Genomic DNA, 230,686 nt, shown 5'->3' with positions numbered 1-230,686 from the left:
ACACGAATCCGGGAGGGATCGATCTCCTCAGCTGCCAGCCGTGCGGCCTCCCACGTCCCGGACAACTCACGAGAGAGATGCACGGACACGACCGCATCCGACGAAGAGAGCGCCTCGCGGTACACAGCGGCCATCTCGCCTGGCGTGGGCCGTGATGTGGTGACGCGGCGATGCTCGGCGAGGGCGGCGGCGAGCTCGAAAGGACCGAAATCGACGCCGTCGAGGCGTCCGGCACCGTCCACCGCCACGTGCAGCGGCACGACGGTGATCGCATGGCGCTTCGCGAACCCCTCGGGCAGGTATGCCGTGGAGTCGGTGACGATGGAGATGCGCACGAGCGACGAGCCTACGGGGCTCACTCCTCCGAGGGACTCAACGCCACGGACGAGATCAATGCCGCCATCGCCTTGCCCACGAGCTCGTGGCCCTCCCAGCCCCAGTGCATCCCGTCCGGATTCCCGGCACCGGACCGCACGTGCTCCCCGATCACGGCCGGCAGGTTCAGCAACGGCACATCCGCAGCCGCGGCCCACCCACGCACAGCAGCCACCGCAGCCGCGTGTCCCTGATGCGCGTACGCGTACGTAGCCGCGCGATGCACCGACGGCACGATCCCGACCGCCGGCATCGTGTACTGGAGGTTGCGGACGGACTGCAGCATGTCCCGCAGATACCGCGCCGTCAGCGCAGGCGGCAGCGACGCCCGCGTATAAGGCGCCAGCCGGGGCTGCACGGACTGATAGCCCGCACGCACCCACCGCCGCAACCAGTCCGGCCGCACATAACGCAGCCCCTCGCGCAGATACGTGGGCAACGGCGAGGGCAGCGTGTCCATGCTGCCCACCGCGAACACCAGCACGTCCGTACGGGGTAACAGCGACCAGATCCGCGGATCCCCGGTCAACGCCCACCAGGCGTCCCGGGCCGTCCACCCGAACCCGGCCGCCAGCTCCGCCGAACCACCCAGCGTCTCGGCACAGATGTTGTGCCACAGGCGTGGATGATCAGCGGGCAGCGGACCGGAAGGCCCGAAGAACGACAGCGAGTCCCCGAGGACGAGCAGTCTCAACGCGTGGTGCCCGCGTTGTAGGACGACAGCCGCCACCGGTCGTTGCGGCGGGTGAACACGGTCCAGTGGCAGTTCGAGATGCCGCCGAGCTGCGACCAGTTCTCCACCGGCAGGTCGAGCAACCGCCCGGTCAACGCGCTGATCAGGCCACCGTGCGCGCACAGCAGGACCGTCTCGGAGAACTCCGCGTCGACCTCCCGCACCACCTGGATGGCCCGCTCGGCCACGTCGACGCGCGACTCGCCGTCCGGAGGCGTGTACGTCGGGTCGGTGCGCCACACCGTCACGGCGCCCGGCCACTCCTGCTCGACCTCGGCGGTGGTGAGCCCCTGCCACTTGCCCAGATGGGTCTCGCGCAGCCGTTCGTCGATCCGCAACGGGACGTCCGCGGACGTCGTGAAGACCCGTGCGGTGTCACGCGCGCGTTGCAGGTCGGACGCGACCACGATCTCCGGTTCGAACCCGGCGAGCACCGGCACGGCGAACCTGGCCTGGTTCAAGCCGGTCTCGGTGAGCGCCGAGTCCAGATGACCCTGCAGGCGACCTGTCGCGTTGTAGTCGGTCTCACCGTGCCGCCACAGCACGAGCCGGCTCAGGGCCATCAGCTACCTCATTCAGCCGTGGACTCGGCGGGGACGTCCGCTTCGAACTCGATGCGCGGGCAGTCCTTCCACAGTCGCTCCAGGCCGTAGAAGCTGCGCTCCTCCGTGTGCTGGACGTGCACCACGACGTCCACGAAGTCCAGCAGCACCCACCGGCCCTCGCGGGCTCCTTCGCGGCGCACCGGCTTCGTGCCGGCCTCCCGCAGCTTCTCCTCGATGTTGTCGACGATCGCGCCGACCTGCCGCTCGTTGTGAGCGGACGCGATCACGAACACGTCCGTGATCACGAGCTGGTCGGAGACGTCGAGCACCGTCACGTCGTGCGCCTTCTTGTCGGCCGCTGCGTTCGCCGCGACCAGCGCCAGCCGTCGTGCCTCGTCGGTGGCTGCCACGTCACTCCTCTGACTTCCGGCGGGCGTCGATACGCCCACACGAGTTACTGAGGGTACCGGCGCGCACCAACAGGTACTTCACACGCACGCATGATGAAGGCCACCTCAGCGCCCTGAGGTGGCCTTCACCTGTGCCGAAGCCTAGAGCGGGCGGACCTGCTGGGCCTGCGGCCCCTTCTGGCCCTGACCGACCTCGAACTCGACCTTCTGGTTCTCTTCGAGCGAACGGAAACCCTTGGACTGGATCTCCGAGTAGTGCACGAAGACGTCAGCCGAGCCGTCGTCGGGCGCGATGAAGCCGAAGCCCTTTTCGGCGTTGAACCACTTCACGGTGCCTGTAGCCAAAGTCTTGCCTTCCACGAACCAGCAACAACCCGCTGATTGTTGCTCCCCGAGCGCTCGGATGCACGCAAAATCCACTCGAACGTGGTTACGACTCGGAGTACAGGCCTGTTTTCGCGATGTATTGGACGACACCGTCGGGGACCAAATACCAAACGGGCTGTCCGGATGCAGTACGCGCGCGGCATCCGGTTGACGAGATCGCCATGGCGGGGACCTCCACGAGCGACACCGACCCAGGCGGCAGATGGCGGTCGTTCAGCGTGTAGCCCGGACGGGTTACGCCGATGAAGTGGGCCAGTTCGAACGCGTCCGCGGCGCGCTTCCACGACAGGATCTGCTCCAGCGCGTCCGCGCCCGTGATGAAGAACAGGTCGGAGTCCGGGTACTGCTTCTTCAGGTCCGTGAGCGTGTCCACGGTGTACGTGGGGCCGTCGCGGTCGATGTCGACCCTGCTGACCGAGAACCGGGGGTTGGAGGCCGTGGCGATGACCGTCATCAGATAGCGGTCCTCGGCGGCGGAGACCTCCCGCGACGCCTTCTGCCAGGGCTGACCCGTCGGCACGAAGATCACGCGATCCAGGTCGAAGCGGGCCTGCACCTCGCTGGCGGCCACGAGGTGGCCGTGGTGGATGGGATCGAACGTGCCACCCATGACGCCGATGCGCATCAAAACAGCGTAGACCGGCGTCGGGCCGCTCCCGAGGCCTGACGCCGGTCGTGCTGATCACACCGCACGGCTCAGGGGGAGGACGAGCCGTTCGGGTCGCGGCCCACCCCGAAGCAGAGCCGCGCGCATAGGAGGAACGCACGGGCCGCTCCCCCATTACGCGGTCGGCCCAAGATTTTTCTCACCAGGCCACGACGACCTTCAAAGGGCCTCTGACCAGCGAACCCTTGCGGAACTCGACGGGTTCGGCGAGCCGCAGGCCGGGCAGGCGGCGCAGCAACGTGCCCAGCGCGACCTGCAGTTCCATCCGTGCGAGCTGCGATCCGAGGCAGAAGTGGATGCCGTGCCCGAACTGCATGTGCTGACCTACTTCACGCTCCAGGTCCAGTTCGGCGCTGTTGGCGTACATAGCCTCGTCGCGGTTCGCCGACGACACGACCACCAGCACCGCGTCGCCCTCCTTCACCAGCGCGTTGCCGACCTGGACGTCCTCGGTCGCGATGCGCGGGAAGCCGGCGCCGCTGCCCAGCGGGATGAACCGCAGCAGCTCCTCGATGGCGTTCGGGAGCTTGTCGGGGTTCTCGCGCAGGCTCTTCATGGCGTCCGGGTGCTCGAACAGCGTCACGACGCTGTTCGAGAGCATGTTCGCCGTCGTCTCGTGTCCCGCGACCAGCAGCGTGATGCCGAACCGGACGAGCTCGTCCTCGCTCAGCCTGTCCTCGTTGTCACGTGCGGCGACGAGCGCGCTGATCAGATCGTCCGTGGGCTTCGCACGACGTTTCGCAACGAGGTCGGTGAAGTAGGCGTGCAGCTTCATCACGCCGTCCATCGCCTCTTCTGGCGAGTAGCCGCCGATCGTGGACAGCGCCTGGTTCGACCACTTGCGGAAGTCGTCGCGGTCCTCGAACGGCACGCCGAGCAGCTCGCAGATGATCGTGATCGGGAACGGCATGGAGAAGCCCTCGACCAGGTCACCGGGGTTGTCCAGGCGGTCGAGCAGCTCGTCGGTGATCTGCTGGGCGCGCGGCCGCAGCTCCTCGATCCGGCGCACCGTGAACGCCTTGGACACCAACCGGCGCATGCGCGCGTGGTCCGCGCCGTCGTGCGTGAGGATCGACCCGCCCGGTGCGATGAGGGGCTGCATCCGCGGCACGTCCTGGTCGACCGTCCGCGCACGGCTGAACCGCGGGTCGCCCAGGACGAACTTCGTCTCTTCGTAGGACGTGACGAGCCAACCCTCGCCGCCGTACGGGTACGTCACGCGCGAGACGGGCTCATCACGCCGTAGACGTTCATAGGTCGGATCGAGGGTCAGGCCGTCAGCTTCGGAGAACGGGTAGGTGGGAGCCATGTCTCCGAACGTAGAGCTACGCCTTCGGGCGTGTGTGCCCTTCGCCCCACACGACCCATTTAGAGGACGTCAGCTCGGTTAGGCCCATCGGACCACGTGCGTGCAGCTTCTGCGTGGAGATGCCGATCTCCGCACCCATGCCGAACTCCGCGCCGTCCGTGAAGGCCGTGGAGGCGTTGACGAACACCGCCGCCGCGTCCACGCGCGTCGTGAACTTGCGGGCGGCCGCGACGTCGTTGGTGACGATGGCCTCGCTGTGGCCGGAGCCGTACGTCGCGATGTGCTTCACCGCCTCGTCCAGCGAGTCGACGACCTTCGCCGCGATGTCGAGGCTGAGGTACTCGGTGCCCCAGTCGGCGTCGTCGGCCTCGACGACGTCGGGCTGCTGCGCGAACTGCTCGTCACCGTGGATGGTCACGCTCTCCTGCTGCAACGCCTTGGTGATGCGCGGGACGAACTCGTGCGCGACGTCCTTGTGCACCAGCAGGGACTCCGCCGCGTTGCACACGCTCGTGCGCCGCGTCTTGGCGTTGAGGACGATCGCCTCGGCCATGTCGAGATCGGCGTGCGCGTCCACGTAGACGTGGCAGTTGCCGACGCCGGTCTCGATCGTGGGGACCGTCGCCTGCTCGACCACGGCGTTGATCAGACCCGAGCCGCCGCGCGGGATCACCAGGTCGACGAGGCCGCGCGCGGTGATGAGGTGGGTGACGGACCTGCGGTCGTGGCACGGCAGGAGTTGCACGCAGTCGGCCGGCAGATTCACGCTTTCGAGTGCGTCGCGCAGGACCGCGACCAGCGTGGTGTTGGAGTGCTCCGCGGTCGAGGAACCCCGCAGCAGCGCGGCGTTGCCCGACTTCAGCGCGAGACCGGCGGCGTCGACGGTGACGTTCGGCCGGCCCTCGTAGACCATGCCGACGACGCCCATCGGGACGCGGACCTGCTTGAGCTCCAGCCCGTTCGGGAGGATGCCGCCGGTGATCACCTGGCCGACCGGGTCGGCGAGTCCCGCCACGGTCTCCAGGCCCACGGCCACGGCGTCGACGCGGGCCTCGGTCAGGGTGAGGCGGTCCAGGATGTTGTCCGGGAGACCTGCTGCTTCGCCGGCTTCGAGGTCTTTCCGGTTGGCCTCGATGATCTCTGGCGCGCGCTTGCGGAGCGCGGCGGCCATCTCGAGCAGCGCGGTGTCCTTGCGCTCACGGGTGGCGAGGACGAGTTCGTCGGCGGCGACACGGGCGCGGCGAGCTGCCGCGTGCACCTGATCGCGCAGGTCATCAGTCACGCCACACAGCTTACGACCTGCGACAATCACAATTGTCAGAGTGGCCTGGCAAGCTTGCGCCTCATGGACGACATCGCGTTGCGAGAACTGGCGGAGGAACGGCTCCGGGCACTGGCGGGCCCGGAGGCGGTGCTGCGCGAGGACCAGTGGACCGCGATCCACACCCTGGTGGCCCAGCGCCGCCGGGCTCTCGTCGTCCAGCGCACGGGCTGGGGCAAGTCGGCCGTGTACTTCATCGCGACGGCGTTGCTGCGTCAGCTCGGTGAGGGGCCCACGATCATCGTGTCGCCGTTGCTCGCGTTGATGCGCAACCAGATCGACGCGGCGGCGCGGGCAGGTGTGCACGCGGTGACGATCAACTCGGCGAACCCCGGTGAGTGGGACGCCGTGCAGGAGCAGGTCGCGGCTGGCGAGGTCGACGTGCTGCTGGTGAGTCCGGAGCGGCTGAACAACCCCGATTTTCGCGATGCGGTGCTGCCTTCGTTGACGGCGTCGGCCGGCTTGCTCGTCGTCGACGAGGCGCACTGCATCTCGGACTGGGGGCACGACTTCCGGCCCGACTACCGCAGGCTGCGGACGTTGCTGACGGAGCTGCCGCTCGGTGTGCCGGTGCTGGCGACGACGGCCACGGCGAACAACAGGGTGGTCCACGACGTCACCGAGCAGCTGGGGCTCGGGGCGGAGGAGGGCACGCTGGTGCTGCGCGGGCCGCTGGACCGCGACAGCCTGCGCCTGTCGGTCGCGCTGCTGCCGACCGCGGAGTCCCGCCTCGGGTGGCTGGCCGAGCAGCTCGACCGCATGCCCGGTTCCGGGATCATCTACACGCTCACGGTGGCGGCGGCGGACGACATCGCGGCGTTCCTCGCCTCGCGCGGTTTCGCGGTGGCGGCGTACTCGGGCAAGACCGAGCCCTCCGAACGTGAGCGCGCCGAGGAGGAGTTGCTGAGCAACAAGGTCAAGGCGCTCGTCGCGACCTCCGCGCTCGGCATGGGGTTCGACAAGCCGGACCTGGGGTTCGTCGTGCACGTCGGCGCGCCGTCCTCCCCCATCGCGTACTACCAGCAGATCGGCCGTGCGGGCCGTGGTGTCGAACGGGCCGAGGTGGTCCTGCTGCCCGGTCACGAGGACCGCGACATCTGGGCGTACTTCGCGTCGCTGGCGTTCCCGCCCGAGGTGGTGGTGCGGCAGGTGCTGTCCGCGCTCGACGGCGCGGGCAGGCCTTTGTCGACGGCGGCGCTGGAGCCGATGGTCGAGCTGTCGCGCGGCAGGCTCGAGGTGGTGCTGAAGGTGCTGGACGTCGACGGCGCGGTCCGGCGTGTGCGCGGTGGCTGGGAGTCGACGGGCCGGCCGTGGGAGTACGACGGCGAGCGGTACGCGCGCATCGCGGAGGCGCGCAAGGCCGAGCAGCAGGTGATGATCGAGTACCAGCGCACCGATGTGTGCCGGATGAAGTTCCTGCAGGACCAGCTCGACGACCCGACCTCGCACGACTGCGGGCGCTGCGACAACTGCACCGGCGAACGGCTGTCGGTCGAGGTGTCCGAAGTGGCGGCGGAGGCTGCTCGCGAACGGCTGCTGCGGCCTGGTTTGGACGTGGCGCCGCGCAAGATGTGGCCGACGGGCATGAGCGCGATCGGCGTTCCGCTGTCCGGCAAGATCCCGGCTGCGGAGGTGGCGGCCACGGGCCGGGCGCTCGGCCGGCTCACCGACATCGGCTGGGGCAACCGGCTGCGCGACCTGCTCGCGGACGGCGCCGACCGCGAGATCCCGGACGACGTGTTCGCGGCGTGCGTGAAGGTGCTGACGGCGTGGGGCTGGGACGAACGGCCGGTCGGCGTGGTGACGGTCGGGTCGCGCCGACGTCCTCAGCTCGTCGGCAGCTTCGGTCAGAAGATCGCGTCGATCGGGCGGCTGCCGTTCCTGGGCACCGTGTGGCTCGGTGAGTCGACGCACCGGGCGAACAGCGCGCAGCGGCTGGCCGGACTCGTGCGGGCGGGCGAGACCCCGGATCTGTCCGGTGTGGACGGTCCGGTTCTCCTGGTGGACGACCACATCGACACCGGGTGGACGATGACGGTGGCGGCTCGGATGCTCAGGAAGGAGGGGGTCTCCGCCGTGTTGCCGTTCGCGCTGGCGGTGACGAACTGACGAAGAATCCGCGAACCGCGCCCTGGCGCGGTGTGGCACTGTCGTCGCCATGACTCCGGACGTCGTGCGGTACCGGCAGGCCGATCTCCTCTCCTGGCTGTACCGGCGGTTCGGGCCGGTCGTACCGGTGGGTCCGTACACCTACCTGCTCGGTCCGGAGGCGAACCGGTTCGTGTTCGCGCACGCCGAGTTGTTCGAGGTGGAGCGGGCGTTCCAGTCGCTGATGCCGGTGGACGGGCCGACGTCGTTGATCGTGAGCGACGGCGAGGACCACAAGCGGAGGCGCCGGATCGTGCAGCCGGCGTTGGCGCATCGGCAGATCGCGGAGTACACGCCGATCATGCGGGCCAACGCGGAGGCGACGATCGACGCGTGGCGGCCGGGCGAGACCGTTGACGCGTACCAGGAGTTCCGCAGGGCCATCCGGCACAGCACGATCCACGCACTGTTCGGCGAGAGGCTCGCGCAGGAGTCGGACTTCTTCGGAGCCCATCTGCAGGTGCTGATCAACCTGATCGACCGCAATCCGACGGTCGTCACGTTGCTCAGGACGATGAGGGCTCCGGCTTGGCGCAACGCGATGAGGGCGCGGCGGGCCGTGGACGCGCGGGTGTACCAGGCGATCGAGGAGACACGTCAGGGCGGAACGGCCGGTGACGTGCTCACCTCTCTCGTGCAGGGTGATGGGCTGAGCGATTTGGAGGTGCGCGACCAGATCGTCACGCTGATCGCGGCCGGGTACGAGACGACCAGCGGCGCGATGGCGTGGGCGGTGTTCAACCTGTTGCGGCACAACGGGGTCTGGGAGCGTGCCCAGCAGGACGACGACTACCTGGCGAACGTCATCAACGAGACGCTCAGGCTGTACCCTCCGGCGGTCGTGTCGGCGCGGGTCGCGACGCAGCAGTTCGAGTTCGCCGGGAAGAAGATCAAGCAGGGTGCGTTCCTGCTGTACAGCCCGTACGTCACGCATCGGCTGGCCGAGGTGTTCCCCGACCCGCTGAAGTTCGACCCGGACCGCTGGGAGACCAAGCCGGGGCCGCACGAGTTCCTGCCGTTCGGCGGCGGTCCGCACCGCTGCGTCGGCGCCGGGCTCGCCACGGCGGAGCTGACCGTGATGCTGAAAGCGTTGCTGCAAAGGCCGAAACCCGAGCTGCTCCCCCAACGCCTGACGCCGACCGGCCTCGCCGCGATGCGTCCCAAGAACGGCCTCAGAATCCGAGCAGCAGGATGACGGTTGAGGCGAGGCAGGCGACGGCCCGCACGTGGTTCCAGAGCGTCCACGTGCGCAGGTACTCGGGCCAGTAGGCGTCGTCGGTCCGTTCGAGGCGGTTGTTCATCGGCACGTTGACGAACATCGTCAGCAGGAACGACCCGACGACGTAGAGCAGGCCGCCGACGATCCGTCCCTGGAAGACCTCGATGCCGCACAGGACGGCGGTGCCGAGGAACACCAGCAGGAACACCGGGTTCTGGATGCGTGCGTTGATCCGGCGCATCGCCGCGCGGGCCTGCTCGGCGGGCAGGTCGGCGAGACCGGGCATGACAGCGACGGAGAAGGCGAAGAACAGGCCGGCCATCAGACCTGTTGCGGTGGCTGTGATCAGCGTGATTGTCCCCATGGCACCAACTCTGACCGGTGAGCACGGGACTCTCAATGACAATTCATCGCGCGAGCTTGCTCGTTCGTCCAGAATCAGCACCATGACGGATGCGCTGGGCGAGGCACTGCACCTGTTGAGGATGTCCGGCACCTTCTACTGCCGCAACGAGCTCACGGAGCCGTGGGGCGCGACGATGCCGGACATGGGCGACTGCCTGTGGTTCCACGTCCTCACGAGCGGCCGGTGCGACGTCGAGGTCGACGGCCAGGTCACCTCGCTCGAACCCGGCGACGTGCTGCTCGTGCCGGGTGGGCAGCGTCATCGGCTGTTCCACGGCGAAGCGGAGTCGCCACTCGTCACGACGCTGCCGCACGAGTTCGAGACCGACAACTACGCGATCCTGCGGCACGGTGGCGGCGGCGCGGTGACGCACCTCGTGTGCGGTGCGGTCCGTTTCGACCATCCGGCCGCGAAGCACCTCACCAGCGTGCTGCCGAACGTGCTGTACGTGCGCCGCGCCGACGACATGCGCGCCACGATCGACCTGCTGGCCATCGAGTCACAGGCCGTGCGTCCCGGCGGCGAGGCGGTCGTCACCAGACTCGCGGACGTCCTGGTGATCCAGACGATCCGCTCGTGGCTCGCCAACGACCCGGCGGCGCGCACGGGCTGGCTCGGCGCGTTGCAGGACCATCAGATCGGGCAGGCGCTCGCGCTGATCCACCGCGACCCCGCGCAGCCGTGGACCGTCGAACGCCTCGCGCACCAGACAGCCATGTCCCGGTCGGCGTTCGCGGCGCGGTTCACCGACCTCGTCGGCGAACCGGCCATGCGCTACGTGACGCGGTGGCGCATGCACGTCGCGATGAACAGGCTGAAGGACCGCGACAGCACGGTCAGCGAGATCGCCCGCGGCCTCGGTTACGAGTCGGAGGCCGCGTTCAGCCGCGCGTTCAAACGGATCGTCGGGGTGTCGCCCGGTCAGGCGCGGGTGGGCTGAAGCAGGTCCCAGCGGTTGCCGTAGAGGTCCTCGAACACGGCCACGCGGCCGTAGACCTCGTCGCGCGGCTCCTCGCGGAAGTGCACGCCGAAAGCGAGCATGCGGGCGTGGTCGCGGTCGAAGTCGTCGGTGTTGAGGAAGAACCCGACGCGGCCACCGGTCTGATCTCCCACTCGTGCCTGCTGCTGACCTGTGTCAGCCTGTGCCAGCAGCAGCGACGTCCCCTCCCCCGCCGAGATCACGACCCAGCGCTTGTCGCCCTGCGGAGTGTCCTCGACCAGCGTGAACCCGAGTCCCTCCACGTAGAAGCGGATCGCCTCGTCGTAATCGCGAACCACCAACGTCACCAAACCAATAGATCGCACGGCGATGAGTATCAACGACGAGAGAGGTCTACTCGCACATGGCTGACTCACTCGTGCTCCTGCACCCCGGCGGCGCCGACCCCTCGGCGTTCGGACCGCAGTTCGACGCCCTCGCCGACTTCGCGCTGCACGCCCCGCACCGCGTCGACCAGGCCACTCAGGACCACACCGAGATGGCCCACGAGACCATCCAGTTCCTGGAGCGGACCGGGCCTGCCCACCTGCTCGGCTGCAGTGACGGCGCCACGGTCGCACTGCTGACCGCCGTCCTCAGACCCGATCTCGTGCAACGGCTCGTGGTCGTGTGCGGCGTCTACCACCACGACGGCTGGGATCCGGCCACGGAGCTCACGCCGATGCACCGTCGCAGTCCCGCGCTGACCGAGAAAGATCTCGGGAAACTGCCGAACCGGACACTGATCATGATCGGCGATGACGACGAGGTGAAGCTGGAACACGCCACGGCGATGTACCGGGCATTGCCGAATGCCGAGCTGGCAGTGGTTCCTGGCACTTCACACGGTCTTCTGCACGAGAAACCCGCACTGTGCAACGCGATGATCGTTGACTTCCTGACCAATGAACCAGTCGAGACATACGCGCCAATTCGTCGCCGTATGTGATTGGGTGCGTCTATGGCGGTTACATCGCAGACGCATCGACTGCCCGTACGCACGCTCGTCGCATCAAGCGCCGGCAATGCGGTCGAGTGGTACGACTGGGGCATCTACACGGCGTTCAGCATCTACTTCGCAACGCAGATCTTCCCAGCGGGCAACGAGGCCGCCGCCCTTCTGAGCACCTTCGCCACGTTCGCGCTCGCCTTCTTCTTCCGGCCACTCGGCGGTTATCTGCTGGGCCGGTTCGCGGACCTCAAGGGCCGCCGCACGGCGATGCTGTTCACCATCGTGCTGATGTCCGGCGGCTCGGTCGCGATCGGCCTGCTGCCGACGTTCGAGCAGGTCGGCTGGCTCTCACCGGCACTGCTGGTGCTCGCCCGCATCGCACAGGGCATGGCGCTGGGCGGCGAGGTCTCGAACGCGTCGGCGTACCTGGCGGAGATCGCGCCGGCCTCGCACCGCGGCCGATACTCGTCGTTCTTCTACATCTCGACCGGCGCGGCGGTGCTGATCGCGTCGCTGCTCGGCTTCTTCCTGTCCCGCAACCTCGACAAGGCCGCGATGGCCTCCTACGGCTGGCGCGTGCCGTTCCTGATCGGCGGCGTGCTGGGCCTGATCGGGCTGTGGCTGCGACGGGAGCTCAAGGAGACCGAGCAGTTCGAGGAGAACAGGGCCAAGGCCGAGAGCCTGCGCAACCCGCTGATGACGACCCTCAGGGAGCACCCGAAGGCCGTCGGGCAGCTCATCGGCATCACGCTGCTCTCGACGCTGAGCTTCTACACGTTCTTCAGCGCGCTGACACCGTTCGCGGTGAAGTCCAAGGGCGCCAACGACATCGACGTGTTCCTGGCGCTGTCGATCGGCACGGTGGTGTTCATCGCGCTGCAGTACCCGATGGGGTGGATGGCCGACCGCTACGGCCGCAAACCGCAGATGCTCGTGTGGGCGGCGGCGATGGCGTTGCTGGTCGTGCCGTTGTCATCGCTGGTCAAACCCGGTCTGGCGAACCTCGTGGTCGTGTTCGCCGTGGGACTCGGGCTCTACACGGCGATCACGTCGATCGCGCCCGCGATCATGAGCGAGCTGTTCCCGACCGAACTGCGCGGGCTCGGCATCGGCGCCTGGTACAACCTGACCGTCGCGGTGTTCGGCGGCACCGCCCCGCTGGTCATCCAGGCCGTGGGCGGCACCGTCTTCTTCTGGTACGTGGCGGTCGCCGCCGTGATCACGTTCCTCGTGGTGCTGACGCTGCCGGAGACGAAGGGCGTCGAGCTCACCTAGCCAGCGGCACCAGGTCGTCGGCGTGCACGACCTCGCGGCGCTGGTCCTCCGGCAGGTCGTGGGACTTGCGGCCGATCAACGACGGCAGCTCGGCCGAGTCGTAGCCGACGACACCGCGGGCCACGACCTCACCGGCCAGGCTCACCAGTTCGACGACGTCACCGGCCTCGAAGTCGCCGTCCACACCGGTGATCCCGGCGGCCAGCAGCGAACGACGCCTGCCCACGACCGCGGCGACCGCGCCGTCGTCGAGGTGCAGGCGGCCGTTGGCGTCGGTGGCGTAACCGAGCCAGAAACGGCGCGCGGTGAGGCGCGAGCCCGTGGCGGCGAAGGCTGTGCCGACGTCGGCGGACGTCAACGCGCGGCCTGCCTCGGCGGAACCGGTCAGCAGCACCGGGATGCCCGCGGACGAGGCCAGCCGCGCCGCCGCCAGCTTGGAGGCCATGCCGCCGGTGCCCAACCCCGACGCACCAACGGTTCCGGCCTGCACACCGTCCACATCGGACGCTGACGCCACCTCGGAGATGCGCACCGCTCCCGGTTTGCGCGGGTCGCCCGAGTAGAGGGCGTCCACGTCCGACAGCAGGAACAACGCGTCGGCGCCGACGAGGTGCGCGACCAGGGCAGCGAGACGGTCGTTGTCGCCGAAGCGGATCTCTTCGGTGGCAACGGTGTCGTTCTCGTTCACGACCGGCACGGCACCCAGCGCCAGCAGACGCGAGAACGTGCGCTGGGCGTTGCGGTAGTGGGCGCGGCGCACCACGTCGTCCGCGGTCAGCAGGACCTGCCCGACCGTCAGCGAGTAGCGGCCGAACGAGTTCGCGTAGGCGTGCGCCAGAGTGAGCTGGCCGACGCTGGCCGCGGCCTGCTGGGTGGCGAGGTCGCGCGGGCGGCGGGACAGCTTCAACGGCGCGAGGCCGGCGGCGATCGCGCCCGAGGACACGAGCACGACCTGGCTACCTGCTGCGGCACGGGCGGCGAGGGCGTCGACCAGCGCGTCGAGACGCGCCGGATCGAGGCCACCCTCCGCTGTGGTCAACGAGGAAGAACCGACCTTGACCACGATGCGGTTCGCCGAAGCGACCGCGGTTCGAGCTTGTGAGACCGCGGGGGCCGTCACGACTTACTCCTCGGTGAAAGCGTCGCCGTAGTCACCGGGCGCGCGGCGGGCCTTCTTCAGGGCCTTGCGCTCGTGTGCGCCGATGCGGTCGTTGTTCTCGAGACGGATGTCCGTGCCACGCCCGGTCATCGTCATCGCGATGCCGGCCGGGGTGGTCGGTTCCCAGTCGAAGATCAGGTCGCCGATGGTGACCTGGCAACCGGGGACGGCACCCTTCTTCACGAGCTTTTCCTCGACGCCCAACCTGTTGAGGCGGTCCGCGAGGTAACCGACGGCTTCGTCGTTGGAGAAGTCGGTCTGACGGATCCAGCGCTCGGGGCGTTCGCCCTTCACGATGAAGCCACCCTCGACCGAGGGGTCCTCGGTCACGGTGAAGCCCTGGTCGTCCACGGCGGTCGGCCGCAGCACGATTCGGGTCGATTCCTTCTTCGGCTGGGCCGCGCGGTACTCGCGCACGACCTCGGCCAGCTTGAACGTCAGCTCGCGCAGGCCCAGGCGGGACACCGTCGACACCTCGAAGACCGGCAGGCCGCGGGCCTCGATCTCCGGGCGGACGATGTCGGCGAGGTCCTGGGCGTCCGGGATGTCGACCTTGTTGAGGATGACCACGCGCGGCCGGTCCTCGAAGTTGCCGCCCAGCGCGGGGGTGTACTCCGAGAGTTCCTTCTCCAGCGCGTCGATGTCCGCGATCGGGTCGCGGCCCGGCTCGTACGTCGCGCAGTCGACGACGTGCGCGAGAACGGCGGTGCGCTCGATGTGGCGCAGGAAGTCGAGGCCGAGGCCCTTGCCCTGCGACGCGCCGGGGATCAGGCCGGGGACGTCCGCCATCGTGAAGACGGTCTCGCCCGCGGTGATCACGCCGAGGTTCGGGACCAGCGTGGTGAACGGGTAGTCGGCGATCTTCGGCTTGGCCGCGGACAGCACCGAGATCAGCGACGACTTGCCGGCCGACGGGAAGCCCAGCAGGCCCACGTCCGCGACGGACTTGAGCTCCAGCACCAGGTCGCGCGTCTCGCCCGGCTCACCGAGCAGCGCGAAACCGGGGGCCTTGCGGGCCCTCGACGCGAGCGAGGCGTTGCCGAGGCCACCACGACCACCACCAGCGGCGATGAGCTGCGTGCCCTCGCCGACCAGGTCCGCGACGATCTCGCCGTCCTCGGTCAGCACGACGGTGCCGTCCGGGACGCGCAGGATCAGGTCTTCACCGTTCGCGCCGTCGCGGTTCGCACCGGCGCCGGACTTGCCGCTGGTGGCGGAGGCGTGCGGGTGGAAGTGGAAGTCCAGCAGGGTGTGCACCTGCGAGTCGACGACGAGGACGACGTTGCCGCCGCGGCCACCGTTGCCGCCGTCGGGACCGCCGAGGGGCTTGAACTTCTCGCGGTGCACTGAAGCACAACCGTTGCCCCCGTTGCCGGCGGCAGCGTGGATCACCACACGGTCTACGAAGCGGGCCACGGAAATACTTCCTCTCAACAGGACTGCGGACAAACAACGAGGGGCGGAACCGGATTGACCGGGCCCGCCCCTCGCAGAGGTCTAACTACGTTGCGGAAACGGTCCTCAGACCGCGACCGGAACGATGTTGACGGTCTTGCGACCGCGCTTCGAACCGAACTCCACCGCACCGGGCAGCAGGGCGAACAGCGTGTCGTCCTTGCCGATGCCGACGCCGACGCCGGGGTGGAACTTGGTGCCGCGCTGGCGGATCAGGATCTCGCCGGCCTTGACGACCTGACCGCCGTACCGCTTCACACCCAGGTACTGGGCGTTGGAGTCACGGCCGTTGCGGGAACTGGATGCACCCTTTTTGTGTGCCATGAGAAGTCAGGTCCTCACTTACCGGTGATGCCGGTGACCTCGACGCGGGTCAGCTTCTGCCTGTGACCCTGTCGCTTGTGGTAGCCGGTCTTGTTCTTGAACTTGTGGATGCGAATCTTCGGGCCCTTGGTGTGCTCGACCAGCTTGCCGGTAACCGAGAACTTCGCCAGGGCCGCCGCGTCAGCGGTGACGTCAGTGCCGTCGACCACGAGCAGCGCCTGGAGGGAGATTTCGGTGCCCGGCTCGCCCTCGAGCTTCTCGACCTCGACGATGTCGCCGACAGCGACCTTGTACTGCTTGCCGCCGGTCTTGACGATCGCGTACATCAGGACGGAAGTCTCCTGCTACTCGATGGTGACGGGCCGCGCGCCAACCATTCTGGGAAGTTCACCAGCGGAGGCACACGACAGGACCCGTCGGATGGCGGGCCGTCAACAAGGTTACGGGAGTGGGTGCTCCAGGAGCAAACCGGGGTGCCCCGATGACGTTCCCGCAGGCTGTGCGGTCCCTCACAACCCTTGTGGGCAAAGCAAAACCGGGGCCGCCCGCAGGCGACCCCGGTCTCACTTCATTCGCGTCAGTCCTCCTGGACCGGCGGTCCCGCGGGCCGCGACACGGCGCGGCGCCTGCGGGTGGTGGTGACCACCGGTGCGGGCATCTGGACCTCGGGCTGCTTGGGCACCTCGACCACGATCGGCGCGGGCACCTCGGCCGCCGGGGCACCGGCGGCGCGCTTGGCCGCACGACGCCGCGGACGGGCCGCGGGGGGCTCCACAGCGGCCACAGGGGCCGCTGCGACGGGCTCGGGGGCCGCGACCGGCTGCGGGGTGGCCACGGGCTCCTGCTCGGGCTCCACCGCCACCACGGTCCGCTGAGCGCCGATGCGACCCGTCACGACGGGCTGCTCCTGCGCGGGCTCGGCGATCGGGCGCTGCGCGCCGATGCGTCCGGTCACGACGGGGGCCGCGACCGGCGCCTCCTCGGCGACCGGCTCGACGAGCTCCTCAGCGGTCTCCTCGATCACCTCGGACTCGGTGACCACGGGGTCCAGCTCGACGGGAGCCGGGTCCTCGGCGGGCACGTGACCGTTGAGCGCCTGCTCCTCGACCACGACCGCGTCGACGACGGCCTGCGGCTCCTTGTCGCGGCCACGACGGCGGCGGCGACGACGGCCGTGGGCCTCGTGCTCCTGGTCGGCGGCGACGAAGTCCTCGGAGGTGTCCTCGGGCTCGCCGGGCTCGAAGACCTCGGCGGGCTCCGCGGGAGCCACCGGCGCCTCGACCGCCGCCTCGACGACCTCGGTCGTCTCGGCGGACTGCTCGCCGCCACCCTTGTTGCGGCGCGACTTGCGGCCACTGCTGGGCTGCTGCGGCTGCTGCTGGCCGCCACCGTTGCCACCGCCGTGCGAGTGCACGGGCTCGGTGGACACGACGACGCCACGGCCGCGGCAGTGCTCACACGTCTGGCTGAACGCCTCGAGCAGGCCGGTGCCGACGCGCTTGCGCGTCATCTGCACGAGACCCAGCGAGGTGACCTCGGCGACTTGGTGACGCGTGCGGTCGCGGCCGAGGCACTCGGTCAGGCGGCGCAGCACCAGGTCGCGGTTCGACTCCAGGACCATGTCGATGAAGTCGATGACGATGATGCCGCCGATGTCGCGCAGCCTGAGCTGGCGGACGATCTCCTCCGCCGACTCCAGGTTGTTGCGCGTGACGGTCTCTTCGAGGTTTCCGCCCGAACCGGTGAACTTGCCGGTGTTGACGTCGATGACCGTCATCGCCTCGGTGCGGTCGATGATCAGGTAACCACCCGACGGCAGCCAGACCTTGCGGTCGAGCGCCTTCATCAGCTGCTCGTCGATGCGGTACTCGACGAACGCGTCGCTGTTGCCGACGTGCTTCTTCAGGCGGTCCTGCAGGTCCGGCGCCACGTGGCGGACGTAGGAGTCGATGACCTCCCACGCCTCGTCGCCCTGGACGACGAGCTGCGCGAAGTCCTCGGTGAACAGGTCGCGGACGACCTTCACCAGCAGGTCCGGCTCCTCGTAGAGCAGGGTCGGCGCCTTGGTGGAGGTGCTGTCGGACTTCTCCTTGATGACCTTCCACTGCGCCTGCAGACGGGTGACGTCGCGGCCCAGCTCCTCCTCGGCGATGCCCTCGGAGGCGGTGCGGATGATCACGCCGGCGTCCTCGGGGACGACGCGCTTGAGGATGTCCTTGAGGCGCTTGCGCTCGTTGTCCGGCAGCTTGCGGCTGATGCCGGTGGCACCGCCGCCCGGCACGTAGACGAGGAAGCGGCCGGGAAGGCTGATCTGCGTGGTGAGGCGGGCGCCCTTGTGGCCGACCGGGTCCTTGGTGACCTGGACGAGCACGCTGTCGCCGCTGGACAGGGCCTGCTCGATCTTGCGGGACTTGCCCTCGAGACCGGCGGCGTCCCAGTCGACCTCACCGGCGTAGAGCACGGCGTTGCGGCCGCGGCCGATGTCGATGAACGCGGCTTCCATGCTCGGCAGCACGTTCTGCACGCGGCCGAGGTAGACGTTGCCCACGATCGAGCCGGAGCCCGACGACGTGACGAAGTGCTCGACCAGCACGCCGTCTTCCAGCACGCCGATCTGGGTGCGGTCGCCGCGCTCGCGGACGACCATCGTGCGGGCCACGGCCTCGCGGCGGGCCAGGAACTCGGCCTCGGTCAGCACCGGGGCACGACGGCGGCCGGCCTCGCGACCGTCACGGCGGCGCTGGCGCTTGGCCTCCAGGCGCGTGGAGCCGCGGATGCTGCGCACCTCGTTCTGCGCGGCCTCCGAGTCGGCCTTGTCGTCGCGCGCGTCCCGCGTCTCGCGGACGTGCACGACCGTGTTCGGCGGGTCGTCCTCGGACGACACCTCCTCCTCGGCGCCCGTCTTGCGGCGGCGGCGACGGCGACGGCGACGGGTCGAGCTCTCGTCGCCCTCGTCCTCGGCCTCAGCGGCGTCGTCGTCGGACTCGGTGGCCTCGGAGGCGTCCTCGGACGGTGCCTCGTCGGTCTCCTCACCACCCTCGGCGTCGGTGCCCTTGCCGCGGCCACGGCCACGGCGGCCCCGGCGGCGTCGACGGCGGCTGTCGCTCTCGTCGTCGCCGTCCGCCTCGGTGTCCGCCTCGGCCTCCGCTGCGTCGAGCTCGTCCGCGGCGATCTCACCGACGGACTTCTCCTCGACGACCGGCGCCTCCTCGACCACGAACGGCGAGGGCGACGCCTTCGGCCGTTCGATCGGCTGGGGCGGCAGGAACACCGCGCTCGGCGCGGCGAAGATCGGCGCGAGCGCCGGTGCCTCGAACGCCGGGATCGCGGGTGCCTCGTAGTCCTCGGTGACCTCACCGGTGACCACGTCGTCCCAGTCGACGAGTGTCTCGGCGACCTTCAGCGCGACGTCGCGGCTGACGCTCGACTGCGCGCTACGGGCGACCTCACCGAGGTCGGCCAGCGCAGTCATCACGTCCTTGCTGCTGACGTCCAGCAGTTTGGCCAGTGCGTGGACCCGCAACTTGTCCGGCAGGTCCGCCAGTTCAGGGCGTGCGGCAACCACGCCCTGCCCGCCGGTGACACCGGCAGGCTTTTCCTTGTTCGACATGCAGCTCCTCCACCCCCGGGCGCGTCCCGTGAGGACGCGGCCGCGCAGGGGCCTCTCTTGTCTCTCTCCACCGCTGCTCGCGGCGGGAATCCTTGCCTCGCGCGCAGTGGCGTGGCGCCTCTCTGGGCGCACGCTTGCGCAGGTCCCACGACGACGCCGCTGTCAGCGCCGCTCCTCCTGTTTGCGTTGCGGCCGGGTCAGACCAGACCGACACCGTCGGCGCTCGTCAGGACTCTCTGTCCTGCTGGAGCGGGTCCACCAGCCTGCCCTCGCCGTCGAGCCTTCCCTGCGCCATCCGGGTTGCTCTCGCAGGTACCGGCGGCACGAGATCGGCCACGACGCGAAGCGCATTCAGCACGTCGTCGGGTCGCACGGTAGGCGTTACCTGCCGTACAACCGTCATGAGTATCCCACACGGTTGTGACAAAGCGGTGTCATCGTGTCCGGCGTCGCTCGAACGTGGTTCGACCAGCGCTGACACGACGGCGGGCCGCACGTCGAGCATCTTCGTGCCGTTCTTGGTGAGCCGCTCGACCTCCACGGACTCCGCCGCGAGGAAGACGCTCACCGCCTTCGCGAGCTCGTCCGGGTCGACCCCGTCGAGCTCGATCCGCCATTCGCTCGCGTCGATGCGCTCGGTGAGGTTGCCACCGTTCGCCTGGACGATCTCGACGACGTCGATGCCGGGTGGCAACGCCTCGTCGAGCGCGGCCCTCAGCGCCACCGGGTCGAGCCTCTCGACCACGGACACCTCGACGTACTCCGCCTCGCTGGCGACGCCGGTCGGCGCGGCGCCGACCCACGACACCTTCGGGTGAGGGCTGAACCCCTGGGAGTAAGCCATGGGTACGCCTGCCCTGCGCAGCGCACGTTCGAACGTGCGAGCGATGTCGCGGTGCGAGGTGAAACGCAACCTCCCCCGCTTGGTGTAGCGAAGGCGCAGTTTCTGCACCGCCGCGGCGGATGGGTTGTTGGGCAGGTTGCGGCTCAGCGGTGCTCCCAGTGGTGTTCCGACGGGTGAGCGGTCCCATCGGCGCAGGCTGTTCGTCCAGGAGGACGGTACCGTGAACCTGATTCAGAACGTTCAGCTTGTCTAGATCGTTGCGCGTGGCTACGGTCCGGCTGTCTGGACGCCCTGCCGACCTGGAGGTCCCTGGTGCCTCTGCTCCACCGCGCTCGAGCGGCGGCGATGACCGCACTGCTCGTCGCAGGGTGCTTGGCGGCGTCCCTGCCCGCCGGCGCGGAACCGGACTCCGCCGCCGGGGGACCGTCCTGCATCCAGCCGGGTCCGCTGCTGCGCTACCTCGTGGTGTTTCCGCAGTTCACGACCGCTGAGACGGCGAACTCGGAGATCTCAGAGGCGTGCGGTCTCACCACCGTCTACTACCCGCAGATCTCGGTCGCGGTGGCCACCTCGCCCGACCCCGGTTTCCTCAAGCTGATCGGCCCAGAACGCGCGTACAGCGCCCAGGCCGAGAGCATCGCCAAGCGGTCGGTGAAGCGGAAGAAGGACGACACGGAGCTGCTGCGCCCCGCGGGCGTGCGGTCCGCCGAGCAGTGGGACATGAATCTCATCAAGGCGCCGGCCGCGCACGAGATCACCACGGGTTCCAAGTCGGTCGTCGTGGGCGTGCTGGACTCCGGCGTCGACGCCCGCCACCCCGACCTGGTGGACGCGCTGGCCCCCGAACTGTCCGCGGGGTGCCTGACCGGCAAGCCCGACACGTCACCGGCCGCGTGGACCCCGACGACCTCCGCCCACGGCACGCACGTCGCCGGCACCATCGCCGCAGCTGACGACGGCCGTGGCACCACGGGCGTCGCACCGGGCGTGCGCATCGCGTCCGTGAAGGTCGTGGACGACGACGGCTTCATCTACCCCGAGTACGCGGTGTGCGGCTTCATGTGGGCCGCCTCGCAGAACATGACGATCACCAACAACAGCTACTTCATCGACCCGTACCTGTTCACCTGCCAGAGCGAGCCCGGCCAGCGCATCGTCTACGAGGCCGTGCGCCGTGCCGTGGACTACGCGACCACGCGCAACGTGCTGACGGTCGCCGCAGCCGGGAACGCGGCCGCAGACCTGTCCCGGCCGGGACGCGACTCGTTGTCGCCGACGAACGGCGAGGCGCAGACGCGTCCGGTGGACTCGACGTGTGTGGTGCTGCCCGCACAACTCAAGAACGTGGTCGGCGTGTCGGCGGTCGAGTCGACCAAGACCAAGGCCGGGTACAGCTCGTACGGCCTCGGCGCGATCGACGTGACGGCGCCGGGTGGCGATCCGCGCACGCCGACCGGGTGTGTGCTGTCGACCGTGCCGTCCGGCTACGACTACTCGTGCGGCACGTCGATGGCGGCCCCACACGCGTCCGGGGTGGCGGCGCTGATCGCGTCGGTGCATCCCGAGACCGACGCGTTGTCGCTGGGCCGGATGCTGAACGCGCAGGCGGAGACGCTGGCGTGTCCCGCCGACTACGACCTGAACGGCACCGGGGTGCAGGACGCGTTCTGCACCGGGTACTCGGAGTACAACTCGTTCTACGGGCACGGCCTCGTGGACGCGTTGGCCGCCGTCACGAAGTAGCCGCCCTGCCCGCCACGACGCACGCGGGGCCCTTTCGTACCGTCTGACGGTACGAAAGGGCCCCGCGTGGCGTTTGGAGCTACGGGGTGAGCGCCGGGTTCTTCACCGGGGAGCCGACGCCGACCGGGGAGATCGGCAGCAGCTTGCGGCCCGTCGGACCGACCTCGATGTCCGTGCCCATCGCCGGGCAGACACCGCAGTCGAAGCACGGGGTCCAGCGGCAGTCGTCCTGCTCGCGCTCGTCGAGCGCGTCCTGCCAGTCGGCCCAGAGCCATTCCTTGTCGAGGCCCGAGTCGAGGTGGTCCCAGGGCAGGACCTCCAGCTCCTCGCGCTCGCGGGTGGTGTACCAGGCGAGGTCGACGCCGAGCGGCTCCAGCTGCTCGGCCGCCTTCGCGGTCCAGCGGTCGTAGGAGAAGTGCTCGCTCCAGCCGTCGAAGCGGCCGCCGTCGCGCCACACGGCCTCGATGACCTTGCCGATGCGGCGGTCACCGCGGCTGAGCAGGCCTTCGATGAGGCTCGGCTTGCCGTCGTGGTAGCGCATGCCGATGTTGCGGCCGAGGCTGCGGTCGCTGTTCACGGCGTCGCGGAGCTTCTTCAGCCGGTCGTCGACCACGTCCGGGTCGCACTGCGCGGCCCACTGGAACGGCGTGTGCGGCTTGGGCACGAACCCGCCGATCGAGATGGTGCAACGGACGTCGTTGCGGCCGCTGGCCTGCCGGCCCGCGCGGATGACGTTCTTCGCCATCTCCGCGATCTGCAGGACGTCCTCGTCCTCCTCGGTCGGGAGGCCGCACATGAAGTAGAGCTTCACCTGCCGCCAGCCGTTGGAGAACGCGGCCGACACCGTCCGGATGAGGTCCTCTTCGGACACCATCTTGTTGATGACGCGGCGCATCCGCTCGCTGCCGCCCTCGGGCGCGAAGGTGAGACCCGAGCGCCTTCCGTTGCGGGACAGCTCGTTCGCGAGGTCGATGTTGAACGCGTCAACCCGCGTGCTCGGCAGGCTCAGGCCCGTGTTCGTGCCCTCGTAGCGGTCCGCGAGGCCCTTGGTGATCTCGGCGATCTCGCTGTGGTCCGCACTGGACAGCGACAGCAGGCCGACCTCCTCGAAGCCGGTCGCCTCCAGGCCCTTCTGGACCATCGCGCCGATGCCCTCGATGGACCGCTCGCGCACCGGGCGGGTGATCATGCCCGCCTGGCAGAAGCGGCAGCCGCGCGTGCAGCCGCGGAAGATCTCGACGCTCATCCGCTCGTGGACGCTCTCGGCGAGCGGCACCAGCGGCTGCTTCGGGTACGGCCACGCGTCGAGGTCCATCGTGGTGCGCTTGAAGACGCGGTACGGGACCCGGTCGCGGTTCGGCACGACGCGCTGGATGCGGCCGTCCGGCAGGTACTCCACGTCGTAGAAGCGCGGGATGTACACACCGCCGGTCTCGGCGAGCCTGGTCAGCACCTCGTCGCGGCCGCCGGGGCTGCCCTCGGCCTTCCACGTCCTGACGATCTCGGTGATCTCCAGGACGGCCTCTTCGCCGTCGCCGAGCACCGCCGCGTCCACGAAGTCCGCGATCGGCTCCGGATTGAACGCCGCGTGCCCACCGGCGACCACGATCGGGTCGTCCACGGTGCGGTCGGCGGCGTGCAGCGGGATGCCGGCTAGGTCCAGCGCCGTCAGCATGTTCGTGTAGCCCAGCTCCGTCGCGAAGCTGATGCCCATCAGGTCGAACGCCTTGACCGGCCGGTGCCCGTCGACCGTGAACTGCGGGACGTCGTGCTCACGCATCAACGCCTCGAGGTCCGGCCACACCGCGTAGGTGCGCTCGGCGAGCACGTCCGGCAGCTCGTTGAGGATCTCGTAGAGGATCATGACGCCCTGGTTGGGCAGGCCGACCTCGTACGCGTCGGGGTACATCAAAGCCCAGCGCACGGAGGCCGCGTCCCAGTCCTTGACGGTCGCGTTGAGCTCGCCGCCGACGTACTGCACCGGCTTGGAGATCCGCGGCAGCAGTGGCTCCAACCTGGGGAAAACAGACTCGGCACTCACACGACCAGAGTAACGGCCCTCACGTGGCAGGGCCGAATCGCGGTCAGTCCAGCAACAACGTGCCCAGCCGCCGCGCCGCCACCACCGTGCCGACGGCCGCGAGCACCGCGAAGTACGCGACGTGTCCGAGCAGCCCCCAGCCGACAACGCCCAGCGTGAGGCCCCGCATCAGCTCGATCGCGTGGTAGAGCGGCGTCCACGTCACCACGGTCTGCAGCCAGCCCGGGTAGACCGACAGCGGGTAGAACGTCGTCGAGAACAGGAACATCGGCAGCACCGCGAGCTGCACGAGGTCGAAGTCCTGCCACGACCTCATGAACGTCGTCGCCGCCATGCCCACCGCGGCGAACGCGAACGCCACCAGCAGCGCCGCCGGCAACGCGAGCAGCGCCCACGGCGAGAAGATCAGCCCCATCCCGAGCATGACCGCGAGGAACCCGGCCGAGTACAGACCGCCCCTGAGCAGCGCCCAGGCGATCTCGCCGATCGCGATGTCCATCGGCCCCATCGGCGTCGTGAGCATCGCGTCGTACAGCTTCACGTACTTGAACTTGAAGAACACGTTGAACGTCGCGTCGTACACGGCCCCGTTCATCGCGCTGGCCGCCAGCAACGCGGGCGCGACGAACGCCGCGTACGAGATCGGCCGCCCGTCCGGCCCGGCCACCGCCGACACCATCTGCCCGAACCCGAGCCCCAGCGACCACAGGAACAGCACGGGCTCGAACGCCCCGCCGACCAGCACGAACCACGCGCGCCGGTTCACGACCGCAGCGCGTTCGACGAGCATGCTCGCCTTCCCGCCGTAAAGCCCGGGCGGGATCACGCGCCACAACAGCCCCACGCTGGCGGGCACGGCCTTCTCGCGATCGAGGGTCTGCGTCATACCGCCAGCCTCCGGTGGAAGAACTTCACGCCGAGCGCGATGCCCGCGGCCGTCAGCGCCACGAGGTAAACGAGGTGCCCCAACGCGGGCAAGAGGTCGATCGTCCCGAACGTCGCACCGCGCGCGAGCTCGATGCCGTGCCAGGCGGGCGTCAGCCACACCACCGGCAACAACCACTCCGGCAGCTGGCTGACCGGGAAGAACGCGCCGGTGAACAACGTCATCGGCATCATCACGAACCGGAAGATCGTGGTGAAGCCGTCAGGTTTGTCCAACGTCGCGCTGTACGCGACCAACGGCGCGCTGAACGCCAGCGCCGCCACCGTCGCAACAGGAATCGCCACGAGAATCCCAGGCCCCGCAGCCGCACCAAGGACAACCGCGATCCCCACGAACACCGCGGACCGCACGAACATCTGCGACCCGATCCACAACATCTGCCCGTACAACACCTGCGCGGGCGTGATCGGCGTCGCCACCATCCCGACGTACGTCTTCTGCCACAGAAACGCCGACATGATCGCGTAAGTCGACTCGAACGTCGCCCCCTGCAACGCCGTGACGACCACCAGCGCGGGCGCGAGGTACTCCAGATACGGCACCCCGCCGATCAACGCCGTCGACTGCACCTGCGACCCGAACCCGAGCCCCAGCGCCAAAAGGAACAACACCGGCGTCAAGAAGCTCGACACCACAGTGGCCCGCCAGTTGCGCCGGTACCACATCCAGTGCTTCTCGAAGCCGAACCAGGAGGCCCTCAGCGTCTGCATCAGTCCACCAACGTCCGCCCGGTGAGCCGGAGGAACACGTCCTCCAGCGAACTGCGCCGCACAAGACTCTGCACGGGCTGAACCCCGTGCTCGTGCACCACGCTCAGCGTGTGCTCCCCGTCCTGCGTGTACAGCAGCAACCGATCCGGCAGAACCTCGACCCGTTCGGCGAACCTCTCCAAATCCGGCTTCGCCGCCCCAGGCTGGAACCGCAGCTCCAGCACTTCCCTGGTGGAGTACCGACTGATCAGCTCGCTGGGCGACCCCTCAGCCGCGATCCGCCCGCCGTCCATCACCACGAGCCGATCGCACAACTGCTCGGCCTCGTCCATGTAGTGCGTGGTGATGATGAGCGTGACACCGTCCTGCTTCAGCCGGAACAGCCTGTCCCACAACAGATGCCGAGCCTGCGGGTCCAACCCGGTGGTCGGCTCGTCCAGCAACAGCAACTCCGGATCGTTCACCAACGACCGAGCAATCGTGAGCCGTCTCTTCATCCCGCCACTGAGCGGCTCGACCTCGTGATCGGCCCTGTCACTCAGCTGCGCGAACTCCAGCAGCTCCTCAGCCTTCTCCCGGCACTTCGCCCGCGACATCCCGAAGTACCGCCCGTAGATCTGCAGGTTCTGCCGAACCGTCAACTCCGTGTCCAGGTTGTCGAGCTGCGGCACCACCCCCAGCCGAGCCCGGATCTGCGGCCCCTGCGCAGCCGGGTCCATCCCGAGCACCTTGAGCTCGCCGCCGCTGCGCCCGGACACGCACGAGATCATCCGCATGGTCGACGACTTCCCGGCACCGTTGGGCCCGAGAAACCCGAACGCCTCCCCGCGCCGAACCTCGACGTCGATCCCACGAACGGCCTCAAACGACCCGAAGTGCTTGGTCAGAGCCTTGGCCTCAACGAGGTTGTCCACCTGCCCGACGGTAACGAACAGGTCTGACAATTCTCGACGCAATTACGATCACCCCATGCCCACCACCGCCCTGCACTGGCTCTCAGAGGCCGACGACACGATCCGCGCAGAGATCCACGCAGTCGTGCACGACGTAGTGGCAGCGGGCGGCGCGGTCGGCTACCACGAGCCCCCGGCCCACGACCGGATCTCAACCTGGCTGGACACCGTCCTGAAGCAGGTCCGCGACGGTGACGCGGCCTTCGCGGCCGTGACCGTGGACGGCGTGGTGCGCGCGGTGGGCCTGTGGCGCCGAGGCTCGACCGCCGTGTTCCAGCACCGCGCAGAGGTCCAGCAGGTCATGGCCCACCCCTCGGCCCGTGGCCTCGGGCTCGGCAAGCGGGTGATGGAGGGCCTGGTCGAGAACGCACGTGCGCACGGCATCGAAATCCTGATGCTGGGTGTGCGCGGCAACAACCACGGCGCCATCGAGCTGTACGAGAGCCTCGGGTTCCGCGAATGCGGACGGATGCCGAACGCGATCGCGGTGGGCGACGAGAGGTGGGACGACGTGTCGATGTACCTGCCGCTCGGCTACCCGGAGGGAACCCGTCTCAACGGGGCAACGGCAGGCGGCCTGGGCAGCAGCCCGCGAAGGGCCTGACAACGCGAAGCCGGCTCAACCCGCGCGCACCCGGTCAGGCCGGACCACGATCGTGCCGACCGTGTAGTTCCCCCACAACGTCGTATGGATCAACATCCGGGAATCCACCGACAACATCGTGAACTCGGGCACCCAGAACTCCCGCCCGTCCTCCTCGAACCGCCACCCGCGAAAGTGCCGGCACGCATCCCCGGCGACGTCCAAGGAATCCACGCCGTCCCGCAACCGGACCCTGACCCACTCGAACCGGCTTTCACCGTCCCCGGGATCCCGGAAGTCCACCGGGAAAAGGCACTCACGCCGCTCGTCGAAGAGTTCGTACTCGACGGCCATCCCCCACCAGTCAGCGTTGACCTTCGCCGCGAACCCGGGGTCGTCGATGCTCACCGCACGCGTGTCGAAGCGTCCGTGCTCGGTCAGGCTGGAAGCCGCGCTACGACCGGGTGGGGTGGGAAAAGCGGGCTCGTGATCCAGCAGGCCGAGGAACTCCAGCCCCACAACGGCGAGATCTGCGGCGAGCTGCGTCCTGGAAAGTGGCACAGCCCAGAAAATAACAACGACCCCAACCGATTTTCACCGGTCAGGGCCGCCACAGCGAAAACCTCAGAGGTTCGGGAACCAGATCTTGATCTCACGCTCGGCCGACTCGGCCGAGTCGGACCCGTGCACCAGGTTGTACTGAACCTCGGTGCCGAAGTCCCCGCGGATCGTGCCGGGCGTGGCCTTCTCGACGGGGTCGGTCCCACCGGCGAGCTGACGGAACGCCGGGATCGCCCGAACACCCTCCACCACGATCGCGACCAGCGGCCCACCGGTGATGAAGTCCACCAGGTCACCGTAGAACGACTTGCCGTCGTGCTCGGCGTAGTGCTGCTCGGCGGTGGCGCGGTCGGCGGTGCGCAGCTCGAGAGCGGCGAGCTTGAGGCCCTTGCGCTCGATGCGGGCGATCACCTCGCCAACGAGACCACGCTCAACGCCATCGGGCTTAACGAGAACCAGGGTGCGCTCGGACACGACGGTGTGACTCCTCGAAACAGGTACGGGATGTGCCGACAAGGGTAACCGCGCACTTCCGACGCCCTCCGGGAGGGCTGTGACGGGGGCTACTCCCACCGCCCCGCACACGGCGGCGATACGTTCTGCGAGTGAGTGCAAAGCACACGGGTTCCGCGCTGACCGGCGCCGCCGTCCTCTTCGTTCTGCTCAGGCTCCTCGCGGTGTCCGGATATGACTGGCACACGAGTTTCGCCCTGCTTCACACGCTCGAACTGGACGACGCCCCAGGCCTGTTCCTCGGTACGTTCATGGCCGACGACCGCATCAGCACGGTTCTGCTGATGATCGTCACCCCGGCCACGTTCTTCTACTTCCTGAACACCCGCAAGGACCCCGAGCGCCACAACACGACGTCACTTCTCGCCCTCATCGTGCTCCTGGCCCTGATGGTCTCCCACACCCTGACCTACCACCGCTGGTGGCTGTCCGCGGGAGCGGTGGTGATCGGCACGGCCATGGTTCTGGCCATCCGCAACGCCCGTTGGGTACTCAAGTGGTTCGCTTGGCTGGTGGCCGGCTCCGCCTTGGCGGTGGCTGCCATCGTCAGCACCCCGTGGGTCCCGAAGGAACGCATCAACGACGCCCAAGAGGTCTACGTCTTCGAGACCAGCCCGGGCTTCCTCAAAGTCCTCGACGCGAAGGACCGCAAGTTCACGATCCTGCGCACCGAGGACGTCCAGAAGCGAGAAGAACTAGCCGACCACTAGTGCACCGGCACGGGCTGAGCAGAACGGTCCACGGAAACCTGCCGCAGCACGAACACCGCCAACCCGAGGGCCACCGTCACGAGCGAGGCCGAGATCCAGAACGCCAGGTGGAACCCGGAGGTCAACGCCTCCAGCCGCCCGACACCGGAGGCCAGCAGCGACGACGTGTAGCTGGTCGACGTGGTGGCCAGCACCGCCAGCCCCAGCGCCCCGCCCACCTGCGCGGTCGTGTTCACCAGCCCGGAAGCCAGCCCCGCCTCGCCCTGGGCGGCGCCCGACATCGCCAGCGTCATCAGTGCCGGGAACGACAGGCCCATCCCGATGCCCAGCGGGGCGACGGCGGGCAGGATGTCCGCGAGGTACGAGCCGTCGACCGGCACCTGCGCGAACACGATCATGCCGACCAGCATGAACAGCAGGCCCACGATCAGCATGTTGCGCTCGCCGAACCGTGAGTTCAGACGCGCCGACAGCGACACCGAGAACACCGCGATCGCCAGCGCGACGGGCATGAACGCCAGGCCGATCTGCAGCGGCGTGTACTGCAGCACGAGCTGCATGTACAAGGTGCCGAGGAAGAACAGGCCGAACATGCCGGCGACCATGGAGATCTGCACCAGGTTCGCGCCCGTCACGTTGCGGGACCGGAACACCCGCAACGGCAGCAGCGGCTTCGCGGCAGTCCGTTGGCGCACGACGAATCCCACCAGCAACGCCACGGCGACGGCGCCCAGGCCCAGCGTGTGGGCGGAGCCGAAGCCGTAGTGCTCCGCCTTGACGATCGTGTAGACGCCGAGCATCACCGCGGCCACGATCAGCAACGCGCCGAGCACGTCCGCGCCTTCACGCAGGCCGAGACCGACCGAGTCCGGCACCAGGCGCACCGCGGCGACGGCGGCGACGATGCCGATCGGGATGTTCACGAAGAAGATCCAGTGCCACGACATCGCGTCGGTCAGCACACCGCCGAGCAGCAGGCCGAGGGACGCGCCCGCCGCCGCGACGAAGCTGAACACGCCGATGGCGCGCCTCTGCTCCCCCGGCTCCGGGAACATCGTCACGACCATGCCCAGCGTCACGGACGTGGCCAGCGCACCGCCCGCACCCTGCACGAACCTCGCCACGATCAGCATCTCGGAGCTGAAGGACAGCCCGCACAGCAGTGACGCGACGGTGAAGACGCCGAGGCCGATCAGGAACACCTTCTTGTGCCCGATCAGGTCGCCCAGACGACCCGCGAGCAGCAGCAGACCGCCGTAGGCGATCAGGTACGCGTTGACGACCCAGGCCAGCCCGGCCTGGCCGAAGTCGAGGTCCTCCGCGATCGCGGGCAGCGCGACGTTCACGATCGTCTGGTCCAGCACGATCATCAACATCCCCGCGCACAACACGATCAGCGCCAGCCAGCGCGTGTCGGTCTTCGATCCCCCTGAAGTCATGAGAGGAACCGTAGCAGATAGTTTTGTACGGGACTATCTGTTAGCTGACGGCATGACGCAGAGCACGTTTGCGAGGCGGCTTCTCACACGGCACGGGGGTGCTCAACCGGCCTTCCACCAGCCGGGTCAGGCCGCTGACCAGGCCAGAACGCTCGTCGTCCGGCAACGAGCCCAGGACGCTCCCGACAACGTCCGAGTACACGTCGTCGGCCTTCGCGACGATCTCACGCCCCGACTCGGTCACGACAACAACGCGCGCACGGCGGTCCGTCGGCGACGGCTTGCGCTCGGCGTAACCAGCGGATTCGAGCGCGTCCATCGTCACGACCATGGTCGTCTTGTCGATGTCGACCATGTCGGCGATCTCGGTCTGCGTGAGTCCCGCGTCCAGCGCGCTCGACAGAACGCAACGGGCTCGCGGACTCAGACCGATGTCCGCGAGCCTCGCCGTCAGCTCTGTCTCGAGCGCGTGCGCCGTCCGATGCAGCAGCATCATCAGGTCAGTACACCCCGTCGTGCCCATGAGCACCACGGTACCAAACTAATCTGGAACAAAACTATTTCTCAGCGGAACTATCGCTCCAGCACGACGACCGAACGCGCGGCTCCGGCCTTCTTCTCGCTGGTCACGGCCTTCCAGTCCCCTGCGGGCAGCGTCACGGCCTGGTCCGTCGGGAACGGGTTGATCACGACGACCAGCCCGCGACGAGCCGGGTCCACGTCCGGCCCGGCCGTGTCGTCGACGTGCATGACGATCACACCGGACTCGGCGGCGGGGAACGACACCTTCTGCTGCACCAGGTCCGCCGACCCCAGCGAGAACAGCGGTGACGACTGCCGGATCCGCAGCAGTTCCAGGGTCGCGTCCAGCGAGGCCTTCATGTCCGCGGAGGACGGCTTCGGCCCGGCCAGCAACGGCTTCGCGTACGGCCACTTCGACTCGTTGTCGGCCTTGGGCGGCAACCCGCGACCGAAACCGTTGTCGCGCAACGACGGGTCGTAGGAGTTGAACCAGTCGCCCGAGTCGTAGCTGTTGCGGTCCAACGACTTCGAGCGCAGGAACTCGGTGCCCGCGTGCACGAACGGCCGCCCCTGCCCGAGCAACGCCGGCGCCAGCGAGACCGTCTGCATCCTCACGCGGTCGGCCATCGACGTCTCCGGCTTCAGCTTGTACATCAACGCGTCGAACAACGCCTCGTTGTCGTGCGCGTCGACGTACGTGATCGCCTCCAGCGGCTGCCCGGTGTACCCGGCGGGAGAGCCGTTGTACTGCACGTCGCGGCCCGACACCACCGGCCCGGCCGTCGACCGGAACCGGTACGACGCCATGTTGCCCGCCATGCCGAGCTTGACCAGGTCGCTGTAGTTCTCCAGCCGCGCGGCCACGTTCCCGTTGGCAGGCGAGGAGTTCACGTCCCCGGCCAGACCGGAGCCGAGACCCTGCACGCGCGGGTCGTCGTCGAACGGACCGCCGCCGCGCACCGCGTCGCGCAGCCTGTCGCTGAACGTGCCGATGCCCGTGCCGGCCATGTTCGCCTGGGTGGCCTGCTCGAACCGGGCGTTGCCGGCGACCTCGCCGAAGTCCCAGCCCTCGCCGTAGACGCCGATCCTGCGCCCGTCCACGCCGTCGCGTTCGACGGTCAGCGCGTCCAGAGCCGCCCGCACCGCCAGGATGTTCGCCTTCGGGTGGTGGCCCATCAGGTCGAACCGGAAGCCGTCGACCTTGTAGTTGCGCGCCCACCGCACCACGGAGTCCACGACGAGCTTGCCCATCATGGCGTTCTCGGTCGCGGTGTTCGCGCAGCACGTGGAGTTCGCTACCGAGCCGTCGAGGTTGAGCCGCTGGTAGTAGCCGGGCACGACCTTGTCCAGCACGGACGTCGGTGCGTCGCCGAACGCCGCCGTGTGGTTGTAGACGACGTCCACCACCACGCGGTTGCCGTTGTCGTGCAACGACTTCACCATCTCGCGGTACTGCTTCGAGCGCGCGGCGCCGTTCTGCGCGTCCGCCGTGGCGTACGAACCCTCCGGCACGTCGTAGTGGAACGGGTCGTAGCCCCAGTTGAAGCCGTCACTACCGGCCACCGCACCGACGCAGGCCTGCTGCTGGTCCGAGTCCGCGGGCAAAGACGCCAGGTCGCAGGCCGGAGTGGCCTGGTCGGAGCGCTTCTCGGGGATCGTCGCGATGTCGAACGTCGGCAACAGGTGCACGGTGTCCATGCCCGCCGCGGCCAGCGTCTTGAGGTGCTTCATGCCGGTCGAGTCGCGGTGCGTGAACGCCTTGTACGTGCCGCGATCAGCAGCGGGCACCGACTGGTCGTTGATCGAGAAGTCCCGCACGTGCAGCTCGGTGATCGCGCCGCCCATGCCCTTCGCGACGTCCTTCGACCACCCTGCGGGCATCGAACGGCTGTCCTTCAGATCGGCGAACTGCGAGTGCGTCGAGTTCACCGACAGCGCCACGGAGTACGGGTCGGTGACCACGACCGTGCGCTGCCAGTTGGTGACCTCGAACTGGTAGTACTTGTTCTTCCAGTCCCCCGTGCCGGTCCACGACCCCGAGGCGTCGTCGCGCTTGAGCTGCACGACCTTCTTCGGTTCGCCGGAGGGCTGGTCGAACAGGCGCAGCTTGACGTTGGTCGCGGTCGGCGCCCACAGCCTGACCGACGCGCGGTCGCGGTCGAACGTCGGCCCGAACGTCAGTTTCGTTGCGGCAGAAGCAAATCGATCGTCCAGCACGCCTGCGATCTGCACGCTCGTGCGGTGCCGGATCGCACCACCCGCGTCGACGTGCACGGCGGAGAGCTTGTCCCGCAACGCCTCGTCGACGAACCCGCGCACGGCGAACACCGGCTTCCCGCGAAGGTGCGGGAACTGCGCCGGCACCTCCTCGGTCGTGGGCGACAGCCGCAGCACCCGTGCGCCGTACTCGAGCCGGTAACCGTCGGACTGCACGGCCGGCACGTCCCAGACGACCTTGTCCTTCGAGATCCAGATCGCCTTGGCCTTGGTCAGGTCGTCATCGGCGGCCGGTCCGACACTGGACGGCAGCAGGTAGGTCTCGTTGCCCTGCAGCTGCCACACCTCGTTGCCCTTCTGGCCCAGGTCCAGGAACTGGTCCGGGCCGGGATCCTTGGTGTCACCGCGGTGCACGATGTAGCTCAGACCCGCCGCACCGGCCGCGAGCGGCACCGACCAGTAGACGCCGAACTGGTCACGCCCGTCCGGCACCCGCGACTGGTTCCAGCCCGGCGAGGGCTCCGCGGAACCCGTCCAGTGGTACATCGTCCAGTCGGTGTAGTCACCGTCCGCGCGGTTGTAGTGGATCACCGCCCGGCTCTCGGCGGCGGCCTTCGAAGCGTGCACCTTCCCGCCCGCCACCCACGAGTGGCCACTCGTGAACTTGCCCGAAGCCTCCGCGGTCGTGCCGCGCACGACGGAGAAGTCGGTGGTGGGCGGGAGTTCCGCGACGCCGCCGGTGAACGGCACGTCAGCCCGTCCGGCAACACGCACCACGGCTCCGGTGGCGTCACCGACGTAGTGCACGACCGCCTTGCCCGTGGCCGCCTGCTCGGACGCGTACACGGCCGGGTCGCCCTGCTTCAGCCACACCTCAGGCGTCACGCTCGGATCCACGAACCGGTCGACCGACGTGTCCTTCTCGTCGCCCTTGTGCGCGATGAGCCCGACCGACTTGGCGCCCGGCTTCAGCTTGATCCACGCGAACCGCCCGTAGGTGTCCTCCCCCGCGAACGGCAGCGGGGCGCCCCACTCGGTCGGCGTCTCGACGTCGCCCCAGGCGTGCAGGCCCCAGCCGTCGTAGTTGTCGCGCGCGTAGTGCACGACCAGCCAGTCCGGGTTCTTCGTGCCGGGGTCCGGGACCGGCGGCGCGGCCACGAGCGACACGAACGCGCCGTCCGCGCCGATCTCACCGGACTTCGCCACCACGCGCAGTTCGACGCGCTTGCCGACGGCCGCACCCGGAAGTGCCGACAGGTCAGCGAAAACGCGGTAGGGAGCGGCGTCGTCGGTGCCGAGCACGGTCCAGTCGCGGGTGCCCTCGACACGGGCGGCGAAAGTGGCGGCGGCGTTCGGTGCGCTGATGCCGTCCGCCCGGAGCTCGACGCGCTTGTCCAGCACGGTTCCGGCAGCCGGGGTGACCAGCACGGGCGCCGGCTTCGACTTCGCGACGTCGCTGGTTCCCTTGAGCACCAAGGAGGACAGCGCGGGCACGGTCACCGTGACGCGGCCGTTCTGGACCTGGGCGTTCTCGAAGGCCGAGGACGACACCGGCACGGTGACGGTCGCGGGCGCGGTACCGGCGTTGGCGACGACGAGGTGCTCGCGGCCGAGGATGCGGCTGAACGCGAACACGTCACCGTCGGCGTACCGGAGCACCTGGTTGCCATCACGCCACACCGGATCGCGGTCGACCTGTGCGGCCAGTGCCTTGAGCTGCTGGTACAACGGGTGAGAGGTGTTGAAGTTGTCTTGAGCGCCCGTGCGGTCGGAGCCGACGAGCTTCTCCGCCATGTACTCGGGCGTCTTGGAGGCGAACATGTCCTGACGTGCGAGCTTGTCGCCGCCCGTGCCCGCGAAGCCCTGCTCGTCGCCGTAGTAGACGACCGGGTTGCCACGCCACAGGTACATCAGCTGGTTGCCGAGCTTGAGGCGCTCCAGCAGTTCGGCGTCCGAGATGCCCGGCCGGTCGTTGCGGATCATCCACGCGATGCGGCCCATGTCGTGGTTGCCGAGGAACGTGGGCAGCGACGAGGCGTTGGAGTCGGCGTCGATGTAGCGGTCGTCGTCCAGCAGCACCTCGCCGAGACGCTGGGAACCCTTGCCGGACAGGAAGTTCAGCGCGCTGCTCTGGAACGGGAAGTCCAGCGTGGCCTGCATGCGGCCGTCGGTCGTGTACTTCGAGGTGTTCTCGGGCGAGGAGTCGAAGACCTCGCCGAACACGAAGAAGTCCTTCTTGCCCTTGCGGTTCGCGTACTGCTTCACGTGCGGCGCGAGGGCCTGCCAGAACTCGAGGTTGACGTGCTTGACGGTGTCGACGCGGTAGCCGTCGATGTCGAGCGTGTCGATCCAGCTGGTGAAGATGTCCTTCATGCCGTTGACCACGCGCGGGTGCTCGGTCATCAGGTCGTCGAGGCCGGAGAAGTCGCCCTGCTCGCTCGACTCGCCGGAGAACGTCGAGTCGCCGCGGTTGTGGTAGAGCGTGGAGTCGTTGAGCCACAACGGGTACTTCGTCTGGCCGTCCTTCACCGGCGTGTACGGGAAGGACTTGGCCGCGTCGAGCTTCGGGAACGTGGACTTGCCCGCGTAGTCCGCGATGTCGAACGGCTTGCCGTCCGCGTCCAGGTACGGCTGCGCACCGGTCGAGACGTACTGGGTCTTGTTCTCCGCGTACTTGATCACGTCGGCGGTGTGGTTCGCGACGATGTCGAAGAAGACCTTGATGCCGCGGCGGTGCGCGTCGCGGATCAGGTCGCGCATCTCCTGCGTGGTGCCGAAGTGCGGGTCGAGCTTGGTGAAGTCGAGCGTCCAGTAGCCGTGGTACCCGGCGCTGTCGCCCTGCACCCAGCGGTTGAGGAACATCGGCGTCATCCAGATCGCCGTGATGCCCATGCCGTCGAGGTAGTCGAGCTTCCCGTGCAGGCCCTTGAGGTCACCGCCGTGGTAAAAGCCCTTGTCAGCGGGGTTGAAGCCGTTCTCGGCGGCGTTCGAGCGGCCCCGGTCGTTGCGGGGGTCGCCGTTCGCGAACCGGTCGGGCATCACGAAGTAGAAGCGCTCGCCCCGCAGGTCGTCCCGCTTGGGCGGCAACGCGAGTCTCGCGTCCCCGTCGCGCACACCGGGCGCTATGTCCACCACCTCCCCCACGGCCAGGCGTTGCGGTGGAGCGGCAACGGCCTGAACGGGTGTCAGGGGGAGCAAAACCAGTGCAGCGAGCGCGGCGACGACCCGACGCATCGCGACCTCCTTGTCGCAAACTCTTGCAGGGTTGCTGCACGAAACCACGACAAACAGCGAGAAACAATACGTCGACTACTGCAAATGTTTGCAATCAGCCCGCCGGACGACGGTAGGTGATCGCCATCCGCAGCGGATGCGAGCGCCACTCGTTGACCGCCAGGCCGGCGATCACGCCGATGCCCTCGACCGACTCCGGTGTCGCGGGCGCGCTGCGGCTCGGTGCGCCCGCCAGCGGTCCCTCGGTCGGCGGTGGCGAGAACTGGGCGACGACCACCTGCTGTCCCTCGTGCGGCTGCACGGCCAGGAGGACGTGCGGATCAGCCTGCTCGCCCTGGTTCTCGATCGGTTCCAGGGAAAGGTGCTCACCGCGTTCCGCCGCCACGCCCGCCATCCGGCCCGCCCACTTGAAGGCGTCCATGACGTCGTCGTCGGTCAGCGCCGCGTCGGCCTCGGGCAGCGTGACCTGCTGCAGGTGCGTGCCGTGCGCGGTCATGTTGCCGTTGGTGGTGAAGCGGTCGGGGATCATCGCCTCGCCGGTCTCGACGTCGATGAGCAGCATGTCGCGAAACCGGGTCTCGGCGAGCGGCGACCGGCCCATGAGGCCGCGGCCGAGCATCTCCGTGAGCTTCGGGTCGGACGTGTGCCAGTACGTCGTCTGCTCGCCGATCTGCAGCCCGACGAAGCCCTTGACCGGCAGGCTCGGCAGCGCCGTGACGAGACTCTGACCCGGCCCGACCGGCGGTGGCGGCGCCTGGACCCTGAACGGCGGCAGCGAGGCGAACCCCGGATCCACCCGTGCCGTGCGAGCCACGTGGTGCGCCCACTGCCGTACCCGCGTCAACGGGTGTTCGGGGAACCGTGCGTCGTGACGCGGATCGTCGCCCGCGTGGAACGGCAGCACGCCTTCCAGCTCGGGGGCGTACGGGTGCGGCTTGAGCCAGTTCTGGAACCCGATCTCGGCCGCCAGGATGGCCTCACGCGTGCCCGTCATACCGCGTTCCAGCGCGCCGAGCTGCAACACCGCGCTGCAGCTCTCCTTGGGGATGGTGAACGAGCCGACGAACACCTGCCCGTTCGGCTGGTTCGGCAGCGGCATCTTGACGATCCGCAGCAGCGCGGGCGCACCGCCGAGCTGGACGACGTGGGCCTCGATCAGGCAGCCGGTCTCGCCGTGGATCAGCGCGAGGTCGTGCCTGAGCCTCGGCAGGTCGTCCAGCCCGGCCGGCAGATCGGGGACCAGGCCGTAGTAGGCCAGTTGTGCCTGGTCACCGCTGGGGTGCTGCCAGGTGTTCTGGTCGAGCTGACGGAAGCCGGTGGTGTCGAACGAGATGGGCACCCACCGACCCTACGACCCGCGTCAGGCGGCCCTCAGCGTTTTGGACCAGAGCGAGGCGCCTGTCGCGTCGCGCAGCCACACCGTGAGCTCGTGCTGCGACGCCTTGACCTCGCCGAAGTGCTGGAACCCGTCCAGCGGCGAGGTGTTGGCGGCGGGCGGGGCGTGCACGAACTCCGCTTTCGGGCCGAACGTCGGGTCGAGCGTGTTCGGGCCGAACGCGCCGGCGTGCAGCGGACCGGACACGAACTCCCAGAACGGGTCGAAGTCGCCCACGGCCGCGCGGTCGGGCGAGTAGTGGTGCGCGGCGGTGTAGTGGACGTCGGCGGTCAGCCACACGGTGTTGTGGACGCGGCGGCGCTTGAGCTCCCTGAGCACCCAGGCGATCTCGTGCTCACGGCCGTTGGGCGCGCCCGGCAGGCCGTTCGCGACGCCCTCGATGTCGGCGCCGTCCGGGACCGTCAGTCCGACGGGCAGGTCCGCCGCGATGATCTTCCAGGTGGCGGTGCTGCGGCTGAGCCCGTCGACGAGCCACTTCGCCTGCTGGGCACCGAGGATCACGCCCGGCTTGTCCTTGGGCGAGGTGTTCTTGTCCTTGTAGGTGCGCATGTCGAGCACGAAGATCTCGACGTTGCGGCCGTAGGAGAACTTCCGGTAGACCCGCCCGTCGACGGCGCGCTTCCGGTCGATCGGCATCCACTCGTGGAACGCCTGGAAAGCCCGCTGTGCCAACACGTCCACGCGCTTCTCGGTGTAGAGCGGGCTGTCGAGGATCTCGCCGGGGTACCAGTTGTTGGTGACCTCGTGGTCGTCCCACTGCGCGTAGACCGGGACCTGGGAGGCGAAGCGCTTCACGTTGTCGTCGAGGAAGTTGTACGCGAACTGGCCGCGGTACTCGTCGAGCGTCTCGGCCACCTTGGACTTCTCCGGCGTGACGACGTTGCGCCAGATCCGGCCGTCCGGGAGCGTCACGCTCGCCTGCATCGGGCCGTCGGAGTAGACGCTGTCGCCGCTGTGGATGAAGAAGTCCGGCCCGCGGTCGGCCATCGCCTTGAAGATCGGCATGCCGCCGATGTCGGGGTTGATGCCCCAGCCCTGGCCCGCGACGTCACCGGACCAGACGAAGCTGACCTCGTCGCGTCCGATCGGGGCGGTGGTGAAGCTGCCCGTGACGGCCTCGCTGCAGCTGCGGCCGTGCAGGTCCTCGGCCGTGACGCGGTAGTGGGCTGGGCGGCCGGGCAGCAGGCCGGAGACCCTGACCTGCCCGGTACCGCCGGTCTCGGGCGTGAGCAACGGGCCGCGGATGCGGCGGGAGTGACGGAACCTCGGGTCGTTGGACACCTCGACGAGCATTCGCGAGGGACGGTCGGCGCGCGTCCACACGATGCCGCCGTCCCAGGTGACGTCGCCGGACTGCACGCCGTGGGTGAGGATCGGGCGGTCGGTCTTCGCGAAGCTGATGCCCGAGGGCACCAGCGCCGCGGCCGTCCCGAATGCGCCTGCCTTGAACAACGTACGACGGTCGAAGGTCATGCGCGGTTTCTAGTCGCCGGTTCTGGCCAGCTCTGAAACCGCAAGTGAACTTCAGCAGCGGAGGTCCGTCCAGCCGCTCACGTAGCTGCCGCCGGGGACGGTGACGCTCGCGACCGCGCGGGTGCACTTGTCGAGCGTGGCCGCACCGGCGCCCCACAGCTCCTGCTTGTTGCCGCTGCGGGAGTCGCCGCCGGGGTACTCCTCGTTGCCGTCGATCACGGCGATCCAGTTCGTGACGCGGAACGAGTGGTTCTTGGCGTAGGAGTCCCAGACCCAGGTGTAGGCGTAGTTCTTGCCGCACCCGGCGAACTGCTTGACCGACGCGATGGTCGCGCCCTGGTACTTCACGTAGCCCGTCGTGCCGATCTGCTTGGCAGAGGCACAACCGGGAACGGTCTCGGCGTTGGCGGTGCCCGAGCCCAGACCGACGGACAGCAGCGTCGCGGCCAGTGCGGCGGCGATGGCGAATGGCTTTCTCACAGCCGCGACGCTGCGGCAGTCCGGTTATGCGGCGGTAAATCCGGTTCACGTCAGGCGCTTGAGCCAGTCCGTGATGATCTGACGCGTCGCGGGCGTGGCGTGCACCCACGTCTGGTGGTTCTGGTCGGTGTACTTGACCACGAGCCAGCGGCCGTCCTCGAAGTCGATCGTGGTGAGGAAGGTCTTGGCCCGCTGCCTGCCCTCGCCGTTGTGCTTCGCCGCGTACAGCTTCGCCGTGCCCTGGCGGGGCTGGGCGAGCAGCTGGCGCAACGAGATCGACGGCGACGCCTTGCCGGGCTGGTGCAGCTTGATCTCGGACTCGTGCACGTTGATCGACGCGCCGCGCCCCGCCGGCACGTCCGGCAGCTGCATCGCGAGGACCTCCGGCGCGTTCTCCGGCCGGATCGGGTGCAGCTGCACGAACCCGTTGTCGTGCAGGGCGAGCACCCCGTGCTGCGAGTTCGCCGCCACGACCACGGGCCTGGTCTCGTTCGGCGTGACCGCGATCCAGGCCGAGTAGTCGTGCTCCGCCTTGGCGATCAGGTGCAGCGTGCCCCGCACGTCCGGGTGGTCGAGCCCGACCCGGCGCAGCTCACCGATGACGTCGCGCTCGATGAGCACGCGTTCGTCCTCGGTCTCACCGGGCGAGTCGACGGACAGCGCGGGGTGGTACGCCCCGAGCTTCTCCTGCTTCCACAGGACGTCGAAGGCGAGGTCGGACAGTTGGATGGACGACCGAAGCACGTCACCCCCCGATCGTCGGCGGTGCGACCATCGGCATGTCGCCGATGATCTCGTTCGTGTTCTCCTCGGTGATGAGATAGTCGGCGGACTTGTGTTCCAAGTCGTCCTCGCCCTGGCCCTTCTGGCCCTGACCACCCATACCGCCCATGCCGGCGGCGCCACCACGACCGGCCGCGCCCGCCGCACCACCTCGTGCCGCCGCGTTCGCGTGCGCCTCGCCCATGCCGCCGAACACCCCGGCCTTGCCGCCGGGCTGCTGGGCGGACGTGCCACTGCCGCTTCCGACTCCGCCGAGGCCGCCGGAGCCGAACTTGCCCGCTCCGCCCGTGCCGCCTGCTCCACCGCCACCGAACTTGCCGGCTCCGCCGGGGCCACCACGACCGCTGCCCGGCCCGGTGAGGCCGCCACCCGGGCCCCTGGTGCCGCCAGGACCGCCGGGGCCACCGGTGTTCGGGCGGACGGGCACGCCCACGGGCGGGAGCCCTGTGTTGTTCGGTCTGTCGATCACGCTGCCGACCGGGGGCTTGCCGGTGACGTCGGGCCTGCCGGTGTTGTTGGTGTTGCTCGTGTTCGTGGTGTCCGACGAGCTGGTGGTGGTCTGGTCGCCGTTCGTGGTGGGCACGGTCCAGCCGGTGCCGGTCGTGCTCTGCGGCGTGCTCGTCGAGTTCGGAAGGCCCGTCGTGGACGAGCGCGTGGTGCTGCTGCTCGTCGTCGTGGTCTTCTCTTCACCGTTGTTGCCACCGGTGTCGGCGATCTCGACCTGCAACGTGTCGGCCGTGACGCCGGGGAACTCCTTGGGCAGCTCACCGCGGTTGGTGTTGCTGGCGCTCTGGAACTCCGAATAGACCTCGCGGTTGTGCTTCTCTTCGGCGTTGTAGCTGTTGACCTTGTCCTCGGTATCGGTGTCCCAAGGGGTCGCGTCGTCCCAGAAGTTCGTGTCCGGCTTGGCCGCCGGCATGTCCTTGAGCTGGCCCTTGTTCAGGGTGAACTGGTAGATCTGGTTCGAGATCGAGTGATCGGCCTGCCGCAGAGCGTCCTGCATCTGGACCATGGCCTGGTTGATCGGGTTCGCGGCGGCCTGTGCGGCGTCCGCGCTCGCACCGGTCCACGCCTCGCCCAGCGTCTCGCCGACCCGCTTGAGCCTCGCCTCGATGCCCGCGTAACTGGTCTCCAGCTTGGAAGCCGTGGCCGCGGCATCCGTGGCAGAGCCGGTGCCGGGCCCGCCGTGCATCTGGGAGTAGATCTGAGCCCCGGAGAGCCCATCAGCACGTGAATTGTCCTCTGAGAAGCAACTCGGCGCGGGCCGTGTCATTTCGCACCTGCCTTCATCGTGGTGATGGCGAGGTTCGCGAACTCGGTGATCGCGGCACACGGGTCAGCGAACTTCGAACTGCCTTGGGTGCTCTGAAAGGTGAAGGTGACGGCCTTCTCATCTGACACGGCGACGAGCAACGCGCAGTCGCCGTTGTTGCGGCTGTCCGCGACGAGGGTGAGGTACGTGGGGAAGCCCTGGATAGCGGGCTTCTGCTCGAACACCTGGTAGGCCGTGTCCTTCGTGGGAAGGATCGTGGCGAGATTCGTGCCGTCCGGGAGAATTCCCACCCCGGGGGACATCTTCGCCGGAGTGCTCGCACCGAGCCACACGCACGCCGCACCAGGAGCGGCCGAGTTCACCTTTCCGGTGACTCCGGGCAACCCGAACGCCTGAGCCTGAGCCGGAGTGACCGTGCTGCACGGATCGGCTTCGAAGGCTTTGACGTCCAGCGGGTTCTCGACCTTGGGGGCTCCGCCGCTGTCGCCCGTGGTGGCGGACGTGGAGGCGGTCGTCGGTGCGCCGGTCGTGCCACCGCTGTCACCGCAGCCGGCCAGCAGGGCGAGTGCGGCCGCACCGAGGGCGATGCTTCGAATGCGCAACAGTTCAGTCCTTCTACTTGAGGTTGTCCTTGTTGCCCTGCTCGGTCTGCTCGTACTGCTTCAGCGTGGCGTTCAGGTTCTCGATCCTGGTGGTCAGCGTGTCCTGAAGCTGCTTGTTGGAAAGCTGGTGCGCCGTGCCCGTCGCGCGGGCCCAGTTCGCGTAGACCTGGCTCGGCATGTCCTTGCCCGCACCTTGGACCATGGTCATGATGTGACCGGCCTGGTGGTACATGACCAGCTCGTCGCGGATCGCCTCGTACTCCTTGATGGCAGCGCGCAGTGTCTCCAGATCGACCTTGGTCCCGCTCATCCCCAGTGCCCTCCCCGCAGATTCGTGCGTCTAGCAGCATAGCGCCAGGTCGCGGGACCAGTCCCAGTTTCAAAGCACGATCGGGTGAACACGACGAACCCTCGCCGTCGCATTGCGACGAGCGAGGGCACGAAGACGGAATTCGTTTAGTTAATGTTATTGCCGAATTGCGGAAATGCGTTCGGTCAGGACTGCTGTTCGGCCTGCTGTTGCTGCGCCGGAAGCCGGCCCTCCGCCATCCGCTTGAGCAGATCCTTCCGCAACCACAACAGATAGGCCCAGACCAGCCCGAAGATCACCCCGATGACACCCATGGCCGGCAACAGCAGCCAGGTGGCGATCAGCAGCACGTGCAGCCCGACGACAGCCCCGATGGCCCAGGGCTTGCGGACGAACGCGCACATCGCGATGAACACCGCGATGAAGCCGAACGCGACCCAGCCCACCAGGGACGTCACGCCGCCGTGCAGCTTGGCGATCACCGGCAGGGCCAGGGCGACGACGATGACCTCGAGGATCAGCGTGCCGGCCATGATGCCGCGGAACGCCTTCATCGGGTCCTTCTTCAGCGGGGCCGGGGTGGTCATGCCGGCTCCTTTCCGAACAGCGCGCGGGCCTCGCCCGCGGTGACGACGGAGCCGGTGACGATCACGCCGCCGCCGGACTGTTCGTCCTCGATGAGGTGAATGGCCTCCTCGACGGCGTCGACCAGTCGCGGACGCACCTCGAAGCGGTCCTCTCCGAAGATCGGGACGGCCAGGCCCGCCAGCACGTCCGGGTCCATGGCGCGTGGGGAGGAGTTGGTGGTGATCACCAGTTCCTGCACCACCGGCTCCAGAGCGGCGAGGATGCCCTCGGCGTCCTTGTCGGCCATGACGGAGACCACGGCCACCAGCTTGCGGAAGCCGAACTCCGACTCCAGGGCGCGGGCCAGTGCGGCGGCGCCGTGGGGGTTGTGGGCCGCGTCCACGAAGACGTTGGGGGCGGAGCGCACGCGCTCCAGGCGGCCTGGCGTGACCACCGAGGCGAAGCCCTCGCGGACCATCTCGATGTCGATCTGGCGTTCGGGGCCCGCGCCGAAGAACGCTTCCACTGCGGCGAGTGCCAGGGCTGCGTTCGCTGCCTGGTGTTCTCCGTGCAGGGGAAGGAAGATGTCCTCGTAGACGCCGCCGAGGCCCTGCAGCGTGATCATCTGGCCGCCCACGGCGACCGCGCGTGAGATGACGCCGAACTCGCTGCCGAAGCGGGCGATCATCGCGTCCACGTGGGCCACGCGTTCGAGGATGACCTTCATGACCTCGGGGGTCTGCTCACCGACGATCGCGACCGCGCCCGGCTTGATGATGCCGGACTTCTCCACCGCGATGTCCTCGGGACGGGTGCCCAGGTACTCGGTGTGGTCGATGCCGATCGGGGTGAGCACGGCGACGCGGGTGTCCACGATGGACGTCGCGTCCCACGTGCCACCCATGCCCACCTCGACGACGGCGACGTCGGCCGGTGCCTCCGCGAAGGCCGCGTAGGCCATGCCGGTGAGCACCTCGAACTTGCTCAGCCTGATCTCGGACTGGGCGTCCACCATCGCGACGTACGGCTCGATGTCGCGGTAGATCTCGACGTAGCGCTCGGGGCTGATCGGCTGGTTGTCGATGCTGATCCGCTCGGTCGCGAGCTGCAGGTGCGGGCTCGTGAACCGGCCGGTGCGCAGGCCGATGCGCGTGAAGAGCGCATCGACCATGCGCGACGTCGACGTCTTGCCGTTCGTGCCCGTCAGCTGCACGACCGGGTACGACGCCTGCGGGTCGCCCAGCACGTGGGCGAGCGCCTTGATCCGGTCCAGCGACGGCTCGAGCTTCGTCTCGGGCCAGCGCTGGTTGAGCTCGTTCTCGACGTCGAGGAACTCGTCGAGGTTCGTTTCCACGGTGCTTACGCCTCCGGCAGCGCGGCCAGGCGCTCGTTGATGCGGGCGATCTCGGACTCGGCGGTGGCCTTGCGCTCCTCGATCTTGGCCTTGACGTCGGCGGGCGCCTTGGCGAGGAACGCCTCGTTGCCCAGCTTCTTCGTCGTGCCCTCGAGTTCCTTCTGCGCCACGGCGAGGTCCTTGGCGAGACGCTTGCGCTCGGCGGCCACGTCGATCGTGCCGGACAGGTCCAGCTCGACCTTCACCGCGCCCTTGGGCAGGCCGACCTCGAGCGTCGCGGAGACGGTGAACTCGTCACCGGGCTCGGTCAGCCGCGTCAGCGAACGCACGGACGGGACCTGGTCGGTCAGGCCGACGCAGCACGCGCCGCGGACCTTGCCCGCGACCTTCTGGCCCGGCTTGAGGCCCTGCTCGGAACGGAAGCGACGGATCTCGGTCGCGAGCTTCTTCAGGCCCTCGATCTCCGCCTTGGCGTCGAGGTCGCGCTCGGCGCCCGAGGCGGTCGGCCACGCGGCCACGACGAGCGACTCGCCGCCGGTCAGCGACGTCCACAGCGTCTCGGTGATGAACGGGATCGACGGGTGCAGCAGGCGCAGCAGGACGTCGAGGACGTGGCCGAGGACGGCCTGCGTGGCCTCCGTGCGGCCGTCCGCGATCTGGACCTTCGCGATCTCCAGGTACCAGTCGCAGAACTCGTCCCACGTGAAGCTGTACAGCGCCTCGCACGCACGGGAGAACTGGAACGCCTCGAAGTTGGAGTCCACAGTGGACACCAGGGCGTCGAGCTCGTCGAGGATCCAGCGGTCGGCCGCCGTCAGCTCGGCACGGTCCGGCAGCGGACGCTCCACGGTCGCGCCGTTGGCCAGCGCGAACCGGGTGGCGTTCCACAGCTTCGTGGTGAAGTTGCGGGAACCGGCCGCCCACTCCTCGGCGACGGCCATGTCCGAACCGGGGTTCGTGCCGCGCAGCAGCGTGAACCGGGTGGCGTCCGCGCCGTAGCGCTCCATCCAGTCCAGCGGGTCGATGCCGTTGCCCTTGGACTTCGACATCTTCTTGCCGTACTGGTCGCGGATGAGACCGTGCAGGAAGACGTGGTCGAACGGCTGGACCTCGTCCATCGCGTACAGACCGAACATCATCATCCGGACGACCCAGAAGAACAGGATGTCGTAGCCGGTCGAGAGAACGGACGTCGGATAGAACTTCTTGAGGTCCTCGGTGGACTCCGGCCAGCCCAGCGTCGAGAACGGCCACAGACCCGACGAGAACCAGGTGTCGAGGACGTCCTCGTCCTGACGCCAGCCCTCACCGGTGGGCACCTCGTCGTCCGGTCCGACGCAGACGACCTCACCGTTCGGGCCGTAGTAGACCGGGATCCGGTGGCCCCACCAGAGCTGGCGCGAGATGCACCAGTCGTGCAGGTTGTCGGTCCAGTCGAAGTACCGCTTGTTCAGCTCGGCCGGGTGGATCTTGGTGCGGCCGTCGCGGACGGCGGCGGACGCGGCGGCGGCGATGTTCTCCACCTTGACCCACCACTGCAGCGACAGGCGCGGCTCGACGACCGTGTTGCACCGCGAGCAGTGCCCGACGGAGTGGACGTACGGCCGCTTCTCCGCGACGATCCGGCCCTCGGCGCGCAGCGCGGCGACGATCGCGGGACGGGCCTCGAACCGGTCCATGCCCTCGAACGGGCCGTGCGCGGTGATGGTCGCGCGGCCGTCCATGATCGTGAGGTTCGGCAGGCCGTGGCGCTGGCCGATCTCGAAGTCGTTCGGGTCGTGGGCGGGCGTCACCTTGACGGCGCCGGTGCCGAACTTCGGGTCGACGTGCGCGTCGGCGACGATCGGGATCCGGCGGCCGGTCAGCGGCAGCTCGACCTCGGTGCCGATGAGGTGCCGGTAGCGCTCGTCGTCCGGGTGGACGGCGACCGCGGTGTCACCCAGCATCGTCTCGGCGCGCGTGGTCGCGACGACGATCGACGCGTGCCCGTCGCCGTAGCGGATCGAGACGAGCTCGCCGTCGTCCTCGCTGTGGTCGACCTCGATGTCCGACAGCGCCGTCTGGCAGCGCGGGCACCAGTTGATGATCCGCTCGGCCTGGTAGATCAGGCCGTCGTCGTACATCTTCTTGAAGATCGTCTGGACGGCGCGCGAGAGCCCCTCGTCCATGGTGAAGCGCTCACGCGACCAGTCGATGCCGTCGCCGAGGCGCTTCATCTGGTCGAGGATCTTGCCGCCGTACTCCTCTTTCCACTCCCAGACGCGCTCGACGAACTTCTCGCGCCCGAGGTCCTGCCGGGACATGCCCTGCTTGGCCAGGTCGCGCTCGACGGCGTTCTGGGTCGCGATGCCCGCGTGGTCCATGCCGGGCAGCCACAGGACCTCGTAGCCCTGCATGCGGCGGCGGCGCGACAACGCGTCCATCACGCTGTGGTTCATGGCGTGGCCCATGTGCAGCGAGCCGGTGACGTTCGGCGGCGGCAGCACGATGGTGAACGGCGGCTTGTCGCTCTTGACGTCCGCCTCGAAGTAACGCCGGTCGACCCACCGCTGGTACAGCTCCGCCTCTACCTCCGCCGGAGTCCACGCGGCGGGGAGGTCAGGACGCTGGGTTGCGGTGTCGAGTTCAGTCACAGCAGTGAAGTCTACGGAGGGCAGGCTATCGACTTACACCGAGATACCTGCTAACGCGCGGGCCGACGTCTACGATCCCCGCCTCGTGAGTCTTTATGGGGGCCTTGAAGATCATCCAGACCTGAACGACGCCGAGTGGGGCCGTCGGGTCGAACGCGAGTTCAGACGGGAGAGACGCGGCAGGAGAGGTCTCGTCGGCGGGCTCGTGGCGGCGTTCGCGGTGACCGGTCTCGTGGCCGCCGGCCTGATGTGGGGCGGTGTCGCCGAAGGACCGTCGAGCCCCGCGTCCGCCGTGGACCTCGACCGGCCGTTCGCCGGCACGGAGTTCGAGACCTGGGCGGACGGCGAGCAGGGCGTGGTCGCGGCACCCGAGCACGAGCAGGTGCGCAGGGCCGTCATCGCGGCCAGGCTGGACCCGGCGGTGCTGGTGGGGCATGACCCCACCGCGTTCTTCTCGCTGGCGCCGGCAGGGACGCGCGAGGACTTCGAGCCGATCCTGCCGTCGCTGGTGACCCGGCTCAAGCAGGGCACCACGCTGCTGCCCGGCGGCATCAAGGTCAAGGGCACCATCGCCCCCGCCGTCGACGACCAGGGCGTGAACGTCGTCCGCAGCGACTACCTGATCGCCTACGCCTTCGCGCCCACCGGCCGAGCCGCCGTGGACAGCCACGAGGACTTCGTCGTCCTGCTGCACGCGATCGCCGACTACGGGTTGATCCCGGAGGGCCTGCAGATCAGGGCCACGAAGATCCGCATCGACCACGCGGCGTGCACCACGAGGTCCGACGGCTACCTGGCGCCGCGGTTCAGCGAGGGCTCGACCTGCGGGGTCAGCACCTGATCCGCCCCGATTGATCACTCGTTCAGAGGTGCCGGGAACGAGTGACGGCGATCACAATTGACCGTCACGGACCGTGCAAACCCCTTGGGGCCCGTGTCGACGGCGCCGCCGCGTTCTTCGGGGGCGCTGGCGGCGCCGACGTCGATCAGCGAAGAATGCAGCCATGAGCAGCAAGCCCCCGCAGCACGACGTCGACGAGTCCGCGCTCGAAGTCAGCACCCCCAAGACCTGGGCAGCGGGTATTCCCGGTGTGCTCGTGTCGCTCGACCGCGCGGTCGAGCAGATGGGTGTCGGGCGCACGGTCAAGACGTTGCGACTGCTCAACCAGCGTGAAGGTTTCGACTGTCCCGGTTGCGCGTGGCCTGAACCGCAGGGCCACCGCAAGTTGGCGGAGTTCTGCGAGAACGGCGCGAAGGCCGTCGCGGAGGAGGCCACCAAACGACGAATCGGGCCCGAGTTCTTCGCCGAGCACTCCATCGAGAGCCTCCGGACGAAGACGGACTACTGGCTCGGCCAGCAGGGCCGGATCACCGAACCGATGGTTCTGAAGCCGGGTGCGACGCATTACACACCGATCAGCTGGGACGCCGCGTTCACGCTCATCGCAGAAGAGCTGACATCGCTGTCATCGCCGGACGAGGCGATCTTCTACACCTCCGGCCGCACCAGCAACGAGGCCGCGTTCCTCTACCAGCTGCTGGTCCGCTCGTTCGGCACCAACAACCTGCCGGACTGCTCGAACATGTGCCACGAGTCGTCCGGCTCGGCGCTCAACGAGACGATCGGCATCGGCAAGGGCTCGGTGTCGATCAAGGACTTCGACCTCGCCGACCTCATCGTGGTCATCGGCCAGAACCCCGGCACGAACCACCCGCGCATGCTCAGCGCGCTCGAGGACGCGAAGAAGAACGGCGCGAAGATCATCGCGATCAACCCGCTGCCGGAAGCGGGCCTGATGCGGTTCAAGAACCCGCAGAACGTCGCGGGCGTCGTCGGCCGCGGCACCGCGCTGTGCGACGAGTTCGTGCAGATCAGGGTCGGCGGCGACCAGGCGCTGTTCCAGGCGATCGGGCATCTGCTGCTGCAGTGGGACAAGCTCGACAGGAAGTTCATCGAGGCCAAGACGCACGGTTTCGAGGAGTACGCGGAGAGCCTGCGCGAGCTCGACTGGGACAGCGTGCTGACCGCGACCGGCCTGACCCGAGAGCAGATCACGCGCGTGGCCGGCATGTTCGTCGACTCGAAGGCCACGATCGCGTGCTGGGCCATGGGCCTGACGCAGCACAAGCACAGCGTGCCGACGATCCGCGAGGTCACGAACGTCATGTTCCTGCGCGGCATGATCGGCAAGCCGGGCGCGGGCCTGTGCCCGGTGCGCGGCCACTCGAACGTGCAGGGCGACCGCACCATGGGCATCTACGAGAAGATGCCGGAGAAGTTCCTGCTGGCCCTGGAGAACGAGTTCAGCATCTCGGTGCCGCGCAAGCACGGTTTCGACACCGTCGACGCGATCAACGCGATGCGCCAAGGCCTCGGCAAGGTGTTCATCGCGATGGGCGGCAACTTCGTCAGCGCCACCCCGGACACCCCCGTGACCGAGAAGGCGCTGGAGCAGTGCTCGCTGACGGCGCACGTCTCCACGAAGCTCAACCGCTCGCACGTGGTCCACGGCCGCACCGCGCTGATCCTGCCCGCGCTGGGCCGCACCGAGAGCGACGTGCAGCACTCGGGCGAGCAGTTCGTGACGGTCGAGGACTCGATGTCGGTCGTGCACCGCTCGCGGGGCCGTTTGAAGCCCGCGTCGGAGCAGCTGCTGTCCGAGGTGTCGATCGTCTGCCGGCTCGCGCGCAAGACGCTCGGCGCCTCGCACCCCGTTGCGTGGGAGGAGTTCGAGAAGGACTACGACGTCGTTCGCGAGCACATCTCCCGTGTCGTGCCGGGCTGCACGGACTACAACACTCGCGTGCGTCAGCCCGACGGTTTCGTGCTGCCGCACCCGCCGCGCGACCACCAGGAGTTCGCGACGGCGACCGGCAAGGCGAACTTCACGGCGAACGAGCTCACGGTCATCGAGATCCCCGAGGGCCGGCTGCTGATGCAGACCCTGCGCAGCCACGACCAGTACAACACCACGATCTACGGCCTGGACGACCGCTACCGCGGCGTGAAGGACGGCCGTCGCGTGGTGTTCGTGAACCCCGACGACATCAAGGCCCTGGGGTTCGAGGACGGCCAGATGGTCAACATCATCTCGGAGTGGAAGGACGACCCGACGGGCGTCGTCGAACGCCGCGCCGAGTCGTTCCGGATCGTGTCGTACTCGACCGCGCGCGGATGCGTGGCCACGTACTTCCCCGAGGCGAACCCGTTGGTGCCGCTGGACTCCAAGGCGGACATCTCGGGGACGCCGACGTCCAAGTCGGTGATCGTGCGCTTGGAGGCTATTTAGCCATGACCGTGTAGTTGCTGGCACCGCCGTTGGGTCCCAGTTCGACCGTCCCCGCCCGGAAGCCCTTGGCGTACAGGCGGAAGGTCTTCGGGGACCCTTCGGTGTTGACCAGCTGCAGGCCGCTGTCGAGCCACAGCGCGTCCATCCACGGGCGTTTGCCGAGCCGCGTGTCGACCGCGACGTAGACCAGCGCGTCGCGGTTGATCGTGAAGCGCGCCAACGGGTTCTGCGTCGCCGACTTCGAGTCGTTGGCCGTGCGGATCCACTTCGCTCCCGCCACCTCCTCCGGCACCGCGCTGAACGTGAAGTCGCGGTCGCCGTACTGCGCGACACCCGCGCGCAGGCCGTTCTGCACCGACCAGTCGCCCGCGTTCCCGGTGTCCGCCACGGTCAGTCCGCTCAGTTCCAGTTCCGCGGGCTGGTCTCCGACGGTCAGGATGGCGACGGCCGACCGCGTGATCTGACCGGCCGTGCCGATGACGTTGATGTTCGTCGAGCCGTGTGGTGTGTCCGGCAGCGTCGCCACCGTCATCGTGGACGTCTGACCAGCGTTGATCGTGGCCGGGTTGAACTGCACCACCGTCCCGGCGGGCACGTTGTCCGCGTCGAGGCTGATCGGGCCCGGCGAACCGGTCGAGGCCGCGCTGACGGTGAACGACGCCGTCTCCCCCGGTGTGACCACGCGTGACGCGGGGTCGACGGCAAGACTGAAGTCGTTCCCGCACTTCTCGGTGGAGCCGGTGTTCTGCACGCGTGGCGCGCCCGAGTTGCGGACGCAGAAACCGTTGGTGTTGCGGAAGAGGAAGTCCGTCGGACTGCCAGTGCCCCGCTCCCAGCCGAACGTGTCGAACGTGAGGTCGGTGGAGTTGTCGGCGATCACCGCGGGCCTGCCGTCGTTGTTGGTGAAGGCCACGGCGCTGTTGAGGAAGCTGATGCGGTCGGCGTAACGGATGTACCAGCCGTACGCGGGCCGGGTGCCGATGCTGTTCGGGTTGTAGTTGGTGCGGTCGTTGCTCGGCGGGTTCGTCGACATGGTGCCGTTGCCGCCCGGCACGTTGATCTTCACGTTGGTGAAGGTCACGTCGGTGACGTGGCCGTCGACGTCACCCATGATCGTGGGGCTGAACGACGGCGAGGCGCCGTTGATCGTGATGTTGTCGTAGGTGATGTTCTTGATCGTGCCGACGCCCGGACTGTTGCCGCAGCGTTTGCGGGCGCCGACCTTGAGCATGATCGGCGACCGCACGCCGCTGACGGTGATGTCCTTGTAGCGCACGTCGGAGATGACCGAGCCGTCCATCGAGACGAGCCCCAGCCCCGACTTGTTGGAACCCTGGATCTGGATGCGCTGGAAGTCGTAGCCGGTGAAGTCGCCACACGTCTCCGAGCCGAACATCAACGCGTTGCAGCACCCCGCGCTGAGCCTGGTGTCGTAGACCTTCACATTGCCGTTGCTCAGCTTCTGGCCGAGCGCGTAGTCGCTCTTGAACGCCAGCGCGTCGTCGTTGCCCGCGAAGTTGCCGTTGGTGATCGTGACGTTGGTGGTGCTGATGACGTTCCAGCCGTCGCGGTCGCTCGCGGTGTCGATCGTGAGCCGGTCGGACACGACGTTGCGGCACCCGTTGATCAGCATCGCGAAGTGGCCGCCGCGGCGGAGTTTGATGCCGCTGACCGTGAGGTTCTCGCAGCGCGTCAACGAGATGATCTTGTCGGCCTGCCCGCTGTCCGGGTTGCCGGTGATCAGCGCGCCACCGCCGTCGATCGTGCCGGAGCCGACGAAGCCGATGTCGGTCAGCCGGTCGCCCCAGATCATGGCGTTGTGGAAGTGGCTGTGCCCGTAGTCCTGGTACTTGTCGTGGGGGTTGGGCTCCGGCTTGTCGTACCCGTTGCCGCTCGCGCCCATGATCGTGGCGCCGGAGTCGAGCTGGAGCGTCACGTTGCTCTTCATGTGGATCGAGTTGGGCGAGCGGTACGTGCCGGACGGGAACCGCACGGTCCCGCCACCCGCCGCGTTCGCCGCGGTGATCGCCCTGTCGATGGCCGCCGTGTCGTTCGCGCTGCCGTTGCCGGCGGCCCCGTAGTCCTTGACGTTGAAGTCCGCCGCCTGAGCGGGTTCCGCCAGCATCGTGATGCCCAGCAGTGCCGCGGTCACCGCCACGCCGAGTCTGCGTAACACGGATGTCCTCCCCGTTGTAACGTCGTGAAAACGTTTACGGCGGCGGGGAGCTCACACGCTACGCCGGTCGAACGCGCCCGAACAGCCTCCAGCGGCGGCGACCCGTCGCGAGTAAGCCTCCGCCGACCCGCTTCTCGGGTTGCGTGGCCTCCTCGGATGCGCGAACGAGCCTGTGCGCGGCCGCGTCGGCCTCGAAGTCGGCCTGGCGCTGCTTCGCGATAGCAAACGCATCATGGGGCGAGAACATGGCAATCCCCTCAGTTCGTTGGTGTTACTCGGGTGCGACCGTGGAGCTCAGGAAGAACCTGACCGCCCTGGCCCCGTCCGGCCGCAACGTGGCGTCCAGCCGACGCTCGTCGTACTTGTCCAGAAGCGCCTGCAACTCCGCCAGGTACTCGACCGCCTCCTCAGCGGTGAGGAACTTGACGGTGCCCTCGGTGCCGACAGCCGGGCGCCACTCCTCCGGCAGGTGCTCACGCAGCCGAAGACGGTCCCGGATGCGTTCGAACTCCTGGTCCAGGTAGGCCATCGCGGCCGCCTCCGCCGCCATCGCCGCCTCGCCTTCGAGACCGTCCGACGAGATCGACTGACGCTTCGGAACGATCTTCCAGGGCTTCTGCCGACCCGGGCCTTCCACCTCTTCGACGAAGCCGTACTTGGCCAGCATGTTCAGGTGGTACGAGCAGCTCGCCACACTCTCACCGAGCGCCTCCGAACACTGGGTGGCAGTGCGCGGCCCCTCCTCGATGAGCAGCTGGAGCAGCTTCCACCGGAACGGGTGCGAGAGCGCCCGAAGCGCCTTGGGGTCAGTGATCGGACTGCTCGTCATGACACCACGGTACCCAGATCAATAAACCTTTAGCAAGGTTCCTTGATATATAAATCCTGATATAAAACCGGCCAAGATCCGTCAGGCTGTGCGCATGACCTGGGGGAAGTGGTGGCTGCTGGGCGCGTTCGGCGCGCTGGTGGCGGTGACGTGGATCAACCCGTCGTGGCCCGCCGAGCAGGCGTTGCACAGCTCGTTGACGGCGGTGGCGCTCGTGGCGCTGTGGCTGCTCGGACGCAGGCTGGACACCGCGCAGTGGGCGTGGGCGCTGGTGTTCCTGGCGCTGCACACGATTGCGGCGCGGTGGATCTACTCGTTCGTCCCGTACGACGACTGGACGGACGCGCTGTCCGGCGTGCGGCTGTCGGAGGCGTTCTCCTGGGAACGCAACCACTTCGACCGGCTCGTGCACTTCGCGTACGGCGTGTGCCTGACCGCGGTGCTGCGCCGGAAGTGGTTGCGGTCGCTGGAGATCGTGCTCGCGACGAGCGCGCTCTACGAACTGCTGGAGTGGGCGATCGCGATGACCCTCGCGCCCGACGTCGCCGAGGCCTACAACGGCCAGCAGGGCGACATGTGGGACGCCCACGCCGACATGGCGCTGGCGGCGCTCGGCGCGCTCGTCACCAGTCTGGCGAGTTGCGTGCGACGGCGGTCACCAGCGGCAGCGACTCGATGACCGGCACCCGCAACAGCTCCGCGGGCACGTCCGGGTCGCGGACCGGCTCGACGAGCTCGCGCAGCAGCGCGCCGACGACGTCGTCCGCGGACTGGTCGACCTCGTGGATCAGGTCGCGCAGCTGGTCCGCGGCCTCGTTGAGCACGCGCGGCCGTTGCGGCTCCTCCAGCATCAACGCCGCCAGCCGCAGCACCCGGCGGCAGGTGCGCAGGCGAAGGCTCCTGCTCGCCGACTCCCGCGTGCCCGCGAGGCCCAGCCGGCCGCGCGTGCGTTCGATCCACGGCTCGACCGTCTCGCGCCGCCAGATCGGGCCGGACGCGAGTTCCGCGTCCGGCTCAGGGATGCCGTGCGAGCGCCTTTTGCGCCAGACAGCGACCAACTGCCGACTGAGCCCCATGGCGTCGGCGATCTCCGCGATCCCGTAGAAGTCCCCCACGCCGCCAACTGTAACCAGAGATGACGCGGAGTGTCATCAAAAATATCTCAAACGCGTTCGAGGACGGCCCTGGCGGCGTTGTGCCCGCCGATGCCGCTGACCCCGCCGCCACGCCGGGAGCCGGCCCCGCAGACGAGGACGTTGGCCACGTCGGTCTCGACGCCCCACTTGCCGACCTGGTCGTCGGTCTCGGCGAAGGGCCAGTCGAGCTCGCCGTGGAAGATGTTGCCACCCGGCAGTCCGAGCTCCTCCTCCAGGTCCAGCGGAGTGCGCGCCTCGATGCACGGCCTGCCCTGGGCGTCGAGGGCCAGGCAGTCCTGGATCGGCTCCACGAGGTGCGCGTTGAGCTGGTCGAGGTAGCGCGCCACCAGCTCGTCGCGGAGCTCGGTGTTGCGGCCCTCGAACAACGACGCGGGCAGGTGCAGGCCGAACAGCGTCAACGTCTCGTGGCCCTGCAGCGACGGCCCGAGGATCGACGGGTCGGTCAGCGAGTGGCAGTACATCTCGCCCGGCAGCACCGACGGCACGTGGCCGGCCGCGCTCTCCAGGTAAGCGGTCTCCAGCTGGTCGTAGGACTCGTCGAGGTGGAACGTCCCCGCGAACGCCAGCCGTGCGTCGACACCGGAGCGCAACTCGGGCAGCCTGCGCAGCAGCATGTTGATCTTCAGCTGACAGCCGGGTGCGTCCTGCACCTCCTTGCCCCGCAACCGTCCCAGCACCGACGGCGCCACGTTGGACAGCACGAACCGGGCCTGCACGGTCGTGTCGCCGTACGTCACGGAGGCGGTCGAGCCGTCCGACTCGACGGAGGTGACCTCGGCGCCGGTGATGATCTGAGCACCGGCCTCGCGCGCGACCCTTTCCAGCTCGGCGGTGACCCCGCCCATGCCGCCGACCGGGACCTTCCACTCCCCCGTGCCGTTGCCGATCACGTGGTAGAGGAAGCACTTGTTGGCGCGCAACGAATGCAGCGACGAGTGCGTGCCGATCAACGCGTCCGTGGCGACGACACCGCGCACCAGGTTGTTCTCGAACAGTTCCTGCAGCGTCGCGCCGATCGGCCGTTCGAAGACCTGCTCCCACAACCGGCCGCGCACCACCGAGTCGACGTGCACGCGCAGATGTTCCCGTGACACCAACGGTTCCAAAAGAGTCGGCGCCAGTGCGGCAGCCATCAGCTCCAGGTCGGCGTACCAGCGCTGCCACCGCTCCCAGTCCTCCAGCGACCCGCAGACCGCCTCGAACGACGCCACCGTCGCCTCGCCCGGTGAGCGTTCGACGAGCAGCCCCGCCTTGCCGTTCGGCGTGTACGAGGAGGCCGAACGAGACCTCAAAGCCAGCTTCAGCCCCAGATCCGACACGATCTGGTCGGGCAGCAGCGACACGAGGTACGAGAAGCGCGAGAGCCGGGCGTCAACGCCCTCCCACGGTGAGGCGCTCACCGCGGCCCCGCCGACGTGCGGCAGCTTCTCCAGCACCCTGACCGACTTCCCCGCCCGTGCGAGGTACGCGGCCGCCACCAATCCGTTGTGGCCGCCCCCCACGATCACGACGTCGTCCATGCCCCTCGATCCCTTCGGGCTCGATTCCACTGGAACACGTCCGTAGCCTGATCAGAGGGGTTACGAACTGTTCGAGGTCAGTGGGTATTTGTGTTCGAGCATATGTTCTACTGTGGGAGTCGCGGAGAGCTGACTCCAACGCGGGCTCACACTCACGAGCAGTGCGTTACCCCGTGACCGGTCCATGCCGGCGGTCACCACGACCATCGGGACTCACAAGGCACGAACCTACCGGGATCGTCGAATGAGCACGGTTGTTCAGGCGTACCAGTTCGCGCTCGATCCGGCACCGGCACAGGAAGCGATGTTGCGATCGCATTGCGGCGGTCAGCGCTACGCGTTCAACTGGGGCCTGGCGCGGATCAAAGCGAACCTGGACCAGCGCACGGCCGAGAAGTCCTATGACATTCCCGTCGATCAGCTCACCCCGCTGGTCTCGTGGTCGGCCTACACCCTGCGCAAGGACTGGAACCGGGCCAAGTCGGACGCCGCTCCGTGGTGGAGCGCGAACTCCAAAGAGGCCTACTCGTCCGGCCTGCTCAACCTCGCCGTAGCGCTGACGAACTGGCAGGCCTCTCGCTCCGGTAATCGACGTGGCCCCCAGGTCGGGTTCCCTCGGTTCAAAGGCAAACGCAGCGGCTGGTCGTGCCGGTTCACCACCGGTGCGTTCGGCCTGACCGACAATCGGCGGCACGTGAAGCTGCCTCGCATCGGAACAATCCGCACCCACGAGTCCACACGCAAGCTCGCCCGCCATGCGGAACGAGGCACTGCTCGCATCCGGTCCGCCACCATCTCCTACCGATCCGGCCGCTGGTTCTGCTCTTTCTCGGTGGAGATCACCCGCACCGGCCTGGCGCCCGTGCGACGCGGAACAGCAGTCGGCGTCGACCTCGGCGTCAAGTCACTCGCCGTGATGTCCACAGGTGAGATCGTTCCCAACCCGCGGCACCTGGACATCGCGCAGCGTGAGCTACGCCGCCTGCAACGCCAAGCCGCCCGCCGCACCGGCCCCGACAAACGCACCGGACAGAAACCCTCGAATCGTTGGCGCACAACCCAGGCACGCATTGCGCGACGCCATGCGCGAGTCGCCTGCGCACGCCGGGACGGCATGCACAAACTCACCACCCGCCTGGTGTCCGCCCACAGCGTGATCGTTTTGGAAGACCTCAACGTCTCCGGGATGCTGCGCAACCGTCGCCTGGCTCGCCACATCGCGGGTGTGGGAATGGGCGAGTTGCGGCGGCAGATCGTCTACAAGACGGCCTGGGGCGGTGTTCGGCTGGTCATCGCTGACCGTTGGTACCCGTCCTCGAAAACCTGCTCGGACTGCGGCGCGGTGAAAACCAAACTGCCGCTGCGAGTCCGGAAGTACCACTGCGACGAATGCGGCCTCGTGCTCGACCGCGACCTCAACGCTGCCCGCAACCTCGCCGCACTCGTCGGCAAGACAACGGTCAGCACGTCCACGGAGAGTTGCGCCGGGACGCTAAACAAGCCCGATGGAAACCCATGTCAGCCCCACACCGTGTGGGCAGCGGGTACTGCCACGGGAAGACCCGCACCACCAGCGCGGGCCAACGCCGCCACCGCAAGGCGACGGCTGCCTGAACGCGAACACGCATTTCAGGTAACGGAACATAGCGGTCCGAAGGAGATGTGCACATGGGCCGAGTGACGGTGCGCCGAGCGGTCGAACGCGTGTCGCCGAGCGGTCGTCGGCGCAGAGTCGACTCGCTCGCCGCCGAGGAACCGCTGGAGCTGCGGGTCAACGGGAAGGCGCTGGCGGTCACGATGCGCACGCCGGGCCACGACGTCGAGCTCGCGCACGGCTTCCTGCTCAGCGAGGGTGTCATCGGGTCGTCGGAGGACATCTCGATCGCCCGGTTCTGCGAGGGCACCGGGCCGGACGGGCTGAACACCTACAACGTGCTGGACGTCGCGCTGGCCGACGGTGTGCCGCCGCCGGACACCGGGGTGGAGCGGAACTTCTACACCACGTCGTCGTGCGGGGTGTGCGGCAAGGGCGCGCTGGACGCGGTGAAGCTCAAGACCCGCTACTCGCCCGCGCTGGACGAGGTGACGGTCACACCCGAGGCGCTGACGGGCTTCCCGGACGCGTTGCGGGAACGGCAGAAGGTCTTCGAGAGCACCGGCGGGCTGCACGCGGCCGGGCTCTTCGTCGACGGCGAGCTGCTGGTGGTCCGCGAGGACGTGGGCCGGCACAACGCCGTCGACAAGGTGCTGGGCTGGGCGGTGCTGCAGAACCTCGTGCCGTTGCGCGGCGCGGTGCTGATGGTGTCCGGGCGGGCGTCGTTCGAGCTGGTGCAGAAGGCCGCGATGTCCGGGATCCCCGTGCTGGCCGCGGTGTCGGCGCCGTCGTCGCTCGCGGTCGAGCTGGCGCAGGAGCAGGGCATGACGCTCGTCGGGTTCCTGCGCGGCGACTCGATGAACATCTACACCGGTGGGGAGCGCGTGCTTGAGACCGCTTGACGGCGTCGTGGTGGTGAGCCTGGAGCAGGCCGTCGCCGTGCCGTACGCGACGCGGTTGCTGGCCGACCTGGGCGCGCGGGTCATCAAGATCGAACGGCCGGGCACCGGAGACTTCGCGCGCCACTACGACTCTGCGTGCGGCGAGGTGTCGTCGTACTTCGCGTGGACGAACGTGGGCAAGGAGTCGGTGTCGCTGGACATCACCCACCCGGACGGCCGCGAGGTGCTGGAACGGCTGGTGTCCCGCGCCGACGTGCTGCTGTGCAACCTCTCGCCGCGGGTGTGGGAGCGGCTCGCGCTGGAGCTGCCGCCGTCGCTGATCGTCGGTGAGCTGTCCGGCTACGGCTGGGAGGGCCCGTACGCGGACCGCAAGGCGTTCGACGCGCTGGTGCAGTCCGAGGCGGGGCTGGTGTCGCTGACCGGCGAGGGCGACGTGATGGCCCGTGCCGGGATCTCGGTCGCGGACATCGCGGCGGGCGTCCAGCTGCAGGCCGCAGTGTTGGCGGCGTTGCTACAACGCGGCCGGACCGGTGTTGGTGCCCGGCTGCGGTTGTCACTCTTCGCAGCGATGGCCGAGTGGATGCACCAGCCGATGCTCTACGCCGCCGGGACGGGCGCCGCTGCCCCTCGGTCGGGCGCGCACCACCCGAGCATCGCGCCGTACGGGCCGGTGGCCTGCGCGGACGGCGCCGTGCACCTGGCCGTGCAGAACGACGGGCAGTGGCAGCGGCTCTGCGGGCTGATCGGCCTGGCACCGGAGGAGAGGTTCGCCACAGTGGCGTCCCGTGTGGAGCACCGCGCCGAGCTGCAGAAACTGCTCGAACAGGCGTTTTCGGACCTCACCGCGGCCGAGTTGCTGACCACGCTGAACGCCGCCGACGTGCCCGCCGCGCTCACCCGCCCGGTCACCGACCTGGCCACCCACCCGCAGCTCGACACGTGGGTTGACGTGCGCGTTCCCGGTGGGACGGCCCGGATGCTGCCGCCGCCGGTAGCCGGTTTCGAGTGGTCACCGGCTGCGGTCCCCGCTCTCGGCGAGCACAATGACGACGTGCTGAGCTGGCTGGGCTATTCGGGTGAGGAACTGACTTCCTTACGCGTGCGTTCCGTCCTCTGAGAAGGAAACGAGGAACGGCGCCCACGCGATGAGGTGAGCATGGGGGAACCGAGGTACAGCCGCCGCACCCTCCTCGCGGCGATCGGCGTGGTCATCGCGACAGCCATGGGCGTCGCGACGTACGTGTCGTCGTCCTCCGGCGCCGTCGAGCAGCAGCAGATCGCGACCGCGGACAAGGTGAGGACCGCCTCCGCCGCGAAGCCCGTGATCCGCTTCGAGCGCGTGTACTCGACGGCCCGCCACCGCGAGGTCACCCTCGCCTTCTACCTGCCGGCCGGCGCGAACCCCCGCGGCCTGCCGATGTCGATCCTGCTGCACGGCCTGAACGGCGACGCCAAGCACGCCGCGGTGGGCAACCTGCCCGACGTCCTGGCCGCCGCCGTCGCGAAGGGCTCGGTGCCCGCGTTCGGCTTCGTCGCCGTCGACGGCGGCAACAACTACTGGCACGAGAACGTCGCCGGCGACGACCCGATGGCCATGCTGCTCGACGAGGTCCCCGCCTGGCTCAAGGAACGCGGCTACGGCGAGCCGTTCGCGGTGACGGGTGTGTCGATGGGCGGCTTCGGCGCGCTGCTCTACGCGCGCCGCAGGGCCGAACGCGGTGACCCGGTCGCGGCCGCCGCGGCCATCTCCCCCGGCCTGATCACCACGTGGCCGGAGATGGCGAAGCGGCGGGCGTTCAAGAACGAGGGCGAGTGGGCGTCGCTCGACCCGTTGCGGCACATCAGGTCGACCGGCCCGACGGCGCTGGGCGTGTGGATCGGCGACCGCGACAGGTTCATCGAGGGCACCCGGCGGTTCATCCGCGAGGTGCGGCCCGAGGTGAGCGCGGTGAAGGGCGGCGGCCACGACGACGGGCTGTACCGGAAGGTGACGCCCGACGTCGTGCAGTTCCTCGCCAAGTACGCGAAGCGCGCCGTCTAGACCCTGCGGGCCGCCCTGCCCCAGTGCAGGTACTTCACCCGGTTCTGCTCGTCGCGTCCGTGCAGGACGACCACCGGATGGAACCCGTTCTCCTCCTCGACTGCGATCAACGCGTCATGCCGCAGGCCGGTGTACTCGTGCTCTTCGTCGTCGACGAAGGACTCCCAGCCAGGGTCGAGCGCCACGTACCGCAGCTTCACCCGGCCCCCGTCGCCTTCGGTGACGTGCCTCTCCAGCCCGGTGGAGCGGTAGACGCCGACGACCCGCTCGACGTCGACCGCCACCGGCAGCGGCGGCGGTGTGGGAAAGTCGGGCACAGTGATGCCCGCCAGGTCGCCCAGCACCTCGTCGAAGACCGCGCGCACGAGCGGCAGGGGCGGTCCGCCGTTGGTGAGGACCGCGACCGCGAGCCGGGCCTCCGGAACCACCCTCAGGAAGGCCCGGAACCCGACGGTCGATCCGGTGTGGCCCATGCCGGTGACGCCCCCGGCGTAGTCGTGCAACATCCAGCCGAGCCCCTGCTTGCCGCTGTACCCGAAGTCCGGCGGCACGACCTGAGGCTCGCGCATCACGTCGAACTCGCTGGTGTCGAGGTGCATCCGCACGAACTCCAGCAGGTCCCGCGCGCTCATCGCGAGTGCCGTTCCCGCCGGCGCGTCGCTCTCGGCCATCAGCCGGTCCGCAGGCTTGGGCCTCTCGCCCAGGTGTCCTGTCGCGAGAGTCTGGGCCGCGTACTCGGCGTGGCTCACGGCGGCGGTGCGCAGCCCGAGCGGTTCGATGAGACGTTCCCGGAGCACAGCGCGGAAAGGCTTGCCGCGCACCACTTCCACGATCCGGCCGAGCAACGTGAAGCCGCTGTTGCAGTACGTGTAGAGCTCGCCCGGCGGGACTTCCTGCTCTGCGTCCACCAGTCGCTCGACGTACTTCTCCAGCATGTCGTCACCGTTGCCGGTGTCGTGGAAGAGATCGCCCTGGAACCCGGCGGTGTGGGTGAGGAGGTGCCGTGGCGTGATGATCCGCGCGGCCTCCTCGTCGGCGAGCCTGAACTCCGGAAGCACGTCACGCACCGGGCGGTCGAGGTCGAGCAGACCCTCGTTCACCAGCTCCTGGACGAGCGTCGCCGTCCAGATCTTGGTGATCGACCCGATCTGGAAGATGGAGCCGGTGGTCACCTTCTCACCGGTGACGTTGTTCAGCACACCTGCTGCCACGTCGACGATCTCGTCGTTGTGCAGCACCGCGACCTGGGCGCCCACGACGCCGTGTGCCGCGATCAGTTCATCCAGATTGATCATGCTTCTCCCCCAGAAGTTCTCAGATCCGGGCGGCTGCCCGTCCGAAGTGCAGCAAGCCGTTCACGAGCACCAGCACGGTGTGCGGCTTCTCCACGGCGATCAACGCGTCGTCGCGCAGCGCCACGAACTCGCGCTCGTCCCCGTCGAGCCGGACCAGCACGCGTCCGTGTTCTGCCTGTGTGACAACCACTTCGTGGCCCGCGCAGCGATAGGCGCCCACCACACGTGCCACGTCCACCGACTCGGGATCGGCGGGCGGCAGCGGCAACTCGGACCGGCGCACACGCGCGAGGTCGCTGAAGAGGTTCCTGACGACGTCGTCGAACACCGCCTGCGCCCGTCCACCGCTGGCGACCAGGGCGACCGCGACCCCGCGTTCCGGCGCGACCCGCAGGTACGCGCTCAGGCCCTTGTTGCCGCCGTTGTGGCCCACCACGAGGCCCCCGGAGTAGTCGTGCAGCTCCCAGCCGAGACCCCACCGGGAGCGATACCCGAAGTCCGGCAACGAAACCTGCGGCTCGCGCATCACCGCGAACGCCGGTGTCGCCAGGTGCATGCGCGCGAACGCGAGCAGGTCCTGTGCGCTCATCGCCAGCGCCGACCCGGCGGGCCAGTCGGACTCCGGTCCCGGATCGGTCACCGGCTGTCCGTCCACATGGCCCACTGCGGCGTGCAGTGCCTCGCCCTCCGCGTAGGTCGTCGCCACGGTGAGACCGAGCGGGGTCGCCAGCCGTTCCTTGAGGACGGTGTTGAAAGGCTTTCCGCGCAACACTTCCACGATCCGGCCGAGCACGGTGAAGCCGCTGTTGCAGTACGACCACAGCTCACCCGGCGGACTGATCTGCTCTGCGTCTTCCAACCGTGCCACGAACTTCTCCACCGCGTCGTCGCCGGAACCGGTGTCGTGGAAAAGATCGCCGTCGAGGCCCGACGTGTGGGTGAGCAGGTGGCGCGACGTGATCACCGGCCGGAAACCCGGCAGGACGTCGCGCACCGGGCGGTCCAGGTCGAGCCTGCCCTCGTTCACCAGTTCCTGGACGAGCGTGGCCGTCCAGATCTTCGTGACCGACGCGATCTGGAACAGCGAGTCCGGCGTCACCGGCGCGCGCGTGCCGGTGTTCAGCACGCCCGCGGCCACGGTGGCGATCTCGCCGTCGGCCAGGACGGCGAGCTGCGCACCGACGACGCCGTGGTCGTCGACGAGCTCCTTCAGTTCGATCACGTTCCCCCCAGGAAGTGATGTCTACCTAGGTGAGAGCGGCACCGTCTTCGACCGCACCCACTTGAGCACCGCGGGCCACTCCCCGTAGCCCGCGTCGATGTTGATGTGCCCGGCACCGGGCAGCACGTCGATCTCGATGCGCAACGCCTCGGCGAGCTGCTTCGCGGCCTGCATCGGGCAGTGCGGGTCACCCTCGCCCGCGACGAGGCGGGTCTCGGTGGCGGCGCGACGCAGGTTCGCCGGGTCGAGCGGGGCCGGGAAGAACGACTTGATGGCCGGCTCCGGGTGGTCCAGCTCAGGCGGGGCGACCAGCAGCACCCGGTCGACGTGCGTGATGTTCTCGCGGGCCGCGTGGTGCAGCCAGAGGTAGCAGCCCAGGGAGTGCGCGACGACGACCCGTTCGCGGTCCGCCGGCAGCGCTTCGAGGTGCGTGTCGAGCTCGCGGAGCCACGTGTCGCGGTCGGGTGCCTCGGGGCTGCTGAAGTGCGGCAGGTCGGCGAGGCCGCCGTGCTCGGACACCGTCTGGGCCAGCCAGCGCTGCCAGTGGCCGGGGCCGGAACCGGTGTAACCGTGGAGCAGGAGCACGTGAGGCAACGACATGGCTCCACCTTAGAACGACGAAGGGCGCCCGGTCAGTGACCGGGCGCCCTTTCGACTTGATCTCTTAGGCCCTCTAGGCCGACTTCTCCCGACGCTCCCGGCGCGAGGGCTGCCGGGCCACGATGGTCGGGTTCACGTTCTCCTTCACCGTCTGCTCGGTGATGACGACCTTGGCGACGTCCGTGCGGCTCGGGATGTCGTACATCACGGGCAGCAGGACCTCTTCCATGATCGCCCGGAGGCCACGAGCACCGGTGCCGCGCAGGATCGCCTGGTCGGCGATCGCCTCGAGCGCGGTCTTGGTGAACTCGAGCTCGACGCCGTCCATCTCGAAGAGCTTCTGGTACTGCTTCACCAGGGCGTTCTTCGGCTCGGTGAGGATCATCACCAGCGACGGCTTGTCGAGGTTCGTGACGGAGGCGACCATCGGCAGACGCCCGATGAACTCGGGGATCAGACCGAACTTGATCAGGTCCTCCGGCATGGAGTCGGCGAAGTAGTCCGCCGCGTCCGTCTCGGCCTTGGAGCGGACCTCGGCACCGAAGCCGAGACCCCTCTTGCCGACCCGGTCCTGAATGATCTTCTCGAGACCCGCGAAGGCACCGGCCACGATGAACAGCACGTTCGTCGTGTCGATCTGGATGAACTCCTGGTGCGGGTGCTTGCGGCCGCCCTGCGGGGGCACCGAAGCCGTCGTGCCTTCGAGGATCTTGAGCAGCGCCTGCTGCACACCCTCGCCGGACACGTCGCGCGTGATCGACGGGTTTTCACTCTTTCGAGCGATCTTGTCGACCTCGTCGATGTAGATGATGCCCGTCTCGGCGCGCTTCACGTCGTAGTCGGCGGCCTGGATGAGCTTCAGGAGGATGTTCTCGACGTCCTCACCGACGTACCCGGCCTCCGTCAGCGCCGTCGCGTCGGCGATGGCGAACGGCACGTTCAGCATCTTCGCGAGCGTCTGCGCGAGGTAGGTCTTTCCGCACCCCGTCGGGCCGAGCATCAGGATGTTCGACTTCGCCAGCTCGACGCCGTCGTCACGACCCTCGCGCCCGCGGTCGCCCGCCTGGATGCGCTTGTAGTGGTTGTAGACGGCGACGGACAGGGTGCGCTTGGCATCGCTCTGGCCGATGACGTACTGGTCGAGGAACTCGTGGATCTCGGCGGGCTTCGGCAGCTCGTCGAGCTTCACGTCACCGGCTTCGGCCAGCTCCTCCTCGATGATCTCGTTGCAGAGATCGATGCACTCATCGCAGATGTAAACGCCGGGGCCGGCGATGAGCTTCTTCACCTGCTTTTGGCTCTTTCCGCAGAAAGAGCACTTCAGCAAGTCGCCGCCGTCACCGATACGCGCCATGACCGCTGACCTATGTCCCCTCCGGCGCACACCTGCTGTAGTGCGCCTGCTGACTTGCTGTGGCAGTCCCACTGGCTGTGGGTGCTGAGCCCGTTCTCCTGACGGTACCTGGCCGACCCCGTTTCAGGGGAGGACCCGCGTCCCCCCGACGCGCCGATCAGGCCAGATAACCGGTCACATCGGCGTGTCGGGTGGGCGCGCAGTGCCCGGGGGCTGGGGATTCCCAGCCCTCAGGACGACCGCGCTCAGGACTTGGCGGAAAGCTTGCGGTAGGGCAGCACCGTGTCGACGATGCCGTACTCCCTGGCCTCTTCGGCCGTCAGAATGCGGTCGCGCTCGATGCTCTCGCGAACCTCCTCCGCCGTCCGGTTCGTGTGCCGCGCGAGGGTGGACTCCATCAGGCGGCGCACGCGCTGGATCTCGTTCGACTGGATCTCCAGGTCGGACACCTGACCGTACGCGCCCTCCATCGAAGGCTGGTGGATCAGGATTCGCGCGTTGGGCAGCGCGTGGCGCTTGCCGGGCGTGCCGGCCGCCAGCAGCACGGCCGCGGCGGAGGCCGCCTGGCCGAGGCAGTACGTCTGGATGTCCGGGCGAACGAACTGCATCGTGTCGTAGATGGCCATCAACGAGGTGAACGAGCCACCCGGCGAGTTGATGTACATCAGGATGTCGCGGTCGGGGTCCTCGGACTCGAGCACCAGCAGCTGCGCCATGACGTCGTTGGCCGAAGCGTCGTCAACCTGCACGCCGAGGAAGATGATGCGCTCCTCGAAGAGCTTGTTGTACGGGTTCGACTCCTTCATGCCATAGCTGGTGCGCTCGACGAACGACGGCAGCACGTACCGCGACTGAGGCATGTGGAACTGGCTCACTTGAGGTCTCCTAGCTGACGTCAGTTGTTCGAGTCGCCGACGGGCTGAGCCCTGGTGACGACCTTGTCGACGAAGCCGTACTCGAGCGCTTCCTGCGCCGTGAACCAGCGGTCGCGGTCGGAGTCGCGGGTGATGGTCTCGAGCGTCTGGCCGGTGTGCTCGGCGATGAGCTCGGCCATCTCGCGCTTGGTGCGCGTGAGCATGTCCGCCTGGATCGCGATGTCCGCGGCCGTACCGCCGACACCTGCCGAGGGCTGGTGCATGAGGATGCGGGCGTGGGGAAGCGCGTGGCGCTTGCCGGGTGCGCCCGCGGAGAGCAGGAACTGCCCCATCGAGGCCGCGAGGCCCATCGCGTACGTGGCCACGTCCGGCTGGATCAGCTGCATCGTGTCGAAGATGGCCATGCCCGCCGTGACGGAACCACCCGGCGAGTTGATGTAAAGCGTGATGTCCTTCTCGGGGTCCTCTGCGGCGAGAAGCAGCAACTGAGCGGTGATCTGGTTCGCGATGCCCTCTTCGACCTGTGAACCCAGGACGATGATCCGCTCGCGGAGCAGCCGCTCGTACACCGAGTCGTTGAGGTTCATCCCGGCGGTGGCCGACCGCATCTCGGGGGTCGGGAAGGAGTGCTGCGTCACGTCTGCCTGCCTAACTCCAGGTGGAACGAATCTGGATGTCAAAACTCTCTGCGTTCGACCTTAACGAAGACGGGCGGCGTCAGATGCCCGACACCGCCCGCGTTCGCTCTAGGCGTTACTTCTCCGCGTCCTCTTCGGACTTGGTCTCGCCGAAGAGCTCGTCGAGGTCCAGCTTCTGACCGGCCGAGTCGCTCACCTCAGCCTGGCGCACGACGCTCGCGAGCGCCTTGCCCCTGCGGACGTCGGCGAAGATCGCGCCGAGCTGACCGGACTGCTGCGCGCGCTTGACGTACTCGTCGGGCGAGATGCCGAAGCGCTGCGCCTGGTAGATGATCCGCTCGGTCAGCTCGCCGTCGGACACCGTGACCTGCTCGGCGTCGGCGATCGAGTCGAGCACGAGCTGCGTCTTGACGGCCTGCTCGGCGGCGGTGCGGAGCTCGGCGTCGAACTCCTCCTCCGACTGGCCCTGCTCGACCAGCCACGCAGCGAACTTCGCGTCGTCGTGGTCGAAGGCGTGCACGGCGTCGTGCTTCCGCGCGTCGATCTCGCCCTGGACGATGCCCTCGGGCAGCGGGACCTCGGTGGTCTCCAGCAGCGCCTCGAGGACCTTGTCGCGGGCCTGCACGCCCTGCTGCATCTTCTTGACGCGGGCCAGGCGGGTCTGCAGGTCGCCCTTGAGCTCGTCGAGCGTGTCGAACTCGCTGGCGAGCTGCGCGAACTCGTCGTCGAGCTCGGGGAGCTGACGCTCCTTGACGCTGCTCAGCACGACGGTGACCTCGGCCTCGCGGCCCTCGTGCTCACCGGCGACGAGCGTGGTGGCGAAGGTCTTGGTCTCACCCTCGGACGCGCCGACGAGCGCGTCGTCGATGCCCTCGACGAGCTGGCCGGAGCCGACCTCGTAGGACAGGCCGCTGGTGCGGGCCTCCTCGACCTCCTCGCCGTCGACCGTGGCGGACAGGTCGACGATGACGAAGTCGCCGGTCTCGACGGGGCGGGAGACGCCGGTCAGCGTGCCGAAGCGAGCGCGGAGCTCGTCGAGCTGGGTGGTCACGTCCTCGTCGGTGACCTCCTGCTCGTCGACCGTCACGGCGAGCTCGCCGAACGCGGGCACGGTGATCTCGGGACGAACGTCGACCTCGGCGGTGAACTCGAGCGTCTGACCGTCCTCGATCTTCGTGACCTCGAAGTCGGGACGGCCGAGCGTGCGCACCTCACCGGCGTTGACGGCCTCCAGGTACTTGGCCGGGATGGCCTCCTGGATGACCTCGTCCAGCACCGGGGCGCGGCCGATGCGGTTCTCCAGGACCTTGGCGGGGGCCTTACCGGGACGGAAGCCGGGGATGCGGACCTGCTTCGCGAGCTTCCGGTACGCCTGGTCGAAGTTCGACTTGAGCTCGTCGAACGGCACCTCGACGTTGATCCGGACCCTCGTCGGGCTCAGGTGCTCGACGGTGCTCTTCAACGTGGACTCCTCGTAACGAACAGAGAACGTGCAAGACAGCCGGTACCGCCACTGAGGGCGGCCGGATTCCCAGCGAGTCTAGGCGAGACCCGTGCTGTGACCGCCGCCACCCCGCCTTGGGCCGGCGCCGGGGCACCGCCCGGACCGATCGCCGCGGCGTCCACCTACGCGTGGACCGTCGACTGACGAACGGAAGGCATCGGCGCTTTTTTGTTCGTTCCGCGAACGACTTAACGCACCAGAGTCACCCAGCTACCGCCCGTAAAAGCGTCCGTCTCAATTTCACTCGTTCGGCGGAAACAGCCTTTCGCGACCGATCAAGATGACTCCATAAGCACCAATCTGCCCTCCGCAGCGGACAGGTAGCGTTACTGCTCCCGCACCATCCGTAACAGGACCACGGGAACGAACGAGAAAAAGTCGTCGCACCGTTTTACCCCGAGGATCCGCCTGATGGAGACACGCCAGCTTCTCGCGTTCACGACCGTGGTTCAGACAGGGAGCTTCACCAAGGCCGCTGCCACGCTCAACTGTTCGCAGCCGACCATCACGACCCGCATCAAGGCGCTGGAGGAGGCCCTCGGGGTCGTCCTTTTCCGGCGCCTCCCCAGAGGTATCCAGATGACGTCCGCGGGTGTGGAACTCCTCCCGTTCGCGCGAAACATCATCAACCTCACCGAAAAGGCTCGAAAAGCCATCACGATGAACGGCGAGCCGCACGGCAAACTCGTCATCGGTTCCGCACAGAGTTTGACCGACTACCGTCTGCTACCGCTCATCGAATACATGTGCTGGCGCTACCCGTCGGTCCAACTCTCGTTGCACTCCCGCAACGCGCTGAACAACCTGAACTCAGTGCGCGACGGTCAACTGGACTGCGCCTTCTTCATAGGCGCGATCGAACCCCGCGAGGGTCTCGAGACCACGGTCCTGTGCCCGGAGCCCCTGGTGATGGTCGCGGGCCCGAACCACATGCTGACCCAGCGGCAGTCGCTGGCCGAGGACGACATCACCAGCAGCACGTTGATCCGCGCGGAGAACGGCGCCTCGTACCACGAGCTGTTCGAGCACTCGCTCGGTTACGACGACACCCGTGCCCCGGTCCTGGAGCTGGACTCGGTGGACGCGGCCAAACGGGCGGTGGCCTCCGGTCTCGGCATCGCCCTCATGCCGGAGGTCACCGTGTCCTCCGAGCTCGCCGACGGCAGGTTGGTCCGCTTGCCCTGGTCCTCGACGTTCCGCGTGTACACGCAGTTCGGGTGGCGCCAGGACAACTCGACGAACCCGGCGGTGACGGCCCTGGTGTCGGCTGCGGCCCAGGTGGTGAGCGACCAGGTCGCCTCGCTGACCTGACGCGTGGGTGGGGTGGCAGCACCCCACCTACCCCACCGGTGCCGGCCCGGAGCTCCCCCGGACCACCAGTTCCGGCAGCACGTCCTCGACGTCGGTCGGCGACGCCCCGCCGATCACGGCCACCAACGCCCGAGCCGCGCGGGCACCGAACGCGAACGTGTCGCGCGACAACGCGGTCAGCCGCCCGTGCTGGCACAGGACCGAGTCGTCCCAGGCGACGATCGACAGCGCGTCGGGCACAGCAATCCCCATGGACGAAGCCACTTCCGCGCCGGCCACGGCCATCACGTCGTTGTCGTAGACGATCGCCGTGGGCGGGGTGGCATTCTCCAAGAGCTCACGGGTCGCCCGCGCCCCCGACTCGGCCGTGTAGTCACCGGCGACCACCAAACCGTCCACAACGGACGAAGCAAACGCCTCGTCCCGCCGTACGGTGTGCAGCAGCGACGACAGCCCGGCCACCCGCGCGATCCGCCGATGCCCCAACGACTTCAGGTGCTCGACGACCGAGGTCATGGCCGCGTAGTCATCCGCCCACACCGAGGCCAGCTCCCCGTGGTGCCCGGCCCCGCCCACCACGACAGCCGGCAACCCGAGCGCGGACATCAGCTCGACGCGCGGATCCGACACCAGCAGGTCGACCAGGAACACCCCGTCGACCCGGTGCTCGGCCCACCACCGCTGGTACAGCGCGATCTCGTCCGACCGCGAGCCCACCACCTGCAGCAACAGGGCGGACGACATCTCGGACTGGATCCCGGCGATCAACTGGAAGAAGAACGCCTCGTCCCCCAGCGCGCGAGGCGGCCGCACCAGCACCAGCCCCACCGCGTCGGCGGACGCGGACGACAGCGCACGGGCGGTGACCGAGGGCCGGTAGCCCAGCGTCGACGCGACCTCCAGCACCCGCGAGCGCGTCGACTCCGACACGCCGGACCGGCCGTTCAACGCCAACGAGACAGCGCCTTTGGACACCCCGGCGGCCGCCGCGATGTCCTTGATCGTTGGCCTCTTCACAGCACCGCACCCTGTCCGGAACGAGACAACAAGACGTTCGGAGGCTAGCCGCAGATAAACCGGTTTAGCTAGGGTCCGCGACAAGGAGGTGGGTGTCAATGAAGAGGCGCACGTTCCTCGCGGGCCTGGCGGCGGTGCCCGTCGCGGGATGCGGACTGTCCGGCACGTCCAGCACCAACACTGCTGGAAACGGCCAGGTCACTGGTGAGATCACGTTCCAGACCTGGTCCCTCAAACCCAAGTACACCGACTACGTCAACGGTGTCATCGACGCTTTCCAGAAACAGCACCAGGGCACCTCGGTGAAGTGGGTCGACCAGCCCGCGGACGGGTACCTGGCGAAGGTCATGGCGGACGCGAGCGCGGGCAGCCTGCCCGACGTGATCAACGTACCTCCGGACCTGAGCTTCCCGCTCGCCAAGGCGGGCCAGCTGGTCGATCTCGACGAGTCGCTCAAGGACGCCAAGCCCGAATACCTGGAGAACGCCTGGCAGGCGTTCGAGATCCCCGGCAAGGGCGGCTGCTACGGCTTCCCCTGGTATCTCAACACCGGCCCGATCTTCTACAACAAGGCCCTGTTCAGCCAGGCCGGGCTCGACCCGAACAAGCCGCCCACGAACTTCAAGGAGCTCGAGGAGCAGGCTCTCAAGCTCGCCGCGAAGAAGATCGCGATCCTCGGCCAGACCCCGAGCATCGCCGACTTCGGCCTCTACGGCGTGAAGCTGTTCGAGAACGACAAGTTCACCTTCAACGAGGCCAAGGGCATCGAGTTCGTCGAGAGCTACAAGCGCATGTACGACGCGGGCGCGCTCATTCCCGAGGCGCTCACGCAGAACTACACCGGTGCCGGCACGAAGTTCATGGCGCAGCAGACCGCGCTCAACCCCGGCAGCGCGTACGACCTCGCCAAGTTCAAGACCGACGCGCCGGGCCTGTACGCGAACATCGGCATCACCACGCCCATCACGAACACGGGCAGCGCCAACATGTTCCTGCACGGCGTGAGCGTGCCGAAGAGCAGCAAGAACCAGGCGACGGCGCTGGCGTTCGGCAGGTTCGTCACCAACGCCGAGAACCAGGTGAAGTTCGCCAAGCTCGCGTCGATCTTCCCGTCCACGTCGAAGGGCGGGGACGACCCGTACTTCACCACGGAGGACGGCACCGACGAGGCACGCGTGCGGGTGGCGGCGGCCAAGCAGCTCAAGACCGCGGTCAACTACACGCCCGTGCAGTTCAGCGACCAGATGCGCGAGGCACTCCTGCAGCAGCTGGCCGACGCCATGCTCGGCAAGAAGTCGCCGAGGCAGGCGCTGGACGACGCCGTCAACGAGTGCAACCGGCTCCTCAAGTAGGCGGACCATGACTCACCGCCCGTACACGCCGTGGCTGTTCCTGGCCCCAGGACTGGCCGTCTGCCTGCTGTTCGTCATCTTCCCGTTCCTGAACATGATCGTGCTCGCGTTCACGGACGCGAGCGCGCTCGGCGGCGGCCAGTTCACCGGTGTCGACAACTTCGTGCGGATGGTCCAGGACCCCAAGTTCTGGGCCGCGGCGCGCAACAGCCTGCTCTACATGGTGGGCGTCGTCCCGCCACTGGTGCTGCTGCCGCTGCTGATCGCGATGCTCGCGCAGAAGATGGTGCCGGGCATCGGGATCTTCCGCACGGCGTTCTTCACGCCGGTGATCGCGTCCACGGTCGTGGTCGGGCTCATCTGGACGTGGCTGCTCGACAGCCGCGGCCTGGTGAACAGCCTGGTGGAAGCGCTGGGCGGCAGCAGGATCGGGTTCCTGACGGACTCGACGCTGCTGCTGATCAGCTCGATGGTGGTGACGATCTGGCGCGGCCTGGGCTACTACATGGTCATCTACCTGGCCGCGCTCGCGAACGTGCCGAAGGACCTGCACGAGGCCGCGATGGTCGACGGCGCGGGACCGGTCAGGAGGTTCTGGTCGGTCACCGTGCCCAGTCTGCGGCCGACGATGGTGCTGGTCGCGGCACTGAGCGCGGTCAACGGGTTCCGCGTGTTCTCCGAGATCTACCTGCTGTCGGGCGGGTCCGGCGGGCCGGGCGGGGCGAGCACCACGCTGGTGATGCTCATCCAGTCCGTCGGCCGCGGTCTCACCGGTGAGGTCGGGTACGCGTCGGCGCTCAGCGTCGTGCTGTTCGTGATCCTGCTGGGCCTGCTGCTGGTCACCCTCAGGCTCAACCGCAGGGAGGACCAGCTGTGAAGCGCGCCCACGTCTACCTGGCACTGCGTTATCTCGGGCTGCTCAGCATCCTCGCGATCAGCGTCGGGCCGTTCCTGTGGCAGTTCGCCACGAGCATCAAGGGCCCCGGCGAGGACGTCTTCGTCCCCGACTTCATCCCGGACGACCCGACGTTCAGCAACTACGCCGCCGTCGCCGACGTGGTGCCGGTCTGGACGTTCGCGCTCAACTCGCTCGGCGTCGCGAGCGTCAACGTCGTCACGAACTGCCTCGGCGCGGCCATGGCCGGCTACGCGTTGGCACGGCTGAGGTTCCGGGGCCGCCGGTTCGCCGCGGTGATCTTCGCGAGCAGCATCCTGGTGCCGTTCGAGGCGATCATGATCTCGCTGTTCCTGGTGATGCGCGGGTTCGGGCTCACCAACACCCTCACCGGCGTCGTGCTGCCCGGCGCGATCGCCGCCCTCAACGTCCTGTTGCTGCGCAACGCGTTCCTCGCACTCCCCGCCGAAGTCGAGGAGGCCGCGGTCATCGACGGCGCCAACGCCTGGCAGCGCTTCACCCGGCTCGGACTGCCGTCGGTGAAGGGCACGCTGGTCGTGGTGGCGCTGTTCTCGTTCATGTTCAGCTGGGACGACTTCCTGTGGCCGCTCATCGTGCTGAGCGACCAGGAGAAGTACACGCTCACCATCGGCCTGGCGTACCTCCAGGGCACGTTCGTGCAGAACCAGCGGCTGGTCGCGGCGGGCACGATCATCGCCGTCGTGCCGCTGATCCTGTTGTTCCTGTTGCTGCAGAAGCACTTCTTCCGCGGAGTGGGAGAAGGCGCGATCAAGGGCTGACACCCCGAGGAGCTCAACCTTGCGTTTCGGCGTGAACTACACCCCGTCCCACGGCTGGTTTCACCACTGGCTCGACTTCTCCCTCGACGACGTGAAGGCCGACTTCGAGTCCATCGCGGCTCTCGGCCTCGACCACGTGCGGGTCTTCCCGCTGTGGCCGGTGTTCCAGCCCAACCGCGGACTGGTCCGTCCCCAGGCCGTCGACCAGCTCGCGCGGATGCTCGACGCGGCCCACGAGACCGGCCTGGACGTGCAGGTCGACGTCCTGCAGGGGCACCTGTCGAGCTTCGACTTCTACCCGTCGTGGGTGCAGACCTGGCACCGCCGCAACATCTTCACCGACGCCGACGTGATCGACGGGCAGCGGTTCTACGTCCGCACGCTCGCCGAGGCCCTGCGGGACAAGCCGAACTTCCTCGGCTTCACCCTGGGCAACGAGGTCAACCTGCTCACCGAGTCGAACCCGTGCGCGCCGGAACAGGCGGGCGAGTGGATCGACGCACTGCTCGACGAGTGCGGGAAGTCCGCACCGGGCTTCCCGCACGTCCACTCCGAGTACGACGCCGTCTGGTACGAGAGCGAGCACGCGTTCCTGCCGGAGCACGCCGCCAACAAGGGCGCGATGACCACCGTGCACTCGTGGGTCTTCAACGGCACCGCGCAGCGTTACGGGTCCCTCAGCCCGGAGAGCGTCCACCACGCCGAGTACCTGGTGGAGCTGGCGAAGGCGCACGCCGAGGACCCGCAACGGCCCGTGTGGCTGCAGGAGGTCGGCGCCGCCCAGCCCGAGATCAGCGCCGAGCAGGCGCCGCGGTTCGCCGAGCAAACGCTTGCGAACGTGCTGACCTGCTCGAACCTGTGGGGCGTCACGTGGTGGTGCTCGCACGACGTCGACCGTGCGTTGGTGGACTTCCCCGAACGCGAGTACGAGTTGGGGTTGTTGACGACGGAACGCAAGGTCAAGCCGCTCGGCGAGGCGATCGCCCGGATCGTGCGCGAGGCAGCGCACGTGCCGGCCGAGCGCACGCCGATCACGTTGCACGGCGACCGGCCCTCGTGGGGTCCGGGCGGCGCTTTCTTCGAAGAGTGGATGGGCCTCGCGCGGGACGGCGTGCGGGCCTCGATCGAGCTGGGGTGACGACGTGCACGACGAACGCGCGCTGCTGGAAGAACGACTCAACCGCACGCTGAAGGAACGCATCCGCCCGGCCGTCTACGGCGAGACCGCACCGCTGGAGCTCGCCGTCTGGACCGTGCCGGATGAGCCCGTGCCAGTCGCCGAAGCGCTCGAAGCCACCTACGTCCCCGCGGCCGTGGGCGACGACTGGGGCGCGCCGTGGAGCACGAGCTGGTTCCGGCTCACCGGCAGCGTTCCCGAGTCGTGGCAGGGCAAGCAGGTCGAGGTCGTGCTGGACCTCGGCTTCACCCACCCCGGCCCCGGTTTCCAGTCCGAGGGCCTCGCCTACACCGCCGACGGCCTGCCCATCAAGGGCATCGAGCCGCGCAACACCTACCTGCCCGTCGACGGTCGCGAGGTCCTCTTCTACCTGGAGGCCGCGGGCAACCCGACGATCCTCGACTTCCACCCGTTCCTGCCGACCGCGCTGGGCGACAAGGAGACGGCGGGTACCGACCCGTTGTACAAGATCCTCAAGGCCGAGCTCGCGGTGTTCCAGCCGCAGGTGTGGCACCTGATGCTCGACATCGAGGTGCTGCAGTCGCTCATGAAGGAACTGCCGGAGCACGACCCGCGCCGGCACAAGGTCCTGCACGCGCTGGACCGGGCGATGGACGCGCTGGACCTCAACGAGGTCGCCGCCACGGCCGATCTCGCCCGCGAGGAGCTGGCGGGTGTGCTGTCGTTGCCCGCCAACGCCTCCGCGCACAAGGTCTCCGCGATCGGCCACGCGCACATCGACTCGGCCTGGCTGTGGCCGTTGCGCGAGACGGTCCGCAAATGCGCTCGCACGTTCTCGAACGTCACCAAGCTGATGGACGAGTACCCGGACTTCTACTTCGCGTGCTCGCAGGCCCAGCAGTACGCGTGGATGAAGGACCACCACCCGCACGTGTGGGACCGCGTCCGCGAGAAGGTCCGCAATGGACAGTTCGTGCCGGTCGGCGGCATGTGGGTCGAGTCGGACACGAACATGCCCGGCGGCGAGGCGATGGCCCGCCAGCTCGTGCACGGCAAGCGCTTCTTCCTCGACAACTTCGGCGTCGAGACCGAGGAGGTCTGGCTGCCGGACTCGTTCGGCTACAGCGCGGCACTCCCCCAGCTGATCAAGCTGTCGGGCTCGCGCTGGTTCCTCACCCAGAAGCTGTCGTGGAACCAGATCAACAAGTTCCCGCACCACACGTTCTGGTGGGAGGGCATCGACGGCACGCGGATCTTCACCCACTTCCCGCCCGTCGACACCTACAACTCGTCGCTTTCAGGCGAGGAGCTGGCGCGTGCTTCGAGGCAGTTCGCCGAGCACGCCAAGGCGTCGCGGTCCCTGGTCCCGTTCGGCTACGGCGACGGCGGCGGTGGCCCCACCCGCGAGATGATGGAGACCGCGCACCGCGTCGCGGACCTCGAAGGCTCGCCGACCGTCCGCGTGGAGCCTCCGCGCGAGTTCTTCCAGGCCGCGCAGGACGAGTACCCGGACGCACCGGTGTGGGCCGGCGAGCTGTACCTGGAGAAGCACCGCGCCACCTACACCACCCAGGCCAAGACCAAGCAGGGCAACCGCCGCAGCGAGCACCTGCTGCGCGAGGCCGAGCACTGGTCGGCCGCGGCCGCCCTGGCCGGCGCCGAGTACCCGTACGAGGACCTCGACCGGTTGTGGAAGACCGTGCTGCTGCACCAGTTCCACGACATCCTGCCCGGTAGCTCGATCGCCTGGGTGCACCGCGAGGCCGAGGCCACCTACGCCCGCGTGGCGTCCGAGCTGAAGGCCCTGACCGCCCGGGCCATCGACGCGCTGAAGGGCGACGGCGACGACGAGCTGACGTTCGACGTGCTCGGTGGCGACACCCCGCGGCCGTTCGTCGCGCCTGCCGACGGAGTGCTGGACAACGGCCGGCTGCGCGTCACGATCGACGCCGACGGCATCGTCCTGTCCATTCTGGACCTAGAGGAGGACCGCGAGGTCCTGCCACCGCACGGTTTCGCCGGCATGCCGCAGCTGCACCGCGACAACCCGAACCAGTGGGACGCCTGGGACATCGACCCGTTCTACCGCAACTGGAAGGCCGACCTGATCCCGTCCGAACGCGTCGACGCCTCCGACGGCGTGGTCGTGCGGGCGAAGTTCGGCAACTCCGTGCTCACCCAGACCATCCGGCTGCGCGAGGGTGCCAAGCAGCTCGACTTCGACACCGAGGTCGACTGGCAGGAACGGGAGAAGCTGCTCAAGATCGCGTTCCCGCTCGACCTGCGCGCCGAGGTCTCCACGGCGGAGACCCAGTTCGGCCACCTGCACCGCCCGGTGCACACCAACACCTCGTGGGAGGCGGCGAAGTTCGAGATCTGCGCCCACCGCTACCTGCACGTCGGCGAACCCGGCTACGGCGTCGCGGTGGTCAACGACTCGACCTACGGCCACGAGGTCACCCGCACCACCCGTGAGGACGGCGGAACCACCACGACCGTGCGCCTGTCCCTGCTGCGCGCACCGAGGTTCCCCGACCCCGAGACCGACCAGGGCGAGCACCGCTTCCGCTACGCCCTAGTGGTCGGCGCGGGCATCCCGGAGGCCATCGACGCCGGGTACCGCATCAACCTGCCGCCGCAGTCCGTCCGCGGCTCGGACGCACCAGAAGCGTTGGTGCGCACCAACAACCCCGCGGTCAGGGTCGAGGCCGTGAAGCTGGCCGACGACCGGTCGGGCGACGTGATCGTCCGGCTCTACGAGGCGCACGGCGGCCGTGCCCGCGCCTCGATCAGCACCTCCTTCGCCCACACCCGAATCCAGGAGACCGACCTGCTCGAACGGCCCCTGGCCGACGCGTCGGCCGAGGTGGTGCTGCGCCCGTTCCAAGTGATCACCCTGCGATTCACGAGGTAACGCATGAAGAAGCTGTTCCTGGCCCTGCTGCTGGTGGCGCTCGCCGCGCCACCAGCCCAGGCGGCCACCCAGAAGCGCACCGTCGTCTACTACCAGACCCAGTACAGCAACGGCGCGACCGGAACCTACGTCTCGCCCAAACCCCTGCTGGACCGCAACACCGGCGTCACCGACGTGCTGGTCGCCGCGATCCACCTCAACGACAACAGGATCGTCCACCTCAACGACCACCCGCCGTCGCACTCGCGGTACACGCAGATGTGGCAGGACCTCGCCGCGATGCGGGCCCGCGGCGTCAACGTGATCGGCATGGTCGGCGGCGCCGCGCAGGGCTCGTTCCAGCGACTCGACACGCAGTTCGACACCTACTACCCGTTGCTGCGCGACACGATCCGCACCTACGGGCTCAACGGCGTCGACCTGGACGTCGAGGAGCGGATGTCGATCGCGGGCATCCGGCGCGTGATCGACCAACTGAAGACGGACTTCGGCGCGAACTTCATCGTCACGCTCTCCCCTGTGGCGAGCGCGCTGTGGGGCGGCGGCAACCTGTCCGGCTTCAACTACGAGGACCTGTACCGCAGCCACGGCTCGAAGATCGCCTGGTTCAACGGCCAGTTCTACAATGGCTGGGGCAACGCCGGCAGCACCTCGAACTACGACCAGATCATCAACCGGCGGGTGATCCCGGCGAACAAGGTCGTGCTCGGCACCCTCACCAGCACGGCCAACGGCGGGTCGGGCTACGTGAGCATGACCACGCTGAAGAACACCGTCACCAGCCTGAAGACCAAGTACACGAACTTCGGCGGCGTCGCGGGCTGGGAGTACTTCAACTCGCTGCCCGGCGGCACCACGGAACCGTGGCGGTGGGCGGCGGACGTGACGGCCATGCAGAAGTAGGCCGAACGGCGTAATTCGGGCGGGGTGGGCAACGAACACCCCGCCCGATGCGATTAAGGCGCGGGGAACCTCCAGCCACTGGGGGCTGGGGTCTGGGGACTTTGGGGGAAATCTCGCATGCCTTCTGCAAGATCGCTGGTGGTCGCGACCGCCGTGCTGATGGGGGTGCTGGCGCCGGGTGTGGCGCACGCGGCACCACCGTCCAATGACGACTTCTCCACGTCCACTCAGGTCACGACCCTGCCGTTCGGCGACGAGCAGGACATCGGCGGCGCGACGAGGTCCGCGGACGACCCGTACTGGTGCCAGACGTCGGTCGACCGCTCGGTCTGGTACTCCTACACGCCCACCGAGGACGTGCTGCTGCGCGCCACGACCGCGGGCAGCAGCCAGAGCATGATCATGTCGGCCAACACGGGTCTGCGCGGTGAGCTGCGCGGCGTGGACGAGGCGTGCAGCACCGGCGGCTCGTCGCCGATCACGTTCCGCGCCAAGGCCGGCACCACCTACCACTTCGCCGTCGGCGGCTACGGCGGCACGCTGAAGTTCGCGCTCGACCGCGTCGCCCCCGCTCCCAACGACGACTTCGCCCAGGCCCAGTCCGTCACGCTGCCGTTCACCGCGCAGCCGGACGTGACCGTGGCGTCCTCCGAGGCGGACGAGCCCGAGTCGAGCTGCGTGTACGACGAGCAGCGGCCGTCGGTCTGGTACTCCTACACGGCTCCCGCCGAGGCGCTGTCCGTGGTGCCGAAGGTCCAGGGCAGCACGTCCGCCGTCACCGTCTACAGCGGCAGCGACATCACCGCGCTCACCGAGCTCACCTGCGCCGACGGCAACACCGTGCAGCGCGCGATCTTCCGGACCACTCCGGGTACGACCTACCACCTGCGCTTCACCGCCGCGCACCGCAACTACCAGCCGATCTCGGTGAGCCTGGCAGAGGCGCCGCCCCTGCAGCCGTACATGGGTGTCAGCGGCAACGGCAACACCGTCTACAGCGACGTGGAGCTCCACCCCTCTTCCGGCAACTCCGTCGACGGGGAGCTCATCGTCGACTGGAACTTCGGCGACGGCACGACGCTCACGGGCCAGAAGGGCTCGGTGTCCCACCGCTACCAGGCCGACGGCACCTACGCGGTGACCATGAAGGCGACGTCGGCCGACGGCCGCACCGCCACCGTCACGGGTCAGATCAAGATCGAGACGCACGACGTGGGCATCACGAAGTTCGTCGTGCCGACCTCCGCGCGGGCGGGCCAGAGCAAGCCGATCACGGTGCACGTGGCGAACACGCGCTACCTGGAGAAGACGAGCGTGACGCTCTACCGGTCCAACGGATCGTCGTGGGACGAGGTCGGGCAGCTGACGCTCGACGTCGCCGCGCACCCGACGCGCAAGGTGCAGTTCCCGTTCTCCTACACGTTCACCCCCGAGGACCTGGCGATGGGCAAGGTGGCCTTCCGCGCGGTGGCATCGCTGCAGTACCCCGCGCAGGACGCCCGCAGGCTGGACAACGAGGTCATCTCGATCGCCACGACCGTGCGTCCGGCCGCCGTCACCAACTCGGCCATGAACTGACCTGGGGGACATCATGAAGAGAACGTTCATCGCCACGATGGCGGCCGCGCTGGCGGTCGCCCTGCTGCCCGGCGTCGCGCTCGCCGCCGACCCGCCCGCGAACGACGACTTCGACAACGCCACGACCGTCACGGCGCTGCCGTTCAGCGCGAAGATCAGCAGTGCCGGCGCCACCAAGGCCACCGACGACCCGACCGCGTGCCACTACTGGGGCGAGTCGACGGTGTGGACGCGCTACACGGCGCAGGAGGACGGGTTCCTGCGCGTCTCGTCCTCCGGCGGACCCGCGATCGGCGTGTACACCGGCAGCCGCGGCGCGCTCGCCCTGGTGCCGGGCGCCTGCACCTACAACACCGGGTTCTCCTCCGACGTGTTCCCGGTGAAGGCCGGCACGACCTACCACTTCGCGCTGATCGAGAACTACGCGTGGAACGGCCGTGAGTTCACCTTCGACCTCGCGACGATCCCGGCCGCCCCCAACGACGACCGCGCGTCGGCGACGGTCACCGGGTTCCCCGCAACGCTCGACGGTGACCTGCGCAGGGCGACCAGCGAGCCGGACGAGCTCACGGCGAGCTGCGGTCCCGAGGCCGGCCAGTCCGTCTGGTACCGCTACACCCCTGACCGGACCCGTTCTGTGCAGGTGAGCCGGTCGGACTCCACCGTGGTGAGCGTCTACCGCGCGGCCGATCTGTCCGAAGTGGACTGCCAGGGCACCTCGGACTACTACGGCGCGGTGTTCACCGCGACCGCCGGTCAGAGCTACCTCATCCGTGCCGCCCAGGACGTCGAGCGCGCGGGAGGGTTCGAGCTGCACCTCCTGAACGCCCCGGCCGTCAAGCCCGGCGCGTACGCGAGCCCCGACGCGCCGTCCGTCTTCGACGACGTCCAGTTCACGCCCTACGCGGGGGATCCGCTCGTCCGTCCACTGGCGAGCGGCGAGATCCAGTTCGGTGACGGCGCCACCGCGTCGTTCACCGGCACGCAGGCCGTCAGCCACCGTTACGCCAAGGACGGCACGTACACCGTGCGCGTCACCGGGACGACGAACGACGGCCGCACCGGCTCGACCGAGCAGGTGCTGGAAGTGGCGACGCACGACGTCAAGCTGACCGGCCTGTCGCTGCCGGCCACGGCCCGCGCCGGCGACACCAAGCGGATCAAGGTGTCGGTCACCAACACGCGCTACGACGAGGACGTCCGCGTCTCCCTCAAGCGCAGGACGACGAGCGGCTACTACGAGGAGATCGGTCACCTGACGCAGCGCGTCGCGGCGTCGCCGTCCGGAAAGGTCGAGTTCCCGTTCGCCTACACCTACTCGGCGGCCGACGCGGCGGCCGGGCAGGTGGAGTTCAAGGTCGTGGCGGAGCTGAACCGCTGGGACTTCGACGACGCGCAGCCCGCGGACAACGAGCTCGTGGCCGTCACGGTGGTGCGCGCGGCGGCCAAGGCCACCGCGAACGCGGCGATCAGCTAGGAGCACGAGCCCTCCTGTCCTGCTCGGGGACGGGAGGGCTCTGTAGCGAACACCTCTGAGCACCTGACCGGATGTCCTGTCCGAAACGACGGGCTACACCCCTGAACTTGAGCGTGCCCGGCTCAAGTCTAGAACCGCACGCGGGGACCTTTCGTACTGTCAGAGCACACGCGGGGACCCCGCGTACTGCAAAAAAAAAGGGCGTGCCGGGCCCCTTGTTACCCATCGGGAGCTGGTCCCGACGGGCCGGGGGCAGAACTTCTCGCCAGGTGCTTAGTCGAAGCGGAAGGTGGCTGTCTCGAGGTTGTCGAGCATCCATTCCCGCCGCACGAGCGGTGCGCTGGTCTCCCTGCGCAGCAACGGAAGCCGGCGCACCATCTCCTCCAGCAGCACCCGCTGCTCCAGTCGTGCGAGGCCCGCGCCGAGGCAGTGGTGCGGGCCGTGCCCGAACGTCATGATCCGCGTCCTGCGGCGGATGTCGAACACCTCGGGGTCCGCGTAGCGCGACGGGTCCCGGTTGGCCGCGCTGAGCCACCCGGTGACCCACTGGCCAGCCGGGATCGTCCGCCCGCCGATCTCGACGTCGCGCAGCACCAGCCGGCGGGGTCCGGGGAACACCGGGTACCAGCGCATGGTCTCCTCGACCGCGCCCGGGATCAGCGACGGGTCGGCGCGCAGCTCGTCCCAGCAGCCGAACTCGGTCAGGAACAGCACCGCGTTCGGGATGCTCGCGTAGACCGTGTCGACCCCGGCGCCGAGCAGCATCGCGCAGTACCCGACGAGGTCCCAGTCGGACACCGGCCGCCCGTCGACGAGGTAGCCGCGGTCCTGGGCCGCGATCAGCTCGGCGATCAGGCCGCCCTTCGGCTCGCTCCGCTGGCGGTCGACCTCGTCGGCGAAAAACCGCGCCATCTCGGACTGCGACGGCAGCGTGTTCGTCGTGACCGAGGCCTTGTACCACTCCTCCAGCCACGCCGTCATGAGCGTCTCGGCGCTGAGGTCGAGGCCGAGCAGGTGACAGATCACCCTCGTGGGCAACGGCCGGGCGATGCGCGCGACGACGTCGAAGCCCGCCGGGTCGAGGTCGTCGACCAGCTCGACGGAGATCGCGCGGATCCGCTCCTCGAGCCGGGCCATCACGCGCGGGCTGAACGGGTCGGCGACGGCGGCCCTCAGGTCGCGGTGGCGCTGCCCGTCGGCGGCCCACATGCCGCTCAGCATGGCGTTGGCGAGCGGGCGCGTCTCGTCGGTCAGGCCGTAGCCCGCGGAGAAGTGCTCCTCGTCGGACAGCACCCGCTGCACGTCGGCGAGGCCGAACACGTGCCAGGTGCCGAGCTGCTCGTCGAAGTGCACTTCGGTGGCGGGATCGAAGAACTTCGCAGGTCGGGTGGGTAAGTGGGCGACAGTCATGCCCTCGATCGTGGCCCCTTACCCGGCCTGCCGGGATCCGCTGATCCAGCTACCGGAGTGCTGCGTAAGGGGTCTCGCGGGGCGACCTTAGGTGATCGTCCGATGTAGCGGTCCATCCCTCAGGAGCAATCTCATCGTCATCAGGAAGACGAACTGAGGAGTGAGTCAGATGGAGTGGACGCCCGAGGCGATCAAGGCGGAGATGGACTACCGGCAGGAGGCCCTGCGGGAGGACGCCCGCCGCGTCCAGGAGTACTACCGCAACGGCGGGAAGCCGCGGTCGTGGTGGCACCGCATGACACACCGGCACGAGCCTGAGGTGCCCAACGGTCACCGGGCCGCCTGATGCCGGGGGTAGCCGTGGGGGTGTGGTCCCTCTCGTCCAGGAACCACACCCCCACGGCTTTCTCACGTTCTGACTAGGCCTTGGGCAGCCAGGCCTTCACCTTGTCGGCGTTGGCGTCCGCCCACTTCTTGGCGGCGTCCTCCGGCTTCATCTTGTCCTCGGCGATGTACTTCGCGACCGTGTTCTGGTCCTCGTTGGTCCACTTGAAGTTCTTGACCAGCTGGAAGGCAGGGCCGTTGGCGTCGGCGAACTTCTTGGACACGAGCTTGTCGAGGTCGTAGTCCGGGTAGTCGCAGGCGATCTTCTCGGCGTCGGCGTCACAGCCCGCGGTGTAGGCGGGGAGCTTCACCTTCTCGAGCTTGATCTCGTTGAGCAGCCACTGCGGCGAGTAGAAGTAGCCGATGACCCACTTCTTGTCCTTCTCCGCCTGGCGGAAGGCCTGGATCAGCGCGGTCTCACTGCCGCCGTAGACGACCTTGTAGTTGAGGTTCAGGTTCTTCACCAGAGCCTCGTCGTTCGTCACGAACGACGGGTCGCCGTCGAGCAGCTGGCCCTTGTCGCCGGACTCGGAGGTCTTGAACTGGTCGGCGTACTTGTTCAGGTTGTTCCAGTCGAGGATGTCGGGGTGCTCCTTGGCGAGCCACGGCGGCACGTACCAGCCGATCTGGCCCTTCACACCCGTGGAACCCGCGCTGACGGCGGTCTTCTGCTCGTCGATGTACTTCTTGCGCAGGTCGTCGTGGCCCCAGTTCTCGACCACGGCGTCGACCTCACCCGTGCCGAAACCCTGCCAGGCCACCTCTTCCTTCAGTTCCTTCTTGGTGACCTTGCACTTGAGCTCCTTCTCGGCCACGTACGCGAGCACGGCCGCGTTCGCCTCGTAACCGACCCACGGGTTGATCGCGAGGTTGAACGTGCCGCAGTCGCCGGTCGCACCCGAGGAGGTGTCACCGACCTTGGCGCCACCGCAACCAGCAAGGGCGAGTGCTCCTACGAGCACTGCTCCCAGCACGCTGTGCCTAGCCACTTTCCAGACCTCCTAGTTGGTCCACCGCTTGGCGGCCGCCTGCGTGAGGCGGTCGAGCATGACGCCCAGCACGACGATCGCGACACCGGCCGCGAGCCCCTTGCCGTACAACTGGCCCTGCGAGAACCCGGCCACCACGTCGTAACCGAGCGCGCCGGCGCCGACGAGACCGCCGACGACGACCATCGAGAGCACGTAGATCAGTCCTTGGTTGGCGGCCAGGGTCAACGCCCCGCGCGCCATGGGCAGCTGCACCTTCACGATCGTCTGCCACGAGCTCGACCCGAGCGCCGTGGACGCCTCGACCGTCGCGGGCGACACCGCGCGGATGCCATCCGCGATGATCTTGATGGCCACCGGCGCCGCGAACACCACAGCGGCGATGATCGCCGTGAAGCGCGACGCGGAGAACAACGCCAGGAACGGCACCAGGTAAACGAATGCCGGCATGACCTGTGCCGCGTCGAGGACCGGCCGGATGAACCGGTCCGCCCGCCTGCTGCGTCCCATCCAGACACCGACGACGATTCCCAGCAGCATCACCATGATCGTGGCGACCAGGGTGGACGCCAGCGTGATCATCGAGTCCTGCCACAGGCCGGTCGCGATCAGCAGGGCGACGCACACGGCGGACACGATCGCCGGCCGCACCCCGCCGATCATGAACGACAGCGCCACGATCACCAGCGCCACCAGGAACCACGGCGACTCGGCCAGCAGCGCCTGCAGCGGGTTGATCAACGCGAACGTGACGAAGTCCTTGAAGCCGTCGGTGAGCACCGGCAGCGAGTCCTGCGCCCATTCCGTCACGGCGGTCGCGCCCCTGCGGATCGAGCTGCCGATCTCCACGTCCGACTGGAACTCCGCCGCCCACAGGTAGGTGTAGGAGAGGTAGACGCACACGGCCGTGACGCCGAGCCCGCCGAACAGCGCCCAGCGCGGGAGCGTGCGGCGTTCGGTCGCGGCGGTCGTGACGCGGTCCAGCACGATCGCCAGCACCACGATCGCGAGGCCCGCGTTGAACGCCGTGCCGACGTCGAGGGTCTGCAACGCCTTCACGACGGTCTTGCCGAGGCCCGGCGCGTCGATCAGCGCGGCGATCGTGACCATGGACAGCGCGGCCATGATCGTCTGGTTGACGCCGAGCACGATGGTCTTGCGCGCGGACGGCAGCAGCACCTTCACGAGCGTCTGCTGTTGTGTCGCGCCAAGGGACTCGCTCGCCTCGACGGTGGTGCGCGGCACCGAGCGGATGGCGTGCGCAGTGATCCTGATCGCCGGCGGTGCGGCATAGATCAGCGTCGCGATCGTCGCACTCGCCGGACCGATCAGGAAGAACAACGTGAGCGGTGCCAGGTAGACGAAGGTCGGCATCGTCTGCATGAAGTCGAGCACCGGCGTCAGGACCCGGTTGACCCGATCGGACAGTCCCGCCCAGATTCCCAGCGGAATGCCGACGAGCAACGAGATCACGACCGCGGCGAGCGTCAGGGAGAGCGTGTCCATGCTCTCCTGCCACAACCCCTGCAGGCCGAGGAACACGAAGCCCGCTACGGCGAGCAGCGCGACCCGCCAGCCGGCGACCGCGAGGCTGACGAAGCCGGCGATCGCGACCACGCCGAGCCAGCCGATCACCGGCACGGGCCTGCCGAACGACGGCTGCGCGATCAGGGCCTGGATGAAGGTCACGAACTCGTCGATGACGAGCCGGATCTCGTTGAAGAAGTACAGGAACACGGGGTTCGAGTTCCTGGACGCGCCTACGGCGTCGTTGACGTCGTTGACCCACCGGTGCAGCGGGGTGAGGTCGGCGGCGCCGAGCGCGAGCGTCCCGACGTTGCGGAACACCAGCCACAGCACCAGCCAGACCAGCACTATCCCGGCGAAGATCACCAGCCGCTTGTATCGATTGAAGAACAGTGGGAGCTGCCGAGGGGCGGCGACGGCAACCATGTCACGCCTCCCCGGCCACGACCCCGAGGATCTCCTCGTCCGCGACCACACCGAGCAGTTCGCCGTCCTTGACGACCTTCACCGGCTTGTCCGCGCTCAGCACGCTGCGGACGGCTTCCCGCACAACGGTTTCCGGCGCCAGCTCGGGTCCGTCGAGCTCGTCCTCCGGACGCGGCGGACGCATGATCCACTTCAGCGTGAGCACGTGCGACTTGGGCACGTCCCGCACGAAGTCGCGCACGTAGTCGTCCGCGGGCGCGCCCACCAGCTCGTCGCCGGTGCCGACCTGCACGACCTTGCCGTCGCGCATGATCAGGATGCGGTCGCCCAGCTTGAGCGCCTCGCTCAGGTCGTGGGTGATGAAGACCATCGTCTTGCCGACCTCGCGGTGCAGCCGGATGACCTCGGACTGCATGTCGCGCCGGATCAGCGGGTCGAGCGCGGAGAACGGCTCGTCGAAGAACAGGACGTCGGGATCTCCCGCGAGCGCGCGGGCGAGACCGACGCGTTGCTGCATACCGCCGGAGAGCTGGTCCGGATAGGACTTCTCGTTGCCGGCGAGCCCCACCAGATCGATTACTTCCTGCGCCCGCTCCGCACGTTTCGCCCGCGGTACCCCGCGGATTTCCAGTCCGTAACCGACGTTGTCGGCGACGGTGCGATGCGGGAGAAGACCGAAGTGCTGGAACACCATGGAGAACTTGTTCCTGCGCAGGTCGCGCAGGCGCTTGGCGTCCGCTTCGAGAATGTTCTCGCCTTCGAACATGATCGTGCCCGCGGTCGGTTCCACCAACCGCGTGAGACAGCGGACCAGTGTGGACTTTCCCGATCCAGAAAGTCCCATGACCACGAACATCTCACCGGGAGCGACGTCGAAGTCGACTCCCCGCACGGCGGCGACGGAACCCGTGCGGTCCATCAGTTCCTGCCGCGACAGTGCTTTGAGCTCGTCCGAGGCCACCAGTTGAGATGCGTTGGGGCCAAACACCTTCCACAGGTCCCTGACCGAAATCACGGGATCCACGCCAAACCACTCCGACCTGTTGCGGACTGCGCACACCGTTTCTCGATGCGCGACAGCATTGACCTTCGCACGGGTACGGTCAAGGGCCGATACATATCTGATCCTTTGTGGACAACCAATCATCCCATGACTTGACTGCGTCTGATCGATCGGGAAAAGCTGAACTGAGCGGTCTCCTGCATCGCTCTTCCCCCCGACGAGGAGCTGTTCGTGCAAGCCCCCAGAATCGCTCTGGCAATGACGTTCGTGTTGACGATTGCCGGTTGTGGCGGTGGTTCAACGGCGTCACCGCGGTCCAGTTCGGCAGCACCCACCGAGCCTTGCGGCTCCATCACCATCGCGGTCAACCCGTGGGTCGGTTACGAGGCGAACGCGGCCGTGGTCGCGTACCTCGCCGAGAAACGGCTCGGCTGCAAGGTGACCAAAAAGGAAGTCGACGAACAAACGGCCTGGCAGGGCCTCGACTCCGGCGAGATCGACGTGATCCTGGAGAACTGGGGTCACGAGGACCTGAAGCAGAAGTACATCGACGAGAAGCGCACGGCCGTGCGGGTGGGCCCGACCGGCAACAAGGGCGTGATCGGCTGGTACGTGCCGCCGTGGATGAAAAAAGAGTTCCCGGACATCACGAACTGGCAGAACCTCAACAAGTACGCGGAGAAGTTCAAGACCCCGCAGTCCGACGGCAAGGGCCAGGTGCTCGACGGCGACCCGTCGTTCGTGACGAACGACGAGGCCCTGGTCAAGAACCTGAACCTCAACTACAAGGTCGTCTACGCGGGCAGCGAGGAAGCGTCGATCAAGGCGTTCCGCCAGGCCCAGGAGAAGAAGACGCCGCTGATCGGCTACTTCTTCGAGCCGCAGTGGCTGCACCTCGACATCGAACTGGTCAAGGTGGACCTTCCCCCGTACACGGCCGGTTGTGACGCGGACGCGGTCAAGGTGGCCTGCGACTACCCGCGCTACGAGCTCGACAAGATCGCCGCGAAGAAGTTCATGGACAAGGGCGGCCCCGCGGCCAGGCTGGTCCAGAACTTCCAGTGGAGCAACGACGAGCAGGACACGGTCGCGTCGTTCATCGCGAAGTACAAGATGTCGCCCGACGAGGCGGCGAAGCGGTGGGTCGAGGCGAACCCCGACCGGGTCGACGACTGGCTCACGAAGGCCAAGCCGTAACTATCGTCCTGGTCTGGCGTGCGTCAGTTCCGGCCGCGCGACCACCACTTCTCGTCGGGGCCGGAGATGTCCTCGACGCTGAGCCTGCGCACCGAACCTGCCCGTTTGAGCCGGGCCACCAGCTGGTCCTGACGTTGCGCGAGCCGGCGGTAGATCTCCACGGCGGAGGTCTCCTGCCGGCTTCGCTGTCTTTCGACAGTTCGCCAGTTTCCGAGGAACTCGAGCGTGAGATCGGCGACAGCCTGCCCGGCGTGCGCGGTCAGCGTGTCGGCCGGTGAGGCGAACCGTCCCGCGTGGAACGCCAGGTTCCTGGTGACGTAGAGCCATTCCAGCAACGCGGCCGCGGTGTCCTCCTGCTCGCGCAACCAGCCCGCCAGGACCTTCGAGTCCGCGAGCCTGCCGCGCCAGAGCTCAGTGAGGTCCTGCACGAGACCGCCCTCGCTCTCGGCGAGCGCGGTGATGGCCTTCTGGGCGGCTGCGAGCTGTTCGTCCGGGCGGTTGTGCTGGACGAGCACCTCCAGCCAGGCGTCCACGGACTTCAGGTGGTGCTTCACACCCGTCGTCGGCACGTGCGCGTCGAGCGGCCCGCGCAGCTCGGTGTCGTGGTTGGTGACCACGACGTGCAGGCTGATGAGGTGCTGCCGCAACATCTGCAGCGCACAGGCCTTGGCCAGCCAGGCGATCTTGCCAGGATCCAGTCCCGTGGCCTCCAGCGCGCTCCACGCGAGCCCGGCGCTGGCCATCGGCGCGTCGACCTGCCGCGCCAGGTTCGCCACCCGCATGGCGCTGCGCAGCTCGGCCGGCCAGTACGCGGTGAGCGGGTAGGCGTTGCCGACCGTGCGCTGGTGCTCGGTGCCGCGGGTGACCCGTCCGCCCGGCCCGCTGACCTGCCAGACCGGCGCGATGTCGAGCTCGGTCAGCCGCTCCCCCGCCGCGTACTGGTCGAGCACCTCGCTGAGCACCCTGCGCGCCTTCTGCGCGGCCGTGTGCACGTCCGCCGCCACGACCGGCACCCGTACCAGCACCGACGACCCGGTGACCGCGTCCTTCAGGAAGTCGTCCTTCGGCAACCTGTTGCGGTGCAACGGTTCCTGCCTCGCCTGGGGCAGCAGCTCGTCCAGGTGCCTGAGCACCCGCGCGCCCCTGACGACGAACGCCACGACGTGCTTCTGCTTGCGCGGCCACAGCACCTCACCGAGGTCGCCGGGCTTCTTGAGCCACCTCAACAGGTCCGTGCGCAACTGCCTGCCGTCCCGGCCGTGCACCGCGACGACGACCGCGACCTCGGCGATCATCCTGGCGCGCAACGGGAGCTCGACCCCGTTCCACAGTGGAGTGACCCACTTCTGCACTGCCTTGCGCAGCGCCCGCGGGTCGAGCTTCGCGGCAGCTGCGGCCGTGACCTGGGGATCGAGCCGCTGACCGTCCGCCGCGATGGCCGCGTCGACCTTCACCAGCACCCTGCGGGCCTTGGCGAGCTCCAGCCCGCCACCGTGGGCGTAGGCGGGTTTGGCGGCGTCCATGCACGCCAACGACGTGGCGATGATGCGCCGCAACAGGTTCCACCGCGGCTGGTCCTCGGTCGCGTGGCTCTCCAACGCGGTCTGGGCACGCAGGACGGCGAGGAACGCGCTGTTGAGACCGGCCACGTGCTCACCGAGGTGCGCGTCGGGGTCGAGTGCGCGCAGCACGCCCTGCAACAACGCCCGCTGCCCGCGGTCGAGCCCGGCGTCGTCGAACGCCTGCCGCAGCCGGCCGTCGAGGTACTGATAGCGCACGTGACGCACCATAGAGGGCATGGACAACCGGAAAGCGGTCTTCGCGGGCATCGACGGCCAGGCACTGGCGGGCCGCCTCGAACTGCCCGCCGGCGACGTCGTGGCCACCGCCGTGTTCGCGCACTGCTTCACCTGCGGCAAGGACTCGGTGGCGGCCACGAGGATCTCCCGCAGGCTCGCCGAGCGCGGGGTGGCCGTGCTGCGGTTCGACTTCACCGGCCTGGGCCAGTCCGACGGCGACTTCGCCAACACCACGTTCACGTCGAACGTCGACGATCTCGTGTGCGCGGCCAACCACCTGCGCGACACCATCGGCGCCCCGAGCGTCCTCATCGGACACTCACTGGGCGGCGCCGCCGTGCTGGCAGCGGCGCGTCAGGTGCCGGAGGTCAAGGCCGTCGTCACGATCGGCGCCCCCGCCGACACCACCCACGTCGAGCACCTGCTCGGTTCGTCCAAGGAGGAGATCGAGACGCACGGCGTGGCCGAGGTGCTGCTGGCCGGGCGCCCGTTCCGGATCAAGAACGACTTCCTGCTCGACATCAACCAGCAGAACCAGACGGCGTGCATCGCGGGACTGGACCGTGCGCTGCTCGTCATGCACTCACCGCAGGACGACACGGTCGGCGTGGACAACGCCCGCATGATCTTCGACTCGGCCCGCCACCCCAAGTCGTTCGTCTCGCTCGACGGCGCGGACCACCTGCTGACCGACCGTGCGGACGCCGCGTACGTGGCGGAGGTGCTGGCCGCGTGGGCGAGCCGCTACCTGGTGAAATGAGCCAAAAGCCCCCGGCGAGGTTCCTTCGCCGAGGGCGTTCGACAACCGATCGGGGCGACAGGATTTGAACCTGCGACCCCCCGCTCCCAAAGCGGGTGCGCTACCAAGCTGCGCCACGCCCCGGTTGTACGTATCTTACCGCCACCCGCTAAGGTATTGATCGCAGCCCCTGAAGAGGGACGGCATGCGGGCGTAGCTCAATGGTAGAGCCCTAGTCTTCCAAACTAGCTACGCGGGTTCGATTCCCGTCGCCCGCTCTGACGAAGGCCCGAGTGCTGATGCACTCGGGCCTTTCTCGTGAGCTAGGTCACGCCGATGCCACGCCGATCTGCGTGCGGCGGTGGGCCGGGTTGTCGATCTCGTCCACCACGGCCACGGCGAAGTCCTCGTAGGTCAGTTCGTCCGCCGGATCGACCGGTGCCAGGCGGTACCCGCCCGTGGACGTGCCGCCGAAGTTGCCGGACGGGCTCATCACCAGCCAGTCCGCCTCGGACCCTGCCAGCACCTCCACACCCGCCGCGTGCCCGAGGCAGAACGGCTTGTGCTCGTCCGGGAAGTCCGGACCGTCGATCACCCGCACGCCCGGCGCGGTCTCCAGCAACGTGTAGATGCCGACCACGATGATCCGGCCGACGCCCGACGCCACGAGCGCATGAGCTGCTTCGCGGTAGAACTCCGCCGGGTCTCGCGAGAGGTCGGCCACCGAGCTCACCGCGACGTCGTACCCCGCCGCCACCTCGGCCGCCGCCTGCACGCCGGGGTCGCGCCCGATCCTGGTCACCTCGTGGCCGCGGGCCTCCGCGACGGCCGCGATCTGCTTGCCTGCCTTGCCGGACGCTCCGAAAACAACGATCTTCGCCATGGGCGCGAAGGTAGGGTGCCGGTGTCCGGTTCCCGCAACGATATCGGGGGTGAGCAGGTGGAATGCGACCACGCGGACCTGCCGTACCGCATCGGCGACAAGTGGACCGCGCACGTGTTGCGCGGGCTGCAGGACGGACGCCGGCGGTTCACCGAGCTGCGCGCCGGGTTGCCGGGCGTGACGCCCAAGGTGCTCACCGAGACGTTGCGGGCGATGGAGCGCGAAGGCACGGTTTCGCGCGAGGCGTTCGAGGAGAACCCGCCCCGCGTCGAGTACGAGCTGACCGCGCACGGTCGCAAGATGCTCGGACTGCTCGACCTGTGTTGTGACTGGGCCCGAGAGAACCTGGTGGAGACGTGAGGCTGGAGCAGATCGTCCTCGACAGCAACGACCCGAGCCGGCTCGTCCGGTTCTGGGCCGAGCTGCTCGGTGGTGAGCCGGTGAACCGCGAGCACGGGTGGGCGCACGTCGAGCCGCCCGGTGGTGTGCGGATGTCGTTCCAGCCGGTGCCGGAGCGCAAGGACGTGAAGAACCGCTTCCACCTCGACTTCGTGGTCGACGACATCGAGGCGGCGGTCGTGAAGGCCGTCAGCCTGGGAGCGACCCGCGAAGGCGTCGTGCACACAGACGAGAAGGGCAGCTTCCAGGTCATGCGCGACCCAGAGGGGAACGAGTTCTGCTTCGTCCACTGAAGAACTAGTGGACTGCGCGCCAGAGCACCTCACCGAAGCGGATCGCGAGGATCACGAGCAGTACGCCGATCGCGAAACTGATGAGGCACCGCACGATGATCAGCAGCTTGGCGCCTTTCACCCGGACATGATTCATCGTGGCCGGGCATGAACGACAGGGTCCATCGGTACCAATACGATGCGGGCGTGACCGACTGCCTGTTCTGCCGCATCGTCGCGGGCGAGATCCCGGCGACCGTCGTGACCGAGGACGACACGACGCTCGCGTTCCGCGACATCGACCCCAAGGCGCCGACGCACGTCCTGGTGATCCCCAGGGAGCACCACGCGGCGATCGGCGACGTCGACCCGGTGCTCGCGGGGCAGATCCTCGCGACGGCGCACCGGGTCGCGAAGTCCGAGGGGATCGACGAGTCCGGCTACCGGCTCGTGTTCAACACCGGCAAGGACGGCGGCCAGACCGTCTTCCACGTGCACTGCCACGTCCTCGGCGGGCGCGGTCTCACGTGGCCGCCGGGATAACCATCTCCCGCACGAACTGGGCGTCGACCGGGTCCCCGTGGCCCGGCACGACGATCCGCGGGTCCAGTTCCAGAAGCTTGTCGAGGACGTTGCGCCAGTTCGACGGCGTGGCGTCCGGGCCTGCCTGAGCGGGAGCGCCCTGCTCCACCAGGTCTCCCGCGAACACGACACCGGCGTCCGGCACGTGCACGACCACGTCGTGCGAGGTGTGCGCGGGGCCGAAGTGGTGCAGGTCTACGCGGCGGCCGCCGACGTCCAGCGTGACGGTGTCGCGGAACGTGTGCGTGGGCGCGACGAGCATGCCCTCGAACGGTTCGTCGTAGTACTTGGCGCGGTCTTCGAGGAGGCTGTCGTCGACGACGCAGCCCTCGTGCGCCCACACCTCGCACGGCAGGAACGCCCCGGTGGCCAGCACGTGGTCGAAGTGGTTGTGCGTCAACACGATCCGCGACGGCCGGACCTCGTTCGCGAGGGCGAGGTCCATGCCGGAGTCCACCAGCAGCGAGTCGCCCGATCCGGTGATGAGGCCGAGCGTCAGGTCCAGCTCGGTGTGCCGGCGGACGAAGACGCCGTCCGCGATCTCGATCACCGCAGCACCCCGTCGACCAACATCGGAACGGCGGTGCTGACGTTGACCCGCACCGCCAGGTCGACGTCGGCGGCGTGGCCGTTCTCGACCAGCTCCCGGCCCGACCCGCACCCCCTCACCGCGGCCGGCACGTCGGTCGTGCGGAACGCGGTGGCCGCCAGCCTGGCCTCCGGCGACGCCGTGCCCGTCAGCGCGGCCAGCACCGCGCCGGCACCGAGGTAGTCCTCGACGCACGGCCGCAACGGACCGAACTCGCGCGGGCCCGATTTGAGGATGTCGAGTCCCCACCGTTCGCCGCCGGGGATCACCCCGATCCTCTCCCCCAGCTCCTGTGCCCGCTTCGCCACGGCCGTGGCGTTGCGCAGGCAGGCCGCGAGCACGTGGGCGCCGGTCTCCCCCGCGAGGAAGCACAGGTTCGAGCCGTTCGGCGACGGCAGCTCGACCAATCCCGTCTCCCCGGCGAGTGATGCTGGTCGCAGGGTCTTTCCCGACTCCGGCCGCCACCGCGCCGGGCGCACCTGGCCGCCGTTGGCCACGACCAGGTCGACGGACGTCGTGAACGACAGCACGTCGACGACTATCAGCACGTCACAGTCCCGCAGGGCGTTGACGCCCTCGGGCCCCCATTCCAGCCTCAGCTGGTACCCCTCCTGGCTGAACACACCCGCCAGCGTGTCAGACTCCGTGACGTGCGCGTTTATCTGGCAGCAGACCACGCTGGCTTCGAACTGAAGTCCCACCTGATCACGGCTCTCACCGAGCAGGGCTACGAGGTCGTCGACGTCGGCGCCCTCGAGTACGACGCCCAGGACGACTACGTGTCGTTCTGCGTCGACGCCGCCGAGCGCGTCGTGGCGGACCCCGGCAGCCTCGGTGTCGTGATCGGCGGCTCCGGCAACGGCGAGCAGATCGCCGCGAACAAGGTGAAGGGCGCCCGCGCCGCGCTGGCGTGGAACGTCGACACCGCGCAGCTGGCCCGTCAGCACAACGACGCGCTGCTGGTCGGCATCGGTGCCCGCCAGCACTCGACCGAGGAGGCGACCGAGATCGTGTCGGCGTTCCTCAAGACGCCGTTCTCGGGCGAGCCGCGCCACCAGCGCCGCATCGACCAGGTCAGCGCGTACGAAGACCGTGCCTGAGGGCCACACGCTGCACCGCCTCGCGCGGCTGCACCAGCGCCGGTACGCGGGCAGCCCCGTGGCCGTCACCAGTCCGCAGGGACGCTTCGCGGCGTCCCTTGTGGACGGACGGAAGCTCGTCCGCGCCGAGGCGCACGGCAAGCACCTGTTCCACGTCTACGGACCGGACGCGATCGTGCACGTCCACCTCGGGTTGTACGGGACGTTCACCGAGTCACCGCTGCCGGTCCTGCTGCCCGTGGGCCAGGTCCGGATGCGGATGGTCGGCGAGACGCACTGGACGGACCTGCGCGGCCCGACCGCGTGCGAGGTGCTGAACCGCGACGAGGTCAAGCTGATCCGCGAGCGCCTCGGGCCCGACCCGTTGCGCCGCGACGCCGACCCCGACCGCGCCTACGAGCGGATCATCCGGTCGAAGCAGTCGCTCGCCGTGCTGCTGATGGACCAGAAGGTCCTCGCGGGCGTCGGCAACGTCTACCGCGCCGAGGTGCTGTTCCGGCACAACGTGAACCCGTTGCTGGTCGGCAACAAGGTCAGCCGCGAGCTGTGGGACGCGATCTGGGCCGACCTCGTCGTGCTGATGAAGGACGGCGTGAAGGTCGGCCAGATCAACACCGTCCGCACCGAGCACATGCCCCGTGCCATGGGCCGCGCCCCACGCGTGGATCGGCACGGCGGTGAGGTGTACGTCTACCGCCGTGCCGGGGAGCCGTGCCTGGTCTGCGGCACCGAGGTCATGACCACGGAGCTGGCGGCCCGCAACCTCTTCTGGTGCCCCGCCTGCCAGCCGTAGCCGGTTTCTAGAAGTCGAACCCGCCCATGTCGCCGAAGTCGAAGCCACCGGCGTCACCGACGTCGGCACCGCCCATGTCGCCCATGTCTCCCATTCCCATGTCGCCCATGCCCGCGTCGGCCATGCCGTAGTCGCCGACACCGTGCATGCCGGAGAACATGGCATCCATCAGCAGGAACGTGCCCACGCCCCATGCGCCGGCCACGAGCGCGGGCTTCCACCACGGCTCGGAGTACCAGCCACGCGGCACCGGGCGTCCGGCGACCATGCCACCGGGGTAGTAGTAGGGCGTGCCCGAACCGGAGTGCGGCGAGGCGGCGTACTGGTGGCCCTCGACGGCGACCTGACGGTCCTCGCTGACGGCACCCGCCTGCTTCTGGCTCGCGCTCTCGGGCAGCGCCGGTCCGGGGTCCATGCCCATGGCCTCACGGGCCGCGCGCACGTAGTGGAGGCCTTCCATCGCGGTCTCGGTGACCAGCCGGGCCTGCGGGATCGTGCGGGCCTGCTCCATCTGCGAACCGGCGGCGGTGAAGCGCTCGGACGCGTCGGCCATCGCCTGCGTCGAGGCGGTGTTGCTGCCGGTGAGGCTCATCACCTGCCCGCCCAGCCGCTCGACCCAGCGGCGTGCTTCCGCCTTGGCGTCGTCGAGCTCTCTGGCCTTGCGCGCGTTGCTCTGGCTGACCAGGTAGAACACGCCCGCGATCAGCAGTACCAGCACAACGATCCACACGATGGTGCCCACGGCTTTACCTCCCACACCAGGTGAACCGTCAACGAGCGACCACCGCCGTGAGTTCCGTCAGAACACCTCGGGGCAGTGCGGCTCACGCGCTCCGAGGAACGCCGTCGTCAGCGCGTCCACATGTCCTGGCGTGTGCTCGACCACGCGGTGTGCACGCCTGAGCACAGAAAGCCGTACGCCGCCGAGGAAAGCACTACCGAGCGCGGCGATGTCGAGCGACACGTCCGCCGGGTCCTCGGTGGGCGTGACGGTCGCTTCCCCGCCCTTGACGTTCAGGCGCCAACGGCCGGAGTTCCACGGGCAGAGCGAGTCCTCGACCTCCAGCACGCTGTCCACATCGGACGAGTAGTGGCGCAGCGGGAGAGCCCGGTCGATGTCGACGATCCGCAGCCACAGCGCGTCACCCGCCTCGCGAACGACCTTCCGGGGGTTGTCGACCATGTGCACGATCGGGTCGTCCCAGGCGGTGTAGAAGGAGATCTCCTCCGCGAGGTCCATGTCCAGCAGGAACCGGTAGAGGTCGGCGTAGGCCTGATCGGTCTCGCAGACCAGCTCACGCACGTGCAGCTCGGCCGAACCACCGTCCGACTTGACCCGGAACACCACATACCCCTCGGGATGCAGGCAGTAGCGGTACGAGGAGAGTCCGCCGCGGTCGATCTCGCGGTCGGCCAGCTGCACGTCCCAGGTGTGCTCGACCCGGCTCAGCCAGCCGACCCGCGTGCAGCGCACCCGTTCGTGGATCTCGCGCATGATCGGCAGCGCTTCTTCTCGCGACACCTGACGGATCCGTGTGTCGCTGACGTGCACACCGCGGTGGAAAGCCAAACGCGTCGGCATCTTCAGCATGGCGATGCTGGTCGCATATTCGCCGTAACCGTAGCGGCGGTAGATGCCGCCCTCCGACGCCCACAGCATCGCGATCGGTTCGCCGGCCTCGTGCATGCCGTGCAGCTGCGTCTTCATCATCAACGACGCCACGCCGCGACGACGGTGGCCGGGTTTCACCGACACCACCGTCACCGCGCCGGCCGGGGCCTGCCGCTCACCCGGAACGGTGATCTCGCGCGTGAGCACCGCAGCCGTGCCGATCAGCTCGTCACCGTCGAGGACGACGTGCGCCCGGTCCTTCTCCAGGACCTTGAGCCACTTGCTGTCCTCCCCCATCGTGTCGCTCAGAAACGCCCACGCCATCACCCGCTGGAACTCGGGGAGGTCGGAGTCGGTGATGGTCCTGATGCTCAGCGCCGGGTCAGCCATGCCAGCAGTGATACGCCGGTGCGCGCCCGCTCGCAGCCCAATTACCGCTGAACGGACTTGACCTCGCAGAACTCGTCCAGCCCGAACCGGCCGAACTCCCGCCCGTTGCCCGACTGCCGGTAACCGCCGAACGGCGCGCTCGTGTTGAACGCGGCGGCGTTGATGTCGACCTGCCCGGTCCGCAACCGCCGCGCCACCCGGAGCGCGCGATCGGTGTCCGCGGAGAACACCGCACCCGCCAGCCCGTAGATGGTGGAGTTCGCGATGCGCACCGCGTCGTCCTCGTCGGCGTACGGCATGACCGACAGCACCGGCCCGAAGATCTCCTCCTGCGCGATCGTCATCTCCGGCGTCACCCCACCGAACACCGTCGGCGTGACGTAGAACCCCTTCGGCAACGGCGCCTCCGGCCCACCGGCGGCCAGCGTCGCGCCTTCCTCGACGCCCTTGCGGATGTACCCGACGACCCGGTCGCGCTGCGCCTTCGACACCGCGGGCCCGATCCGCGTGGACGGCTCCGCCGGGTCGGCCGACGTGTACTTCTTTGCCGCCTGCGCAGCCAACTCGACGGCCTCGTCGTGCCGCTCCTGCGGCACGAGCAGCCGAGTCCACGCGCTGCACGCCTGCCCGTTGTTCATGAACGAGTTGGCGACCGCGATCTTCACCGCGCGCCCGAAGTCGGCGTCGTCGAGCACGATGCACGCCGACTTGCCGCCGAGTTCCAGCGCGACCCGCTTCACCGTCTCCGCGGCAACGGCCGACACCCGCCGGCCGGCGTTCGTCGACCCGGTGAACGACACCATGTCCACGTCCGGATGCGCGGCCAGCGCCTCGCCGACGACCGGCCCCGTGCCGTGGACGAGCTGGAACACGTTCTCGGGCACGGCAGCCGTGACGATCTCGGCGAGCAGGTCGGCCGTCTTGGGCGCGAGCTCGCTGGGCTTGAGCACCACGGTGTTGCCCGCGGCGAGGGCCGGCACGACCTTCGCGACCATCTGCTGCAGCGGGAAGTTCCACGGCGTGATGGCCGCCACAACCCCGACCGGCTCGCGGAAGACCAGCGAGTTGCCGATCTCCTCCGGCTCGAAGTACCCGCGCTCCAGCACGTCCGCGACGCCCTCCGCGATGGCGACGGGGTTCGCGACCTGCACCTTCTGGCTGAAGGTGAGCGGCGTGCCCATCTCCCGCGTCATGGTCGCCGCGAGCTCATCAGCACGGGCGCGCAGGCCGTCGATGATCGCCCGGACCGCCTTGGCTCGTTCCTGTACCGAGGTCTGCGACCACTGCTGGAACGCGGCGACCGCATTGGCCACGGCCGTGTCGACGTCGGCCGGTGTGCCCTCGGCGAGCGTGCCGATGACTTCCTCGGTGGCGGGGTTGACGACCTCGATCACGGGAGCCCTCCAGGCGGATGTGACACCACTGCGCTGACTACGCCTCAGCCTGTCACATCTGGGGGCGGGGTTCACGTCGGAGGGTGCGTTCGGAGTCAGAACGCCGAGGTGACCCGAGAACGACGCGGCCCCTCACCCCGAAGCAGCCACCACCCCTCCCAGCCGCCGCTCCCGCAACACCCGCAGATGCACCGCAGCCCAAGTCCGATAAGGCCGCCAAGCCTCCGACACCTCGGCCAACGGCCGCCCATACCGCTCAGCCACCTCATCGGTCAGCCGAGACTCGTTGTGCGGCACCGCATCCGGAGCGTTCGCCCCACGCAGCACGACCAACTCGGCGGCGAACGGCCCCAGCCCCTTCACCTGCTGCACCGCCAGCACAGCAGCCGCAGGCTTGAGCGCACGCAACGTCACCGCGTCCAGCAGCCCGTCCAACGCGGCCTCGGCCACCGCGCGCAGATACTCGGGTTTGCGACCTGGCAGATCCAGGTCCAGCGACAACAACTCCGCAGGCGACGGGAACACGCCGTCCCGCAGCAAAGAAGCCTTCAACACAGCGGCCTGCGACACCCGGATCCGCTGCGACAGAACAGACCAGGCCGCCGCCTCGTACGGCGAGTAGAAGCCGCACGGCCGTAAGCCGGGCAACAAGGCCTGGGCGGAGGCGATCACCGGATCGCGCAGGCCGACGTCGGGCCACGCCCGCCCGTCGACGTCCAGCGACAGGAACCGGCACACCTGCGCCGCCGCCAGGTCCAGATCGCCCGGACCGGACAGCGACAAGACGGCGGTGGCGCCGTGCTGGGTCACGGAGACCGAAGCACGGCGCCACTCACCTTCGACGAGGAACGTCGCCTGCAGCGCCTCGCCCTCGCGCGCGGGCAACGCGGACGGCGTGAAGCCCTCCCAGAACTCCCTGGACGTCGCCAGCGACCAGGGGCCCTGAACTGCGACTTCGACGCGGTGGTCTGCCATGTCACGAGACGCTAGCGAGCACCCCTGACAGAAAACGGACCACCACGAGGTCAGCTGAAGTCGAGCTCACCCGAACGGGTCCGCTTGAGCTCGAAGAAGTACGGGTAGCCGGCCAGCAGCTTGGCGCCGTCGAAGATCGTGCCCGCCTCCTCGCCCCGCGGGATCTTCGTGAGCACCGGGCCGAAGAACGCGACGCCGTCGATGTGGATGGTCGGCGTGCCGACGTCCATGCCGACCGGGTCCATGCCGCGGTGGTGCGACGCCCGCAGCGCCTCGTCGTACTCGGTCGAGTGCGCGGCCTCGGCGAGCTCAGCCGGCAGTTCGGCGTCGCCGAGCGCCAGCTTGATGATCTCGTCGAAGTCCTGGTTGCCCTCGTTGTGGATGCGAGTGCCCATCGCGGCGTACAGCTTCGGCAGCACCTCGTTGCCGAACTTCTGCTCCGCGGCGATGGCCACGCGGACCGGACCCCAGCCCTTGGTCATGAGCTCCTTGTACTGCTCGGGCAGGTCTCGGCCCTCGTTCAGCACGGCGAGGCTCATCACGTGGAAGCTCAGGTCGATGTCGCGAACCTTCTCCACCTCGAGGATCCATCGCGAGGAGATCCAGGCGAACGGGCAAAGAGGGTCGAAGTAGAAGTCGACCTTCGCCTTGTCGGTCATGCGTGCCCCTTTAGTGACGGTCGGTGGCGTTATCGCCCCATCAGCCCAACGAGATCACCCTGTCATCTCTTCCCGTACGCCGGTTCCGTGATTGGATGCGGGAGTCATAACCATTCCCGACGACGTCAGCGCGTAACCACACGCGCGGCAGACGAGGTGACCAGTGGCCGCGCCCAACCTCACCCGCGACCAGGCTCAGGACCGTGCTGAGCTGCTGGAAGTGGAGTCCTACCGGATCGAGCTGGACCTGACCGACGGCGGCGGAAAGCCGGGTTCGGACACGTTCCGCTCCACCACCACCGTGGTGTTCCGCAGCCGGACTCCGGGTGCTTCCTCGTGGATCGACATCGTGGCGGCGACCGTGCACCGCGCTGTGCTGAACGGAAGCGAGCTCGACGTCTCCGGATACCGCGAGGAGGACGGCGTAGTGCTGCCGGACCTCGCGGAGACCAACGAGCTGACCATCGAGGCCGACTGCCGGTACATGAACACCGGCGAGGGCCTGCACCGGTTCGTCGACCCGGTCGACGGCGGCGTGTACCTGTACTCGCAGTTCGAGACCGCGGACGCCAAGCGCATGTTCGCGTGCTTCGACCAGCCCGACCTCAAGGCCGTCTACTCGATGAAGGTGACGGCCCCGCACGACTGGAAGGTCATCTCGAACGGCGAGATCACCGCCACCGAGGACGGCGAGGGCGGCGCGGACGTGCACACGTTCGCCACCACCAAGCCGATGTCGACCTACATCGTGGCGCTGGTCGCGGGCCCGTACGCCGAGTGGCGCGACGAGTTCGTCGAGGGTGACTTCAAGATCCCGCTCGGCATCTACTGCCGTGCCTCGCTCGCTCCCCACATGGACCACGAGCGGCTGTTCACCGAGACCAAGCAGGGCTTCGGGTTCTTCCACAAGGCGTTCGGGGTGCAGTACCCGTTCGGCAAGTACGACCAGTGCTTCGTGCCGGAGTTCAACGCGGGCGCGATGGAGAACGCGGGCTGCGTCACGTTCCTCGAGGACTACGTCTTCCGCAGCCGCGTCACCCGCTACCTCTACGAGCGCCGCGCCGAGACCGTGCTGCACGAGATGGCGCACATGTGGTTCGGCGACCTGGTGACGATGCGCTGGTGGGACGACCTGTGGCTGAACGAGTCGTTCGCCACCTGGGCGTCCGTGCTCGCGCAGGCGGAGGCCACCGAGTACCGCCAGGCCTGGACGACGTTCGCGAAGATCGAGAAGTCCTGGGCCTACCGGCAAGACCAGCTGCCGAGCACGCACCCGGTCGCCGCCGACATCTCCGACGTGCAGGCGGTCGAGGTCAACTTCGACGGCATCACCTACGCCAAGGGCGCCTCGGTGCTCAAGCAGCTCGTCGCGTACGTCGGGCTGGAGAACTTCCTGGCGGGCCTGCGGGTCTACTTCGGCAAGCACGCCTGGGGCAACGCCACGCTGGCCGACCTGCTGGGCGCGCTGGAGGAGGCGTCGGGCCGCGACCTGTCGTGGTGGAGCGCGCAGTGGCTGGAGACGACGGGCCTCAACCTGTTGCGTCCCAAGTTCACCGTTGACGCCGACGGCAAGTTCACCGAGTTCGCCGTGCTGCAGGGCGGCGCGCGTCCGGGTGCCGGCGAGCTGCGCACGCACCGCATCGCGATCGGTGTCTACGACGACGACGGCTCCGGCAAGCTCGTCCGCACGCACCGCCACGAGCTGGACGTGACCGGCGACCGCACCGAGGTCCCCGAGCTGGTCGGCGTGCACCGCGGCAAGATCGTGCTGGTCAACGACGACGACCTGACGTACTGCACGATGCGCCTCGACCCCGACTCGCTGGCCGGGCTGATCGACCACATCTCCGACATCGCCGAGCCGCTGCCCCGCACGCTGTGCTGGTCGGCCGCCTGGGAGATGACGCGCGAGGCCGAGCTGAAGGCCCGCGACTTCGTGAACCTGGTGCTCGGCGGCCTCGGCTCCGAGTCCGAGGTCGGTGTGGTGCAACGACTTCTGCTGCAGGCCCAGACGTCGCTGTCGTCCTACGCGGACGCCTCGTGGCGCGCGGAGGGCTGGCGCCGGTTCGTGGCGAAGGCGCTGGAACTGGCGCAGGCCGCCGAACCGGGCTCCGACCACCAGCTGGCGTTCGTGAACGCGCTGACCTCGTCGGTGCTCGACGACTCCACTGTGGACGTTCTGCGGGGCTGGTACGACGGCACCGCGGTGCTCGAAGGCCTGGACGTCGACACCGACCTGCGCTGGCGCCTGCTGCAGGCACTCGTCGCGCACGGCAAGGCGGACCTGCCGGAGATCACGGCCGAGGAGGAGCGCGACCCGACCTCCACCGGTCACCGCCGCGCCCAGTCGACCCGTGCGCTGCGCCCGACGACGGCGGCCAAGGACGAGGCCTGGGACAGGGCCGTGAACGACGACGACCTGCCCAACGCGGTCAGCGAGGCGATCATCGCGGGCATCTCGCACCCCGGCCAGAAGGAGCTGCTCGCGCCGTACGTCGAGCGCTACTTCCGCGACGTGAAGGGCGTGTGGGACCGCCGCACCTCCGAGCGCGCGCAGTCGATGGTCGTCGGCATGTTCCCGGCGTGGTCGATCACGAAGTCCACTGTGGAGGCCGCGGACGCGTGGCTGGCCGACGAGCACCCGCCGGCGTTGCGCCGTCTGGTGTCCGAAGGCCGTGCGGGCATCGTGCGCGCCCTTGCGGCACAGGAGTTCGACCGCTCCTGACGCGGCACTCGTGAAGCCCCGCAATGCGTTCGCGCGTCGCGGGGCTTTCGCGTTAGCGTCTCCTCGGGGAGGTCTGGTGAGATTTCGCTACGAGGTCGTCTGCCGCTGGTACGACGACGACGAACACTCCGACGAGGTCCTGGCGCGAGTCGTGGACGTCGACGGGCTGTTCGCGGACATCGTGCCGCCGGAACGGGAACGGCTCGTGCTGCGCGGGTGCACGGTCGCGCCGGACGAGCTCACCGGCGACTTCCACCTCGACATCAGCGGCTCTCCCGGATCGCAGTGGTGGCACCTGGGCGACCTGGTCGTGCACGCCGTGCTGCCCGGCGGCGACGTCGTCGCCAGCGCCTGCGTGACCCAGCTGGTCGACGGTGAGGACTTCGGTCCGCTGCCCGTGCGGTACTCCCTGTTCAAGGACCTGCGCGAGTCCGGCACCTGTCGTGTGGTGGAAGGGTTTCCCCGCCCGTTCGACAGCGTCTGGCCGCCCGTGACGCTGATCGGCTGCGACAACCCCGGCCTCTTCCGGTCCGAACCGCGCGAGGACGCCCGCGGGCCGTACGTGGGGTTGCGAGCCCTGGACCCCAACGGCCGGATCGTGGCGCACGCCGGAGTGGTGTTGGACGTCACGTCGGTGACCACGTCCGCGGTGGGCGGAGGACTCTTCGACGTCGTGCTCGACCAGTCGCGCTACGGCGAGTGCTCGTTGATCGGGCAACGCCCCGAACCCGCCGCCCGTGCGGTGTGGCGCAGCTGGCAGGAGGGCATTCCGGCGGAGCGGAACCTGTGGGCACCACTGGATCCGCACGGCCGCATGTGGTGGAACGAGATCGCCGCCAACGCCCCGCGCACGAAACCGACGGCCGGCGTCCACCACGTCGACGGCACGTACGCCACGGACGAGTTCGGCGTGCACTTGGCGCTCAGCGAGGCGCTGGTCGGACCTGGGCGCTTCCTCGGCGGAGTGCACAGCATCACCGGGATGTACGAGGACTGGTGGTTCGTCCCCGGCATCACGCTCGTGTGGCACGACCCGGACGTGGCGCTGGACGCCGTGCCCGAACGCTTCTTCGGACTGCTGAAGTACCTGCGGCGCAACGGAGTCGAAATCCACTTCGAACCGTCCGAACCGGATTTCGAGGACAGACTCGAGGACAGCGTCGAGCTCGGCGCGCTGGTCGACCGCTGGATCACGGGCTGGGCCAGGGCGGCGGAGCTCGAACCCCCGTACGCCATGCTGGACAACTGGCACCTCTGGGCAGGCCTCCCCGGCCGTGAGGAGGAACGGATCCTCGCGGGCGACGCGCTGGTGGCCGAGCACGCCGAGGACGTCGAGCTCCAGTCCGTCCCGACCTGGCTGACGGTGCCGACGCACTCCCCTGCCGAGGTCACCCGCCTGGTCCAGGAGGCGGGGCTGGTCCCGCGCGAGCCGGAGACGTTCATGCGGCGCGGCCTCTTCGACCACCCGGCACCGAAACCTCCCGACGGCTACTCGGTGCGGGTGACACCGGGCGACGTGATCGAGGTCGTGGTGACCTGCGACGGTGAGGAGGCGGCGAGCGGTCTGATCGCCGTCGTGGGCGAAGACGCTGTGCCGCACCGGATCGCGACGAAACCGGAGCACCAGCGCAAGGGGCTCGGCAGCGTGGTGATGGGTGTGCTGGCGCGGGAGGCGGTCAAGGCCGGCGCGAGCGACGGGCTGCTGTTCGCGACCGCGGAAGGCCTGCACCTGTACCGGAAACTGGGCTGGGACACGATCTCCGACGTCGTGATCGCGGCGAACGACAAGGGGGAAGCATGATCGGTGAACTGGTGGAGCGCTGGCACCGCGGCTGGATCGCGGCCGACGGGCTGACGTCGGAGTACCGCGACGGCTATCTGGTCGTGCACGTGAACCGGCCGCATCGGGTGTTCGAGTGGCTCGCCACGGACGACGCGGAAGTCGGCAGGATGGCCGAGATCGTCGCCGCCGCCCCGGAACCGAGCTGGTTGAGCGTTCCCACGCACGAGCCGGAGAAGGTGGTCGCGGAGGTCGAGGCGGCCGGGTTGGTCGTCGCACGCCCGGACGAGACGTTCCTGCGGCGCGAGCTCACCGGCCATCCCGCACCTGAAGCGCCCGCCGGCTACCGGCTGGAGATCACCAGGGACCCGGTGATCAGGATCCAGGTGCTGGCGGACGGAGAGGTGGCGGCCAGCGGGATGATGGCCGTCGTCGGACAAGACGCTGTCGCGCACCGCATCGAGACCGCGGAGGCCCATCGGCGGCGCGGTCTCGGCAGCGTCGTGATGGGCGCCCTGGTCAGGGAGGCCGTGCGGGACGGCGCCACGACCGGGCTGCTGTTCGCCTCGACGATCGGCGTGCACCTCTACCGCAGCCTCGGCTGGGAGAAGATCTCCGACCTGCTGGTGGCCCGCAACGAGGTCAGCGCGTGAAAAAACGCCCCCGGCGACGTGCCGGGGGCGTTCGAAGAACGAGAGTCAGGAACGCGGCGCGCTGCCGGCCTGGTCGGTCAGCATGCGCAGGCCCGACACGAGGCCGCCCGCGAGGTCGCCCTCCTTGAAGGACGCCACCATGCTCATCACCGCGAGCTTCGCGCCGCGGTCGGCGAGCCGGCGGTGCGACTCCTCGCCCGTCACGATCTCGACGACGCGCTCGCCCGGCGACACGGCCACGAGGACGTGGTGCGTCGGACGCTCGGTGGAGGCGTGCAGCTCCTGCGCGCGCTCGTGCGCGTTGGTGCCGAGCTCGCCCAGGTACACGCTGAAGTCGAGGCCCGTGCTGCGGCTGGAGAGCGTCAGCGCCTCGTCCAGCTGCGCGAGCTGGGAGGGCGTGAACGGCAGCTCCGGCGCGTGCGGCTCGTACATCTTCGCCGCGGACACACGGCCGCTGTTCGTCACGACGGCGCCGAGGGGCAGCGTCGACGGGTCGACGGCCACGATCGCTTTACCAGTTGCCACGTGCGCCTCCCTTGGCGGTCGAGTCCGAGGCACCGGACTCGGCGGCGCTGTGGTGCTCAGCGCTCAACCCAGCCGGGTTCGCGCTCCACCACACCGGGGCGTAGCCCCATTCCTGGCCCGGCCGGTACCGGGGGATCCGGGTGGCCTTTGGCCTCACCGTCAGCAGCGTGATCACGCCGTAAATGGCCAGCGGGATCAGCGCGAAGACGAGAACGGTCTCCACGATGGTCACGGCGGGTACGGTAGCCGAACTCAGCCGCGCACGAGCGGCCGGGCCAGCAAGATCGCGGTGAATCCCACGATCGAGCCCGCCACGACGTAGACGGTGCCGAGCGACGTCGCGGCGGCCAGCGGTCCGGCGAGGCCCGCGCCCAGTGGCGAGAGACCCCAGGCGAGCACCCGATAAGCGCTGGTCACGCGCCCCATCATCGGGCCGGGCGTGAGCCGTTGCCGCCGGGTCGCGGACAGCACGTTCCAGCCGGCGGCCGCCACACCGAACAGCACGCATGCGAGCACCGCCACAGTCAGCCACGGCGTGAGGCCGAACAACGCGAACGCGGCGCCGAGCAGCACCAGGAACCCGACCATGACCCGGCCGGCACCCCAGCGCGCCGCGAGCCGCGGGGACAGCCAGGCGCCTAGCAGAGCACCGGCCGCCATGCACACGACGAGGAATGGAACCACCGGTTCGGCGAGGCCGAGTACCTGGATGGAGTAGAGCGCCAGCATGGCGTTGATCGCGGCCGCGCAGACAGCTGTGATTGCAACGGCAACTACCAGTGACCGCAGGCCAGGGGTCCGCACGAGGAACCGCGCGCCCTCCACCAGCTGCCCGCGAAGATCACTGCCCGAGCGCTCCGGAGCAACGTCCGGCACGCGGGACACGAGCACCGCGGCGACGACGAACGAGAGCGCGTCGAGGGCGAAACAGGCCGCAGGCGCCCACCAGAACAGCGCTGCGGCGGCCAGCGGCCCTGCGAGGTCCATGCCGATCGTCTCGACCGTCACGAACCGGCCGTTGGCCGCCTCCAGCTGGTCGCGGCCCGCGAGCTCGACGAGCAGCACCTGCGACGCCGAGTCCGCGAACGTCTCCGCGGAGGTCAGCACGAATGCCGTGGCGCACAAGACGACGACCGTCGCATGTCCGTTGTGGACCGCGAGCGCGAGCACTCCGGTCACTCCGGCGCGCAGCCAATGTGCCACCACGACAACGGTTCTCGGTCTCCAGCGGTCCACAAGGGCGCCCGCGGGCAACGCGACGAGCAACCAGGGCAGGGTGAGCGCGACGGCCACAGCGGACACCGCGAGCGGGCTGCGGGTGCTGGCCGCGGTGAACAAGGGCAGCGCGACGACGCGCACGCCGTCGCCGACGAGCGACACCGCCCAGGCACCGGTGAGCGCTCGGAAACCCGGTCCATGCACGCCTTTTGCGCTATGACGCACGTCACGTTCCATCAGATTGAACGCTACAGAGCGTGTCCATACCGGCCAGTAAGGCCAACGAGTGCTCTCGTGCGGCGCAGCGGTTACACCCGGTCAGGCCTCACCCGGACGGCGGCGAACGGGTGCCGGTTTGGGGTCTTGTTCCCGGAACACTCTCCTCCTAGCTTTTCACCTATACGGGTCTTGCGCACCCGCCCCGAGCGAGCTGGAGGACACAAAATGTTCACGATGACCCGCCCCCAGGCCGTGACCTTCACTCTTCCGAGCTACAAGGACGATTCAGTGCGTATCACCGCGAGTGACTCCGTCCGGATCACGATGGACGACTCCGTTCGGATCACGGCGACCGATTCGGTGCGCATCACTGCCCGCGACTCCGTCCGAATCACCATGGCGGACTCGGTCCGCATCACGGCGAGCGATTCGGTCAGGATCACGTGTGCCGATTCTGTCCGGATCACTGCGCGTGAAGACTCCGTTCGGATCACCGCTCAGCAGGATTCGGTGAGGATCACTGCGCGTGAGGACTCGGTCCGGATCACCATGGACGATTCGGTCCGGATCACGGCCCACGACGACTCGGTCCGCATCACCGCGCAGGACTCCGTGCGCATCACGATGGACGACTCCGTGCGCATCACCGCGACCGACGACTCCGTCCGGATCACGATGGACGACAGCGTGCGGATCACGGCTCATGACGACTCGGTGCGCATCACGGCGCACGACGACAGCGTCCGCATCACCGCCCACGACGACTCGGTCCGCATCACCGCGCACGACGACTCGGTGCGCATCACGGCGCACGACGACAGCGTCCGCATCACCGCACACGACGATTCCGTGCGCATCACCATGGACGACAGCGTCCGCATCACCGCACACGACGACTCCGTGCGCATCACGGCGCACGACGACAGCGTCCGCATCACGGCACACGACGACTCGGTCCGCATCACGGCACGCCGGGACGACTTCTCCCTCGCGGCCTGACCCCGGACCTCCAAGAAGCCCCGGCCTCAGGCCGCGGGTTCACCCAGGTACGGCAACCACTGCGGATCAGCCTCGGCCACCCCGGCGAGCAGCCGCCAGTGCGGGCCACGTGGCGCCGCGGGAACGACGCGCAGCCGCCAGCCCAGTTCGGACAGCAGCTTGTCCGCCTTGCGGTGGTTGCACTTCGCACAGCAGGCGACGCAGTTGGTCCAGGTGTGAGGTCCGCCACGCGAGCGCGGCACGACGTGGTCGATCGTCTCGGCCCGCCCGCCGCAGTAGGCGCAGCGATAACGGTCGCGGTGCATGAGCCCGGCACGGGTCATCGGCACGCGGCCGCGATAAGGCACGCGCACGTAGGAGCTCAGCCGGATCACGGACGGCACGAGCACCTCGGACTTCGACGAGTGCAGCACCAGCCCGGAGGCGTCCCCGTGCACGACTTCGGCTTTCCCGCAGACCACGAGGACGACCGCGCGGCGCAGTGACAACGCCGTGAGCGGCTCGAACGTGGCGTTCAGCAGCAGGACCTTGCGTCTTCCCCAGGGGAAAACAGCCGGCGTCGGACCGGTACCTCCCCCATCTCGATCCCCATCCGGCACGGCCCGCAGCTCGGGCGGTTTTCGGCATGGGGGGACCGTCGGCGCCGTCTCGCCTGGTAGCGAGGTGCCGATAGGGGTCGGTTGTCGGTCTGGCACGCGACCACCTCCACCGGTTCAGCCATAGGAGACCACACATACCAGGAAAAAATCACGTGTGATAAGTGACGTGTCACGGATGCGTGATCAAACCTGGGGTGAACCAGCTCCCTATCGGAGATGGTTTTCAAGAGCCCGCTACCCTTGACAAGGTGACAGAGGCACCCTCCACCCCACTGCCTGCGACGATCACCTACCCGATCGCCGAGCGGCTAAACCTCGCCGAGCAGATCCACGGGCGCGAAGTCGCCGACCCGTACCGCTGGCTCGAGGACACGGCAGACCCCCGCACCGCGGAGTGGTCGCAGGCACAGGACGTGCTCGCGCGCTCCTGGTTGGACGCGATGCCCGGCCGCGCACGCCTGGACGCCCGGCTCAAGGAGCTGATGCGCACGGGTTCGGTGTCCACGCCGACGTGGCGCGCCGGCAGGGCGTTCTTCACCCGCCGCGGCCCTGAGCAGGACCACCCGGTGGTCATGGTGCGCGAGAGCGACGGCACCGAACGCGTGCTGCTCGACGTGAGCGCCCTCGACCCGTCCGGCCGGACCACAGTGGACGGCTGGTCCCCCAGCCTCGAGGGTGAGCGCCTCGCCTACCAGGTGTCCGTCGGCGGCAACGAGCACTCGCTGCTGCACGTCATGGACGTCGGGTCCGGCGAGCACGTCGAGGGCCCGATCGACCGCTGCCGCTACTCGTCGATCGGCTGGCTGCCCGGTGGCGAGGAGTTCTTCTACGTCCGCCAGCTCGACCCGGCGCTGCTGCCCGAGGACGAGAAGCTGTTCCACCGCCGCGTGTGGCGGCACCGCGTCGGCGCGGACCCGGAGACGGACCTCAACGTCCACGGCGACGGCCAGGCGCACACCTTCTACTACTCGCTCAACGTCTCGCACGACGGCCGCTGGCTGGTCGTGAGCGGCGCGCCCAGCACGATGAAGCACGACTCGGTGTGGATCGCGGACCTGCACGGCGACAACGTGCTCAAGGCCGTGATCCTGAGCGAGGCCGGCGTGCAGTGCTCGGCGTCCGTCGCCCGTGACGGCAGGCTCTACCTGCACACCAACCACGGCGCGCCCCGGCAGCGCCTGTGCGTGGCCGACCCGGCGAACCCCACCGAGTGGACCGAGCTCATCAGCGAGGAACAGGACTCGGTGCTCGACGGCGTGCGCTGGCTCAACGGCGACCTGGTCGTCCTGCGCACCAGGCACGCGGTGTCCGAGCTGCACCTGCACGACGCCGCGACCGGTGCGCACAAGCAGGAGATCCCGCTGCCCGGCACGGGTTCGTTGCACGGCATGTCCGTGGTGGACCCCCAGACCGGCCACGACCAGGACACGCTGTGGTTCGGGTGGACGGACTTCGTGACGCCCCAGTCGGTGTTCCGGTTCTCGAAGGCCACCGGTGAGACGGTGCTGCACGAGGCCGCGCCCGGCCGCGTCGAGCTGCCGGCCGTGACGACGCAGCAGATCGCCTACACGTCCAAGGACGGCACGACGGTCCACATGTTCGTCGTCAGCGGCGAGCAGAAGCCCGACCTGCCCCGTCCCGCGCTGCTCACCGGCTACGGCGGCTTCGCGATCGGCCGCGGCCCCGGCTACAGCGCGACCACGCTGGCGTGGGTCGAGGCCGGCGGCGTGTGGGTGCACGTGTCGTTGCGCGGCGGCGACGAGGAAGGCGAGGACTGGCACGTCGCCGGCATGCGCGCCAACAAGCAGAACGTGTTCGACGACTTCCACGCCGCGGCGGAGCGTCTGATCCGCGACGGGTGGACCACGCCGCAGCAGCTGTCGATCATGGGAGGCTCCAACGGTGGCCTGCTCGTGGGCGCCGCGCTGACCCAGCGGCCGGAGCTCTACGCGGCGGTGGTGTGCTCAGCGCCACTGCTCGACATGGTGCGCTACGAGAAGTTCCTGCTGGGACGGTTGTGGGCCGATGAGTACGGCAGCGCAAGCGTTTCCGAGGAGCTGGGCTGGTTGCTCTCCTACTCGCCTTATCACCGAGTGGTAACGGACGTTGAGTACCCTTCGGTCTTGTTCACGGTGTTCGAGTCGGATTCTCGTGTGGACCCCAACCACGCCAGGAAGATGTGCGCGGCACTGCAGCACGCTTCGTCCAGTGATCCGACCAAGCACCCCGTGCTGATCCGCCGCGAGACCGAGGTCGGTCACGCGGGCCGGTCCGTCAGCCGGACGGTGGCTCTCGCCGTGGACCAGCTGACGTTTCTCGCGAATGCCACTGGCATGGAGTTGTAGGAGGGCACGAGCACGTGTTGGCGACGAGTCCTGTGGATGACGCCGCGAACAAGACCGCGCAGGCGGTCGAGTTCTTCGAGAGGTACGGCCCCACGATCCTGGCGGGCGCGATCAAGATCGTCCTGATCACGATCGCCGCCTTCGTCCTCAGGGCCATGCTGCGCAAGGTCATCGACCGGATCACCACCCCCGGCAAGGAAGGCAAGAAGCCGGGTCTGCTCAAGCCGCTGCGGGAACGCGCTCCGCAGGCGCTCGGGAACCTCATCTCCGAACGCCGTGAGCAGCGCGCCCGCACGATCGGCTCGGTGCTGAAGTCCATCGTCACGATCCTGATCTTCGGAATCGCGTTCCTGGAGATCCTGATCGTGGTGGGCATCAACATCACGCCGATCCTGACCTCGGCGGGCATCCTGGGCGTCGCCATCGGTTTCGGCGCCCAGAACCTGGTGAAGGACTTCCTGGCCGGCATGTTCATGCTGCTCGAGGACCAGTACGGCGTCGGCGACGTCGTGGACCTGGGCCCGGCGACGGGCACCGTCGAGGCGGTCGCGTTGCGCACCACCACGATCCGGGACACGGGCGGCACGGTCTGGTACGTCCGCAACGGCGAGATCCTGCGCGTCGGCAACTCGTCGCAGGGCTTCGCGGTCGCGGTCGTCGACCTGCCGCTGAGCTACGGCGCGAACCTCGCGGAGGCCACCCAGGTGCTCGAGCGCCGGGCCGCAGAGGCGGCCGAGAAGGACCCGCTCAAGTCGGACATCACGGCCAAGCCCGAGGTGCTGGGCGTGGAGAAGTTCACGCCGGAGGGCATCACCCTGCGGGTCACCGTGAAGACCCGTCCCGGCCGGCAGTGGGCGGTGCAGCGCAACCTGCGCGCGCAGCTCATGCCCGCGCTGGAGGAAGCGGGCTTCACCGCCAAGTAGGTTTCCGCGTGAGTTAGAACACCCATTCGAGACGGTGATCATCAGGCGTCCTGCCAGTTCACAACCCTATGGCGCACCCAACAGGCGGGGCGGCCTGCGCGCGGTGGCCCGCGTGAGTCAGGATGGGTGTGTGGGAAACCCCGTGAGCTTCTTCGAACAGGTCGGTGGCGAGGAGACGTTCCGCCGTATCGTCGCGCGCTTCTACAAAGAGGTGAAGGCCGACGAGATCCTCCTCCCGCTGTACCCGGAAGAGGACCTCGGACCTGCGGAGGAACGGCTGCGGCTGTTCCTCATGCAGTACTGGGGCGGTCCCCACACGTACTCGGACAACAGGGGCCACCCGAGGCTGCGGATGCGGCACGTACCGTTCAAGATCGGCCCGATCGAACGGGACGCGTGGCTGCGCTGCATGAGGATCGCCGTCGACGAGGCCGGTCTGGACGAGGCTCACCGCAAGCAGCTCTGGGACTACATGGAGATGGCCGCGAACAGCTTGATGAACAGCTTTTCCTGAGCGCCCATCACCCGTTCGGGTCCTTTAGCAGCGAGACGAATGGCAGGATGACCCCCCGTGCGACGATCCTCCGACCTCAGCCCCGAGATCGCCGAAGAGGCCGCCTGGTGGCGTGACGCCGTCTTCTACCAGGTGTACGTGCGCTCCTTCGCAGACTCCAACGGCGACGGCGTCGGCGACCTCGACGGCATCCGGTCCCGCCTCGGCTACCTGGAACTGCTCGGGGTCGACGCGCTCTGGCTCACCCCGTTCTACCGCTCGCCGATGGCCGACCACGGCTACGACGTCGCCGACCCGCGCGACGTGGACCCGATGTTCGGCGACCTGGCCGCGTTCGACCGGCTGGTCGCGGACGCGCACGAGCACAACATCCGCGTGACGGTCGACCTGGTCCCGAACCACACGAGCGACCTGCACGTGTGGTTCCAGGAGGCGCTGCAGGCCGGTCCCGGCAGCATGGAACGCGCCCGCTACATCTTCCGCGAGGGCCGCGGCTTCGACGGCTCGCAGCCGCCGAACAACTGGACCTCGGTCTTCGGCGGACCCGCCTGGACCAGGGTGCCGGACGGCCAGTGGTACCTGCACCTGTTCGCACCGGAGCAGCCGGACCTCAACTGGGACCACCCGGAGGTCCGCGCCGACCTGGAGCAGACGCTGCGATTCTGGCTGGACCGCGGCGTCGACGGCTTCCGCATCGACGTGGCGCACGGCATGGCCAAGCCCGAGGGTCTCCCGGACATGGAGATCCGCCCGCAGGCCCCCGGTGTGCTCAGCGACGACGCGCACGACCCGCGCTTCGACAACGACGGCGTGCACGAGATCCACCGCATGATCCGCAAGGTCATGGACGGCTACCCCGGCACCATGGCCGTGGGCGAGATCTGGGTGAAGGACGACGAGCGCTTCGCCGCCTACGTCCGCCCTGACGAGCTGCACCTGGGCTTCAACTTCCGGCTGGTCGAGGCCGGTTTCGACGCCGACGCGGTCCGTTCGGCGATCGAGCACTCGCTGGGCGCGGTCGCCCTGAGCGGCACGCCCGCGACGTGGACGCTGTCGAACCACGACGTGGTGCGCCACGTGACGCGGTACGGCGGCGGCGCGCTCGGCGAGCAGCGGGCCCGCGCGATGACGCTGGTCGAGCTGGCGCTGCCGGGCGTGATCTACCTCTACAACGGCGAAGAGCTCGGCCTGCCGAACGTGGAGCTGCCGGACTGGGCCCTGCAGGACCCGACCTGGGAGCGTTCCGGGCACACCGAACGCGGCCGAGACGGGTGCCGGGTGCCGATCCCGTGGGAGGGCACCAGCCCGCCGTTCGGGTTCTCGACGGCCGTGAACACGTGGCTGCCGCAGCCGAACGAGTGGGACCACCTCACGGCAGAGGCGCAGCTGGAGGACCCGGGCTCGATGCTCTCGCTGTACCGCGAGGCGCTGGAGCACCGGAAGTCCAACGCGGGCTTCGCCGGCGAGGAGCTGGAGTGGTACGGCGCCCCTGCCGGCTGCTTCGCGTTCCGGCGCAAGGGCGGCGGGCTGATCTGCGCGCTGAACACCTCGGGCGCGTCCGTGCCGTTGCCGCCCGGTCAGGTGCTGCTGTCGTCCGGTCCGATGGACGGCGACCAGTTGCCGCCCGACACGGCCGTCTGGCTCGTCTAGAGCCGTATAGATCGTCACCGCGGCCGGGAGGCGGGGTTTCAGCGCCTCCCGGTTGTCGTGTGCCCGGAAGATCGTGAGCGCCTTCTCTGCCGCCACCTCCAGCTCGCGGAGCGTGCGCAGCACCAGTGGCTGTCTGAAGCCGTCCTGCATCTCGTTGCACGTCGCGAGCAAGCCCCAGCTGTGTGACGCCTGAAAGGCCAAATAGCGCGCCGAAGTGCCCCGTGTCAGTCCGTCAGGCGCGCACCTTGTCCTCCACCACCAGCAACGCGCCGAAGACCAGCACCAGCGCGGCGACCTGGGCGATCGCCAGCCACAGTCCGATCGGCACGGTGGCGAGCGAGGCGACGGTCGCGATCACCCGCCACTTCACGGTGCCGATCCTGAGCAGGAGCCGGAAGACCACCTGGCCGAAGAGGAAGAGCGCCGCTCCACCGCCCAGTGCGAGCGCGCCGCTGAGATAGAGGTGCTCCGTGGCGTGGCCGATGGTCTTCTTCACCCCGACCGCCACCACGACGACACCGAGCAGCATCGGCGCGTGCGCCCACCCGAACGCCGACAGCGCCGCCCTGGACCGCTCGGGCGCCGGCATCGCGGCGAGGCTGTGCTCGGCACGGGTGTCCTGCGCGCGGCCGAAGTAGCACCACCAGAGCTGGTACACGAGCGCGAGACCGAGCAGCGCGGCGACGACGAGCTGGAGGTTGAGCGGCAGGCCCGCCGCGCCGATGCCGATCGCGATGATCGACTCGCCGAGCGCGACGATGACGACGAGCCCGTGGCGTTCGACGAAGTGCGCGGGCCGGATGCGGAACTCGCCGTGCCTGCGGTTCACGTACGGCGAGACGACCATCAGCACGACCGCGGCGGTCCAGGCCACCGCGCGCCACGCGCTCGGCAGGAAGCCGCCGGCGAGGACGAGGGCCGCGGACCCGAGGTTGAAAGGTGCGAGGCGGGCCATCGCCGCCGCCGACCCCGGGCCGCCCGCCGAGATGAACAACCCGGAGTGCACCAGGTTCACGATCAGGTACCCGATCCCGAACGCCGGCCCGGCCGCCTCGAACGCGTTCGGGACCGCGAGCGCGATGACCAGGAACCCGCCCATGCCGACCATGAGCAGCAACCGTCGCACCGTGGTGTCCGGCGCGACGGCGTTCGTGAGCCAGACGTACCCGAAGTACATCCACAGGATCACGAACAGCATGATCACGACCTGCCCGAAGCCCAGCGGCGACGTGTCGTCGGCGAGCTTGCGGGTCAGCTGCGTGATGGTGAAGACGAAGACCAGGTCGAAGAAGAGTTCCAGGGTCGAGACCCGGTACTCGGTCTCCTCCTGCGGCTGCGTTTCGGCGGACACGCGCGACATGGTGCCACGCGGACCTGCTTGGCACGCGCCGGTTTTTCCCGCAGCGAACCTGGACCAAACTCCAGGTCAGAGGAGCAGCGGCAGCATCGAGTGCCGCCGCCGGACGACCGCGCCGAACCTGGCGTCGATCCGCAGCCACGAGTCGGTCGCGGTCACCCGCACCTCACCGGACTCGCCGAGGAAACCCATGCCCGACAACGCGAACAGGACCCGCAGCGGAATCTTGACGTCCAGTCCGGACCCGCTGACGGTGAGCACCGTCTGGTCCAGCAACGAGGCCGGCGGCGTTCCCTGCGGCCCGGTGTTCTCCCGCGCCACCTCGACGCCCTCGTCCGCGAGCTTCGCGACGACCTCGACCGGCAGCCGGTCGACCATCAGCCAGCCCTCCGTGGGCGGCAGGGCCGTGCGCCACATCAGGTCCTTGGCGGGGCCGGGGTCGATGCGTTCGTCCCGCATGACCGCGAGACCCGTCAGCAGCTCGGAGCCGGACACCGTGACGTCCGCCGGATTCGCTTGTCCCGCAACGGTTCGGGTCGCGAGAGCGTCGAACGGCGTGGCGATCCACGCGTCCAGCAACTCCTCGTTGCGGTTGCGCAGCCGCACGACGGTCTGCGCGTCGAGCCGCACCGCCCGCGCCGCGAACGCGCCGAGGTCGTCTCTCTCGGCCGCGTCGGCCAACACCAGCTCAGGCACCATTTCCCCCTGCACGCCACCCGGCGAGAAAGTCGCGCTCGGCCTCGGTGAGCCTGCGCGGTCGTGCTGTCGTCACGTTGTAGGGCGCCATGAGCGTCTCCGCCCTGGCCACCACCGGGCTGTTCGCGTCACGGCCGGCGCGCACCACGTAGTCGAGCGTGAGCGACGCGGACTTCAGCTCCCGCACCGACATCTCCACGACGATGTCCTCGCCGGTGAACACGATCGGCGCGAGGTACTCGACGACGAGCTTCGCCACGACCATGCCCTCGGCCAGTTCCTTGACCCCGTGGCGGGCGGCCTCGGTGAACAGCAGCTCGATCCGGGCCTCTTCCAGCAGCGTCACCGTTTTCGCGTGGTTGACGTGGCCGAACGCATCCATGTCCGACCATCGAGGCCGCACACCAGTGACGAAGACACCCATGCAGGGACCCTACCGAACGGCAGGCGCCCGAACCTTCACAGGACCTCCACACCAACCGATTGAAAATCGATAGGCAGCTCTCGATACTCGATTCATGTCTCGCGTACTGGTGTTCTTCCTGCAGGCCCTGCTCGCGATCGCGTTCCTCGGCGGCCTGTTCGCGCAGGTCGTGGTGATCCCGGCGACCGCGGCGGACGAGGTCGAGCTCTTCCCGCCCTACGAGTCCGTGCGGCTGCCGTTCGTGGTGCTGGCGATCCTCTTCATCGCGTGCCTTCAGGTGCTGGCGGTGGCGCTGGGCGGAATGCTGCAGCGGGCGAGCGACGGCACCGTGTTCGAGTCCGGCGCTCTCACGTGGACGAACATCGCGATCGGCGCCATCGCCGGCGGTGCCGTGGTGCTCGCCTGCCTGTTCGTCTACGTCACGTTCGCCGACATCCCCTCGCCCGCCGACGGCATGGAGACGCTGGGGCTGTGGCTGGGGTCGGGTGCCGGCACGGTCGCGGCCGTCGGGGTCGCGCTGCTCGTCGTGGTCGGGCGGCAGTGGCTGGGGCGCGCGATCGCCCAGCGCGCCGAGCTGGAACAGGTCGTCTGACACGCGCCGGGGCGCCGTGGAGGGGATTCCACGGCGCCCCGGTTCTTCGCTGTGCGTGCTAGCGGACCATGCTCCGCACCTGACGCGCGGCGACGGAGAGCGTCGCCAGGTCCAGCTGGTGGACCCGGTTGATCTCCTCCAGCGCACCGCGCGAGCGGGCCAGGCGCGAGGCGTTGGCCTGCTCCCACTTGCCGATCTTCTCGCTCGCCGTGTCGCCCTCGTCGCTCGCCCTGAGGACGTCGATCGAGATGGCCCGCAGCGACGAGTAGAAGTCGTCGCGCAGGGCCAGGCGCGCCAGGGCGTGCCAGCGGTTGCCGCGCTCCAGGTTCGTCACCGAGTCCAGCATGTGGTCGATGTCGAGGTGGTCGGACAGCGAGAAGTACAGCTCGGCCGTCTCCCGGTGCGTGCGCTCCGGGCCGGCGCCCCCGGTCGGGCCGAACTCGCGTTCGGCCAGCTCGGCGATCTCGGTGACGTCGAGCAGGCCGTACATGTAGAGCAGCGCGGCCACCTTGCGGGCGAGCTCGGCGGGGACGCCCTGTTCGACGTAGCGGTCTGCCTTGCCCGCGACCACGTCCAGTTCCTTGCCCTGCAACAGGTCGAAGGCGAACGGGCTGAGCTCCTCGACGACGCTGCGGAAGCGGTTGATCGTCGAGCCCACCGCGAGCGGCTGCGGGCGGTTCGACAGCAGCCAGCGGGACGCGCGGTCGAGCAGGCGGCGGGTCTCGAGGACCATGCTGTCCTGCACGTCGGTCGCCACCACGTTGTCCAGCGCCTGGATCTCGCGCCAGATCTGCGGCAGGTCGAAGACCTGGGTGACGACGGCGTAGGAGCGCACCGCGTCCGTCGCCGACGCGCTCATCTCCTCGGCCAGGCGGAACGCGTAGGACACGCCACCGCCGTCGACGACCTCGTTGACGACGACCGTGGTGATGATCTGCTTCGCCAGCGGGTGGTTCGGGATCGCGGCTCCGAAGCGTTCGCGCAGCAGGCTCGGGAAGTAGTCCGGGAGCTTGCGGGTGAACGTGTCGATCGTCGGGATGTCGCTCGCGAGCAGCTCCTCCTTCAGCGTGAGCTTGGTGAACGCGAGCAGCGTGGAGAGCTCCGGCGAGGTGAGGCCCTCGCCCGCCTTCTCCAGCGCCTTGAACTCCGCCGCGCTCGGCAGCGCCTCCAGCTTGCGGTTGAGCGCCCCGCGGGCCTCGAGGTCGGCCGTGAGACGCGCGTGCACCGACAGCATCGGGGCGGCGTGCGCCCGGCTGACGCCGAGGACGTTGTTCTGCGAGTAGTTGTCCGCCAGCACGAGCTCGCCGACCTCGTCGGTCATCTCGGCGAGGACCTCGTTGCGCTGCTGCTGCTCCACCGAACCCTCGCGGACCAGGTGGTCCAGCAGGATCTTGATGTTGACCTCGTGGTCGGAGCAGTCGACGCCCGCGGAGTTGTCGAGCGCGTCGGTGTTGACCTTGCCGCCGTGGCGGGCGAACTCGATGCGGCCGCGCTGGGTCAGGCCCAGGTTGCCGCCCTCGCCGATGACCTTGACCCGCAGCTCGTCGCCGTTGACGCGGATCGCGTCGTTGGCCTTGTCGCCGACATCGGCGTGCGACTCGGTCGACGCCTTGACGTAGGTGCCGATGCCGCCGTTCCAGAGCAGGTCGACCTGCGAGAGCAGGATCGCCTTCTTGAGCTCCGGCGGGGACAGCTTCACGACGCCCTCGTCGAGGCCCAGCGCGACGCGGGCCTGCTCGGAGATCGGGATCGACTTGGCCGTGAGCGGGAAGATGCCGCCGCCCTCGCTGATCAGCGAGCGGTCGTAGTCGTCCCACGACGAGCGCGGCACGTTGAACAGCCGCACGCGCTCGGCGAACGAGGTCGCCGCGACCGGGTTCGGGTCGATGAAGACGTGGCGGTGGTCGAACGCGGCCACGAGCCGGATGTGCTCGGACAGCATCATGCCGTTGCCGAAGACGTCACCGGACATGTCGCCGATGCCGACGACGGTGAACTCCTCGGTCTGCGTGTCCACGCCGAGCTCGCGGAACGAGCGCTTCACGCTCTCCCACGCGCCCTTGGCCGTGATGCCCATGGCCTTGTGGTCGTAGCCGATCGAGCCACCGGACGCGAACGCGTCGCCCAGCCAGAAGCCGTAGCTCTGGCTCACGCCGTTCGCGATGTCGGAGAACGTCGCGGTGCCCTTGTCCGCGGCCACGACCAGGTACGTGTCGTTCGCGTCGTAGCGCACGACCTGCGGTGCGGGCACGACCTCGTTGTTGATCAGGTTGTCGGTGAGGTCGAGCAGGCCCGAGATGAACATCTTGTAGCAGGCGATGCCCTCGGACATGAAGTTCTCGCGGTCGATGCCGGGGTCACCCGTGGGAGCGATCGGCTTCTTGACGACGAAGCCGCCCTTCGCGCCGACCGGCACGATCACCGCGTTCTTCACGGCCTGCGCTTTGACCAGGCCGAGCACCTCCGTGCGGAAGTCCTCGCGGCGGTCGGACCAGCGCAGTCCACCGCGCGCGACGCTGCCGAAGCGCAGGTGCACGCCCTCGACCCGCGGCGAGTACACGAAGATCTCGAACTTCGGCCGCGGCGCCGGCAGGTCAGGGATGGCCTGCGGGTCGAGCTTGACCGACAGGTACGGCCGGGCGTTGCCCTCGGCGTCGCGGAAGAAGTAGTTCGTCCGCAGCGTGGCGTTGATCAGCGTGAGCAGGCTGCGCAGGATCCGGTCCGCGTCGAGGCTCGTCACGTCGTCGATGAGCTTGCCGGTCTCGACGACCATCGTCTCGGTGTGCGCGGCACGCGTGGTGTCGTCGAGCGCCGGGTTGAACCGGGCCTCGAACAACGCCACCAGCGCGATCGCCACGCTCGTGTGCGTGAGGACGGCGTCCTCGATGTAGTCCTGCGAGTACGGCGTGCCCGCCTGACGCAGGTACTTCGCGTACGCGCGCAGCATCGCGGCCTGCTGCCAGGTGAGCCCGGCCTGCAGCACGAGCGAGTTGAACCTGTCGATCTCGGCCTCACCGCGCCAGACGGCGGCGAACGCGTCCTGGAACCGCACGCGCACGTTCTCGAGGTCGGCCTCGGAGAGCTGGGCGAGCGCGGCCTTGTCGATGCGCAGTCCGAAGTCGTAGATCCAGCACTGCACGCCGTCTTCGCGGGCGATCTCGTACGGCCGCTCGTCGACGACGATCACGCCCATGCGCTGCAGCATCGGCAGCACGTCGGACAGGGTGATGCCCTCGCCGGTCAGGAACAGCTTGAAGCGCCGCTCCCCCGGTTCGGCGTCCTCCGGCACGTAGAACACCATGTCGAGGTCGCCCTCGACGAGCTTCTCGATGCGCCGGTAGTCCTCCAGGCCCGTGGAGGCGCGGAAGTCCTCCTTGTAGGCCTCCGGGAAGACCGTGGCGAACCGCTGCCCCTGCTCCGTGGCCGACTCGGCACCCAGCTCGCCCTCGTCACCGACGACGGCCTCGACCATGCGGTCGTCCCAGCTGCGGATGGCCTCGGCGAGCTTGACCTGGATCGCGTGGACGTCCGGCTCCAGCGTGCGCGCCGGGTCCGTGTGCACCATGAAGTGCACGCGGGCCAGCGCCGACTCGCCGATGCGCGCGCTGTACTCGAGGTTCAGCCCGCCGAGCTCGGCGAGCAGCACCTCCTGCATCGCGAGGCGGCTCGTCGTCGTGTAGCGGTCGCGCGGCAGGTAGACCAGGCACGAGAAAAAGCGGCCGAACGGGTCGCGGCGCAGGAACAGCCGCAGCCGGCGCCGTTCCGCGAGCGCGATGACACCCGTCGTCGTCTGGTAGAGCGTCTCCGCGTCCACCGAGAACAGCTCGGTGCGCGGGTAGTTCTGGATGACCTCGAGCATCCGCTGGCCGGAGTACGACTGCAGCGGGAAGCCGGCGCGGTGGATCACGTCGCGCACGCGGCGGTCGATCACCGGGATGTCGAGCACGTTCTCGTGCAGCGCGGTGGTGCTGAAGATGCCCAGGAAGCGGTGCTCGCCGGTGACGTTGCCCTCGCCGTCGAACGTCTTCACGCCCACGTAGTAGGGGTAGACGCTGCGGTGCACGCTGCTCTGCGCGCTCGCCTGCGTCAGCACCAGCAGGTCGGGGCTGAGCGCCTGAGCGCCGTTGTCCGGCCCCGCGGTGAGGCTGCGCGCGGCGAGGCTGTCCTGGCGCAGCACGCCCAGACCGCTCGCGAGCACGGCCCGCAGCGCCGGTTCGCCGTCCTCGCGCACCAGCTCGTACTGCCGGTAGCCCATGAACGTGAAGTGCCCGTCCGCGAGCCACTTGAGCAGCTTCGAGCCGTCGGTGGCGGCGTCGGACGGGTCCTTCTCCAGCTCCTCGGCCAGCTGCAGCGCCGTGGTGGCCATGCGGTCGGTGTCCTCGACGACCTCGCGGACGTCGGTCAGCACCGTCAGCAGCCGGGTCTCCAGCTCACGCGCCCGATCGGGGTCGGTGATGAGGTCGACCTCGATGTTCATCCACGACTCGGCCAGCGCGTCCGCGGGCGGATCGGCCGGATCCGCGGTGGGCAGCACCTCGGTGCGCTCACCGGTGACCGGGTCACGCCGCACGACGACGATCGGGTGCACAACGCGCTGCACCTGCACACCACCACGCGTGAGCTCGGACGCGACCGAGTCCACGAGATACGGCATGTCATCGGTGACGACCTGCACCACGGTGACGGGGCACTGCCATCCGTCGGCACCGCGCGTCGGGTTGAGGATGCGCACCGCGGCGCGTCCGGGGACGCGGCTCTCGGCGAGCTGGTAGTTCGACCGCACCGCTCCGACCAGGTCCACCGGGTCGTCGTCGTTGACTTCCTCGGCGGGCACGTGCCGGTAGAAAAGGCGGATCAGGTCAGCGAGTTCGGGGGCATTGGCGGCGGCCCGTTCGATCAGCTCGTCACGGACCTGCTCAGGACTGGCCGGTCGACTGTCATCACCCGCGGCGGGGGCCGCGGAGACGTCGTCGGTTCGGGTCGGGGCTCCAGTCGAGGTCATCTTCAGGCGACTCCACGCTATCCGGCACCTCTGTGTGCCGGGTCCGACCCCACCCTAGATGGGGTGGCGGCCGTCACCGGCAACGGGAGGGGCACTGACGGACCACTGAATCGTGGGCTGAATCGAGTCACATCATCAGTGGCGACAAGGCTTTCCGCATAATGGACGCGACCGGACACCGGCGGGCTCCGGCCACTTCGGCCAGACCCGGCACCCGGTCGCTCCGCGGGTTTCATCCGATCATGGGCCCAGCGGCGCCATGACCACCGCCGAACCGCCGGACGTCACCGGCCCGCCCACCGCTGGTCGCCGTCCAGCCGCTCGCACGACTCGTCCCCCGGCGCCCGGCGGGCGGGGTTGGGCAAGGCTTGAGGTGTGGTGCTGACCACCATCACGTCCCCGGCAGCGTCCAGCCAGGCGGACCGTCCGTCCGGAAGGGACGAATCGGACCCGTGGTCTCGCTGTCCGACACCGGGGGCACGGGGGCGATCGGGCCGGTCTTCTCCTGCTCGGACTCCACGGGCGGCGTCGAGCCGAAGTAGTCCCGGGCCGGCTGCGCGGGGAAGGCCGAGACGGGGCTCAGGCCGCGTTCGGTCGACTCCTCTGATGGTTGCGTGGAGCCGAAGGACTGCGCCCGGAACAGCGGGGCCGAGGACGCGGGATCCGGCTGGTCCTGCTGGGAACCGAAGGACAGACCGGTCCGAAACAACGGCTCCGAACTCGGCGTCGCTTCCGCCGCTGAGTCCTGCTGGGTGCCGAACGACGACCCAGTCCGAAACAACGGCTCCGAACTGGGCTGAGGTTCCGGCGCCGAGTCCTGCTGCACACCAAAAGGCCGACCTGGCTGGAAGTCCGCGTCCGCACCGGACTCGGCCTGCGTCGCCGACTCCTGCCGAACCTCGGACGACCACTTGTCCTGCGCCCCGAAGGCCGGGTCCGAACCGATCCGCAGATCCGTGACCACGCTGAACGGCTCCGCAGGGCGCGCCGGCGGCTCGACCTCGGCGGGGCGTTCCGGCAGCGCGGGCTGGTCCGCCGCGGCGGCGTCCGGCGCCGGTTCGGTGGCCGACCACTCCGAGACGCTGAGATCCGCGGCCTCGACCTGTTCCTCGTCGGAGCGGCGACCCGTCTCGTAGGCGACCAGCGCTTCGGCCAGCAGGTCGGCGAGGCTCAGGTCGCTCGGCCTGCGGCGGCTGCTGGGGCGGCCGGTCCGGTCGGCGGGCTCGTTCGTGGAGCCGGTCGCCGGGTCGCTTGCGGCCGGTGTGGCGGGGGTGGCCGCTTCGGGTTCGGGCTGGTCGGCGAAGTAGTCGTACGACGCGGCCGAGTCGGGCTCGGCGACCGCAGCGAAACCCGTCTCGGTCGGTGCCTCGGAGGCAGCCGGATCCGGCTGTGCGACGGGGACCGCGGCCGCACCGGTGCCGTAGGTGGCCTCGAGGCTGTAGGCGGGCTGGGCGCCGAAGTCCGGCTGCGCGCCGAACGACTGGGTGCCGAAGCTCTGCTGCGTGCCGAAGGTCGCCTGGGTGCCGAAGCTGGTCCTGGCGCCGAACGACGGCGGGGCCTGGTCCGGCTGCGACTGCACGCGCACCGGGGTCGTGGGGACGTCCGCCGGGTCGTCGTCCACGTCCGCCGAGCTCAGGAACGTCGCCGACATCAGGTCGGGTTCCGATCCCGGCGGGACCTCCGCCGGGATCGGCACGGCGGGGATCGGGTCCGGGATGGGCGGGAGCGGCTTGTCGTCGGGCTCCGGGTCCTGGTCCGGGTGTTCCGCCGGGGCCGGTGGGGTCGGGATGGAGATGGCGGGTCTCGGCCTGCGGGTGCTGAAGTCGAGACCGCTGAAGTCCAGGTCGGGGAGCTTGCGCTCGTCCGGGTCGGGAGAGGTGGAGGCCGGGAAGCCCCCCGCGGGGGTGTGCAGCGGGTAGGCCGGTTCGTCCAGGTGGGGGCCGAAGTCCGGGGCCGCCGGCGCGCGGGAGAACGCCGCGGCCAGGCCGGAGCGCGCGGGGCCGTCCGGGGAGTCCTGGTCGGCGAGGTGGTCGGAGCGGGACTGGCCGGACTCCGCGAAGTAGTTCCGCGGCGGCTGGGCGGCGGAAGGGTCCTGGCGCAGGCCCGACGGGGGTTCCACGCGCCACGACGGGGTGTCGGCCTGGGACTCGGCACCACGGGCCTCGGCGTCACGGGCGCGGCGGCGACCGCCTGCTCGCAGGCCCTGGGCCTTGAGCATGTCCAGCACGCTCTCCGACTGGGACCCGGACGTCTCGTCGGCACGGGCGGCGGCGTCCTTGGCCGCCTCCTCGCGTTCCACGGCCAGGCGGGCGACCTCCTGGTGCGCCGCCTCCTGGCGGGCGACGTCACGGCGGACCGCCTCCTGGCGAGCCGCCTCGCGACGGGCCTCCTCCTGGCGCACGGCCTCCAGGCGAGTCGCCTCCTGCCGGGCCAGCTCCTGCCGCAACGACTCCTGGCGAGCAGCGTCCTGCCGGGCCGCTTCTTCACGGGCGGCTTCCTGCCGGGCTGCTTCCTCGCGCGCGGCCTGCTGACGAGCCGCCTCCTGACGCGCAGCCTCTGCACGCGCGGCCTCTTGGCGAGCGGCTTCTTCCCGCGCTGCCGCCTGGCGAGCGGCCTCCTCGCGCGCCGCTTCCTGACGCGCGGCTTCGGCGCGCACGGCTTCCTGGCGGGCCGCCTCCTGACGCGCGGCCTCTTCGGCCGCCTGGGCCTCGCGTTCGGCCTTCGCGCGCTGTTCGGCACGCTCCTGGCGTTCCGCCTCGATCTGGCGGCGGGCCTCGCGCTGCAGCTCCATGAGCTGCTGCTCGACCTTGCGCTTGCGTTCCTGCTCGATGCTCAGCGGCGGCTGCTCCGGCTGCGGCTCGGGATCCGGGGCAGCCGGGGTGATGGGGATCTCGGCGATGGTGGTCGGCCGGTCGTCGTCGATCTCGCCGGCGGCCACGCGGGCGGCACGGCGACGGCCGCTGACCATCGCGCCCGCGGACGCGATCAGGCCGGAGGCGGGGACGGTGCGGTCGGAGGAGGAAGACGAAGAGGATGACGGCAGGGGTGCGGGTGGCGTTTCCACGGCTTCCGGGGTCTTGTCATCGGGCTCGCCGAACGGCTGGACCATGCGCCACCGGTCGGCGGCGTGTTGTCGTGCCGCGGACAAACCTTCCACGGTCATGTCTTCGGCAGCGCGCCGGACGCGCTTGACCTTCAGCCCGTCGCCCTTGCGGACCTGGACCGGGCGCCACTGCCGGAGTTGTTGCTTCAGTGCGGCGGACAGCACGCCGTCGGTGACGACCTGCATGCCTTCGATCGGGCGGAGCACGCTCGCCAGCTGCTGGTGCAGATCGGCCGGCTGGCGGTGGACACCGGAGAACTCGGCGGCGAGCCGGGCGCGCACCGCGTAGACGGCGCGGGCACGGCGGCGTTCGGCGGCGTGGGCCAAGCGCAGGTTCGTGAGCGCGTCGGACAGTTCGCCGGACACCTCGTGCACGTGGGCCAGCGCGAGCAGGCTTTCGGCCAGCAACGTGTCGAGCTGGTGGCGTTCGGCGCTGGCGGCGGCCTCGCGCAGCATCTCGCGGGCGAGCGCGACCCTGCCCGCGGGCAGGTGCACCCGAGTGGCCAGGGCCAGGCGCAGCCACCCCGTCGTGTCCGCCGACGGCGCGCGCACCGGGAGGTCGAGCATCGGTGCGCCGACGTCGCTCGCGTCCAGCAGGCGGTTCGCGTCCATCAGCGACAGCACCAGCTCCAGCGTGAGCCGGCCGACGCCCTGGCCGCTGTCCGCCGACGGATCGGAGAACCTGCTCAGCAGGTCGAGCCCCTCGCGTGCGGCACCGATGGCCGCGGCTATGTCGCCCCACCGCCGGTGCTGCGCGGCCTGCACCGCGCGGATCAGACCGCGCAGCAGCAGACGCGTGTCGTCGTCGAGCGTCGTGTCGGCGACGTAGAGTTGGTCCGCCTCGGCGAGGGCCAGCGTGGGCTCGTCGCCCCGGCCGACCGTGACGAGGCATTCACTGGCCTGCACCAGTGCCGAGGCCCGCAGTTCCGCGGGCACGTCCGGCGCTTCGAGCACCGGCGTGACCGCGGCGAACCCCGTCAGCGGTGCTCCCACGGACCGCGCGCACGCCGCCAGCTCGACCCGCAGCAGCCACGCGGTCTCGTGCTCACCGGCGGCCTCGGCCGCCTTCAGCGCGTCGATCGCCCTGTCGGCGACGCGGACGCCGCGGCCCACGCGATTGCTCGCGAAGACCACCAGCGACTCCGCCCGCAGGCGGTCGGCTTCGTCGCGGCGGGTGGTGGCGAGGGCGAGTGCCCGCTCGCCGAGCACCAGAGCGAGCTCCGGTGCCCGCCAACGCAGCATCCAGGCGGGCACGACCAGCGTGCTCACCTCGACGTTCGCCTGCGCCTCGCCCCTCGCCGCCACGACGTCGCCGTTGCCCTCTCAGTCCCGTGTCAGCTTGCGGTACGTGACACGGTGCGGCCTCGCGGCGTCGGCACCCAGGCGCTCGAGCTTGTTCTTCTCGTAGCCCTCGAAGTTGCCCTCGAACCAGTACCACTTCGACGGGTCCTCGTCCGTGCCCTCCCACGCGAGGATGTGCGTGGCGACGCGGTCGAGGAACCACCGGTCGTGGGAGATGACCACGGCGCAGCCGGGGAACTGCTCGAGAGCGTTCTCCAGCGAGCCGAGGGTCTCGACGTCCAGGTCGTTGGTCGGCTCGTCCAGCAGGATCAGGTTGCCGCCGAGCTTGAGCGTGAGCGCGAGGTTGAGGCGGTTGCGCTCACCACCCGACAGCACGCCGGCCGGCTTCTGCTGGTCCGGACCCTTGAAGCCGAACGCGCTGACGTACGCGCGCGACGGCATCTCGACGTTGCCGACGTGGATGTAGTCGAGTCCGCCGGACACGACCTCCCACACGTTCTTCTTCGGGTCGATGCCGCCGCGGTTCTGGTCGACGTAGGACAGCAGGACCGTCTCGCCGACCTTCACGCCACCGGCGTCGGGCTTCTCGAGACCGACGATGGTCTTGAACAGCGTCGTCTTGCCGACGCCGTTCGGGCCGATGACGCCGACGATGCCGTTGCGCGGCAACGTGAACGACAGACCGTCGATCAGGACCCGGTCGCCGAAGCCCTTCTTGAGCTTGTCGACCTCGACCACGACGTTGCCCAGACGCGGGCCCGGCGGGATCTGGATCTCCTCGAAGTCGAGCTTGCGGGTCTTCTCCGCCTCGGCCGCCATCTCCTCGTAGCGGTCGAGACGCGCCTTCGACTTCGCCTGGCGGGCCTTGGCGCCGGAGCGCACCCACTCCAGCTCGTCCTTGAGGCGCTTCTGCAGCTTCTGGTCCTTCTTGCCCGAGATCGCGAGGCGCTCGGCCTTCTTCTCGAGGTACGTCGAGTAGTTGCCCTCGTACGGGTGGGTCTTGCCGCGGTCGATCTCGAGGATCCACTCGGCGAGGTTGTCCAGGAAGTACCTGTCGTGGGTCACGGCGAGCACGGCGCCGGTGTACTGCGCGAGGTGCTGCTCCAGCCACAGGACGCTCTCCGCGTCCAGGTGGTTGGTGGGCTCGTCGAGCAGCAGCAGGTCGGGCTTGCTCAGCAGCAGCTTGCACAGCGCGACACGGCGGCGCTCACCACCGGAGAGCTTGGTGACGTCGGCGTCCGGCGGCGGGCAGCGCAGGGCGTCCATCGCCTGGTCGAGCTGCGAGTCGATGTCCCACGCGTTGGCGTGGTCGAGCTCCTCCTGGAGCTTGCCCATCTCCTCCATCAGCTCGTCGGAGTAGTCGGTCGCCATCAGCTCGGCGATCTCGTTGAAGCGGTCCAGCTTCACCTTGATCTCGCCCAGGCCCTCCTGGACGTTGCCGAGGACGGTCTTCTCCTCGTTGAGCGGCGGCTCCTGCTGCAGGATGCCCACCGTGTAGCCGGGGGCAAGGTAGGCCTCGCCGTTTCCGGGTGTGTCCAGCCCCGCCATGATCTTGAGCACGCTCGACTTGCCGGCGCCGTTGGGACCGACCACACCGATCTTCGCGCCGGGGTAGAACATGATCGTGACGTCATCGAGGATGACCTTGTCACCGTGCGCCTTGCGCACCTTTTTCATGGTGTAGATGAACTCGGCCATGGCGGCGATCGTAGAGCGGTGCTCGGAGGCTCCTGACCTCGGTCGCCGACAAGCGGCCGCCCACCCCCGGAACGAGCGTCACGCGACTCGGTGACCAGCCCGTTCCGTTCGAACGTGAACGACTCTCGGCGATCGGCCTCAGCGGCCCCGATCTACGAGCTTCCCTCCTTCTTCATGGATCGCGGTGCGTACATCTTCTCCGGCGCTGCTGCCGGATCGGGCCGGTTCCCGAAGTCCGGAACGTGGTTGCCCCGAACGGCTCAGAACGGGATCGGCTCCTCCGCCAGATCTTCGGCGGCCCGCGGTTCAACGACCGGGACGGAGCCCAGTGACTGCACTCGGCTCAAATCCAGCCCGACGTGCATCGCGTCGAGGTGGAGCGACGGCCGTTTCACGTCGTCCTTGTCGTAATAGCGGACTCGCAGCTTGCCTTGGACGATCACGGGATCACCCTTGGACAGCGTCGTCTTCACGCTGTCGGCGAGCTTGCGCCAGCACGAGACACCCAGCCACAACGTCTCGCCGTCCTCCCAGTCGCCGACCGCCGTGTTGTACCGGCGCTCGGTCGAGTTGATGCGGAAGAAGGCGTTCGTCCTGCCGTCCTCGCCGTGCTTGTAGGTGATCTCGCTGACGACACTTCCAACAACGGTGATCATGGTGGAATTCCAGGACATCGGGCTTGCCTCCAGGTCGCGGGGTTCCGGTCCAGGTTGCTCCGGAGGCGGGCGGCCGGGGTGGGGTGGCGGCGGATCTGTGGACAACTCGCGGGTTGTGGACAGGTCGAGATCTTGAACGGCCTCGGACCGCCGAATTGTCGGGGGCGCGTGCTAGTGCGGCACTAGACCCGACGAGAGTGAGTGAGCGCCCACTCATTGACATGAGTGAGTACTCACTCATACAGTTGCGGACGTGTCAGAGGAACCACGCCGCCGCCGCGCCCCCGCGATGAGCCCGGAAGACCGCCGCGAGGCGATCGTCCAGGCGACGCTGCCGCTCGTCGTCAAGGCCGGCGCGAACGTCACCACCAGCCAGATCGCCGCCGCGGCCGGAATCGCGGAGGGCACGGTGTTCCGCGTCTTCAAGGACAAGGCCGAACTGCTCGACGCGTGCATCCAGCGCGCGCTGCACTCCGACGAGGAAGTCGCGAGCCTGGCAGCGATCCCGGCGGACGTGCCGCTCGAAGAACGGCTCACCGCGGGAGTCGCGATGTTCAGCGGCTACCTCGACCGCATGTGGGGCGTCATCGGCGCACTGCGCGAGTCCGGCTACCAGCCGCGCGACGAGGACCACAAGAAGCACAAGGGACCGCCGATCGGCATGCAGCAGCTGTCCGACGCCGTCGCCGGCCTGTTCGGTGACGCGAAGCTGCGCGTCAGCCCCGATCTCGCCGGACGGATGCTGCTCGGCGCCGTGTTCACGAACCGCATGGGCTCGGGCTTCGGCCAGATCGCCGCCGAACCCGCCGCCATCGTGGAGCTGTTCCTGCACGGAGCACTCGAACCAGGGGGAGCAAATGACTGAGCTCATGATCGAAGCCCACGAGGTGAGCAAGAAGTTCGGTGACGTCATCGCGCTCGACGGCGTGAGCGTCACCGCGAAGAAGGGCTCCGTTCTGGGCCTGCTCGGCCACAACGGCGCCGGCAAGACCACGCTGGTCAACCTCCTCACCACGATGCTGCCGCCGTCCGGTGGCAGCGCGAAGGTCGCGGGGTTCGACGTCGCGAAGCAGGCCCACGAGGTCCGCAGCCGCATCGGCCTGACCGGCCAGTTCGCCGCCGTCGACGAGCAGCTCAGCGGCCACGACAACCTCGTGCTGATCGCCCGCCTGCTCGGCGCCAGCCGCAAGCAGGCCCACCAGCGCGCGGACGACCTGCTGGAGCAGTTCGACCTCACCGACGCCGCGAAGCGCAACGCCAAGACCTACTCCGGCGGCATGCGGCGCCGTCTGGACCTGGCCGCGTCGCTGGTCGGCAACCCCGAGGTGCTGTTCCTGGACGAGCCGACCACGGGCCTCGACCCGGCCAGCCGCCTCGCGATGTGGGAGATCGTCGAGAAGCTCGTCGCGGACGGCACGACGGTGCTGCTCACGACCCAGTACCTGGACGAGGCCGACCGCCTGGCCGACTCGATCACCGTGCTGTCGCACGGGAAGGTCGTCGCGTCCGGCACCTCGGCCGAGCTCAAGGCCCAGGTCGGCCAGCGCACGGTGACCGTCACGCTCGACTCGGCGTCCGAAGTGGACACGGCGTTGAAGGCCATCAACTCCGTGGGGCTGCACCCCGTCGCGGAAGGCCTCACGCTCACGACCCCCGTCAGCGCGTCACGCGACCTTGCGACGGTCGTGCGCGCGTTGGACGACAACGGCTTGGAGGCGCACGAAATCGGCCTCAAGGAGCCCACGCTCGACGACGTCTACCTCACTCTCGCCGCGAACTAGGGGGAATCATGGCGACCTTGACCTGGCACGGCAGCAGCTACCCGACGCAAGTCCTCGTGCTGACTGGCCGTTCACTGCGCGCATTGCTGCGCACGCCCGCACTCGTCTTCTTCAGCATCCTGCAGCCGTTGATCATGCTGACGCTGTTCAGCCAGATCTTCGGCAGCATCACGTCCACGGCGAACTTCCCGCCGGGCATGAGTTACATCAACTTCCTGCTGCCCGCGATCCTCGTGAACACCGCGATGCAGTCCTCTCTCGCGTCCGGCATCGGGCTCGTGCAGGACATGTCGAACGGTGTGCTCGCACGGTTCCGTTCGCTGCCCATCCGGCCGAGCACGGTTCTGTTGGCGCGCAATCTGTCCGACGCGGTCCGCACCGCGTTCCAGCTGGTGCTGATGATCGCGTTCGGCGTCCTGGTGTTCGGTTTCCGGCCGGACGGCGGCATGCTCGGCACGCTGGCCGCGCTGGGCCTCGCGCTGGTCGTCGGCTGGGCACTGAGCTGGGTGTTCATCGCGATCGCCGCCTGGGTGCGCAAGGCGGAGCTCATGCAGACCGTCGGCTTCCTGGCGATGTTCCCGCTGATGTTCGCGTCCAGCGCGTTCGTGCCGGTGGGCGGCCTGCCGGGCTGGCTGCAGGCGATCGCCAAGGTCAACCCGCTGACCTACGCGGTCGACGCCGCCCGCAGCCTGGCGCTCGCCCACCCCGTCACGGGAGTGGCCGGCGCGCTGGTCACGAGCGGCGTGATCGCGGCGATCGGCGCGTTCTTCGCGGTCCGCGGGTTCCGCAGGCCGCTGTCGGTCTGATTTTCTGTCCTTGCTGTGTTAACCCTTTTCGGCAATCTTCCGCAGCATCGCGTTGTAGGCCTCGAGGTCGGCGCCACCATCGGCGTCGGCCTTGCGGTCGTACCGCTTCGCGTCCCGCCCGTCCTGCCGCGCCCACTGCGTCAGCAGGGCGACCATGACCACCAGCAACGGGATCTCCCCCGCCGCCCACGCGATGCCGCCGCCGAGTCGCTGGTCCTCCAGCAGGTTCTGCACCCACGGCAGCGCCAGGCCCCGGTAGAACTGCTCGCCGATGACGTTCGCGGAACTCATCAGCACGACACCGAAGAACGCGTGGAACGGGATCGACGCGAACAGCAGCCCCAGCCGCCCGAGCGGTGGCAGCCTGTTCGGCGACGGGTCCACGCCGATCACCGGCCAGTAGAAGACGTAGCCGGCGAGGATGAAGTGGGCGTTCATCGCGAGGTGCGCCCAGTGGAACGGCAGCGCGGCCTCGAAGAGTCCCGAGAAGTACAGGGCGTAGAAGGAACCGACGAACAGGGCCAGCGCCACGAACGGGTTCGTCAGCAGGCGCGCGACCGGTGACTGCACGAAGGCCAGCACCCACTCCCGCGGCCCCGGCACCTCCTTGTTGACCGGCAACGCGCGCAACGCCAGCGTGACCGGTCCACCCAGGACGAACAGGATCGGCGTCAGCATGGACAGCACCATGTGCGCTTCCATGTGCACGCTGAACATCGCCGGCGAGTACCGGCCCATGCCCGACGACGTCGCGAACAACAGCGAGAAACATCCGCACAGCCACGCGACCGTGCGACCCACCGGCCACTTGTCACCGCGCTTGGTCAGCCTGCGCACGCCCAGGACGTACAACAGCGCGAGGGCCAGCGCCGCGGTTCCGTAGATCAGGTCGAAGCGCCAGTCGAACAGGATGGCCGCGAGCGTCGGCGGCCCGTCGAGGTCGTAGCCGATCGCGATCTCCGTGCGGCTGGGCAGTTCGGTGCTGCCGCCGGGAGGAGGCGTGCGGGCCAGCGCCACGGCCAGGCCGATGGTGAACATCATCAGCAGGACTTCGAGGCCGGCGAGCTTGAGCAGCGCGTGCGGCTTCCCGTCGACCACGCCCTTCACACCGCGTTCGCGCTGGAAGTAGCCGAACACGCCGAGCAGCAGCAGGCACGCGAGCTTGCCGAGCGTCAGCCAGCCGTAGGTGGACGTCACGAGGTCGACCGGCGTGATGCGCACGAGCGCGTTCACCACGCCCGAGACGGCCATGACGATCCAGCAGACCAGCGCGATCTTCGAGAACCTCGTCGCAGCGAGGGGAAGATGCGCGCCGCCACGCCTGCCGTGCGCGAGCAACGCGATCAGGCCACCTACCCACAGCACCGCGGCCACGAGGTGGAACAGCAGGCTGTTCGTCGCCATGTCGTGCGAGCCACCCGACGACGAGTGTCCCGTGACGGCGACCGGGACCAACGCGAAGATGGCCCCGAACAGCAGGACGGTCGTCCATCCCCACGACAGCACCAGACGGCAGCCGAGTGCGAGCAACGCCACGATGATCGCCGTCAGCAGCCACGCCTTCGACTGCTCCAGCAGCATCGCCGTCGCGATCATCTGGCTGAAGGTGAACGAGCCCACGGGACGGTCGATCGCGGCCGCTGTGGTGAACGGCACTGACAGCAGGGCACCGACGAGCCACACGAGCGCGAACCACCCTGCGGTGCGCATCGCGGCGTAACCGTCCGCTGCGAGAGTGCCGGACTTCTGCGGTGGCACCAGGAACGCCGCCAACAACAACGAGCCGATGGTCACCACCGCGCCCGTCTCGGTCAGCACGCGCACGATCAGCAGCCCTGCGGGAGGGTTGCTCTCGATCGAGCTCAGTGCGACAGCGGCGAGTGACGCCACCGCGAAGCCGATGACGACGAGGGGCACCAAACCCGTTCTGGTGGAGCGTTCGATTGGCACGCCCAGGAGCCTACGACCCTCTAGTGTTGCGCCGTGTGAGACGTTCTCTCCCCCTCCTGCTCGTGCTGCTCTCGCTGACCGGCTGCGCGTACTCAGTCCAGGGCGAACCCGTAGCGGCACCGCTGCCGCCCCTGGCCATCGCGACGCCGCGCAAGACGGCGGGAGTCGACCCGTGCGCGATCGTGACGGAGAAGGACCTCAAGCCGCTCGGCACGCTCAAGTTCAAGCCCGTACCACGCACGGAGCTGGCGAACTCGTGTCTCTACACGCTCAACGAGGGCTCGTACGTGCTGGTGGCGGTCCCGTACCGGTCGTTCGACGAGTCGAAGAAGTCGCAGCAGTCAGGCCGTGAGGTCGAGACTTCCAAGCACGTCACGTGGCTCAACTGCACCAAGCCGTCCACGGACAAGGACATGGTGTGCACGGCCACCATCGCCGTGACGCGCGACGAGTCGTTGATGGTCGCCCTCGGCATGAGCGGTGACGCCACCGAGAGCAAGGTGACCAAGGCGCTGGAGCCGCTCCGTGTGGAGGCGCTCAAACGGATGCCGCCTGCCTAGCCGCCCTCCTGGCCAGCAACGTCATCGGGATGATCAGCGCCGTGACGAGCGCCACGAACCCGAGCGACAGCACAAGAGAACTGACGTGCGCGAGCCCGCCCACGATCGGCGGCCCCGCGAGGAACCCCGTGTAGGCGATCGTCGTCACGAGCCCCAGCTCACGCTCTCCACCACTGCCGTCCGCGCGTTTGCCGGTCTCGCTCGCCAGGTCCATGACCACCGGGAACGAGAACGCGAGCCCCAGCCCGGTGAGGCCGAACCCGACGTACCCGGCGGCCGGGAACGGCACCACGACGGCGAGCGCCAGCCCCGTCGCGGCAAGGCCACCACCCGCGGCGAGCAACCGATGAGGGCCGAGCCGGCGTTGGATCGGCTCGCCGAACCACCGTGCAAGCGCCATCGTCACCGAGAAGACCGCATAGGCGTATGCACCTGCCGCGTCACCCATGCCGCGCTCACGCACCATGAACAACGCCGACCAGTCCGCCGCCGCCCCTTCCGCGATGGCACTGCACAGCGCAACGCTCGCCAACAGCCAGAGGACCGGGCGCTTGAGCACGTTCGCGCGTTCGGTGACTTCTTCCCTATGACGCTCCCCCACTCCTCCAGGAATCGTCTTCGCGATGAGCGCCGTGACAACAACACCCACCAACGCCGCAAGAAGGAAGTGCTTCATGGGCGTCCAGTGCGCCTGAGCGGCAGCAGCACTGCCCAACGACCCGATGAGCCCGCCCACGCTGAATCCCGCGTGGAACTGCGGCATCAACGGCCGTTGCAACGCGCGAACGACGACGACCGCAGCGATGTTCATCGACACGTCCATCATCGCGATGCTGGAGCCCAACGCCACCAGCGTCAGTCCGAACTGGAGCGGTGACTGCGACAACGCGAGCACGGGCAACAGCAACGGACTGAGCAGACTGCTGGCTATCAGCACCCCACGCGACCCGTGGACCGCGCAGACCCGTGCCGCCAACGGCGCCGTGAACGCCAGCCCGACACTCGCCCCGAGCAACGCCAGCCCGAGGCTGCCCACCTCCGCGCCGATCTGCTCGGCGAGCGCGGGCACACGAGACGCCCACGTGCCGAAGACGGCGCCGTTCAAGAGGAAGACGACGAACGTCGCCAGGCGTGGAGACATGCGTTCCAGCATGACTGAAGCGCTTCAGCAGCGCCAGCGAGTAGAAAGCGATCTCTCGCCTACGATGCGTCAGTGGACTCCGACCGCCGACGCAGGCCGACGCTGGACACCGTCGCCGCAGCCGTCGGGGTCTCCAGGGCAACGGTGTCGAACGCGTACAACCGGCCGGACCAGCTGTCGTCGTCGTTGCGCGAACGCATCCTCGAAACGGCCCGCTCCCTCGGCTACGCGGGCCCAGACCCGGTAGCCCGCTCGCTAGCCACTCGCTCGTCCGCCGCCGTGGGCTTCATGCTGCCGCAGGGCCTGTCCGGAGCGTTCTCGGATCCGGCGTTGTCGATCGTGCTCGACGGCCTGGCCCAGACCGTCGACGGCCACGACCACAGCCTCGTTCTCATGCCAGGCGACTCCACCGGCGGCCCGCGCCCCTCGATCGTGTCGCGCGCCCAGGCAGACGTGATGGTCGCCTACTCACTACCCGACTCAGCCCCGGCCCTCGATGCCGTAGCGGCCCGCGGCCTGCCGCTGGTGGTGATCGACCAGCCGGTACTCCCAGGCTCAGCGCGAGTAGAGGTGCAGGACTACACCGGCACGTGCGCCGCGGCGGCACACCTCCTAGCCCTGGGACACCGCCGGTTCGGCGTCCTGACCTTCGCGCTGCACCCGGACGGAGTATCGGGACCGGTCTCGCACGAGCGCCGTTCGGCCGTGCCGTTCCGCGTGAGCCGCGACCGCCTGGGCGGCTACCTCGACACTTTGGAAAAAGGCGGGGTGAAACCGGACAATGTTCCGGTGTGGGAGGCGCGCGGCAGTGATCGCGAACTCGGACGACTAGGCGCGCGGTGGCTGCTCACCCGCACGCCACGCCCGAGCGCCTTGCTGTGCACATCGGACCAACTGGCGTTCGGCGCCCTGCAAGCGGCCCGCGACCTGGCGTTGACCGTGCCGCAGGACATTTCGGTGGTCGGCTTCGACGACGTCCCCGAAGCGGCCTACAGCGACCCACCGCTGACTACTGTGCGTCAACCCCTGGCCGACAAGGGCCGCCGCGCCGGCGAACTGGCACTGAAGTTACTGGCCGGAGGCAGACCGCCACGGCCGACGAGACTCGACGTTTCCCTCGTGGAGAGAGCCTCAACGGCCCCACGGACGTGATCCGCGTCACGTTTAGACTGTTTTTATCACCCGTTTGGACGTAGGGCAGAAACAGTCGATCGACTCCGGACGATGTGTCCGGTGGGGGCACTGGTGACCACACTTCGTGGCCGCTTTCGCACCCCTCCAGCCTCTGTAGCTCAGTGGAGAGAGCGAGGGACTTCTAATCCCGAGGTCGCAGGTTCGAATCCTGCCAGGGGCGCCTCATCAGAACGGCCTCTGACCTGTGCGAACAGGTCAGAGGCCGTTGTTGTTTCCGATCACCGGCCCACCCCGTGGAGCCACTCGCAGAGCTGAATAATCAGGCTCGTGGACAAGACGCGGTTGGGCATTGGGCTGGTCGTAGGCGTGCTCGTGGTGCAAACGGCGGCAACCCTGCTGTGGAACCCCGACACAACGCTGACCGGCATCGCTCTCGCCTTCAACGCCGTGGCCGCGGTGTCGACGGCGCTGTACGTGAAGCGGGGCGGCCAGGCAGCGTGGGTGGTGGCCGGCTGGTGCGCCGGGTTCTTCGGCTGGCACGTGCTCGGGCTCGGTGAGCTGGCCGGCTGGTGGACGACCGGGCTGGACGCCGCGTTCCTCGTCGGGGGCGGGTACCAGGTGTCGGTCGTCTACCAGGCGGTGCTGGCCACGGCTGCCGGGTTTGCCGTGCATCTGTTGTTGCCTCGTCAGCGCCAGGTTTCCGAGACGTAGGCGTCGAAGGTGGTGGCCGGGCGGCCGAGGAGGCGCTCCACGTCGTTGGTCGGGGTGGCCAGGAGGCCTGCTCGCATGGCTTCGAAGAGCAGGTTCAGTTCAGCTGCCACTTCCTCGGGGACGCCTTCTGCCTGGAGGTGTGCGCGGTACTCGTCCGGGGTGAGGCGGGTGAGGGTGAGGTCGCGGCCGGTGGCCTTGGCGATCTTGGCCAGGGCCTCGGTGAAGGTCAGGGCTTCCGGGCCGGTGAGTTCGTAGGTCTGGTTGTGGTGGTCGTCGGTAGTCAAAGCTAGAGCGGCTACCTCGGCGATGTCCTGGACGTCCACGAACGGTTCCGGGGTGTCGTCGACGGGGAGCGCCAGGGCGTCCGGGTTCCAGACGTTCTCGGAGAAGTTCTGGTTGAAGTTGTTGGCGCGCAGGATGGTCCACGGCACGGTGCCGGCTCGGAGGGCGTCCTCGGCGGCGTGCATGCCCTGGAACAGTTCCGCGGGGGTCTTGTCGAGGCCTCGGCCGGAGAGCAGGACGAGGCGGCGGACGCCTGAGGTTGCTGCGAGGTCTACGAACGGGGTGGCCAGGGCCGGGTTTTCCGGGGCGATCACGTAGGCCGAAACAACGTCGTGCAGGAACGGTTTCCAGGTGGTGGTGTCGTTCCAGTCGAAGCCGGTGGCGCGGGAGGCTTTGCGGGGCGTGATGCCGGCGGCTTCGAGGGTGCGGACCACGCGGCGGCCCGTCTTGCCGGTCGCGCCCAGGACCAGGATCTCTGTCATGACACCAAGCCAACCTGCCGGCGGGGCGTGCGGACATGGGTGAGAGTTCATCGATGATGTTCGATCGTTCGGGCCGTATGTTGGAGGCATGGAGCCGTTCGACGAACTGTTGCGCGGGATGCGCGCGGATGGTGCCGGGGTGCGCCGGACCGAGGTTGCCGGGGCGGAGGTGTTCGACGGGCTGACGCTCTGCGCGATCGCGGAGGGTGAGCTCAAGGTGCGCGGCGAGGTGGCGCGGGCCGGTGACATCGTGGTGGTGCAGGGATCTGTTGCGGTGCAAGGGCATGCGACGGTGTTCAGCGGCACCTACGACGTCATGGGGACGGTGGCGCGCCGGCTCGTCGCCGTGTTGCCCGCGTCTCTTGTTGTTGCGGGGAACGACGAGTGCGCGGCGTTCTACCGGTCTGTCGGCTCGGGTGGGCCGAGTGTGGTGGCGGATCGGTTGCTGGACTGGTTGATGGTGTGCGCGCTCAAGGAGTGGTTCGACCGCGAGCACGGGGACGGGTGGCTGGGCGCCCAGGCCGACGCGGTGGTCGGGCCGGTGCTCAAGGCGATGCACGCGAAGCCCGAACGGGCGTGGACGCTCGCCTTGCTGGCCAAGGAGGCCGGGGTGGCTCGGACGACGCTCGCGAGCAGGTTCGCGCGGCTGGTCGGGGTGCCGCCGCTGACGTACCTGACGGAGTGGCGGATGGCGGTGGCGGCCGATCTGCTGACCGGGTCGGCGACGACGGTGGCGGCGGTGGCGCGCAAGGTCGGGTACGCGGACGCGTTCGGGTTCAGCGCCGCGTTCAAGCGCGTGCACGGGTTCAGCCCGAGCGCCTGCCGCAACCGGTGCGCCGAGAGCGCGTGACGTCCACGCAGCAGCGGACGAAGTCGGCGGCGGCCTCACCGGCGTCCGGCAGCCAGGCCACGGCCACCTCGCTGGGACTCACGCCTGTCACCGGCACGTAGACGATGTCCGGCCGGGAGTAGAAGCGGGGCGTGGAGGCCGGGACCAGTGCTACGCCGTGGCCGCCGGCGATCGCGCCCAGGAACTCGTCGGGGTGTTCGGTCACGGCGCCGACGCGGACCTCGCGACCGTCCCTTTCGGACAACGCCAGCCAGTGCGCGCGCCAGGTTCCCTTCAGCGCGGGTGCGACGATGACCGGGTCGTCCCACAGCTCGCGGAACTCCACCGAGGAACGACCGGCCAGCGGGTGTGTGGAAGGCAGTGCCACGCAACGGGATTCGCTGAACAGGGTCCGAACGCCGAACGTCTCCTCGCCGGGAAAGGGTAATCGCAGCAACGCGACGGGCACCTCCGCTCCCGCGAGGCCTGCCGTCGGGTCGGACCACGGCGCCTGCCTGAGGTCAACCCTCCAGCCGGGGCAGAGCCTGCCGAACGCCGCGACGATGGCCTGCGTCGAGTCGTTCGCCGCGCTGGCCAGGAAACCGACGCGCAGCACGCGGGCCGCTCCCCTGGTCTCGCTCACCGCGGCGTCCCAGCCCGCGAGCACGGTCGGCACGCGTGCGGCGAGGGCGTGGCCGGCCTCGGTCAGCGTCATCCCGGTGCTGGACCGCGTGAACAGCCGCACGCCCAGCTGCGACTCCAGGTGCTTGAGCTGCTTGGTCAGCGCTGGTTGCGACACGAACAGCCGGTGCGCGGCGCGCGTGAGGTTGCCCTCTTGGGCGATGGCGGCGAAATACCTCAGCAGCCTCGTGTCCACGTCCATACCGTCAGGTTATGGACGTGGACATCAACCACAAGTGAGTACACGAGCAAGTTGGTGATCTACCAGATCCACGGCGGCCTCCGGGGAGACCTGACCGATCAGCACCTGAAGCATCAGGCCGTCGACGAACGCCAGCAACGCCATGGCATCCCGTGAGACATCGCCGCCAGGACGCACCGCGGTGATCATCCCCGCCAGCCACGCCACCATCTCGCCGCTGCCCTTGCGCAACGGCTCCCCCAGGCGCGGTTCGACCACGGCGTGCGCGAGGAACGCGGTGAGCACGGGCGCCTCCTCACGGGCCGCGGCGCTCAACGGCAGGAGCTCCAACAAGATTGCCCGCAAATGCTGCGCGGGATCATCGGCCGCGATCGCACCGAACCGAGCCGCCACCCGAGCGCTGACCATCTCGAACGCGAACATCAGCATCTCGTCCTTGGTCGCGAAGTAGTGCTGCACGCGCCCCATGGACACCTCGGCCTCCGCGGCCACGTGCCGCAAACTCACCGCGTCCAACCCTCGTGACGCGATCACCCGGCACACGGCGTCACCGATCTGGCGCCGGCGTTCGTCGTGGTCGACCTGCTTCGGCATGCACCAACTCCAATGCGATCGCATTGCATCATACGTCGTCCCCGGTTTACGATGCGTTCGCATTGCAAAACGTGAAGGGGGACGTCATGCAACTGTGGGACTTCGCCGCGCTCACCTACTACCGCGCGTTGGACCGGTTCTCGGGCTCGCTCAACCGGCTCGCGATCGACGAACTCGGCCTCCAACCCGGTCACGCCGTGCTCGACATCGGCTGCGGCACCGGGGCGCTCATCCCCGCGCTCATGGAAGCCGTTGGGCCACAAGGACGTGTGGTCGCGATGGACTTCAGCGCGCGCATGGTCGCCGTTGCCAGGAAGCGGTCGGTGTGGCCGAACGTCGAAGTGCGTCAGGCCGACGCATGCGTCACCGATCACGGCGCCGGGCAGTTCGACGCGGCGGTGGCGCTCGGGGCGTTCAGCGCGATGCCGGACGTGCCGGCGGCGATCGCGAACGCGGCGGACGCGCTCAAGCCGGGCGGGCGGTTGTTCGTGTTCGACGTGCGGCTGGCCAAGAACACGCGCACAACGAGGTTCATGCGCGCGGCCTACCGGGCGATCGCGGGGTTCACGGGCGCCGACGTCGTCACCGAGCTCAAGAAGGTGTTCGAACGCGTGGAGCCGGTGTTCGCGGCCGAGGGCGAGACGACGACGGTGGTCGTGGCCACGAAGGTCACGGAAACGGCCACCCGTTCGGCGTGCACACCTTCCCGTCCTGCGGGATGAACGCCCCCTGCGGCACACCACCCGTGATGCGGACGATCTCGTCGTTGGACACGCTGAACGTCTGCTGCATCATCACCGGCGCCGGGCCACCGGCGACACCACAGGGCTGGTGGCCCTGCCCGAACGCGTGCCCGACCTCGTGGTTGACCATGTACGTCCGGTAGGCGGTCAGATCCGGCAGGAACGCGACGGCGCCGCGGAACCAGCGGGCCGCGCTGAGGAACACGAAGTTGCCGTCGCGGCACGAGACGTCGACCGGGATCTCGAAACCGCAGACCATGCGGGCGGTCTGCTGGGACGTCAGCCGCACGCGCACCGAGGCGGCACCGGAGACGCGCTGCACCGACCGCGCGCCACGAGCGGTCCACCCACGCGGGTCGCTCAGGGTGGCGTCCACGAACGCCGCGAACGCCTGCTCATCGACCGTGATGCCGTTCTCGATCTCGACGGCATAGGTGCGCAGCGGGCCGGTGCCGACGACCGGTCCGTTTCCCGGCACCACGTGGAACGTGCCGGCACCAGCCACCGGAAAATCCGGGCCGTCGGGCAGGTCGGAGCTGGAGGCGTACACACGGGGCGGCGGCGCCGGCGGGGCGGACGGGACCGGCGGCTCCGACGAGGGCGTGGTCGGCGCCGCGGTCGTGGTCGGAGCAGCCGCGGGCGAGGTTTCGCCTGCCAGCTGGGTCGTCGTCAGCAGCAGGGCCGTCAACCCGACAGCCGCCAGGGCCAGGTGCACCTTCATGACGGCAACGCTCGCCGGAACTGATGAAGAACCTGTTTACGTCCCGCTTGACTGTCGTGAAGGCCTGCATACTTCGCACTGTGTGTGCCCACATTCTCGTCGCCGAGGACAACGTTCACCAGGCTGAACTCGTCCGCCGGTACCTGGAGCACGACGGGCATTCCGTGGTGGTCGTCCACGACGGACGGGCGGCGATCGACGAGACGCGGCGCCGCAACCCCGACCTGCTGGTGCTGGACGTGATGATGCCGCTGGTCGACGGCATCGACGTGATGCGCGCCGTCCGCGCCGAGTCGGACGTGCCGATCGTGCTGCTCACCGCGCGGTCCACTGAGGACGACGTGCTGCTCGGCTTCGACCTGGGCGCGGACGACTACATCACCAAACCGTTCCGGCCACGGCAGATGGTCGCGCGGGTGCGGACGATCCTGCGGCGCACCGGCCGTGCGCGCGAGACGAACGCCACGGTGCTCAAGGTCGGCGATCTGACCGTCGACCCGATCCGGCACGAGGTGCGCATCAAGGACGAACTGGTGAGCCTCACACCGGCCGAGTTCCGGTTGCTGGCGAAGATGGCCGCGCAGCCGCAACGGGTGTTCACGCGCGAGCAGCTGCTGGAGGACGGGTTCATCACCGCGCGCACGGTCGACGTGCACATGATGAAGCTGCGCCGCAAGATCGAGCAGGACTCACGCAGGCCGGAACGCCTTCTCACCGTCTACGGCATCGGATACAAGCTCGTATGAAAAGCCTCCTCGTCCGGTTCTTCCTGTTCTCCCTGGTGATCGCGGCCTGCTCGATCGCCGTCACGGCGTGGCTCGCGTCGCAGGCTACGACGGGTGCGATCCGGCAGGAGCAGGGTGAGGCGCTCGAGACCGACGCCCAGATCTACGACGAGATGGTCGAGTACGCCGCCACGCACAAGGACTGGAGCGACGCGAAGTCCACAGTGGAGGGAGTCGCGAAGACGCACAACCGCCGCATCGCGCTGACCGACCAGACCGGGAAGAAGCTGTTCGACACCGGTACCGGGAACGCGCCGCCGCTGCCCGTCACGCCCAAAGCGCTGGTCGACCCGTTGAACGTCAACGGGAAGATCGACCCGCGAGCGGTCGGGCCGTTCAAGCTGACCGACGACGAGGCCCGCAAGTTGCACTCCTACGCCGACCAGCTCCTCGGCTGCAACACCCGGATCGAGATCGAGGAGTCCCCGAACGGCAGGCCCAGGGTCAAGGGCCTGGACCCCGGCCGGTCCTCGCTGTGGGAGTCGTGTCCGGCCGGCGACTTCCTCTACACGATGACGACGAGCGAGGAAAATGCCTACCAGGAGCTGCGGCCGTACTTCACGGCCTGCCTGAAGACGCTGCCGGGAAACGAACTGCTCTCACCCAAGGCGGCCGGCCGGGTCACGCTCGACTGGGACTACCTGGTGACCGCCGACGCCTCGCCTGACGTGGTGCAGTGCATGGACGCCGGGCGCCGCGAGATGCTGAAGAAGTACGTCGCCGCCCCGGTGCAGATGTTCCTCACCTCGCCGACAGGGGATGAGCCGCAGTCGATCGACCTGTCGACGACCGGCACGACCCGGATCACGCTGGTGGCGCTGGGAATCCTCGCGATCGCCGGCTTCGCCTCCTGGGTCACGGCGACGCAGCTCGTGCGGCCGATCCGGGCGCTCACCGCCGCCACGAAACGCACGGCGGAGGGTGATCGGACGGCGCGGGTGGACGGTGGCGCGGGCGAGATCGGTGAGCTGGCCAAGTCGTTCAACGCCATGTCGGAGAAGCTCGCCGAGACCGAACGGCAGCGGCAGGCCATGGTCAGCGACGTGGCGCACGAGCTGCGCACGCCGCTGGGCAACATCACCGGCTGGCTGGAGGCGACGCAGGACGGGCTGGCCGAACCGGACCCGCACCTGATCGACATGCTGCTGGAGGAGTCCCTTCTGCTGCAACGACTCGTGGACGACCTGCACGACCTCGCCCAGGCCGACGCCGGCACGCTCAGGCTGCACCCCGAGCCGATCGCACTCGACGACGTGGTGGACCAGGTCGTGAACGCGCAGCAGAACCGCGAGATCCTGCTGCGCGCGGAGACCACGCCGGTGCACATCAACGCGGATCCGGTGCGGCTGCGACAGGCGCTGGGCAACCTCGTCGCGAACGCCGTGCGCTACACCCCGCCCGGCGGCGAGGTCGTCGTGAAGCTGTTCCAGTGGCAGGACCAGGCGATCCTGGAGGTCACGGACACCGGTACCGGCATCGCGCCCGAGGACGTGCCACACGTGTTCGACCGGTTCTGGCGCGCCGACAAGTCCCGCAGCCGCCGCACAGGTGGCAGCGGGCTCGGTCTCGCGATCACCCGGCACCTGGTCGAGGCGCACGGCGGCACGGTGTCGGTGACCAGCACGCTCGGCGAGGGCTCGACGTTCCGGATCAGCCTGCCGCCGGCATGAGACCCAGCAGGTCGACGTTGATCATCCCGGCGGCCTGGGCTCCCTGGGCGGCGGCGACGATCACGATGGCCGCGGGGTCCGTGACGTTGCCCGCCGCGTAGACACCGGGAACGCTCGTGCGGCCGTGTGCGTCCGTGCGCACGAACGGGCCGGCGATCGTTTCCGCGGTTTCGGCACCCAACGCCAGCAGGAACTCGTCGCGCGGTTTGACCGGTGCGGAGTACACGAGCGCGTCGGCCGGCACCCGCCTGCCCTCGGAGATCACCGCGACCAGCCGGTCGTCCACCACCTCGATGGCGTCGACCGACGGCACATGGGTGACGTCGTCCGACCACTGACGGACCAGCGCGACCTTCTTCTCCTCGCCGAACACCACGAGCTTCTGGTCGCGGACCTCGTAGCCGTGGCAGTACGGGCAGCCGAAGACGTCACGGCCCCAGCGTTCGCGCAGGTTGTCCGGCACCTCGTCGACCAGGCCCGTCGCGAACAGCAGGCGCTGGGCGTGCACCGTGCGCTCGCTGAGCTCGACGGCGAACCCGTCGCCGGTCCTGCTCACGCCCAGCACGTCGTCGTTGACGATCTCTCCGCCGTATCCCTCGACCTCGGCCCGTCCGTGCTTGAGCAGGTCCAACGGCGAGAGGCCGTCGCGAGAGAGGTAGTTGTGCATGTGCGCGGCCGGCGCGTTGCGCGGCTCGGCACCGTCGACCACGAGCACGCTCCGGCGCGCCCTGGTCAGCATCAGAGCGGCGCTCAGTCCGGCCGCTCCCCCACCAATGATCACCACTTCATACGTCATGGTTCGAGAGTGCGGTCGACAGCCCGGTTTTGGCAAAGTAAGTTGCTGTTATGGCAACAACCGTGGGGCACCGGCTCGCCGCGCTGCGGGCCGAGCACGATCTGACATTGGCGACGTTGTCCGAGATGACGGGCATCTCGAAGTCGACGCTGTCACGACTGGAGACCGACCAGCGCAAGCCGACGCTGGAGCTGCTGCTGCCGTTGTCGCGGACCTACCAGGTGTCGCTGGACGACCTGGTCGGCGCGCCGGAGGTGGGCGATCCGCGCGTCACGATGAAGCCGCGGCAGCTCGACCACGGCCGCGTCGGCATCCCGCTGACCCGCTCGATCGGCCCGCTGCAGGCGTGGAAGATGATCATCTCGGACCCCGAGCTGCACGAACCCCGCGCGCACGAGGGCTACGAGTGGTTCTACGTGCTGAGCGGGCAGATCCGGCTGCGGCTCAGCGACAAGGAGGTCGTGCTGCGCGCGGGCGAGGTGGCCGAGTTCGACTGCCGTCAGCCGCACAGCTTCAGCAGCGCGGACGGCAGGCCGGCGGAGATCCTCAGCCTGTTCGGCAAGCAGGGAGAACGCATCCACACCCGCGCGGCGCCGCCCAACAGGTCATAGTGGAGGCATGTGCCGAAACATCCGGGTGCTCCACAACTTCGAACCGCCCGCCACGTCCGACGAGGTCCAGGCCGCGGCGCTGCAGTACGTGCGAAAGGTGGGCGGGGCCGCCAAACCGTCCGCGGCGAACCAGGCCGCCTACGACAAGGCGGTCGCGGCCGTGGCCGCGGCGACGCAGGAACTGCTCGACGCGCTGGTGACGACGGCGCCGCCGAAGGACCGCGCGGTCGAGGCCGAGAAGGCACGTGCGCGGTCGGCCGAGCGCTACGGGCGCTAGTTGCGCACGCGGGTGTCGAGGTACATGCAGATCAGCTTGGCCGCGATGCCCGCGGAGCCGACGATGAACGCCTGGTCGGGGCCGAGCGTGACGGCGATGGCCCACAGCAGGAGCGCGATCAGCACGAGGATGACGGTCACCTGAGCCGCGTGCGGCAGGGTGCCGAGGTGGGCCAGCCACCTCGTCGGCTGCCGAGGCTGCGGAACCTCCACGTCACCCGCTCTATCGGGTGAACGCTCCGCCTTTACCGCCATCGTGCTCCCTCACCGTGATTCCTCCTGATGAACCCATTCTGCTGAGTTGATCTTCTACGGAGTGTTACTTCTGCTCGTCATGCGGTGAGCGTTGGGTGAGCGTCGGCGAACGGCAGACGAACGGTCATCCACGTGATCGGTTGCCAGTCCGTCACCGTCCGTTTACCGATTGCGATCTAGGTCGCAACTCTGCGTGTCACCCACACAGGTGACCGCTCAACGCAAAGTGACGATTACGCCGTTCGGAGCAGCACCGTTTCTGTCAGACCCCTCGGATAACGTCAGGTGAAGCTCGCGGTACGAGGGGAGAAAACGTTGCCGGACAACAATGTCAGCGTCACCGCACTGTCGTTCACCGAGTACGTCATGAGCGGTCAGCGTGGACGCATCAACATCGTGTCGGAACAGCGGGGGATGTACCTGGCCTCCGATACCCGGGTGTGCGGGTTCTACAACCCGATCCGCGACGCCATGCGACGAGCGGTCAACTCGACCGAACCGGAGATCGAGCTCAAGAAGGCGATCATGAACGCCAACCGCACGGGCCAGCCGCGGGCGTTCGAGGAGATCGCCGACGGCTTCCTGCCCTGGCTGGCGTCGTTCAAGGCGACGGGGGTGCCGGTGGAGGGCGCCACCTACCGCGCAGGCGAGCTGACCTTGAAGGTGCGGCCGCACCTGGGGCTGCGCAAGAAGGACGGCACGACGTACGCGGTGCTCGTGCACGCCAAGGAGCTGCCGCTGACCAGGGAGGCGGCGAACGTCGGGCTGCGGATCCTGCAGCACACGGTCGCGGACACGCTGCCCGGCGCCATCCCCATGGTGCTCGACGTGCGGCGCGGCAAGGCGTACCAGATGCCGGCGCGGACGAACCTCGGCAAGCTCGACGTGCTGATCGCGGCGGAGGCCATGGGGTACGTGACGCACTGGAAGCTGTCCGGCCTGTTCGAGTCCGTTCAGGTCGGGTAGGGGGAACGGCCCGGGAAGCCGGGCTTCGGGGAAGGTGACGACGCGGCCCGCCTGGGGGGGTCGGGCCGTGTCGTCGGCACTAACAGGTCTTCAGCAGTCCGGCCAGGGCATCGTGCTCGGCCTGGTCGACGGTCAGCTTGTAAGCGATCTTCACCGAGATCCAGTGCTGCGCGTACGTGCACCCGTACGCCGCGATCGGCGGCTTCCACTTCGCCGGGTCCTGGTCACCCTTGGAGCGGTTGGACTTCGCGGTCACGGCGAGCAGCTGGATGCCGCCGAGGTCGTTGGCGAACGCCTTGCGCTCGTCGTCGGTCCACTTGTCGGCGCCGGAACGCCAGGCCTCGGCGAGCGGCACGGTGTGGTCGATGTCGACCTCGCCGGCCTCCTTGATCACCACACCGTCGTAGGCGCTGTTCCAGGTGCCGGAGACCGCCTTGCAGTCCTTGTCCTGCTTGACGTCGACGCCCTGCTTCTGGAGCACGATCTCCCTGGTGTCACAGGAGTTCCCCTGCGAGGCCCAGTGCGGGAAGCGGTCGCGGCTGTAGCCGGCCATCTTGCCCTCCGGCGCGATCCGCAACGCGGCGAGGTCCGGCGAACCGGTCGGAACGGGCGCGGGGGTGTTGGGCGGATTCTCCTGGGAGGACTGGAGATTCGTGAGGTACCAACCCACTGCCACGAGCAGCACGAAGACCACCAGTGACGTCACCGCCGCGCGATTCATGCGGCAATGATCGACCATGCCGATCACGGACCGGTCACCCGGCCCGTGATCCGCGTGTCGGGACTACGGGCGCGAGGTCAGGTAACCGCCCATGTGCTTGAAGTACTCGTGCGCCTTGAGCTCGGTGCCATCAGCGGTACGAACCTTCTTGACCAGCAACGCCTTGCTCTTGCCGCGGCGGGCCTCGGCGCCGGCGACGATCGTCACGCCGTCGCCCTCGCGGTAGAAGATCCGGCCGGGGGTGCCGCCGTAGACCTCGGCGGAGACGTCCGCCTCGATGATCTCCAGGCGCTGGCCGCGGTGGAAGCAGAACGCGCTCGGGTACGGCGCACACTGCGCGCGCACCAGACGATCCAGCTCCTCGGCGGTCCACGTCCAGTCGATCCGGAGGTCCTCCTCGGCGCGCTTGTGGAAGAACGAGGCCTGCGAACGGTCCTGCTTCACGAAGTCGGTGCGGCCGGACGCGATCTCCGCGAGGCCGTCGACCGTGATCGGGCCGAAGAGCTCCAGCGTCTTCTCGAACAGCACCGCGGTCGTGTCGCGCGGGCCGACCGGAACCGAGCGCTGCAGCACGATGTCGCCGGCGTCGAGCGTGTCGTCCATCATGTGCGCCGTCACGCCGACCTCCTTCTCGTCGTTGAGAAGCGCCCAGATCAACGGCGAGAAGCCCGCGTACTTCGGCAGCAGCGAGTCGTGCACGTTCAGCGTGCCGTGCTTGGGCAGCGCGAAGACCTGCGGCGGGATCCACGTCCGCCAGTTGCAGGCGACGATCACGTCGGGCTCGGCCGCCTTGAGCGCGCCGAGCAGCTCCTGGTCCTCCGGGCGTTCGCGGACGATGACCTCGACGCCGTTCTCGCGGGCCAGGTCCTCGACCGAATCGCTCCAGACCTTCTCGTACGCGCCCTCACCCCTGGGGTGGGTCACCACCAGAACGACCTCGTGCTCGGACGCCAAAAGTGCCTGCAGGGTGCGATGACCCCAGGTCTGGAACCCGAACATGACGACCCTCATGGGGGTGTCCTCCTTCACATCGGTGCGATACGGTCAGGCTAACCTAACTGAAGGCTTGCAAAGAGAGCTTAGGCTGCCCTAAGTTCGGTGCTCATGCATCCGATCTACGACATCGTCGGTATCGGGTTCGGTCCCTCGAACCTGGCGCTCGCCATCGCTCTGACCGAGCACAACGAGCAGGCCGAAACCCCTGTCACCGCGGTGTTCCTGGAACGCCAGCAGGCGTTCGGCTGGCATCGGGGCATGCTCCTGGGCGACGCCACCATGCAGGTGTCGTTCCTCAAGGACCTGGTCACCATGCGGAACCCGACCAGCCGTTTCTCGTTCCTCTGCTACCTGCAGGACCGCGGCCGGCTGATCGACTTCGTCAACCACAAGAACCTGTTCCCGCTGCGCGTCGAGTTCCACGACTACTTCGAGTGGGCCGCCGCGCAGGTCGACGACGTGGTCGCCTACGGCACGGAAGCCGTTGGTGTGGAAGCGATCCAGGACGACCTGTTCGAGGTGACAACGGCCACGGGTGACGTGTACCACGCCCGCAACCTCGTCTTCGCGACCGGACTGCGCCCGGTCGTGCCCGAGGGCATCACGCTGTCGGACCGCGTGTGGCACAACAGCGAGTTCCTGCACCGCGTCAGCGAGCTCGAGAACCCGCAGCGCTGCGTCGTCGTGGGCGCCGGGCAGAGCGCCGCGGAGGCCGTGGCGTACCTGCACCGCGAGTTCCCCGGCGCCGAGGTGTGCTCGGTGTTCTCCCGCTACGGCTACAGCCCCGCGGACGACAGCTCGTTCGCGAACCGGATCTTCGACCCCGCGGCCGTCGACCACTACTACGACGCACCGGACGACGTGAAGCAGCGGCTGATGGGCTACCACCGCAACACCAACTACTCCGTGGTCGACGTCGACCTCATCGCGCAGCTCTACCGCACCGAGTACCAGGAGAAGGTGCTGGGCACCGAGCGCCTGAAGATGATGAAGATGACCCGGCTCGTCGCGGTCGAGGAGTCGGCGGACGGCGTCCGCGCGGTGATCCAGTCGCTCGTCACCGGCGAGCAGGAGTTCGTCGACACCGACCTCGTGCTGCTCGCCACCGGCTACGACGAGGCCGCGCCCGTTCTCGGCGGACTCGAAGAGAGCTGCGCACGGGACGAGGCCGGCCGTCTGGTCGTGGGCCGCGACTACCGCCTGCAGACGTCGTTGCGTGGCGGCATCTACCTGCAGGGCGGCACCGAGCACTCGCACGGCATCACGTCGTCGCTCCTGTCCAACGTCGCCGTGCGGTCGGGTGAGATCCTGGCGTCCGTGCTGACCAACACTCCTGTTCCGGTCCTCGCGACCGCGTGAGACTCGATCTCAGACTGACGGGCTGCCGGGCCATCACGATGGACCCGGCACGCCCTGCCGCGCACACGATCGGCATCTGGCAGGGCCGCATCGCCGGGCTGGACGAGCAGGTGGCCGACCTGCCCGCCGCCGAGACCGTCGACCTCGGCAACGCCGTGGTGCTGCCCGGTTTCATCGACGCCCACACGCACCTCGCGTGGAACGGCCGCCGCACCGTCGACATCACCGGCCTGACCACGGCCGCGCAGGTCCTCGACCGCCTCGCCGCCGCTCCCGGCACGGGCTGGATCGAGGCGTCCGGCTACGACCGCCGGATCATGCAACACCCGCTCACCGCCGCGGATCTCGACCGCATCAGTGGCGGCAGGCCGGTGTACGTCGCCGACCTGTCCGGACACGCGTGCGTCGTGAACTCCGTGGTGTTCCAGCAACTTCCGCACATCACGAGCGACGGCTGGCTGACCGAGAACGAGCAGCTGGCCGCAAGAACGTTGCGACTCCCCTACTCCCTCGACGAGATCACCACCGAACTGCGCACGAGCGCACAACAGGTGCTGTCCGAGGGCGTCACCATGTGCGCGGAAGCAGGCATCGGCGCAGGCCTGATCGCCAGCAGCCCGCTCGAAGCCGCCGCGTACCAACAAGCCCAGCTGCCGATCCGCGTGCAGCTCATGGTGTCCGCCCACGTCCTGCACGACGTCACCGCCGACCCGTCCGACGGCGTCCCGCGCGCGATCGACCTGGGCCTGCACACCGGTTTCGGCAACGACATGCTGTCGATCGGCGCCCTCAAACTGTGGACCGACGGCGGCATGATGGCCCGCACGGCCGCGCTGTCCGAGCCCTACGAGGGCAGCGACAACGCGGGCCGGCTGGCCGAGTCCGAGGAGTTCATGCGGGCGGCGATCATCGACGGCCACCACGCGGGCTGGCAGCTCGCGATCCACGCCATCGGCGACCGAGCGATCGACTTCACCTTGGACGCGGTCCAAGAAGCACAGCGCCAACGCCCCCGCGCCAACTCCCGCCACCGCATCGAACACTGCGGCCTCGTCCGCCCAGAGCAACTCGCCCGCATCGCGACCACGGGCATGGTTCCCGTGATCCAGCCGACGTTCCTCTACGCCTACGGCGACGACTACAGCGAGATCATGGGCTCAACGCGGGCACCGTGGATGTACCGCGGCCGCGCGTTCCTGGACCACGGCATCACCATCGCGGGCAGCTCGGACCGCCCGGTAGCGGACGGAGCCCCGTTGCGCGCCATCGAGTTCATGGTGCGACGACAGTCGTCCGGCGGCCGCCCCATCGGCCCGGACGAGGCGATCACCGTCGAGGAGGCGATCCACGCCTACACCCTCGGCAGCGCCTACGCGTGCCGCAAGGAGGACGTGCTGGGCAGCCTCACGCCGGGCAAGCTCGCGGACCTCGTCGTACTGGGCGACGACCCGCGCACGAGCGACGCCATCGCGGAGATCCCGGTGCTGGCGACGATGGTGAACGGCAACCTCATGACTCAGCCAGCTTCTTGATGGCGGCCAGCCTCTGGTCCCACTGCGAGGCGAGCGAGGCCATCCAGGTGGCGGTGGCGTCCAGCGCGCCGGAACGGACGGAGAAGTTGTTCTCCCGCCCGGCCCGCGCGGACGCCACCAGCCCGGCCTTCTCCAGCACTCCCAGGTGCTTCACGATGGCCTGCCGGCTCACAGGCAGCTCGGCGGCGAGCGCCGAAGCAGACACGGCCCCCCGAGCCGCGACGAGGTCGAGGATCCGCCGGCGCATCGGATCGGCGAGCGCGGCCAAGACGTCGTCGACCTGACTCACTCGCACACCCCTTCTGCAACCCGACGGTTGCAGAACAGGCTACTGCAGGTGGAACGTCGCGGCCAACGTCGTCAGGCGGTCGGTGATGTCGGCGTAGACGTTCGTGCGCCGCACCCAGTTCTCAGTACCGGACACAGCGGACGGCGGCGTGCCCAGCGGCGTGACCGCGTCGGTGACGCCGTACTCCAGCCGGTACGCGAGCACCGCGACGGCCGACTCCAGCCAGAACGACGGGTCCGGCGTGGGGATCTCGCCGAGCCCGACCCGGAACCACACGGGCATGCGTGCGTACTGCGAGAGCGCCTCGGAGATGCGCCGCGCGGCCGCGTCCTTGATCTCACCCCTGGCCTTGTCCCCGGCGAGCACGGCCTCGGTGCGCCACTCCTCCCCCACGGCGTCCTCGTCGGCCTCCAACCGCTCGGCGGCCCGCCGCGCGCTGGCCTCGTTCGCGTTGATCAGCCATTCCATCTGACGAACCTCGTGCGACAGCGCGTCCCGCTCGAACCGGGGCACCCGCCCACCGTCCAACTTGGACTTGGCCTCGTCCCGGCGAGCCTTGAGCCCGTCGAACTCGAGCACCTCCGCCTTGAGGTCGACCCGCGCCGGATCAGCGAGGATCTCCTGCTCGGCGTCCCACCCCTTGCGCAGCGCCTCGACCAGCGGCTCGACGTCTCCGGACACCGCGTCGAGATCCGCCAATGGCCCGTCACCGGCACCGGACAACCGCCGTTCCAGCACCGTCAGCCGAGCCGTGACGCGCTCCAGTTCCGCGGACAGCTGACCGACATGACTGATCAACGTGGCGACCTGCGGCTCGACCACGTCAAGCCGTTCCTTCTCCGTGGGCACCCGACCAGCGAACCGGACACCGAGGACACACAAAAGCGGGTACCCGACGAATGCACGCATTAGAGGCGCGGTTCCGCCCGCCCGTGGCACCACCCCTCACGCACCGTCACGACCCTGGGTGAACCCGGACAAAACGAGGTATTAATAGAAAATGGCGACCTCTGTTACTGAGACCGAACGCAAGTACGAGGCACCATCGGACGCGAGTCTGCCGGACCTCACAGGGATCACCGGCGTGGCGACCGGCCCGGAGGAGTTCGACCTCGAAGCCACGTACTTCGACACCGACGACTACCGCCTGGCCCGCGCCGGCGTGACCCTGCGCAGGCGCGTGGGCGGCAACGACGAGGGCTGGCACCTCAAACTCCCGGCAGGCGAAGACTCGAGGCAGGAACTCAGAGTCCCCCTGGGCAATGCGGTGAAGAAGCCCCCGAAGGACCTCTCCTCCTTGGTACGAGCCCACACCAGAGGCCAGACCCTCACCCCAGTGGCCGAAATCCGCACCAACCGCCGCCGCTGGCAACTGACGAACAACACCGGCGAAATGCTCGCCGAAGTGGTCGACGACGTGGTCACCGCCCAAACCATGGGCTCCTCGACCACGACCACCTCATGGCGTGAGATCGAAGTAGAACTGGGCGAAAGCGGCGACCGCAAGCTCCTCGACACGGTAGAACGCCACCTGGGCGACGCGGGCATAGTCCCGTCGTCCTCGAAGTCCAAGCTCTCCCAGGTGATCGGCGTAAAACGGGACCAGGGCCCCACCCTCGGCAAGAAGCCGACAGCAGGCGACGTCCTCCTCTCCTACCTCTACGAACAACGAGCGGCCCTCCAGAACCAGGACCCGCGAGTCCGCCGCAACGAGGACGACGCAGTCCACCAGATGCGGGTGGCCACCCGCCGCATGCGGTCAGCCCTCCAAGCCTTCGGCAAGATCGTCGACCGCGACCAGACCCGCGCCCTGACCGACGAACTCAAGTGGCTGGCCTCAGTACTGGGCACCTCACGTGACCTGGAGGTCCTCCGCATGCGCTTCGAAGCGGGCCTGCACGCCCTACCACCAGAACTAGCGCTGGGCGACGTGGCAGCCCGCATGACCCGCTACTTCGCTCCACTGGAAGCCAAGGCGCACAAGGACTCGGTGGCCGCGCTGAACAGCGACCGCTACTTCACCCTCCTCAACACCATCGACGCCCTCCTGACCGCGCCCCCGCTAACCCAGCTGGCACAAGGCAAGGCGAAGGAAGTCCTCCCACGCCTGGTGGAAAAGGCCCGCCACCGCCTGGACGAACGCGTGGAGGCAGCCCTGGCCACGACCGACAGCGATGAGCCCATGCACGAGGCCCGCAAAGCAGCCAAACGTCTGCGCTACTCGGCGGAGGTGGCAGAACCGGCCTTGGGCAAGCACGCCAAGGCCCTCCGCAAGCGGGCAAAGGACGTCCAAACCCTGCTGGGCGACCACCAGGACTCCGTGGTGGCACGCCCCGTACTCCTGGAACTGGGCAGGGGCGACGAGAACGGCTTCACCTTCGGCCTCCTCTACGGCCAAGAGGTAGAGCTGGCGCACAAAACGGAAGCAGCCCTGCCGGCCCTGTGGCAGAAGCTGAGCAAGGAACACCTCTAGCCACAGCAACAGCCCGCCCACGCGCGAAGCCGAAGGCGAGCCGTCTTTCCAACGCGGTCAGGGCGGAGTGGCTGCGCCCCACTACGCAACGCCACTTCGCCCAACGCAACAGGCGTGCCATCCGCCCGCCACCCGAACACCTGCGAAACTCCGGAAAATTGGTCTGAACCTTGACACCCAATCCCCACCCCTGAAACGGTGACTGAACGCCGCCCAAGGTCCCACCGACCCCGGAGGATGGCGTGAAATCCACACAACTGCAGGCCGCACTAGCGGCGCTGGTGATCGCCGGATCAGGAGTGCTGGTGACCGAGACAGCCGACGCAGCCTCCCCCACCGCCCAGGCGGCAGCCACGCCCCTGCAAGAGCTGGTCCCCCAACCGGTCCAGGTCCAGCCCCGGACGGACATCACCTACACCCTCTCGGCAGCCTCAAAGATCCAGCTGGGCACACCAGACGCCCGCAAGCCAGCAGAACTCCTGGCACAAATCCTCCGCCCCTCCACGGGCTACCCCCTGCCGATCGAGAACACCGTCACCGGCGACGGCATAGTCCTGACGACCGGCGCAGACCCGAAAACCGGCCCGGAGGGCTACCAACTGGACGTGACCCCAAAACAGGTGGTCATCCGAGCCAACTCACCCCAGGGCCACTTCAACGGCATAGCCACCCTCCGCCAACTACTCCCACCCAAGGCAGAGGCGAAGACCAAACAACAGGGCCCCTGGCAGGTCCCAGGCGCCAGCATCCTCGACCACCCCAGATACCACCACCGAGGCGCGATGCTGGACGTCTCCAGGCACTTCTTCACCCCACCCCAGGTAAAACGCTACATAGACCAGATCGCAGCGTTCAAAATCAACTACTTCCACCTGCACCTGAGCGATGACCAGGGCTGGCGCCTGGAAATCAAGAGCTGGCCAGAACTGACCAAGATCGGCGGCAGCACGGAGGTAGGCGGCCGAACGGGCAAACTCTTCTACACCCAGGACGAGTACAGGGACATCGTCGCCCACGCCACGAGCAGGGGCATCACGGTGATCCCGGAGTTCGACATGCCGGGCCACACCAACGCCGCCCAGGCCAGCTACGCCGAACTGAACTGCGACGGCAAGAAACGCCCCCTCTACACCGGCACAGAGGTCGGCTTCAGCTCGCTCTGCATCAACAAGGACGTCACCTACAAGTTCGTGGAAGACGTGATCCGCGAGGTCTCCGCGATCACCCCAGGCCCGTACTTCCACATCGGCGGCGACGAGGCCCTCTCAACACCGGACGCGGACTACGCAACGTTCATGGGCCGTGTACTCCCGCTCGTCAAGAAGTACGGCAAGACCACGACGGGTTGGCACGAGTTCATCAAGACCACCAAGGACACCACGGCGATTCCGCAGTTCTGGGGCACCACCACGACGGACGCCAACGTGGCAGCGGCGGCCCAGCGCGGCAACAAGATCCTCATGTCCCCGGCGAACCGCATCTACCTGGACATGAAGTACAACAAGAACACCAAGCTGGGCCTGGACTGGGCCGGCCTCGTGGAGGTCAAGGACGCCTACAGCTGGAACCCGGGCGCCTACCTCAACGGCGTGACAGAGGCCAACGTCCGAGGCGTGGAAGCTCCATTGTGGACCGAGACCATCAAGACCTCGGCCGACATCGAGTACATGGCCTTCCCGAGGCTCCCGGTGGCCGCGGAACTGGGCTGGTCCCCTGCGAACATCCACAACTGGGACCGCTTCGCCCCACGCCTGGGCGCCCAGGCCCCGCGCTGGAAGGTCCAGGGCATCAACTTCTACGCCAGCACCCAGGTGCCGTGGAAGAAGTAGGCGATCAGAAATACCCCTGCCCGCGGTCCGAGTAACTGACCAGCAGGTGCTTCACGCGGCGGTACTCGGCGAGCACAGCGGTGTTCGCCGGGTACGCGTAGTAGTTGTTGACCCACACCCGCTCGGCCCGCAGATCCTGCCCAACGTTGTGCGCCAGCGCGACATCCCGGCACCAGATCCCGGCGCCGAGCTGAGCCACGGACTCGTTGGCGATCTTCAACGCGTCATCGCGGTCGTCGAACCGGGTCACCGACACAACAGGCCCGAGCACGTCTTCCAAATACACACCAGACCGGTGATCACCCTCGAAGATCGTGGGCTCGACGTAGTGACCGGAGGCCGAGCCACCGGTGACCAGCCGCGCACCCTCGGCCTTCCCGCGCTCCACGTACGCAAGAACCCGATCGCGTTGCGCAAGACTCACGACAGCGCCGACCATCGTGTCGGTGTCGAGCGGGTCCCCCTGCCGCAACGCCTGGGTGCGCTCGGTCGCGAGGTGCAGGAACTCCTCGTAGACAGCCGTCTGGATCAACGCACGCGACGGCGCCGTGGAGATCTCCCCCTGGTTGGCCGCGAACATCGCGAACCCCTCCAGGGCCTTGTCCAGGAAGCTGTCGCGCTGCGCCGCGACGTCGGCGAAGAAGATGTTCGGGCAGCGGCCGGCGACCACGGGGTGGTCGGCGGAACCGGTGACCACGTTGACCACGCCGGGCGGCAGCAGGTCGGCGATCACGCCCATCAGCACGTGGATCGAGGCCGGCGTCTGCAGCGCGGGCTCCAGCACCACGGCGTTGCCTGCGGCCAGCGCTGGCGCCAGCACGCGGCAGGCGTTCATCAGCGGGAACGTCCACGAGATCCGCTCGTGCACCACGCCGAGCGGCTGGAACGAGCGGTAGTCGAAGGTGCCGCGGCCGAGCTGCTCGACCTCGCCCACCTCGGCGCGGATGACGGCGGCGAACTGGCGGAACAGCTCGATCAGCAGCGGGAGGTCGGCGACCAGTGCCTCGCGGACCGGCTTGCCGTTGTCCCACGTCTCGGCGACGGCGAGCTCGGTCGCGTGCTCCTCGATGCGGTCGGCGATCTCGCACAGCACGGTGGCGCGCTCTCGGGGCGTGGTGTTGCCCCACGCGCGTGCGGCGCCGCTGGCCGCGTGCAGTGCACGGGCGCGGTCGGCGTCGGTGCCTCGGGCGACCTCGGTGAACACGTCGCCGGTCACCGGCGTGACGTTCTCGACGTACTCACCGGTCACGGGCGCCACGTAGTCGCCGCCGATGAAGTGGTCGTACCTCGCTCGGTACGCGACCACGCTGCCGGGCTGACCCGGTGCCGCGTACTGCGTCATTCTCGACTCCTGCCAGAACATGGCCCACTGGATGACCTGGGTGCGGGAAGTGAGAAAGTAACCAGCAGAACGTTGCATGCTCGTTGCAAGCCGCGGATGGATCAGTGACCCACGAACCCGGGCAACACGCGCTGTTGCTTAGTCGTGTCAGAGAAGCCGTGTTGAGTGGCACTCGCACGGTGATTTCGCCACGCTCAGTCATTTCCGCGTCGTGGCAGCGGTCACTCGCCGCCAACGTCGATCCCGACCTGCACACCGCGCCGACCGTGTTCGCCGCCGACGAACTGTCCGACCTGCGCAAACGGCACCCGCTGGAGCCGACGCTGCCGCTGCTGCGCGAGACGCTGCTGGGCTTCGCGGAAGAGGCCGGGCACATCATGATCGTCGCGGACGCGCAGGGCCACATCCTGTGGTGCGAGGGGTCCAAGGACACCCGCGGCATCGCCGAGGACGTCGGCCTGGCGGAGGGAACGCTCTGGTCAGAGGGTGCGGCGGGGACGAACGGGATGGGCACCGCGCTGGCGGTGAACTCCCCCGTCACGGTCCACTCGGCCGAGCACCTGGTGCGGACCTACCACCACTGGACCTGCGCGGCGAGCCCGATCCGCGACCCCGACACGGGGACCACGATCGGGGTCGTCGACCTCAGCGGCCCGCTCGAGACCGTCCATCCCTCGATGGTGGCGCTCGTCTCGGCGTCCGCCCGGCTCGCGGAGTCGGAGATGCTCGCGCGGATGCACGCTCAGGACGAGGAGCTGCGGGCGCGCAACATGCGACACCTGATCGCGTTGCGCGGGGAACCCGGCGCGCTGCTCAGCCCGACCGGCCGGGTCGTCGCGGTCGAGCCGTACGGGCTGCTGCCCTCGCGTGTCGACGTCTCCGCGGACCGCATCGTGCTGCCGGACGGCCGCGAGGCGGTGCTGGAACCCCTCGCCCATGGCTTCCTGCTGCGCGTTCCCCGGCAGCGGCACGTGCGGCGCAGCGTGCTGTCGCTGTCGTTCCTGCTGCCGGAGCCGAAGGTCGTGCTGGACGGCCGCGAGGTGCCGCTGTCGTTGCGGCACGCGGAGATCCTCTGCGCACTGACGTTGCAGGGCAGGCTGACGGCCGACCAGCTCGCGCAACGCCTCTACGGCGAGCGCGGCAACCCCACGACCGTGCGCGCCGAACTGCACCGGCTGCGCGCCCAGCTGGGCCCCGACGTGCTCGCGACCAGGCCCTACCGCCTCACCGCCGACGTCGAGACGGACTTCCTGGCGGTGCGGGCCGCCCTCAAGGACGGGGACGTGCCGCTGGCCGCGAGCAGGTACCGCGGCTCGCTGCTGCGGCGTTCCGAGGCGCCCGTCGTACTGGCAGAGCGCGACGACCTGGCGACCGGCATGCGCAAGGCGGTCCTGCAGCGCGGCGACGCGAACGCCCTGTGGACTTTCACCCAGACCGACTCAGGCGAACACGACGTCGAGGCACTGGAACAGCTGGTCAAGCTGCTTCCGCCGGACGACGTGCGGCGTGCCATCGCGACCGCCAGACTCAGAAGGCTCGACTGCGAGGACTGACGTCGGCGATTGACAAGACTCTCGTGAACTGAATATCTTTCCTTCTAAGAGACTTAGCAGGGGGAGGTTGCCATGCGTGTACTCGTCATCGGCGCGGGGACCGGTGGCCTGTGCCTGGCGCACGGGCTGAAGAAGGCCGGCGTGGACGTCGCGTTGTTCGAACGCGACCGCACGCCGCGCAGCATGTTGATCGGCTACCGGGTCGGGATCAGCCCGGACGGCAGCAAGGCGCTGCACAGCTGTCTGCCGCCGGACGTGTTCGCGGAGTTCGTCCGCACGACCGCCCGGCCGCCCAAGCACATCGTCATGCGCACCGAGAAGTACAAGGAACTGCTGGTCGGCGAGGTCGACACGGACCGCGACGACAGCCGCAGCGAGAAGTCGGTCAGCCGGATCGCGATGCGCACGGCGTTGCTCGGCGGCCTGGAGGACGTGGTCCGGTTCGGCAGGACGTTCACGCACTTCACCCAGAACGACGACGGCACCGTCACCGCGTTCTTCGACGACGGCACGTCCGAGACCGGTGACGTGCTGGTGGGCGCGGACGGCGCGCAGTCCAAGGTGCGCAGGCAGTACCTGCCCGACGCCAAGGTGGTCGACACCGGCATCACGTCGGTCGCGGGCAAGCTGCCGCTGACGGAGGAGAACGCGAAACTGCTGCCCCCGCTGGCCGACGGCGGCATCACGTTGCTGTTCGGCCCGAACGGCGAGTTCGTGATCCTCCACGTGATGCGCTTCGACGGCACCGGCGTCGAGGACGACTACATCATGTGGGGCTACGCGGCCTCGCACGACAAGTTCCCCGACATGAAGGGCATGAGCCCGGCAGAGCTCAAGCAGGTCGTGCTGAACCTCACCCCGAGGTTCCACCCGAACCTGCGCGAGCTCTTCGCGCTGGCCACACCGGAGACCGTGTTCCAGATCAAGGTCCGCACGTCCGAACGGCTGCGGCCGTGGCAGCCGAGCAACGTCACGATGATCGGCGACTCGGTGCACCTCATGACGCCCGGCCGCGGCATCGGCGCGAACACGGCCCTGCGGGACGCGGAACTGTTGTGCCGCAAGCTCACCGAAGGCCAGGACGTCGTGCGGGCGATCGGCGAGTACGAGCAGGAGATGATCGAGTACGGGTTCGCGGCCGTGGAGGCGTCGCGCGAGATGATGGACGGCAGCAGCCTGGTCCACAAGCCCGTGATCGGACGGGTCGCTGCGGCGTTCCAGCGGACGTTCCTGCGCGTGACCAACGCGGTGCCCGTGCTCAAGCGGAAGATGCTGGCCGAGGACGCGGCCGAACGTGATCACGTAAGTTCTGACCATGAGGTTGTTCACGCCCGGTGAGGTCGTGGTGCGGCGTGAGGTGCTGCACGGCAAGGTCTGGTCGGAGATGCCGACCAGGGTGGTCGTCGACGAGCCAGGACTGCTCGCGGTGTTCGTGGAGCCCGGCACGCGGCTCACCTACCCCGACCACCACCACCCGCACCCGTGGGACAAGCCCGAACGCGGATTCTGGCGCGGTCACGGCAAACTCATGCTGCACCGCCCGCAGGACGCCTACTCCGTCGACCTGTTCTGGAAGGGCGACGACAGGACGTTCGGCAACTACTACCTGAACCTCCAGGCGCCGTACCGCCGCGTCGAGGACGGGTTCGAGACCCTCGACCACGCCCTGGACTACACCCTCGACCCGGACGGCACCTGGGCGCAGCGCGACCTCGACGAGTTCGAGGAGCAGGTGGCCTCCGGCAAGTACTCGGCGCGGGAGGCGGAGGAGATCAGGGCCGAGGGGCTCAAGATCGAGAAGATGCTGGCGTCCGGTGAGATCTGGTGGGACACGGCCTGGGCGGCGTGGACGCCTTGAAGGTTCGGCCGCTCACGTTCGACACGCTCGTCGCCGAGCTCGTCGACCAGGTGTCGGAGATCGACGGGCGGGTGCGCGTGCTGATCGACGGCGCACCCGCCGCCGATCCCGGCAGGCTCGCGGATGCCGTCGTGGAACCGTTGCGCGCCTTGGGGCGTTCGGTGCAGCGAGTGTCCCTTGAGGACTTCCTGCGTCCGGCCTCGGTGCGGCTCGAACACGGCCGCACCGACTCCTACTCGTACCGGCACGACTGGTTCGACTTCGGCGGCCTGCAACGCGAGGTGCTCGACCCGGCGATGGACGGCAAGGTGCTGCCGTCGCTGTGGAACGCCGCCACCGACCGGGCCAGCCGCGCCGAGTACGTCGACGTGCCGGAGAACGGTGTGGTCCTCGTCGACGGGACGCTGATGCTCGACCGCTGGCTGCCCGCCGAGCTCACGGTCCACCTGTGGCTCTCCCCCGGCGCCCTGAAGCGCAAGACCGCCGAGGCGTGGACGCTGCCCGCGTTCGACGACTACGAGCCGGCCGCCGACCTCTTCGTGCGCTACGACCACCCCGAACGGCCGGGCCTGGTCGAGTCGTGAACCGCTCTGCCCGCCGCGGACATAGGCGGGACAGAGAGGAGGGTCCGTGACCGACGAAGAACTCTGGGGGCAGGTCCGGGCCGGCGTGAGCGAGGCGTTCGGGCAGCTGTTCGAACGCCACGCCCAGGCCGTGTTCGCCTACTGCTTACGCCGCACCGGTACGTGGACGGTGGCCGAGGACCTGGTGTCCGTGGTGTTCATGGAGACCTGGCGCAAACGCACGTCAGTGACGGTCGAGGGGTCGTTGCTGCCGTGGTTGTACACGGTCGCCCTGGGTGTCACCCGCAACCACCAACGCGCCCGCACCCGCTACAAGGCCGCTCTGGGCAAGGTCGCGCCGCAGCACGCCGACGACGACCACGCCGATGATGTGGCACGGCGGGTGGACGCGGAGGCACGCACGAGGACGGTGATCGCGGAACTGGAGAAGCTGCCCGCCGGGGAACGGGAGGTGCTGGAGATGTCCGCGTGGTCGGACCTGAGCCAGGCGCAGATCGCCCAGGTGCTCGGCATCCCGGTCGGCACGGTGAAATCCCGGCTCGCTCGTGCGCAACGCACCGTGCGTGGCGCTCTGGTTGAGGAGGCGCTGTGAACATCACCCCCGACATCCCGCAGCTCGACCCGATGCGGCTGCAGACCCGCAAGCACGCCCTGCTGAACGAGATCGGCTCGAAGCCGTCCCGCCGCTGGTGGCGCTTCGCCGTGCCCTCGACGGCCCTCGTGGCCGCCGTCGCCGTGACGCTGGTGCTCTGGACCCCGACGAACCAGGACGCCTCCGCGGCGTGGACCGCCGAACCGAGGGCTCCCGGCGACCTGGCGCCCGTGCTCGCGAAATGCGGGGAGTCGCTCGACCAGCACGATGCGGAGCGCGGAGTCGAGGGAAGGCCGGTCTGGCCCGCCCCGCGTGAGGTGTCGGTCACCGACCACCGCGGCAACATGACGATGGTGCTGTTCACCGGTCCGCGGTCCGAGGCGCTGTGCTGGGGAACACCGAAGGGCGTCGGCATGAGCGCCCGCGGCGGCATCGACGAACGCGAGCCGCTCGGCGACCGCCTGTTCGCCGACTTCGCCCCGCAGATCGGCATGACGGAGGTGAGAAGCGGCAGCAGCACGACCGTTCTGACCGGCCGGGTGAGCCCGAAGGTCGGCAAGGCGGTCATCGTCACCGAGGACGCGCTGGAGGTGACCGCGAGTCTCGGCGACGGCTGGATCGTGACGTGGTGGCCGAGCCTGGGCAAGCCGAAGCAGGTCCGGCTCTACGACGAAGCGGGCAGCCTGCTGGAGACCGCCCCGATTCCCGTCAAGCACAGGTAGTCTGCGAGGTATGTGGCGGCCGGAGACCAAGCAGCGAGCGTTGCTGATGCTCGCGGTCTTCCTGCCTGCCCTCTACGCCTTCACGCTGTTCTCGTCTCCGACCGAGGTCGTCGCGGCCGTGACCGCGCTCGCCCTCGCGTTGATCGTGGTCGTCGCGCTGGTGCCGCTCTCGGTGGCGCCGGCGCGGTCGCTCTCGATCCGCGAACGAGCCCAGCGCACGGCCCAGCTGCGGCTGCGAAACCCTGATGCCGCAGGCAAGTCCCGTCCTCGAGCACCGGGATGCCGGACGTTCTGACACGTCCTGGCCCTGAAACTCGATACGGAGAAACCACCCTTGTTCGCTGACCTGGGCGCTGCCCTGGCGGGCTTCGGCATGCCCGCGCTCGCCATCGTCGGATTCACGATCGTCGTGCGGCTCGTGCTGCACCCCCTCTACCGCGCCGCCGTCCGGGGCGAGAAGGCCAAGGCCAAGCTCGCGCCGGAGATCCAGAAGCTGCAGAAGAAGTACGGCAAGGACATGCTGCGGTTCTCGGAGGAGTCGCAGAAGGTCTACAGGAAGAACGGTGTGTCGATGTTCGCGGGCATGCTGCCGATGCTCGCGACCGTGCCGTTCTTCATGGTCATCTACCAGGTCGTGACGACCCCGAACCCGTTGCTGGAAGGCACTTTGTTCGGCATCCCGCTCGGCTCGCACTTCACCACCGGGTTCGCGTGGGTGTTCTTCGTGCTGTTCGGGCTGCTCGCCGTGGTCGCCTATCTGACCGTGAAGTGGCAGCAGTCGCGGATGACCACCACGCCCACGCCGGGGTTCATGACCGGGCTGGTCAAGGTGCTGCCGTTCGGGACGATCCTGGTGGCCGCGTACCTGCCGCTGGCCGCCGGGCTGTACCTGCTCACCACGACGACGTGGACGATCGCGGAACGGGCGCTGCTCTACCGCATCCTGAGCTGAAGCTGGGCGACGAGCCGGACGAGCGGATCGTCCAGGTCCAGGTCGATCCGCTTGAGCCGGTACCTCAACGTGTTCGGGTGGACGTGCAGCCGGTCTGCTGCCGCGCGCACGTCACCCAGCGCGTCGAGGTAGGTCAGCAACGACTTCGCGAGCTCGGGGTCGAGCGCGTCGATCCGCGGATCGCGGATCCGGGGATTGTCCTGGAGCAACGCCAGGATCTCGCTCACCAGGACCTGGGAGCGGACGTCGGCGAGCGTCGCCACCTCGGCGTCGAGGTCGCGGGCCATCGCGTCCAGCACGCGTTCGGCCTCCTGACGGGAGACCTGCGCGTCGTCCAATGTGGACACCGTCGAGCCGACCGCGGCCTGTACCGCCGTGTGCAGGTGACGGCGTGCGGTGGTGACGATCTCCTTGGTGAGGTTCAGGAGCTGGGCGTTCGGGGCCAGGTCCGGCAGCAGGACGTAGGTGCGGCCGCCGGACTCGCTGACCAGGGCGCTGCGCCGGTACGCCGCCGCGTGCACGGAGATCAGGCCGGTCATCTCGGCGCGGCGCAGTTCGTGTTCGCTGCGGTCGCCCTCGGCGCTGCGCACCGCGAACACCACGACGGCGGCGGGCTTCTTCGGGTCGGCGCCGATCTGGCCGGCGACGGTGGCGGCGTCCATCCTGCCGGTGAGCAGGGCAGCGAGGAGGTTCTCGCGGAACCTCGACGTGGGCTGGTTGCGCTGCTGGATCAGGTGCGGGGCGGTGACGCGGGCGGCACCGAGCAGCGCTCGTTCGGCCTGGTCGGTCAGCGGCTGGTCGCCCTCCTGCACCCAGATCGTGCCGAGCGGCTGGCGGCCCGCGTGGATGCCGACCGCGATGCGCTTGCGGATGCCCAGCTCAGGGCGTTCGTCGATGCGGACGACCTCCTCGCCCGACCGCAGCAGGTTGTAGACGCCCCACTCGCGCAGCATCTTCAGGTACGGCTCCGGGCCCTGGCGGCCGAGGATCGAGAGCCTGCGCAGCTCGTCGACCTCGTCGGTCGAGCGGGAGTAGGCGAGCACGCGGCTCGCGGTGTCCTCGATGCTGACGATGCCGCCGGTCAGGGTGGCAATCGTTTGCGCGAGCGCGAACAGGTCGCCGAGGACCTCGCCGTCGTCGGTCGTGGTCGTGAGGACGCTCTTGGCCAGCGACTCCAGGTGGCCCCAGCGGACCTCGGGACGGACTTCGAGCAACGCCACTCCGGCGTCCGTGGCGGTCTGGACGAGGGCCGGGGACGACTCCTTGACGGCGACGGCCGCGGCTTTCGCGCGCCCAGCGGCCCTGATCAGCGGCAATGCGGCTCTGCCCCGTGCCCCGATGAGCAGCGCGAGGTCTCCTGCCGCCACGTCCGGCGGGTCGTCCGGATCCATGATCACCACATCGCGCACGTCTACTTCCAGGCCCTGCGGGGCAACCTGCAGTTCGACGAGCGGATCGCCCAGCGCGATGAGAACGTGGCGGAGGCTCGACACTGTTCGATCGTACATCTGACCTAGTGAATATTGGCCTGTTGAACAACCGAGGCCAGGTCGGCCGGACTTACGGTTTGCGTACCGAACAAGCCATAAGGAGTGTTGCGAGTGGACGCGGTCACCCAGGTTCCCGCCCCGGTCAACGAGCCGGTCCTGCAGTACGCCCCCGGCACCCCGGAGCGCGCTGAGCTGCAGGCCAAGCTGGTCGAGCTGCAGAAGGAGCCGCTCGAGCTGACGCTGACCATCGGTGGCGAGCAGCGCATGGGTGGCGGTGAGCGCGTCGACGTCGTCCAGCCGCACAACCACCGCTCGGTCCTCGGCACGCTGGCCGGTGCGACGCAGCAGGACACGACCGACGCCCTGCGCGCGGCCCGCGAGGCGGCCCCGGCGTGGCGCGCGATGTCGTTCGACGACCGCGCGGCGATCATCCTGCGTGCCGCCGACCTGCTCGCCGGTCCGTGGCGGCAGACGCTGAACGCCGCCACGATGCTCGGCCAGTCGAAGACCGCGATCCAGGCGGAGATCGACGCGGCCTGCGAGCTGATCGACTTCTGGCGCTTCAACGTGCAGTTCGCCCGCACCCTGCTGGCCGAGCAGCCGATCTCCTCCCCCGGCGTGTGGAACCGCACCGACCACCGCCCGCTCGAGGGTTTCGTCTACGCGATCACGCCGTTCAACTTCACCGCGATCGCCGGCAACCTGCCGACCGCGCCCGCCCTGATGGGCAACGTGGTGCTGTGGAAGCCGTCGCCGACGCAGTCGTTCGCCGCGCACCTCACCATGCGCCTGCTCGAAGAGGCCGGCATGCCGCCCGGCGTCATCAACCTGCTGCCCGGTGACGGCCTCGCGGTGTCCGAGGTGGCGCTCAACTCCCCCGACCTCGCGGGCATCCACTTCACCGGCTCCACGCCGACGTTCCAGAAGCTGTGGGCGCAGGTCGGCGCGAACATCGCGAACTACCGCTCGTACCCGCGCATCGTCGGCGAGACCGGCGGCAAGGACTTCGTCCTGGCGCACCCGTCGGCCGACCCCGACGTGCTGCGCGTCGCCCTGATCCGCGGTGCTTTCGAGTACCAGGGCCAGAAGTGCTCCGCCGCGTCGCGCGCCTACGTGCCGCGCTCGGTGTGGAACAAGATCAAGGACCAGTTCCTGTCCGAGGTCGAGGCGCTGACCTACGGCGACGTCACCGACTTCTCGAACTTCGGCGGCGCGGTGATCGACCGCCGCTCGTTCGACAAGCTCTCGGGTGTGCTGCAGGCCGCTCGCGCCGACTCCACGCTGGAGATCGCCGCCGGTGGCACCGCGGACGACAGCGACGGCTTCTTCGTGCGGCCGACCGTGCTGCTCGGTTCCGACCCCACGAACTCCGTGTTCACCACCGAGTTCTTCGGCCCGGTGCTCGCGATCCACGTGTTCGAGGACGCCGACTACCTGAGCGTGCTCAAGCAGATGGAGAGCGCGGCGCCCTACGGTCTGACGGGTTCGATCATCTCCCGCGACCGCACGGCCGTGGCGCACGCGCAGGAAGAGCTGCGGTTCGCCGCCGGCAACTTCTACGTCAACGACAAGCCCACCGGTGCCGTCGTGGGCCAGCAGCCGTTCGGCGGCGGCCGCGCGTCCGGCACGAACGACAAGGCGGGGTCGGTCCACAACCTGCTCCGCTGGGTCAGCCCGCGCTCCATCAAGGAGACCTTCGTGGCGCCCACCTCCCACCTCCACCCGCACCAGGGCTAGATCCGGCCCTTCTGAGTGAGGGGAACGTCCATGCGCCACAAGTGTCTGGACGTTCCCCTCACCTTTCACACCCTGAGGACGTGAACCATGTTGCGCTCCAGCCTCCTTTTCGCGGCCCGCAACGCGAGCGCCCGCAAGCTCGTCGAGTCGACGCCGCTGACCCGGCCCGTCGTCGAGCGGTTCATCGCCGGTGACGACGTCGACTCGGCGATCCGCGCGACCGCCGAGGTGCTCGGCGACGGCCGTCTGGTGACGCTGGACCACCTCGGTGAGGACACCTTCGAGGAGTCGCAGGCCAACGCCACCGTCGAGGCCTACCTGACGCTGCTGTCGCGGCTGGAGTCGTCCGGGCTCACCGAGGGCGCCGAGGTGTCGGTCAAGCTGTCCGCCGTCGGTCAGTCGCTGGCCGTGGACGGCGAGAAGATCGCGCTGGAGAACGCCCGCCGCATCTGCACGGCCGCCGCCGTCGTCGGCACGACCGTGACGCTGGACATGGAGGACCACACCACCACGGACTCCACGCTGGGCATCCTGCGTGAGCTGCGGGTGGACTTCCCGTGGGTCGGCGCGGTGCTGCAGGCCTACCTCAAGCGCACCGAGCAGGACTGCCGCGACCTCGCGTACGCCGGTTCGCGCGTGCGGCTGTGCAAGGGCGCCTACCAGGAGCCCGCTTCCGTTGCGTACCAGGACAAGCACGACGTCGACCTGTCGTACGTGCGATGCCTGAAGGTGCTGATGGAGGGTGACGGCTACCCGATGGTGGCCTCGCACGACCCGCGCCTGATCGCGATCGCCGCCGACCTGGCGTCCGCGCGCTCGAAGGACACCTACGAGTTCCAGATGCTGTACGGCATCCGGCCCGAGGAGCAGCAGCGCATCGCCGGCGAGGGCAACCGCATGCGCGTGTACCTGCCGTACGGCGACGAGTGGTACGGCTACTTCATGCGCCGCCTCGCGGAGCGTCCGGCCAACGTGGCGTTCTTCGCGCGCTCGCTGCTCACGAAGAGCTGAGCTCTGCCGCTGTCTCCAGCGCGAACCCCAGCTTCACCGGCTCACCTGCCTCGCGGAAGATCTCAGCCGCGCGGTGGGTGAGCCGCAGTGCTTTGAGGACCTCGAACCTCGTCTCGGCGCAGAGCCTGCCGTAGATCGTCAACGCGTCCGCGTACCCGACGTGGCGGTCGAGGTCGAGCCCTGCCATGTGCCACAACACCAACGCCGTGTGCGCGGTGTTGCGCGCCTCCTCTTTCCGTTCCGCGCCACGGAGTCTGCACACGTGCTGCTGGACGGCCGAGAGGTAGACCGTGGGCGGTGTCCTCGTCTTCAGCGCACGGCAGACGCCGACCGCGAACTCCGACATCCGCAGGGCGCGGACGTGGTGGTCCGATTCGGACAGTGCACGGGCCGTGTTCTGCAGCGGTGGCGCCAAGGTCGCGCCGAAGAACTCGACGAGCTGCGACGGCAGCCGGTGGCAGAGGTCGAGGCACTCGTCCGCGGTCTGCAGCGCCAGGTCGTCCAGGTCGTGCAGGAGCTGCTGCTCGACCAGCGTCGCGAGGGCGATCACCAGCCCGGCCTGGTTCCGGACGAGGTCCTCCGCCGCCAGATCCCGGTACACCTCAACGGCTTCCTTCGCCGCGTCGACATCGCCCACGACCCTGGCGACGTTGAGCAGGGCGGCGCCCAGGCCCTTGCGGTCGCCCGTGTCGCGCCAGAGCATCACGGCCTCGCGCGCGGTGAGTGCGGCCTCGACGTCGTCGGCCAGCTCTCGCAACGCCTGGCTGCGGTGGGTCAGCGCCTCGGCGAGCTCCGTGCCGAACGTGGCGGGGTTGACCATCGCGAGGCGGCGGAAGAGATCGACGGCCTCCCGCAGCGTCTCGCCGGCCGCTCCGGCCCTGCCCAGGTCGGTGAGCATGGCGCCCGCCGCGACGAGGTTGCGGGCGAGGTCCGGTTCGAAGCGCGGGTCCTCCTGGGCGAGCACCCGCCAGTTCGCGATGGAGAGCTGCATCGAGTCGGCGGCGTGCTGCTTGTTGCCCTCGACGTGGAAGCGGCGGGCCATCGCGGCGGCGACTCTGGCGAAGTCGGCGCGGAAGAGCGCCGGGTGGTTCTTCGCCAGTTCCTGGAAGAGCAGGGTCGCGCGGCTGATCGCCGTCATCGCGTCCTCGTCACGGCCGAGCGCCTGGTAGCGGTAGCTGATCTGCTCCAGGGCGGACGCGAGTTGGGGGATGCTCTCCTGATCGGCCTCGGCGATCTCGCGCCAGAGGTCGATCGCCTCCTCGGAGACTTCCAGCACCTCGTCGCCGCGCTGGGCGTTGATGAGCCGGAGCCCGAGGTCTCCCAACGCGTCCGCGAGCAACGGCCGGTTCTCCGGGTCCTGCCGGGCGAGCTCGCGGTAGCACTCGACCTCGGCCTGGGAGGCCTCGACGGACTCCTGCCGCAGGCCGCACAGCATCGTGCGGGCGCTGAGCATCCCGTACGTCTCGGCGCGTTCGAGGACGTCGTCCGCGCGGTCGACCAGCCGGCGGGTGACGATCGACGGGATCGCGTCGGTGGCGAACCGCTCGTCGCGGAACACCTGGCGGGCGATGGTCTCCAGGGTCGCGAAGGACCCGATCTCGGCGGCGATGCGGAGGCTGTCGCGGGCCAGGCCGGGGACGATCTCGGGGGTGCCGGTGATCAGCTCGTCGAGTGCGGGCCGCAGGTTCGGCCACCGTTCGGCGGCGCGGGCCAGCAGGTCGGGGTCCGGGGTGGCCGGGGTGGCGACCGCGAGGTAGTCCTCGGCGATGCGGCCGGTCCCGCGGCCGTCGTCGTGCTGGAGGAGCTGGCGGACGAGCTGGGTGCGGTTCACGTCGCACGGGTCGCCGTGCACCACCGTCAGCGCCGCCATGTGCAGGTCGAGGACCGTCTCCTGGGCGATGTTGGGCGGCGGCTCGTCCGGTGCGGTGACGGTGAGCTGCTTGGCGAAGTGCTGGCAGGCGAGCGTGAACGACTCGGTCCGGTCTTCGAGGGTCGCGGCCAGTTCGAGGTCGGTGACCTCGTGGTCGAAGTCCGCGATGCGCTGGCGGGTGGAGGACCACCACCAGCCCGTGGTCCTCGCCGCCAGCAGCACCCGCGTGCGCGCCGGCCCGTGCCGGAGCGTGTCCTGCAGCAGCAGGAACACGTCCTGCCACCGGAGGCGGTCGGCGTCGTCGATCACCAGCAGCCTGCCGTGCGCGTCGTCGTCCCAGTGCTCCTCCCGGAAGTGCTGGAGCAGCCTGGTCTTGCCCGCGCCCGCCGGGGCGTGCAGCAGCAGAGACGCTTGTGGCACGGGGCTGTCGCGCCACAGCGTGAGTGTGCGCAGTTCGGATTCTCTGCCGTGAAAGGGGACCACCTGGTGGGTGGGATCCAGCAATGCGGCGACGCTGAGTGCTCGGTCCACGGCTTCATAGTCGGCCGGTGACCAGGCGAGGGGTAGGAAGACCACACCATCGTGGTCTTTTCCCGTTTTTCCTTCACCCCAATGCCTACTGGCTTGGAGAAGGTCCAACAGCTACCCGCGAACGGCCAGGTGGTGACGGTAGCTCTCGTACTCGCCGACGAACTTGGTGCGGATGCGGGCGAGCTCCAGGACCTTTGACAGCGCGTCCTTGTGGCCGATGAAGTCCGCGCCCGCGTAGTGCGCGCCGCCGAAGCCGCCGATGATCCGGGCCCGCAGCGGCATCTGCTTGCGGGCGTACTCCTTGCGGAAGAAGCTGCCGGGAGCCATGCGCTGACGGATCGCGCTCTTCACGTTCTCCGTGACGTCGCGCTCGGCGATCCAGTCGAACTCGGTGATGTCCTGCTGCAGGGTGTCCCGGAACCGCTGGTTGGAGCGGGGGTCGAAGACGTCGATGATCGAGAAGTGGCCGCCGGGCCGCAGCACGCGGGCCACCTCGCGGAAGAACTTCGCGACGTCGGGGTAGTTGTGCGAGCTCTCGACGTTGATGACGAGGTCGAACTCGCCGTCCTCGAACGGCAGGTTCTCCGCGTCGCCCTCGACGTAGGTGAGCCGGTCACCCCTGGCCAGGATGGCGTTGGCCCTGCGGATGGCCGCGCCGGAGATGTCCAGGCCGACGGCCTTGGCCGGGTCGATCAGGCGGGTGAGGAAGTTGAGGCCCTCGCCCATGCCGCAGCCGACCTCGAGGACCTTGAGGGTCCTGAAGTCGTTCGTCGTGTAGGGCAGCCCGCGCAGGGTCTGGAAGTAGAGCTGCTCGGAAAACCCGTCGCTCACGCCCGCGTTGAAGTTCGGGCGCAGGGCGTTGAGCTCGCTGAGCAGTTCCGGACAGTGCATGCCCCAGTTCCAGAAGTCGCCGGTCCTCGACCACGACGCCACGTCGTCGTAGACCGTCGAGACAGCGCCCTTGATCTGGGCCGCGTCGGGGATGCCGGCGTTGAGGTCGCGCAGGCCGGTGGCCGCGTTGCCGTTGGTCATGAGAGCTCTCCCAAGGTGAGCGTTCCTTGGTTCGGCACTGTGGCAGCGCTTCCACTAGGGGATGACCTGTGGTTTTCTGCAAACGTTTCCAGCCCCTTGGTTCAGCCTGGACTGAAATTGTCAGACCCTGCGGGCAGAATCCCTGGTGTGCTGGTCGCTCTGGTTGTCGACGCCGACGGTGCCGGGCGGTGGCAGAAGCTGCACGACGACGGGACGCCTTCTGGTCCCGTGATGACAGCTTCGTCGCTGCCCTCGGCCGTCGCGTCGCTGGAGCGCGCCCATCGGCCGCGCTGGGTGTGGGCGGACACGTCCGAGATCTACCCCGTGCTGCTCGCGGCCGGGGTGCGGGTCGACCGGTGCTGGGACCTGCACCTGACCGAGGCGTTGCTGCTGGGCGTCGAGGGCAGGCATCGGGAGCCCCGCGAGCTGCCGGCGGCGCTGGCCCGCGTGCTCGGGCTGCCCGCTCCCGCCGACGTGGGGCCGCCGAAGAAGGACGACGCGCTGACGTTGTTCGGGCCGGAGCCGGTGACGCTGCCGGGCGACACGGACGAGCTGGCCGCGTTGTCGCTGGTTTTCCGTTCGCAGCAACGGAATCCGGCGTTGGGGTTGCTGATCGCGGCAGAGTCCGCCTCGGCACTGGTGGCAGCGGAGATGACTTTCCACGGGTTGCCGTGGCGGGAGGACGTGCACAACAGGTTGCTGGAGGAGGTCCTCGGGCCGCGGCCGGCACCGGGTCAGCGGCCGAAGTTGTTGCAGGACCTCGCGGACCAGATCCAGGAGGCGTTCGGCGGGCGGGAGATGAACCCGGACGCGCCGGCCAGCATCGTTCGGGCGTTCGCACGGGCCGGCGTCGAGGTGCCGTCCGCACGGCGGTGGGTGTTGAAGAAGGTCGACCACCCCGCGGTGAAACCGTTGCTGGACTACAAGGAGCGCGCACGGCTGTGGGTGGCGCACGGCTGGTCGTGGCTCGACACCTGGGTTTCGGATGGGCGGTTCCGGCCTGACTACGTCGTCGGTGGCGTCGTCACCGGCCGTTGGGCGTCGCGAGGCGGGGCCGCGTTGCAGATCCCGCGACTGATGCGGCAAGCGGTGATCGCGGACGACGGCTGGTGCCTCGTCGCGGCGGACGCCTCGCAGCTCGAACCGCGGATTCTCGCTGCCCTGTCAGGGGATCCGCGGCTGACCGAGGTCTGCGGGGACGACGACCTGTACGCGGCGCTGGCGGCGGACTCGTTCAAGGGCGAGCGGCCGCGCGCGAAGATCGCGATGCTGTCGGCGATGTACGGCGGCACCTCCGGCGAGGCCGGTCCGCTGCTCGCCGTGCTGCGCAAGAGGTTCCCGATCGCCGTCGGGTACGTGGAGGACGCCGCGAGGGCCGGCGAGCAGGGCCGGATGGTGCGCACGCGCCTGGGCCGCACGTCACCGACGCCCTCCGCGGCGTGGCAGGAGCTGACCGGAGGCGCCGACGAATCCGGCGAGTCGTCGAGCTCGTCACGGCAGGCTGCGCGCAACTGGGGCCGGTTCACCAGGAACTTCGTGGTGCAGGGCAGCGCGGCGGACTGGACGGCGGCGTTGCTGGGCGTGCTGCGGACCCGGCTGCCCGCCGACGCGCACCTGGTGTTCTTCCAGCACGACGAGGTGCTCGTGCACTGCCCGATCGCCGAAGCCGACGCCGTCGTAGAGGCGATCGCCGAGGCCGGACGAGAAGCGACACGACTTCTGTTCGGCGAGACAGCGGTGCGTTTCCCGATGAACGCGGTACCCGTGACCTGCTACGCGGACGCGAAGTAAGTCCAAACGAGACGCTCGGCGACCAGCTGCGATTTGGGGTGTTAGTCCGAACGGGCGCTTGTTCTTACACCGTGAGAGCGCTCTCATAAGTGGACTGCACCCGTGACAAGGAGGTCACTCGCGCATGAGGCAACGCCGCCGCATCCTCGCGGCCACGACAGCTCTTATTGCCGCGGTACCCCTGGCGATCGCCGCCATGTCCGCCAACGCCTCGATCCCACCCCCTGCAGCGGGATGGACGCAGGTGTGGGGTGACGACTTCAACGGTTCCAACGGATCGCTGCCGTCGAGCTCCAACTGGATCATCGACACCGGCCACGGCTACCCCGGCGGACCTGCCAACTGGGGCACCGGCGAGATCCAGAACTACACGAACAGCACCAACAACCTCAAGCTCGACGGCAACGGCAACCTGCGCATCACCGCCCTGAAGGACGGCGGGGGCAACTGGACGTCGGCGCGCATCGAGACCCAGCGCTCCAACTTCAAACCGGCCGCGGGCGGCAAGCTCGCCATCGAGGGCCGCATCCAGATGCCGAACGTGACCGGCGAGGCCGCCCTGGGCTACTGGCCCGCGTTCTGGACCCTGGGCGCGCCCTACCGCGGCAACTACTGGAACTGGCCGGGCATCGGCGAGTTCGACATCATGGAGAACGTCAACGGCATCAACTCCGTCTGGGGCGTGCTGCACTGCGACGTGGCTCCCGGCGGTGCCTGCGGCGAGTTCACCGGCATCGGCAACTCGCGGGCGTGCCCCGGCTCGTCCTGCCAGTCCGCCTTCCACACCTACCGCTTCGAGTGGGACGACGCCGCCAAGACATTCACGTGGTTCGTCGACGGCCAGTCCTTCCACCAGGTGACGCAGGCACGTGTCGGCGTCAACGTGTGGAACGCCATGACGTCCCACGCGGGCCACTTCATCCTGCTCAACCTCGCGATGGGCGGCGCGTTCCCGAACGCGCTCAACAACAACCAGCCGACCCCTGTCGCGGCCACCCAGTCCGGGCACTCGATGGTCGTGGACTACGTGGCCGTCTACTCGGCTGGCGGCACGACCCCGACCACCACCACTACGACCACGACGTCGAACCCCGGCGGTGGGGGTTCCGCGTACAGCGAACTGCAGGCGGAGAACGCTTCCGAGCGGTCCGGCGGTTCGGTGGCGCCCGGTGACGGCGGCTCGGGCGTGCATCAGATCGCGAACGGCGGCTACCTGAAGTTCTCCGGCGTGAACTTCGGCACCGGACCGGCCCGCCAGTTCCTCGCCCGCGTCGCCTCCGGCGCCGGGGGCGGGGTGAGCGGCCTGGTCGAAGTGCGGCTCGGGTCGCGCACGGCGACACCTGCCGGGTCGTTCGCGGTCGGCAACACCGGTGGATGGGACGCGTGGAGAACCATCCCCGCGAACATCTCGAACATCTCCGGGACGCATGACGTGTACGTGACGTTCACCAGCGGCCAGCCGGCGGCCTACGTGAGCGTGAACTGGGTGAAGTTCGGCCTCTGACCCCCTGCTTTGGCGCCGGGGTGAGCTCGTCCGCTAAGATGTCATCCGTACGACACGGATGATTAGCTCAGCGGGAGAGCACTACCTTGACACGGTAGGGGTCACTGGTTCAATCCCAGTATCGTCCACTTGAGAGAAGGTCCGCTCCAGACGGAGCGGACCTTCTGTCGTTTCCGGGGTGGGCGGCTCTCCCCGTTCGGCCCAACCTGATGCGCGGTCGTAACGGCCCGCCGACGGGCGTCGACATGCCTTCCGTCAAGGCACGATCACGGAGAAGACCAGCATCGACCAGGAGCCCCGGTGGGTATTTTCGGCAACCGCGAAGAACTGCGTTCCGTCGACACCGATGCGATCTCCGTCCATCCGGCGATAGCCGGGAAACTGCCGGACGCGGGCGAATTCCTGTTGCGGCAGCTCTCATTCCTGCACGAGGACTCCCTGCGCGAACTCGCCGCGGAGATCGCCAGGGTTCGCCACCCGAACGGTTCCATCCCGCGCCGCAACCTCAAGGCCATCGGCCTGCGGGACTGGAAGAGCGGCCCGCTCACCCACCTGGTGTGGATGACCGCGAAGGACATGATCGTCGTCGGCGTCTGGGCAACGCTGACCCTGAGCAGGCGAGACAGCCGGCAGTTCGAGAAAACAGTGGTGGCCATCGCGGAAGAACAGGGAATCGCCGCCGCCGCGACCTGGACGATGCTTTCCAGGCCGGACGGAAATCTTCACATCGAGTCGCTGGCCTCACAACTGGAGGACTCGTGGAGTGAAAGCCTCGGACTCATCCGGAACGGCGAGATAATCAAGTCGTTCGAGAAGTGGCGCCGATAGCCCGCCAGCGGTTGCCGACGGGCCATCGCTCTTGCGCTACCCCAGGTTGTCGCCGTGGGTCAGCGTCTCCCACGACACGAACAGGTTGTTGGTGCCGAGCGGGCGGCGCTGGGTCGTCCACGTCTCGGTGTTGGGCATCGGGTTGCCGAGCCTGTTGTGCATGGCGTTGTAGCCGACCTCGGTGATCGGGCCGAGCCCGCGCTCGACCGCTCCGCCGCAGAGCCACGACGGCGGACCGTTCAGCTCGTAGGTGGCCTGGAAGCCCAGCGCCTCGCGCAGCCGCGTGCCCACCTCGGGGTAGAGGTCGACGCCCTGGATGCGGGACGTCTCGGCCACGTGCGAGATCGCGGACAGGCCGTATCCCGTGTGGACGAAGTCGCGGCAGGTCTCCTGGGTGAGGCCGTTCACGAACGTGGACTGGTCGTGCCAGAAGCCGATGATCTTCTCGCGGGTGTTGAGGTTGTTGCTGGGCACGGTTTTCGGCAGCGCGCCGTCGGACGTGAGGTAGATGAACGCCGGGACCCTCGCGCGGTACAGGCTGACGCCGCGGTCGTAGATGGCCTTGTCGTCCAGGAACACCCCGATGCCGACGACGGCCTCGGCGATGCTGAGCTCCCAGTTGCCCGTGCGGGGGTCGCTGCCCTGGATCTCGTTGTAGTAGACGTTGCGCAGCATCGTGCCGAACCGGCCCGCGTTCGGCCAGGTCCCGTAGACGTGCTTGATGATCTCGGCTGCGCGAGGCCAGCTCGACGCCGACCACGCCGTCTGCAGGTGGGCGTTGTCGTGTGTGTGGTCGCGGATCGTGGCCGACCAAGCGTCCATGATCTGGATGGCCTTGTTGGCGTACCTGGCGTCGCGCGTGACGTACCAGGCCAGTGCGTGGGTGTAGGCCGCGATGGCGTCTTCGCGTTCGTCGGTGCAGCCGTTGTTCGGGTTGGACACCGGACCGCACTCGACCACCGCGCGTGGGTGCGGCGTGTACGACAGGGATGCGTACCGGGAGCCCATCATCGCGTCGTAAGCGCGTTTCTGCGGTTGGGTGCCGGCGTTGACGCGGGTGCGCATGACGTCGAGCTGGCCCTTGCTGACGAGCACACCGGGGTGGGTGAACGTCGGCGGGGCAGCCGTCGCCGAGGGCACTGCGGTCAGGGTCAGCACCACTGTTGCGGCCAAGGCTAGGCGCAGGGACTTGCCTCGCATGGAGTTGTCCTTCGGTCGTCTCCGCATGGGGGTGTGACGACGGAGTTTTGTCTTGCCTACCAAGAATGACAACGTTTGCAGCGACCGGAAACAGGTCCGGTCCTCTTGTGGTGCTGAGACAATGGGTCCGTGTACGCCGAACGTCCTGCTCCCGCGGGTCTGGCCTGCCTCTGGACGCGCACGGTGTCTGCACCGACCGTGCAGCGCGTGGTGCCGGACGGCTGCACCGACCTGATGTGGACGCCTGCTTCCGGCGCGCTGTTCGTGGCCGGTCCGGACACTTCGGCCCAGCTCGCCTCCGTCGCTCCCGGGACGTTGTACGGGGTGCGGTTGCCGCCGGGGGCGTTCCCGTCGGTGTTCGGCGTGCCCGCGCACGCCGTCCGGGATCTGCGCGTGCCGTTGTCGGAACTGGTGCCCTCGGCGCGGCTCGGGTCGTTCTCCGAGATGGTGGCGTTCTGCGCATCGCGAGTGGCCGTGGATCCGGCGGTGGCCGCGACGGCGTCGTTGCTGCGGTCCGTCGACGTGGCCTCAGCGGCCTGGGAGATCGGGCTGAGCGCGCGTCAGCTGCGGCGGCGATGCCTGGACGCGTTCGGGTATCCGCCCAAGGTGTTGCAGCGGGTGCTGCGGTTCGACGCGGCGCTGCGGCTGGCCTGGGGCGGTCTGCCGTTCGCTGCTGTGGCTGTTGAAGCCGGCTACGCGGACCAGGCGCACCTGGCCCGCGAAGTGCGTGCGCTGGCCGGCGTGCCGCTGGGTCAGCTGATCCGGCCGTAGCGGCGCAGGGTCAGCAGCGCGTCGACCGTGGCGATCGAACGCCATTCGAAGTCGACGATCGGGGTGAAGGCCGGGAAGCCGAAGTTCCAGCCGCCGTCCTCCTGCTGGCCTCGTTCCAGTGCGTCGAGGTCCTTGTCGAGTTCTTCTTCCGTGAACCAGGCGCGGGCGAGGCTGGTCGGCTTCTGCGCGTAGGTGTGCGGTTCGAGCGCTTCGCCGTCCGCGTATCCCTCGGTGCTCGGGGTGAGGTGCTTGAGCCGCGCCGCCGCGAGCTCGGCGCGGGACCGGTCCGGCACCTCGTCCAGGAACATCGCCGCTGCTCGCAGCTCGTACGGGTGGGTCTTTTCGAGCTTCTCGATCTCCTGCCAGCAGTAGTCGGTGGCCCTCTCGAGCCACGGGTCGGTCGCGTTGAGCGCGTAGAGGCCGGCGGCGATCTGGGCCGTGAGGAGAAGCCCGCCCTGGTCGTCGGCGGCGATCCACGGTGCCTTCGGATGGTTCTTCGAGGTGGACATGCCGAACGGCACCGCGCCGTCAGGGCAGGTGTCCGTGAGCCAGGCCAGGATCGGTTCGGCGTGCTCCGGAGCGTTGACCTCGGCGAACACCTGGAGCGCGCGCAGGGCGTGCAGCGGCTGGCTGGTGGGACCGCGGTGGTCGGGTTCGAGACCGTGCCCGTAACCACCGTCGTCGTTGCGGTAGGCCAGCACGGCGTTGACCACGTGCTCGGCCTTCCCGCCGTCGAACGCGTGCTCGAACCAGCGTTGTTCCAGCGTGCGGGCGTTGGTCCAGAGGAAGGTCCTCGCTTGCTCGATCATGTCGCCGAACCTATGCCGGTCACGGAGCGGGGTCTTGGACGAATCGGCCATGTGACCTGATCAGCTGATTCGAACGGCTCCATCGGGAACCGGTCCTATGCGAAAATCCTCCAACAGGGGTGTGGAGTTCTGAGGGGAGCTGGCTGAGATGCTGATGTTCGACGCACTCGTACCCGTGAAGACGTCCGGGTCCATCGGCAAGGGTGTCGGTGCGGCCGTGGGCGCTGCGGCTGGAGCAGCCGCCGGTGCGGGCGGTGGCGGAGTCGCGAAGTTCAGCGTCGACCCGGACCAGGCTCAGAAGATGATCGACGGCCTGAAGCTGGCCATCGAGAAGCTGGTGGAGCTGCAGATCCAGTCTGACCAGATCAAGACGTCGGGCGCACCAGGTCCGGACCCCTACAGCGGCTACGCGACCCTCGCGATGCGCAAGACTGCAGGTGGCGAACCCGGCGGATACCAGTGGGCGAACCAGGAAGCCCAGAAGGCGCTGGAGCAGACCGTCAAGAACATCGAAAAAGCTCTGGCCGAGTACAAGGCGACCGACGAAGCGGCCAAGTCCGCGATGAAGGGCTGACAAACCTTGAAGCGCATGACCGCCCTGCTCACCGCCGCGTTCGCATTCAGCGCGCTGGCAGGGTGCACCAGTACCCAGACCGGTGGAAACCCCACCACCGCTGCCCCGACCGGCGCCGATCAGACGAGCAGCCAGCCGACCAGCGACGGATCTGGCGCAGGGCTGAGCATCGCCAAGTACGTGAGCGCCCCCTGCACCATCCTCACCGCCAGCCAGGTCGCAACGCTCGGTTCCGTGCGCGCACCGGCGCCGGGGACTGGAGAGTTGGGGCCTTTGTGCACGTGGATGGGCCAGGACGTGATCAAGAACTCGCGGTACACGATCTCCGTGACCGCGAACAAGAACTTCGACGACATGGTCAGCAACGTCAAGAGCAACCCTGTCTTCACTGACAAGAAGATCGACGATGTGCGGGTCATCTCCACCAGTCAGACCGACGCCTCGACCGGTTGCCTGACCTCGCTCCAGGCCTCGAAGACCGACTCCGTCACGGTGCAGGTCGCCACCGCCGCGGACGAGCGTGCGAGCAAGCCCGCTTGCACGGAGTCCGAGAGGGTCGCACAACTGATCATCACAAACCTGAAGGGGTAGCGAGATGGCTGGGGATGAGCCGAACGTCGCTGGTTTCGTGATGCTGCCCTTCGCGGGTGGCGAAACGATCTACAAGTGGTTCGAGAACGGCAGCGGTCCGAGCCAGAGCACTGCGGTCACCTCGCAGGCCTGGCGCGGTCTCTCCACTGGTCACAGCGACGTAGCTCAGCTGATCGAGAAGGCCGTGCGCGACTCCGGAGCCGCCTGGGAGGGCTCCGCGGGTGACGCGGCGCGTGGCGGCACCTCGCCGCTCGCGACCTGGGCCACTGTCACCGGCGAGTCGGCGACCCAGGCAGGCACGACGGCCGACACCGTCGGCAGCGCGTACGCCGACGCCAAGAACTCGATGTCCAAGCCGCCTACCGTGCCGGACAAGCCGTTCCTGAACGACCTGCGCCCGTGGGACACGGACTACGACCGGGCGCTGGAGAAGAACCAGCAGGTCAGCGAGCAGAACATCCGGGCGTTCAACCAGTACGCCGGTGCCGTGAACGCGAGCATGAACAACCAGCCGACGTTCATCGCGCCGACCGCCACCGACGGCAGCGTCCAGGAAGAACCGGGTGGCGACAAGAACATCGGCACCATCGGCATGAAGAGCGAGCCGCCGCCAAACATCGGCGGCCCCGGTGGCGGCGACCGCAACGGCGGTGTCGGCGGTGGCCAGGACGGCACCGACCTGTCCGGCTGGAAGCCGCCGGGCTCCGGTGGCGGCGACGACACCGGCAAGGCCGGCGTGGACGACCCCAGGTTCACCCCTCCGCCCACCGATGACGGCGGGCGTCGCCCGCCGCCCAACATCGGCAACCCGACCGTTCCCCCGGACGGCGTGTTCAACCCGAACGACCCGCGCAGGCCCGGTGGCCCGCTCGACCCGAACAACCCGCGCAACCGCCCCGGCGGCCCCAACGGCCCTGGTGGTCCCGGTGGCCGTGGCCTCGGCGGACCCGGTGGCGGCGGTGGTGGCGCTGGCGGCGGTCGTGGTGGCGGCCTCGGTGGACCCGGTGGCGGTGCCGGCGGTGGCCTCGGTGGTGCTGCGGCGGCCAAGGGCATGGGTGGTCCTGGCGGCATGGGCGGCGGCTTCGGTGGCGCGGCCGGTGTCGCCGGTGACGGTCGTGGTGGTGCCGGTGGCTTCGGGCCTGCCGGCGCCGGCGCCGGTGCGGCTGGTGCCGGTGGCCGTGGCGCGGCGGGCATGGGCGCTGGAGGCATGGGCGCCGGTGGCGGCCGTGGCGAAGGCGAGGAGGACAAGGAGCACAAGTCCGCGTCCTACCTGCAGGAGACCGAAGACATCTTCGGCGACGGAACGATGGTCGCTCCGCCGGTCATCGGCGGATAAGGGGGAAACGTGCTTCGGAGCAGGGTCGCCATCCCTGTCACGGCGCTCTACCAGGCGTGGCAGGCCGCGGGCCTCCCGACGATGCACCGTGCGCTGCTCGCTCAGGTCGACTTCGACGAGGACCTCCTCGAGTCGGGTGACGTGAGCGAGCTCGAACGGCTGCAGCGCTCGGCCTGGGCGCAGCTCGAGCAGTACGGGCTCGCGCGCGGCGGTCAGATCCACCCGGACCTGACGAACGCGCTGCGGCTCGTGGTCGAGGCGGGCGTGGAGTACTGGGCGTTCTTCAGCTTGAAGGACGGCCCGCAGCAGAGTGTGCTGGTCGTGTCGAACGGCCAGGACGCGCTGCGGATCGCGCTCACGACGGACCAGCAGTTCGTGCTCGAACCGGTGCGCGCGGACGAGGCACCCCAGGCGTTGGTCGGCGCGCTGCCGCCCACGCCGGCGGGCAGGGGCAACCCGATCACGCTGCCCGAGGAGGCCCTGCAGCAGAAGCGCCAGCCGTCCTATGAGGACACCGGCTCGTTCATGCAGCAGAGCAGGCCGACGAGCACGCCGAACGACCAGCTGGTCGCGCAGCTCAACGAGATCATGAGCCAGCCGCGCACCGGCGGCGGCCAGCTCTTCTCGGCCAAGCGCGACCACCTCGGCCGCAAGCAGCGCTGCGTCAACCCGCTCACCTACATCGACACGCCGAGCGGGCGGTACCTCGCGGCCAAGAGCGACGGCTGGCTGCGGGTGCAGCCAGCCGACTTCGGCACGCTCACGAGGATGACGGCCACCATGCCGTGACTGTCAGGAGAACCGCAGCGCGTCCGGCCCCAGGTCGGCCGGGCTGCGGTGACCCGACAGCCCGAGCGTCAGGTCGAAGTCCGCGAGCAGGCTGCGCAGCACGTGCCGCACCCCGACCTGACCGCCGTGCGCCAGCCCGTACGCGAACGGCCGCCCGACCATCACGGCCTTGGCCCCCAGCGCCAGCGCCTTCACGATGTCGGCACCGGTGCGGATCCCGGAGTCGAACAGCACGTCGACCTGCTCCCCCACCGCCTCGACGATCGACGGCAGCACGTCCAACGACCCGACGGCTCCGTCGACCTGACGCCCGCCGTGGTTCGAGACGACCACACCGTCCATTCCGAACTCCACGGCCTTGCGCGCGTCGTCCGGGTGCTGGATTCCTTTGAGGACGATCGGCCCGTCCCAGTGCTCGCGCAGGAACGACAGCTGGTCCCACGACTTGTCGGTGCCGGTGAACAGCTGCACCCATCGCAGGATCGCCATCGGCAGGTCCTCCTCGGGCGACTTCTCCAGGCCGGCGCGGAAAACCGGGTCGCTGAACGGAATCGCCGTGCCCACCCCGCGCAGGAACGGCAGGTAGGCCTGGTCCAGGTCGTGCGGCCGCCACGCCAGCGTCCACGTGTCCAGCGTGACGACCAGAGCCGTGTACCCGGCCTTGCGCGCCCGATCCAGCAGCGACGCGCACAGCTCGGGGTCGTTCGGCCAGTAGAGCTGGTACCAGCGCGGCCCGTCACCGGACGCCTCGGCGACCTCCTCGATGGTGTGCGAGGACGCCGTCGACAACACCATCGGCACCCCGAGCCCGGCCGCCGCCCGCGCCGTCGCCAGCTCGCCGTCCGGGTGCAGGATCGACTGCACACCAACGGGTGCGAGCATCACCGGCGCCGGCAGCTGGGTGCCCAGCACGGTCACGCCGAGGTGCCGTTCGGTCGCGTTGGTCAGCATGCGCGGCACGATCTGCACGCGCTCGAACGCGTCGCGGTTCGCCCGCACGGTGGCACCCGAGCCGGCGCCTCCCGCCACGTACCAGAACGGCCCTGGTCCCAGCCTGTCGCGCGCGGACTGCTCCAGCGCGTTCGGTTCGGTGGTGAACGGCGGCACCGCGCCACCGAGCCCCTGCAGGTAGATCTCGTTCTGGTACGAGGCGAAGGAGGTCATGCCGCCTACTTTGCCCCGGATCGAGCCGCCCGAGGAAGAGATCCTCGCGAAACCACCCGACGCGGCCACCGCGACTCCAGCCAGATCGCGATGGGAGCGGCCGTGACCACTGTGGACGCGGTACCGGCGACCAGCCCGATCAGCAGCGCGGTCGCGAAGTCGGCCAGCGAGCCGTCACCCAGCACCAGCAACGCCGCCAGCACGAACAGCACGCCGATGCCGGTGTTCACGGTGCGCGGCACGGTCTGCACGACCGCGTCCGACACCACGTCCGGGTACGAGGCCTTCAACCGGGACCCGCGCAGCTCGCGCAGCCGGTCGAACACCACGACGGAGTCGTTGACCGAGTAGCCGATCACGGTGAGCAGGGCCGCGAGGAACACGCCGTCCGCCGTCTTGCCCATCCACGCGAACACGCCGACCAGCACGAAGACGTCGCTCAGCAGCGCGGCGACCGTGGCCACGCCCAGCCTCCAGTCGAAGCGGATGGCCAGGTAGCCGAGCTGGGCGGCGACGGCGATGGCCAGGCCGATCAGGGCGTTGCGGCGCAGTTCGGACGAGAGCGACGGGCCGATCAGCTCGTTGCTCGCCTGGCGGGCGCCGCCGTCCACGGCCGAGGAGACGACCTCGCCGAGGCGGGACGAGGTGGCTTCGTCGATCGGGCCGGTGCGCAGCGACACCTCGTTGCCCGACGACGAGACGACCACGTCGGAGAAGCCCGCGTCGCCCAGAGCGGTGCGCACGCGTCCGGCGTCCACGGTGCCGCCAGCGGTGAAGTCGAGCATGCGGCCGCCGGTGAACTCGACGCCCAGGTTCAGGCCGCGTGCGAAGAGGCCCGCGACGGCCACCAGCACCACGGCACCGGCGCTGATCAGCCACAACGACGGGCGGCGGTACAGCACGACGGACAGGCGCTGGCGGACCCAGCCCAGCGTGTGCAGGCCGCTCAACTTGGGCCGCTGAGCGACAAACCGGGTGCCGAGCGCCCAGACGACGAGGACGCGCGACAGGACCAGGGCGCTGAACATCGACGCCAGCACACCGATGGTCAGGGTGACGCCGAAGCCGCGGACGGGGCCGGTGGCCAGCCAGAACAGCAGACCTGCTGCCAGCAGGGTGGTCACGTTCGAGTCGGCGATCGCACTCAACGCGCCGCGGAAGCCGTTCTCCGAGGCGCGCCGGAGGTTGGGTTTGCGGGCGTACTCCTCGCGCGCCCGTTCGAAGATCAGGACGTTCGCGTCCACCGCCATGCCGATCGCCAGCACGAAGCCGGCCAGACCGGGCAACGTCAGGGTCGCCCCCACGGCGAGCAGGCCCGCGTAGGCGACGCCCGCGTAGCCGACCAGCGCGACGACGGCCAGGAAGCCGGCCAGGCGGTAGGCGATCATGAGGAACAACGAGGTCAGGGCGATGCCGATGATCGCGGCCTTGGCGCTGGCGTCGATGGCCTCCGCGCCCAGGGTCGCGCCGACGGTGCGCTGTTCGATCACCTCGACCGGCACGGGCAGCGCGCCGGAGCGGATGACCAGGGCCAGTTCCTTGGCCTCCGCCTGGGAGAAGCGGCCGGTGATCGTGGTCGCCCCGCCCGGCTGACCTGCGCCGCACGGGGTGTCGAGGCTGACCTCCGGCGACGAGATCGGCTTGCCGTCGAGCACGAACGCGATCTGGCGGCCTGGGGTGCCGGACGGCTCGCAGGCCGCCTCGCCGGTGACCTTCTGCCACTTCGACGGGGCGTCGCCCTGGAACTGGATGTTGACCACGAAGCCCGCGCCCTGCGGGTTGCGCTGGGCGTTCGCGTCGGAGATGCCCTCGCCGGTCATGACCGTCTGGCCGCCCCGTTGCACGGTGAGCTGCGCGGTCTGGCCGAGCACCTTCACGGCCTCCGCCGGGTCCTGGACGCCGGGCAGTTCCACGACGATGCGGTTCTCGCCGGAGCGGGCGATCACCGGTTCGGCGACGCCGAGCGCGTCGACGCGGCGCCTCAGCACCTCCAGCGAACGGTCGGCGGCGTCGGAGTCGCCCTTGGCCTCGAGGACGATCTGGGTTCCGCCACGCAGGTCGAGACCGAGGCGGGGATCTGTGGTGAGCAGCAGGAATGCGGATGCGACGAGGACCCCGAGCGCTATGAGGGCGCGCATGAGGAGACCCCGTCGCGCGGTGTCGCGCGACATGGGTGAGTGAGCCTTCCTGAAGGAAAGTGGTTGCTGGAGAAGGGATTCAGCGACCGGAAGGCGGGGAGCGAGCAGGCTGCGGGGTCCAGCGGATGCCCTCGGGCGTGCGGTGGACGCGGCGGGCGAAGGAGACGGCGAACCGCATCGGCATCGCGGGCTTCGCGACCGGCGGCACGTCGGACGGCACCTGGGCCTGCGGCACCTGGGCGGCGTGGGGGTTGTGCGGTTTGGGCGCGGTGACCGGCAGGTTCGCGAAGTCGTGGCCGTGCCGGACGACGGAACCGGAGGTGACGGGCTCGGCGGGCGCGGCGACGATGAACAGCTGTCCGAGGAACAGCAGGAACGCGAGCGCGACCGCGTTGCGACGCATCACCGCTTCCTGCCTCCACCGACGTAGACGAGCGCTCCCCCCACGACAGCGCACAACCAGGAAAGCACAAGTGGCTGCATCGTGGTGGCCCCGAAGAACAACGCGACGGTCCAGCCGACCAGGATCAGGGCGGAAGCGCCGAGCAGCGAGACCGTCACGGCGAGCTTGCGCAGGCTGAAGAGCAGCTTGAACGGACGCAGCCGCAACGCCACGACCAGGCAGCACAGCACCAGCGCGCCGGTGAAGAACCCCAGGTAGGGCGTCGGCCGGGGCATGCCGGCGATCAAGCCGAGTAAACCGCCGCCGATCAGCAGCAACGAGAGCGTGCGCAGCGCACGCCACACCTGCACCTTGTTCAACTGCAGCTGCACGGGCCGTGACGAACGCTGCCGTTGCACGGTCGCGAGGTTCGCCTTGGAGTCCGCGTCGGACGGGTCGAGCTTGATCGCCGTGCGGTACGCGTGCTCGGCGGTGCCCCAGTCGCGCATCCGCAGCGCCGCGTCGCCGAGCACCTGGAACGCGCGCGCTTCGGTCGGCGCGAGCTGGGAGGCGTGCAGGGCCGAGTCGAACGCCTCGACCGCGCCGTCCGGGTTGTCGGCCAGCACCTCGGCGAGCACGACGTAACAACGCCAGTCGCCGGGCTTGCGCCGCACGGACTCCCGCGCCGCGACCGCCGCCTCGACGTGGCGGCCGAGATCGCTCAACGCCAGCGCGGCGAGCCGCTGGGGCCAGGCGGGCTCGCCGTCGAGCACCATCGCGCGCTTGGCAGCGTCGAGCGCCTGGTCCGCCTCGCCGAGGTCGAGATGGGCACCGGCGAGCCGGCACCACGCCTCGGCGTGCCGAGGGTTCGCCGCCACGAGGGGCCGCAACAGGTCGATCGCCTGCCGCGGCTTCCCCGAGGCGGTGAGCTCGGCTGCGCGCAGCAGCACGGCTGTCATCGGCTCGGACACGCCGCACAGTGTGACAAAGCGCCTCCGGCCCTCGAACGGGTGACCTCACCGAACAGGTCTCCCCCGCCCCGGGCACTCAGCCGGCGGCCACCCCGAACCAGCGGGTCAGCTCCTCCTCCAGCCCCGCCTGGTCCTGCCCGGCCCACGCCACGTGCCCGTCCGGCCGCACCAGCACGGCGGGCGCGGCCAGCTCCTCGCTGACGTCGACGACGTGGTCGACCCGGTCCGCCCAGCCGTCGACCGACAACGTCCCCGCCTGGTCGATCAGAACGCCGCGACCGGCGTGCATCTGGTCGTAGAGCCCGCCCCGCTTCAGGGCGAGGTCCCCGATCCGCCTGCCCACCAGGTCGTCCTCGGAGCCGAGGTCGTACCGGACGGAGACCGCGATGATCTTCTCGATCAGGTAGCGGTTGACCTCCTCGAACGCCACCAGCTCCGTGAACAGCCGCCGCACCGCCTGCGGCCCCGGCTCGACCTTCATCAGCTCGATCTGCGCGCGGGTGTTGTTCAGCACCTCCTCGGCCACCGGGTGCCGTTCGGCCTCGTAGGTGTCGAGCAGCTCGGAGGGTGCCCAGCCGTGCACGGCCGCGGCGAGCTTCCAGCCCAGGTTGAACGCGTCCTGCACGCCGAGGTTCAGCCCCTGCCCACCGGTCGGCGGGTGGACGTGCGCCGCGTCGCCCGCGAGGAACACGCGGCCGGACCGGTAGCGCTCGGCCTGCCGGGTGGCGTCGCCGAAGCGCGACAGCCAGCGCGGCGAGTGCACGCCGAAATCGGTGCCGGCGACCTTGACGAGCTGCTCCTTGAAGTCGTCCAGGGTCGGCATGACCGCGCGGTCCTCGTCGACCCCCTCCGCGGGCACTACGACGCGGTAGGTCGCGGTGCCGCCGATCGGGCCGATGCCGAACCGCTTCTGGGTCTGGCGGACCTCCAGCATCAGCGGCATCGCCTCCTCCCACGGGACGCCGATCTCCATCTCCCCCAGCAGCGTCTCCACCCGTGACGACTCGCCCGGGAAGTCGATGCCGGCGAGCTTGCGCACGGTGCTGCGGCCGCCGTCGCACCCGACCAGGTACCGCGTCCGCACCGACGTGCCGTCCGCCAGTTCGACGGTCACGCCCTCGTCGTCCTGCGTGAACGCGGTCACCGTGCTGCTGCGCCGGATCTCGGCGCCCAGCTCGGTGGCGTGCTCGGCGAGCAGCCGTTCGGTGATCGGCTGCGGGAGTCCGAGGACGACCGGGTACTTCGTGTCCAGCCGTTCGGGCGCGGGCTTGTCGATGCCCGCGAAGAACCCGGCCAGCGGGTGCGTCTGGCCGGCCGTCAGGAACCGGTCGGCGAGGCCGCGCTGGTCCAGGATCTCGATGCTGCGCGCGTGCATGCCGAGCGCCCGGACGACCTTCGTCGGCTCGGGATCCCGTTCGAGCACCAGCACGCCCACGCCGTGCAGACGCAACTCGCCAGCCAGCATCATGCCGGTCGGTCCACCGCCGGCGATGATGACGTCGATCATGGAGTCTTCCCCATTTCCCCAGGTAGATGACGTTGGCCGGGAAATGATGAAGCACACCCAGGGTCTTGTGGCAAGGCCCCCCGTGCGCTATATGTTGAAGTGGGAGGAGAGCGCTGCTCTCCTCTTTCGTCGTTTCTGGGGGTCACGACGTGCGGTGGTACTTCGCCGGGCTCGTGCTGTCGTTCTTCGGGACGACCGCGATGATGCTGGTCTCCGGTGTGTGGGTGAAGTCGCTGACCGGCAGCGACGCGCTCGCCACCCTCGCCCTGCTGTGCGTCTACGCGCCGGGCGTGCTGTCCCCCTGGATCGGCCGGTTCGCCGACTCCTACCGCCGCAGGCCGTTGCTGATCTGCACGGACCTCGCGATCGTGCCCGCGCTGTCCGTGCTGTTGCTCACCGACGAGATCTGGGTGATCTTCGTGGTGCTGCTGCTCTACGGCACGAAGGCCGTGCTCGTCAGCGCGGCGGAACCGGCGTTGCTGGTGGCGCTGCTCCCGCCCGACCGGCTGGCCAGGGTCAACGGGCTGCGCATGTCGTTGCAGGAGGGCATGAAGCTCATCGCGCCGTTGGCGGGTGCAGCGCTGTTCGCGGCGCACGGGGCATGGCCGGTGGTGGCGATCGACGTGCTGTCGTTCCTGCTCGCGGCCGGTGCCACGGCGATGATCAAGGTCGACGAACCGCCGCCGGCCCCGCGTGAGTTCGCGAGCCTGCCGCACCTCAGAGCGCTCAGATGGCCGATCATCGGCACGGCGGTCGCGTTGTTCGCCTCTTCGCTGAACACCGCGGCGGCGTTTCCGCTGGTGGAGCAGGGCCTGCACTACGGGCCCGAGTTCCTGGGCGTCCTTTCCGCTGTTCAGGGTGCGGGTTCGGTGCTCGCGGGCCTGCTGGGCAGGCGCGCGAACGTCACGGCCGGGCTGGTGCTGATGGCCGTCGCCGCGGCGGCACGCATGTCGGCGTGGTTGCCCGCGGTACTGGTGTCGGGGTTCGTGAACGGCGTGGGCCTCGCCTGGACCGTGGTCGCGGTGGCGACGCTGGTCCAGCAACGCACGCCGGCGGCAGTGCTCGGCCGGGTCGGCGCCACGGCGATGAGCATCGTGTTCGGTGCCGTGCCGCTCGGGCTGGCCGCCGGTGCCGCTCTCGTGGCGAACGCAGGCTTCGAGCTGATCTACCTGGTCATCGCGGCACTCACCGCGGGAACGGCGCTGTGGACAGGCGTTCGCGGCCGCGGTCCGCGAACGTCAGGACAGCACTCCGATGTCCCGCAGGTGAGCGAAGATGATCCGGTCGACCGGTGAGATCCGGTCCGCGTCCGCGGTGGTGAGCCAGGCGAGCTCCTCGATCTCGGCCGACGCCACCGGTTCCCCGTCGAACGACGCGGTGTAGCAGGTCATGCGCACGGTCACCCCCGACGAGTGGCCGTGTGCCTGCGCCTCGAACGTCCCCAGGTGCTCCGCCGACGCCGCGTCGATCTCGACGGACAGCTCCTCGCGGATCTCGCGCACGAGCGTCTCGACGTCGGACTCGCCCGGCTCGCGCTTGCCGCCGGGCAGGTAGTACGTGTCCTTGCCCGCCGACCGGGTGCCGAGCACGCGGCCGTCCTTGAGGTAGATCCAAGCCACCTTGTCGATCACAAGGCCGAACCCTAAGCGCTGGCGAGTTCCTTGACCACGCGGTGCGCGTCGGCCAGCGACTCGACCGCGAGCTCGCGGAACTGGTGCATCTGCGGCACCACGTCCGCCAGGGTCAGCTCGGCGTGCACGAACTCCAGGTTCTGGTCGAGGCCGACCATCGACAGCACGGCGCGCAGGTACGGCTCCTGGAAGTCGAAGCCCTCTCGCGGAGTGCCCGGCTTGTACGAGCCGCCACGGGCCGTCACGACGACGACGCGCTTGCCTCCCCACGCGAACGTGCCGTCCTCGCGGGCGAACCGCTCCGAGGTCGCGACCTGGTCGATCCAGGCCTTCAGGGTCGACGGGATCGAGAAGTTGTACATCGGCGCGCCGATCAGCAGCACGTCGGCGGCGTCGACCTCGGCGATCAGGCCGGCGGCGATGCCCTGGTCGGTGCCGTCCTTGTGCGGGATCGGCGACGCGTGCAGGTCGCGGTAGGTGTAGCCGGAGCCGGGGTTCGCGGCACGCCAGCTCTCCGCGAACGCGCTGGAGATCTCGCGGGTCACGGAGCCCTCGTACCGGATGCTCGTGTCGATGTGAAGCAGATTGGTCATACTCGGAACATACGAGCGAAGAACTTCCGAGTCAAGATGTTCTTAGCCGAGAACATCTCCTCCGGGATGTAGGATGGAACACATGGAGGAGCAGCCGGAACTCATCGAAGCCTGCTTGGAGAAGTGGGATTTGAACTGGCTGCTGCACCGCGCCACCCAGCGCGTCGGGGCGGCGTACGCCGACGAGATCGCGAAGTTCGGGATCTCGTTGCGCGGTCAGCTGGTGCTCGGCGCGCTCGCCAACGAGGAGGCCATGCGCACCCAGCTCAAGCTCGGCGCGATGCTCGGCCTCGACAAGACCACGCTCACCAGCGAGCTCGACAAGCTGGAGCGGGCCGGTCTGATCCTGCGCGTCCCCGACCCGAGCGACCGGCGCGTGCGCACGCCGATGATCACCGACAAGGGCCGTGAGCTGCAAAAAGAGGCGGGTGAAGCGCTCGCCGCGGTCGAACGCTCCTTCCACTCCCGCTTCAACCCCGAGGAGATGGCGCTCATCCGCAAGGCCCTGCAGGACCTCTCGCGCGGCGAGGGCCCGATGCAGGGCTCCTGCATCTAGACGATCTAGGCGAGAGAGCCCAGGTCCGCCTCTCGCAGCTGTTCCGGCGTCACAGTCGCCTGCGCGTCCACCAGCGCCTTCAACGCCGTGCCGTGGTCCCAGACGTTGACGTTCATGGCCGCCCGCAGCCGTCCGTCGCGCAGCCAGAACGCGATGAACTCGCGTGAGGCCACGTCGCCGCGCAGGACCAGCTCGTCGTCGGGGCCGGCCAGGCCGCGGTACTCCATGCCCAGGTCGTACTGGTCGGTGAAGAAGTACGGCGACTTCAGGTACGGCTCGTCCAGCCCGATCAACGGCCCCGCCACGTGCGTGCCCTGGTCCTTCGCGTTCGCCCAGTGCTCGACGCGGACGCGGTGGCCGTAGCGCGGGTGCTCCTGCGCCGCGATGTCGCCGGCGGCGAACACGTCGGGCGCGGACGTGCGCAGCAGCGCGTCCACCGCGACGCCGCCCTCGGCCAGCTCCAGACCGGCGGCCTCGGCCAGTTCGAGCCGGGGTGTCGCCCCCACGGCCAGCACCGTCACGTCCGGATGCAGCTCGGTGCCGTCGTCGAGCCGCACGCCGGACGGCGAGAAGCCCGCGACCCCCGTGCCCAGCTTGAACTCCACGCCGTGCTCGGTGTGCAGTCCGCGGAACATCGCGCCCATCTCCGCGCCCAGCACGCGGATCAGCGGTTCGGCCTGCGGGTCGACCACCGTGACGCGGCAGCCGTGGGCGCGCGCGGCGGACGCGACCTCGCAGCCGATCCAGCCCGCGCCGACGATCACGACGTGCCTGCCCTCGCGCAGAGTGGACTTCAACGCCAGCGAGTCGTCGATCGTGCGCAGCACATGTCCTTGTGCGCCATGGAGAACGCGCGGGCGCGATCCCGTCGCGAGCAGGAGCCGGTCGTAGGGACGCACTGCTCCATCCGAGTCGACGATCGTGTGATCGCCGGGCCGGACCTCCAGCACGGACACCCCGAGCTGGAGGTCGATCTCGTTGTCGGAGTAGAAGCCCGGCTCGTGCACCCACGCGGGTTCGGCGGCCTTGCCGAGCAGCACGTCCTTGGACAGCGCGGGAAGTTCGTACGGGCGATGGTGTTCGGTGCCGAACATGGTGATCTTGCCGCCGTAGCCGCGGTCTCGGAGCGCGCCCGCCGCGGAGGCACCGGCGAGGCCAGTACCTGCGATCACAATGCGTTGCGGTTCCGCCATTTTCACCCCTCCAGGTGACCAGGTCTCATCCCACGTGCGACGCTATCCGCAGCTCGGCACGGTCGCCGGACGGAGAACACGAAACCGCCGTCATGACCAACGGTGACGCGCGTCTCTACTGACGCGAGCACCGGCACCACCGGGCCGGCGCGCCGAGTGACCTGGAGGAAGAAACCCGTGGGAGCCCAAGAGGAGTGGCAGGTGAGCTGCCGCGACATCGCTTCGCGCCGACGGGACATGACGGTGTTCGTCAGCCAGGGGCACATAGTGATCACCGTGCCGCCGGGAGAGGCCGCCGTGCTGACACCACTGGAGGTCGGCCGTCTGCGGGCGGCGCTGCGCGATGCCGTCGTGAGCGCGTCCAACACCGATATGTGACCGCCATCACACCGTTACCTACTCGCTAGTAGGTAGATGGCAGAGTGGGTCGCATGGTGACCCGCGTGCTGCTGACCCTGGTCAAAGCCGGAGTGATCCGGCCGTTGGGCCCGCGTGGGCTCGCCGGCACCGTGCGCGGGTATCTGCAGTGGGACATCACACTGGCGTGGGGCTTCCAGACCGGCGCGGGACGGCACCCGGACCGCGCGGCGATCATCGACGACGACGGCGTGCTCACGTACGCGGAAGTGAACGAGCGCACCAGCCGGCTCGCACACGCCTTCCGCCCCAAGGAACGCGTCGGCCTGCTGTGCCGCAACGGCCGCGCGTTCATCGAGACGATGACCGCGTGCACGAAGATCGGCGCGGACGCCGTCCTGCTCAACACCGGCCTGAGCAGAGGACAACTGGCCCAGGTCGCGCAGGACCAGGAGATCGGCAGGATCGTCGCCGACCGCGAGTTCGCCGACGTGCTCCCCCCGGACGTCCCGGTGTTCTTCACCGACGAGCTCGAGTCGCTGATCGCCAACGGCTCCACGGCGGCACTGCCCCGCAGGCCTCCGCGCGGCCGCCTGATCATCCTCACCTCCGGCACCACCGGCACGCCGAAGGGCGCCCGCAGGCCGGAACCCGCGAGCCTCGCCCCGGCCGCCGCACTGCTGTCGCGGATCCCGCTCAAACACGGCGACGTCATCTCCATCACCTCCCCGCTCTTCCACGCCTGGGGCCTCGCCGCGTTCCAGCTCGGCCTCGTGCTCGGCGCGACCCTGGTGCTGCGCCGCAGGTTCGACCCGGCGCAGGCGCTGAAGGACGCCGACAGGTGCACCGCGATGTTCGTCGTTCCCGTGATGCTGCAACGCATGCTGGAGACCTCGCACCGGCCGAAGCTGCGGGTCATCGCGTCCAGCGGCTCGTCGCTGCCACCGCGCGTCGCCGCACGCACGCTCGAGGAGTTCGGGCCGGTGCTCTACAACCTCTACGGCTCAACGGAAGTGAGCTGGGCCAGCATCGCGACACCGGAGGAGATGCTGCGCGAACCCGGCACGGCGGGCAAACCACCGCTCGGCACCAGACTGGCCATTGTGGACTATCGGGGCGAACCCGTGGCACCGGGCGAGACCGGGCGCATCTTCGTGGGCAACGAGATGCTGTTCGACGGCTACACCAACGGCACGAGCAAGGAGTCGCTGGACGGCCTTATGTCGACGGGCGATCTCGGTTATCTCAAGGACGGCCTGCTGTTCGTGGCCGGCCGCGACGACGAGATGATCGTGTCAGGTGGTGAAAACGTTTACCCGCACGACGTCGAGGATTTGCTCTCGACGCTGGACGGCGTCACGGAGGTCGCGGTTCTCGGTGTGCCGGACGACGAGTGGGGCCAGCGACTCGCCGCTTTCGTTGTAGGCGCAAAAACACTGACGGCTGAACACATACGTGAACACGTGAAGGCGAATCTGGCGCGGTACTCCGTTCCCCGGGATGTTTTCTTCGTCAACGAGTTGCCTCGCAACGCAGCCGGAAAAGTGTTGAAACGTCAATTGCGCGAGCACCACTAGAGTCAGCCTCCGAATGAGGGGGCTCCACCATGACGGTTCCGGGCAGGACCGCGGATCCGCGATCCAACGCTGTGCACAACCTGCGCGAGGCGCGCATCGCCCTGGACGAGGGCAGGCCGGGCGAGGCGCTGGAGTACGCGGAGAAGGCCGTGGCCGCGTTCTCGTGGCTGGACGACGCGGAGGGCGTGGCGGAGGGCGTGCTGGCGCAGTCGGTGGCGCTGGGCAAGCGAGGGCTGTGGCCCAGCGCGCTCGACACGATCGACAAGGTGCAGAAGATCGCGGCGGCGAACCGCCACATCGGACTCCAGGCGCGGTGCAGCTTTTCCCGTGCCGTGGTGGAACTGCGTCTCGACTCGCGGGAGCGGAGCTTCAACTCCTTCGCCCGCGCACTGGGTCTCGCGGAGCTCACCGGGGACAACGAGCTGATCGGCTCGGTGCTGTTCGAACAGGCGCGGGTGATGCGCATGCAGTACCACGAGCACTGCATGATCCGCACCGAGGAGAGCCGGTGCAGCCTCGACGGGGAGCCGTGCGTGCGCAAGCTCCGCCGCGCGGAAGCGTTGTGCGCGCAGGTGCGCGACCGCTGGAAGACCCTCGGCGATCCGGTGCGGATGGCGATGGTCAACGTCCTGCTGACACACGTGCGCATCGATCTGGGTGAACTTGACCGCGCACACCGCAGCTGGCAGCGCGCTGACCAGTTGCTTGCCGGAAAGAACCGCCCGGTGGCACGGGCGGAGGCGCTGATGGCGCGGGCGCGGCTCAGCGGTGCGCGGGGACGTCACCCCGAGCAGATCAGCCAGCTCACCCAGGCCGCCGAACTCGCGATGAGCTGTCTGGCACGGGAAGTGGCGGTGCACGCGCACCAGCAGCTCAGCGAGGCGCACGAACGGTGCGGCGATCTCGAGCGGGCGTTGCGGCACGCGCGGCTGCAACTGGAGCAGTACCGGTTGTGGGAGTTGCAGGAAGGCCGCGATCTGCTGCGGATGCGTGAGCACGACCTGTCGTCACGGCTCGTGGAACAGTTGGCGCACAGGCGTTTCGAGCCCAAGCGCGAGGACACGGTGGTGCGCGTGCCGAACGCCGGTGAGCTCCACGAAACCGGTACCGCGGAACACACGAACACCCGGATCGCCCGCGCACTGCGAGCAGGACTCACCAAACGCGGCATCGAGGTGCTGCGGCTCGTGGCCGCCGGGGCGAGCACGGCGATGATCGCGGAGTCGCTCGGCTTGTCCCCCAAGACCGTGCAGAACCACCTCCAGCGCATCTACACGACCCTTGACGTCAACGGCCGCGCCGGTGCCATCGTCTGGTGGATGAACCTGACCACCATCTAGTCATTCGCAGTCAATTCCTTGACAACTGAGCCGACCAGCCTTGCCGGTGATCGCCCGTTCGGTCGCTTGCCGCCGACCGAGAACTGCCGGTTACCGGGTGTTTTACCCATGTTTGCGCGGTGTAATTGGGTGATGTGATGGGTAACTGGTCTGTGTCATGCTCCGTTAACAAGGTGTCCGGTTAATGAGCGAGGGGCGGTCATGACCAGGCAACGCCGCCTAGCGCCGAAGGCACTAGTGCTTGCGCAGCGCGATGCGTGCCACGTCCCGCCAGAGCAACGGGTCGACGCCCTCGGGGTTGATGTGCTCCAGCAACGCGGCCAGCGCGGCGCGTGCGTCGGCGCCACCGGCCGGATCGACCTCGTCCGCCGCGCGCACGAGCAGGAGGTGGCACCGCAGCTGCAGTTCCGCGTCGAGGTGCCCGGTGGCGAGCGCGACCTCCGCCAGTTCGCGCGCCCGGTCGACCTCCCCGTCGCGCAACGCCAGTTCCGCCCGCAGGGCGCGGGCGTGCGCGAGGAGGTTCTCCTGCCGGCGCATCGCCGCGACCGTCGTCTCCACCTTGTCCAGCAACGCGACCGCGTCGTCGAGGTTCGCTCCCGGTGTGCGCAGCACGATGGCCGCACCGGCCAGGCGGACGCGGCAGCGGTACTCGGGGTCACCGTCGAAGTCGTCGAGCATCGCGACGGCCTCGCGGATGCAGTGCGCTGCCTCCATGCGGTCCCCCAGACGATCCGCGACCTTGGCGCGCACCCACCACGTGGAGATCGCGAGCCGGTCGCGGCCGAGTTCGGGCAGCCGCACGGAAAGCTGGTCCACGACCTGTTCGGCGTCGGCGAGACGGCCCGCACCGGTGAGCTCGGCGCACAACGAGATGAGTGCGCGGGTGTGCACGCGACGCACCCGTTCGCCGTCACCGCTCGCCAGCTCGACGGCCTCGCTCGCGGCCTTCACGGATTCGGCCGTCCGGGCGAGGCGCCGCAACGAGGATGCGCGCAGGATCTCCACGAGCGCGTCCACCGCCGGACCGGGAGACCACGACTTGCGCAGCTTCGCCGCCGCCAGCAGCAGACCCTCGTGGTCGCGCTGCCTGGCGAGCATCACCAGGCGCGTCCAGCGCACGCACCAGCCGAACATCTCCTCGTCGGACCGCTTTCCCAGCGTTTCCAGCAGATCGACGGCCATCACCAGGTCGCCGTCGTGGTACGCGAGCAGCGCCTCGCACCACGCCAGCGCCTCGTCCTGCATCGCGGTGCGGTCCTCGTCGACCATCAGCTCGGACGGGTCGACGCCGAGCACCTCGGCGAGCCTGCGGACGACGGTGGGCGACGGCACCCGTTCGCCGGACTCGAGCCGCGACACGTAGCTCATGGAGACACCGGGGCACGCGAGGTCCTTTTGCGACAAACCGCGCTGCAGCCGGACCGCCCGCAACCGCGCACCGAACCTCGTCAACGACTTCCTGCCCTCATCCACGGCCGCCACCTAACGAAGGAGCCCCTCAATGAAGTTGAACACTATCGCTCGAACCGTCGCGGCTGTGATCCTCAGTTTGGGGGCGCTGCTGGCGATGAGCGGTGCGGCATCGGCTGACAACCCGGACATCTTCACGCCGCCGTACTGCGCCCAGCCCTGACCGGATCGCGTGAGCCGGGGTGGTCCCGCCTCCCTCGCAAGCAGGACCACCCCGGCCACCGACACACCAATTGACACACCTGACCACACCACCAGGTACGAGTGAGGCACCCTTGTGGGGTGACTCTGCAACTGCGCACACCTCGTCACCAGGTGAGCCCGAAGTCCGTCCTGCTGTGGACGATGCAGGCCGCCGTGTTCTGGCTCGTGCTCTTCGTGCCCCAGCTGATCGTGTTCCTGCTGGTGGACGAGCCGCCGACGTGGGAGCTGGCGCTCTTGATCGCCACACTGGTCGTCGGGATCGTGCACACCGCGGTCGAACCGAGCTGGCGCTACCGCGTCCACCGCTGGGAGACCACGCAGGACGCCGTCTACACCCTCTCCGGCTGGCTGAACCAGGAGTGGAGGGTCGCGCCCGTGTCCCGGATCCAGACGATCGACACGAAACGCGGGCCGTTCCAGCAGTTGCTCGGCCTGTCGACCGTCACGGTGACGACGGCGTCGGCCGCCGGTCCCGTGGAGATCGAGGGCCTGGACCACGAGGTCGCGCAGAGGCTCGTGGTGGAACTGACGAACACCACGCAGGCCACGCCCGGTGATGCCACGTGACCGCTGAGGTTCCCGCCGGACTGCCCGCCGCACCGGAGTTCACCGAGCCGCTGCAGGAATGGCACCGCCTGCACGTGCGGATGCTGGTCGTGCGGCCGCTCAACGAGGGCATCGCGATGCTGGTGCCGATCCTCGTGCTGCTGTTCACCGGCAACGGCGAGAAGTGGCGGCTCATCGCGTCCGGCGCGACGGTCGCGGCGATCCTCGCGTTCAGCTACCTCATCTGGCGCACCACGAGGTACCGCATCACCGACGACCAGGTCGAGCTGCACACGGGCCTGTTGACCCGCAAGCAGCTCGCGGTGCCGCGTGATCGCATCAGGACGGTCGACCTCACCTCCAAGCCGGGCCACCGGATCTTCGGGCTCTCGGCGGTGCGGATCGGCACGGGACAGCAGGACGTTCCCGGCACGGACGGCCTCACGCTCGACGCGGTGACGCAGCAGGAGGCCGAACGGCTGCGGTTGTTGTTGCTGCAGAAGGGAGTCGCGCCCAAGGCGACTCCCGAGGGCGAGGACGCGGACCCGGTTCCGCTGCCCGAGTCCGAGGTCATCTCGCAGCTCGACCTGAAGTGGCTGAAGTTCGCGCCGCTGTCGTTGTCGGGTCTCGTCGCGATCGGCGCCCTGTTCGGCGTGCTGTCGAACTACGCCGACGACCTCGGCCTGCACCCCGTGCAGGACCTGTGGGAGTGGTTGTTCGAGAACCCCAGCCTCGCGCTCTTCGCCGGGTTCCTGGTCGTGCTGGCCGTGGTCGGGCTGGTGCTGTCGATCCCGCTGTACATCCTTCAGTTCTGGAACTACCGGCTGACCCGCGAACCGGACGGAACCCTGCGCGTGCAACGGGGTCTGCTCACCACCCGGTCGGTTTCGGTGGAGGAGCAACGGCTTCGCGGCGTCGACATCCAGGAACCGCTGCTGGTGCGCGCCGGCAAGGGCGCCAAGCTCGCCGCGGTGACGACGGGCCTGGGCTCGAAGGGCGAGAGCAACCTGCTGCTGCCGCCCGCGCCGTTGTCCGTGGCGCACCAGGTGTCGCGGGACGTGCTGAAGGTCGGCAACGACCCGACGACGCTGCGGCTGCGCAAGCACCCGTTCGCCGCGTTGCGCCGCAGCATGGTCCGGCACACGATGCCGTGGATCGTGATCGCCGTCGGTCTCGCGGTCTTCGCGCCGTCGTGGGCGTGGCCGATCCCGGTGGCGATCCTCCCGTTCGCCGCGCTGGTCGGCTGGGACAACTACCGTTCACTTGGCAATGCGCTGGACGAGCGTTATCTGGTGACGCGCAACAACTCCCTCGTTCGCAGCACCGTCGCGTTGCAGCGCACCGGCATCATCGGCTGGCGCATCCACCGGTCGTTCTTCCAGCGCCGCAGCGGGTTGGTGACGATCGGCGCGACCACCGCGGCGGGTGCGGGTGTCTACCACGTCACGGACGTCGGCGAGGCGGACGGACTGGCGCTGGCCGACGAGGCCGTGCCGGACCTGCTGCGCCCGTTCCTGGTCGACGAGTCCGCTGTGGACGGTCAGGCCGAACGGAACGTCTGACGGTAGGCGCTCGGCGAGACCCCGATCGAGGCCGCCAGCTGCTGCCGCAGAGCCGCGCCGGTGCCGAAGCCGGCGTGGTTCGCGACCTGGTCGACCGGCAGGTCCGTGGACTCCAGCAGGTGCCGGGCGCGGTCGACGCGCTGCTGCGTCAGCCACTGACCCGGTGACATGCCGGTCTCGGCGCGGAACCGGCGGGTGAACGTCCGCACGCTCATCTGCACCTGCGAGGCCATCGCGGCCAGGTCGAGCGGTTCTTGGAGGCGCTCCAAGGCCCACTCGCGGGCGAGCGCGGTCGAGGTGTCCGGGTAGCTCGGCACCGGCCGGTCGACGAACTGGGACTGGCCGCCCTGCCGCCACGCGGGCACGACGCAGTAGCGGGCGATCCAGTTGGCGACCTCGCTGCCGTGGTCGGACCGGATGACGTGCAGGCACAGGTCGATTCCCGCGGCGACACCCGCCGACGTCAGGATGTCGCCGTCGTCGATGAACAGCACGTCCGGGTTCAGGCGCACCTTCGGGTAGAGCGCGCGGAACTGGTCGGTGGTGCCCCAGTGCGTCGTCGCGGGCCTGCCGTCGAGCAGCCCGGCTGCGGCGAGCACGAACGCGCCCGTGCAGATCGACATGATCCGGCGCGCGTTCGTCGTCGTGAGCGCCTCCAGCACTGCCGGTTCGAGCCGGCCCTCGCGCGCGGGCTTGTAGTGGGTGCCCGGCACGAGCACCGTGTCCGCGTCTTGGAGCACCTCCAAGCCGTGCTCGGGCGCGATGGTGAAGCCACCGGTCGTGGGGATCGGGCGGCGGCCCGGCGAGCAGACGACGACCTCGTAGCGGTCCGCGAGCCGGGCGAACATGTGCGTGGAGCTGCCGATGTCGAAGGCGACCGACTGCTCGAGCGCGAGAACGGCGATCCGGTGCATGGCCTGATTCTTTCACATGTTGGCCATCGGGCCACTGGTTGAAGCGTCGGCCATCGCCGAACCTTGTCGGCGTGAGACTGCATTGGGCCTGGGTTGTCGCAGGCGTGTCCTTCATCGCCTTGGTCGGTGCCGCGTCGTTCCGCGCGGCGCCGGGCGCGTTGATCGAGCCGCTGCAAGCGGAGTTCGGCTGGAGCACCGGCACGATCTCGCTCGCCATCTCGATCAACCTGTTGCTGTTCGGGTTGACCGCGCCGTTCGCGGCCGCGCTGATGGACCGGTTCGGCGTGCGGGTCGTGGTGACCTGCGCGTTGACGCTGGTCGCGATCGGCAGCGGCCTGACGGTGTTCATGACCGCGTCGTGGCAGCTGGTCCTGCTGTGGGGCGTCGTGGTCGGGCTAGGCACCGGCTCGATGGCGCTGGCGTTCGTCGCGACGATCACCGGCCGCTGGTTCGTGCGGCACCGCGGCCTGGTCACGGGCGTGCTGACGGCAGGTGGCGCGGCCGGACAGCTGGTGTTCCTGCCGACCGTGGCCTGGCTGTCCGAGTCCTACGGCTGGCGGTACGCGTCGCTGGTGATCTGCATCGCCGCGCTGGCCGTCGTGCCGCTGGCCGCGTTCTTCCTGCGCGAGTACCCGCGGGACATGGGGCTGTTGCCGCTCGGCGCGACCGAGGACACTCCCCCGCCGCCTGGTGGTGGTGCGGCGAAGCGCGCCCTCGGTGCCTTGAAGATGGCCGCGAAGACCCGGCCGTTCTGGCTGCTCGCCGGTGGGTTCGCGATCTGCGGCGCGTCCACGAACGGCCTGGTCGGCACGCACTTCATCCCCGCAGCGCACGACCACGGCATGCCGACGACGACCGCGGCCGGGTTGCTGGCGCTGGTCGGGGTGTTCGACATCGTGGGCACGATCGCGTCCGGCTGGCTGACCGACCGCGTGGACTCGCGGCTGCTGCTGGCGGGCTACTACGCGTTGCGCGGACTCTCGCTGATGCTGCTGCCCCAGCTGTTCGGCGAGTCGGCGCACCCGTCGATGCTGGTGTTCATCATCTTCTACGGCCTGGACTGGGTCGCGACCGTGCCGCCGACCGTGGCGTTGTGCCGCCAGTACTTCGGGATGTCCGGGCCCGTCGTGTTCGGCTGGGTGTTCGCGTCGCACCAGCTCGGCGCGGCCCTCGCGGCCTCGGCTGCCGGGCTCACCCGCGACCACCTGGGCAGCTACGACCTGGCCTGGTACGTCGCGGGCGCCCTGTGCATCGGCGCGGCCGTGCTGTCAGCGTCGCTTGCGCGAAGTCCCGAACAGGCCTCGCGTGATCTCGCGCGCCAGGGCGCTGCCGGCTGACCGCAGGAACGACTTCACGGCGCTGTTGCCGAGCACCTTCTCGACCATCCCCGGTTCCTCCTTCTCCTGACGGGGAGGAGCCGGGGCTTGCTGCTGCTGTTCTTCCTGCGGCGGCGCGACCTTCTGCATCAGCTGCTCGTAGGCCGACTCGCGGTCGATCGTCTCCGAGTACTTGCCGTGCAGGTCCGACGACTGGGAGGCCTGCTTGATCGCGTCGTTTCCGATGGTGTCCATCAACGACCGCGGCGCCCGCAGCCGGGTCCACGCGACCGGCGTCGGCGCGCCCTTCTCGCTGAGCACGGTGATGATCGCCTCGCCGATGCCGAGCGACGTGAGCGCCTTCTCCAGGTCGTAGTGCGGCGTCGTCGGGTACGTCTTCACCGTGCGCGCCAACGCTTTCTGGTCGTCCGGCGTGAACGCGCGCAGTGCGTGCTGGACGCGCGCGCCGAGCTGCGAAAGCACGTCGTTCGGGATGTCGGTCGGCAGCTGCGTGCAGAAGAAGACGCCGATCCCCTTGGAGCGGATGAGCTTCACGGTCTGGGTGATCTGGTCGAGGAACGCCTTGGAGGCGTTGGAGAACAGCAGATGCGCCTCGTCGAAGAAGAAGACGAGCTTGGGCTTCTCGACGTCGCCCTCCTCCGGCAACGTCTCGAAGAGCTCCGCCAGCAACCACATCAGGAACGTGGAGAACAACGCCGGGTTGCCCTGCAGCTCGGCCAGTTCCAGCAGGCTCACGACACCCTTGCCGTCGCGCTGCCGCATCAGGTCGGCCGGGTCGAGCTCCGGTTCGCCGAAGAACCTGTCGCCGCCCTGCGCCTCCAGGTTGACCAGCGCCCGAAGGATCACCCCCGCCGTGGAACTGGAGACACCGCCGATGCCCTTGAGGTCGGCCTTGCCCTCGTCGCTGGTGAGGTGCTGGATGACGCTGCGCAGGTCCTTGGTGTCGAGCAACGGCAGGCCGCGGCTGTCGGCCCAGTGGAAGATCAGGCCGAGCGTCGACTCCTGGGTGTCGTTCAGGCCGAGCACCTTCGACAGCAGGATCGGCCCGAAGCTCGTGATCGTGGCGCGCAACGGCACGCCGAGACCGCCCGTGCCGATCGACAGGAACTGCGTCGGGTACGACTGCGGCTGCCAGTCGTCACCCGTGTCGGCGGCCCTGGCCTTGGTCCGGTCGCTGTCCGCGCCCTGCTGCGACAGACCGGACAAGTCGCCCTTCACGTCCGCCATCAACACCGGCACACCGTTGTTGGAGAGCTGTTCGGCGAGCAGCTGGAGGGTCTTGGTCTTGCCGGTTCCCGTTGCGCCGGCGACAAGTCCGTGGCGGTTGACCATGGCCAGCGGGATGCGGACGTGCGCGGTCGACTCGACACTCCCGTCGACCAGCACCGCGCCGAGCTCGATGGCCGCGCCCTCGGACGCGTACCCAGCAGCGATCTCAGCTTGAGCCGTCATGCACGAGGAGCGTAACCAGGTTGCTGCACGCCGCCACTCGAAGTTGACGCTCCGCGCAGTAATGTTTCCGGCGTGATGGATCGTCTGGTGTGGATCGACTGCGAGATGACCGGACTCGACTTGGGCAAGGACGCTCTGATCGAGATCGCGGCACTGGTCACGGACGCCGAGCTCAACGTGCTCGGCGACGGCGTGGACATCGTGATCCACGCGGATGACGAAGTGCTCGCCTCGATGCCGGAAGTCGTCATGCAGATGCACGCCAAGTCGGGCCTGACCGAGGAGGTGCGCGCCTCCGCCGTGTCGCTGGAGGAAGCAGAGGCCGCCGTGCTGGCCTACATCAAGGAGTGGGTCCCCGACCCGCGGACCGCTCCCCTGGCCGGCAACTCCATCGCCACCGACCGCGGCTTCATCGCCCGCGACATGCCGGCGCTGGACGCCCACCTGCACTACCGCATGGTCGACGTCTCGTCGATCAAGGAGCTGTGCCGGCGCTGGTACCCGCGCATCTACTACGCGCAGCCGGGCAAGGGCCTCGCGCACCGGGCGCTCGCCGACATCGTCGAGTCCATCCGGGAGCTCGCGTACTACCGGCGGACGGCGTTCGTGCCGCAGCCGGGCCCGTCGTCCGAGCAGGCCCAGGCCGTGGCCGCTGACCTGCTGAAGAACACCGACTGAACCTCGCGAGTTCGGACTTTGAACCCCCCGATTTCAATATCGTTGGCCGTCGTTGCTATGCTTCCTCTGCCGGTCAACGACTGGCAATGGTGGGTGTAGCTCAGCCGGTAGAGCACTGGGTTGTGATCCCAGGTGTCGCGGGTTCAAGTCCCGTCACTCACCCTTTGTCGAAAGGCCTCCGCACTCGCGGGGGCCTTTCTTCACGTTCAGGGGAGTCTTCATGACCACGCTCGTCGCCAAGGATCTCGCCGCGGGTCACGGTGACCGCGTCCTGTTCTCCGGACTGGACCTGGTGGTCGCTCCCGGCGACGTCATCGGGCTCGTCGGCGTCAACGGCGCGGGCAAGTCGACGCTGCTGCGGACACTGGCCGGCCTGATCCCGCCGGAGCAGGGCCGCGTGTCGCTGAGCCCGCCCTCGGCCAACGTCGGGCACCTGGCCCAGGAGCCCGAACGGCTCGAAGGCGAGACCGTGCGCGACTTCCTGGCCCGCCGCACGGGTGTCGCGGACGCGCAACGTGCCCTGGACGTGGCCACCGAGGCGTTGACCGCGGGCAACGACGAGGGCTACTCGGACGCGCTGGACCAGTGGCTCGCGCTGGGCGGCGCCGACCTGGAGGAACGGTCCCTGGAGGTCGTGTCGGACCTCGGGCTGACCGTGGGCCTCGACGCGTTGATGACGTCGCTGTCCGGTGGTCAGGCCGCGCGGGCGGGCATGGCGTCGTTGCTGCTCAGCCGCTACGACATCTTCCTGCTCGACGAACCGACCAACGACCTGGACCTCGACGGCCTGGAGCGGCTGGAGAAGTTCGTCACGGGCCTGCGCGCCGGCACCGTGCTGGTCTCGCACGACCGCGAGTTCCTGGCCCGCACGGTCACCAGCGTGCTGGAGCTCGACCTGCACCAGAACTCCGTGCGCCTGTACGGCGGCGGCTACGAGTCGTACCTCGACGAACGCGCGCGTGCCCGCCAGCACGCCCGTGACGACTACGAGGAGTTCGCGGACACCAAGGCCTCGCTGGAGGCCCGTGGGCGCATGCAGCGGGCGTGGATGGACAAGGGCGTGAAGAACGCCCGGCGCAAGGCGACCGACAACGACAAGAACGCCCGCAAGTTCCGTGCCGACGCCACCGAGAAGCAGGCCTCGAAGGCCCGCCAGACCGACCGCATGATCGAACGCCTGGAGGTCGTCGAGGAGCCCCGCAAGGAGTGGGAGCTGCGGATGGAGATCGCCGCGGCCCCGCGTTCCGGCGCGATCGTGGCGTCGTTGCGGGCGGCGGTCGTCGAGCGTGGCGGCTTCCGGCTCGGCCCGGTGGACCTGCAGATCGACTGGGCGGACCGGGTCGCGATCACCGGCGCGAACGGCGCGGGCAAGTCGACGCTGCTGGCCGCGTTGCTGGGCCGCGTCGAGCTGACGTCCGGCTACGCGACCCTGGGCTCCGGCGTCGTGGTCGGCGAGGTGGACCAGGCGCGCGGGCTGTTCCTGGGCGACCTGCCGCTGGTGACCGCGTTCGAACAGGCCGTGCCGGAGATGAACCCGGCCGACGTCCGGACGCTGCTGGCGAAGTTCGGGCTGAAGGCGGCGCACGTGATGCGCACGGCCGCGTCGCTGTCACCGGGTGAGCGGACGCGGGCGGCGCTGGCGCTGCTGCAGGGCCGCGGGGTGAACCTGCTGGTGCTGGACGAGCCGACGAACCACCTCGACCTGGCCGCGATCGAGCAGCTGGAGACGGCGCTGGAGAACTACCCCGGCACGTTGCTGCTGGTCACGCACGACCGGCGGATGCTGGAGGCGGTGCAGGTGAACCGTCACCTGGCCGTGTCGGGTGGCCAGGTGACGGTCTCCTAGAGCTTTAGCGGTTGCCCTGGACCCACGTGGACCACGGGACCTGCCAGTCGCCGAAGCCGTCCCACGACTCGAGCGCCGGGCCACCGGAGTTCGCGACGGTCACGACGTCGCCCTGCTTGCTGTTGTCGAACACCCACTTGGCGTTCTCCGGCGACAGGTTCAGGCAGCCGTGGCTCACGTTGCGGCGGCCCTGGTCACCGATGGACCACGGCGCACTGTGGAAGAAGATGCCGCTATTGGACATGCGGTAGGCCCAGTCGACCGGCGTCTTGTAGCCGCCGTTCTCGAGCGCGAGGCCGTACGTCGTCGAGTCCATGATCATGTGGTCGTGCTTCTCCATCAGCACGTACGTGCCGGTGGGAGTGGTGTTGGCGGCGTTGCCCATCGAGGTCGGCATGGTCTTGACGACCTGGCCGTTGACCTTGACGTTGACCGTGTGCGCCTGGCCGTCGGCCTCGTAGATGACCTCGTCGCCGACCGTCGTGGTGATCGTGCGGTCTTCCTGGCCGTAGATGCCGTCACCGATGTGCTTGCCGTAGACCTTGATGTTCATCGTGATCTTGGTGCCTGACTTCCAGAACGCCTGCGGACGCCAGTGCACCTCCTTCTTGTTGAACCAGTAGAAGGCACCCTCGACCTTGGGCTCGGTGGTGATCTCGAGCATCTTCTCGGCCGCGACCTTGTCGGCCACCGGCTCGTCGAAGTAGAAGGCCAGCGGCTGCCCGACGCCGATCGTGGTGCCGTCCTGGGGGTTCGTCGACACGTACGTGAGCGTGCGCGGCTTCACCGTCGTGAAGGACGACTCCTTGGTCTGCGGCTTGCCGTCCTCACCCGTCGCCGTGGCGGACAGCTTGTACGTCTTGGAGTAACCGAGCGGCTCGGTGTTCGTCCACTGCGTCGCCTCGGGGTTCATCTTCCCCTCGACGAGCTTGCCGTCGGCGTTGGACAGCTTGACCTCGGTCAGCTTCCCGTCCGCCGCCGTCGCGATCACCGGCAGCCCTGGCGACACGTCCGCCGCACCGTTGTTCAGCGCCAGCGTCAGCGTGACGGGCTTGGGCGGCGGAGGAGGAGCGCTCGACTCCCCGCCGGCGCCCCCGGTCGCGCTGTCGCCGCCCCCCGAACAGCCTGCGATCAGCATCACAGCGATTCCCGCTGCGACCACCCCATGACCGCGCCTGCTCCACATCCCCATGGACGTACTTCCGTTCTGCTTGTCACCGCTCCCGAGACTGCCTGCACGAAGTCGTTTTGGCGTCCCCCGTCTAGGTGACGACAGGGGGTGGCCCGAAGTTGCGCAAGTGGCCGGATCGTTACGTGGCCGATGCGCCCCCAAACCCGTGCTGACCAGCCGATTGGGAGCGTGCGGAGACGCTGTGCTAACGTTCTTCCCGTCGGAACGAGCAAGCCTCCGACACACAAACAAGCGCCGCTAGCTCAGTTGGTTAGAGCAGCTGACTCTTAATCAGCGGGTCCGGGGTTCGAGTCCCTGGCGGCGTACTCCAGAGAAGCAGGTCGACTTTCGAGTTGACCTGCTTCTCTGCTTTTCGGGTACTCATCCGAATTCTTCCTTTGGTCGTTCTGGATCATGGTTTGGCGCGCCCGAGGTGACCCCGAGACGCGGATGATCTTCGATCACCGGACGTTCCGGCATCACGCGGACCGAGGCGACCTTGCGCGGCACGAGACGGGCGATTCCCTCGGCTGCCTCGCGGGCGACCTGCGGCAGCACGCCGGTGTAGGTGTCGGCCGTGATGGTGATCGAGGAGTGCCGGAGCATGCTGGACACGACCTTCATGTCCGCCCCGGATGCCAGCGCGAGGGTCGCCGCTCCGTGGCGCAGGTCATGCAGACGGATCGGCGGCAAACCTGCTGCTTCGACCAGTTCGTTGAACAGGTCGGTGACGGCGGCGGGGTGCAGCGGCGAGCCGTCCAGCTCGGTGAACATGAGGCCGAGATCGACCCACGCGTCCCCTGCCGCTTCGCGTTCACGCCGCTGCCTGGACCGGTGAGCGCACAGCTCCAGGACAGTCCCGCGGTCGAGCGTGATGATCGCGACGCTGCTGTCGGTTTTCGGAGTGTCGAACTCGGTCTCCCAGCCAATCTGTAGGAGCTGGAACCTGATCGCGAGCGACGCTGCGTTCTCATCAAGGTCGGCCCAGTACTGCCCAAGTCCCTCTCCTCGGCGCAGGGCGGCGTGGGCGAGCAGGTGGAAGAACGCGTACAGACGTGGTGCGCGATCGAGTCGAGGAAGGCACCCGTCTGCTCGGGCGTCCACACCATCACCTTGCCCGGGATCTCTCCCGTTTCCTGCCACCGCTCGACGCGAGCCTCGGTCCACACGAGCGGCTTGGGCCGCACCTCGGGCGGAAGCTCGACCTTCACGGCAGGGTTGAGAGTGATCAAGCCGTCGCCGTACATCGCGTCGTTGAGACCCTTGCGCGCGGTGGCGACGATCCGGTGCATCGAGGCGATGCCGACCGGGCGCCGGTACCGCGCGAGCGCGCGGTGGTCCGGGTCCGGGCTGTTGCGCGGCTCCTCGATCCGGTCGTTGAACTCCTCGATCTGCTCGAACATGAGCGTGAAGTCGGCGCTCTCCAGTTCGTCGAGCCAGATCTCGCCGCGGTACGGCACGAGATACAGGCGGATGTGCGACTCGTAGCTGCGGTAGGTGTTCTTCGCGAGGCCCTTCCGCTTCGGCAACCAGGCCTGGAAGTAGGAACCGACCTGGATGCGGTCACGCAGTCCGCCTTTGGGCCGGACCCGACGACGGACGGTGTCCTCGTCCGGAATCGCTGTCGAGTTGCTGATCGCTTCCGCGATGAGGTCGCCGACTTGGGTGAGGGCTTTGGTGTCCCCAGGCCTGGGGATCTTGAGCAGTCGTCGGATCAGGTCCAGCTCGTCCTGGGCTTCGGTCGCGCTGTCAAACGTCGTGCGTCGGCGCGGCCTCCGTTCACCGTCCGCACTCGCAGGTAGCTCGATGCGGTAGCCCCAGGTGCCGTGCTCACTCCTGCTGAGTTTCGGGCAGGACTTCCCGAACAACTTGCCCGTCTTCGGGTCGCGGCACGAACAGCGTTTGAAGGTGGAGCCGACCGCGACGCCCTTGGATGCGTCAGCCGTCTTGGATTGCATGACCATCATGCTCGCGCTGCGGCGGGAGCCCGAGCGAGCCCGAGAAATGGGTGAACTTGGCCCGAGACATGGAGATCCGATCGTGTCGAGAGTGGACTGTCAGTCACGAGTCCGCCGCTTGCGGACCACCTTGGTCACGAGCGGCTGAGATGGCACGGGTGGAGTCGGCTCCGCAGGTACCGGTTCGAGCCCGAGTTCTCGGCGCAGCTCGGCAGCGGGAACGCGATAAGCGGATCCGACCCGCACGACGCGGCAAGGGAACTCGCCTCTGCGCGCCAAGGCGTACGCGGACGTGCGTCCGAGGCCAAAGGCTCGGCCGGCCAGAACGATGTCGACGACGGCGGGCAGTGCGATGACCTCGGCGACGGTCAGCGGCTTCGCTGTCATGGTGACGCCTCCTCCTGCTTGGCGAAGCGAGCGATCGCGAGATCGTGGAACGCGGAATTGAGGTCGACCCCGATGTAGGAACGGCCGAGCTGGCGAGCGGCAAGGCCCGTCGTCGCTGTCCCGCTGAACGGGTCGAGCACCACGCCACCGAGTGGACACCCGAGCTCGATCACTCGCCGCGCGACCTCGACCGGCCCGACTGCCGTGTGACCGTGAAAGGACTGCGTCGGCACGCTCCACACGTCGCCGAGTGGACTGAGCGCGGGTGCGAAGTAGTGGTCCTTGGACGTCGCAAAGAAGAAGACGGACTCGTAGCGGTTGCCAAGCCGGTCACGTACGGATTCAGGTCGAGCGTTCGGTTTGTGCCACACGATCGAGTTCCGCAGTAGCCAACCGTCTTCCTGCATCGCGAGCGCAACTCGCCACGGCACCCCGATGAGGCTCTTCCTCAGCACACGGGACTGAGGTGGCCGGTGCGTGCCGTGGCGACGGCGGCGAACCTCGTCGTTAGCGGTGGGCGCGGTTGAGCCGGCGGCGACGTAGTTTCCCCACGAGCCACCATAGGAATCGCCAAGGTTCAGCCAGCAGGTCCCAGACGGTTTGAGGACACGACGTACCTCGGCGAACAGGACACGCAGGACTTCGACGAAGTCCTCGACGCGTTCCTCTTGCCCGTACTGTCCGACTACGCCGTAGTCGCGATGCCCCCAGTACGGCGGTGACGTCACCGCGCAATCAACAGAACGCGTGTCGAGTCTGCGGAGCACCTGCAGGGCGTCGCCCAGGTAAAGCTCGATCCCTGCACCTCGGTGGTAGGTAGAGGCCGTGCTCATGCTGCCCTCCTCTCCGCCTCGCTGGTGATGTCGACGAACCTTCGACCGAGCAGTCGGGCTGCGGCCGCTGTCGCGGACGACCGAGGGAACACTTCGAGCATCGTGCCGCCGAGAGGACAGGCCGCCTCGATACACCTCAGGACGGAGACCCATCATCCGATCGTGCCGTTGGTGGTCCGGTGCTACCGAGCTGCGAAACAGGTCGCACGTGCTGGGGTGAACGGGATCAACGTCGTCAGCGAAGTGTCCAGTCAGCATCCGTAACAACCACTTGTGGCACCGCGATTCACCGGAAGCGTTGACGACATCGGTTGCTTTCGGCGGACACGTCAGGATAGGAGCTGCGACATGGCATGGCCGGTTCTGGCCACATCCTCGATGGGTGTGCTTGCCAGCGCACATACCTCAAGACACAGAGCAGACGCCAGGCGCGTGCGCCGACTCTCTCTGACAAGTCGCCTCAGCACGAGGCCGTTCACGGTAAAGGCGACTTCTTGGCTTGCGACAACAGACGGGCGCGGGGTGTGTGTTGTTGCCCAGTAAGCCTATGCGCCGAACCTTCATTGTCGGTGCCGGCGCGAGCGTCGCCCCGCCCGCCGGGCTGCCCTTGTTCTTCGCCCTTCGCAGCTATCTGGTAGAGCAGTTGGAGTTGCCGCCCGACGCCGTCAACGGTGCTGCTCAACTCGCGCCCGAGACCTTCATGCGCGCGTTGCACGAGGGTGGCCTCCCCCTGGAACTCTGGCTCACCCGTACGTTGCGCCAAGGCCACCCAAACGCCTTGCACACCGTGCTCGCGACCGCTCTCGCCAGCGGTGACCGCGTGTGGACCGTGAACGTCGACGAACTGATCGAGGCCGCGTCCTCCAAGCCGCTGAAGGTCGCCGCGTACGACAGCGTGGCCCCAGACGCGGACGCCGTTTTGCTGAAGCCACACGGGACGGTGAGCTCAGGGCGGTACATCTTCCGCTCCGACCAGGTCGTACGTCCGTTGCCACCCGCATGGGCGCAACGGCTCGTGGACGACTGCGCGGGGCGGCACGTGGTCGTCATCGGATACGCGGGTCTTGACGTGGATATGAGACTGGTGCTTGATGGCGCTTTCGCGGGCGCCGCAGAGATCACCTGGTTCGCGACGACCAGCGATCGTGACGGTCTCATGCGACGTCTGCCGTTGCTGGGAAAGGTGGGCAACTTTCTCGGCGGGGATCGTCCGAACACCCTCAGCCCGGCTTTCCTGGCGTGGGCGGACGGGCAGGGTTTGACCGGCGGTGTCACGCCCTATCAGAGGGAAGCGGTGGAGCGTCGGGACGATCGGCTGCCTGCTCACCTGGGTGGTGACGTGCGACTGGCACGGGCGTTGTTGCTCGAGCGCATCGGTGATCGCGCCGGCGCGAGGGAAGAGCTTTTGAGGATTCTCGTGCCGCGATTGCCTGCGTTGCGATACCGCGTCAAGGTCGCGGCAGCTCGGCTGAGGACGATCGACCTGTACGGCGAGGCGTCCTGGACCAAACCGTTGCTGGCCATCGCGGCGAGCCGGATTGCCTGGGTGCTGCCCCGCACGTTGCGGCAGCGACTGGACCGTGTGCACGTAACGCTTCTGAGCAGCTCTCGCGGTTTGCACACGGCCGCACGCAGGCGGGCCCGCCGGGCCCTCGACAAGGACGACCCGGCGATCCTTCTTTGCACCGCGAAGGCTGCACGGTTCACAGGTGATCTCGCGACGTCGGTCGCTGATGCGACCAAGGCGGCTGACTTAGCGCGCATAGCTGGCGATGTCGACCTGCTGGCGCACGCGCTGTTCGAGCGGGCCTTCGCGCACATGTGGGCGGGCGAGCTCACTCAGGCTCGTTCGCTGGTGCGTGACTTGCACTCTGGTGTCGATGGCCTGGCAGGGGTGCGTTGGATCGCTTGGGCCTGCTGGCAACAGGCTTGTCTCCATCTCTACGACAACCGTCCGCAGGACGCGATCACGGAGCTGGAGCGTGCGGAGGGATTGTTCGCGTTGGAAAGGTTGCCAGCGGGTGAGGCGGCGTCGATCACGGTGCAGCTCACCGCTCGCCGCATGATGTGTGACGGCGCGGAGTTCGAACGTCTCCACCGGGATCGGCTGACGAAGCTGCGCGGTAGTGCGGGCTGGACGGCTTACACAGATGCATCGATCGCGCTGGAACTGGCGGAGTGGGCCCGCACGCACGGTGACCCCGGAGAGGCTGAGCGGCTCTACGACGAGGTCGTCGAGTCCTCCTCGGACGAGCCGGTGCACCGGACGTTCGCCATGCTTGGGCTCGCGGAGCTGGAACGTGCGGCCGGCCGTGACAACAGTGCGCTCGCCGACGAGATCCGAGAGGTGTTGCGGCAGCATCCGATGGCCTACATCGAGGCGCATCTGGTCGTGACCGACTTCCTGGCCGGACGTGTCGGCGCGACAGACGGTCTCGCGTACATCGCCGCCGCCGCGCCGAATCTCACGACGAGAACCGGTTTTCCGCCAAGAGATCCCTCTGACTACTGCCTGGGCGCGCACCCCGAGCTGCATGAGATCTACCTGCCCTGACGGTCCGCGATATGTCGCATCAAGTGCAGCGCCACGATCCGTGCACGCTGACACCAGCCGTATTGCAGGGACCGCACCCCGCCAACTACCTCGCCCAGGCTGAACACGCGGTGAGCGCCAGGCAGCAGATGTGTGCGCATGGCACCGGAACGGGACCCAACAGCCTTGTACAACCGCTGAAGTTCTCGGTAGTCGCGGACCAGATCACTCGTGGAGTCGTCATGGCGATATCGGTCGCGCAGCATTCGATGCCGGTAGCTGATCCAGGCGAGGATGTTGCCGGCCTGCCCGAACCACTCGCTCGAGATTGCAGCGTGCTGGTCGCCACGCCTTCCCGCGAGGCTGCTCGCGAGATCCGTTCTCCGGCGGAACTGGTGCACACCTGCGGTCTGGTCTGTTGTCCCGATCTCCTGGAGAACGTCGGCAGCCAACTTTGCGGCGAGCCATTTCAACCCTGGAACGCGCGACATGTGTTCGATGACGCGACCTTCGGTCTCGGCGAGTTCCCTGCGGTCATCCCCGCCGGCCCGCTTGCGGTGCCACATCAGCCAAGCGAGTGCCGGAAGGAACCGGCCCTGGACCCACATCGTGGCACCGATGCGCTCGATCCGCGTCACGCCGCTTCGCGGCCGCACCCCGCTCCACCGCCGACGCAGGTCGTTCCAGCGCCCCGCCTCCCACAACGCCGCCCCAGCTGCGGAACGGATCAGGCCGGGCGGCGCCTTCGGCATCGGTGTGAGCAGCAGCTCGACCTCGTCGAACAACCCGCTGTCCAGGAACAGGGCGAGCGAGGCGACCTCGCGCAAGTCGTCGTCGACCGACACCGCTGGAGGAGACGGTCGCCGTCCGGCTGGCACACCCAGAGGGAATCCCCACTGATCACCGAGCTTCCGCACCAAGAAGTCGGTGGGGCCGCACAAGACTGAGATGGCCGCCCCCTTGCGCCGCATCGCGATCGGCAGCGGCGGGACAGGGTCGTCCGTGTTGTCGATGATAGGTGTGAGGTGCGGCTTGTGCGGTGCGTTGTGCTGAAGCCACACCACTTGAATACCGCGCAGCGCGTCTGGTGGCAGGGCCATGACGCTGGCGTTGACGTCGAAGAAGTCACTACCGCTGTAGCCCACCACGATCAAGAAGGGGCGGGCAGTGAGCAGGTCGGTGAACTCCGCGGCGAGTGCCGGCGAGAAGCCCTTCTCGATTCGTGTCAGCGTAGCTCCGAGCTTGCCACCCACCGCGCCGTGGAAGTGCAGGAGATCGCTCGTTCGCCAGCCTGAACCGCTCGCCGCAGCCGCGGTTTCGATGCACTCATCGAAGTTCGCAGTAAGATGGCCACCGCCGGCGGCCAGGTGCCGGCCCAGGAAGTCGTGCAGCCTGTTCGGGGATGCAGTCGCGACGTCTGCGACGATCTCGTCGACGGAATGTTCGCCGTAGATCCTCGCCACCACACCGAGAACGGTCTCCAGCCTGGGCGGGCGTGGATCGCCCGATGCCTTGTTCGCCGCGCACGACGGTACTTCGAGCCAACCTACAGCGCGGTGATGTCTGAGCATCCGCGCCAGGGTGTCGGGCAGGAAGTAGGCGTCGAACACCCGCTTGGTCAGCTCCCACCCCGTCGGCAGCGATGACGGGCCTTCGACTGAGATACCGGCACCGCTCAGGACAGTCACGTCCTCGGGGGTCGTCTTGGCGAACTCACGCAGTAGCGACGCCACGTCTTTCATCCTGCCTCCCTCAGCTGGACGGCCTGGTCACAGGGACGAGCCGCTGCCGAGTCAGCTCAGCGATCGTCTTCCCGATCGTCAACGCGGTCTCCTTGTCGTCGAGCCCGTCGAACCGGATCGGTGGTGCGCTCGGAAACGCTCGCGACCACTCCGCGGGGACGTCGATTCCATCTCCGGGAACCAGGAACCGTATGTCGTGCACGCCAGCCTGCCGCAGCAATGCGGCACCCGCCGCAGAGTCGGGCGGCAGGTCCGCGAGCTGAGCGTCGGACAGCAACAGCAACACCGTGTCACACGGCGGCGACGACACGGGGAGTTTTCCGATCTCGTCGAGCATCGGACGCAACAACGTGTTGTTGCCGTCTGGCACGGATCCGTTGGGCGCGATGGTGCTGTGCGCCACCGGCGTCGGTGGCAGACGCGTGATCGCTCCACCGGCGAAGTCGACGATCGCCATCTCGTCGTCGGCGCGCAGCGTGTTCTTCTCGGTGGCCCACTGCCGCAACTGGACCAGCGCGGAGTCGCGGGCGGCGGCGTACTCCGCCATCGAGCCGGACACATCCATGGCGATGGCGAGTCGCAGGCACGTCGGTCCACGCGGACCGTCGAGCTGGTACAAGCGCAGAACGTCTGGCTCCGGTGGGCCGACGACACTTTGGTACCCCTGCCACACGCCGATGCCAAGCAACGCCAGCAGCACCAACGGCAAGAGGAGGGCACGTCGCTTGCCAGGACTCGGTATCAATCGCGGTCGTCCCGCCAGATCGGGACCGTGCACGAGCATGCCGGACATGGCTGATCAGCTCACCTTCAGCGACGGGGTGCCGGACTGGAAGGGAGGCTGGGCGCCAGGTTCCTCTTCGTGCAACGCGTTCCACAGGTCGTCCAGCAGGCTGGAGAGGTCCTCGGCATCCCAGGCGCGACACCGCAGCAGGAGATCAGCCATATCCGCCAGCGACCGCGCGTGCAACAGTGCTTCCACCCCCCCGAACAGACGCGGAGACTTCAGGTTGGGCAAGAGCAGACAGCCGCGGGCACTCGTCTTCTGGTCCGAATCTTGGTCTGGGGAGACCAACGCGGCCGGACCTTCCGGCACCGCCTTGACAGCGTGTGGGTCGCCCCAATAGGCCTCGGCCTGAGTGACCAGGCGCGCACCCGCGGCGTTGACTCGGGTCGCCTCGTTCAGCCTGTGCTGCACTTCGAGACGAAGCGCGAGCCACGCCGTCTGGTGCCTGCGGTTCGACTCGATGAACTTCTTCGCGAGCTTGGAGAACTCGTTGCTCCGCAGGCGGTACTGGTCTCGTACCTCGGACACGAGGTAGGTCCGCACTGCGGCGTCGGTCAGTAGCACGCCGGCGAAGATCATGGCCATCGGCAGGGCAGGAATCGAAACGGACCCGATAGCAGTGTTGGCGCTGTCGAACCGGTACAGCACCAGCAGGAAGATCGCCGTCAGCAGGATGAGGAACACTCCCAACCCGACAGCGGCGCCGAAGTGTCTGCGCTTGCTGATGCCCTGGTACTCCATCACCCAGCGGTGAGCGAGTCCACCGGCGAGACGTGCTCCCATGATGGTGACGACGGGAATCAGGACCGCCATGAGGATCGCCGCGATGCGATGGGGGTGCAGCAACTCCGCCCTGCGATCGAGGTCGACGGTGAACGTGGTGTACCAGAAGAAGAACTCTGCCACGGACAGTGCGATCTCGATCCAGAGCAGGTTTCGCCGGGAGAGCAGCGCGCGGTTGTGGTCGAACTTCTCGGTCTTCTGGTCGTCATCTGGCACAGGCTGCCTCGCCGCGCGACCCGTCTGCCGAACGATTTCCCACTGCGGGTGATCACGCAGCATCCTCAGCATCAACAGGCACCAGGTCGAGGAGGCGGCTGCCCTGACAAGCGTGCGCATCAGGCCGCGCAGCTTCCTGCCTGCGTCCTGGTCCTTCTTCGCGAGCGTGTTGATCACTTCGAGCGCGGTGGTGGCCTCGTCGGCGTAGAGGCCTTCCGCACGCTGGTGGGCATGACGGACGTTCTGCTGCCTGCGCTGGTGCGTAACCTCGTGCAGGCTGCCGAGCGCGCCTTCCACTCCGCCGCTGCTCAGGCCCCGAGGAGACCTGCCCAGGACCCTGCTGACCTTCCTGGCGATCCGGCCAGTGTTCATCGTCCACATCCCTTCGTGCCCAGGGTGATCTCGACGCGGCGGTTGGTCGCCGCGGCGGGGTCCTGCTGGTCCTTCGGGCGGTCGGAACCGAACCCGCGCGCTTCGAGCCGCACGGTGTCGACCCCCATCGAGGCCAGCGTCAGGGCGACGGCTTTCGCCCTATCCTCGGAGAGACGCTGCTTTCCCTCAGCGGTACCGAAATCCGCCGTGTGCCCCTCGATGCGAGCGGTCATGTCCTGGTGTGCGGTCATTTCGGCCGCAATCGACTTCAACACCTCGTCTGCGCCGTCAAGCAATACTGAGCTCTCCGCACCGAACAGCAACGCGGAGGGAATGGACTGGACGACGCCGCAGGACAGCGTCAGCTTCTTGACCTCGGGCACGACGAGGGAGTCAGTGGGAAGTCCATCGGGCACGGTGCCGCGCTTGCCCGTCTGCTGGTCGAAGTCAGCCGTCGCGTTCCTCGTAGCCAGCACCGCTGTCCAGACGGCCTTGAGGTTCGCCCGTGCGGACTGTGGCAGGGCTCGCGTGGTCTCGCCGAGGCCCGCCCAAACGAGCTTCTGCTCCTGAAGCGCCTCCTCGACCGAGGTGGCGAGTGCGCGCGCGAGTGGTTCCGGCTGCGTGTCGAAGCCGAGCTCGTTGATGTCGAACGGGCTCACGCTGTTCACCCCGTCTGACATCACGAGCAACGTCGACGGCTTCTGTCGCGCCGCGAATCCGATCGCGTCCAGCACCGCGCTGCCGGATGCCGTGGGCCGCATGCTCTCGGCGCGAGCCCACCGGGCGACGCAGTCCAGCACGATCGGTCGTGCATTGTCCGCCGTGACGCTATCCACACCAGGGTTGGGCTCGAGCGCGACCTTGCGCACGACTGCAGGCTGTTTGCCCACACCCTCGACCGAGATGAGGGCGAGGACATCGCCTCGACGCTGCGCCTCCTTCAGTTCGGCGACGATCCGCGGCGGAAGGTCACCTGTCGCTGCGGATGCCGTGTTGTCGACGACGAGGGCCACGAGTCCCTTCTCGCTGGGGACTTTCACCTGTTCAAGCTTCACGCAGTCAGCGGGGTCGCCGCCGTCTTGTGAGCTGCCGCAGCCGGAAATGCCGAGGCCGAGGAACAGGACCAGCATCAGGACCGCGCGGTACTTCCACGCTTTCCACTGTGTTCCGACGAGGTTCATGTGCACTCGCAAATGACTTGCGGAGCGCCAACACAGGCGGGGCTCGGAGAATGTGTCAACGATCCTGACGGCGAGCCGCGATGCAGGGGCGCGCTCGGATGACCGGCTGACCGTAAGGCTGACCGGCATTATGTGTCAAGTGCGTGATAACCTGAGCCTCAAGAGCGAGCAAGGGTGCCGCGCAAAATGGGATTTAGAAGCTCAACGCCCTCGCCCGCTCGGTACAGCTCGGCTGGTCGGCCGCGGTTGCCCTTCGGGTGCCGCGTTCGTCCGGTTGGGACGATGAACTCGCTCGCGTTCTTCACCTTGCGGTGGAAGTTCGCACGGTCCAGGGAGGTGTTCCACACCGCCTCGTACACCTCGCGCAACTCGCCGATGGTGAACTCGGGCAGACAGAAGGCGGTCGCGATGGTCGAGTACTGCAGCTTTCGCTGGGCCTGGCGAATCGCGTCGCGGAGAATCTGGTCGTGATCGAAGGCGAGCGCGACCTTGATGTCGGCTCCGTGAAACACGTTCACCCACGACGCGGATCGAGCGTCTGAGCCGCGGCGAGGCCTGGGGTTCGGCAGATCAGGTGCGATTGCGAGAAACGCGCAGGTGATGACCCTTCCCCTGGGATCACGGTCCACATCGGAGTACGAACCGACCTGTTCGAGCGCGAGCCTCCCCGGATCGAGGCCGGTCTCCTCCTCGAGTTCGCGTTTCGCCGCATCCAGGTTGTTCTCGCCGACGCGCAGAAACCCTCCAGGGAGGGCGAACTGACCCTCAAAAGGATCTTCGCCGCGCACCACCAACGCCACCTTGAGGATGCCGTTTTGAATGGTCAAGATCACCAGATCTGCGGTCACCAGCACCTCGATGGGATCGATCGATCCCATGGGCGTGGATGCGGTCCCTACGTCGGTCACTACTGAACAGTAGCTGAATGTGTCAAGTTGACGCGAAATGAGATGCTGTGCTTTCGTGTCACTGCGACACGAAACCGTTGCCTTCAGAGGGGCTCGACATGGCCCGCACAACACGTCCCGCGTTCGCTGACTGCCGCGAAGCGAGCCATAGGGCGCAATCTGCACCGCTGGGGTCTGCGGCGATCCACGCCTTGCGGCCGAGAGGGGGCGCAGCGTTGATCAGGTCCCGGGCGCCCGTGGCGCTGATCCTCTACGTCGCGGCGCTGGAAGGCCGCCTCGTGTGGCAAGGGCCTCAGGGGTTCGCGTTGCTCGAGCCGCCGATCGCCCGGCCGGAGCCCTGGCGGAACCGTGGCTGGAGTCGGGTTGTGCCGCTGGCGTGGCTGGACCGGAACTGGAGCACTGTGCTCTTCGGACTGCCGGGATTCGCCGCTATGGCCGCTGCGGCAGCTCTGCTTCCGTTCTCCTCGCTTCACCTGGCCGCGTTGCTGTTCACGCTGGCGGGCATGGTGTACGTGGCGGGCCTCATGCTGGTCATGCTGGTGTGGCAACTGTTCTTCGGACGTGATCACAGGCCGGACGAACTCGCGCTGGACTCCGTGGCCGCCGAACGGTGGACCATGCAGTTGTTCCATCAGGAACACCCTCACCGCGTCGACGAACTGCTGGAGCAGGTGCGGACGAGACTGCACCGGCTGGTGACCGAGAAGGTGCGCACCGACGCTGCCGACAGCGGTGGCCAGGTCGGGCCGGTGCGATTGACCACGCCGTTGAACCTCGTGCACTCCGGCGTCACGACGGAGGAAGCCCTGCTGCGGATCGAGGCCGTCCGAGGTGTCGGCCATCCTGGTCTCACGATGCAGGTCTTCGACTCGCGGCCGGAGGACGTGGCCCGCACGCCGACCAAATCACCTGCGTTTTTCCGCTTCTACCTCTTCGCGGTCGTAGTGGTGGTGCTCGGCATCGCCGTCTTGGTGATGTCAGTCGAGCGAGGAGAGTGCGCTCAAGGGTGCGTGCAGGGCTCCATTACCTACGGGCAGGCTCTGGCGTGGGTCGCCTACCAGTTGGTGTGGCGGCAGGCGCCTGGGGTGACCACGGCGAGCGATTTCTCCGTCGTCCTGGGCTGGTTGTTGTCCGCGTTGCTGCCGATGGTGCTGATCGTCGGAGTCGTGGCCTTTCGGGCACAGGCGCGATCCAAGCGCGACGAGGAACGGAAGATCGTCGAGAAGGAAGGACGGATCATGGGCCGCACCAGGGTGTTGGTAGTGACGGTGAACGACACGGAGCGCGACGCGGTACTGGACGCGATCGAGGGGTACACCGGGAGGACTGTCGAACCGAGGTTCGACGGCCCGATCCCGGTGTTCTCGATGGGATCGATCAACGACGCCGAACTCTTCGTCGTGCAGGCGGGTGCCCAGGGCATCACCAACCCGGCGGGCGCGCTCACGTTGACCGCAGAGGCGATCCGGCATGTCGCGCCGCACTACGCGTTGATCGTCGGCGTCTGTTACGGGCTTCGTCCGAAAGAAGGACAGAAGCTGGGCGACGTCCTCGTCTCCGAGCGAATTCGCGATCTGGACCACGGCAAGCTCGTGGAGTTGGAGAAGCAGGTGCGCGAGGTGTCGCGCGGGGAGACCGTCGTAGCGTCGCCGATGTTGCTCGGCTCCGCCCGGCTGGCGCAGCGGGGCTGGGAGCGGCAGAGCGGGATCAAGGTCAGGTTCGGGCCGATGCTCGCCTGGAACAAGTTGATCGAGTCGAAACACGTCATCGAGCAGCTGCGTGCCGACCACCCGGACGCCATTGGCGGTGACATGGAGGGCGCGGGGTTTCAAGCTGCGGCGAGGTTCGCCGACGTTCAGTTCTTGCTGATCAAGAGCATTTGCGATTGGGGCAAGAACATGACCTATCAACATCAGCCGATGGCTGCGAAGAACGCAGCGCAGTTCATGCTGCATCTGGTACGCACCGGAGTGTTGTCTCACACGCCAAAAGAACGCCGCGGTACCGCGTAACCATGCAGTCCTGGCCTGCTCCAGCCACGCGGCGGCGGCCTGCTGCTGACGTAGCTGGTTGTCACGCCGACTCAGCCCAGGCAAAAGCAACGGCCAGGCGGCCGTACCCGACAACGTGGGTGCGACGGCAGTGCCGATGGTCGCGGGCGAGGCGATCCGGTTGCTCAAACCGCACTACGCGATCATCACCGGCATTTGCTACGGACTGTACCCGGACGCCCAGGAGCTCGACGACGTTCTGGTGTACGCGCTGATCCGAGACCTCGACCACGCCAAGTTGATGGAATCCGGAGGCGACGTGATCCGTCGAGACCGCGGCCCGAACGTCGATCCCTCCCCCGTTCTGCAAACGGCCGCGAAGGCCGCCCAGAGCCAATGGCAACAAGAGTCGGAAATGCCCGTGCACTTCGGGAAGATATTGTCCTGGAACAAGCTTCTGAACGCGCGGATCGTGACGGACGAACTCCGGCAGCGGTATCCGTCGGCGATCGGCGGTGACATAGAGGGCATGGGTTTCCACTCCGTCACCCGCTGGGCGGACGTCCTAGGGATCTTGATCAAGGGCATCTGCGACTGGGGCCACGACAAAGCGGACGAGCACCACGCCGTCGCGGCCGCGAACTCGGCCGGCTTCGCCCTGCACCTGGTGAGGATCGGCGGCCTCTCCGGAATCCGGCGGACGTACAGATAGCTACGCCGCTGCCGCGGTCGTAGTTCAGACGAAGAGGAGCCCTGCGGAAACGGAGGCGTCGTGACCACCGAAGCCAACCCCGAACACGGACCTCCCGTGTCGGCCCGGGACGTGAAGATGCTGCGCCACTTCCTCCGGGACGACCTGCGAACACCGCGACCGGTCCAAGGACGCCGGACACTGCCGTCCAGCGTGTCACGACCCGAAATCGTCGAGCGGCTGGCTCCCGGAGCCGACCCAGCGCACCTCCGGGCAGCGCTGGCGACGCACCTCGTCCGATTCCGCACGATGGACAGGCTGAACTCCGAGGACCTGTGGCTCTGGTTGGACGCCACCGGCCTCACTTCCGATCCCGCGCCCGTCACCCAGATCGCCCAGGACACCGGAGTCACCCGTCGAACGGTGGAAAGGCGCTTGGACGCAGTCGATGCGTCCATCGCGCGCATCTTGACGGCGACGCGCCTGCTCGCCCACGACGTCTCGGCCGATCCGTTGGACGCGGTGAACCTGCTCGCCCTGCGGTCAGAAGCTTCGAACGCGGCCGACCCGGGCCGCGACAGCGCCGCCTTGGACGCGTTCACCGCGAGGATACTGCCCCGCGACGCACAGCCTCCGCAGCTGACGAAACCGAATCACTACAAGGATAAGGACAAGCGGTACCGGGACTCCTGGCGAGTTCCGTCCCGGCTGCTCACCATCGCCGCCCGGCCACCGCTGCGGCCTCCTCGCCTCGTCCCGGCCACCAGGCTGTCCCTGACCGACGACCCGCACGACGCGCTGCGCCAGCTCAACCAGGCCTATGCTGCGCGCCGGACCGACCTCTACGAGTTCCTGCTCTCACAGGCAGAACGAGCGATCCCCGATGTTCACGCGGCCGGTCCTCAGACTCGACTGGCCCTGCTGGAGATCGCCCACGTGATCACCCGCGACGCCGAGAACGTCGTAGCGCTGCGGTACGCGCGCGCCTGGGAGCTCGAGGCCGCGGCACTGCCCTCCCCGCACGACCGCGAACTCGCGGTGCTGAAGGCGCGGGCGGGCCAGGCGCACGTCTGCCAGATGTTCGGCTTGCTGGACAGCGCGAACCAGCTCTACCGCAGTGCTGCGGCGATAGCGGCGACCGGCGAGTTCGGACCACACCGACGCGAGGCGATGACCGCACTCCACGACGTTCTCGGTCAGATCGTGTTCACGGAGGCGCTGATCGGGATTCGGCGAGACACGGTGGCGGCGGTCCTCGACCGCATGGCGGCGGTGGCCGACGAGCTCGCCGACGGAGTCGACGTTCCGGGCGGCCCCTACTCGGGGGCACTGGACATCGGCTACACGCTGGCTCGCCGGAGGTTCGAGGCCGAGTTCGCGTTCAGCACCTCGAAGCACACACTGTCCGCTCTACCGGTCGGGCGCGTTCGTGACCTGGCTCTCCACCGCGCTTACGACGCATTTTCCACCCTCTCGGCTGCCCTGCCCTCCACTCACCGGATCCTCGCCGCGGCGGACCTCGGCATGGCCTGGTCGATCAGGGAGCGCGACATGGCCACCGCTCGGACGCACTTCGCGCGATTCGCCCACGTCAGTGAGCACGTCGGCAGCTTCGCCAACCTGAGCTACCGCATGCAGAGCCGAATCCGGTCAGCTTTGGGACTCATGCCGGACCTGACCGAACTCCCCGAGGTTCCTGGACTGACCGGCCCATGGCGCAGTCGTGGGCACGTTCCGCAGATGGCGACGGGCTTGCTGGTGCATCCGCAGCCCGGCGGCTGACGACGTCGTCGCGCGCGCTGTCGCACTTTCGCGAAGTTCGTTCCGGACGTTGGTGATCACACCCGACCGCACTCGACCATGAACGCACCGGTCCTCACCCCATAGGAGCACATGATGCAGAAACGGGTGTTCGACGCCCTGCGGAACCCGCAGGGCCGCAGGAGCATCGAGGCGTGCATAACCGCGGCGGTGACCACCGCTCTGGCCGTGTTGTCGCTGATGGACGACCTCGTGAGCGACAACGTGCGCTGGGCGGCCGTGCTGGCTTGCCTGGCCGTGCTCGTCCAACACGTCACACGACCGATCCGTTCCGAAGAGGCGCAGAACCTGCCCCACACGTCTCAAGCCGTTCCCACGGAGCCAGGAGACCAGCGATGATCGCGCCCACCAACGCGTGCACACGGAGGAACACCTGCCGGGACCTGGCAAGAGCAATAGCGGAGACGTTCTCCGTGATCGGCGGTGTCACAGGCAAGCCGGTGACCCACCTGCTCGACCAGCTCTACCGTGACATCCCCAACTTCACCTGGGCGTTCAACGAAAAGGTCGCCGTGGAAAGCGCGGTCGGCGCCTCGTTCGCCGGCGCACGCAGCTGCGTGATCATGAAGCACAACGGACTGGGCTTCGCACTCGACACCCTGGCCAACGCCGGGGTGCACACCATCGGCGCGGCCTTGGTGATCGTGACCGGCGACGACCCCGACGCCGCGAACTCGACGTGCGTGCTGGACAGCCGCGAACTCGCAGCCCTCGCGCGGGTTCCGATTCTGGAACCCGTCTCCGCCGGCGACTGCGCAACGACGGTACAAATGGCGGTGACGTTGTCCGAGCGGTCGAAGACGCCGGTCCTGATCCGCGTGACGCCCCGCTTGCACCAAGCTTGTGATGGCGACGCCCTGCCTGCGCGCTTGCAGATCGCAAACCCGCGAACGGCGCAGTACCGAACGCACGATCGAGCTGCCATCGCGCACCGGCTCACCAAACTCGGACGGGTGCAGTGGCAACGCCTGATCACACTGCCGTCGGTCGCCGAGATCTCGGCGGGACTGAGCGTTGAAGCGCGCTGCGGGTGTGACGGCCGCGGAGCTGCTGTAGTCGCTGTCGGAGCTGTCGCGGAGTGCCTGCCTGAAGACGTCCGGTGCGCGATCACACTCCGCATGTGCTGGCCGGTACCGGATGCCGTCACCACTTTCGCGCTCGCCCACAACCGAGTCGTGGTCGCCGAGGAATCCAGTCCCCAGGTGGAAAGGTTCCTCGTCGAGCGCGTACGAGGCGAGGCCGAGATCATCGGACGGTGCTCGGGCCATCTTCCGCCCGAGGGCTCCCTGTCCGCGGAGTCGCTCGCGAAGGCGCTGACGTCGCCGGAACCCGGCACTTGGCAGACGACGCAGCCGAAAACCGCCGCTGCCGCGGCTCCTGGTAGGTACGGCGTGCTCTTCGACGCTGTGGCGCGACTCCGCAGGGCAGGTGCTTTTGTCGCGGCGGACGTCGGGTCCTCGGTACGGCTGTGCTATCCGCCCTACGAAGGCGCGGAGGTGGCGCTGTGCCTCGGTTCAGCGGCCGCCGTCGCTTCCGGCGCCGCTCGTACCGGCTTGCGTGCCGTCGGCGTAATCGGGGACTACGCGTTGCTGCACAGCGGCTTACAGTCCGTGCTCGAGATTGTGAACGGCCGACTTCCCGTGCTCACGGTCGTACTCGCGAACGGCCTGCAGGCGCAGACCGGCGGACAACCCGTGCCCGAGGCTGACCTGCCCGCGCTGCTGACCGCCTGCGGGATCGAACGCGTCGACAGCTGGGCGCTCGACGATCTCGACGTCAGCGCGACCTTCAAGCGCCTCTGCGCCCTCCTGCGCGGACCACTGCCGGCCGTAGCGATCGTCCACGCGGACAGCTAAACCGAACCAACTCCCTGAATACGAGGTGCCATGAACACTCCCAGCGCACATGTGGTCGTCCTCGCCGGAGGCAGTGGGACGCGGCTGTGGCCCGCGAGCAGGCATGACAGGCCGAAGTTCCTGCTCGACCTAGGAACGGGTGAACCACTTCTGGAGTCCGCGATCCGTCGGGCGTTGTCGCTCACCTCGCCCGACCACGTCCACGTCGTCACCGGTGCCGGCCACGAGGCTCAGACACGGGCCATGGCCAAGCGGCTCGGCGTCACCTCAGTCATCACGGAGCCCTCGGCCAGGGACACCGCACCAGCACTTTGCCTCGCAACGATTCTGATCGCGCAGGCGGAACCGGAAGCAGTGATCATCAGTACCCCGGCTGATCACGTAATCGAGACGGACGACGATCGTTGGAACGACACCATGTCCACCATGCTCGCAGTCGCGCGCGGCGGGGACGTCGCCTGCATGGGGATACCGGCGACGCGTCCCGACACCGCTTACGGCTACATCCAGGCGCCCGGCTCGGAAAACGGCCCGACACGAGTCACCTCGTTCAAGGAAAAACCAGACCTCGCCACCGCGCAGAACTACCTGAGTGCAGGCGACTACCTCTGGAACAGCGCGATCATGTCCTGGTCAGCGCAGTCGTTCCTCCAGCAGATGGCGATCCACGCGCCGACAGTGCTGTCCGGTGTCCAGGAGGCGATGGCGGTATCCGATCAGATCGACTCCGACGCGTGGGCACGTGTCCCGCGCATCGCCGTCGACTACGCCCTGCTCGAACCAGCCGCCGCGGCAGGTGGGGTCGTGGTCGTGCGTGGATCCTTCGACTGGGAAGACTTCGGCACGTGGGACGCGTGGGCCAACCGGACACAAGCCGAGTTGCATCCGCATTTGATGACGGTCCAAGCAGAAGGCTCCGTGCTGCACGCTGACCCTGCGGTCAGCGGGAGGCGCTACACGATCTTCGGGCTCCAGGACGTGATCGTGGTCGACACCGGGGACGCCGTCCTCATCACCAGCCGCGAGCACAGCGCGAACCTGAAAGAACTGGTCGCGCGAATCAGTGACCACGGCTGGGGCGACCTGCTGTGAACGCTCGCGGACGACAGTGCCGCCGATCGTTCCTCGGTCTAGCGGCGGGAGTGGTGACCTCCACTTTGGTGAAGGTTCACCCCGCTCCCGATGTTATGCCGGCGCTGGAGGATGCCGAGCAACTGTTGTCCAGGTCCCTCGCCGAACAAGCAAGGCGACGCCTGTCAGTTTACGGCGCGGTCGACGTGTCCGGCGATCCGTCGACCGCGGCCCGCTGGCTCCACGCGATGGGCGTCGCTCTCCGGGACACGGGCAACTCCGACAAGGCGCTGCACTACTTCGGGCAACTGCGCGACCTGGCCATCGCGACGGGCGCGACGGGCATGTCGGAATGGGCCACGATGAACATGATCGTGAGTCTGATGAATGCCGGGCGGTGGCGGATCGCGGACACCCTCCTGGCACGCTCACGTTCAGCGGTCCGCGTTCTGGACGATCCCTCCTTTCGGGTCGAGACGTTGTTCTGGACTGCCAGAGTCCTCGAAGCACGCGGAGCGAGCAGAGCCGCCTTGGACCTCGCTCGTCGCCGGCTTCTTCCAGCGTCCACAGCGGTCGAACACCGCGACCTGCGGATCGCACGCCACGCTTTCGTCGCACGCTTGGCGCTCAACCAGCGCACCATCGACTGGGATCAAGCACACCGCGCGCTGGCCGAGGCCTGGAGACTCCTCGAACCGGAGACCTGTGCTTTGCGCACGGGCCAAGTGCTGGTGGCACAAGCACTTTACGATCTGAGGCGAGGAGCACGCGACGAGGCCGAACGGTGGCTCGACGAAGCGCAGGCGGTCTTCGCCGTCGGCGGGCTCGTAACGCCGCACGCAACATCGCTTAACAACGAACTACGATTGATCAGCGGATGAGCGCGACTTGTCAACGCCAAAAAAAGGGGGAGTCTTCGCAGACGTGAGGTCTGCGAAGACTCCCCGGTGGTGGGGTCAGGCGACGGTCAGGAGCACTTCCGCCCGTCGTTCACGCACTTCACGATCTTCGCCATCGTCTGGTCGGAGTTCACGTTGGCGAAGTCGTTGTGGTCGGAGAACGGGTTGTGGTTCTCCTCCGGGAACGCGTCGAGCTGGTACTGCCCCTTCTGCTGGATGTCGCGGGCGATGTTGTAGGAGATGCTGATCCGCAGCTGCGGGATCGCCTTGAAGCCCTGCGGGCACGCGCCGGTCTGCTTGTCGGCGAACCGGACGTGGTCGCGGTGGTTGGCGCTGTCCGCGTTCTTGCCGTCCCAGCAACCCGCGAAGTCGTGCACGCGCATGACCTTGCTGCCGTTCGGGCAGACCACGTACTTGTCGGACAGCCGGTCCTCGAACCCGCTGCAGGTCCACGTGGCGCGGGCGTTGGCGGGGCCGCGGCTGGTCGGCTTGGCGTCGCCGACGACCATCTTCAGGAACTTCGGCATGCCCGTGACCTTGCTGGCCGCGTTGCCGCGGTACTCGATCTTCACCTCGGCCGGGCGGACGATCTTGCCGTTGTTGCCGACGAGCTCCAGGTTCTTGCCGGTGGGAGCGGCCAGGGGCGGCGCGGCGACGGTCGTCGTGGTCGGGGCGGCGGTCGTGGTGGTGGCACCGCCGTTGTTGTTGCCCCCGTTGTTGTTGTTGCCGTTGTTGTTGCCGCCGTTGTTGTTGCCGCCGTTGTTCTCCTCGCCCTCGCCGCCCTCTTCGCCGCCCTCGTTGAGGCCGCACTTCGCGAGGCGCTCGAGCCCCTGCGGCTTCTCGGCGTTGCGGCCGATCGCGATGGCGATGCGGTCGAGGGTCGCGACCCGCTTGTCCTTCAGCGGCCCGAGGATGGCGTTGTCGATGAAGTTCGCGCCGCCCTGCCCCTTGGTCTTCACCAGGCGCTGGTTGGCTTCGGCGATCTGCTTGTCCAGCAGGTCGAGGTTGTTGTCGACCTCGTCCAGGGCCTGGTCGGGCACGCCTGGCAGCGCTTCGCGGACCGACGGGCACTTGATCGTCGGCGTGGCGGCGTCCTGCTCGGCGCCGTTCTGCTCGGGCTGCTGCTGGAGAACGCCGTCGGCGGCGAACTTGCGCGGCTTCGGCGTGTGGCTGCCGTGACCGCCGCCGCCGTGGCCGTGGCCCCAGCGCAGGTCGCAGTCGGCGAGCGGCGTCAGGTTCGGCTTGCGCGCGGAGCGGCTCAGGGCGTTCGCGATGCGTTCGAGGGTCGCGACGCGCTTGCTGCGCAGCGGGCCGAGAACCGTGTTGTTGACGAAGTTCGGGTCGCCGGGGTTCTGGGCGCTGGCCACCCGGTCGTTGGCCTCCCTGAGCTGCTGGGCGAGCTGCTGGAGGTTCCGGATGATCTCGTCGCGCACCCGCTGCGGAACGGCCGGCAGGCGCTGGGCGACGCCCGGACACGCGACCTCGCCGGGGCCGTTCTCCTTGATCTTGTCAGGGGTGGAGCCGACGTCCTGCGGGTTGGCCTTGGTGTTGATGCGCACGACCGGCCAGAAGTAGGACGAGCGGTCGCCGTTGCGACAGGTCGTCTCCGCGTCCACCAGGCTCTCGTCGGTCGACTCCGCGCTGATCGACTGGTTGCCCACGAAGTCGTGGACGTGCTGCGCGCCGTGCTTCAGCCCCGGCTGGGCGACCGGGTTGTCGGCGCTGAACTTGCCGGTCTCGTTCGTGCCGCAGTCGACCCGGAAGACGCCCGCGGCGCCGTTCTTGCCGACCTTGGGCTCGACGACGTTCTTGTTCACCTTCTCGATGGGCACGAACGCGGCGAGCGGCGCCGGCTCACCGTCCTTGGCGGCCAAGGCCACGGTGGCGGTACCCGCAGCGACCACAGCCACTGCCGACAAAGATGCGATCAGGCGAAACTTCCGTCTGTCCGTCACGCGGTGGGTCATGCGTACTCCTCGTTCGTGCGGCGCATGAACGGGAGTACGTACGGAGGGGTTCATCGGCTCAACCGAATTGTTACCCTACGGCCACAAGGCCTAACGAGGGTCGGCGATCGCCACGGTCCCCGGCGTCGTGCTCCACCACCGATCCGGCCTGTCACCTGGGAAGATGCCCGCGTGGGACGCGACCCGTCCGCTGTCACGAATGAGAGCGCTCTTCCGTCTTGACTGGTGAAGGTCCCCCGGCGTTCCTCAGCGACGGGCAGGGACCACCAGGACGATCGACGTGACCACGAGCAGCCCCAGCGACACGGCGTTCAGCACCTGGTCGCGTGGTTCGTACATGTGGAGCATCGTGAGGTGGTAGATCAGGTGCAGGGTGTTGAAGACCAGCAACGCGGCGCCCGCGAGTGGCACGACCGCCGGCTTCCTCACGTTCGCCAGTGCGACCAGGGCCAGCACGGTGAACGCGAGGTACGCGGCGCCGACGTCCTTGGCGAAGTGCTCGTTGTACGGCCCGAGCTGCGGCAGCCACCTCAGCCCGAGCCCGGGGAACGTGTCGTACCAGGTCTTCGGGGCGAAGTAGGCGAAGACGCCGACGTAGGCCGAGGTGAGGCCGATGAACGCCAGGCAGATCCGGTCGAGCAGGAGTTTCGTCGTGCGTGGCGGAGCAAGCCGTTCGGTGCCAGCGGGTTGAGCCATGCGTCCACAGTAGATTCGGTCCGGCACAAGGGCTTGGTCCAGTTCGATGACTGACGCGAGTACCACTTCCGGGCCGGTGCCCGGTCTGGACCTGCACCTCGAACGGCACGGCGCGGGGGTGCGGGAGGGGCTGCTCGAAGCCTTCCGGGAGGCGATCCGGTCCGGCCGGCTGGCACCGGGCACGCGGCTGCCGTCCAGCCGGGCCCTGAGCAGCGACATCGGGGTGGCCCGCAACACGGTCGTGCAGGTCTACGCCGAACTGACCGCGGAGGGCCGCCTGGTCTCCCGGCAGGGTTCGGGCACCGAGGTCGCGCCGCGCTCCGACGCGCTGTCCGCGACTCCCGGCGGGTGGCGGCACCCTCGGCGGCCACCGCGGCTGGTCCACGACCTGCGCCCCGGCCGGCCGGACCTGTCCTCGTTCCCCCGCAACGAGTGGCTGCGCGCGTTGCGGCGCGCACTGCAGACCGCGCCGGACGAGGCGCTCGGGTACGGCGACGTGCACGGACTCCCCGTGCTGCGCGAGGCGGTCGCCACCTACCTCGCCAGGGCCCGCGGCGTGCACACCCGGCCGGACAACGTGATCGTGAGCAGCGGAACGGCACAGGGACTCGCGCTGCTCGCCGGCGCGTTGCACAAGCTCGGCGTGCGCACGGCCGCGGTGGAGGAGTTCGGGCTGCCGATGCACACCCGGTTGCTGGAGTCCGCCGGTATGGAGGTCGTGCCGCTGCCGCTGGACGAGCACGGAGCCCAGGTCGCCGCCCTCGACCAACGGCCGGAGGTCGGCATGGTGCTGCTGACGCCGTCCCACCAGTTCCCCACCGGCGTCGCCCTGCACCCGGACCGGCGGGTGGCGGTCGTCGACTGGGCACGGCGGACCGGCGGCCTCGTCGTCGAGGACGACTACGACGGCGAGTTCCGCTACGACCGCACGCCCGTCGGCGCTCTCCAGGGCACGGACCCGGACCACGTCATCTACCTGGGCAGCACGAGCAAGTCGCTCGCTCCGGGGCTGCGGCTGGGCTGGATCGTGGTGCCGGACCACCTGGTCGACGTCGTCGCCGGGGAGAAGGGTGAGGTGGAGGTGTTCTGCGGGTTCTCCGACCAGCTCGCGATGGCGG

Annotated in this window: 208 protein-coding genes and 6 tRNA genes (2 of these 214 only partly in view); 102 read left to right on the top strand and 112 right to left on the bottom strand. The window is 68.5% G+C overall.

Annotated elements, in window-relative coordinates; genetic code table 11:
• The 8 genes from ACSHWB_RS22855 to ACSHWB_RS22820 all read right to left on the bottom strand — a co-directional run.
• Nucleotides 1-335 carry the 5' portion of a DegV family protein gene (locus tag ACSHWB_RS22855; protein WP_439664033.1) on the bottom strand. Its footprint begins 559 nt before the window's first position, so the window shows 335 of its 894 coding nt (coding positions 1-335); it begins with the start codon at nt 333-335; its stop codon lies off the left edge, out of view.
• A gap of 20 nt (nt 336-355) precedes the next feature.
• Entirely contained in the window at nt 356-1,069 is a 714-nt protein-coding gene (gene octT, locus ACSHWB_RS22850; RefSeq protein WP_439664032.1) for a diglucosylglycerate octanoyltransferase, read from the bottom strand.
• Nucleotides 1,066-1,671 (bottom strand): histidine phosphatase family protein, encoded by a 606-nt coding sequence (locus ACSHWB_RS22845; RefSeq protein ID WP_439664031.1) that lies wholly within the window; start codon nt 1,669-1,671, stop codon nt 1,066-1,068. The genes octT and ACSHWB_RS22845 overlap by 4 nt, the downstream gene beginning before the upstream one ends.
• An 8-nt stretch (nt 1,672-1,679) precedes the next feature.
• Nucleotides 1,680-2,063: a ribosome silencing factor gene (gene rsfS / locus ACSHWB_RS22840; protein ID WP_319981659.1), complete on the bottom strand. Its 384-nt coding sequence runs from the start codon at nt 2,061-2,063 to the stop codon at nt 1,680-1,682.
• 141 nt (nt 2,064-2,204) lie between these two features.
• On the bottom strand, nt 2,205-2,408 hold the full coding sequence (gene cspE / locus ACSHWB_RS22835) for a transcription antiterminator/RNA stability regulator CspE (RefSeq protein WP_030468099.1): 204 nt from the start codon (nt 2,406-2,408) through the stop codon (nt 2,205-2,207).
• Between the two features lie 85 nt (nt 2,409-2,493).
• On the bottom strand, nt 2,494-3,075 hold the full coding sequence (gene nadD, locus ACSHWB_RS22830; RefSeq protein ID WP_439664030.1) for a nicotinate-nucleotide adenylyltransferase: 582 nt from the start codon (nt 3,073-3,075) through the stop codon (nt 2,494-2,496).
• A gap of 181 nt (nt 3,076-3,256) precedes the next feature.
• Nucleotides 3,257-4,426: a cytochrome P450 gene (locus ACSHWB_RS22825; RefSeq protein WP_439664029.1), complete on the bottom strand. Its 1,170-nt coding sequence runs from the start codon at nt 4,424-4,426 to the stop codon at nt 3,257-3,259.
• Between the two features lie 16 nt (nt 4,427-4,442).
• Entirely contained in the window at nt 4,443-5,708 is a 1,266-nt protein-coding gene (locus ACSHWB_RS22820; protein WP_439664028.1) for a glutamate-5-semialdehyde dehydrogenase, read from the bottom strand.
• A 63-nt stretch (nt 5,709-5,771) separates the two neighbouring features.
• On the opposite strand from ACSHWB_RS22820, the gene ACSHWB_RS22815 reads away from it, so the two are divergent.
• A complete protein-coding gene (locus tag ACSHWB_RS22815) occupies nt 5,772-7,856 on the top strand; it encodes a RecQ family ATP-dependent DNA helicase (RefSeq protein WP_439664027.1) in 2,085 nt (694 codons plus the stop codon).
• Nucleotides 7,857-7,905: 49 nt separating this feature from the next.
• Entirely contained in the window at nt 7,906-9,090 is a 1,185-nt protein-coding gene (locus ACSHWB_RS22810) for a cytochrome P450 (RefSeq protein WP_439664026.1), read from the top strand.
• Here the strand turns inward: ACSHWB_RS22810 and ACSHWB_RS22805 are convergent.
• Nucleotides 9,068-9,478, bottom strand: coding sequence for an anthrone oxygenase family protein (locus ACSHWB_RS22805; protein WP_439664025.1), 411 nt, complete (start codon nt 9,476-9,478; stop codon nt 9,068-9,070). The two genes, ACSHWB_RS22810 and ACSHWB_RS22805, sit on opposite strands and share 23 nt — an antisense overlap.
• A gap of 82 nt (nt 9,479-9,560) precedes the next feature.
• On the opposite strand from ACSHWB_RS22805, the gene ACSHWB_RS22800 reads away from it, so the two are divergent.
• A complete protein-coding gene (locus tag ACSHWB_RS22800; protein ID WP_439664024.1) occupies nt 9,561-10,460 on the top strand; it encodes an AraC family transcriptional regulator in 900 nt (299 codons plus the stop codon).
• On the opposite strand, the gene ACSHWB_RS22795 is transcribed toward ACSHWB_RS22800, so the two are convergent.
• Nucleotides 10,442-10,825 carry a VOC family protein gene (locus tag ACSHWB_RS22795; RefSeq protein ID WP_439664023.1) on the bottom strand — a complete coding sequence of 128 codons (384 nt, stop codon included), beginning with the start codon at nt 10,823-10,825 and terminating at the stop codon, nt 10,442-10,444. The two genes, ACSHWB_RS22800 and ACSHWB_RS22795, sit on opposite strands and share 19 nt — an antisense overlap.
• 38 nt (nt 10,826-10,863) lie before the next feature.
• Here ACSHWB_RS22795 and ACSHWB_RS22790 point away from each other — a divergent pair, with 38 nt between their 5' ends.
• Together ACSHWB_RS22790 and ACSHWB_RS22785 are read left to right on the top strand one after the other, a co-directional pair.
• The gene (locus ACSHWB_RS22790) at nt 10,864-11,448 is read left to right on the top strand and encodes an alpha/beta fold hydrolase (protein WP_439664022.1); all 585 of its coding nucleotides are present in this window, start codon (nt 10,864-10,866) and stop codon (nt 11,446-11,448) included.
• 12 nt (nt 11,449-11,460) lie between these two features.
• On the top strand, nt 11,461-12,726 hold the full coding sequence (locus tag ACSHWB_RS22785) for an MFS transporter (protein WP_439664021.1): 1,266 nt from the start codon (nt 11,461-11,463) through the stop codon (nt 12,724-12,726).
• Here ACSHWB_RS22785 and proB read toward each other — a convergent pair.
• From proB to ACSHWB_RS22755, 6 genes are all read right to left on the bottom strand, one after another.
• Nucleotides 12,719-13,846, bottom strand: a complete 1,128-nt coding sequence (proB, locus tag ACSHWB_RS22780) for a glutamate 5-kinase (RefSeq protein ID WP_439664020.1) — start codon at nt 13,844-13,846, stop codon at nt 12,719-12,721. The genes ACSHWB_RS22785 and proB overlap by 8 nt on opposite strands.
• A gap of 3 nt (nt 13,847-13,849) precedes the next feature.
• Nucleotides 13,850-15,301 carry a GTPase ObgE gene (obgE, locus tag ACSHWB_RS22775; protein WP_439664019.1) on the bottom strand — a complete coding sequence of 484 codons (1,452 nt, stop codon included), beginning with the start codon at nt 15,299-15,301 and terminating at the stop codon, nt 13,850-13,852.
• Between the two features lie 105 nt (nt 15,302-15,406).
• Nucleotides 15,407-15,664 (bottom strand): 50S ribosomal protein L27, encoded by a 258-nt coding sequence (gene rpmA / locus ACSHWB_RS22770; protein WP_090071165.1) that lies wholly within the window; start codon nt 15,662-15,664, stop codon nt 15,407-15,409.
• A 14-nt stretch (nt 15,665-15,678) separates the two neighbouring features.
• Nucleotides 15,679-15,990 carry a 50S ribosomal protein L21 gene (rplU, locus tag ACSHWB_RS22765; protein ID WP_030479431.1) on the bottom strand — a complete coding sequence of 104 codons (312 nt, stop codon included), beginning with the start codon at nt 15,988-15,990 and terminating at the stop codon, nt 15,679-15,681.
• Between the two features lie 251 nt (nt 15,991-16,241).
• Entirely contained in the window at nt 16,242-19,274 is a 3,033-nt protein-coding gene (locus ACSHWB_RS22760; protein ID WP_439664018.1) for a translation initiation factor IF-2 N-terminal domain-containing protein, read from the bottom strand.
• Nucleotides 19,275-19,500: 226 nt separating this feature from the next.
• On the bottom strand, nt 19,501-20,226 hold the full coding sequence (locus ACSHWB_RS22755) for a TIGR03936 family radical SAM-associated protein (protein WP_439664017.1): 726 nt from the start codon (nt 20,224-20,226) through the stop codon (nt 19,501-19,503).
• Nucleotides 20,227-20,430: 204 nt separating this feature from the next.
• On the opposite strand from ACSHWB_RS22755, the gene ACSHWB_RS22750 reads away from it, so the two are divergent.
• Nucleotides 20,431-21,861 carry a S8 family peptidase gene (locus ACSHWB_RS22750; protein ID WP_439664016.1) on the top strand — a complete coding sequence of 477 codons (1,431 nt, stop codon included), beginning with the start codon at nt 20,431-20,433 and terminating at the stop codon, nt 21,859-21,861.
• Between the two features lie 79 nt (nt 21,862-21,940).
• Here the strand turns inward: ACSHWB_RS22750 and ACSHWB_RS22745 are convergent, their stop codons facing one another.
• The 4 genes from ACSHWB_RS22745 to ACSHWB_RS22730 are packed head-to-tail and all read right to left on the bottom strand — an operon-like array spanning nt 21,941 to nt 26,472.
• Nucleotides 21,941-23,902 (bottom strand): TIGR03960 family B12-binding radical SAM protein, encoded by a 1,962-nt coding sequence (locus ACSHWB_RS22745; protein WP_439664015.1) that lies wholly within the window; start codon nt 23,900-23,902, stop codon nt 21,941-21,943.
• 43 nt (nt 23,903-23,945) lie between these two features.
• Complete coding sequence (locus ACSHWB_RS22740; protein WP_439664014.1) at nt 23,946-24,788, bottom strand: ABC transporter permease; 843 nt, start codon at nt 24,786-24,788, stop codon at nt 23,946-23,948.
• Nucleotides 24,785-25,558 (bottom strand): ABC transporter permease, encoded by a 774-nt coding sequence (locus ACSHWB_RS22735; RefSeq protein ID WP_439664013.1) that lies wholly within the window; start codon nt 25,556-25,558, stop codon nt 24,785-24,787. The genes ACSHWB_RS22740 and ACSHWB_RS22735 overlap by 4 nt, the downstream gene beginning before the upstream one ends.
• Nucleotides 25,558-26,472, bottom strand: a complete 915-nt coding sequence (locus ACSHWB_RS22730; RefSeq protein ID WP_439664012.1) for an ABC transporter ATP-binding protein — start codon at nt 26,470-26,472, stop codon at nt 25,558-25,560. Before ACSHWB_RS22730 ends, ACSHWB_RS22735 begins: the two co-directional genes overlap by 1 nt.
• Before the next feature lie 55 nt (nt 26,473-26,527).
• On the opposite strand from ACSHWB_RS22730, the gene ACSHWB_RS22725 reads away from it, so the two are divergent.
• Entirely contained in the window at nt 26,528-27,115 is a 588-nt protein-coding gene (locus tag ACSHWB_RS22725; protein WP_439664011.1) for a GNAT family N-acetyltransferase, read from the top strand.
• 15 nt (nt 27,116-27,130) lie between these two features.
• On the opposite strand, the gene ACSHWB_RS22720 is transcribed toward ACSHWB_RS22725, so the two are convergent.
• Nucleotides 27,131-27,655, bottom strand: coding sequence for a hypothetical protein (locus ACSHWB_RS22720; RefSeq protein ID WP_439664010.1), 525 nt, complete (start codon nt 27,653-27,655; stop codon nt 27,131-27,133).
• A 63-nt stretch (nt 27,656-27,718) separates the two neighbouring features.
• Nucleotides 27,719-28,129, bottom strand: a complete 411-nt coding sequence (ndk, locus tag ACSHWB_RS22715) for a nucleoside-diphosphate kinase (protein WP_439664009.1) — start codon at nt 28,127-28,129, stop codon at nt 27,719-27,721.
• Between the two features lie 131 nt (nt 28,130-28,260).
• On the opposite strand from ndk, the gene ACSHWB_RS22710 reads away from it, so the two are divergent.
• A complete protein-coding gene (locus ACSHWB_RS22710) occupies nt 28,261-28,878 on the top strand; it encodes a hypothetical protein (protein WP_439664008.1) in 618 nt (205 codons plus the stop codon).
• On the opposite strand, the gene ACSHWB_RS22705 is transcribed toward ACSHWB_RS22710, so the two are convergent.
• From ACSHWB_RS22705 to ACSHWB_RS22645, 13 genes are all read right to left on the bottom strand, one after another.
• Entirely contained in the window at nt 28,875-30,317 is a 1,443-nt protein-coding gene (locus ACSHWB_RS22705) for a DHA2 family efflux MFS transporter permease subunit (protein WP_439664007.1), read from the bottom strand. The two genes, ACSHWB_RS22710 and ACSHWB_RS22705, sit on opposite strands and share 4 nt — an antisense overlap.
• Before the next feature lie 40 nt (nt 30,318-30,357).
• Nucleotides 30,358-30,840, bottom strand: a complete 483-nt coding sequence (locus ACSHWB_RS22700) for a MarR family winged helix-turn-helix transcriptional regulator (protein ID WP_439664006.1) — start codon at nt 30,838-30,840, stop codon at nt 30,358-30,360.
• Between the two features lie 50 nt (nt 30,841-30,890).
• Nucleotides 30,891-36,290, bottom strand: coding sequence for a pullulanase-type alpha-1,6-glucosidase (gene pulA, locus ACSHWB_RS22695; RefSeq protein WP_439664005.1), 5,400 nt, complete (start codon nt 36,288-36,290; stop codon nt 30,891-30,893).
• A 94-nt stretch (nt 36,291-36,384) separates the two neighbouring features.
• Entirely contained in the window at nt 36,385-37,629 is a 1,245-nt protein-coding gene (locus ACSHWB_RS22690; RefSeq protein ID WP_439664004.1) for a hypothetical protein, read from the bottom strand.
• A gap of 21 nt (nt 37,630-37,650) precedes the next feature.
• Nucleotides 37,651-39,159 (bottom strand): alkaline phosphatase D family protein, encoded by a 1,509-nt coding sequence (locus ACSHWB_RS22685; protein WP_439664003.1) that lies wholly within the window; start codon nt 39,157-39,159, stop codon nt 37,651-37,653.
• 51 nt (nt 39,160-39,210) lie between these two features.
• On the bottom strand, nt 39,211-39,639 hold the full coding sequence (locus ACSHWB_RS22680) for a hypothetical protein (RefSeq protein WP_439664002.1): 429 nt from the start codon (nt 39,637-39,639) through the stop codon (nt 39,211-39,213).
• 45 nt (nt 39,640-39,684) lie between these two features.
• On the bottom strand, nt 39,685-40,383 hold the full coding sequence (locus ACSHWB_RS22675; RefSeq protein ID WP_439664001.1) for an ESX secretion-associated protein EspG: 699 nt from the start codon (nt 40,381-40,383) through the stop codon (nt 39,685-39,687).
• Between the two features lies 1 nt (nt 40,384).
• Entirely contained in the window at nt 40,385-41,614 is a 1,230-nt protein-coding gene (locus ACSHWB_RS22670; RefSeq protein WP_439664000.1) for a hypothetical protein, read from the bottom strand.
• A gap of 77 nt (nt 41,615-41,691) precedes the next feature.
• Entirely contained in the window at nt 41,692-42,297 is a 606-nt protein-coding gene (locus ACSHWB_RS22665; RefSeq protein ID WP_439663999.1) for a DUF3558 domain-containing protein, read from the bottom strand.
• Nucleotides 42,298-42,310: 13 nt separating this feature from the next.
• A complete protein-coding gene (locus tag ACSHWB_RS22660; RefSeq protein ID WP_439663998.1) occupies nt 42,311-42,607 on the bottom strand; it encodes a PE domain-containing protein in 297 nt (98 codons plus the stop codon).
• Between the two features lie 185 nt (nt 42,608-42,792).
• On the bottom strand, nt 42,793-43,194 hold the full coding sequence (locus tag ACSHWB_RS22655; protein WP_439663997.1) for a DUF4233 domain-containing protein: 402 nt from the start codon (nt 43,192-43,194) through the stop codon (nt 42,793-42,795).
• Entirely contained in the window at nt 43,191-44,528 is a 1,338-nt protein-coding gene (folC, locus tag ACSHWB_RS22650; protein WP_439663996.1) for a bifunctional tetrahydrofolate synthase/dihydrofolate synthase, read from the bottom strand. Before folC ends, ACSHWB_RS22655 begins: the two co-directional genes overlap by 4 nt.
• 5 nt (nt 44,529-44,533) lie before the next feature.
• Nucleotides 44,534-47,161: a valine--tRNA ligase gene (locus tag ACSHWB_RS22645; RefSeq protein WP_439663995.1), complete on the bottom strand. Its 2,628-nt coding sequence runs from the start codon at nt 47,159-47,161 to the stop codon at nt 44,534-44,536.
• An 85-nt stretch (nt 47,162-47,246) separates the two neighbouring features.
• On the opposite strand from ACSHWB_RS22645, the gene ACSHWB_RS22640 reads away from it, so the two are divergent.
• Nucleotides 47,247-48,002 carry a hypothetical protein gene (locus ACSHWB_RS22640; RefSeq protein WP_439663994.1) on the top strand — a complete coding sequence of 252 codons (756 nt, stop codon included), beginning with the start codon at nt 47,247-47,249 and terminating at the stop codon, nt 48,000-48,002.
• Between the two features lie 163 nt (nt 48,003-48,165).
• Nucleotides 48,166-50,451 carry an FdhF/YdeP family oxidoreductase gene (locus tag ACSHWB_RS22635; RefSeq protein WP_439663993.1) on the top strand — a complete coding sequence of 762 codons (2,286 nt, stop codon included), beginning with the start codon at nt 48,166-48,168 and terminating at the stop codon, nt 50,449-50,451.
• Here ACSHWB_RS22635 and ACSHWB_RS22630 read toward each other — a convergent pair.
• Entirely contained in the window at nt 50,444-52,627 is a 2,184-nt protein-coding gene (locus ACSHWB_RS22630) for a glycosyl hydrolase family 28 protein (RefSeq protein WP_439663992.1), read from the bottom strand. The two genes, ACSHWB_RS22635 and ACSHWB_RS22630, sit on opposite strands and share 8 nt — an antisense overlap.
• 271 nt (nt 52,628-52,898) lie before the next feature.
• Nucleotides 52,899-53,456: a winged helix-turn-helix domain-containing protein gene (locus tag ACSHWB_RS22625; RefSeq protein ID WP_439663991.1), complete on the bottom strand. Its 558-nt coding sequence runs from the start codon at nt 53,454-53,456 to the stop codon at nt 52,899-52,901.
• Between the two features lie 94 nt (nt 53,457-53,550).
• Between ACSHWB_RS22625 and ACSHWB_RS22620 the strand changes: the two genes are divergently transcribed.
• Nucleotides 53,551-54,135 carry a DUF2238 domain-containing protein gene (locus tag ACSHWB_RS22620; RefSeq protein WP_439663990.1) on the top strand — a complete coding sequence of 195 codons (585 nt, stop codon included), beginning with the start codon at nt 53,551-53,553 and terminating at the stop codon, nt 54,133-54,135.
• Here ACSHWB_RS22620 and ACSHWB_RS22615 read toward each other — a convergent pair.
• A complete protein-coding gene (locus ACSHWB_RS22615; RefSeq protein WP_355306883.1) occupies nt 54,080-54,571 on the bottom strand; it encodes a hypothetical protein in 492 nt (163 codons plus the stop codon). The genes ACSHWB_RS22620 and ACSHWB_RS22615 overlap by 56 nt on opposite strands.
• 47 nt (nt 54,572-54,618) lie before the next feature.
• Entirely contained in the window at nt 54,619-56,133 is a 1,515-nt protein-coding gene (locus tag ACSHWB_RS22610; protein WP_439663989.1) for a phytoene desaturase family protein, read from the bottom strand.
• Between the two features lie 244 nt (nt 56,134-56,377).
• Between ACSHWB_RS22610 and tnpB the strand changes: the two genes are divergently transcribed.
• From tnpB to ACSHWB_RS22590, 4 genes are read left to right on the top strand one after another with little or no spacing between them, the layout of a single operon-like run.
• Nucleotides 56,378-57,814: an IS607 family element RNA-guided endonuclease TnpB gene (gene tnpB, locus ACSHWB_RS22605; protein ID WP_439663988.1), complete on the top strand. Its 1,437-nt coding sequence runs from the start codon at nt 56,378-56,380 to the stop codon at nt 57,812-57,814.
• Nucleotides 57,802-58,629: a formate dehydrogenase accessory sulfurtransferase FdhD gene (fdhD, locus tag ACSHWB_RS22600; RefSeq protein ID WP_439663987.1), complete on the top strand. Its 828-nt coding sequence runs from the start codon at nt 57,802-57,804 to the stop codon at nt 58,627-58,629. The genes tnpB and fdhD overlap by 13 nt, the downstream gene beginning before the upstream one ends.
• Nucleotides 58,616-59,746: a CaiB/BaiF CoA transferase family protein gene (locus ACSHWB_RS22595; protein WP_439663986.1), complete on the top strand. Its 1,131-nt coding sequence runs from the start codon at nt 58,616-58,618 to the stop codon at nt 59,744-59,746. The genes fdhD and ACSHWB_RS22595 overlap by 14 nt, the downstream gene beginning before the upstream one ends.
• Nucleotides 59,747-59,785: 39 nt before the next feature.
• Nucleotides 59,786-60,670 carry an alpha/beta hydrolase gene (locus tag ACSHWB_RS22590; protein ID WP_439663985.1) on the top strand — a complete coding sequence of 295 codons (885 nt, stop codon included), beginning with the start codon at nt 59,786-59,788 and terminating at the stop codon, nt 60,668-60,670.
• Here ACSHWB_RS22590 and ACSHWB_RS22585 read toward each other — a convergent pair.
• The 7 genes from ACSHWB_RS22585 to tig all read right to left on the bottom strand — a co-directional run bounded on the left by ACSHWB_RS22585 (nt 60,667) and on the right by tig (nt 68,116).
• Nucleotides 60,667-61,965 carry a serine hydrolase domain-containing protein gene (locus ACSHWB_RS22585; protein ID WP_439663984.1) on the bottom strand — a complete coding sequence of 433 codons (1,299 nt, stop codon included), beginning with the start codon at nt 61,963-61,965 and terminating at the stop codon, nt 60,667-60,669. The two genes, ACSHWB_RS22590 and ACSHWB_RS22585, sit on opposite strands and share 4 nt — an antisense overlap.
• A 19-nt stretch (nt 61,966-61,984) precedes the next feature.
• Complete coding sequence (locus tag ACSHWB_RS22580; protein WP_439663983.1) at nt 61,985-63,187, bottom strand: serine hydrolase domain-containing protein; 1,203 nt, start codon at nt 63,185-63,187, stop codon at nt 61,985-61,987.
• A gap of 21 nt (nt 63,188-63,208) precedes the next feature.
• The gene (locus ACSHWB_RS22575; protein WP_439663982.1) at nt 63,209-63,787 is read right to left on the bottom strand and encodes an RBBP9/YdeN family alpha/beta hydrolase; all 579 of its coding nucleotides are present in this window, start codon (nt 63,785-63,787) and stop codon (nt 63,209-63,211) included.
• A 73-nt stretch (nt 63,788-63,860) separates the two neighbouring features.
• Nucleotides 63,861-65,141, bottom strand: coding sequence for an ATP-dependent Clp protease ATP-binding subunit ClpX (clpX, locus tag ACSHWB_RS22570; protein ID WP_439663981.1), 1,281 nt, complete (start codon nt 65,139-65,141; stop codon nt 63,861-63,863).
• A 245-nt stretch (nt 65,142-65,386) separates the two neighbouring features.
• Nucleotides 65,387-66,001 carry an ATP-dependent Clp protease proteolytic subunit gene (locus ACSHWB_RS22565; protein ID WP_090071479.1) on the bottom strand — a complete coding sequence of 205 codons (615 nt, stop codon included), beginning with the start codon at nt 65,999-66,001 and terminating at the stop codon, nt 65,387-65,389.
• A 35-nt stretch (nt 66,002-66,036) separates the two neighbouring features.
• Nucleotides 66,037-66,624 carry an ATP-dependent Clp protease proteolytic subunit gene (locus ACSHWB_RS22560; RefSeq protein WP_189160236.1) on the bottom strand — a complete coding sequence of 196 codons (588 nt, stop codon included), beginning with the start codon at nt 66,622-66,624 and terminating at the stop codon, nt 66,037-66,039.
• A gap of 145 nt (nt 66,625-66,769) precedes the next feature.
• A complete protein-coding gene (gene tig, locus ACSHWB_RS22555; RefSeq protein WP_439663980.1) occupies nt 66,770-68,116 on the bottom strand; it encodes a trigger factor in 1,347 nt (448 codons plus the stop codon).
• A gap of 453 nt (nt 68,117-68,569) precedes the next feature.
• Between tig and ACSHWB_RS22550 the strand changes: the two genes are divergently transcribed.
• Nucleotides 68,570-69,469 (top strand): LysR family transcriptional regulator, encoded by a 900-nt coding sequence (locus tag ACSHWB_RS22550; RefSeq protein WP_439663979.1) that lies wholly within the window; start codon nt 68,570-68,572, stop codon nt 69,467-69,469.
• Nucleotides 69,470-69,496: 27 nt separating this feature from the next.
• Here ACSHWB_RS22550 and ACSHWB_RS22545 read toward each other — a convergent pair whose 3' ends face one another.
• Complete coding sequence (locus ACSHWB_RS22545) at nt 69,497-70,486, bottom strand: LacI family DNA-binding transcriptional regulator (RefSeq protein WP_439663978.1); 990 nt, start codon at nt 70,484-70,486, stop codon at nt 69,497-69,499.
• 98 nt (nt 70,487-70,584) lie between these two features.
• Between ACSHWB_RS22545 and ACSHWB_RS22540 the strand changes: the two genes are divergently transcribed.
• The 8 genes from ACSHWB_RS22540 to ACSHWB_RS22505 all read left to right on the top strand — a co-directional run bounded on the left by ACSHWB_RS22540 (nt 70,585) and on the right by ACSHWB_RS22505 (nt 81,543).
• Nucleotides 70,585-71,838 carry an ABC transporter substrate-binding protein gene (locus ACSHWB_RS22540; RefSeq protein WP_439663977.1) on the top strand — a complete coding sequence of 418 codons (1,254 nt, stop codon included), beginning with the start codon at nt 70,585-70,587 and terminating at the stop codon, nt 71,836-71,838.
• 7 nt (nt 71,839-71,845) lie between these two features.
• The gene (locus ACSHWB_RS22535) at nt 71,846-72,715 is read left to right on the top strand and encodes a carbohydrate ABC transporter permease (RefSeq protein WP_439663976.1); all 870 of its coding nucleotides are present in this window, start codon (nt 71,846-71,848) and stop codon (nt 72,713-72,715) included.
• Entirely contained in the window at nt 72,712-73,533 is an 822-nt protein-coding gene (locus ACSHWB_RS22530) for a carbohydrate ABC transporter permease (protein ID WP_439663975.1), read from the top strand. Before ACSHWB_RS22535 ends, ACSHWB_RS22530 begins: the two co-directional genes overlap by 4 nt.
• 19 nt (nt 73,534-73,552) lie before the next feature.
• Entirely contained in the window at nt 73,553-74,671 is a 1,119-nt protein-coding gene (locus ACSHWB_RS22525; protein ID WP_439663974.1) for a glycoside hydrolase 5 family protein, read from the top strand.
• A 4-nt stretch (nt 74,672-74,675) separates the two neighbouring features.
• Nucleotides 74,676-77,585: an alpha-mannosidase gene (locus ACSHWB_RS22520; protein ID WP_439663973.1), complete on the top strand. Its 2,910-nt coding sequence runs from the start codon at nt 74,676-74,678 to the stop codon at nt 77,583-77,585.
• 3 nt (nt 77,586-77,588) lie between these two features.
• Nucleotides 77,589-78,488, top strand: coding sequence for a glycosyl hydrolase family 18 protein (locus ACSHWB_RS22515; RefSeq protein ID WP_439663972.1), 900 nt, complete (start codon nt 77,589-77,591; stop codon nt 78,486-78,488).
• A gap of 117 nt (nt 78,489-78,605) precedes the next feature.
• The gene (locus ACSHWB_RS22510; protein ID WP_439663971.1) at nt 78,606-80,066 is read left to right on the top strand and encodes a PKD domain-containing protein; all 1,461 of its coding nucleotides are present in this window, start codon (nt 78,606-78,608) and stop codon (nt 80,064-80,066) included.
• Between the two features lie 13 nt (nt 80,067-80,079).
• Nucleotides 80,080-81,543, top strand: coding sequence for a PKD domain-containing protein (locus tag ACSHWB_RS22505; RefSeq protein WP_439663970.1), 1,464 nt, complete (start codon nt 80,080-80,082; stop codon nt 81,541-81,543).
• 273 nt (nt 81,544-81,816) lie between these two features.
• Here ACSHWB_RS22505 and ACSHWB_RS22500 read toward each other — a convergent pair whose 3' ends face one another.
• Complete coding sequence (locus ACSHWB_RS22500) at nt 81,817-82,953, bottom strand: cytochrome P450 (RefSeq protein ID WP_439663969.1); 1,137 nt, start codon at nt 82,951-82,953, stop codon at nt 81,817-81,819.
• Between the two features lie 169 nt (nt 82,954-83,122).
• Between ACSHWB_RS22500 and ACSHWB_RS22495 the strand changes: the two genes are divergently transcribed.
• On the top strand, nt 83,123-83,299 hold the full coding sequence (locus tag ACSHWB_RS22495) for a hypothetical protein (protein ID WP_439663968.1): 177 nt from the start codon (nt 83,123-83,125) through the stop codon (nt 83,297-83,299).
• Between the two features lie 73 nt (nt 83,300-83,372).
• On the opposite strand, the gene ACSHWB_RS22490 is transcribed toward ACSHWB_RS22495, so the two are convergent.
• From ACSHWB_RS22490 to ACSHWB_RS22480, 3 genes are read right to left on the bottom strand one after another with little or no spacing between them, the layout of a single operon-like run.
• A complete protein-coding gene (locus ACSHWB_RS22490) occupies nt 83,373-84,326 on the bottom strand; it encodes an ABC transporter substrate-binding protein (protein ID WP_439663967.1) in 954 nt (317 codons plus the stop codon).
• Nucleotides 84,327-84,338: 12 nt separating this feature from the next.
• On the bottom strand, nt 84,339-86,279 hold the full coding sequence (locus ACSHWB_RS22485; protein WP_439663966.1) for an ABC transporter permease: 1,941 nt from the start codon (nt 86,277-86,279) through the stop codon (nt 84,339-84,341).
• A gap of 1 nt (nt 86,280) precedes the next feature.
• Nucleotides 86,281-87,240 carry a quaternary amine ABC transporter ATP-binding protein gene (locus ACSHWB_RS22480; RefSeq protein ID WP_439663965.1) on the bottom strand — a complete coding sequence of 320 codons (960 nt, stop codon included), beginning with the start codon at nt 87,238-87,240 and terminating at the stop codon, nt 86,281-86,283.
• Between the two features lie 273 nt (nt 87,241-87,513).
• On the opposite strand from ACSHWB_RS22480, the gene ACSHWB_RS22475 reads away from it, so the two are divergent.
• On the top strand, nt 87,514-88,479 hold the full coding sequence (locus tag ACSHWB_RS22475; RefSeq protein WP_439663964.1) for an ABC transporter substrate-binding protein: 966 nt from the start codon (nt 87,514-87,516) through the stop codon (nt 88,477-88,479).
• A 23-nt stretch (nt 88,480-88,502) separates the two neighbouring features.
• On the opposite strand, the gene ACSHWB_RS22470 is transcribed toward ACSHWB_RS22475, so the two are convergent.
• Nucleotides 88,503-90,257: a hypothetical protein gene (locus tag ACSHWB_RS22470; RefSeq protein WP_439663963.1), complete on the bottom strand. Its 1,755-nt coding sequence runs from the start codon at nt 90,255-90,257 to the stop codon at nt 88,503-88,505.
• A gap of 19 nt (nt 90,258-90,276) precedes the next feature.
• Here ACSHWB_RS22470 and ACSHWB_RS22465 point away from each other — a divergent pair, with 19 nt between their 5' ends.
• Nucleotides 90,277-91,038 (top strand): alpha/beta hydrolase family protein, encoded by a 762-nt coding sequence (locus tag ACSHWB_RS22465; protein WP_439663962.1) that lies wholly within the window; start codon nt 90,277-90,279, stop codon nt 91,036-91,038.
• 49 nt (nt 91,039-91,087) lie between these two features.
• Here the strand turns inward: ACSHWB_RS22465 and ACSHWB_RS22460 are convergent.
• Nucleotides 91,088-91,161, bottom strand: a tRNA-Pro gene (locus ACSHWB_RS22460).
• Between the two features lie 63 nt (nt 91,162-91,224).
• On the opposite strand from ACSHWB_RS22460, the gene ACSHWB_RS22455 reads away from it, so the two are divergent.
• Nucleotides 91,225-91,295, top strand: a tRNA-Gly gene (locus tag ACSHWB_RS22455).
• A 50-nt stretch (nt 91,296-91,345) separates the two neighbouring features.
• Here ACSHWB_RS22455 and ACSHWB_RS22450 read toward each other — a convergent pair.
• Nucleotides 91,346-91,900, bottom strand: a complete 555-nt coding sequence (locus tag ACSHWB_RS22450) for an NAD(P)-dependent oxidoreductase (protein ID WP_439663961.1) — start codon at nt 91,898-91,900, stop codon at nt 91,346-91,348.
• 57 nt (nt 91,901-91,957) lie between these two features.
• Between ACSHWB_RS22450 and ACSHWB_RS22445 the strand changes: the two genes are divergently transcribed.
• The 3 genes from ACSHWB_RS22445 (at nt 91,958) to ACSHWB_RS22435 (ending at nt 93,114) form a co-directional block, all read left to right on the top strand.
• A complete protein-coding gene (locus tag ACSHWB_RS22445) occupies nt 91,958-92,260 on the top strand; it encodes a winged helix-turn-helix transcriptional regulator (RefSeq protein WP_439663960.1) in 303 nt (100 codons plus the stop codon).
• Complete coding sequence (locus ACSHWB_RS22440) at nt 92,257-92,592, top strand: VOC family protein (protein ID WP_439663959.1); 336 nt, start codon at nt 92,257-92,259, stop codon at nt 92,590-92,592. The genes ACSHWB_RS22445 and ACSHWB_RS22440 overlap by 4 nt, the downstream gene beginning before the upstream one ends.
• 147 nt (nt 92,593-92,739) lie before the next feature.
• A complete protein-coding gene (locus ACSHWB_RS22435; protein ID WP_439663958.1) occupies nt 92,740-93,114 on the top strand; it encodes a histidine triad nucleotide-binding protein in 375 nt (124 codons plus the stop codon).
• Here the strand turns inward: ACSHWB_RS22435 and ACSHWB_RS22430 are convergent.
• Both ACSHWB_RS22430 and ACSHWB_RS22425 read right to left on the bottom strand, forming a co-directional pair.
• Nucleotides 93,095-93,703, bottom strand: coding sequence for an MBL fold metallo-hydrolase (locus ACSHWB_RS22430; RefSeq protein ID WP_439663957.1), 609 nt, complete (start codon nt 93,701-93,703; stop codon nt 93,095-93,097). The genes ACSHWB_RS22435 and ACSHWB_RS22430 overlap by 20 nt on opposite strands.
• Nucleotides 93,700-94,365: a 2-phosphosulfolactate phosphatase gene (locus ACSHWB_RS22425; protein ID WP_439663956.1), complete on the bottom strand. Its 666-nt coding sequence runs from the start codon at nt 94,363-94,365 to the stop codon at nt 93,700-93,702. The genes ACSHWB_RS22430 and ACSHWB_RS22425 overlap by 4 nt, the downstream gene beginning before the upstream one ends.
• 27 nt (nt 94,366-94,392) lie before the next feature.
• Here ACSHWB_RS22425 and ACSHWB_RS22420 point away from each other — a divergent pair, with 27 nt between their 5' ends.
• The gene (locus ACSHWB_RS22420; protein ID WP_439663955.1) at nt 94,393-94,842 is read left to right on the top strand and encodes a ribose-5-phosphate isomerase; all 450 of its coding nucleotides are present in this window, start codon (nt 94,393-94,395) and stop codon (nt 94,840-94,842) included.
• Complete coding sequence (locus ACSHWB_RS22415; protein ID WP_439663954.1) at nt 94,835-95,635, top strand: Fpg/Nei family DNA glycosylase; 801 nt, start codon at nt 94,835-94,837, stop codon at nt 95,633-95,635. The genes ACSHWB_RS22420 and ACSHWB_RS22415 overlap by 8 nt, the downstream gene beginning before the upstream one ends.
• Nucleotides 95,636-95,642: 7 nt before the next feature.
• Here ACSHWB_RS22415 and ACSHWB_RS22410 read toward each other — a convergent pair whose 3' ends face one another.
• From ACSHWB_RS22410 to ACSHWB_RS22390, 5 genes are all read right to left on the bottom strand, one after another.
• A complete protein-coding gene (locus ACSHWB_RS22410) occupies nt 95,643-96,377 on the bottom strand; it encodes a hypothetical protein (RefSeq protein WP_439663953.1) in 735 nt (244 codons plus the stop codon).
• Between the two features lie 57 nt (nt 96,378-96,434).
• Nucleotides 96,435-97,637, bottom strand: a complete 1,203-nt coding sequence (locus tag ACSHWB_RS22405; RefSeq protein ID WP_439663952.1) for a GNAT family N-acetyltransferase — start codon at nt 97,635-97,637, stop codon at nt 96,435-96,437.
• Between the two features lie 41 nt (nt 97,638-97,678).
• The gene (locus ACSHWB_RS22400) at nt 97,679-99,031 is read right to left on the bottom strand and encodes an aldehyde dehydrogenase family protein (RefSeq protein ID WP_439663951.1); all 1,353 of its coding nucleotides are present in this window, start codon (nt 99,029-99,031) and stop codon (nt 97,679-97,681) included.
• A 132-nt stretch (nt 99,032-99,163) separates the two neighbouring features.
• Nucleotides 99,164-100,006, bottom strand: coding sequence for a DNA-3-methyladenine glycosylase family protein (locus ACSHWB_RS22395; protein ID WP_439663950.1), 843 nt, complete (start codon nt 100,004-100,006; stop codon nt 99,164-99,166).
• A gap of 50 nt (nt 100,007-100,056) precedes the next feature.
• Nucleotides 100,057-100,665: a mycothiol-dependent nitroreductase Rv2466c family protein gene (locus ACSHWB_RS22390; RefSeq protein WP_439663949.1), complete on the bottom strand. Its 609-nt coding sequence runs from the start codon at nt 100,663-100,665 to the stop codon at nt 100,057-100,059.
• Between the two features lie 163 nt (nt 100,666-100,828).
• Here ACSHWB_RS22390 and pepN point away from each other — a divergent pair, with 163 nt between their 5' ends.
• From pepN to ACSHWB_RS22375, 3 genes are all read left to right on the top strand, one after another.
• Complete coding sequence (gene pepN, locus ACSHWB_RS22385) at nt 100,829-103,390, top strand: aminopeptidase N (protein WP_439663948.1); 2,562 nt, start codon at nt 100,829-100,831, stop codon at nt 103,388-103,390.
• Between the two features lie 76 nt (nt 103,391-103,466).
• Nucleotides 103,467-105,191 (top strand): GNAT family N-acetyltransferase, encoded by a 1,725-nt coding sequence (locus tag ACSHWB_RS22380; RefSeq protein ID WP_439663947.1) that lies wholly within the window; start codon nt 103,467-103,469, stop codon nt 105,189-105,191.
• The gene (locus tag ACSHWB_RS22375; RefSeq protein ID WP_439663946.1) at nt 105,188-105,823 is read left to right on the top strand and encodes a GNAT family N-acetyltransferase; all 636 of its coding nucleotides are present in this window, start codon (nt 105,188-105,190) and stop codon (nt 105,821-105,823) included. Before ACSHWB_RS22380 ends, ACSHWB_RS22375 begins: the two co-directional genes overlap by 4 nt.
• A 45-nt stretch (nt 105,824-105,868) precedes the next feature.
• On the opposite strand, the gene ACSHWB_RS22370 is transcribed toward ACSHWB_RS22375, so the two are convergent.
• The 3 genes from ACSHWB_RS22370 to ACSHWB_RS22360 are packed head-to-tail and all read right to left on the bottom strand — an operon-like array spanning nt 105,869 to nt 107,770.
• On the bottom strand, nt 105,869-106,348 hold the full coding sequence (locus tag ACSHWB_RS22370) for a DUF5130 family protein (RefSeq protein WP_439663945.1): 480 nt from the start codon (nt 106,346-106,348) through the stop codon (nt 105,869-105,871).
• A complete protein-coding gene (gene ctaJ / locus ACSHWB_RS22365; RefSeq protein WP_090010263.1) occupies nt 106,335-106,580 on the bottom strand; it encodes an aa3-type cytochrome oxidase subunit CtaJ in 246 nt (81 codons plus the stop codon). The genes ACSHWB_RS22370 and ctaJ overlap by 14 nt, the downstream gene beginning before the upstream one ends.
• Before the next feature lie 20 nt (nt 106,581-106,600).
• Nucleotides 106,601-107,770 carry an MFS transporter gene (locus ACSHWB_RS22360; RefSeq protein WP_439663944.1) on the bottom strand — a complete coding sequence of 390 codons (1,170 nt, stop codon included), beginning with the start codon at nt 107,768-107,770 and terminating at the stop codon, nt 106,601-106,603.
• Between ACSHWB_RS22360 and ACSHWB_RS22355 the strand changes: the two genes are divergently transcribed.
• Entirely contained in the window at nt 107,765-108,784 is a 1,020-nt protein-coding gene (locus ACSHWB_RS22355) for a DUF2345 domain-containing protein (RefSeq protein ID WP_439663943.1), read from the top strand. The genes ACSHWB_RS22360 and ACSHWB_RS22355 overlap by 6 nt on opposite strands.
• A gap of 26 nt (nt 108,785-108,810) precedes the next feature.
• Here ACSHWB_RS22355 and ACSHWB_RS22350 read toward each other — a convergent pair whose 3' ends face one another.
• A complete protein-coding gene (locus tag ACSHWB_RS22350; RefSeq protein WP_093605747.1) occupies nt 108,811-109,383 on the bottom strand; it encodes an HNH endonuclease in 573 nt (190 codons plus the stop codon).
• A gap of 248 nt (nt 109,384-109,631) precedes the next feature.
• Between ACSHWB_RS22350 and ACSHWB_RS22345 the strand changes: the two genes are divergently transcribed.
• The 4 genes from ACSHWB_RS22345 to ACSHWB_RS22330 all read left to right on the top strand — a co-directional run bounded on the left by ACSHWB_RS22345 (nt 109,632) and on the right by ACSHWB_RS22330 (nt 114,815).
• Nucleotides 109,632-111,728 carry a prolyl oligopeptidase family serine peptidase gene (locus tag ACSHWB_RS22345; protein WP_439663942.1) on the top strand — a complete coding sequence of 699 codons (2,097 nt, stop codon included), beginning with the start codon at nt 109,632-109,634 and terminating at the stop codon, nt 111,726-111,728.
• Nucleotides 111,729-111,823: 95 nt separating this feature from the next.
• Nucleotides 111,824-112,651, top strand: coding sequence for a mechanosensitive ion channel family protein (locus tag ACSHWB_RS22340; RefSeq protein ID WP_439664652.1), 828 nt, complete (start codon nt 111,824-111,826; stop codon nt 112,649-112,651).
• 130 nt (nt 112,652-112,781) lie between these two features.
• Nucleotides 112,782-113,165: a globin gene (locus ACSHWB_RS22335; RefSeq protein ID WP_439663941.1), complete on the top strand. Its 384-nt coding sequence runs from the start codon at nt 112,782-112,784 to the stop codon at nt 113,163-113,165.
• A gap of 57 nt (nt 113,166-113,222) precedes the next feature.
• Nucleotides 113,223-114,815 carry a glycoside hydrolase family 13 protein gene (locus ACSHWB_RS22330; protein ID WP_439663940.1) on the top strand — a complete coding sequence of 531 codons (1,593 nt, stop codon included), beginning with the start codon at nt 113,223-113,225 and terminating at the stop codon, nt 114,813-114,815.
• 232 nt (nt 114,816-115,047) lie between these two features.
• Here ACSHWB_RS22330 and ACSHWB_RS22325 read toward each other — a convergent pair whose 3' ends face one another.
• From ACSHWB_RS22325 to ACSHWB_RS22315, 3 genes are all read right to left on the bottom strand, one after another.
• Nucleotides 115,048-116,166 (bottom strand): low temperature requirement protein A, encoded by a 1,119-nt coding sequence (locus ACSHWB_RS22325; protein ID WP_439663939.1) that lies wholly within the window; start codon nt 116,164-116,166, stop codon nt 115,048-115,050.
• A 75-nt stretch (nt 116,167-116,241) separates the two neighbouring features.
• Nucleotides 116,242-116,868, bottom strand: coding sequence for a hypothetical protein (locus tag ACSHWB_RS22320; RefSeq protein WP_439664651.1), 627 nt, complete (start codon nt 116,866-116,868; stop codon nt 116,242-116,244).
• Nucleotides 116,861-117,292 carry an acyl-CoA thioesterase gene (locus ACSHWB_RS22315; protein WP_439663938.1) on the bottom strand — a complete coding sequence of 144 codons (432 nt, stop codon included), beginning with the start codon at nt 117,290-117,292 and terminating at the stop codon, nt 116,861-116,863. The genes ACSHWB_RS22320 and ACSHWB_RS22315 overlap by 8 nt, the downstream gene beginning before the upstream one ends.
• A gap of 94 nt (nt 117,293-117,386) precedes the next feature.
• On the opposite strand from ACSHWB_RS22315, the gene ACSHWB_RS22310 reads away from it, so the two are divergent.
• On the top strand, nt 117,387-117,884 hold the full coding sequence (locus ACSHWB_RS22310) for a DUF2975 domain-containing protein (protein ID WP_439663937.1): 498 nt from the start codon (nt 117,387-117,389) through the stop codon (nt 117,882-117,884).
• 58 nt (nt 117,885-117,942) lie between these two features.
• On the opposite strand, the gene ACSHWB_RS22305 is transcribed toward ACSHWB_RS22310, so the two are convergent.
• From ACSHWB_RS22305 to ACSHWB_RS22290, 4 genes are all read right to left on the bottom strand, one after another.
• Nucleotides 117,943-122,886 (bottom strand): NAD-glutamate dehydrogenase, encoded by a 4,944-nt coding sequence (locus ACSHWB_RS22305; protein ID WP_439663936.1) that lies wholly within the window; start codon nt 122,884-122,886, stop codon nt 117,943-117,945.
• A 391-nt stretch (nt 122,887-123,277) separates the two neighbouring features.
• Entirely contained in the window at nt 123,278-127,294 is a 4,017-nt protein-coding gene (locus ACSHWB_RS22300) for a hypothetical protein (protein WP_439663935.1), read from the bottom strand.
• Nucleotides 127,295-127,312: 18 nt separating this feature from the next.
• Nucleotides 127,313-128,989: an energy-dependent translational throttle protein EttA gene (gene ettA, locus ACSHWB_RS22295; RefSeq protein ID WP_439663934.1), complete on the bottom strand. Its 1,677-nt coding sequence runs from the start codon at nt 128,987-128,989 to the stop codon at nt 127,313-127,315.
• Nucleotides 128,990-129,249: 260 nt separating this feature from the next.
• A complete protein-coding gene (locus ACSHWB_RS22290) occupies nt 129,250-129,645 on the bottom strand; it encodes a single-stranded DNA-binding protein (protein ID WP_439663933.1) in 396 nt (131 codons plus the stop codon).
• 253 nt (nt 129,646-129,898) lie between these two features.
• Between ACSHWB_RS22290 and ACSHWB_RS22285 the strand changes: the two genes are divergently transcribed.
• From ACSHWB_RS22285 to ACSHWB_RS22275, 3 genes are read left to right on the top strand one after another with little or no spacing between them, the layout of a single operon-like run.
• Nucleotides 129,899-130,510 (top strand): TetR/AcrR family transcriptional regulator, encoded by a 612-nt coding sequence (locus ACSHWB_RS22285; protein ID WP_439663932.1) that lies wholly within the window; start codon nt 129,899-129,901, stop codon nt 130,508-130,510.
• Nucleotides 130,503-131,426, top strand: a complete 924-nt coding sequence (locus ACSHWB_RS22280; RefSeq protein WP_439663931.1) for an ATP-binding cassette domain-containing protein — start codon at nt 130,503-130,505, stop codon at nt 131,424-131,426. Before ACSHWB_RS22285 ends, ACSHWB_RS22280 begins: the two co-directional genes overlap by 8 nt.
• Before the next feature lie 8 nt (nt 131,427-131,434).
• Nucleotides 131,435-132,232 carry an ABC transporter permease gene (locus ACSHWB_RS22275; protein ID WP_439663930.1) on the top strand — a complete coding sequence of 266 codons (798 nt, stop codon included), beginning with the start codon at nt 131,435-131,437 and terminating at the stop codon, nt 132,230-132,232.
• An 18-nt stretch (nt 132,233-132,250) separates the two neighbouring features.
• On the opposite strand, the gene ACSHWB_RS22270 is transcribed toward ACSHWB_RS22275, so the two are convergent.
• Nucleotides 132,251-134,182, bottom strand: a complete 1,932-nt coding sequence (locus tag ACSHWB_RS22270; RefSeq protein ID WP_439663929.1) for a cytochrome c oxidase assembly protein — start codon at nt 134,180-134,182, stop codon at nt 132,251-132,253.
• 35 nt (nt 134,183-134,217) lie between these two features.
• Here ACSHWB_RS22270 and ACSHWB_RS22265 point away from each other — a divergent pair, with 35 nt between their 5' ends.
• The gene (locus ACSHWB_RS22265; protein WP_439663928.1) at nt 134,218-134,742 is read left to right on the top strand and encodes a hypothetical protein; all 525 of its coding nucleotides are present in this window, start codon (nt 134,218-134,220) and stop codon (nt 134,740-134,742) included.
• Here the strand turns inward: ACSHWB_RS22265 and ACSHWB_RS22260 are convergent.
• Nucleotides 134,720-135,883, bottom strand: coding sequence for an MFS transporter (locus ACSHWB_RS22260; RefSeq protein ID WP_439663927.1), 1,164 nt, complete (start codon nt 135,881-135,883; stop codon nt 134,720-134,722). The two genes, ACSHWB_RS22265 and ACSHWB_RS22260, sit on opposite strands and share 23 nt — an antisense overlap.
• Before the next feature lie 72 nt (nt 135,884-135,955).
• Between ACSHWB_RS22260 and ACSHWB_RS22255 the strand changes: the two genes are divergently transcribed.
• The 3 genes from ACSHWB_RS22255 to ACSHWB_RS22245 all read left to right on the top strand — a co-directional run bounded on the left by ACSHWB_RS22255 (nt 135,956) and on the right by ACSHWB_RS22245 (nt 137,728).
• A complete protein-coding gene (locus ACSHWB_RS22255; protein WP_439663926.1) occupies nt 135,956-137,035 on the top strand; it encodes a LacI family DNA-binding transcriptional regulator in 1,080 nt (359 codons plus the stop codon).
• Between the two features lie 129 nt (nt 137,036-137,164).
• Nucleotides 137,165-137,237: transfer RNA gene (locus ACSHWB_RS22250), tRNA-Arg, on the top strand.
• Nucleotides 137,238-137,344: 107 nt separating this feature from the next.
• On the top strand, nt 137,345-137,728 hold the full coding sequence (locus ACSHWB_RS22245; protein ID WP_439663925.1) for a hypothetical protein: 384 nt from the start codon (nt 137,345-137,347) through the stop codon (nt 137,726-137,728).
• Here the strand turns inward: ACSHWB_RS22245 and ACSHWB_RS22240 are convergent.
• On the bottom strand, nt 137,704-138,492 hold the full coding sequence (locus tag ACSHWB_RS22240; protein ID WP_439663924.1) for an NmrA family NAD(P)-binding protein: 789 nt from the start codon (nt 138,490-138,492) through the stop codon (nt 137,704-137,706). The two genes, ACSHWB_RS22245 and ACSHWB_RS22240, sit on opposite strands and share 25 nt — an antisense overlap.
• Nucleotides 138,493-138,580: 88 nt before the next feature.
• On the opposite strand from ACSHWB_RS22240, the gene ACSHWB_RS22235 reads away from it, so the two are divergent.
• A complete protein-coding gene (locus ACSHWB_RS22235; protein WP_439663923.1) occupies nt 138,581-139,342 on the top strand; it encodes an AraC family transcriptional regulator in 762 nt (253 codons plus the stop codon).
• Here ACSHWB_RS22235 and ACSHWB_RS22230 read toward each other — a convergent pair.
• Nucleotides 139,299-140,204 carry a LysR family transcriptional regulator gene (locus tag ACSHWB_RS22230; RefSeq protein WP_439663922.1) on the bottom strand — a complete coding sequence of 302 codons (906 nt, stop codon included), beginning with the start codon at nt 140,202-140,204 and terminating at the stop codon, nt 139,299-139,301. The two genes, ACSHWB_RS22235 and ACSHWB_RS22230, sit on opposite strands and share 44 nt — an antisense overlap.
• Before the next feature lie 24 nt (nt 140,205-140,228).
• Nucleotides 140,229-140,798: a TetR/AcrR family transcriptional regulator gene (locus ACSHWB_RS22225; protein ID WP_439663921.1), complete on the bottom strand. Its 570-nt coding sequence runs from the start codon at nt 140,796-140,798 to the stop codon at nt 140,229-140,231.
• Nucleotides 140,799-140,884: 86 nt separating this feature from the next.
• Here ACSHWB_RS22225 and ACSHWB_RS22220 point away from each other — a divergent pair, with 86 nt between their 5' ends.
• Nucleotides 140,885-141,520: a class I SAM-dependent methyltransferase gene (locus ACSHWB_RS22220; RefSeq protein WP_439663920.1), complete on the top strand. Its 636-nt coding sequence runs from the start codon at nt 140,885-140,887 to the stop codon at nt 141,518-141,520.
• Here ACSHWB_RS22220 and ACSHWB_RS22215 read toward each other — a convergent pair.
• Nucleotides 141,468-142,262 carry a DUF3152 domain-containing protein gene (locus ACSHWB_RS22215; protein WP_439663919.1) on the bottom strand — a complete coding sequence of 265 codons (795 nt, stop codon included), beginning with the start codon at nt 142,260-142,262 and terminating at the stop codon, nt 141,468-141,470. The two genes, ACSHWB_RS22220 and ACSHWB_RS22215, sit on opposite strands and share 53 nt — an antisense overlap.
• 80 nt (nt 142,263-142,342) lie before the next feature.
• Here ACSHWB_RS22215 and ACSHWB_RS22210 point away from each other — a divergent pair, with 80 nt between their 5' ends.
• Nucleotides 142,343-143,008, top strand: coding sequence for a response regulator (locus tag ACSHWB_RS22210; protein ID WP_439663918.1), 666 nt, complete (start codon nt 142,343-142,345; stop codon nt 143,006-143,008).
• Nucleotides 143,005-144,717, top strand: a complete 1,713-nt coding sequence (locus tag ACSHWB_RS22205; protein WP_439663917.1) for a sensor histidine kinase — start codon at nt 143,005-143,007, stop codon at nt 144,715-144,717. The genes ACSHWB_RS22210 and ACSHWB_RS22205 overlap by 4 nt, the downstream gene beginning before the upstream one ends.
• Here ACSHWB_RS22205 and ACSHWB_RS22200 read toward each other — a convergent pair.
• Nucleotides 144,698-145,513: an NAD(P)/FAD-dependent oxidoreductase gene (locus ACSHWB_RS22200; protein WP_439663916.1), complete on the bottom strand. Its 816-nt coding sequence runs from the start codon at nt 145,511-145,513 to the stop codon at nt 144,698-144,700. The genes ACSHWB_RS22205 and ACSHWB_RS22200 overlap by 20 nt on opposite strands.
• Nucleotides 145,514-145,563: 50 nt before the next feature.
• Here ACSHWB_RS22200 and ACSHWB_RS22195 point away from each other — a divergent pair, with 50 nt between their 5' ends.
• Both ACSHWB_RS22195 and ACSHWB_RS22190 read left to right on the top strand, forming a co-directional pair.
• Nucleotides 145,564-146,124 (top strand): helix-turn-helix domain-containing protein, encoded by a 561-nt coding sequence (locus tag ACSHWB_RS22195; RefSeq protein ID WP_439663915.1) that lies wholly within the window; start codon nt 145,564-145,566, stop codon nt 146,122-146,124.
• A gap of 7 nt (nt 146,125-146,131) precedes the next feature.
• Nucleotides 146,132-146,401, top strand: coding sequence for a DUF2277 domain-containing protein (locus ACSHWB_RS22190; RefSeq protein ID WP_439663914.1), 270 nt, complete (start codon nt 146,132-146,134; stop codon nt 146,399-146,401).
• On the opposite strand, the gene ACSHWB_RS22185 is transcribed toward ACSHWB_RS22190, so the two are convergent.
• Nucleotides 146,398-146,613: a hypothetical protein gene (locus ACSHWB_RS22185; RefSeq protein ID WP_439663913.1), complete on the bottom strand. Its 216-nt coding sequence runs from the start codon at nt 146,611-146,613 to the stop codon at nt 146,398-146,400. The genes ACSHWB_RS22190 and ACSHWB_RS22185 overlap by 4 nt on opposite strands.
• 357 nt (nt 146,614-146,970) lie before the next feature.
• Between ACSHWB_RS22185 and ACSHWB_RS22180 the strand changes: the two genes are divergently transcribed.
• A complete protein-coding gene (locus ACSHWB_RS22180; protein WP_439663912.1) occupies nt 146,971-147,621 on the top strand; it encodes a hypothetical protein in 651 nt (216 codons plus the stop codon).
• 79 nt (nt 147,622-147,700) lie between these two features.
• Here the strand turns inward: ACSHWB_RS22180 and ACSHWB_RS22175 are convergent, their stop codons facing one another.
• Together ACSHWB_RS22175 and ACSHWB_RS22170 are read right to left on the bottom strand one after the other, a co-directional pair.
• Nucleotides 147,701-148,342, bottom strand: coding sequence for an HNH endonuclease family protein (locus ACSHWB_RS22175; RefSeq protein WP_439663911.1), 642 nt, complete (start codon nt 148,340-148,342; stop codon nt 147,701-147,703).
• Between the two features lie 63 nt (nt 148,343-148,405).
• On the bottom strand, nt 148,406-149,353 hold the full coding sequence (locus ACSHWB_RS22170; protein ID WP_439663910.1) for a methionyl-tRNA formyltransferase: 948 nt from the start codon (nt 149,351-149,353) through the stop codon (nt 148,406-148,408).
• A gap of 93 nt (nt 149,354-149,446) precedes the next feature.
• Here ACSHWB_RS22170 and ACSHWB_RS22165 point away from each other — a divergent pair, with 93 nt between their 5' ends.
• Both ACSHWB_RS22165 and ACSHWB_RS22160 read left to right on the top strand, forming a co-directional pair.
• Nucleotides 149,447-150,697: a lysine N(6)-hydroxylase/L-ornithine N(5)-oxygenase family protein gene (locus tag ACSHWB_RS22165; protein ID WP_439663909.1), complete on the top strand. Its 1,251-nt coding sequence runs from the start codon at nt 149,447-149,449 to the stop codon at nt 150,695-150,697.
• Entirely contained in the window at nt 150,694-152,229 is a 1,536-nt protein-coding gene (locus tag ACSHWB_RS22160) for an amidohydrolase (protein WP_439663908.1), read from the top strand. The genes ACSHWB_RS22165 and ACSHWB_RS22160 overlap by 4 nt, the downstream gene beginning before the upstream one ends.
• On the opposite strand, the gene ACSHWB_RS22155 is transcribed toward ACSHWB_RS22160, so the two are convergent.
• Both ACSHWB_RS22155 and ACSHWB_RS22150 read right to left on the bottom strand, forming a co-directional pair.
• Complete coding sequence (locus ACSHWB_RS22155) at nt 152,207-152,518, bottom strand: ArsR/SmtB family transcription factor (RefSeq protein WP_439663907.1); 312 nt, start codon at nt 152,516-152,518, stop codon at nt 152,207-152,209. The two genes, ACSHWB_RS22160 and ACSHWB_RS22155, sit on opposite strands and share 23 nt — an antisense overlap.
• Nucleotides 152,519-152,557: 39 nt before the next feature.
• Nucleotides 152,558-153,367 carry a hypothetical protein gene (locus tag ACSHWB_RS22150; RefSeq protein ID WP_439663906.1) on the bottom strand — a complete coding sequence of 270 codons (810 nt, stop codon included), beginning with the start codon at nt 153,365-153,367 and terminating at the stop codon, nt 152,558-152,560.
• A gap of 151 nt (nt 153,368-153,518) precedes the next feature.
• Between ACSHWB_RS22150 and ACSHWB_RS22145 the strand changes: the two genes are divergently transcribed.
• Both ACSHWB_RS22145 and ACSHWB_RS22140 read left to right on the top strand, forming a co-directional pair.
• Nucleotides 153,519-154,991, top strand: coding sequence for a CYTH and CHAD domain-containing protein (locus tag ACSHWB_RS22145; RefSeq protein WP_439663905.1), 1,473 nt, complete (start codon nt 153,519-153,521; stop codon nt 154,989-154,991).
• A 242-nt stretch (nt 154,992-155,233) separates the two neighbouring features.
• Complete coding sequence (locus ACSHWB_RS22140; protein WP_439663904.1) at nt 155,234-156,820, top strand: beta-N-acetylhexosaminidase; 1,587 nt, start codon at nt 155,234-155,236, stop codon at nt 156,818-156,820.
• Nucleotides 156,821-156,824: 4 nt separating this feature from the next.
• Here the strand turns inward: ACSHWB_RS22140 and ACSHWB_RS22135 are convergent, their stop codons facing one another.
• Nucleotides 156,825-158,162 carry an aldehyde dehydrogenase family protein gene (locus tag ACSHWB_RS22135; protein ID WP_439663903.1) on the bottom strand — a complete coding sequence of 446 codons (1,338 nt, stop codon included), beginning with the start codon at nt 158,160-158,162 and terminating at the stop codon, nt 156,825-156,827.
• A 179-nt stretch (nt 158,163-158,341) separates the two neighbouring features.
• Between ACSHWB_RS22135 and ACSHWB_RS22130 the strand changes: the two genes are divergently transcribed.
• From ACSHWB_RS22130 to ACSHWB_RS22095, 8 genes are all read left to right on the top strand, one after another.
• Nucleotides 158,342-159,715: a GAF domain-containing protein gene (locus tag ACSHWB_RS22130; protein WP_439663902.1), complete on the top strand. Its 1,374-nt coding sequence runs from the start codon at nt 158,342-158,344 to the stop codon at nt 159,713-159,715.
• A gap of 72 nt (nt 159,716-159,787) precedes the next feature.
• Nucleotides 159,788-161,053: an FAD-dependent oxidoreductase gene (locus tag ACSHWB_RS22125; RefSeq protein ID WP_439663901.1), complete on the top strand. Its 1,266-nt coding sequence runs from the start codon at nt 159,788-159,790 to the stop codon at nt 161,051-161,053.
• Nucleotides 161,031-161,573 carry a DUF402 domain-containing protein gene (locus ACSHWB_RS22120; RefSeq protein ID WP_439663900.1) on the top strand — a complete coding sequence of 181 codons (543 nt, stop codon included), beginning with the start codon at nt 161,031-161,033 and terminating at the stop codon, nt 161,571-161,573. Before ACSHWB_RS22125 ends, ACSHWB_RS22120 begins: the two co-directional genes overlap by 23 nt.
• The gene (locus tag ACSHWB_RS22115; RefSeq protein WP_439664650.1) at nt 161,570-162,157 is read left to right on the top strand and encodes a uridine kinase; all 588 of its coding nucleotides are present in this window, start codon (nt 161,570-161,572) and stop codon (nt 162,155-162,157) included. Before ACSHWB_RS22120 ends, ACSHWB_RS22115 begins: the two co-directional genes overlap by 4 nt.
• Nucleotides 162,158-162,203: 46 nt before the next feature.
• On the top strand, nt 162,204-162,749 hold the full coding sequence (locus ACSHWB_RS22110) for an RNA polymerase sigma factor (RefSeq protein ID WP_439663899.1): 546 nt from the start codon (nt 162,204-162,206) through the stop codon (nt 162,747-162,749).
• Nucleotides 162,746-163,471: a hypothetical protein gene (locus tag ACSHWB_RS22105; RefSeq protein ID WP_439663898.1), complete on the top strand. Its 726-nt coding sequence runs from the start codon at nt 162,746-162,748 to the stop codon at nt 163,469-163,471. Before ACSHWB_RS22110 ends, ACSHWB_RS22105 begins: the two co-directional genes overlap by 4 nt.
• A 10-nt stretch (nt 163,472-163,481) precedes the next feature.
• Nucleotides 163,482-163,766 (top strand): DUF6412 domain-containing protein, encoded by a 285-nt coding sequence (locus tag ACSHWB_RS22100; protein WP_439663897.1) that lies wholly within the window; start codon nt 163,482-163,484, stop codon nt 163,764-163,766.
• Nucleotides 163,767-163,805: 39 nt separating this feature from the next.
• Nucleotides 163,806-164,423 carry a YidC/Oxa1 family membrane protein insertase gene (locus ACSHWB_RS22095; RefSeq protein WP_439663896.1) on the top strand — a complete coding sequence of 206 codons (618 nt, stop codon included), beginning with the start codon at nt 163,806-163,808 and terminating at the stop codon, nt 164,421-164,423.
• Here ACSHWB_RS22095 and ACSHWB_RS22090 read toward each other — a convergent pair.
• On the bottom strand, nt 164,405-165,931 hold the full coding sequence (locus ACSHWB_RS22090) for a PucR family transcriptional regulator (RefSeq protein WP_439663895.1): 1,527 nt from the start codon (nt 165,929-165,931) through the stop codon (nt 164,405-164,407). The two genes, ACSHWB_RS22095 and ACSHWB_RS22090, sit on opposite strands and share 19 nt — an antisense overlap.
• A gap of 93 nt (nt 165,932-166,024) precedes the next feature.
• Here ACSHWB_RS22090 and pruA point away from each other — a divergent pair, with 93 nt between their 5' ends.
• Nucleotides 166,025-167,650 (top strand): L-glutamate gamma-semialdehyde dehydrogenase, encoded by a 1,626-nt coding sequence (gene pruA, locus ACSHWB_RS22085; RefSeq protein WP_439663894.1) that lies wholly within the window; start codon nt 166,025-166,027, stop codon nt 167,648-167,650.
• An 87-nt stretch (nt 167,651-167,737) separates the two neighbouring features.
• Nucleotides 167,738-168,661, top strand: coding sequence for a proline dehydrogenase family protein (locus ACSHWB_RS22080; RefSeq protein WP_439663893.1), 924 nt, complete (start codon nt 167,738-167,740; stop codon nt 168,659-168,661).
• Here the strand turns inward: ACSHWB_RS22080 and ACSHWB_RS22075 are convergent.
• Both ACSHWB_RS22075 and ACSHWB_RS22070 read right to left on the bottom strand, forming a co-directional pair.
• Entirely contained in the window at nt 168,648-171,062 is a 2,415-nt protein-coding gene (locus ACSHWB_RS22075; RefSeq protein ID WP_439663892.1) for a hypothetical protein, read from the bottom strand. The genes ACSHWB_RS22080 and ACSHWB_RS22075 overlap by 14 nt on opposite strands.
• 111 nt (nt 171,063-171,173) lie before the next feature.
• Nucleotides 171,174-172,094: a class I SAM-dependent methyltransferase gene (locus tag ACSHWB_RS22070; protein ID WP_439663891.1), complete on the bottom strand. Its 921-nt coding sequence runs from the start codon at nt 172,092-172,094 to the stop codon at nt 171,174-171,176.
• A 147-nt stretch (nt 172,095-172,241) separates the two neighbouring features.
• On the opposite strand from ACSHWB_RS22070, the gene ACSHWB_RS22065 reads away from it, so the two are divergent.
• The 4 genes from ACSHWB_RS22065 to ACSHWB_RS22050 all read left to right on the top strand — a co-directional run bounded on the left by ACSHWB_RS22065 (nt 172,242) and on the right by ACSHWB_RS22050 (nt 176,217).
• Nucleotides 172,242-173,885, top strand: coding sequence for a bifunctional 3'-5' exonuclease/DNA polymerase (locus ACSHWB_RS22065; protein WP_439663890.1), 1,644 nt, complete (start codon nt 172,242-172,244; stop codon nt 173,883-173,885).
• Between the two features lie 124 nt (nt 173,886-174,009).
• On the top strand, nt 174,010-175,389 hold the full coding sequence (locus tag ACSHWB_RS22060; protein ID WP_439663889.1) for a carbohydrate-binding protein: 1,380 nt from the start codon (nt 174,010-174,012) through the stop codon (nt 175,387-175,389).
• Between the two features lie 56 nt (nt 175,390-175,445).
• Nucleotides 175,446-175,517, top strand: a tRNA-Val gene (locus tag ACSHWB_RS22055).
• 172 nt (nt 175,518-175,689) lie between these two features.
• On the top strand, nt 175,690-176,217 hold the full coding sequence (locus ACSHWB_RS22050) for a hypothetical protein (protein WP_439663888.1): 528 nt from the start codon (nt 175,690-175,692) through the stop codon (nt 176,215-176,217).
• Between the two features lie 36 nt (nt 176,218-176,253).
• Here the strand turns inward: ACSHWB_RS22050 and ACSHWB_RS22045 are convergent, their stop codons facing one another.
• The gene (locus tag ACSHWB_RS22045) at nt 176,254-177,417 is read right to left on the bottom strand and encodes an alginate lyase family protein (RefSeq protein WP_439663887.1); all 1,164 of its coding nucleotides are present in this window, start codon (nt 177,415-177,417) and stop codon (nt 176,254-176,256) included.
• Between the two features lie 129 nt (nt 177,418-177,546).
• On the opposite strand from ACSHWB_RS22045, the gene ACSHWB_RS22040 reads away from it, so the two are divergent.
• On the top strand, nt 177,547-178,188 hold the full coding sequence (locus ACSHWB_RS22040; RefSeq protein ID WP_439663886.1) for a helix-turn-helix domain-containing protein: 642 nt from the start codon (nt 177,547-177,549) through the stop codon (nt 178,186-178,188).
• Here the strand turns inward: ACSHWB_RS22040 and ACSHWB_RS22035 are convergent.
• The gene (locus tag ACSHWB_RS22035) at nt 178,170-178,997 is read right to left on the bottom strand and encodes a hypothetical protein (protein ID WP_439663885.1); all 828 of its coding nucleotides are present in this window, start codon (nt 178,995-178,997) and stop codon (nt 178,170-178,172) included. The genes ACSHWB_RS22040 and ACSHWB_RS22035 overlap by 19 nt on opposite strands.
• Nucleotides 178,998-179,145: 148 nt before the next feature.
• Between ACSHWB_RS22035 and ACSHWB_RS22030 the strand changes: the two genes are divergently transcribed.
• From ACSHWB_RS22030 to ACSHWB_RS22015, 4 genes are read left to right on the top strand one after another with little or no spacing between them, the layout of a single operon-like run.
• Nucleotides 179,146-179,571, top strand: coding sequence for a hypothetical protein (locus ACSHWB_RS22030; protein ID WP_439663884.1), 426 nt, complete (start codon nt 179,146-179,148; stop codon nt 179,569-179,571).
• 15 nt (nt 179,572-179,586) lie between these two features.
• Nucleotides 179,587-180,162, top strand: a complete 576-nt coding sequence (locus ACSHWB_RS22025) for a DUF3558 domain-containing protein (RefSeq protein WP_439663883.1) — start codon at nt 179,587-179,589, stop codon at nt 180,160-180,162.
• Between the two features lie 4 nt (nt 180,163-180,166).
• Entirely contained in the window at nt 180,167-181,498 is a 1,332-nt protein-coding gene (locus ACSHWB_RS22020) for a PPE domain-containing protein (RefSeq protein WP_439663882.1), read from the top strand.
• Between the two features lie 9 nt (nt 181,499-181,507).
• Nucleotides 181,508-182,287, top strand: coding sequence for an ESX secretion-associated protein EspG (locus ACSHWB_RS22015; RefSeq protein WP_439663881.1), 780 nt, complete (start codon nt 181,508-181,510; stop codon nt 182,285-182,287).
• Nucleotides 182,288-182,290: 3 nt separating this feature from the next.
• Here ACSHWB_RS22015 and ACSHWB_RS22010 read toward each other — a convergent pair whose 3' ends face one another.
• The 5 genes from ACSHWB_RS22010 to rox form a co-directional block, all read right to left on the bottom strand.
• Nucleotides 182,291-183,451, bottom strand: coding sequence for a lactate 2-monooxygenase (locus tag ACSHWB_RS22010; protein WP_439663880.1), 1,161 nt, complete (start codon nt 183,449-183,451; stop codon nt 182,291-182,293).
• Between the two features lie 5 nt (nt 183,452-183,456).
• Complete coding sequence (gene secD, locus ACSHWB_RS22005) at nt 183,457-185,589, bottom strand: protein translocase subunit SecD (protein ID WP_439663879.1); 2,133 nt, start codon at nt 185,587-185,589, stop codon at nt 183,457-183,459.
• 79 nt (nt 185,590-185,668) lie between these two features.
• Nucleotides 185,669-185,992, bottom strand: coding sequence for a hypothetical protein (locus ACSHWB_RS22000; RefSeq protein WP_439663878.1), 324 nt, complete (start codon nt 185,990-185,992; stop codon nt 185,669-185,671).
• Complete coding sequence (locus tag ACSHWB_RS21995) at nt 185,992-186,942, bottom strand: tetratricopeptide repeat protein (protein WP_439663877.1); 951 nt, start codon at nt 186,940-186,942, stop codon at nt 185,992-185,994. The genes ACSHWB_RS22000 and ACSHWB_RS21995 overlap by 1 nt, the downstream gene beginning before the upstream one ends.
• Nucleotides 186,943-187,018: 76 nt before the next feature.
• The gene (gene rox, locus ACSHWB_RS21990; RefSeq protein ID WP_439663876.1) at nt 187,019-188,449 is read right to left on the bottom strand and encodes a rifampin monooxygenase; all 1,431 of its coding nucleotides are present in this window, start codon (nt 188,447-188,449) and stop codon (nt 187,019-187,021) included.
• A gap of 149 nt (nt 188,450-188,598) precedes the next feature.
• Between rox and ACSHWB_RS21985 the strand changes: the two genes are divergently transcribed.
• Nucleotides 188,599-189,744, top strand: coding sequence for an MFS transporter (locus ACSHWB_RS21985; RefSeq protein ID WP_439663875.1), 1,146 nt, complete (start codon nt 188,599-188,601; stop codon nt 189,742-189,744).
• Here the strand turns inward: ACSHWB_RS21985 and ACSHWB_RS21980 are convergent.
• Complete coding sequence (locus ACSHWB_RS21980) at nt 189,688-190,080, bottom strand: NUDIX hydrolase (RefSeq protein ID WP_439663874.1); 393 nt, start codon at nt 190,078-190,080, stop codon at nt 189,688-189,690. The two genes, ACSHWB_RS21985 and ACSHWB_RS21980, sit on opposite strands and share 57 nt — an antisense overlap.
• A gap of 11 nt (nt 190,081-190,091) precedes the next feature.
• Nucleotides 190,092-190,673, bottom strand: coding sequence for an FMN-dependent NADH-azoreductase (locus ACSHWB_RS21975; RefSeq protein ID WP_439663873.1), 582 nt, complete (start codon nt 190,671-190,673; stop codon nt 190,092-190,094).
• A gap of 82 nt (nt 190,674-190,755) precedes the next feature.
• Between ACSHWB_RS21975 and ACSHWB_RS21970 the strand changes: the two genes are divergently transcribed.
• Nucleotides 190,756-191,229: a MarR family winged helix-turn-helix transcriptional regulator gene (locus tag ACSHWB_RS21970; protein WP_439663872.1), complete on the top strand. Its 474-nt coding sequence runs from the start codon at nt 190,756-190,758 to the stop codon at nt 191,227-191,229.
• Nucleotides 191,230-191,234: 5 nt separating this feature from the next.
• Here the strand turns inward: ACSHWB_RS21970 and ACSHWB_RS21965 are convergent, their stop codons facing one another.
• A complete protein-coding gene (locus ACSHWB_RS21965; RefSeq protein ID WP_439663871.1) occupies nt 191,235-192,422 on the bottom strand; it encodes an NAD(P)/FAD-dependent oxidoreductase in 1,188 nt (395 codons plus the stop codon).
• A gap of 177 nt (nt 192,423-192,599) precedes the next feature.
• On the opposite strand from ACSHWB_RS21965, the gene ACSHWB_RS21960 reads away from it, so the two are divergent.
• Genes ACSHWB_RS21960 through ACSHWB_RS21950 form a run of 3 tightly spaced genes read left to right on the top strand, consistent with a single transcriptional unit; the run spans nt 192,600 to nt 195,696 of the window.
• Nucleotides 192,600-192,800 carry a hypothetical protein gene (locus ACSHWB_RS21960; RefSeq protein ID WP_093599065.1) on the top strand — a complete coding sequence of 67 codons (201 nt, stop codon included), beginning with the start codon at nt 192,600-192,602 and terminating at the stop codon, nt 192,798-192,800.
• A 53-nt stretch (nt 192,801-192,853) separates the two neighbouring features.
• Entirely contained in the window at nt 192,854-194,356 is a 1,503-nt protein-coding gene (locus ACSHWB_RS21955; protein ID WP_439663870.1) for an AMP-binding protein, read from the top strand.
• A gap of 29 nt (nt 194,357-194,385) precedes the next feature.
• On the top strand, nt 194,386-195,696 hold the full coding sequence (locus tag ACSHWB_RS21950; RefSeq protein ID WP_439663869.1) for a response regulator transcription factor: 1,311 nt from the start codon (nt 194,386-194,388) through the stop codon (nt 195,694-195,696).
• Between the two features lie 234 nt (nt 195,697-195,930).
• Here the strand turns inward: ACSHWB_RS21950 and ACSHWB_RS21945 are convergent, their stop codons facing one another.
• Complete coding sequence (locus tag ACSHWB_RS21945) at nt 195,931-197,169, bottom strand: helix-turn-helix domain-containing protein (RefSeq protein WP_439663868.1); 1,239 nt, start codon at nt 197,167-197,169, stop codon at nt 195,931-195,933.
• A 28-nt stretch (nt 197,170-197,197) separates the two neighbouring features.
• On the opposite strand from ACSHWB_RS21945, the gene ACSHWB_RS21940 reads away from it, so the two are divergent.
• The 3 genes from ACSHWB_RS21940 (at nt 197,198) to ACSHWB_RS21930 (ending at nt 199,478) form a co-directional block, all read left to right on the top strand.
• The gene (locus ACSHWB_RS21940) at nt 197,198-197,329 is read left to right on the top strand and encodes a hypothetical protein (protein ID WP_439663867.1); all 132 of its coding nucleotides are present in this window, start codon (nt 197,198-197,200) and stop codon (nt 197,327-197,329) included.
• Nucleotides 197,330-197,454: 125 nt separating this feature from the next.
• Entirely contained in the window at nt 197,455-197,937 is a 483-nt protein-coding gene (locus ACSHWB_RS21935) for a PH domain-containing protein (protein WP_439664649.1), read from the top strand.
• A complete protein-coding gene (locus tag ACSHWB_RS21930; protein WP_439663866.1) occupies nt 197,934-199,478 on the top strand; it encodes a PH domain-containing protein in 1,545 nt (514 codons plus the stop codon). Before ACSHWB_RS21935 ends, ACSHWB_RS21930 begins: the two co-directional genes overlap by 4 nt.
• Here the strand turns inward: ACSHWB_RS21930 and ACSHWB_RS21925 are convergent.
• Entirely contained in the window at nt 199,457-200,392 is a 936-nt protein-coding gene (locus ACSHWB_RS21925) for a GlxA family transcriptional regulator (RefSeq protein WP_439663865.1), read from the bottom strand. The genes ACSHWB_RS21930 and ACSHWB_RS21925 overlap by 22 nt on opposite strands.
• Nucleotides 200,393-200,469: 77 nt before the next feature.
• On the opposite strand from ACSHWB_RS21925, the gene ACSHWB_RS21920 reads away from it, so the two are divergent.
• The gene (locus ACSHWB_RS21920) at nt 200,470-201,729 is read left to right on the top strand and encodes an MFS transporter (protein WP_439664648.1); all 1,260 of its coding nucleotides are present in this window, start codon (nt 200,470-200,472) and stop codon (nt 201,727-201,729) included.
• Here the strand turns inward: ACSHWB_RS21920 and ACSHWB_RS21915 are convergent.
• The gene (locus ACSHWB_RS21915; RefSeq protein ID WP_439663864.1) at nt 201,661-203,181 is read right to left on the bottom strand and encodes a helicase HerA-like domain-containing protein; all 1,521 of its coding nucleotides are present in this window, start codon (nt 203,179-203,181) and stop codon (nt 201,661-201,663) included. The genes ACSHWB_RS21920 and ACSHWB_RS21915 overlap by 69 nt on opposite strands.
• Nucleotides 203,182-203,253: 72 nt before the next feature.
• On the opposite strand from ACSHWB_RS21915, the gene orn reads away from it, so the two are divergent.
• The 3 genes from orn to ACSHWB_RS21900 all read left to right on the top strand — a co-directional run bounded on the left by orn (nt 203,254) and on the right by ACSHWB_RS21900 (nt 205,705).
• Nucleotides 203,254-203,859, top strand: coding sequence for an oligoribonuclease (orn, locus tag ACSHWB_RS21910; RefSeq protein WP_439663863.1), 606 nt, complete (start codon nt 203,254-203,256; stop codon nt 203,857-203,859).
• An 89-nt stretch (nt 203,860-203,948) separates the two neighbouring features.
• Nucleotides 203,949-204,021, top strand: a tRNA-His gene (locus tag ACSHWB_RS21905).
• A 58-nt stretch (nt 204,022-204,079) separates the two neighbouring features.
• Complete coding sequence (locus ACSHWB_RS21900; RefSeq protein WP_439663862.1) at nt 204,080-205,705, top strand: ABC-F family ATP-binding cassette domain-containing protein; 1,626 nt, start codon at nt 204,080-204,082, stop codon at nt 205,703-205,705.
• A 4-nt stretch (nt 205,706-205,709) separates the two neighbouring features.
• On the opposite strand, the gene ACSHWB_RS21895 is transcribed toward ACSHWB_RS21900, so the two are convergent.
• Nucleotides 205,710-206,843: a L,D-transpeptidase gene (locus tag ACSHWB_RS21895; RefSeq protein ID WP_439664647.1), complete on the bottom strand. Its 1,134-nt coding sequence runs from the start codon at nt 206,841-206,843 to the stop codon at nt 205,710-205,712.
• Between the two features lie 285 nt (nt 206,844-207,128).
• On the opposite strand from ACSHWB_RS21895, the gene ACSHWB_RS21890 reads away from it, so the two are divergent.
• Nucleotides 207,129-207,202: transfer RNA gene (locus tag ACSHWB_RS21890), tRNA-Lys, on the top strand.
• Between the two features lie 55 nt (nt 207,203-207,257).
• Here ACSHWB_RS21890 and ACSHWB_RS21885 read toward each other — a convergent pair.
• Complete coding sequence (locus ACSHWB_RS21885; protein WP_439663861.1) at nt 207,258-207,980, bottom strand: site-specific integrase; 723 nt, start codon at nt 207,978-207,980, stop codon at nt 207,258-207,260.
• 120 nt (nt 207,981-208,100) lie between these two features.
• Between ACSHWB_RS21885 and ACSHWB_RS21880 the strand changes: the two genes are divergently transcribed.
• Entirely contained in the window at nt 208,101-208,364 is a 264-nt protein-coding gene (locus tag ACSHWB_RS21880) for a hypothetical protein (RefSeq protein WP_439663860.1), read from the top strand.
• A gap of 569 nt (nt 208,365-208,933) precedes the next feature.
• Here ACSHWB_RS21880 and ACSHWB_RS21875 read toward each other — a convergent pair.
• Together ACSHWB_RS21875 and ACSHWB_RS21870 are read right to left on the bottom strand one after the other, a co-directional pair.
• Nucleotides 208,934-209,221, bottom strand: a complete 288-nt coding sequence (locus ACSHWB_RS21875) for a DNA-binding protein (RefSeq protein WP_439663859.1) — start codon at nt 209,219-209,221, stop codon at nt 208,934-208,936.
• Nucleotides 209,218-210,054 (bottom strand): DNA-methyltransferase, encoded by an 837-nt coding sequence (locus tag ACSHWB_RS21870; RefSeq protein WP_439663858.1) that lies wholly within the window; start codon nt 210,052-210,054, stop codon nt 209,218-209,220. The genes ACSHWB_RS21875 and ACSHWB_RS21870 overlap by 4 nt, the downstream gene beginning before the upstream one ends.
• Before the next feature lie 547 nt (nt 210,055-210,601).
• Between ACSHWB_RS21870 and ACSHWB_RS21865 the strand changes: the two genes are divergently transcribed.
• Entirely contained in the window at nt 210,602-212,608 is a 2,007-nt protein-coding gene (locus ACSHWB_RS21865) for an SIR2 family protein (RefSeq protein WP_439663857.1), read from the top strand.
• Here ACSHWB_RS21865 and ACSHWB_RS21860 read toward each other — a convergent pair.
• From ACSHWB_RS21860 to ACSHWB_RS21840, 5 genes are all read right to left on the bottom strand, one after another.
• A complete protein-coding gene (locus tag ACSHWB_RS21860; protein ID WP_439663856.1) occupies nt 212,596-214,329 on the bottom strand; it encodes a hypothetical protein in 1,734 nt (577 codons plus the stop codon). The two genes, ACSHWB_RS21865 and ACSHWB_RS21860, sit on opposite strands and share 13 nt — an antisense overlap.
• A 10-nt stretch (nt 214,330-214,339) precedes the next feature.
• The gene (locus tag ACSHWB_RS21855; protein ID WP_439663855.1) at nt 214,340-215,038 is read right to left on the bottom strand and encodes a hypothetical protein; all 699 of its coding nucleotides are present in this window, start codon (nt 215,036-215,038) and stop codon (nt 214,340-214,342) included.
• Between the two features lie 90 nt (nt 215,039-215,128).
• Nucleotides 215,129-216,412 carry a hypothetical protein gene (locus tag ACSHWB_RS21850; protein WP_439663854.1) on the bottom strand — a complete coding sequence of 428 codons (1,284 nt, stop codon included), beginning with the start codon at nt 216,410-216,412 and terminating at the stop codon, nt 215,129-215,131.
• A 71-nt stretch (nt 216,413-216,483) separates the two neighbouring features.
• Entirely contained in the window at nt 216,484-217,668 is a 1,185-nt protein-coding gene (locus tag ACSHWB_RS21845) for an OmpA family protein (RefSeq protein ID WP_439663853.1), read from the bottom strand.
• Between the two features lie 158 nt (nt 217,669-217,826).
• Complete coding sequence (locus ACSHWB_RS21840; protein WP_439663852.1) at nt 217,827-218,576, bottom strand: NUDIX hydrolase; 750 nt, start codon at nt 218,574-218,576, stop codon at nt 217,827-217,829.
• Nucleotides 218,577-218,791: 215 nt separating this feature from the next.
• Here ACSHWB_RS21840 and ACSHWB_RS21835 point away from each other — a divergent pair, with 215 nt between their 5' ends.
• The 7 genes from ACSHWB_RS21835 to ACSHWB_RS21805 all read left to right on the top strand — a co-directional run bounded on the left by ACSHWB_RS21835 (nt 218,792) and on the right by ACSHWB_RS21805 (nt 226,887).
• The gene (locus ACSHWB_RS21835; RefSeq protein ID WP_439663851.1) at nt 218,792-220,588 is read left to right on the top strand and encodes a 5'-methylthioadenosine/S-adenosylhomocysteine nucleosidase family protein; all 1,797 of its coding nucleotides are present in this window, start codon (nt 218,792-218,794) and stop codon (nt 220,586-220,588) included.
• A gap of 115 nt (nt 220,589-220,703) precedes the next feature.
• Nucleotides 220,704-221,279, top strand: a complete 576-nt coding sequence (locus ACSHWB_RS21830) for a phosphorylase family protein (RefSeq protein WP_439663850.1) — start codon at nt 220,704-220,706, stop codon at nt 221,277-221,279.
• Between the two features lie 192 nt (nt 221,280-221,471).
• Nucleotides 221,472-223,040 (top strand): hypothetical protein, encoded by a 1,569-nt coding sequence (locus tag ACSHWB_RS21825; RefSeq protein WP_439663849.1) that lies wholly within the window; start codon nt 221,472-221,474, stop codon nt 223,038-223,040.
• 111 nt (nt 223,041-223,151) lie between these two features.
• On the top strand, nt 223,152-223,418 hold the full coding sequence (locus tag ACSHWB_RS21820; RefSeq protein ID WP_439663848.1) for a hypothetical protein: 267 nt from the start codon (nt 223,152-223,154) through the stop codon (nt 223,416-223,418).
• Nucleotides 223,415-224,935 (top strand): thiamine pyrophosphate-dependent enzyme, encoded by a 1,521-nt coding sequence (locus tag ACSHWB_RS21815; protein WP_439663847.1) that lies wholly within the window; start codon nt 223,415-223,417, stop codon nt 224,933-224,935. Before ACSHWB_RS21820 ends, ACSHWB_RS21815 begins: the two co-directional genes overlap by 4 nt.
• A gap of 30 nt (nt 224,936-224,965) precedes the next feature.
• Nucleotides 224,966-226,027 carry a mannose-1-phosphate guanylyltransferase gene (locus ACSHWB_RS21810; RefSeq protein WP_439663846.1) on the top strand — a complete coding sequence of 354 codons (1,062 nt, stop codon included), beginning with the start codon at nt 224,966-224,968 and terminating at the stop codon, nt 226,025-226,027.
• Between the two features lie 53 nt (nt 226,028-226,080).
• Nucleotides 226,081-226,887, top strand: a complete 807-nt coding sequence (locus ACSHWB_RS21805) for a hypothetical protein (protein ID WP_439663845.1) — start codon at nt 226,081-226,083, stop codon at nt 226,885-226,887.
• Nucleotides 226,888-226,973: 86 nt separating this feature from the next.
• On the opposite strand, the gene ACSHWB_RS21800 is transcribed toward ACSHWB_RS21805, so the two are convergent.
• Both ACSHWB_RS21800 and ACSHWB_RS21795 read right to left on the bottom strand, forming a co-directional pair.
• On the bottom strand, nt 226,974-228,815 hold the full coding sequence (locus ACSHWB_RS21800; RefSeq protein ID WP_439663844.1) for a DUF1996 domain-containing protein: 1,842 nt from the start codon (nt 228,813-228,815) through the stop codon (nt 226,974-226,976).
• A gap of 303 nt (nt 228,816-229,118) precedes the next feature.
• On the bottom strand, nt 229,119-229,568 hold the full coding sequence (locus ACSHWB_RS21795; RefSeq protein WP_439663843.1) for a hypothetical protein: 450 nt from the start codon (nt 229,566-229,568) through the stop codon (nt 229,119-229,121).
• Between the two features lie 46 nt (nt 229,569-229,614).
• Between ACSHWB_RS21795 and ACSHWB_RS21790 the strand changes: the two genes are divergently transcribed.
• Nucleotides 229,615-230,686, top strand: the 5' portion of a protein-coding gene (locus ACSHWB_RS21790; protein WP_439663842.1) for a PLP-dependent aminotransferase family protein. The gene runs 335 nt beyond the window's last position; 1,072 of the gene's 1,407 nt are visible here — the first part of the coding sequence; the start codon lies at nt 229,615-229,617; the stop codon falls past the right edge of the window.

Source organism: Lentzea sp. HUAS TT2 (assembly GCF_051853195.1).
Lineage (GTDB): Bacteria > Actinomycetota > Actinomycetes > Mycobacteriales > Pseudonocardiaceae > Lentzea.
Note: the sequence above shows the minus strand (reverse complement) of the source record. Positions and strands in the feature narration are given on the sequence as shown.

Bases quoted from the DNA above. Each gene is read 5' to 3' on its own strand.
- ACSHWB_RS21860 (WP_439663856.1), bottom strand. From the start codon at position 214,329: ATGAAAGACGTGGCGTCGCTACTGCGTGAGTTCGCCAAGACGACCCCC.
- ettA (WP_439663934.1), bottom strand. From the start codon at position 128,989: ATGGCCGAGTTCATCTACACCATGAAAAAGGTGCGCAAGGCGCACGGT.
- ACSHWB_RS22230 (WP_439663922.1), bottom strand. From the start codon at position 140,204: ATGGACGTGGACACGAGGCTGCTGAGGTATTTCGCCGCCATCGCCCAA.
- ACSHWB_RS22550 (WP_439663979.1), top strand. From the start codon at position 68,570: ATGGAGACACGCCAGCTTCTCGCGTTCACGACCGTGGTTCAGACAGGG.
- ACSHWB_RS21900 (WP_439663862.1), top strand. From the start codon at position 204,080: ATGACCACGCTCGTCGCCAAGGATCTCGCCGCGGGTCACGGTGACCGC.
- ACSHWB_RS22170 (WP_439663910.1), bottom strand. From the start codon at position 149,353: ATGAGGGTCGTCATGTTCGGGTTCCAGACCTGGGGTCATCGCACCCTG.
- ACSHWB_RS22465 (WP_439663962.1), top strand. From the start codon at position 90,277: ATGGACAACCGGAAAGCGGTCTTCGCGGGCATCGACGGCCAGGCACTG.
- ACSHWB_RS22175 (WP_439663911.1), bottom strand. From the start codon at position 148,342: ATGAATCGCGCGGCGGTGACGTCACTGGTGGTCTTCGTGCTGCTCGTG.
- rpmA (WP_090071165.1), bottom strand. From the start codon at position 15,664: ATGGCACACAAAAAGGGTGCATCCAGTTCCCGCAACGGCCGTGACTCC.
- ACSHWB_RS22725 (WP_439664011.1), top strand. From the start codon at position 26,528: ATGCCCACCACCGCCCTGCACTGGCTCTCAGAGGCCGACGACACGATC.
- ACSHWB_RS22375 (WP_439663946.1), top strand. From the start codon at position 105,188: ATGATCGGTGAACTGGTGGAGCGCTGGCACCGCGGCTGGATCGCGGCC.
- ACSHWB_RS22575 (WP_439663982.1), bottom strand. From the start codon at position 63,787: ATGTCGTTGCCTCACGTGCTCCTGCTCCACGGTTACACCGGTTCCGGC.
- ACSHWB_RS22805 (WP_439664025.1), bottom strand. From the start codon at position 9,478: ATGGGGACAATCACGCTGATCACAGCCACCGCAACAGGTCTGATGGCC.
- pulA (WP_439664005.1), bottom strand. From the start codon at position 36,290: ATGCGTCGGGTCGTCGCCGCGCTCGCTGCACTGGTTTTGCTCCCCCTG.
- ACSHWB_RS22560 (WP_189160236.1), bottom strand. From the start codon at position 66,624: ATGCGGTCGGCCACCGCCGGGATGAACCTCAACGACTCGGTGTACGAG.
- ACSHWB_RS22275 (WP_439663930.1), top strand. From the start codon at position 131,435: ATGGCGACCTTGACCTGGCACGGCAGCAGCTACCCGACGCAAGTCCTC.
- ACSHWB_RS22260 (WP_439663927.1), bottom strand. From the start codon at position 135,883: ATGTCTCCACGCCTGGCGACGTTCGTCGTCTTCCTCTTGAACGGCGCC.
- ACSHWB_RS22135 (WP_439663903.1), bottom strand. From the start codon at position 158,162: ATGACGCAGTACGCGGCACCGGGTCAGCCCGGCAGCGTGGTCGCGTAC.
- ACSHWB_RS22585 (WP_439663984.1), bottom strand. From the start codon at position 61,965: ATGATCAATCTGGATGAACTGATCGCGGCACACGGCGTCGTGGGCGCC.
- clpX (WP_439663981.1), bottom strand. From the start codon at position 65,141: ATGGCGCGTATCGGTGACGGCGGCGACTTGCTGAAGTGCTCTTTCTGC.
- ACSHWB_RS21955 (WP_439663870.1), top strand. From the start codon at position 192,854: ATGGTGACCCGCGTGCTGCTGACCCTGGTCAAAGCCGGAGTGATCCGG.
- ACSHWB_RS22280 (WP_439663931.1), top strand. From the start codon at position 130,503: ATGACTGAGCTCATGATCGAAGCCCACGAGGTGAGCAAGAAGTTCGGT.
- ACSHWB_RS22120 (WP_439663900.1), top strand. From the start codon at position 161,031: ATGAGGTTGTTCACGCCCGGTGAGGTCGTGGTGCGGCGTGAGGTGCTG.
- ACSHWB_RS21820 (WP_439663848.1), top strand. From the start codon at position 223,152: ATGATGCAGAAACGGGTGTTCGACGCCCTGCGGAACCCGCAGGGCCGC.
- ACSHWB_RS22540 (WP_439663977.1), top strand. From the start codon at position 70,585: ATGAAGAGGCGCACGTTCCTCGCGGGCCTGGCGGCGGTGCCCGTCGCG.
- ACSHWB_RS22800 (WP_439664024.1), top strand. From the start codon at position 9,561: ATGACGGATGCGCTGGGCGAGGCACTGCACCTGTTGAGGATGTCCGGC.
- ACSHWB_RS22405 (WP_439663952.1), bottom strand. From the start codon at position 97,637: ATGGCTGACCCGGCGCTGAGCATCAGGACCATCACCGACTCCGACCTC.
- ACSHWB_RS22610 (WP_439663989.1), bottom strand. From the start codon at position 56,133: ATGGACGACGTCGTGATCGTGGGGGGCGGCCACAACGGATTGGTGGCG.
- ACSHWB_RS22565 (WP_090071479.1), bottom strand. From the start codon at position 66,001: ATGCCTCAGTCGCGGTACGTGCTGCCGTCGTTCGTCGAGCGCACCAGC.
- ACSHWB_RS21865 (WP_439663857.1), top strand. From the start codon at position 210,602: ATGCGCCGAACCTTCATTGTCGGTGCCGGCGCGAGCGTCGCCCCGCCC.
- ACSHWB_RS22790 (WP_439664022.1), top strand. From the start codon at position 10,864: ATGGCTGACTCACTCGTGCTCCTGCACCCCGGCGGCGCCGACCCCTCG.
- ACSHWB_RS22760 (WP_439664018.1), bottom strand. From the start codon at position 19,274: ATGTCGAACAAGGAAAAGCCTGCCGGTGTCACCGGCGGGCAGGGCGTG.
- ACSHWB_RS21965 (WP_439663871.1), bottom strand. From the start codon at position 192,422: ATGGCGGAACCGCAACGCATTGTGATCGCAGGTACTGGCCTCGCCGGT.
- ACSHWB_RS22505 (WP_439663970.1), top strand. From the start codon at position 80,080: ATGAAGAGAACGTTCATCGCCACGATGGCGGCCGCGCTGGCGGTCGCC.
- ACSHWB_RS22100 (WP_439663897.1), top strand. From the start codon at position 163,482: ATGTGGCGGCCGGAGACCAAGCAGCGAGCGTTGCTGATGCTCGCGGTC.
- ACSHWB_RS22785 (WP_439664021.1), top strand. From the start codon at position 11,461: ATGGCGGTTACATCGCAGACGCATCGACTGCCCGTACGCACGCTCGTC.
- ACSHWB_RS22735 (WP_439664013.1), bottom strand. From the start codon at position 25,558: ATGCAGACGCTGAGGGCCTCCTGGTTCGGCTTCGAGAAGCACTGGATG.
- ACSHWB_RS21815 (WP_439663847.1), top strand. From the start codon at position 223,415: ATGATCGCGCCCACCAACGCGTGCACACGGAGGAACACCTGCCGGGAC.
- ACSHWB_RS22500 (WP_439663969.1), bottom strand. From the start codon at position 82,953: ATGACTGTCGCCCACTTACCCACCCGACCTGCGAAGTTCTTCGATCCC.
- ACSHWB_RS22305 (WP_439663936.1), bottom strand. From the start codon at position 122,886: ATGACCTCGACTGGAGCCCCGACCCGAACCGACGACGTCTCCGCGGCC.
- tnpB (WP_439663988.1), top strand. From the start codon at position 56,378: ATGAGCACGGTTGTTCAGGCGTACCAGTTCGCGCTCGATCCGGCACCG.
- ACSHWB_RS22000 (WP_439663878.1), bottom strand. From the start codon at position 185,992: ATGCGTCGCAACGCGGTCGCGCTCGCGTTCCTGCTGTTCCTCGGACAG.
- ACSHWB_RS21915 (WP_439663864.1), bottom strand. From the start codon at position 203,181: ATGACGGCTCAAGCTGAGATCGCTGCTGGGTACGCGTCCGAGGGCGCG.
- ACSHWB_RS22045 (WP_439663887.1), bottom strand. From the start codon at position 177,417: ATGCGAGGCAAGTCCCTGCGCCTAGCCTTGGCCGCAACAGTGGTGCTG.
- ACSHWB_RS22145 (WP_439663905.1), top strand. From the start codon at position 153,519: ATGGCGACCTCTGTTACTGAGACCGAACGCAAGTACGAGGCACCATCG.
- ACSHWB_RS22215 (WP_439663919.1), bottom strand. From the start codon at position 142,262: ATGAAGGTGCACCTGGCCCTGGCGGCTGTCGGGTTGACGGCCCTGCTG.
- ACSHWB_RS21975 (WP_439663873.1), bottom strand. From the start codon at position 190,673: ATGACCAATCTGCTTCACATCGACACGAGCATCCGGTACGAGGGCTCC.
- ACSHWB_RS22355 (WP_439663943.1), top strand. From the start codon at position 107,765: ATGCACGCCTTTTGCGCTATGACGCACGTCACGTTCCATCAGATTGAA.
- ACSHWB_RS22205 (WP_439663917.1), top strand. From the start codon at position 143,005: ATGAAAAGCCTCCTCGTCCGGTTCTTCCTGTTCTCCCTGGTGATCGCG.
- nadD (WP_439664030.1), bottom strand. From the start codon at position 3,075: ATGCGCATCGGCGTCATGGGTGGCACGTTCGATCCCATCCACCACGGC.
- ACSHWB_RS22510 (WP_439663971.1), top strand. From the start codon at position 78,606: ATGCCTTCTGCAAGATCGCTGGTGGTCGCGACCGCCGTGCTGATGGGG.
- ACSHWB_RS22515 (WP_439663972.1), top strand. From the start codon at position 77,589: ATGAAGAAGCTGTTCCTGGCCCTGCTGCTGGTGGCGCTCGCCGCGCCA.
- ACSHWB_RS21895 (WP_439664647.1), bottom strand. From the start codon at position 206,843: ATGCTGATCGCAGGCTGTTCGGGGGGCGGCGACAGCGCGACCGGGGGC.
- ACSHWB_RS21810 (WP_439663846.1), top strand. From the start codon at position 224,966: ATGAACACTCCCAGCGCACATGTGGTCGTCCTCGCCGGAGGCAGTGGG.
- ACSHWB_RS21925 (WP_439663865.1), bottom strand. From the start codon at position 200,392: ATGCACCGGATCGCCGTTCTCGCGCTCGAGCAGTCGGTCGCCTTCGAC.
- ACSHWB_RS22010 (WP_439663880.1), bottom strand. From the start codon at position 183,451: ATGACCTCCTTCGCCTCGTACCAGAACGAGATCTACCTGCAGGGGCTC.
- ACSHWB_RS22390 (WP_439663949.1), bottom strand. From the start codon at position 100,665: ATGACCGACAAGGCGAAGGTCGACTTCTACTTCGACCCTCTTTGCCCG.
- ACSHWB_RS21870 (WP_439663858.1), bottom strand. From the start codon at position 210,054: ATGAGCACGGCCTCTACCTACCACCGAGGTGCAGGGATCGAGCTTTAC.
- ACSHWB_RS22070 (WP_439663891.1), bottom strand. From the start codon at position 172,094: ATGACCAACGGCAACGCGGCCACCGGCCTGCGCGACCTCAACGCCGGC.
- fdhD (WP_439663987.1), top strand. From the start codon at position 57,802: ATGGGCCGAGTGACGGTGCGCCGAGCGGTCGAACGCGTGTCGCCGAGC.
- ACSHWB_RS22395 (WP_439663950.1), bottom strand. From the start codon at position 100,006: ATGGCAGACCACCGCGTCGAAGTCGCAGTTCAGGGCCCCTGGTCGCTG.
- ACSHWB_RS22825 (WP_439664029.1), bottom strand. From the start codon at position 4,426: ATGGCTCCCACCTACCCGTTCTCCGAAGCTGACGGCCTGACCCTCGAT.
- ACSHWB_RS22495 (WP_439663968.1), top strand. From the start codon at position 83,123: ATGGAGTGGACGCCCGAGGCGATCAAGGCGGAGATGGACTACCGGCAG.
- ACSHWB_RS22740 (WP_439664014.1), bottom strand. From the start codon at position 24,788: ATGACGCAGACCCTCGATCGCGAGAAGGCCGTGCCCGCCAGCGTGGGG.
- ACSHWB_RS22485 (WP_439663966.1), bottom strand. From the start codon at position 86,279: ATGGTTGCCGTCGCCGCCCCTCGGCAGCTCCCACTGTTCTTCAATCGA.
- ACSHWB_RS22060 (WP_439663889.1), top strand. From the start codon at position 174,010: ATGAGGCAACGCCGCCGCATCCTCGCGGCCACGACAGCTCTTATTGCC.
- ACSHWB_RS22700 (WP_439664006.1), bottom strand. From the start codon at position 30,840: ATGGGCACGACGGGGTGTACTGACCTGATGATGCTGCTGCATCGGACG.
- ACSHWB_RS21875 (WP_439663859.1), bottom strand. From the start codon at position 209,221: ATGACAGCGAAGCCGCTGACCGTCGCCGAGGTCATCGCACTGCCCGCC.
- ACSHWB_RS22080 (WP_439663893.1), top strand. From the start codon at position 167,738: ATGTTGCGCTCCAGCCTCCTTTTCGCGGCCCGCAACGCGAGCGCCCGC.
- ACSHWB_RS22435 (WP_439663958.1), top strand. From the start codon at position 92,740: ATGAACGACAGGGTCCATCGGTACCAATACGATGCGGGCGTGACCGAC.
- ACSHWB_RS22810 (WP_439664026.1), top strand. From the start codon at position 7,906: ATGACTCCGGACGTCGTGCGGTACCGGCAGGCCGATCTCCTCTCCTGG.
- ACSHWB_RS22165 (WP_439663909.1), top strand. From the start codon at position 149,447: ATGCATCCGATCTACGACATCGTCGGTATCGGGTTCGGTCCCTCGAAC.
- ACSHWB_RS22620 (WP_439663990.1), top strand. From the start codon at position 53,551: ATGACCTGGGGGAAGTGGTGGCTGCTGGGCGCGTTCGGCGCGCTGGTG.
- ACSHWB_RS22660 (WP_439663998.1), bottom strand. From the start codon at position 42,607: ATGAGCGGGACCAAGGTCGATCTGGAGACACTGCGCGCTGCCATCAAG.
- ACSHWB_RS22125 (WP_439663901.1), top strand. From the start codon at position 159,788: ATGCGTGTACTCGTCATCGGCGCGGGGACCGGTGGCCTGTGCCTGGCG.
- ACSHWB_RS22450 (WP_439663961.1), bottom strand. From the start codon at position 91,900: ATGGCGAAGATCGTTGTTTTCGGAGCGTCCGGCAAGGCAGGCAAGCAG.
- secD (WP_439663879.1), bottom strand. From the start codon at position 185,589: ATGCGCGCCCTCATAGCGCTCGGGGTCCTCGTCGCATCCGCATTCCTG.
- ACSHWB_RS21795 (WP_439663843.1), bottom strand. From the start codon at position 229,568: ATGGCTCAACCCGCTGGCACCGAACGGCTTGCTCCGCCACGCACGACG.
- ACSHWB_RS22315 (WP_439663938.1), bottom strand. From the start codon at position 117,292: ATGGGTGTCTTCGTCACTGGTGTGCGGCCTCGATGGTCGGACATGGAT.
- ACSHWB_RS22845 (WP_439664031.1), bottom strand. From the start codon at position 1,671: ATGGCCCTGAGCCGGCTCGTGCTGTGGCGGCACGGTGAGACCGACTAC.
- ACSHWB_RS22035 (WP_439663885.1), bottom strand. From the start codon at position 178,997: ATGATCGAGCAAGCGAGGACCTTCCTCTGGACCAACGCCCGCACGCTG.
- ACSHWB_RS22025 (WP_439663883.1), top strand. From the start codon at position 179,587: ATGACCGCCCTGCTCACCGCCGCGTTCGCATTCAGCGCGCTGGCAGGG.
- rox (WP_439663876.1), bottom strand. From the start codon at position 188,449: ATGATCGACGTCATCATCGCCGGCGGTGGACCGACCGGCATGATGCTG.
- ACSHWB_RS22220 (WP_439663920.1), top strand. From the start codon at position 140,885: ATGCAACTGTGGGACTTCGCCGCGCTCACCTACTACCGCGCGTTGGAC.
- ACSHWB_RS22625 (WP_439663991.1), bottom strand. From the start codon at position 53,456: ATGACGAGCAGTCCGATCACTGACCCCAAGGCGCTTCGGGCGCTCTCG.
- ACSHWB_RS22670 (WP_439664000.1), bottom strand. From the start codon at position 41,614: ATGCACGGCGGGCCCGGCACCGGCTCTGCCACGGATGCCGCGGCCACG.
- ACSHWB_RS22815 (WP_439664027.1), top strand. From the start codon at position 5,772: ATGGACGACATCGCGTTGCGAGAACTGGCGGAGGAACGGCTCCGGGCA.
- ACSHWB_RS22190 (WP_439663914.1), top strand. From the start codon at position 146,132: ATGTGCCGAAACATCCGGGTGCTCCACAACTTCGAACCGCCCGCCACG.
- ACSHWB_RS22310 (WP_439663937.1), top strand. From the start codon at position 117,387: ATGTCTCGCGTACTGGTGTTCTTCCTGCAGGCCCTGCTCGCGATCGCG.
- ACSHWB_RS21950 (WP_439663869.1), top strand. From the start codon at position 194,386: ATGACGGTTCCGGGCAGGACCGCGGATCCGCGATCCAACGCTGTGCAC.
- ACSHWB_RS22290 (WP_439663933.1), bottom strand. From the start codon at position 129,645: ATGATCACCGTTGTTGGAAGTGTCGTCAGCGAGATCACCTACAAGCAC.
- ACSHWB_RS22590 (WP_439663985.1), top strand. From the start codon at position 59,786: ATGGGGGAACCGAGGTACAGCCGCCGCACCCTCCTCGCGGCGATCGGC.
- ACSHWB_RS22090 (WP_439663895.1), bottom strand. From the start codon at position 165,931: ATGTACGATCGAACAGTGTCGAGCCTCCGCCACGTTCTCATCGCGCTG.
- ACSHWB_RS21940 (WP_439663867.1), top strand. From the start codon at position 197,198: ATGAAGTTGAACACTATCGCTCGAACCGTCGCGGCTGTGATCCTCAGT.
- ACSHWB_RS21970 (WP_439663872.1), top strand. From the start codon at position 190,756: ATGGAGGAGCAGCCGGAACTCATCGAAGCCTGCTTGGAGAAGTGGGAT.
- ACSHWB_RS22200 (WP_439663916.1), bottom strand. From the start codon at position 145,513: ATGACGTATGAAGTGGTGATCATTGGTGGGGGAGCGGCCGGACTGAGC.
- ACSHWB_RS22535 (WP_439663976.1), top strand. From the start codon at position 71,846: ATGACTCACCGCCCGTACACGCCGTGGCTGTTCCTGGCCCCAGGACTG.
- ACSHWB_RS22235 (WP_439663923.1), top strand. From the start codon at position 138,581: ATGGAGCCGTTCGACGAACTGTTGCGCGGGATGCGCGCGGATGGTGCC.
- ACSHWB_RS22655 (WP_439663997.1), bottom strand. From the start codon at position 43,194: ATGACCACCCCGGCCCCGCTGAAGAAGGACCCGATGAAGGCGTTCCGC.
- ACSHWB_RS21845 (WP_439663853.1), bottom strand. From the start codon at position 217,668: ATGAACCTCGTCGGAACACAGTGGAAAGCGTGGAAGTACCGCGCGGTC.
- ACSHWB_RS22685 (WP_439664003.1), bottom strand. From the start codon at position 39,159: ATGACCTTCGACCGTCGTACGTTGTTCAAGGCAGGCGCATTCGGGACG.
- ACSHWB_RS22635 (WP_439663993.1), top strand. From the start codon at position 48,166: ATGAGCAGCAAGCCCCCGCAGCACGACGTCGACGAGTCCGCGCTCGAA.
- ACSHWB_RS22240 (WP_439663924.1), bottom strand. From the start codon at position 138,492: ATGACAGAGATCCTGGTCCTGGGCGCGACCGGCAAGACGGGCCGCCGC.
- ACSHWB_RS22020 (WP_439663882.1), top strand. From the start codon at position 180,167: ATGGCTGGGGATGAGCCGAACGTCGCTGGTTTCGTGATGCTGCCCTTC.
- ACSHWB_RS22705 (WP_439664007.1), bottom strand. From the start codon at position 30,317: ATGACTTCAGGGGGATCGAAGACCGACACGCGCTGGCTGGCGCTGATC.
- ACSHWB_RS22195 (WP_439663915.1), top strand. From the start codon at position 145,564: ATGGCAACAACCGTGGGGCACCGGCTCGCCGCGCTGCGGGCCGAGCAC.
- rplU (WP_030479431.1), bottom strand. From the start codon at position 15,990: ATGTACGCGATCGTCAAGACCGGCGGCAAGCAGTACAAGGTCGCTGTC.
- ACSHWB_RS22030 (WP_439663884.1), top strand. From the start codon at position 179,146: ATGCTGATGTTCGACGCACTCGTACCCGTGAAGACGTCCGGGTCCATC.
- ACSHWB_RS22225 (WP_439663921.1), bottom strand. From the start codon at position 140,798: ATGCCGAAGCAGGTCGACCACGACGAACGCCGGCGCCAGATCGGTGAC.